Annotated in this window: 223 protein-coding genes, 1 tRNA gene, 2 pseudogenes and 1 riboswitch (2 of these 227 cut by a window edge); of the genes and pseudogenes, 110 read left to right on the top strand and 116 right to left on the bottom strand. The window is 56.7% G+C overall.

The annotated features are described in order from the left end of the window. The 10 genes from BM352_RS01665 to dapA all read right to left on the bottom strand — a co-directional run. On the bottom strand, positions 1 to 795 hold the 5' portion of the coding sequence (locus tag BM352_RS01665; RefSeq protein ID WP_425434507.1) for an aspartate aminotransferase family protein. 480 nt of this gene lie to the left of the window's left edge; only the first 795 of its 1275 coding nucleotides appear in the window; it begins with the start codon at positions 793 to 795; its stop codon lies beyond the left edge, outside the window. Beyond that, complete coding sequence (arfB, locus tag BM352_RS01660) at positions 785 to 1207, bottom strand: alternative ribosome rescue aminoacyl-tRNA hydrolase ArfB (protein ID WP_090211667.1); 423 nt, start codon at positions 1205 to 1207, stop codon at positions 785 to 787. Before arfB ends, BM352_RS01665 begins: the two co-directional genes overlap by 11 nt. 42 nt (positions 1208 to 1249) lie before the next feature. Continuing rightward, complete coding sequence (locus tag BM352_RS01655; RefSeq protein ID WP_090211665.1) at positions 1250 to 3442, bottom strand: DEAD/DEAH box helicase; 2193 nt, start codon at positions 3440 to 3442, stop codon at positions 1250 to 1252. Positions 3443 to 3916: 474 nt separating this feature from the next. Further along, positions 3917 to 4543, bottom strand: a complete 627-nt coding sequence (locus BM352_RS01645) for a queuosine precursor transporter (protein ID WP_090211661.1) — start codon at positions 4541 to 4543, stop codon at positions 3917 to 3919. An 82-nt stretch (positions 4544 to 4625) separates the two neighbouring features. Further along, positions 4626 to 5093 (bottom strand): lytic transglycosylase domain-containing protein, encoded by a 468-nt coding sequence (locus BM352_RS01640; protein WP_090219764.1) that lies wholly within the window; start codon positions 5091 to 5093, stop codon positions 4626 to 4628. Positions 5094 to 5159: 66 nt separating this feature from the next. Beyond that, positions 5160 to 6344 carry an amino acid aminotransferase gene (locus BM352_RS01635; protein WP_090211657.1) on the bottom strand — a complete coding sequence of 395 codons (1185 nt, stop codon included), beginning with the start codon at positions 6342 to 6344 and terminating at the stop codon, positions 5160 to 5162. Further along, on the bottom strand, positions 6344 to 7192 hold the full coding sequence (gene sseA, locus BM352_RS01630) for a 3-mercaptopyruvate sulfurtransferase (protein ID WP_090211654.1): 849 nt from the start codon (positions 7190 to 7192) through the stop codon (positions 6344 to 6346). Before sseA ends, BM352_RS01635 begins: the two co-directional genes overlap by 1 nt. A gap of 68 nt (positions 7193 to 7260) precedes the next feature. Then, a complete protein-coding gene (gene smpB / locus BM352_RS01625) occupies positions 7261 to 7746 on the bottom strand; it encodes an SsrA-binding protein SmpB (RefSeq protein ID WP_090211651.1) in 486 nt (161 codons plus the stop codon). Positions 7747 to 7802: 56 nt separating this feature from the next. Further along, complete coding sequence (locus BM352_RS01620; protein WP_090211649.1) at positions 7803 to 8717, bottom strand: glutaminase; 915 nt, start codon at positions 8715 to 8717, stop codon at positions 7803 to 7805. A gap of 45 nt (positions 8718 to 8762) precedes the next feature. Next, positions 8763 to 9635 carry a 4-hydroxy-tetrahydrodipicolinate synthase gene (gene dapA, locus BM352_RS01615; protein WP_090211647.1) on the bottom strand — a complete coding sequence of 291 codons (873 nt, stop codon included), beginning with the start codon at positions 9633 to 9635 and terminating at the stop codon, positions 8763 to 8765. A 144-nt stretch (positions 9636 to 9779) separates the two neighbouring features. Here dapA and BM352_RS01610 point away from each other — a divergent pair, with 144 nt between their 5' ends. Beyond that, positions 9780 to 11720, top strand: coding sequence for a lytic transglycosylase domain-containing protein (locus BM352_RS01610; protein ID WP_245780888.1), 1941 nt, complete (start codon positions 9780 to 9782; stop codon positions 11718 to 11720). Here the strand turns inward: BM352_RS01610 and BM352_RS01605 are convergent. Then, positions 11710 to 12579, bottom strand: a complete 870-nt coding sequence (locus BM352_RS01605; protein WP_090211643.1) for a DMT family transporter — start codon at positions 12577 to 12579, stop codon at positions 11710 to 11712. The two genes, BM352_RS01610 and BM352_RS01605, sit on opposite strands and share 11 nt — an antisense overlap. Further along, on the bottom strand, positions 12576 to 13226 hold the full coding sequence (gene mnmC2, locus BM352_RS01600) for a tRNA (5-methylaminomethyl-2-thiouridine)(34)-methyltransferase MnmC2 (RefSeq protein WP_090211640.1): 651 nt from the start codon (positions 13224 to 13226) through the stop codon (positions 12576 to 12578). Before mnmC2 ends, BM352_RS01605 begins: the two co-directional genes overlap by 4 nt. A 51-nt stretch (positions 13227 to 13277) precedes the next feature. Here mnmC2 and BM352_RS01595 point away from each other — a divergent pair, with 51 nt between their 5' ends. Further along, a complete protein-coding gene (locus BM352_RS01595; protein WP_090211636.1) occupies positions 13278 to 14312 on the top strand; it encodes an NAD(P)/FAD-dependent oxidoreductase in 1035 nt (344 codons plus the stop codon). Here the strand turns inward: BM352_RS01595 and BM352_RS01590 are convergent. Then, positions 14291 to 15091, bottom strand: coding sequence for an HTD2 family dehydratase (locus tag BM352_RS01590; protein ID WP_090211634.1), 801 nt, complete (start codon positions 15089 to 15091; stop codon positions 14291 to 14293). The two genes, BM352_RS01595 and BM352_RS01590, sit on opposite strands and share 22 nt — an antisense overlap. A 43-nt stretch (positions 15092 to 15134) precedes the next feature. Here BM352_RS01590 and BM352_RS01585 point away from each other — a divergent pair, with 43 nt between their 5' ends. Both BM352_RS01585 and BM352_RS01580 read left to right on the top strand, forming a co-directional pair. After that, entirely contained in the window at positions 15135 to 15545 is a 411-nt protein-coding gene (locus BM352_RS01585) for a VOC family protein (RefSeq protein ID WP_090211631.1), read from the top strand. Positions 15546 to 15629: 84 nt separating this feature from the next. After that, positions 15630 to 17297 (top strand): thiamine pyrophosphate-binding protein, encoded by a 1668-nt coding sequence (locus tag BM352_RS01580; protein ID WP_175500594.1) that lies wholly within the window; start codon positions 15630 to 15632, stop codon positions 17295 to 17297. A 1-nt stretch (position 17298) separates the two neighbouring features. Here BM352_RS01580 and cobO read toward each other — a convergent pair whose 3' ends face one another. After that, positions 17299 to 17919, bottom strand: a complete 621-nt coding sequence (gene cobO, locus BM352_RS01575) for a cob(I)yrinic acid a,c-diamide adenosyltransferase (RefSeq protein ID WP_090211628.1) — start codon at positions 17917 to 17919, stop codon at positions 17299 to 17301. Positions 17920 to 18050: 131 nt separating this feature from the next. Between cobO and BM352_RS01570 the strand changes: the two genes are divergently transcribed. After that, positions 18051 to 18341: a hypothetical protein gene (locus BM352_RS01570; RefSeq protein ID WP_090211626.1), complete on the top strand. Its 291-nt coding sequence runs from the start codon at positions 18051 to 18053 to the stop codon at positions 18339 to 18341. Positions 18342 to 18348: 7 nt separating this feature from the next. Here the strand turns inward: BM352_RS01570 and BM352_RS01565 are convergent, their stop codons facing one another. From BM352_RS01565 to BM352_RS01540, 6 genes are all read right to left on the bottom strand, one after another. Further along, the gene (locus tag BM352_RS01565; RefSeq protein ID WP_245780887.1) at positions 18349 to 18864 is read right to left on the bottom strand and encodes a GNAT family N-acetyltransferase; all 516 of its coding nucleotides are present in this window, start codon (positions 18862 to 18864) and stop codon (positions 18349 to 18351) included. Then, a complete protein-coding gene (cobN, locus tag BM352_RS01560) occupies positions 18813 to 22484 on the bottom strand; it encodes a cobaltochelatase subunit CobN (RefSeq protein ID WP_090211619.1) in 3672 nt (1223 codons plus the stop codon). The genes BM352_RS01565 and cobN overlap by 52 nt, the downstream gene beginning before the upstream one ends. A gap of 60 nt (positions 22485 to 22544) precedes the next feature. Beyond that, positions 22545 to 22991 carry a GNAT family N-acetyltransferase gene (locus BM352_RS01555; RefSeq protein ID WP_090211616.1) on the bottom strand — a complete coding sequence of 149 codons (447 nt, stop codon included), beginning with the start codon at positions 22989 to 22991 and terminating at the stop codon, positions 22545 to 22547. Continuing rightward, complete coding sequence (cobW, locus tag BM352_RS01550) at positions 22988 to 24052, bottom strand: cobalamin biosynthesis protein CobW (protein ID WP_090211615.1); 1065 nt, start codon at positions 24050 to 24052, stop codon at positions 22988 to 22990. Before cobW ends, BM352_RS01555 begins: the two co-directional genes overlap by 4 nt. Before the next feature lies 1 nt (position 24053). After that, entirely contained in the window at positions 24054 to 24737 is a 684-nt protein-coding gene (locus BM352_RS01545; RefSeq protein ID WP_090211613.1) for a CbtA family protein, read from the bottom strand. A gap of 15 nt (positions 24738 to 24752) precedes the next feature. Then, the gene (locus tag BM352_RS01540) at positions 24753 to 24995 is read right to left on the bottom strand and encodes a CbtB domain-containing protein (protein WP_425434506.1); all 243 of its coding nucleotides are present in this window, start codon (positions 24993 to 24995) and stop codon (positions 24753 to 24755) included. Continuing rightward, positions 24979 to 25195: riboswitch (cobalamin riboswitch) on the bottom strand. Its footprint overlaps the gene before it by 17 nt. A gap of 157 nt (positions 25196 to 25352) precedes the next feature. Here BM352_RS01540 and smc point away from each other — a divergent pair. Beyond that, a complete protein-coding gene (gene smc / locus BM352_RS01535; protein WP_245780886.1) occupies positions 25353 to 28844 on the top strand; it encodes a chromosome segregation protein SMC in 3492 nt (1163 codons plus the stop codon). Between the two features lie 100 nt (positions 28845 to 28944). Here smc and BM352_RS01530 read toward each other — a convergent pair whose 3' ends face one another. The 5 genes from BM352_RS01530 to BM352_RS01510 all read right to left on the bottom strand — a co-directional run bounded on the left by BM352_RS01530 (position 28945) and on the right by BM352_RS01510 (position 32750). Then, positions 28945 to 29271: an H-NS histone family protein gene (locus BM352_RS01530; protein WP_090211609.1), complete on the bottom strand. Its 327-nt coding sequence runs from the start codon at positions 29269 to 29271 to the stop codon at positions 28945 to 28947. A gap of 77 nt (positions 29272 to 29348) precedes the next feature. Then, positions 29349 to 30512, bottom strand: a complete 1164-nt coding sequence (locus BM352_RS01525) for a lytic murein transglycosylase (protein ID WP_090211606.1) — start codon at positions 30510 to 30512, stop codon at positions 29349 to 29351. Positions 30513 to 30542: 30 nt separating this feature from the next. Next, entirely contained in the window at positions 30543 to 31442 is a 900-nt protein-coding gene (gene cbiB / locus BM352_RS01520; protein ID WP_245780885.1) for an adenosylcobinamide-phosphate synthase CbiB, read from the bottom strand. Beyond that, positions 31439 to 32383, bottom strand: a complete 945-nt coding sequence (locus tag BM352_RS01515) for a threonine-phosphate decarboxylase (protein WP_090211602.1) — start codon at positions 32381 to 32383, stop codon at positions 31439 to 31441. The genes cbiB and BM352_RS01515 overlap by 4 nt, the downstream gene beginning before the upstream one ends. After that, positions 32376 to 32750: a DUF1636 family protein gene (locus BM352_RS01510; RefSeq protein ID WP_090211600.1), complete on the bottom strand. Its 375-nt coding sequence runs from the start codon at positions 32748 to 32750 to the stop codon at positions 32376 to 32378. The genes BM352_RS01515 and BM352_RS01510 overlap by 8 nt, the downstream gene beginning before the upstream one ends. A gap of 216 nt (positions 32751 to 32966) precedes the next feature. On the opposite strand from BM352_RS01510, the gene BM352_RS01505 reads away from it, so the two are divergent. Beyond that, entirely contained in the window at positions 32967 to 33329 is a 363-nt protein-coding gene (locus BM352_RS01505) for a response regulator (protein ID WP_090211598.1), read from the top strand. 3 nt (positions 33330 to 33332) lie between these two features. Here BM352_RS01505 and BM352_RS01500 read toward each other — a convergent pair whose 3' ends face one another. Next, a complete protein-coding gene (locus BM352_RS01500) occupies positions 33333 to 34307 on the bottom strand; it encodes a glutathione S-transferase family protein (protein WP_090211596.1) in 975 nt (324 codons plus the stop codon). A 299-nt stretch (positions 34308 to 34606) separates the two neighbouring features. Here BM352_RS01500 and BM352_RS01495 point away from each other — a divergent pair, with 299 nt between their 5' ends. From BM352_RS01495 to BM352_RS01460, 8 genes are all read left to right on the top strand, one after another. Continuing rightward, the gene (locus BM352_RS01495; RefSeq protein ID WP_090211593.1) at positions 34607 to 34831 is read left to right on the top strand and encodes a DUF6732 family protein; all 225 of its coding nucleotides are present in this window, start codon (positions 34607 to 34609) and stop codon (positions 34829 to 34831) included. Further along, on the top strand, positions 34828 to 36057 hold the full coding sequence (locus BM352_RS01490; protein WP_090211590.1) for a sirohydrochlorin chelatase: 1230 nt from the start codon (positions 34828 to 34830) through the stop codon (positions 36055 to 36057). The genes BM352_RS01495 and BM352_RS01490 overlap by 4 nt, the downstream gene beginning before the upstream one ends. A gap of 5 nt (positions 36058 to 36062) precedes the next feature. Beyond that, positions 36063 to 36701, top strand: coding sequence for a precorrin-8X methylmutase (locus tag BM352_RS01485; protein ID WP_175500593.1), 639 nt, complete (start codon positions 36063 to 36065; stop codon positions 36699 to 36701). After that, positions 36698 to 37900 carry a precorrin-6y C5,15-methyltransferase (decarboxylating) subunit CbiE gene (cbiE, locus tag BM352_RS01480; RefSeq protein ID WP_090211585.1) on the top strand — a complete coding sequence of 401 codons (1203 nt, stop codon included), beginning with the start codon at positions 36698 to 36700 and terminating at the stop codon, positions 37898 to 37900. Before BM352_RS01485 ends, cbiE begins: the two co-directional genes overlap by 4 nt. Next, positions 37897 to 38598 carry a precorrin-2 C(20)-methyltransferase gene (gene cobI, locus BM352_RS01475; RefSeq protein ID WP_090211582.1) on the top strand — a complete coding sequence of 234 codons (702 nt, stop codon included), beginning with the start codon at positions 37897 to 37899 and terminating at the stop codon, positions 38596 to 38598. Before cbiE ends, cobI begins: the two co-directional genes overlap by 4 nt. Then, positions 38589 to 40400: a precorrin-3B C(17)-methyltransferase gene (gene cobJ, locus BM352_RS01470; protein ID WP_090211580.1), complete on the top strand. Its 1812-nt coding sequence runs from the start codon at positions 38589 to 38591 to the stop codon at positions 40398 to 40400. The genes cobI and cobJ overlap by 10 nt, the downstream gene beginning before the upstream one ends. Further along, positions 40397 to 41167: a precorrin-4 C(11)-methyltransferase gene (cobM, locus tag BM352_RS01465; RefSeq protein ID WP_090211577.1), complete on the top strand. Its 771-nt coding sequence runs from the start codon at positions 40397 to 40399 to the stop codon at positions 41165 to 41167. Before cobJ ends, cobM begins: the two co-directional genes overlap by 4 nt. Before the next feature lie 74 nt (positions 41168 to 41241). Then, positions 41242 to 41592 carry a hypothetical protein gene (locus BM352_RS01460; protein ID WP_090211574.1) on the top strand — a complete coding sequence of 117 codons (351 nt, stop codon included), beginning with the start codon at positions 41242 to 41244 and terminating at the stop codon, positions 41590 to 41592. On the opposite strand, the gene BM352_RS01455 is transcribed toward BM352_RS01460, so the two are convergent. Then, complete coding sequence (locus tag BM352_RS01455) at positions 41589 to 42458, bottom strand: LysR substrate-binding domain-containing protein (protein ID WP_090211571.1); 870 nt, start codon at positions 42456 to 42458, stop codon at positions 41589 to 41591. The two genes, BM352_RS01460 and BM352_RS01455, sit on opposite strands and share 4 nt — an antisense overlap. 79 nt (positions 42459 to 42537) lie before the next feature. On the opposite strand from BM352_RS01455, the gene BM352_RS01450 reads away from it, so the two are divergent. Beyond that, complete coding sequence (locus BM352_RS01450; RefSeq protein ID WP_090211568.1) at positions 42538 to 43521, top strand: fatty acid desaturase; 984 nt, start codon at positions 42538 to 42540, stop codon at positions 43519 to 43521. Next, complete coding sequence (locus BM352_RS01445) at positions 43518 to 44354, top strand: sugar phosphate isomerase/epimerase family protein (protein WP_090211566.1); 837 nt, start codon at positions 43518 to 43520, stop codon at positions 44352 to 44354. The genes BM352_RS01450 and BM352_RS01445 overlap by 4 nt, the downstream gene beginning before the upstream one ends. Here BM352_RS01445 and BM352_RS01440 read toward each other — a convergent pair. Next, positions 44351 to 44737, bottom strand: a complete 387-nt coding sequence (locus BM352_RS01440) for a carboxymuconolactone decarboxylase family protein (protein ID WP_090211563.1) — start codon at positions 44735 to 44737, stop codon at positions 44351 to 44353. The two genes, BM352_RS01445 and BM352_RS01440, sit on opposite strands and share 4 nt — an antisense overlap. A gap of 225 nt (positions 44738 to 44962) precedes the next feature. On the opposite strand from BM352_RS01440, the gene dgcN reads away from it, so the two are divergent. From dgcN to BM352_RS01425, 3 genes are read left to right on the top strand one after another with little or no spacing between them, the layout of a single operon-like run. After that, positions 44963 to 45964, top strand: coding sequence for an N-acetyltransferase DgcN (dgcN, locus tag BM352_RS01435; RefSeq protein ID WP_090211560.1), 1002 nt, complete (start codon positions 44963 to 44965; stop codon positions 45962 to 45964). Between the two features lie 23 nt (positions 45965 to 45987). After that, positions 45988 to 46953 (top strand): N-acetyl-D-Glu racemase DgcA, encoded by a 966-nt coding sequence (dgcA, locus tag BM352_RS01430; RefSeq protein ID WP_090211558.1) that lies wholly within the window; start codon positions 45988 to 45990, stop codon positions 46951 to 46953. A 4-nt stretch (positions 46954 to 46957) separates the two neighbouring features. Beyond that, on the top strand, positions 46958 to 47815 hold the full coding sequence (locus BM352_RS01425; protein ID WP_090211555.1) for a D-amino-acid transaminase: 858 nt from the start codon (positions 46958 to 46960) through the stop codon (positions 47813 to 47815). Here BM352_RS01425 and BM352_RS01420 read toward each other — a convergent pair. The 4 genes from BM352_RS01420 to BM352_RS01405 are packed head-to-tail and all read right to left on the bottom strand — an operon-like array spanning position 47812 to position 49463. After that, entirely contained in the window at positions 47812 to 48099 is a 288-nt protein-coding gene (locus BM352_RS01420; RefSeq protein ID WP_090211553.1) for a hypothetical protein, read from the bottom strand. The two genes, BM352_RS01425 and BM352_RS01420, sit on opposite strands and share 4 nt — an antisense overlap. Continuing rightward, a complete protein-coding gene (locus BM352_RS01415; RefSeq protein WP_090211549.1) occupies positions 48096 to 48356 on the bottom strand; it encodes a hypothetical protein in 261 nt (86 codons plus the stop codon). The genes BM352_RS01420 and BM352_RS01415 overlap by 4 nt, the downstream gene beginning before the upstream one ends. A 56-nt stretch (positions 48357 to 48412) precedes the next feature. Further along, complete coding sequence (locus BM352_RS01410) at positions 48413 to 48712, bottom strand: DUF1244 domain-containing protein (RefSeq protein WP_090211546.1); 300 nt, start codon at positions 48710 to 48712, stop codon at positions 48413 to 48415. Between the two features lie 13 nt (positions 48713 to 48725). Next, positions 48726 to 49463, bottom strand: coding sequence for an N-formylglutamate amidohydrolase (locus BM352_RS01405; protein WP_245780884.1), 738 nt, complete (start codon positions 49461 to 49463; stop codon positions 48726 to 48728). A 121-nt stretch (positions 49464 to 49584) separates the two neighbouring features. Here BM352_RS01405 and pyk point away from each other — a divergent pair, with 121 nt between their 5' ends. The 5 genes from pyk to BM352_RS01380 all read left to right on the top strand — a co-directional run bounded on the left by pyk (position 49585) and on the right by BM352_RS01380 (position 52631). Beyond that, entirely contained in the window at positions 49585 to 51036 is a 1452-nt protein-coding gene (gene pyk / locus BM352_RS01400; RefSeq protein ID WP_090211540.1) for a pyruvate kinase, read from the top strand. Positions 51037 to 51078: 42 nt separating this feature from the next. Beyond that, the gene (locus BM352_RS01395; RefSeq protein WP_090211537.1) at positions 51079 to 51303 is read left to right on the top strand and encodes a hypothetical protein; all 225 of its coding nucleotides are present in this window, start codon (positions 51079 to 51081) and stop codon (positions 51301 to 51303) included. 131 nt (positions 51304 to 51434) lie between these two features. Then, a complete protein-coding gene (gene rpmI / locus BM352_RS01390; protein ID WP_073144367.1) occupies positions 51435 to 51635 on the top strand; it encodes a 50S ribosomal protein L35 in 201 nt (66 codons plus the stop codon). Between the two features lie 12 nt (positions 51636 to 51647). After that, complete coding sequence (gene rplT / locus BM352_RS01385) at positions 51648 to 52010, top strand: 50S ribosomal protein L20 (RefSeq protein WP_090211534.1); 363 nt, start codon at positions 51648 to 51650, stop codon at positions 52008 to 52010. 186 nt (positions 52011 to 52196) lie between these two features. After that, complete coding sequence (locus BM352_RS01380) at positions 52197 to 52631, top strand: BLUF domain-containing protein (RefSeq protein WP_090211531.1); 435 nt, start codon at positions 52197 to 52199, stop codon at positions 52629 to 52631. Positions 52632 to 52699: 68 nt separating this feature from the next. Here the strand turns inward: BM352_RS01380 and BM352_RS01375 are convergent, their stop codons facing one another. From BM352_RS01375 to BM352_RS01365, 3 genes are read right to left on the bottom strand one after another with little or no spacing between them, the layout of a single operon-like run. Further along, the gene (locus BM352_RS01375; protein WP_090211530.1) at positions 52700 to 52918 is read right to left on the bottom strand and encodes a hypothetical protein; all 219 of its coding nucleotides are present in this window, start codon (positions 52916 to 52918) and stop codon (positions 52700 to 52702) included. 16 nt (positions 52919 to 52934) lie between these two features. Next, complete coding sequence (locus BM352_RS01370) at positions 52935 to 53747, bottom strand: OmpA family protein (RefSeq protein WP_090211528.1); 813 nt, start codon at positions 53745 to 53747, stop codon at positions 52935 to 52937. Positions 53748 to 53768: 21 nt separating this feature from the next. Continuing rightward, positions 53769 to 53978: a hypothetical protein gene (locus BM352_RS01365; protein ID WP_090211525.1), complete on the bottom strand. Its 210-nt coding sequence runs from the start codon at positions 53976 to 53978 to the stop codon at positions 53769 to 53771. Positions 53979 to 54197: 219 nt separating this feature from the next. Here BM352_RS01365 and pheS point away from each other — a divergent pair, with 219 nt between their 5' ends. Further along, the gene (gene pheS, locus BM352_RS01360) at positions 54198 to 55271 is read left to right on the top strand and encodes a phenylalanine--tRNA ligase subunit alpha (protein WP_090211522.1); all 1074 of its coding nucleotides are present in this window, start codon (positions 54198 to 54200) and stop codon (positions 55269 to 55271) included. Here the strand turns inward: pheS and BM352_RS01355 are convergent. After that, positions 55261 to 55953, bottom strand: a complete 693-nt coding sequence (locus BM352_RS01355; RefSeq protein ID WP_090211519.1) for a hypothetical protein — start codon at positions 55951 to 55953, stop codon at positions 55261 to 55263. The genes pheS and BM352_RS01355 overlap by 11 nt on opposite strands. A gap of 60 nt (positions 55954 to 56013) precedes the next feature. Continuing rightward, entirely contained in the window at positions 56014 to 56208 is a 195-nt protein-coding gene (locus BM352_RS01350) for a hypothetical protein (protein ID WP_090211517.1), read from the bottom strand. A gap of 220 nt (positions 56209 to 56428) precedes the next feature. Here BM352_RS01350 and pheT point away from each other — a divergent pair, with 220 nt between their 5' ends. From pheT to mscL, 5 genes are all read left to right on the top strand, one after another. Further along, entirely contained in the window at positions 56429 to 58819 is a 2391-nt protein-coding gene (pheT, locus tag BM352_RS01345; RefSeq protein WP_090211514.1) for a phenylalanine--tRNA ligase subunit beta, read from the top strand. 158 nt (positions 58820 to 58977) lie between these two features. Next, positions 58978 to 59736, top strand: a complete 759-nt coding sequence (locus BM352_RS01340) for a calcium-binding protein (protein WP_090211511.1) — start codon at positions 58978 to 58980, stop codon at positions 59734 to 59736. Between the two features lie 186 nt (positions 59737 to 59922). Further along, positions 59923 to 60846, top strand: coding sequence for a calcium-binding protein (locus BM352_RS01335; RefSeq protein ID WP_090211509.1), 924 nt, complete (start codon positions 59923 to 59925; stop codon positions 60844 to 60846). A gap of 63 nt (positions 60847 to 60909) precedes the next feature. Continuing rightward, complete coding sequence (locus BM352_RS01330) at positions 60910 to 61359, top strand: YtoQ family protein (protein ID WP_090211507.1); 450 nt, start codon at positions 60910 to 60912, stop codon at positions 61357 to 61359. 670 nt (positions 61360 to 62029) lie between these two features. After that, positions 62030 to 62461 carry a large conductance mechanosensitive channel protein MscL gene (mscL, locus tag BM352_RS01325; RefSeq protein ID WP_090211505.1) on the top strand — a complete coding sequence of 144 codons (432 nt, stop codon included), beginning with the start codon at positions 62030 to 62032 and terminating at the stop codon, positions 62459 to 62461. Between the two features lie 58 nt (positions 62462 to 62519). Here mscL and ald read toward each other — a convergent pair whose 3' ends face one another. Next, the gene (gene ald, locus BM352_RS01320) at positions 62520 to 63638 is read right to left on the bottom strand and encodes an alanine dehydrogenase (protein WP_090211503.1); all 1119 of its coding nucleotides are present in this window, start codon (positions 63636 to 63638) and stop codon (positions 62520 to 62522) included. Between the two features lie 136 nt (positions 63639 to 63774). On the opposite strand from ald, the gene BM352_RS01315 reads away from it, so the two are divergent. Together BM352_RS01315 and BM352_RS01310 are read left to right on the top strand one after the other, a co-directional pair. Next, on the top strand, positions 63775 to 64236 hold the full coding sequence (locus BM352_RS01315; protein ID WP_090211500.1) for an Lrp/AsnC family transcriptional regulator: 462 nt from the start codon (positions 63775 to 63777) through the stop codon (positions 64234 to 64236). 9 nt (positions 64237 to 64245) lie between these two features. After that, positions 64246 to 64857, top strand: coding sequence for an NYN domain-containing protein (locus tag BM352_RS01310; RefSeq protein WP_090211497.1), 612 nt, complete (start codon positions 64246 to 64248; stop codon positions 64855 to 64857). On the opposite strand, the gene BM352_RS01305 is transcribed toward BM352_RS01310, so the two are convergent. Beyond that, positions 64854 to 65183, bottom strand: coding sequence for an AzlD domain-containing protein (locus BM352_RS01305; RefSeq protein ID WP_090211493.1), 330 nt, complete (start codon positions 65181 to 65183; stop codon positions 64854 to 64856). The two genes, BM352_RS01310 and BM352_RS01305, sit on opposite strands and share 4 nt — an antisense overlap. Then, on the bottom strand, positions 65180 to 65878 hold the full coding sequence (locus BM352_RS01300; RefSeq protein WP_090211492.1) for an AzlC family ABC transporter permease: 699 nt from the start codon (positions 65876 to 65878) through the stop codon (positions 65180 to 65182). Before BM352_RS01300 ends, BM352_RS01305 begins: the two co-directional genes overlap by 4 nt. A gap of 58 nt (positions 65879 to 65936) precedes the next feature. On the opposite strand from BM352_RS01300, the gene fdhD reads away from it, so the two are divergent. The 5 genes from fdhD to BM352_RS01275 are packed head-to-tail and all read left to right on the top strand — an operon-like array spanning position 65937 to position 70629. Beyond that, on the top strand, positions 65937 to 66821 hold the full coding sequence (gene fdhD / locus BM352_RS01295; protein ID WP_090211490.1) for a formate dehydrogenase accessory sulfurtransferase FdhD: 885 nt from the start codon (positions 65937 to 65939) through the stop codon (positions 66819 to 66821). A 55-nt stretch (positions 66822 to 66876) separates the two neighbouring features. Further along, a complete protein-coding gene (gene mobA, locus BM352_RS01290; protein ID WP_090211487.1) occupies positions 66877 to 67479 on the top strand; it encodes a molybdenum cofactor guanylyltransferase MobA in 603 nt (200 codons plus the stop codon). Then, entirely contained in the window at positions 67476 to 67967 is a 492-nt protein-coding gene (gene mobB / locus BM352_RS01285; protein WP_090211484.1) for a molybdopterin-guanine dinucleotide biosynthesis protein B, read from the top strand. The genes mobA and mobB overlap by 4 nt, the downstream gene beginning before the upstream one ends. Continuing rightward, positions 67964 to 70051: a molybdopterin-binding protein gene (locus BM352_RS01280; RefSeq protein ID WP_090211478.1), complete on the top strand. Its 2088-nt coding sequence runs from the start codon at positions 67964 to 67966 to the stop codon at positions 70049 to 70051. Before mobB ends, BM352_RS01280 begins: the two co-directional genes overlap by 4 nt. Further along, complete coding sequence (locus tag BM352_RS01275) at positions 70051 to 70629, top strand: GNAT family N-acetyltransferase (RefSeq protein ID WP_090211476.1); 579 nt, start codon at positions 70051 to 70053, stop codon at positions 70627 to 70629. Before BM352_RS01280 ends, BM352_RS01275 begins: the two co-directional genes overlap by 1 nt. Here the strand turns inward: BM352_RS01275 and BM352_RS01270 are convergent. Then, a complete protein-coding gene (locus tag BM352_RS01270) occupies positions 70618 to 71526 on the bottom strand; it encodes an AraC family transcriptional regulator (RefSeq protein WP_090211474.1) in 909 nt (302 codons plus the stop codon). The two genes, BM352_RS01275 and BM352_RS01270, sit on opposite strands and share 12 nt — an antisense overlap. A 168-nt stretch (positions 71527 to 71694) precedes the next feature. Here BM352_RS01270 and BM352_RS01265 point away from each other — a divergent pair, with 168 nt between their 5' ends. After that, positions 71695 to 72642, top strand: coding sequence for an SDR family oxidoreductase (locus BM352_RS01265; RefSeq protein ID WP_090211471.1), 948 nt, complete (start codon positions 71695 to 71697; stop codon positions 72640 to 72642). Positions 72643 to 72718: 76 nt separating this feature from the next. Here the strand turns inward: BM352_RS01265 and BM352_RS01260 are convergent, their stop codons facing one another. From BM352_RS01260 to argH, 4 genes are all read right to left on the bottom strand, one after another. Then, complete coding sequence (locus tag BM352_RS01260) at positions 72719 to 73741, bottom strand: hypothetical protein (RefSeq protein WP_090211469.1); 1023 nt, start codon at positions 73739 to 73741, stop codon at positions 72719 to 72721. Between the two features lie 25 nt (positions 73742 to 73766). Then, on the bottom strand, positions 73767 to 74237 hold the full coding sequence (gene greA, locus BM352_RS01255; protein WP_090211467.1) for a transcription elongation factor GreA: 471 nt from the start codon (positions 74235 to 74237) through the stop codon (positions 73767 to 73769). Positions 74238 to 74362: 125 nt separating this feature from the next. Further along, positions 74363 to 74515 carry an argininosuccinate lyase gene (locus BM352_RS18740; protein WP_139229769.1) on the bottom strand — a complete coding sequence of 51 codons (153 nt, stop codon included), beginning with the start codon at positions 74513 to 74515 and terminating at the stop codon, positions 74363 to 74365. Beyond that, a complete protein-coding gene (gene argH, locus BM352_RS01250; protein WP_090211464.1) occupies positions 74512 to 75912 on the bottom strand; it encodes an argininosuccinate lyase in 1401 nt (466 codons plus the stop codon). Before argH ends, BM352_RS18740 begins: the two co-directional genes overlap by 4 nt. A gap of 24 nt (positions 75913 to 75936) precedes the next feature. On the opposite strand from argH, the gene BM352_RS01245 reads away from it, so the two are divergent. After that, the gene (locus tag BM352_RS01245; RefSeq protein ID WP_090211461.1) at positions 75937 to 76494 is read left to right on the top strand and encodes a TlpA disulfide reductase family protein; all 558 of its coding nucleotides are present in this window, start codon (positions 75937 to 75939) and stop codon (positions 76492 to 76494) included. Between the two features lie 85 nt (positions 76495 to 76579). Here BM352_RS01245 and BM352_RS01240 read toward each other — a convergent pair whose 3' ends face one another. After that, entirely contained in the window at positions 76580 to 77038 is a 459-nt protein-coding gene (locus tag BM352_RS01240) for a GNAT family N-acetyltransferase (RefSeq protein WP_090211458.1), read from the bottom strand. Positions 77039 to 77178: 140 nt separating this feature from the next. Next, positions 77179 to 78504 carry a glutamate--tRNA ligase gene (gene gltX, locus BM352_RS01235; RefSeq protein WP_090211455.1) on the bottom strand — a complete coding sequence of 442 codons (1326 nt, stop codon included), beginning with the start codon at positions 78502 to 78504 and terminating at the stop codon, positions 77179 to 77181. A gap of 148 nt (positions 78505 to 78652) precedes the next feature. Between gltX and BM352_RS01230 the strand changes: the two genes are divergently transcribed. Then, on the top strand, positions 78653 to 79567 hold the full coding sequence (locus BM352_RS01230) for an MBL fold metallo-hydrolase (protein ID WP_090211453.1): 915 nt from the start codon (positions 78653 to 78655) through the stop codon (positions 79565 to 79567). A 67-nt stretch (positions 79568 to 79634) separates the two neighbouring features. On the opposite strand, the gene BM352_RS01225 is transcribed toward BM352_RS01230, so the two are convergent. Next, positions 79635 to 80450, bottom strand: a complete 816-nt coding sequence (locus tag BM352_RS01225; RefSeq protein ID WP_090211450.1) for a CE1 family esterase — start codon at positions 80448 to 80450, stop codon at positions 79635 to 79637. A 59-nt stretch (positions 80451 to 80509) separates the two neighbouring features. Continuing rightward, on the bottom strand, positions 80510 to 82168 hold the full coding sequence (locus BM352_RS01220) for an NAD+ synthase (RefSeq protein ID WP_090211448.1): 1659 nt from the start codon (positions 82166 to 82168) through the stop codon (positions 80510 to 80512). 155 nt (positions 82169 to 82323) lie between these two features. Here BM352_RS01220 and BM352_RS01215 point away from each other — a divergent pair, with 155 nt between their 5' ends. Beyond that, positions 82324 to 83745 (top strand): MORN repeat-containing protein, encoded by a 1422-nt coding sequence (locus tag BM352_RS01215; protein WP_090211445.1) that lies wholly within the window; start codon positions 82324 to 82326, stop codon positions 83743 to 83745. Here the strand turns inward: BM352_RS01215 and BM352_RS01210 are convergent. The 6 genes from BM352_RS01210 to BM352_RS01185 form a co-directional block, all read right to left on the bottom strand. Beyond that, positions 83742 to 85106 carry a sensor histidine kinase gene (locus BM352_RS01210; RefSeq protein ID WP_090211443.1) on the bottom strand — a complete coding sequence of 455 codons (1365 nt, stop codon included), beginning with the start codon at positions 85104 to 85106 and terminating at the stop codon, positions 83742 to 83744. The genes BM352_RS01215 and BM352_RS01210 overlap by 4 nt on opposite strands. After that, complete coding sequence (locus tag BM352_RS01205) at positions 85106 to 85765, bottom strand: response regulator transcription factor (RefSeq protein ID WP_090211440.1); 660 nt, start codon at positions 85763 to 85765, stop codon at positions 85106 to 85108. Before BM352_RS01205 ends, BM352_RS01210 begins: the two co-directional genes overlap by 1 nt. A gap of 54 nt (positions 85766 to 85819) precedes the next feature. Continuing rightward, positions 85820 to 86365 carry a PepSY domain-containing protein gene (locus tag BM352_RS18885; RefSeq protein WP_175500592.1) on the bottom strand — a complete coding sequence of 182 codons (546 nt, stop codon included), beginning with the start codon at positions 86363 to 86365 and terminating at the stop codon, positions 85820 to 85822. 161 nt (positions 86366 to 86526) lie between these two features. Beyond that, entirely contained in the window at positions 86527 to 86718 is a 192-nt protein-coding gene (locus BM352_RS01195; RefSeq protein ID WP_090211438.1) for a hypothetical protein, read from the bottom strand. Positions 86719 to 86944: 226 nt separating this feature from the next. Further along, the gene (locus BM352_RS01190) at positions 86945 to 88474 is read right to left on the bottom strand and encodes a cryptochrome/photolyase family protein (protein WP_090211435.1); all 1530 of its coding nucleotides are present in this window, start codon (positions 88472 to 88474) and stop codon (positions 86945 to 86947) included. Continuing rightward, on the bottom strand, positions 88468 to 89133 hold the full coding sequence (locus BM352_RS01185) for an SDR family NAD(P)-dependent oxidoreductase (RefSeq protein WP_090211432.1): 666 nt from the start codon (positions 89131 to 89133) through the stop codon (positions 88468 to 88470). Before BM352_RS01185 ends, BM352_RS01190 begins: the two co-directional genes overlap by 7 nt. 201 nt (positions 89134 to 89334) lie before the next feature. Between BM352_RS01185 and BM352_RS01180 the strand changes: the two genes are divergently transcribed. Next, positions 89335 to 90894: a 2-isopropylmalate synthase gene (locus tag BM352_RS01180; RefSeq protein WP_175500591.1), complete on the top strand. Its 1560-nt coding sequence runs from the start codon at positions 89335 to 89337 to the stop codon at positions 90892 to 90894. A 66-nt stretch (positions 90895 to 90960) separates the two neighbouring features. Here the strand turns inward: BM352_RS01180 and BM352_RS01175 are convergent, their stop codons facing one another. Continuing rightward, positions 90961 to 91731 carry a 23S rRNA (adenine(2030)-N(6))-methyltransferase RlmJ gene (locus tag BM352_RS01175; protein ID WP_090211427.1) on the bottom strand — a complete coding sequence of 257 codons (771 nt, stop codon included), beginning with the start codon at positions 91729 to 91731 and terminating at the stop codon, positions 90961 to 90963. A gap of 155 nt (positions 91732 to 91886) precedes the next feature. On the opposite strand from BM352_RS01175, the gene BM352_RS01170 reads away from it, so the two are divergent. Genes BM352_RS01170 through BM352_RS01145 form a run of 6 tightly spaced genes read left to right on the top strand, consistent with a single transcriptional unit; the run spans position 91887 to position 98486 of the window. Beyond that, positions 91887 to 92927 (top strand): rod shape-determining protein, encoded by a 1041-nt coding sequence (locus BM352_RS01170; RefSeq protein ID WP_090211424.1) that lies wholly within the window; start codon positions 91887 to 91889, stop codon positions 92925 to 92927. A gap of 46 nt (positions 92928 to 92973) precedes the next feature. Continuing rightward, positions 92974 to 93879, top strand: coding sequence for a rod shape-determining protein MreC (gene mreC / locus BM352_RS01165; RefSeq protein WP_090211420.1), 906 nt, complete (start codon positions 92974 to 92976; stop codon positions 93877 to 93879). After that, complete coding sequence (locus tag BM352_RS01160) at positions 93872 to 94471, top strand: hypothetical protein (RefSeq protein WP_090211418.1); 600 nt, start codon at positions 93872 to 93874, stop codon at positions 94469 to 94471. Before mreC ends, BM352_RS01160 begins: the two co-directional genes overlap by 8 nt. Beyond that, on the top strand, positions 94468 to 96411 hold the full coding sequence (mrdA, locus tag BM352_RS01155) for a penicillin-binding protein 2 (protein ID WP_090211416.1): 1944 nt from the start codon (positions 94468 to 94470) through the stop codon (positions 96409 to 96411). Before BM352_RS01160 ends, mrdA begins: the two co-directional genes overlap by 4 nt. Beyond that, positions 96408 to 97547 carry a rod shape-determining protein RodA gene (rodA, locus tag BM352_RS01150; protein WP_090211413.1) on the top strand — a complete coding sequence of 380 codons (1140 nt, stop codon included), beginning with the start codon at positions 96408 to 96410 and terminating at the stop codon, positions 97545 to 97547. Before mrdA ends, rodA begins: the two co-directional genes overlap by 4 nt. 6 nt (positions 97548 to 97553) lie before the next feature. Then, positions 97554 to 98486, top strand: coding sequence for a 2-hydroxyacid dehydrogenase (locus BM352_RS01145; RefSeq protein WP_090211410.1), 933 nt, complete (start codon positions 97554 to 97556; stop codon positions 98484 to 98486). Between the two features lies 1 nt (position 98487). Here the strand turns inward: BM352_RS01145 and BM352_RS01140 are convergent, their stop codons facing one another. Further along, positions 98488 to 99267: an SseB family protein gene (locus BM352_RS01140; RefSeq protein WP_090211408.1), complete on the bottom strand. Its 780-nt coding sequence runs from the start codon at positions 99265 to 99267 to the stop codon at positions 98488 to 98490. A gap of 223 nt (positions 99268 to 99490) precedes the next feature. Between BM352_RS01140 and BM352_RS01135 the strand changes: the two genes are divergently transcribed. The 6 genes from BM352_RS01135 to kdsA all read left to right on the top strand — a co-directional run bounded on the left by BM352_RS01135 (position 99491) and on the right by kdsA (position 105561). Beyond that, positions 99491 to 99823: an ArsR/SmtB family transcription factor gene (locus tag BM352_RS01135; RefSeq protein ID WP_090211405.1), complete on the top strand. Its 333-nt coding sequence runs from the start codon at positions 99491 to 99493 to the stop codon at positions 99821 to 99823. Further along, positions 99816 to 100838 (top strand): permease, encoded by a 1023-nt coding sequence (locus BM352_RS01130; RefSeq protein ID WP_090211399.1) that lies wholly within the window; start codon positions 99816 to 99818, stop codon positions 100836 to 100838. The genes BM352_RS01135 and BM352_RS01130 overlap by 8 nt, the downstream gene beginning before the upstream one ends. A 66-nt stretch (positions 100839 to 100904) precedes the next feature. Continuing rightward, complete coding sequence (locus BM352_RS01125) at positions 100905 to 102203, top strand: Na+/H+ antiporter NhaA (RefSeq protein ID WP_090211397.1); 1299 nt, start codon at positions 100905 to 100907, stop codon at positions 102201 to 102203. Between the two features lie 202 nt (positions 102204 to 102405). Further along, positions 102406 to 103065 (top strand): ABC transporter ATP-binding protein, encoded by a 660-nt coding sequence (locus tag BM352_RS01120; protein WP_090211393.1) that lies wholly within the window; start codon positions 102406 to 102408, stop codon positions 103063 to 103065. Then, positions 103043 to 104722 carry a KpsE/RkpR family capsule polysaccharide export protein gene (locus BM352_RS01115; protein ID WP_090211390.1) on the top strand — a complete coding sequence of 560 codons (1680 nt, stop codon included), beginning with the start codon at positions 103043 to 103045 and terminating at the stop codon, positions 104720 to 104722. The genes BM352_RS01120 and BM352_RS01115 overlap by 23 nt, the downstream gene beginning before the upstream one ends. Positions 104723 to 104727: 5 nt before the next feature. Beyond that, positions 104728 to 105561: a 3-deoxy-8-phosphooctulonate synthase gene (gene kdsA, locus BM352_RS01110; protein ID WP_090211387.1), complete on the top strand. Its 834-nt coding sequence runs from the start codon at positions 104728 to 104730 to the stop codon at positions 105559 to 105561. A 24-nt stretch (positions 105562 to 105585) separates the two neighbouring features. On the opposite strand, the gene BM352_RS01105 is transcribed toward kdsA, so the two are convergent. Beyond that, a complete protein-coding gene (locus BM352_RS01105; protein ID WP_090211385.1) occupies positions 105586 to 106764 on the bottom strand; it encodes a BaiN/RdsA family NAD(P)/FAD-dependent oxidoreductase in 1179 nt (392 codons plus the stop codon). A 92-nt stretch (positions 106765 to 106856) separates the two neighbouring features. Here BM352_RS01105 and BM352_RS01100 point away from each other — a divergent pair. Further along, positions 106857 to 106931: transfer RNA gene (locus BM352_RS01100), tRNA-Gln, on the top strand. 472 nt (positions 106932 to 107403) lie between these two features. On the opposite strand, the gene BM352_RS01095 is transcribed toward BM352_RS01100, so the two are convergent. From BM352_RS01095 to BM352_RS01055, 8 genes are all read right to left on the bottom strand, one after another. Then, on the bottom strand, positions 107404 to 107796 hold the full coding sequence (locus BM352_RS01095; RefSeq protein ID WP_090211384.1) for a CBS domain-containing protein: 393 nt from the start codon (positions 107794 to 107796) through the stop codon (positions 107404 to 107406). Positions 107797 to 107971: 175 nt separating this feature from the next. Then, positions 107972 to 108949: an FAD:protein FMN transferase gene (locus BM352_RS01085; protein ID WP_090211381.1), complete on the bottom strand. Its 978-nt coding sequence runs from the start codon at positions 108947 to 108949 to the stop codon at positions 107972 to 107974. A 3-nt stretch (positions 108950 to 108952) separates the two neighbouring features. Further along, positions 108953 to 110176 carry an NADH:ubiquinone reductase (Na(+)-transporting) subunit F gene (gene nqrF / locus BM352_RS01080; RefSeq protein WP_090211378.1) on the bottom strand — a complete coding sequence of 408 codons (1224 nt, stop codon included), beginning with the start codon at positions 110174 to 110176 and terminating at the stop codon, positions 108953 to 108955. After that, entirely contained in the window at positions 110173 to 110787 is a 615-nt protein-coding gene (gene nqrE, locus BM352_RS01075) for an NADH:ubiquinone reductase (Na(+)-transporting) subunit E (protein WP_090211376.1), read from the bottom strand. Before nqrE ends, nqrF begins: the two co-directional genes overlap by 4 nt. After that, positions 110784 to 111449, bottom strand: coding sequence for an NADH:ubiquinone reductase (Na(+)-transporting) subunit D (locus BM352_RS01070; RefSeq protein ID WP_090211373.1), 666 nt, complete (start codon positions 111447 to 111449; stop codon positions 110784 to 110786). Before BM352_RS01070 ends, nqrE begins: the two co-directional genes overlap by 4 nt. A 3-nt stretch (positions 111450 to 111452) precedes the next feature. Further along, complete coding sequence (locus BM352_RS01065; protein ID WP_090211370.1) at positions 111453 to 112247, bottom strand: FMN-binding protein; 795 nt, start codon at positions 112245 to 112247, stop codon at positions 111453 to 111455. Further along, positions 112234 to 113016 carry an RnfABCDGE type electron transport complex subunit D gene (locus BM352_RS01060; RefSeq protein WP_090211368.1) on the bottom strand — a complete coding sequence of 261 codons (783 nt, stop codon included), beginning with the start codon at positions 113014 to 113016 and terminating at the stop codon, positions 112234 to 112236. The genes BM352_RS01065 and BM352_RS01060 overlap by 14 nt, the downstream gene beginning before the upstream one ends. Beyond that, positions 113013 to 114218: a Na(+)-translocating NADH-quinone reductase subunit A gene (locus tag BM352_RS01055; protein WP_175500590.1), complete on the bottom strand. Its 1206-nt coding sequence runs from the start codon at positions 114216 to 114218 to the stop codon at positions 113013 to 113015. The genes BM352_RS01060 and BM352_RS01055 overlap by 4 nt, the downstream gene beginning before the upstream one ends. A gap of 224 nt (positions 114219 to 114442) precedes the next feature. Between BM352_RS01055 and BM352_RS01050 the strand changes: the two genes are divergently transcribed. The 5 genes from BM352_RS01050 to BM352_RS01030 all read left to right on the top strand — a co-directional run bounded on the left by BM352_RS01050 (position 114443) and on the right by BM352_RS01030 (position 119601). Beyond that, positions 114443 to 115588, top strand: a complete 1146-nt coding sequence (locus tag BM352_RS01050; protein ID WP_245780883.1) for a cytochrome c3 family protein — start codon at positions 114443 to 114445, stop codon at positions 115586 to 115588. 59 nt (positions 115589 to 115647) lie between these two features. Beyond that, positions 115648 to 116820 (top strand): cation:proton antiporter, encoded by a 1173-nt coding sequence (locus tag BM352_RS01045; RefSeq protein WP_090211360.1) that lies wholly within the window; start codon positions 115648 to 115650, stop codon positions 116818 to 116820. A 317-nt stretch (positions 116821 to 117137) separates the two neighbouring features. Next, positions 117138 to 117638 carry a nuclear transport factor 2 family protein gene (locus BM352_RS01040; protein ID WP_139229768.1) on the top strand — a complete coding sequence of 167 codons (501 nt, stop codon included), beginning with the start codon at positions 117138 to 117140 and terminating at the stop codon, positions 117636 to 117638. A 22-nt stretch (positions 117639 to 117660) separates the two neighbouring features. After that, positions 117661 to 117909: a hypothetical protein gene (locus tag BM352_RS01035; RefSeq protein ID WP_090211356.1), complete on the top strand. Its 249-nt coding sequence runs from the start codon at positions 117661 to 117663 to the stop codon at positions 117907 to 117909. 159 nt (positions 117910 to 118068) lie between these two features. After that, positions 118069 to 119601 carry a trypsin-like serine peptidase gene (locus BM352_RS01030; RefSeq protein ID WP_139229767.1) on the top strand — a complete coding sequence of 511 codons (1533 nt, stop codon included), beginning with the start codon at positions 118069 to 118071 and terminating at the stop codon, positions 119599 to 119601. A 280-nt stretch (positions 119602 to 119881) separates the two neighbouring features. Here BM352_RS01030 and BM352_RS19280 read toward each other — a convergent pair whose 3' ends face one another. The 3 genes from BM352_RS19280 to BM352_RS01015 all read right to left on the bottom strand — a co-directional run bounded on the left by BM352_RS19280 (position 119882) and on the right by BM352_RS01015 (position 123353). After that, the gene (locus BM352_RS19280; RefSeq protein ID WP_425434549.1) at positions 119882 to 120646 is read right to left on the bottom strand and encodes a tyrosine-type recombinase/integrase; all 765 of its coding nucleotides are present in this window, start codon (positions 120644 to 120646) and stop codon (positions 119882 to 119884) included. Positions 120647 to 121479: 833 nt separating this feature from the next. Beyond that, positions 121480 to 122472, bottom strand: a complete 993-nt coding sequence (locus tag BM352_RS01020) for a tyrosine-type recombinase/integrase (RefSeq protein ID WP_090211348.1) — start codon at positions 122470 to 122472, stop codon at positions 121480 to 121482. Positions 122473 to 122927: 455 nt separating this feature from the next. Continuing rightward, a complete protein-coding gene (locus BM352_RS01015; protein ID WP_090211345.1) occupies positions 122928 to 123353 on the bottom strand; it encodes a MerR family transcriptional regulator in 426 nt (141 codons plus the stop codon). A gap of 70 nt (positions 123354 to 123423) precedes the next feature. Here BM352_RS01015 and BM352_RS01010 point away from each other — a divergent pair, with 70 nt between their 5' ends. The 3 genes from BM352_RS01010 (at position 123424) to BM352_RS01000 (ending at position 125377) form a co-directional block, all read left to right on the top strand. Next, positions 123424 to 124194: a transglutaminase-like domain-containing protein gene (locus BM352_RS01010; RefSeq protein WP_090211342.1), complete on the top strand. Its 771-nt coding sequence runs from the start codon at positions 123424 to 123426 to the stop codon at positions 124192 to 124194. Next, complete coding sequence (locus BM352_RS01005) at positions 124194 to 124829, top strand: cation efflux transmembrane domain-containing protein (RefSeq protein WP_090211340.1); 636 nt, start codon at positions 124194 to 124196, stop codon at positions 124827 to 124829. The genes BM352_RS01010 and BM352_RS01005 overlap by 1 nt, the downstream gene beginning before the upstream one ends. A gap of 182 nt (positions 124830 to 125011) precedes the next feature. Further along, complete coding sequence (locus BM352_RS01000; RefSeq protein WP_090211337.1) at positions 125012 to 125377, top strand: methyltransferase family protein; 366 nt, start codon at positions 125012 to 125014, stop codon at positions 125375 to 125377. On the opposite strand, the gene BM352_RS18880 is transcribed toward BM352_RS01000, so the two are convergent. The 3 genes from BM352_RS18880 to BM352_RS00990 form a co-directional block, all read right to left on the bottom strand. Beyond that, complete coding sequence (locus BM352_RS18880; RefSeq protein WP_175500589.1) at positions 125378 to 125521, bottom strand: hypothetical protein; 144 nt, start codon at positions 125519 to 125521, stop codon at positions 125378 to 125380. A gap of 219 nt (positions 125522 to 125740) precedes the next feature. Then, the gene (locus BM352_RS00995; protein WP_090211335.1) at positions 125741 to 126673 is read right to left on the bottom strand and encodes a carbon-nitrogen hydrolase family protein; all 933 of its coding nucleotides are present in this window, start codon (positions 126671 to 126673) and stop codon (positions 125741 to 125743) included. A 69-nt stretch (positions 126674 to 126742) separates the two neighbouring features. Continuing rightward, complete coding sequence (locus BM352_RS00990) at positions 126743 to 127894, bottom strand: acyl-CoA dehydrogenase family protein (protein WP_090211334.1); 1152 nt, start codon at positions 127892 to 127894, stop codon at positions 126743 to 126745. Between the two features lie 144 nt (positions 127895 to 128038). Between BM352_RS00990 and BM352_RS00985 the strand changes: the two genes are divergently transcribed. The 6 genes from BM352_RS00985 (at position 128039) to BM352_RS00950 (ending at position 140621) form a co-directional block, all read left to right on the top strand. Continuing rightward, positions 128039 to 128728: a winged helix-turn-helix transcriptional regulator gene (locus tag BM352_RS00985; RefSeq protein WP_090211331.1), complete on the top strand. Its 690-nt coding sequence runs from the start codon at positions 128039 to 128041 to the stop codon at positions 128726 to 128728. 244 nt (positions 128729 to 128972) lie between these two features. Then, the gene (locus tag BM352_RS00980; protein ID WP_090211274.1) at positions 128973 to 129260 is read left to right on the top strand and encodes a DUF1330 domain-containing protein; all 288 of its coding nucleotides are present in this window, start codon (positions 128973 to 128975) and stop codon (positions 129258 to 129260) included. Between the two features lie 468 nt (positions 129261 to 129728). Further along, complete coding sequence (locus BM352_RS00975) at positions 129729 to 134054, top strand: CHAT domain-containing protein (protein ID WP_090211328.1); 4326 nt, start codon at positions 129729 to 129731, stop codon at positions 134052 to 134054. A gap of 577 nt (positions 134055 to 134631) precedes the next feature. Further along, positions 134632 to 135453: an HNH endonuclease gene (locus BM352_RS00970; RefSeq protein WP_090211326.1), complete on the top strand. Its 822-nt coding sequence runs from the start codon at positions 134632 to 134634 to the stop codon at positions 135451 to 135453. A gap of 1573 nt (positions 135454 to 137026) precedes the next feature. Then, on the top strand, positions 137027 to 138040 hold the full coding sequence (locus tag BM352_RS00955) for an AAA family ATPase (protein ID WP_090211317.1): 1014 nt from the start codon (positions 137027 to 137029) through the stop codon (positions 138038 to 138040). 295 nt (positions 138041 to 138335) lie between these two features. Beyond that, positions 138336 to 140621 carry a S8 family serine peptidase gene (locus BM352_RS00950; RefSeq protein ID WP_175500588.1) on the top strand — a complete coding sequence of 762 codons (2286 nt, stop codon included), beginning with the start codon at positions 138336 to 138338 and terminating at the stop codon, positions 140619 to 140621. Between the two features lie 470 nt (positions 140622 to 141091). On the opposite strand, the gene BM352_RS00940 is transcribed toward BM352_RS00950, so the two are convergent. The 8 genes from BM352_RS00940 to BM352_RS00905 form a co-directional block, all read right to left on the bottom strand. Then, complete coding sequence (locus tag BM352_RS00940) at positions 141092 to 141415, bottom strand: hypothetical protein (protein ID WP_090211311.1); 324 nt, start codon at positions 141413 to 141415, stop codon at positions 141092 to 141094. Between the two features lie 591 nt (positions 141416 to 142006). Next, on the bottom strand, positions 142007 to 143302 hold the full coding sequence (locus tag BM352_RS00935; protein ID WP_090211309.1) for a DUF3631 domain-containing protein: 1296 nt from the start codon (positions 143300 to 143302) through the stop codon (positions 142007 to 142009). After that, a complete protein-coding gene (locus tag BM352_RS00930) occupies positions 143302 to 143604 on the bottom strand; it encodes a hypothetical protein (protein WP_090211307.1) in 303 nt (100 codons plus the stop codon). The genes BM352_RS00935 and BM352_RS00930 overlap by 1 nt, the downstream gene beginning before the upstream one ends. A gap of 96 nt (positions 143605 to 143700) precedes the next feature. Further along, complete coding sequence (locus tag BM352_RS00925; protein ID WP_090211304.1) at positions 143701 to 143898, bottom strand: helix-turn-helix transcriptional regulator; 198 nt, start codon at positions 143896 to 143898, stop codon at positions 143701 to 143703. A 112-nt stretch (positions 143899 to 144010) separates the two neighbouring features. Next, on the bottom strand, positions 144011 to 144817 hold the full coding sequence (locus BM352_RS00920) for a hypothetical protein (RefSeq protein WP_090211301.1): 807 nt from the start codon (positions 144815 to 144817) through the stop codon (positions 144011 to 144013). Between the two features lies 1 nt (position 144818). Further along, positions 144819 to 146006 carry a tyrosine-type recombinase/integrase gene (locus BM352_RS00915; protein ID WP_090211300.1) on the bottom strand — a complete coding sequence of 396 codons (1188 nt, stop codon included), beginning with the start codon at positions 146004 to 146006 and terminating at the stop codon, positions 144819 to 144821. 314 nt (positions 146007 to 146320) lie between these two features. Continuing rightward, positions 146321 to 147994 carry a recombinase family protein gene (locus tag BM352_RS00910; RefSeq protein ID WP_090211297.1) on the bottom strand — a complete coding sequence of 558 codons (1674 nt, stop codon included), beginning with the start codon at positions 147992 to 147994 and terminating at the stop codon, positions 146321 to 146323. Continuing rightward, positions 147991 to 148386, bottom strand: coding sequence for a DUF2924 domain-containing protein (locus tag BM352_RS00905; protein WP_090211294.1), 396 nt, complete (start codon positions 148384 to 148386; stop codon positions 147991 to 147993). Before BM352_RS00905 ends, BM352_RS00910 begins: the two co-directional genes overlap by 4 nt. Positions 148387 to 148895: 509 nt before the next feature. On the opposite strand from BM352_RS00905, the gene BM352_RS00900 reads away from it, so the two are divergent. The 3 genes from BM352_RS00900 to BM352_RS00890 all read left to right on the top strand — a co-directional run bounded on the left by BM352_RS00900 (position 148896) and on the right by BM352_RS00890 (position 152505). Further along, a complete protein-coding gene (locus tag BM352_RS00900) occupies positions 148896 to 150506 on the top strand; it encodes an ATP-binding protein (protein ID WP_175500587.1) in 1611 nt (536 codons plus the stop codon). A 668-nt stretch (positions 150507 to 151174) separates the two neighbouring features. Continuing rightward, the gene (locus BM352_RS00895; RefSeq protein ID WP_090211289.1) at positions 151175 to 152158 is read left to right on the top strand and encodes a response regulator; all 984 of its coding nucleotides are present in this window, start codon (positions 151175 to 151177) and stop codon (positions 152156 to 152158) included. Between the two features lie 50 nt (positions 152159 to 152208). After that, the gene (locus BM352_RS00890) at positions 152209 to 152505 is read left to right on the top strand and encodes an Hpt domain-containing protein (protein ID WP_175500586.1); all 297 of its coding nucleotides are present in this window, start codon (positions 152209 to 152211) and stop codon (positions 152503 to 152505) included. Between the two features lie 10 nt (positions 152506 to 152515). On the opposite strand, the gene BM352_RS00885 is transcribed toward BM352_RS00890, so the two are convergent. From BM352_RS00885 to BM352_RS00870, 4 genes are all read right to left on the bottom strand, one after another. Beyond that, positions 152516 to 152893, bottom strand: a complete 378-nt coding sequence (locus tag BM352_RS00885; RefSeq protein ID WP_090211282.1) for a response regulator — start codon at positions 152891 to 152893, stop codon at positions 152516 to 152518. A 31-nt stretch (positions 152894 to 152924) separates the two neighbouring features. Continuing rightward, on the bottom strand, positions 152925 to 154595 hold the full coding sequence (locus BM352_RS00880; RefSeq protein WP_090211280.1) for a PAS domain-containing sensor histidine kinase: 1671 nt from the start codon (positions 154593 to 154595) through the stop codon (positions 152925 to 152927). Between the two features lie 105 nt (positions 154596 to 154700). Then, a complete protein-coding gene (locus BM352_RS00875) occupies positions 154701 to 157943 on the bottom strand; it encodes a CHASE domain-containing protein (RefSeq protein WP_090211277.1) in 3243 nt (1080 codons plus the stop codon). An 894-nt stretch (positions 157944 to 158837) separates the two neighbouring features. Continuing rightward, entirely contained in the window at positions 158838 to 159125 is a 288-nt protein-coding gene (locus BM352_RS00870) for a DUF1330 domain-containing protein (RefSeq protein ID WP_090211274.1), read from the bottom strand. A gap of 880 nt (positions 159126 to 160005) precedes the next feature. Here BM352_RS00870 and BM352_RS00860 point away from each other — a divergent pair. After that, positions 160006 to 162162: a PAS domain-containing sensor histidine kinase gene (locus tag BM352_RS00860; RefSeq protein WP_090211270.1), complete on the top strand. Its 2157-nt coding sequence runs from the start codon at positions 160006 to 160008 to the stop codon at positions 162160 to 162162. A 29-nt stretch (positions 162163 to 162191) separates the two neighbouring features. Then, positions 162192 to 162569: a response regulator gene (locus BM352_RS00855; RefSeq protein WP_175500584.1), complete on the top strand. Its 378-nt coding sequence runs from the start codon at positions 162192 to 162194 to the stop codon at positions 162567 to 162569. A 536-nt stretch (positions 162570 to 163105) separates the two neighbouring features. On the opposite strand, the gene BM352_RS00850 is transcribed toward BM352_RS00855, so the two are convergent. Genes BM352_RS00850 through BM352_RS00840 form a run of 3 tightly spaced genes read right to left on the bottom strand, consistent with a single transcriptional unit; the run spans position 163106 to position 164984 of the window. Beyond that, entirely contained in the window at positions 163106 to 163336 is a 231-nt protein-coding gene (locus BM352_RS00850; RefSeq protein WP_090211265.1) for a hypothetical protein, read from the bottom strand. A 27-nt stretch (positions 163337 to 163363) separates the two neighbouring features. Further along, positions 163364 to 164041 carry a hypothetical protein gene (locus tag BM352_RS00845; RefSeq protein WP_139229765.1) on the bottom strand — a complete coding sequence of 226 codons (678 nt, stop codon included), beginning with the start codon at positions 164039 to 164041 and terminating at the stop codon, positions 163364 to 163366. 1 nt (position 164042) lies between these two features. Beyond that, entirely contained in the window at positions 164043 to 164984 is a 942-nt protein-coding gene (locus tag BM352_RS00840; RefSeq protein ID WP_090211260.1) for a hypothetical protein, read from the bottom strand. An 826-nt stretch (positions 164985 to 165810) separates the two neighbouring features. Between BM352_RS00840 and BM352_RS19195 the strand changes: the two genes are divergently transcribed. Beyond that, positions 165811 to 168288 carry a Hint domain-containing protein gene (locus BM352_RS19195; RefSeq protein ID WP_090211257.1) on the top strand — a complete coding sequence of 826 codons (2478 nt, stop codon included), beginning with the start codon at positions 165811 to 165813 and terminating at the stop codon, positions 168286 to 168288. 1018 nt (positions 168289 to 169306) lie between these two features. Further along, complete coding sequence (locus BM352_RS00830; RefSeq protein WP_090211255.1) at positions 169307 to 169543, top strand: hypothetical protein; 237 nt, start codon at positions 169307 to 169309, stop codon at positions 169541 to 169543. A 100-nt stretch (positions 169544 to 169643) separates the two neighbouring features. Here BM352_RS00830 and BM352_RS18875 read toward each other — a convergent pair whose 3' ends face one another. The 3 genes from BM352_RS18875 to BM352_RS00820 form a co-directional block, all read right to left on the bottom strand. After that, a complete protein-coding gene (locus BM352_RS18875) occupies positions 169644 to 169820 on the bottom strand; it encodes a hypothetical protein (protein WP_175500583.1) in 177 nt (58 codons plus the stop codon). A gap of 217 nt (positions 169821 to 170037) precedes the next feature. Further along, entirely contained in the window at positions 170038 to 170289 is a 252-nt protein-coding gene (locus BM352_RS00825) for a hypothetical protein (RefSeq protein WP_090211253.1), read from the bottom strand. Positions 170290 to 170497: 208 nt separating this feature from the next. After that, positions 170498 to 171271, bottom strand: coding sequence for an MBL fold metallo-hydrolase (locus BM352_RS00820; protein ID WP_139229764.1), 774 nt, complete (start codon positions 171269 to 171271; stop codon positions 170498 to 170500). Positions 171272 to 171615: 344 nt separating this feature from the next. Between BM352_RS00820 and BM352_RS00815 the strand changes: the two genes are divergently transcribed. After that, on the top strand, positions 171616 to 172191 hold the full coding sequence (locus BM352_RS00815) for a DUF4956 domain-containing protein (RefSeq protein ID WP_217642972.1): 576 nt from the start codon (positions 171616 to 171618) through the stop codon (positions 172189 to 172191). 11 nt (positions 172192 to 172202) lie between these two features. Next, entirely contained in the window at positions 172203 to 173030 is an 828-nt protein-coding gene (locus tag BM352_RS00810) for a polyphosphate polymerase domain-containing protein (RefSeq protein WP_217642970.1), read from the top strand. A 645-nt stretch (positions 173031 to 173675) separates the two neighbouring features. Here BM352_RS00810 and BM352_RS18870 read toward each other — a convergent pair. The 4 genes from BM352_RS18870 to BM352_RS00785 form a co-directional block, all read right to left on the bottom strand. Next, positions 173676 to 174002, bottom strand: a complete 327-nt coding sequence (locus BM352_RS18870; RefSeq protein ID WP_175500582.1) for a hypothetical protein — start codon at positions 174000 to 174002, stop codon at positions 173676 to 173678. Positions 174003 to 174255: 253 nt separating this feature from the next. Next, positions 174256 to 174888, bottom strand: a complete 633-nt coding sequence (locus BM352_RS00795; protein ID WP_090211245.1) for a response regulator — start codon at positions 174886 to 174888, stop codon at positions 174256 to 174258. Positions 174889 to 174895: 7 nt separating this feature from the next. Next, a complete protein-coding gene (locus BM352_RS00790) occupies positions 174896 to 176284 on the bottom strand; it encodes a sensor histidine kinase (RefSeq protein ID WP_090211243.1) in 1389 nt (462 codons plus the stop codon). Between the two features lie 314 nt (positions 176285 to 176598). Next, positions 176599 to 177240, bottom strand: a complete 642-nt coding sequence (locus tag BM352_RS00785) for a DUF4386 domain-containing protein (protein WP_090211241.1) — start codon at positions 177238 to 177240, stop codon at positions 176599 to 176601. An 83-nt stretch (positions 177241 to 177323) separates the two neighbouring features. Here BM352_RS00785 and BM352_RS00780 point away from each other — a divergent pair. The 5 genes and pseudogenes from BM352_RS00780 to BM352_RS00760 form a co-directional block, all read left to right on the top strand. Beyond that, positions 177324 to 177958: pseudogene (locus BM352_RS00780) on the top strand (IS6 family transposase); the annotation flags it as partial. Between the two features lie 72 nt (positions 177959 to 178030). After that, positions 178031 to 178666 (top strand): paraquat-inducible protein A, encoded by a 636-nt coding sequence (locus tag BM352_RS00775; RefSeq protein ID WP_090219745.1) that lies wholly within the window; start codon positions 178031 to 178033, stop codon positions 178664 to 178666. Further along, positions 178633 to 179283, top strand: coding sequence for a paraquat-inducible protein A (locus BM352_RS00770; RefSeq protein ID WP_175500580.1), 651 nt, complete (start codon positions 178633 to 178635; stop codon positions 179281 to 179283). The genes BM352_RS00775 and BM352_RS00770 overlap by 34 nt, the downstream gene beginning before the upstream one ends. Continuing rightward, complete coding sequence (locus BM352_RS00765; protein WP_090211238.1) at positions 179276 to 181360, top strand: PqiB family protein; 2085 nt, start codon at positions 179276 to 179278, stop codon at positions 181358 to 181360. Before BM352_RS00770 ends, BM352_RS00765 begins: the two co-directional genes overlap by 8 nt. 2 nt (positions 181361 to 181362) lie before the next feature. Beyond that, positions 181363 to 181926, top strand: coding sequence for a PqiC family protein (locus BM352_RS00760; protein ID WP_090211236.1), 564 nt, complete (start codon positions 181363 to 181365; stop codon positions 181924 to 181926). 55 nt (positions 181927 to 181981) lie between these two features. Here the strand turns inward: BM352_RS00760 and BM352_RS00755 are convergent, their stop codons facing one another. Beyond that, positions 181982 to 182827, bottom strand: a complete 846-nt coding sequence (locus BM352_RS00755; RefSeq protein ID WP_175500579.1) for an MFS transporter — start codon at positions 182825 to 182827, stop codon at positions 181982 to 181984. A 227-nt stretch (positions 182828 to 183054) separates the two neighbouring features. On the opposite strand from BM352_RS00755, the gene BM352_RS00750 reads away from it, so the two are divergent. From BM352_RS00750 to BM352_RS00700, 12 genes and pseudogenes are all read left to right on the top strand, one after another. Beyond that, positions 183055 to 183636 carry a GFA family protein gene (locus BM352_RS00750; RefSeq protein WP_245781020.1) on the top strand — a complete coding sequence of 194 codons (582 nt, stop codon included), beginning with the start codon at positions 183055 to 183057 and terminating at the stop codon, positions 183634 to 183636. 42 nt (positions 183637 to 183678) lie between these two features. Continuing rightward, positions 183679 to 184320, top strand: a complete 642-nt coding sequence (locus tag BM352_RS00745) for a LysE family translocator (RefSeq protein ID WP_090211229.1) — start codon at positions 183679 to 183681, stop codon at positions 184318 to 184320. Next, on the top strand, positions 184317 to 184841 hold the full coding sequence (locus tag BM352_RS00740) for a gamma-glutamylcyclotransferase family protein (protein WP_090211228.1): 525 nt from the start codon (positions 184317 to 184319) through the stop codon (positions 184839 to 184841). Before BM352_RS00745 ends, BM352_RS00740 begins: the two co-directional genes overlap by 4 nt. A gap of 132 nt (positions 184842 to 184973) precedes the next feature. After that, complete coding sequence (locus tag BM352_RS00735) at positions 184974 to 186230, top strand: NAD(P)/FAD-dependent oxidoreductase (protein ID WP_090211225.1); 1257 nt, start codon at positions 184974 to 184976, stop codon at positions 186228 to 186230. A 35-nt stretch (positions 186231 to 186265) separates the two neighbouring features. Beyond that, complete coding sequence (locus BM352_RS00730) at positions 186266 to 187237, top strand: TRAP transporter substrate-binding protein (RefSeq protein ID WP_090211223.1); 972 nt, start codon at positions 186266 to 186268, stop codon at positions 187235 to 187237. 56 nt (positions 187238 to 187293) lie between these two features. Next, positions 187294 to 187752: pseudogene (locus BM352_RS19060) on the top strand (TRAP transporter small permease subunit); the annotation flags it as partial. A 144-nt stretch (positions 187753 to 187896) separates the two neighbouring features. After that, positions 187897 to 189219 (top strand): TRAP transporter large permease, encoded by a 1323-nt coding sequence (locus BM352_RS00725; RefSeq protein ID WP_245781019.1) that lies wholly within the window; start codon positions 187897 to 187899, stop codon positions 189217 to 189219. After that, positions 189216 to 190124 (top strand): hypothetical protein, encoded by a 909-nt coding sequence (locus tag BM352_RS00720; protein WP_090211219.1) that lies wholly within the window; start codon positions 189216 to 189218, stop codon positions 190122 to 190124. The genes BM352_RS00725 and BM352_RS00720 overlap by 4 nt, the downstream gene beginning before the upstream one ends. Beyond that, positions 190121 to 190801 carry an aspartate/glutamate racemase family protein gene (locus BM352_RS00715; RefSeq protein ID WP_139229763.1) on the top strand — a complete coding sequence of 227 codons (681 nt, stop codon included), beginning with the start codon at positions 190121 to 190123 and terminating at the stop codon, positions 190799 to 190801. The genes BM352_RS00720 and BM352_RS00715 overlap by 4 nt, the downstream gene beginning before the upstream one ends. A 75-nt stretch (positions 190802 to 190876) precedes the next feature. Then, positions 190877 to 191431 carry an ImuA family protein gene (locus tag BM352_RS00710; RefSeq protein WP_090211213.1) on the top strand — a complete coding sequence of 185 codons (555 nt, stop codon included), beginning with the start codon at positions 190877 to 190879 and terminating at the stop codon, positions 191429 to 191431. Further along, positions 191373 to 192851 (top strand): Y-family DNA polymerase, encoded by a 1479-nt coding sequence (locus BM352_RS00705; protein ID WP_090211211.1) that lies wholly within the window; start codon positions 191373 to 191375, stop codon positions 192849 to 192851. The genes BM352_RS00710 and BM352_RS00705 overlap by 59 nt, the downstream gene beginning before the upstream one ends. Beyond that, complete coding sequence (locus BM352_RS00700; protein ID WP_245780882.1) at positions 192848 to 196201, top strand: error-prone DNA polymerase; 3354 nt, start codon at positions 192848 to 192850, stop codon at positions 196199 to 196201. The genes BM352_RS00705 and BM352_RS00700 overlap by 4 nt, the downstream gene beginning before the upstream one ends. Before the next feature lie 26 nt (positions 196202 to 196227). On the opposite strand, the gene BM352_RS00695 is transcribed toward BM352_RS00700, so the two are convergent. The 8 genes from BM352_RS00695 to BM352_RS00660 all read right to left on the bottom strand — a co-directional run bounded on the left by BM352_RS00695 (position 196228) and on the right by BM352_RS00660 (position 203586). Next, positions 196228 to 197388 carry a WD40/YVTN/BNR-like repeat-containing protein gene (locus BM352_RS00695; RefSeq protein ID WP_090211206.1) on the bottom strand — a complete coding sequence of 387 codons (1161 nt, stop codon included), beginning with the start codon at positions 197386 to 197388 and terminating at the stop codon, positions 196228 to 196230. A gap of 125 nt (positions 197389 to 197513) precedes the next feature. Next, positions 197514 to 198245 carry a proteasome-type protease gene (locus BM352_RS00690; protein ID WP_090211203.1) on the bottom strand — a complete coding sequence of 244 codons (732 nt, stop codon included), beginning with the start codon at positions 198243 to 198245 and terminating at the stop codon, positions 197514 to 197516. A gap of 33 nt (positions 198246 to 198278) precedes the next feature. After that, positions 198279 to 199076, bottom strand: a complete 798-nt coding sequence (locus BM352_RS00685; RefSeq protein ID WP_090211201.1) for a transglutaminase family protein — start codon at positions 199074 to 199076, stop codon at positions 198279 to 198281. Next, the gene (locus tag BM352_RS00680) at positions 199076 to 200017 is read right to left on the bottom strand and encodes an alpha-E domain-containing protein (RefSeq protein WP_090211199.1); all 942 of its coding nucleotides are present in this window, start codon (positions 200015 to 200017) and stop codon (positions 199076 to 199078) included. Before BM352_RS00680 ends, BM352_RS00685 begins: the two co-directional genes overlap by 1 nt. Positions 200018 to 200023: 6 nt before the next feature. Next, positions 200024 to 201448: a circularly permuted type 2 ATP-grasp protein gene (locus tag BM352_RS00675; protein ID WP_090211197.1), complete on the bottom strand. Its 1425-nt coding sequence runs from the start codon at positions 201446 to 201448 to the stop codon at positions 200024 to 200026. A 215-nt stretch (positions 201449 to 201663) separates the two neighbouring features. After that, positions 201664 to 202719 (bottom strand): YeeE/YedE family protein, encoded by a 1056-nt coding sequence (locus tag BM352_RS00670; protein ID WP_090211195.1) that lies wholly within the window; start codon positions 202717 to 202719, stop codon positions 201664 to 201666. A gap of 47 nt (positions 202720 to 202766) precedes the next feature. Next, the gene (locus BM352_RS00665) at positions 202767 to 203102 is read right to left on the bottom strand and encodes an ArsR/SmtB family transcription factor (protein WP_090211192.1); all 336 of its coding nucleotides are present in this window, start codon (positions 203100 to 203102) and stop codon (positions 202767 to 202769) included. 112 nt (positions 203103 to 203214) lie between these two features. After that, on the bottom strand, positions 203215 to 203586 hold the full coding sequence (locus tag BM352_RS00660) for a thioredoxin domain-containing protein (RefSeq protein WP_090211189.1): 372 nt from the start codon (positions 203584 to 203586) through the stop codon (positions 203215 to 203217). Positions 203587 to 203663: 77 nt separating this feature from the next. Between BM352_RS00660 and BM352_RS00655 the strand changes: the two genes are divergently transcribed. The 14 genes from BM352_RS00655 to BM352_RS00590 all read left to right on the top strand — a co-directional run bounded on the left by BM352_RS00655 (position 203664) and on the right by BM352_RS00590 (position 216272). After that, positions 203664 to 204401 (top strand): cytochrome c biogenesis CcdA family protein, encoded by a 738-nt coding sequence (locus BM352_RS00655; protein ID WP_090211186.1) that lies wholly within the window; start codon positions 203664 to 203666, stop codon positions 204399 to 204401. Between the two features lie 15 nt (positions 204402 to 204416). Then, the gene (locus BM352_RS00650; protein WP_090211184.1) at positions 204417 to 204995 is read left to right on the top strand and encodes a thioredoxin family protein; all 579 of its coding nucleotides are present in this window, start codon (positions 204417 to 204419) and stop codon (positions 204993 to 204995) included. A gap of 107 nt (positions 204996 to 205102) precedes the next feature. Next, positions 205103 to 205576, top strand: coding sequence for a sulfur oxidation c-type cytochrome SoxX (gene soxX, locus BM352_RS00645; RefSeq protein ID WP_090211182.1), 474 nt, complete (start codon positions 205103 to 205105; stop codon positions 205574 to 205576). Positions 205577 to 205616: 40 nt separating this feature from the next. After that, entirely contained in the window at positions 205617 to 206036 is a 420-nt protein-coding gene (gene soxY, locus BM352_RS00640; RefSeq protein WP_090211179.1) for a thiosulfate oxidation carrier protein SoxY, read from the top strand. Between the two features lie 23 nt (positions 206037 to 206059). Then, positions 206060 to 206389 (top strand): thiosulfate oxidation carrier complex protein SoxZ, encoded by a 330-nt coding sequence (soxZ, locus tag BM352_RS00635; RefSeq protein WP_090211177.1) that lies wholly within the window; start codon positions 206060 to 206062, stop codon positions 206387 to 206389. 75 nt (positions 206390 to 206464) lie between these two features. Continuing rightward, on the top strand, positions 206465 to 207271 hold the full coding sequence (gene soxA, locus BM352_RS00630) for a sulfur oxidation c-type cytochrome SoxA (protein ID WP_425434548.1): 807 nt from the start codon (positions 206465 to 206467) through the stop codon (positions 207269 to 207271). A 100-nt stretch (positions 207272 to 207371) separates the two neighbouring features. Continuing rightward, positions 207372 to 209069, top strand: a complete 1698-nt coding sequence (gene soxB / locus BM352_RS00625; protein WP_090211173.1) for a thiosulfohydrolase SoxB — start codon at positions 207372 to 207374, stop codon at positions 209067 to 209069. A 25-nt stretch (positions 209070 to 209094) separates the two neighbouring features. After that, complete coding sequence (gene soxC / locus BM352_RS00620) at positions 209095 to 210357, top strand: sulfite dehydrogenase (RefSeq protein WP_090211169.1); 1263 nt, start codon at positions 209095 to 209097, stop codon at positions 210355 to 210357. Then, the gene (locus BM352_RS00615) at positions 210341 to 211390 is read left to right on the top strand and encodes a c-type cytochrome (RefSeq protein ID WP_090211167.1); all 1050 of its coding nucleotides are present in this window, start codon (positions 210341 to 210343) and stop codon (positions 211388 to 211390) included. The genes soxC and BM352_RS00615 overlap by 17 nt, the downstream gene beginning before the upstream one ends. Positions 211391 to 211392: 2 nt before the next feature. Next, entirely contained in the window at positions 211393 to 212097 is a 705-nt protein-coding gene (locus BM352_RS00610) for a c-type cytochrome (RefSeq protein ID WP_090211164.1), read from the top strand. Positions 212098 to 212122: 25 nt separating this feature from the next. Then, on the top strand, positions 212123 to 213391 hold the full coding sequence (locus BM352_RS00605; protein WP_090211162.1) for an NAD(P)/FAD-dependent oxidoreductase: 1269 nt from the start codon (positions 212123 to 212125) through the stop codon (positions 213389 to 213391). A gap of 82 nt (positions 213392 to 213473) precedes the next feature. Continuing rightward, the gene (locus BM352_RS00600; RefSeq protein WP_090211160.1) at positions 213474 to 213905 is read left to right on the top strand and encodes a DUF302 domain-containing protein; all 432 of its coding nucleotides are present in this window, start codon (positions 213474 to 213476) and stop codon (positions 213903 to 213905) included. Positions 213906 to 213907: 2 nt separating this feature from the next. Next, the gene (hemA, locus tag BM352_RS00595) at positions 213908 to 215131 is read left to right on the top strand and encodes a 5-aminolevulinate synthase (protein ID WP_090211157.1); all 1224 of its coding nucleotides are present in this window, start codon (positions 213908 to 213910) and stop codon (positions 215129 to 215131) included. A gap of 73 nt (positions 215132 to 215204) precedes the next feature. Further along, positions 215205 to 216272 carry a YeeE/YedE family protein gene (locus tag BM352_RS00590; RefSeq protein ID WP_090211155.1) on the top strand — a complete coding sequence of 356 codons (1068 nt, stop codon included), beginning with the start codon at positions 215205 to 215207 and terminating at the stop codon, positions 216270 to 216272. 5 nt (positions 216273 to 216277) lie between these two features. Here BM352_RS00590 and BM352_RS00585 read toward each other — a convergent pair whose 3' ends face one another. From BM352_RS00585 to BM352_RS00525, 13 genes are all read right to left on the bottom strand, one after another. Continuing rightward, a complete protein-coding gene (locus BM352_RS00585; RefSeq protein WP_090211154.1) occupies positions 216278 to 217225 on the bottom strand; it encodes an MBL fold metallo-hydrolase in 948 nt (315 codons plus the stop codon). Continuing rightward, complete coding sequence (locus tag BM352_RS00580) at positions 217225 to 218142, bottom strand: MBL fold metallo-hydrolase (RefSeq protein ID WP_090211153.1); 918 nt, start codon at positions 218140 to 218142, stop codon at positions 217225 to 217227. Before BM352_RS00580 ends, BM352_RS00585 begins: the two co-directional genes overlap by 1 nt. A 62-nt stretch (positions 218143 to 218204) precedes the next feature. Further along, positions 218205 to 219941, bottom strand: coding sequence for a SulP family inorganic anion transporter (locus tag BM352_RS00575; protein ID WP_090211152.1), 1737 nt, complete (start codon positions 219939 to 219941; stop codon positions 218205 to 218207). 59 nt (positions 219942 to 220000) lie between these two features. Then, the gene (locus tag BM352_RS00570; protein WP_090211151.1) at positions 220001 to 221671 is read right to left on the bottom strand and encodes a bifunctional protein tyrosine phosphatase family protein/NAD(P)/FAD-dependent oxidoreductase; all 1671 of its coding nucleotides are present in this window, start codon (positions 221669 to 221671) and stop codon (positions 220001 to 220003) included. Between the two features lie 26 nt (positions 221672 to 221697). Next, the gene (locus BM352_RS00565) at positions 221698 to 222144 is read right to left on the bottom strand and encodes an EF-hand domain-containing protein (protein ID WP_139229762.1); all 447 of its coding nucleotides are present in this window, start codon (positions 222142 to 222144) and stop codon (positions 221698 to 221700) included. 25 nt (positions 222145 to 222169) lie between these two features. Further along, positions 222170 to 223051 (bottom strand): MBL fold metallo-hydrolase, encoded by an 882-nt coding sequence (locus BM352_RS00560; protein ID WP_090211150.1) that lies wholly within the window; start codon positions 223049 to 223051, stop codon positions 222170 to 222172. Between the two features lie 23 nt (positions 223052 to 223074). Next, the gene (locus BM352_RS00555; protein ID WP_090211149.1) at positions 223075 to 223509 is read right to left on the bottom strand and encodes a DUF6691 family protein; all 435 of its coding nucleotides are present in this window, start codon (positions 223507 to 223509) and stop codon (positions 223075 to 223077) included. Between the two features lie 3 nt (positions 223510 to 223512). After that, positions 223513 to 223944: a YeeE/YedE family protein gene (locus BM352_RS00550; protein WP_245780881.1), complete on the bottom strand. Its 432-nt coding sequence runs from the start codon at positions 223942 to 223944 to the stop codon at positions 223513 to 223515. A gap of 2 nt (positions 223945 to 223946) precedes the next feature. Next, entirely contained in the window at positions 223947 to 224159 is a 213-nt protein-coding gene (locus BM352_RS00545) for a YgaP family membrane protein (RefSeq protein ID WP_090211147.1), read from the bottom strand. Between the two features lie 91 nt (positions 224160 to 224250). Then, positions 224251 to 224928, bottom strand: coding sequence for a Crp/Fnr family transcriptional regulator (locus BM352_RS00540; RefSeq protein WP_090211146.1), 678 nt, complete (start codon positions 224926 to 224928; stop codon positions 224251 to 224253). Between the two features lie 133 nt (positions 224929 to 225061). Further along, a complete protein-coding gene (locus BM352_RS00535) occupies positions 225062 to 226510 on the bottom strand; it encodes a mannose-1-phosphate guanylyltransferase/mannose-6-phosphate isomerase (RefSeq protein WP_090211145.1) in 1449 nt (482 codons plus the stop codon). Continuing rightward, positions 226510 to 227682: a DegT/DnrJ/EryC1/StrS family aminotransferase gene (locus BM352_RS00530; RefSeq protein ID WP_090211144.1), complete on the bottom strand. Its 1173-nt coding sequence runs from the start codon at positions 227680 to 227682 to the stop codon at positions 226510 to 226512. Before BM352_RS00530 ends, BM352_RS00535 begins: the two co-directional genes overlap by 1 nt. After that, a protein-coding gene (locus tag BM352_RS00525; RefSeq protein ID WP_090211143.1) for a GDP-L-fucose synthase family protein crosses the window boundary here: on the bottom strand, positions 227679 to 227845 show its 3' portion. It continues 769 nt past the right edge of the window; 167 of the gene's 936 nt are visible here — the last part of the coding sequence; the start codon falls outside the window, past its right edge — the gene reads right to left on this strand; its stop codon occupies positions 227679 to 227681. The genes BM352_RS00530 and BM352_RS00525 overlap by 4 nt, the downstream gene beginning before the upstream one ends.

The following is a 227845-nucleotide window of genomic DNA, read 5'->3' as shown; positions in this document are numbered from 1 at the left end:
GATCGTGACGACGTCCGGCGCAAAGCCCAGCCAGTCATGCCCCCAAAACGTTTCCCCGATCCGGCCAAACCCAGGTTGGACCTCGTCACATAGCAACAAGCCGCCCGCACGGTGCACTACCTCTATCGTCGGATCAAGAAAGCCCGGTGTGATAGCGGGAATGCCTTCATTGGCAAAGACAGGGCACAACATCATGCCAGAGAACCCGCAGCCCTCAGCCTCCAGCTCTGCAATCGCGGTTGCAACATAGTCGGCGAAGGCTTGCGGCTGCCCTTCCAGCGATCCCCCAACGGGGCGCACAGTATCAGGCGCGGGCACCAGACGCACATTTCGCGGGTAGCCTCCAATTGGCGGGCGTCGTGTCGAGAGTTGCGAGGTGGCAAGCGTGTTGCCGTGGTAGGTGTTGTCCGTCGCGATGATGCCGGTTTTGCCTGTGACCGCCTGCGCCATACGCAGCGCGATGTCGTTTGCCTCAGAACCGGTGCAAACCATAATCATCTGGCTCAGATCGTGAGAGAGCGTTGCCGTCAGCCGTTCGGTGTAATCCAGGATGCTTTCGTGGAGATACCGCGTATGTGTATTGAGCGTTGACGCCTGTCTCGCAATCGCCTCCACCACATGCGGATGGCAATGCCCGACATGCGGGACGTTATTATAACAATCAAGATATTTGCGTCCGTCCGCGTCCCACAGCCAAACGCCCTCGCCACGCAACAAATGGACGGGTTGCTCGTAAAAGGTAGGGACGTTGGGACCCAAAAGTCGCTCGCGCCGAGCCATGAGATCAGTCATCATCAGTGACCTTTCCACGCAGCGATTTAACCTCGCCACGCTGCTTCTTGGTGGCGATCCTGCGCCGCTGCGATCCAAGGGTCGGGCGCGTCTTGATCCGGCGCTTTGGGGTTTCTAGCGCTTTGAGGATCAATTCACGTAAACGAACCTCCGCGATCTCACGATTGCGCGCTTGCGAACGCGTGTCTTGCACAAAAACGATCAGCGCGCCTTCGGTTGTCCAGCGCCGTCCTGCAAGGCGTTTTAGACGGGCTTTTACCGGGGCGGTCAGGTTTGGGGACCGCGCCGCTTCGAACCGCAGTTCAACAGCGGTGGAGACTTTGTTGACGTTTTGCCCGCCTGGCCCTTGGGCGCGGGTGAAGCTTTCCGTCAGTTCCCAGTCTTCAATGGTGATGGTGTCATTCACGCGGATCATGGGGCTTTGATACCCCATGATCCTTTCGGTGAATATGCCGGATTAAGGTTTTCCCTTGCCCCGTTTTGGTGTGGCACCTGCGCCCTTGCTGACGCGTGGCTTTACCTTGCCACCCGGAGGGGTGAAGCGCTTGGACGTGTCATTCGCGCTTGCAGATGGGCGCTTGCCCGCGGGTTTGCCGCCATCAGCCTTGTTGAAGGGCTTCTTGCCGCCCGGTTTCTTGTCGAAACGTGGCTTGTCCCCGTCGGCCTTGCGGAACGGTTTTTCGCCATCGGCCTTGCGGAAAGGCTTTTCTCCATCGGCCTTGCGGAACGGCTTTTTGCCACCAGGCTTCTTGTCAAAAGCAGGCTTTTCGCCACGTTTCTCATAGGGGGCTTTGTCCCCATGCGGTTTCTTCTCGTAAGGCTTCTTGTCGCCCTTCTTTTCGTAGGGTTTTTTCTCATACGGTTTTTTGTCACCGGCTGGGCGCGGCTTATGGCTCGTCACGGCACCTTCTGGGCGCGCATCGCTGATGCTTTTCCCTGATTTAGGCTGCTCTGTCGCGGCAGGGCGTGGTGGCGTATCGTAGTCGTCGCGATAAGGTTTCTTCTCGTATGGTTTTTTGTCGTAAGGCTTCTTGTCGAAAGGTTTTTTGCCACCTTGCGGACGTGGCATGGACGTGAAGTCAGGCGCTTTGTCGAGGCGGGTGACAATTGCACCGTCTTCAAGTTTCATCCCATCGCCGAGAGATTTCAGAAACCGGTCTTCACTGGCTTTCAGGATTTCAACAAAGCTTGCGTTCTGCTGGATGCGGATGGCGCCAATGTCGTCCTTGGTCAGATCGCCAGCGCGGCACAATGCAGGCAGCAACCAGCGTGGTTCTGCGTTGTCTTTGCGACCGATAGAGACCGAGAACCAAACGCTTTCGCCAAAGGCTGGGCGCTCTTTCGGCGCATCAGAGCCGGATGGAGCCAGATCTTCTGGGGCCGACTGCCGTTCACGGAACAGTCGTGTATAGGCTGTTGCGATCTGTTCGGGCGAGAAGCGCTCGATCAGCTTTGTGACCAAGCCTGCTTCGCTATCGGTCGCTGTGTCGGTCCAGACGGGGTTATTGAACAGTCGTTCTTCATCGCGCGCGTTTACGTCGTCGGCGGACGGGGCTTCCGCCCATTCGGCTTTCACCTTCGCACCTTGCAGCAGGCGTTCGGCTTTGCGGCGCATCTTCGCAGGCACGATCATCGCGCTGACGCCTTTGCGGCCTGCACGGCCTGTCCGGCCAGAACGGTGCAGCAGAGTTTCGTGGTTGTTTGGCAATTCGGCGTGGATCACCAGTTCAAGATTGGGCAGGTCGATTCCGCGCGCAGCAACATCAGTGGCCACGCAAACGCGCGCACGGCCATCACGCATGGATTGCAGCGCGTGGGTGCGTTCGTTCTGGCTCAGCTCACCTGACAGCGCCACGACCGAGAAGCCCCGGTTCGAGAAACGGGTGGTCAGGCGGTTCACCATGGCGCGGGTGTTACAGAAAACGATGGCCGTCGGGGCCTCGTAGTAGCGCAGCACGTTGATAAGGCTATTCTCAGCGTCACGCGGGGCGACAGCCATTGCGCGATATTCGATATCTGTGTGTTGTGAATGCTCGGCTTTTGTGGACACGCGAATGGCGTCCTTCTGGTAGCTCTTCGCCAGCTTTGCAATGGAGGCCGGAACGGTGGCCGAGAACATCAAGGTGCGGCGGGTTTCAGGCGCTTCGGACAGGATGAATTCCAGATCTTCACGGAAGCCTAGGTCCAGCATCTCGTCAGCTTCGTCCAGCACCACGGCACGGGCTTCGCTCAGGTCGATGGAGCTTCGCTGGATATGGTCGCGCAAACGACCCGGTGTGGCCACGACGATATGCGCACCACGGTCCAAGGCACGACGCTCGTCGCGCATATCCATGCCGCCCACGCAAGACGCCACAACGGCACCTGCTTTTGCATAGAGCCAGGACAGCTCGCGTTTGACCTGAAGGGCCAATTCGCGCGTAGGTGCAATCACCAGCGCCAGCGGCGCCGCAGCGCGGCCGAATGTTTGATCCTCGCCCAGCAATGTCGGCGCGATGGCGAGGCCAAAGGCAACAGTTTTGCCGGAGCCGGTCTGCGCCGAGACCAGAAGGTCTGCGTCACCATATTCGGCATCTGTTACTGCGGTTTGAACGGGAGTCAGGTCGGTGTAGCCGCGCTCTGTCAGCGCGTCTTGAATCGTTTGTATCACGGGTCACTCTTTTCTGGTCAGGGCAAAAAGGAAACGGCAGCCACCCCTATTTGGCCACCAAAAGCGGCCCGTGCCCTGAGCGCGCACCGCAAGTGGGCGGCAATACGCTGCTTGGGGGCGCTTGTATAGGGGGTGCGTTCAAACGGCACAGCGAACTTCGCGCGCGCGCGTCGCCAGAGCTGCTGGAAATCATCGCAAATGCAGCTTGCGACCCTCATCCAGGCGACATGTCTAGGGCGTTGACAGAAGAAAGGGCGCCCACAGCACGGGGCGCCCTTTCCGAGATCTGATGGAGGTGGGTCAGGTTGATCCGTGACCGATACCTCGGTGTGGGTTAGGGGACTGCCCCTAGACACGCACCTCCGTACCTTGCCTGACACCTTGCTCCAATATCACTCTAGACATGGACACCTCCTTTCTCTGGTTGCTGTTAAAGAGAAAGGTGCCACATCTTGTGGATAACTCAAGAAGTTTCTACGCGAATTTGTGTGAAACTTTTCCAACAATGATACGGAACGGGATCAGCGCGAGCAGGGCGATAGCAAGTTTCACGCCCCAATCCGCAATCGCGAGGGAAACCCAAAGCGGAAGAATTGCGCCCTGACCCAAAAGCGGAACGCCCTCCCAAGCCCATGAAATCGCTTCATCATTTCCCGCTCCGAATAGGGTGATTGAGGCCGAGAATGCTATGGTGAAGAACAGCGCTGTGTCTACAACGGACCCGACAAGCGTCGATGCCAGCGGGGCCTTCCACCACGTTCCCTCGCGCAGACGGTCAAAAATCGACACGTCTAAAAGTTGTGCAGACAGGAACGCGATGGCGGATGCGACGGCAATTCGAAGTGGCACCGCGGGCCCGTACTCCAACATGATCTGCGATCCGATGAGTGAGCAAATGATTCCAACTAGAAACCCTGCGAATACAACGCGGCGTGCGGCGGAAGGCCCATAGATGCGGTTCATCACATCTGTGACAAGGAATGCGATGGGGTAGGTGAAGGCCCCCCAAGTGAGCCAACTGCCCAGCAAGAACTGGACGAGAATATTCGAGGCCACGACAGTGGCGGCCATGGCAAGGATGCCAGGAAGAAGACGTGTCATACTGTAATTCCGTTTTGACAAGGTGGCGGAGACTTGTGGTTCAGAGCGCGCGTTTAGTGGAGCGCCCAGTCTTAAGCAAGGCTTAACCGGAACGAAGCCCCGTCTCAACAAGCATCCCGCGCCGCTTGGCTTCGTAATAGTAGCCGCGCGAATACCACTTTACCGCCTCGTCATGGCTACCATCGGACAGCAGCCACGCGCCGCGCAGGTATTTGACGGCGTATTTCAGGTTGGTCTCGGCATCCAGCAAACTATTCGGCGGGCCGCGATGGCCCATGGTGCGGGCCGTGGCAGGCAGGATTTGCATAAGGCCATAATACGGGCCGTTGCGCGCCTCGGGGCGGTGGGTGCTTTCGCGGATGATTTGACGATGCACCAAAGCGCGCGGCACTTCGTAGAGGTCGGCGTATTTGTTGATGAGCAGGCGAAGCTCTGGCGTCTCGTTCGGATGCAGCGGTATCGCTTGGCGCTGCTCCGCGACCTCTTTGGGCGCAGAGTTTGAGCAGGCAGGCAATGCCAGCAGCATCAGGATGAGAAACGCGCGTATCATGGCGAACGGGATAGCCGCGCCCGTGACGTCTGCCAAGCGCGGTGTTCTGTCATAGGCGGGTTGTTGCTAAACGCCTGCGGCTACGATTGCGTCTGCAAGTATTGGAACCGATTGGGCGTTCAGGCCAGCGATGTTCAAGCGGCTGTCAGACACCATATAAATCCCATGGCTCTGGCGCATTTGCTCGACCTGCGCCTCTGTCGCGCCAAGGCGGGAGAACATCCCGCGATGCTGCGCAATGAAGTCAAAGCGGTCGGAATTGGTGCGCTTGCGCAAGGCGTCTGCCAGAGATTGTCGCAGCGAAAGCATTCCGGTGCGGATGCCTTCCAACTCGTTCAGCCAATCGCTGCGCAGAGCATCATCAGTCAGCACCATCGTGACCAGCCGCGCGCCATGATCCGGCGGAAACGAATAGTTCTGGCGGTTCAGAAAGGCGACGGTGCCTTGGTTCAGCGGAGTTTTGGACGGGTCTTGGGACACGGCCATCAACAGGCCCACACGCTCTCGGTAGACGCCGAAGTTCTTTGAGCAGCTTGCGGCAATCAGCATTTCCGGCTGGGTTTTGGCCAGATGGCGCGGGCCGAACGCGTCTGCGTCCAGACCGTCTCCGAACCCTTGGTAAGCAATGTCGACAAAGGGGATCAGTTGCTTGGATTTCAGGAAGTCTGCGACTTCCTGCCATTGGCTCGCAGTCAGGTTCGCGCCGGTCGGGTTGTGGCAGCAGCCGTGCAACAGAACCACATCGCCCGGTTTGGCTTGGTCCAGATCGGTGAGCATTCCGCCGAAATCCACCCCGCGTGTTTCCGCATCAAAGTAGCGGTACTCGGCCATCGGCATGCCGAGATATTTGATGATTGAGGGATGGTTTGGCCAAGTTGGGGCCGAAAGCCAGACCGTCGCCTTTGGCGATGCCATGCGGATCAGCTCCAGCCCTTGCCGGATCGCGCCTGTGCCCCCCGGCGTGGCTGCGGCTGCGACTTGGTCTTTGGTTGCCGCGTCGCCGAGGATCAGCATTCTGAGTGCGTCATGGAAGCCAGCATCGCCAGCAAGGCCAGTATAGCTTTTGGTGTCTTCGATCTGCCAAAGCTTTTGTTCGGCGGTCTTCACGGAGCGCATTATGGGTGTTTGCCCCTCGGCGTTCTTGTAAACGCCCACGCCGAGGTCAATTTTGCCCTCACGCGGGTCTTCGCGAAATGCCGCCATAAGTGACAGAATTTTGTCAGCGGGCTGAGCTTTTAGCGTCTCGAACATTATCCGGTCTCCACGGCGAGTTGGTCGAACTGGCCCCATTCGGCCCAAGAGCCGTCATAGAGCGAATGATTGCGGTTCCCGATGCGCTCCAGCGCGAGGCTCAGTACAGCGGCGGTGACACCAGAGCCGCAGGTCGTGATGATCGGCTTGGTCAGGTCCGCCTTCGCGTCGTGGAAAACTTCGCGCAGGTCGGCATGGGATTTCATTGTCCCGTTGGCATTGAGCACGGAGGTGTAAGGCACGTTTCTGGAATTGGGGATATGACCGGATCGCAGGCCAGCGCGTGGCTCCGGCTCCTCGCCTTTGAACCGCGGCGCGCCGCGCGCGTCCAGGATCGTATGATCCGACAGCTTGGACGCGGCAGCGACTTGCGTGACATCGCGCACGAGTTGGGCTTGCCGGTGGATCGTGATGTGCCGTTCCTTGAGAACGGGTGGCAGGTCTTCCGTCGGGCGGCCTTCTGCCAGCCATTTGGGATAGCCCCCGTCCAATACGGCAACGTCGGTTTTGCCCATCAGGCGATAGAGCCACCAGACACGGGCTGCGGAAAACAGACCCGCGCCGTCATAGACCACGATCTGATGACCATCCCCGACCCCGAGCGCGCGCGACCGGGACATGAATTTTTCGACCGGTGGAGCCATGTGCGGCAGGGAGGAGCGGGTGTCGCTGATCTCGTCAATGTCAAAGAACCGTGCGCCGGGGATATGGCCGCGGTCATATTCGGCGCGGGCATCTCGATTCATATCTGGCAGATACCATGACGCGTCCAGAACCCGCAGGTCGGGGGTGTTGAGGTGATCTTCCAGCCATTGGGTGGATACGAGAGTTTTGGGGTCGTCTGACATCGCGTGCGCTCCGGATCAGGGCGGGTTGGCCCAGAGGTAGCGGCGGGCGGCCCGTGAGGCAAGGGGCGTTAGCCGTGATCCTTCATCAAGCGCGCCTTGGAACGCTGCCAATCGCGCTTGGCGGAGGTTTCCCGCTTATCGTGCAGCTTCTTGCCCTTGGCGATGCCGATTTTGATCTTCGCGCGGCCCTTGTGGTTGAAGTACAAGACCATCGGCACGAGGGTCATGCCTTCGCGCTGGGTTGCGGACCAAAGCTTCGCCAGTTCTTTTTGCTTCACCAGCAGTTTGCGGCGGCGACGTTCTTCATGGGAGAAGGTTTTGGCCTGCTCGTAGGGTGGGAAGTAGCTGTTCACCAGCCACAATTCACCATCCTCGACGGCGGCGTAGCTTTCGGCGATCTGGGCTTGCCCCGTCCGCAGGGATTTTACCTCAGACCCTTCTAGCATGATGCCACATTCGAGGTCATCCTCTATGGCATAGTCAAAGCGAGCGCGCCGGTTCTCCGACACCACTTTGTAATTTCGCTCTTCTGCGGATTTGGGTTTGTTAGCCATGATCTTCTCTAGGTAGGGAGGCCACGTCTTGGGGTCAATCCCAAGAGGCTACTCGCTCACTTGGTATCAAAGACTGACCAGCTCATCGCAAGCGACAGGCGTTCCAACGCCAGTGTGCCAAGTTGGGAGTTACCAAAGCTGTTCAGACCCGGGGCCCACACCGCAACTGACGCAACGCCCGGAACGATCGCAAGAATACCTCCGCTGACGCCACTCTTTCCGGGGAATCCGACACGATATGCGAATTCGCCTGATCCGTCGTAATGCCCGCAGGTCATCATTAATGCGTTGATGCTGCGCACATGACGGTTCGCGATCATGTCATGGCCGCCACTGAGGCCAGCGAGAAAGCGGCCTGCACGCGCCAGTTGCTGGCAATTCAGCTCAATCGAGCATTGGTGGAAATAGGTGCCAAGCGTCAGCTCGCACTCGTGCTCCAGATTGTCCGTGGATTTCAGGAAATGGGCCAGGGACCAATTGCGATGGCCGGTGATGTTCTCTGAGCGGGCCATGTCGTGGTTGATGTAGATGTCGCCATCGCCCACCGCGGCCCGCACAAATTGCACGATTTCGGCTAGCGTATCCTTGGGCGTCCGTCCCGAAAGCAGCGCGTCAGTCACAACGATAGCCCCTGCATTGACGAAAGGGTTGCGGGGTTTGCCGCCGCCCAATTCCAGATCAACGACCGAGTTGAACGCATTGCTGGTCGGTTCGCGCCCGACGCGCTTCCACAGGCCGTCGCCATAGCGGCCAAGCGCCATCGCAAGGGTGAACGCCTTGGACACGCTCTGCATGGAAAAATTGGTGGTGAAATCGCCGCAACTGACCTGCTGCCCGTCAGCCAGACAAACGGACATGGCGAACTGGTTTGGATCGATCTTGGCAAGCTCGGGGATATAGTCCGCGACAAGGCCCTTATCGGGGGCCTCGCGCAGTTCGGTGTTAATGCGATTTAGCGTCTCTTCGAGCATCTTCGATCCTTCTTGGATTTCGGAGAAGTGAGAGCAGCGAAACAGTTAATTGATGAGACCCGCGTAGACCATTGCGTCCTTGATCGCGGCCTTGGTGCTGTCTTCCAGAGCGGTCAGCGGGGAGCGGACCTCTTCAGAGCATTTGCCCAGCAAAGACAGTCCGTACTTGGCACCCACAAGACCGGGCTCCGTGAAGATGGCGTTGTGCAGCGGCATCAAGCGGTCCTGATAGGTCAGGGCCGTTTTGTAGTCGCCAGCTGCCATCGCGTTCTGGAACTCAGCGCACAGCTTCGGGGCAACGTTGGCCGTGACCGAGATGCACCCGATTGACCCGTGCACATGTGCGCCAAGGGCGGTCGCATCTTCGGCAGAGAACTGCAAGAACTCGGTGCCACAGGTGATACGCTGTTGGGACACACGCGAGATGTCGGCGGTCGAGTCTTTCACACCAACAATCATCGGGTGTTTGGCCAACTCGCCCATAGTCGCCGGCGTCATGTCGATCACCGAACGGGGTGGGATGTTGTAGATGAAGATCGGCAGACCACAATCCGCCGCAGCGGTGAAATGGGCCATTAGGCCGCGCTGGGTGGGTTTGTTGTAATAAGGCGTGACCACAAGTGCGGCATCCGCGCCGACCTCTTTGGCGTGCTGAACAAGGCGCACGGTTTCGGCGGTGTTGTTGGAGCCAGCGCCCGCAATGACCGGCACGCGGCCAGCGACTGCTTTCACAACTGTTTCGACCACGGCGTCATGTTCGTCATGGCTAACAGTTGGGCTTTCCCCAGTTGTGCCCATGGGGACCAGACCGTGGGAGCCTTGTTCGATGTGCCATTCAACCAAGTGTTTGAGCGCGTCAAAATCCACGGCGCCGTTATTGAACGGCGTGACCAGCGCGGGCATTGAGCCTTTAAACATGACACGTCTCCTTTGGTTTGGTTGTCTCAATGCTCCGATACCGTTGGCGGAACGCCGCTGCAAGGGGGTTGATCTCACCGATGTGAGTTGCATGGGGCCGTCACTCACCTACCTATTGTTCAGGACGAATTGGAGGGAGTTGCTGTGTTCACAAGGTTCGGCGGTGCTGTTGTCGCGGTCTTTATGGGCTGTGCGGGCGGCGTGGTGGCGCAAGAATCGCCCCCACTTGCCCAAGCCGTGGCCGCCTCCGAGGCCCGCGAATGGGACCGCGCAACAAGTTTGCAGGCAGGGATATCCGACGCCGTTGCCCGCGATGTTATTGACTGGATGCGGCTCCGCGGGCGGCAAGGCAGCTTCGATGAATGCACGGATTTTTTGGCGCGCCATGACGACTGGCCCGGATTGCCGCTGCTGCGTTTGCGCTGCGAATACTCAATCCCGCGCGATGGGGCCTCGCCAGAGGTGGTTCTGGCCTTCTTTGCCGACACCATCCCGCAAACAGGGACCGGTTCCCTTCGCCTGATCGAGGCTTTGCAAAAAGCCAGCCGTAACGAGGAGGCCCGCTCGGAAGCGCGGCGCGCTTGGCAGGTATTCAACCTCGCACAGGTCGAACACGACGCCTTTGTCGAACGGCACGGCGATATTTTGAAAGACCTTCACACAGCGCGGCTGGATACCCTGTTATGGCGCGGAGAAGACCGCGCGGCACAGCGGATGTTCAACCTTGTGCCCGAAGCATGGGCGAAGCTTGCGATTGCCCGCATGGGCCTTCGGGGGAACGAGGCTGGCGTGGACGCCATGATTGAAGCGGTGCCTTCAAATCTTGCGGAAGATGCGGGCCTCGCCTTTGAACGCTTTTTGTGGCGCGCCCGCAAAGGCCGCACCGAGGACGCCGTGGAAGTATTGCTGGAACGGTCCCTGTCCGTGCCTGACCTTGGCCAGCCAATCGAATGGGCCGACCGACGCCGTTCTCTAGCGCGAGAGCTCATGCGCGATGGAAAGCACGCGGAAGCCTACGCCGTTGCTTCGCAGCATTTTCTGACAGCAGGCTCGGCCTATGCGGATCTTGAGTGGCTGTCTGGCTTCATCGCCTTGCGAAAGCTGAACGCGCCAGAGCAGGCCTTGACCCATTTCGAGCGGTTCCAATCCGCTGTTGAAACTCCGATTTCGCTTGGCCGCGCCGGGTATTGGCTGGGTCGCGCGTATGAGGCCAAAGGTGAAACCGAGATCGCAAAAGCGGCCTATGAGTTCGGCGCGCTGTATCAATCGTCCTTCTATGGTCAACTCGCCGCTGAGCGCGGCGGCGTCCAGCGCGATCCGTTGATGGCTGGCACCGAGGAATTCCCAGACTGGCGTGCCGCCGATTTTACGAAATCGACAGTCTATGACGCAGCGGTCAGCCTTCATTTGGCGGGGCTACTAAGTCTGTCGGAGCGGTTCCTTGTGCACCTGGCCGAATCCCAGTCGCGCGAAGGCATTGGCCAGATGATCGACATGGCGCTCGAATGGGAGGAGCCGCACCTTGCCCTGATGCTTGCCAAGCAGGCGGCGCGTCAGGGGTTCGAGATTTACCGCGGTTACTTCCCGATCTGGGTGCCCAAGGGCATCGAGATGGATATTCCCGAAGAATTTGCGCTGTCGATCGCTCGGCGCGAAAGCGAATTTGATCCTGCTGTCGTTAGCGGTGCGGGCGCGCGTGGATTGATGCAATTGATGCCTGGCACGGCCCAACAGGTCGCCGGTGAGATCGGTGAGAACTACGAGCGGGCGCGCTTGACAGAAGATCCCCAATATAACGCGCGTCTAGGCACCGCCTATTTGCGCAAATTGTCGGACCGCTTCGGGGCGAACCCTGTGCTGATGTCTATTGGCTACAACGCCGGCCCGAGCCGAGCAGAGCGTTGGCCAGCCTTGTTTGGCGATCCACGTGGCTCGGACGTGGATGTCGTGGACTGGATCGAGGGCATCCCGTTCCGCGAGACCCGAAATTACGTGATGCGCGTGACCGAAAGCTTCGCGCCGTATCGGGCCCGCCTGACGGGCCGCGTGGACGATATAAAGCTCAGCGACCAGCTTAAGCAGTAGCGCGTCTTGCCCGCCATAAGGTGAAGATGCCCGCCGCGATAACCAATCCCGCGCCGATGACCACGTTGGTGCGCAAGTCCTCGTGGAAGACAAGCAGCCCGATCACCGACACAAACACCAACTGCAAGTAGGCGAAGGGTTGCACCGCTGAGGCCTCGGCGACCTCATAGGTTTTAATTAGCAGGTAGTGGCCGGTGGCCCCCGATATGCAAAGCGCCAGCATCCATAGCCAGTCACGCGGGGCCATAGGCTCCCAGAACCAGACGCCGATAGTTGTCATGGCCACAGCGCCGGCAACGCCGGTCCAAAAGAAGCTCGTCGCCGCGGTGTCTTTGCGGGCCGCGTAGCGTGTCAGCAGCGTATAAAGCGCGAACATCATGGCAGAGGTCACGGCGACAAGCGCATAGGGGCTGAACACACCACCGCCGGGCTTCAAGATCACCATCACGCCAACAAAGCCGATGCCGATGGCCGTCCAGCGGTAGAGGCCGACGTTCTCACCCAATATGGGGCCAGACAGGGCTGCAACAATCAGCGGATAGGAAATGAAAATTGCCATGCTTTCGATCAGCCCCAAAAGGGTGAAGGCCGCGACCATGACGCAGACCTCGAGCGCCAAAAGCACCCCGCGAAAAATTTGCAGAACCGGCTGTTCCGTCTTTGCAGCATTGGCTATCGATCCTGCTCGCTTGGCCGAGACGGTCAGCACAAATGCGGCAAAAAACCAGTAGCGGATCATGACCACCATCAGCACGTTATACTCCCCCGCCAGATAGCGGGAGATACCATCCTGAGATGCAAAGATCAGCATGGTCAGCGACATTAACAGGATGCCGCGCTTGGTGTCGTTGCCACTCATGTCTTGCGCCCGATGCTCATGTGACGTTTGCGGCCGAAACCCTTGATGCGCTCGACCTCAAATCCGGCTTCAGTCAGGCTGCGGCGCACGTGGCCGGCTGCGGTATAGGTCGCAAAGGTGCCATTTGGGGCTGTATGTGCGCCGACCTCCGCCATCAGATCAGGGGCCCACAGTTCTGGGTTTTTGGCCGGGGAGAACCCGTCCAGAAACCACGCATTCGCCTTGCCCGTCCATTTCGGCAACATTTCACGGGCATCCCCGATGATGATGTCGGCATGAAGCCGGTCCGTCCGAATTATTGTGTTCGGCCAGTGATCCAATAACGGCGACGGATCGAGATTTGGGAACGCCTTCAATGCCGCTTCCATGTCCGCGCGGGTCATCGGGTAGGCTTCGAAACTGGTGAAATGCAACGTACCGTCGCCGGTGAAGGCCTGAAGCGCGGTCAGCATGGACAGTCCTGTGCCGAAGCCAAGTTCGGCGATCTTGAATCCGTCGCAATAGCGCGCGGGGAGATCGTTCCCGCTAAGGAAAACATGCCGGGTTTCTTCCAATCCGCCTGCCAGCGAGAAATAGGGGTCGTCGAATTTTATCGAAACGGGGATCGTTCCATCGCGCCATTCAAGTTGTGCTGTCTGGTCGCTCATGCCGCTTTGCCCTAGGTTCCCACCGAGCGACACTGAGCAAAGGGGGCAACCTTGTCCAGAGCAGAAGTAACGGTGCTGGGCGCAGGTGCATTTGGCCTGTCCGTGGCCTGGGAATGCGCCAAGCGCGGTGCACGGGTTCGGGTCATAGACCCGAAGGGTGTCGCGGCGGGAGCCTCTGGAGGCATTGTTGGGGCCTTGGCTCCGCACACGCCGGAGCAGTGGAACGACAAAAAGCAATTCCAACTTGAAAGCCTCCTGATGGCGGGCAGATTCTGGAGCGAGGTCGAAACTGCTTCTGGCCTTGAGGCTGGGTATGGCCGCCTCGGTCGTATTCAGCCTGTTCTGGACGCGGCGGGGTTGGCCCTGGCCGAACGTCGCGCGTTGTCTGCGCACGAGCTTTGGGGAAACGCGGCGGAATGGCGTGTAGAGCAGGCTTCGGGCGAGTGGTGCCCGACCAGTCCGACAGGCAAGGTGATCTTTGACACGCTGTCCGCGCGCCTGCACCCACGCCAAGCCTGCCTTGCCTTGGCCGCTGCAATCGAAGCGCGGGGCGGCGAGGTTCTGCGTGTGGGGGCGGCCCGAGGTGCAGTTGTGCATGCGACGGGATATGAAGGGCTGGAAGAAATGACGGCGCAGCACACCCGACAGGTCGGCAATGGCGTGAAAGGGCAGGCGGTGCTGTTGGAGCATGACGCCCGTGATCTGCCGCAACTCTATTTCGATGGGCTACATGTCGTTCCCCATGCGGACGGGACGGTGGCAATTGGGTCAACGTCGGAACGATATTTCGAGGCGCCCGCGTCTACTGATGAACAACTTGATGACGTTCTCGCGCGGGCGGTTGCGGGCGTCCCTCTTCTTGGCAGGGCGAAGATTGTCGCGCGTTGGGCTGGCGTGCGCCCTCGTGCACGGTCCCGCGCCCCGATGCTTGGGGTCCACCCGTTTGAGGAAGGGGCCTTCGTCGCGAATGGCGGGTTCAAAATCGGCTTCGGTGTGGCTCCCAAGGTCGCGGAGGTGATGGCTGATTTGGTGCTCGACGGCATCAACCGTATTCCGCCGGAGTTTCAGGCCGAAAGGTGCTTGTAAGCGTTGGCGGTCATGCATTGTCGTCCGTCTGCCGCCCTGACCCATAGTGTCAGTCCGCCATCCGACGGCTTGGCGCAGAAGGTAGCCTCTTGGTGGTCCATGAGTGGCGCCGTCGCGCGAAACTCGAACCTTGCAAGCCCACCGAGCAAGTCTTCCGCCATCAGCATCAGATACTGCGCCAACAACGGACCATGCACGACGAGGCCCTCATACCCTTCGATGTCTTTGGCATAATCGCGATCGTAGTGAATGCGGTGGCCGTTGAAGGTGAGGGCGGAGTAACGGAAGAGCTCGGTCGTGGTAAAACTGTGTGTGCGGGACGCGGATTCATCCGTCCCAGCTTGCGGCGGCGTGCCCGCAGGCGCGTCGGCCGCGCGGTAGATCAAGTCTTGGTCCTCTGTCACCAGAAGAGTGCTGCCTTGGCTGATTTCGTGGCGCAGGGTCACGAGGCCAAGCGCGCCTGTTCGGCCCTGCTTCCGGTCGGCCTTCAGCAATGTCGTCGTTTTGCGCGCGGTTTGCCCCATGACGGGAGCGCTATGGAACTGCAATCGGCCACCGGCCCACATGCGGCGTGGGAGGCCCATATCGGGTATAAGTGCGCCAATCCTGGGGTGGCCATCTGCCCCAAGCGCTGACGGAGGCTGAGCGTCCCAAAAAAAGATCTGGTGCCAGAAGGGGCGCGGTGTCGTGTCCTCAAGCTCAAGCGTTGCGGCAAGTGCCTTGATACGGGACGGGTCCAGAATGTCGTCGCGGATGGTGGGGGCTTGATCTTGGGTCATGGGCAGATCATCCTTTGATCACCCCTTGAAAGGCAAGCGCGTAATGACCCCAAAATTAAGCGGGCTCGACCATTTGGTACTGACTGTCGCGGACATCCCCACAAGTGCGGCTTTCTACCAAGATGTGCTTGGAATGGATGTGCAGCAGTTTCAACCTGCCGATGGCTCAGCCCGTACGGCATTGAGTTTTGGTCGCCAGAAGATCAACCTTCACCAAGCAGGGGCAGAGTTTCGGCCACATGGCCGTGCACCAACGCCGGGTAGCGCTGATCTGTGCTTTTTGACGGAAGCGCCATTGGATGAGTGGGCTTTGCATCTGGACCTGCAAGGCGTGGGTATTGAGGAAGGCCCGGTAATGCGAAGCGGCGCTACAGGGCCGATCCGGTCGCTCTATATCCGTGATCCTGACGGTAATCTCATTGAGATTTCTGTGTCTATGGCGCGGAACGCATAGCGTCCGCGCGATTCAGTTCGCAATTGGCGTTGCAAACCGTGCGAGGCTGCCCAAAGACTGGGCCGGACAGAAACGGAGGTTCCAATGGCAATCAGACACGGTGGCGCAATTCTGGCGGAGCAGCTGAAGATCCAAGGCGTGACGCGGGTGTTCTCGGTGCCTGGAGAGAGCTTCTTGGCGGCTTTGGACGGGCTTTATGAAAGCGGTATCCAGAACGTCGTTTGCCGGCAAGAGGGCGGTGCCTCCATGATGGCAGAGGCACATGGCAAGCTGACGGGTCGCCCCGGCATTGCCTTTGTGACCCGCGGGCCGGGGGCAACAAACGCGTCGTCGGGACTACATGTCGCAATGCAAGACAGCACGCCGATGGTCTTGTTCGTGGGTCAAATCGCGCGTGACCATCGTGACCGCGAGGCCTTTCAAGAGGTCGATTACAGGCAGTTCTTTGGCGGCCTTGTCAAATGGGTGGCCGAAGTCGATCAGTCAGAACGATTACCCGAATACATTGCCCGCGCGTTTCAGATTGCGATGTCGGGGCGTCCCGGCCCAGTGGTTCTGGCCTTGCCTGAGGATATGTTGTCTTCGATAGCAGAGGTCGCTGACCGTCCTGCAGCGCAGGTCGCCCGCGCGATGCCTGCTCCTGATGACGTGTCGCGCATCTTGTCCATGTTGGCACAGGCGAAGCGCCCGTTGCTGATTGCCGGTGGTCCGGGGTGGTCTGCGCAAGCAGCCTCTGACTTGGAACGTTTTGCGGAACGTATGGATCTTCCTGTGGCAGTCCCTTTTCGGCGGCAGGACTACCTGAACAACGACAGCCCGTACTACGCAGGTGATCTGGGCGTCGGCATGAATCCCGCACTGGCCAAGCGCCTTCGAGATGCTGATGTGTTGCTGGTTATCGGGGCGCGGGTCGGTGACATCCTGACAAATGGTTACGAGCTTTTGGACCCGTCCGATCTGGGCAAAACGCTGATCCACACCCACCCAAGCCCGGATGAGCCGGGCCATGTCTATGCGCCTGATTTCGCGCTGGCTTGCGACAGTTCTGCCCTGATCGCAGCGCTCGCCGAAGCAGATGCGACAGCAGGCGATTGGGCGGAATGGCGCGCGCAGGCTCGGGCCGAGTATGACGTGTGGCAGCAGCTAAAAGCGACGCCCGGGCCTGTTAAGATGGAACAGGTGGTGTCTTGGTTGTCCGACACCCTCCCGCATGATGCGATCCTGACAAATGGGGCGGGCAACTACGCGGCATTTGTGCATCGCTATCACCGCTTCAGGGGTTACAAGACCCAAGTGGCCCCGACCTCGGGCTCCATGGGTTACGGGTTTCCGGCGTCCATTGCTGCCAAGTTGGAACATCCCGATCGCACTGTGATCTGCTTTGCGGGTGACGGCTGTTTCCAGATGACCTGTAACGAGATGTCGACGGCAATCCAGCATGGTGCCGCGGTGATTGTGATTGTGGTCAATAACGGCAAATACGGCACCATCCGCATGCATCAGGAAAAGACTTATCCCGGTCGCGTGTCTGGAACGATGATCACCAACCCAGACTTTGCCGCTTTGGCCCGCGCCTATGGCGGGACAGGGCAGACCGTCACCCGCACCGAAGACTTCGCCGCCGCATTCGACGTCGCACAAAAATCAGGGGTCCTGTCCGTGATCGAACTGCAGCTCGATGACGAGGTCTTGTCGACTGGAATGACGCTGTCGGAGACCCGTGCGCTGGGGCAGACGTCGAAATCGGGATGAGTTAAAACTCCACCCCGATTTGCGCTTTGATGCCCGACCGGAAGGGGTGTTTGATAAGCTCCATCTCGGTCACGAGGTCAGCGATTTCGATCAGCTCGTCCTTCGCATTGCGGCCGGTCAGAACCACATGGGTCATGTCGGGCTTTTCTTCGGCTAGGAAGGTCACGACCTCATTGATGTCGATGTAGTCATAGCGCAGCGCGATGTTGATCTCGTCCAGCAGCACCATGTGGTTGGACGGGTCGCGGATCAACTCTTTGGCCTTGGCCCATGCGGCCTGTGCCATCTCGATGTCGCGGGATTTGTCTTGGGTTTCCCAGGTGAAACCTTCGCCCATCGTGTGGAACTCGCAGATGTCTGAGAACTTGCCAAGGATCAGGTCGCGCTCTCCTGTGCTCATCCCGCCTTTGATGAACTGAACGACAGCGCATTTCATGTCATGCGCGATGCAGCGGAAGATCATCCCGAACGCGGCAGAGCTTTTGCCTTTGCCTTTGCCGGTATGCACGATGATCAGCCCGCGCTTGTCGGTCTTGGTCGCCATGATCTTGTCGCGCGCGGCTTTCTTCTTGGCCATTTTGGTGGCGTGGCGGGTCAGGTCGTCTGGGGTTTCTTGGGTCATCGGGCGCTCCGCTAATGGGTCGCGCGTAACCTGTTGGACGCAGGGCTGCGATGCAAGCCCCAAAGGGTAAGGGTTTGTTAGGTAAGTCGTCGCAAACTTGGGAACTGAACGTCTTAACTAGGAAAAAAACCATGCGCGCTGTGCTTCTGTTTTGTCTGACGACCCTAACCGCATGTGGCGCGCCAAGTGTGGGCCTCAAGGGCGGGCGCAATGGAACTTCGCAGGTCGGGGTCTACGCGTTTAGAGTGAATTACAATGACACACGTGCAGAAGCGTACCGGACCAACATCATGCGCCGCCCTGATGCGAGAAATGTCTTCGCTGCGGGCGCCACTGCGATTGAACAGGTAACAGGCTGTAGCGTCGTGCGAAGCTCTGTCACCGGCGATGTGGCGTTGGTGCAGGCTGACATTTTGTGCTGAGCGAAGGTTAAAGCATCTTGCGGAAATGGAATTCGGTCACTGTGTCATAGCCCGGGTGGCTGCCTTCCGCGAATTTCTCGAATCCCAGATGGCGGAACAGTGCGTGATTGTCCGTCAATTCGCGGCGCGAGATAAGTTCCAGATGTTGCAACCCTTGGACACGGGCCTCTCCCTCTGCCGCGTTTAGCAGGGCACGGGCCAGACCCCCGCCCCGATGGTCTGGTCGCACTGACAGTTTGCTGACATAGAGCGCACCTGGTTTGCGGGTTCCAAACAGGCAGGCCACCGGCGCGCCTTCTTGCTCAACCACGAAAACCATTTCCTGCGCCAAATGCGCCGCTATGTCAGGCGGTCGCAATTTGTTCATAGAGGACGGTGGGTCGATCCGACCTTTTTGCTCCTCAAAAGCCAATCTGATGAGCGTCAGCAGAGCGGATGGATCGTAGTCCGGCGCGGCTTTGAACACAGCACTCACAGCAGGCGTTCGATCAACGCGCGGGCGGAATTGGACTTGGGTGTCCACAGGCCACGATCCATCGCCTCCTGCAGCCGCTCAGCCATTTCACGCAGCGCTGCGGGGTTATGTTCCTCGATGAAGTCGCGCGTGTTGTCGTCCTCAAGATATGCTTGATGCACCAAATCGAAATGGTGTGATTTGGCGGCGCCTGTGGTGGCGGCGAAAGCAAATAGGTAGTCCAAGGTCGCGGCCATCTCGAAGGCACCTTTGTAGCCGTGGCGCTTGACGCCTTCGATCCACTTGGGGTTCACCACACGGGATCGCACAACGCGGCCGATCTCGTCTTCCAATGTACGAATGACCGGGCGGTCAGGGCGGGAATGGTCGTTGTGATAGACCGGACGCGCGCGGCCTTGAAGCGTCTCGATTGCCGCCGCAGCACCCCCCTCGAACTGGTAGTAGTCGTCGCTGTCCAGCAGGTCATGCTCGCGGTTGTCTTGGTTTTGAACCACCGCTTCAGCTTGTCCCAATCGTGCCTCAAACCCTGTTCGGTCGCGGGTGCCTTCTGCGCCCTTTCCGTAAGCGTAGCTGCCCCATTCCAGATAGGCCTCGGCAAGGTCGGATTTGTCCGACCAGAGGCGTTCGTCGATCATGGCCTGCAGCCCCGCGCCATACGCCCCGGGCTTCGAGCCGAAGACGCGGTGTGCGCCACCGTTCGCGCGGGCAGGGTTGTCGGCGTCCGTCTCGTCAAGCTCCATCACCGCGCGCGCCGCGCTGTCGACGAGTGCTATCAGTTGCGGGAAGGCGTCGCGGAAGAATCCCGACACGCGCAAGGTCACGTCCACGCGCGGGCGGCCCAATACTCCCATCGGGAGGATCTCAAAACCCGTGACGCGGCGGTTGGCGGCGTCCCATTTCGGCTTGCAGCCCATCAGGGCCAAGGCTTGCGCGATGTCGTCCCCTCCAGTTCGCATATTGGCGGTTCCCCAAGCGTTCAGAAGCAACGCGCGGGGCCAGTCGCCATGGATTTGCAGGTGTTTCTCGATGAGCATGTTGGCGGATTTCCACCCCAAGGCCCACGCCGTCGGCGTAGGGACCGCACGGCTGTCGACGGAGAAGAAATTCCGCCCGGTCGGCAGCACATCCATACGCCCGCGGGTTGGTGCGCCGGAGGGCGCCGGGGCGACGAAGTGCCCCCTGAGGGCGCTGAGAAGGCCCGCCCCTTCCATGGGGCCACACGCCGCCACAGTCGGCTGCACATGGTTGCGGATGTGATTGATGACGTCAGCGCTGGCGGGGCCGGGCGGCGTGTCACCTTCCATCAGGCGGATCGCCAACTCCTCCAGTCGCTCCACGGTGTCGCCAGTGCTGCGCCACTTGTCACCTGTTAAAACCTCGGGGCGCGGTCCGGCCCAAGGCTCGGCCAGATCTGCGGAGAGCGGGTCGAACCCCAGTCCAAGATCGTCGGCCAATGCGCGGATCAGCGATGCGTCCGGTCCTGCGCCGTCTCCGCGGGCCACGCGGGTCAATGCTATGGTCAGGTCGCGGGCTTGCACCCCCTCGGGCGAAATCCCGAAGACATGCAGGCCGTCGCGGATCTGAGCCTCTTTCAGTTCGCACAAATATGCGTCGAGCTTGGCAAGATCCCCCTCTTCATCCCCCGAAAACCCCACGTCGTCCGACAACCCCGTCGCCGAGGTCATCGACAGGATTTCGCGGCGCAGGTGTTCGATGCGGCGCGGGTCAACGCCCGCAGCTTCGTAGTATTCGTCGACCAGCGCCTCTAGGTCTTTGAGCGGCCCGTAGGTTTCCGCCCGTGTCATCGGCGGTGTAAGGTGGTCGATGATGACGGCTTGCGCACGGCGTTTGGCCTGAGTGCCTTCGCCCGGGTCGTTCACAATGAACGGGTAAATGTGGGGCATGGGGCCAAGTACCGCTTCGGGCCAGCATTCTTCGGACAGGGCCAGCGCTTTTCCGGGCAACCATTCGAGGTTGCCGTGCTTGCCCATGTGGACAATAGCATGCGCGCCAAATTCGTGGCGCAGCCAGAAGTAGAAGGCGAGGTAATTGTGCGGCGGCACCAGGTCCGGCGAATGGTAGGTTTCGGTCGGGTCGATGTTATAGCCCCGCGCGGGCTGCAGGCCCACGACCACGTTGCCGTATTGCAAGATCGACAAAGCAAAGTGCCCGCAATCAACTTCTCCTGCGGTGAAGAAGGGGTCGGCCTCGGGGCCGCCCCAGCGGTCTTCGATCTCTTGTCGTAGGGCGTAGGGTAGCTGCCCATAGTCGCGGTGATATGCAGCAAGCGATAGATCGACGCCGCCGGTGCGCACATGGCGGTCGGTCAGCCAATTTGTCGGCCCCGCCATCATGGCTTTCATCAAGGCGTCACTATCTGCAGGCGCGTTCGCCACGTGGTAGCCTTGGCCAGCCAGCAAATCCAACACATGAGATGTTGCTGCGGGGGTGTCCAGCCCGACCCCGTTGGCCAACCGCCCGTCCTTGTTGGGATAGTTGGCGAGGATCAGGGCTACCTTTCGCTCCGCGGTTTTGGCGTGGCGCAGTTTCGCCCAGTTCGTCGCAAGATCGGCCACGAACTGGATGCGATCCCCGCGTGCGCGGTACGTGGCAATGGGGCACTCGGTCGCCTCGTCGAAATAGGCTTCGTCCTTAAAGCTGACAGCGCGGGACAGGATGCGGCCATCAACTTCGGGCAGGGCCACGTTCATCGCAATGTCGCGACCGGACAGACCCGTGAGGCCATCCGCCCATGCCGCTTCCGTCGAGCCGGAAAAGATGACCTGAAAAATCGGTGCCTTGTTGGCGAATGGCGCTGCCAACGGATTGAATGCTTCGGTGTCGCCTTGATGCGGCGATCCGGTAGCGAATGACGTCGCATTCAGGATCACGTCTGGCGGGGCTTGCGTGAACAGGTTCTCCAGCGTGGCGAGGCTGATCGGGTCTTTCAACGATGCGACAAAGACCGGCAATGGGTTCAGGCCCGCACGCAGCAGCGATTTGACCAAACGATTGACGGGGTTCAGCCCCGCGCCTTGCACCAATGCGCGGTAGAAAATCAGCGGGACTACGGGAGCGTCGTGGGTCCACGCCTCTTGCGCCGCCGCCAAATCGGAGATGCCCGCGCCAGGCCAGTAGACGCCCGCGCGCAACAACGGCGCGGCTGGCATGGGGCGTTCATCTTGCGTGATCATGGACTGGGCGTAGCGCAAGAAATTTTCGGTATTGGCTGGGCCGCCTTCAACCAGATACGCCCAAAGCGCGTCGTACTCTTCGTCCGAAACGGTTGAAAGCCCGCGCAGCTCCGCGTCGGGTTTGTCATCTCCTGGCAGCAGGACCAAAGGGATGCCCGCGTCATGCAGGTGGGCTGCGTATTGTTCAGCGCCGTATTTCCAGTAGCCGGTCCCGCCAAGGACGCGGGCGATCACAAGCTTAGATTTGGTGGCGCAGGCCTCGATGTGCAGATCGACCGACATCGGGTGCATCAAATGCATCATGGAGGCCAGTCGCAGCGTTGGTGGAGCGTCCATCTCCCCACGCGCGGCAGACAGGGCGGCCAGCTCGGTATCTGCGGCAGAGATAAACACCAGATCGGCAGGAGTCTGTCCCAGATCAACAGGCTCTTGACCATTGTCGATGCTTCCGGGGGTGGCGGCGAGTAGGTGCATGTCAGCGCCTTATTGCTGGCGGAGGATGCCTCCGGCGGGAATGGTTATGCCAAGCGAAACCTAAAGCGGTTTTTCCATGAACAGGCTGCTTTTGTTGGCTTCGTAGCTACCGAACGGACCACAAGGCGTAAACCCGTGCTTGGCGTATAGCTTATGAGCCGCGTGTAGAAGGTCGCCGGTTTCCAGCTTGAGATTGGTCAGGCCCAAGTCGCGCGCCCGCGTCTCGATATGTGTCAGAATGGCCGAGGCCGCGCCCTTGCCGCGCGCAGCTTCGGAGGTGAACATGGACTTCAGTTCGCCATATTCGCCCTGAACTTTGAGCGCACCGCAGCCGAGGGTGGCGTCACCCTCACGTGCAACGAAGAAATGGACCTCGGGCACGCACAGGGCGTCGATCGACAGGTAGTGATTGTCTTCGGGCGGAAACAGGCTTTCCATCAGCGCGTGGCTGGCTTGCAGCAACGCTGTCGCCCGTGGATCGCGCGGGTCTGCCCGTTCGACGATCATGCCTGCAGCGCGGCCTCGATCGCAGCGCGATCCAAACCGGCCTCTCCGATCACGACCAGCCGCGTCTCGCGCGGGTCGGTGCCGAAGGGGCGGTCGAAATACGTGTCAACGCGCGGGCCGACCGCTTGCAGCGTCAGTCGCATCGGTTTGCCCGCTACAGCGGCGAATCCTTTGAGACGCAAAATGTCGTGGCTGCGGATGATGTCTGCCACGCGTTCCGCGAAGGCTTTTGGGTCTGTGATTTCAGCGCGGGTGACGACGAAGCTTTCGAACTCGTCGTGTCCATGTTCGTGGTGGTGATCATCATGATGGTCGTCATCGTCATGATCATGGTGGTGGTGATGCACTTCATGACGGGCGTCCAGATCGCGTTCCGCGCCGATGCCTTGACCCAGCAAAACATCGACAGGAACTTTGCCCATTGACGTCCGCACAACCTGAACGCCGTCGCGGCTGTCAGCTTTCAAGGTGGCAACCAAAGCGTCAGCCTCGCCTTCCGCCAAAAGGTCGGATTTATTGACCACGATCATGTCTGCGCAAGCGATCTGGTCCTCGAACAGCTCCGACAGTGGCGTCTCGTGGTCAAGGTTCTCGTCCAGCTTGCGTTGGGCATCCACGGCGGCGACGTTGTGAGCGAAACGACCCTCGCTGACGGCTTTGCCGTCGACCACGGTCACGACGCCATCGACAGTCACCTTCGTGGAAATATCGGGCCAGTTGAACGCGCGGATCAGCGGTTGCGGCAGCGCGAGGCCGGATGTCTCGATGACGATGTGGTCAGGGCGGTTCTCGCGAGCCAGTAGCTTTTCCATGGTCGGCACAAAGTCGTCCGCCACGGTGCAGCAGATGCAACCATTCGACAGTTCCATGATGTCGTCTTCGGAGCAGGTTTCGTCGCCGCAACCTTTGAGGATGTCGCCGTCCACGCCAAGGTCACCAAACTCGTTGATGATCAGAGCGATGCGCTTGCCGTTGGCGTTCTCCAGCATGTGGCGGATCAGCGTGGTTTTGCCCGCGCCGAGGAAGCCGGTGACGACGGTGGCAGGGATCTTAGCTTGCATGTCAGGCGTCCTTGAATTTGGTCCAGAAGATGGCGGTGAACAGGCCTAGAAGGGACCATAGCACAGCCGAGGTGCCGAGAGAGGCGGTGACGAAATGCGCCGACAATTCAGGTGGCGCGACGCCGAAATAGGTGTCCAGATGAGGTGCGCCAACAATGTGGGGCACGGCGATCAGGGCCGCACCCGCAACGCCCGCCATCCACGGGCCAAAGGCAATTAAGCCCAGTCCCAATGCCGTCGCGATCACCGTGGATATCCACCAAAGCTGCCGCAGCTCGACTTCGGCAGCAACAGTTCCGGGCAGTTCAGGCGGCATGCCGATCGCAGGGGCAAGTTGCACGGCGATAAATCCAGCAAGCCCCCAAATCAAACCGCTGCGTGGCGAGACGTCGTGGCCTGCGCGCTCTGTCAACGCGTAGCCCACAACGATAAACAACGCGAAGGCGCAGAACACGATGATATTGAACGCCATGGTCATCAGATGACGTGCAGGATCGTCCAATGGCGAAGGTGCGCCAGCATCGCTTTGGGTGGAGCCGTCAACCGCGAAGTGAATACGGGAGCCAGACTCGTATAGCTCCGCCTCAAGCAGCGATGGGGTGACCAACCAAAGCTGAAGCACGGCGGCAATTAAACCGACGGCCACGCCAGCGAATATCGCGCTGGTCAGCAAAGTTTTAAACATGTTGCTTGGTGGTGGTTAGTGGCAGGGGAACGCCATCGCATGACGTTGGTCATGCGCGGTGTCATGCATCACAGACGCTTGGGCGAACCCAGCCGCGAACAGCAGGGCCATACCCAGAGCGGCAGCGCCAAGAATGCCAACAAGGCTCATGTCGGTGGTCTGTGCGGCGGTTGCGTTCAGCGTTGCTACTTTAGCTTCGTTTTTCATCTTCAATCTCCATGCCCCGTCACACCCGACGGGAGGGGTTTCATTGCGCATGGCTGGTCTCCTGGCTCGCGGGTCGATGCATCCTGCCGCCTTCCCAGATTGCTCCAGTGGCTCGTTGGCAGGGTGCTCTCCGCATACAGTCGCGGGGGCGGCTCCGGATTTGCGCCCCTAATTGGGTCACGCCTACCGAATTCCCATTTTTCCCCGCTGTGCTTTGCACGTCGCGGGGAACCATGCCCGCACACAATGCGCCGAGGCGCCTCGGACGGTCAAGGTCGATTCCGACAGCCGGTATCTATTTCGCGGCATGCACAATCGGGCCGAAATTCGCAACATCTTGGGGATAACCCTGCCGATTTGGCCATATACAGTGGTTTGGCGTTGACTCGACGGGGTTGGGTTCAAACAATGGCCCACCAAACCCCGATTCCCGCGAGGCCCGCATTGCGCTTCTCTAAACTCAGACTGAACGGCTTCAAAAGCTTCGTGGACCCCACGGAGCTTATTATTGCCGATGGTTTGACGGGTGTGGTCGGGCCAAATGGCTGCGGCAAATCCAATCTGCTGGAGGCCCTGCGTTGGGTGATGGGCGAGAACCGCGCCAAGGCGATGCGCGGCGGCGGCATGGAAGATGTGATCTTTGCGGGGGCGTCTTCACGGCCCGCGCGGAATTTCGCAGAAGTGTCATTGCAGATCGACAATTCGGAGCGGTTGGCCCCTGCGGGTTTTAACGATCTCGACACGCTTGAGATCATTCGCCGGATCACCCGAGACGCAGGCAGCGCCTACAAGACCAACGGCAAGGACGTTCGGGCGCGTGACGTGCAGATGCTGTTTGCGGATGCCTCAACCGGTGCGCATTCGCCCGCGCTGGTGCGTCAGGGGCAAATCTCCGAGCTGATCAACGCGCGGCCCAAGGCCCGTCGTCGCATCCTCGAAGAGGCCGCCGGCATCTCGGGGCTGTATCAACGCCGCCACGAGGCAGAGCTGAAGCTGAACGGCGCTGAGACCAATCTGGCGCGTGTTGACGACGTGATCGAACAGCTTGCCTCACAACTTGCACAACTCGCCCGCCAAGCCCGTCAAGCGGCGCGGTATCGCGAAATCGGGGAGGAGTTGCGCAAGTCCGAAGGCATGTTGCTCTATCGTCGTTGGAAAGAGGCGGAAGAAGCCAACCTTGCTGCCAGTCAAACTTTGACAGAGCGGACGCGCGTCGCTGCTCAGGCCGAGGCGCAGGTGCGCGAGGTTGCAAAACTGCGGCAGGGAATGGAAGACGCACTACCTCCGCTGCGCGAGGAAGAGGCGATTGCCGCTGCCGTCCTGCAACGCTTACAGGTGCAGCGCGACACGCTGACCGACCAAGAACGCCAAGCCCAACAGACGATCGAAACGTTGAGTGCACGCATTGATCAGCTGGCTCGTGACATCGAACGCGAGACCGCGCTGAACCGCGACGCAGGCGAAACCATCGAACGGCTGGAATGGGAAGCCCGCGAGATTGCCAAAGCGTCAGAGGGCCATGTGGGCAAGCTGGACGCCGCCGCTACCGAAGCCCGCGAAGCTGCGACAGTGCTGCAAGACCGCGAAACACAGTTGGCCGAACATACTGAAGATGTCGCTCGTCTCGCCGCGCGCCACCAATCGGCGCACCGCTTGCGTGACGATGCCGCGAAGACATTGCAGCGCTACGAAGATGAGGCGACAAAAGCCCGTGCCTCGGTAGATCACGCGCAAGCAACGGCGACAAATGCCGACACAGCTTTGATCGCCGCACAGACCGCTCTGTCACAAGCCTCCGTTCAGGCCGAAAAATCCGACACTGCTTTGACTGCCGCGGAAACCGCGCGATCCGAAGCGCAGAACAGAGAAAGCGACGCGCGCTCCCAACGGTCCGAGGCGGAAGGCGAAGCGAACGCTTTACGTGCCGAAGCAACCGCCTTGTCGCGCCTTGTGGACCGTGACACGTCCGAACAGGGCCAGCTGTTAGACGTGGTTCAAGTGAAGCCGGGCTACGAGAAGGCCCTTGGCGCGGCGCTGGCGGATGATCTGCGCGCGCCGCAGATCGACGATGACGAATCAACCGGCTGGACGCGTTTGCCTGGGTATCCGCAGCCACAGCCTTTGCCTGCGGGCGTTGCGGCCCTGACTTCCTATGTCACGATCCCCGACGTGCTGGCGCGCCGCATGTCTCAGGTCGGACTGGTGGACGTTGCAGACGGCAACCGGCTTCAGGAATCCCTACTGCCTGGGCAACGCCTAGTATCTCTCGAAGGTGACGTTTGGCGTTGGGACGGTTTCCGCACAGGTGCGGATGATGCACCGTCTGCTGCGGCCATGCGTTTGCAGCAGCTGAACCGTTTGGAAGAGTTGAAGCAAGCACTGGAAGGCGCGACTGCCCGTGCCGATGGCGCGCGCCAAGCGCATGAAATGCTGACCAAAGAGTTGGCGTTGGCGGCCCAAGCTGACCGCGATGCCCGCGAAGCCCGCAAGGATGCGGACCGCGCGATGGCTGATGCGTCCCGTGCTGTATCACGGGCGGAGGGTGAGAAGTCGATCGCTGCCGGGCGTGTCGAAAGCCTAGAGTTGGCCGTGACCCGCTACGAAGAAGAGGCGATGGCCGCCCGCGAGCGTCTACGCGAGGCCGACAAGGGTGTGGCCGATCTGGGTGATCTCGACGCCGCCCGCGCCGAAGTCGAAGATGTGAAAATGACCGTTGAAGCCGCGCGTATGACGATGATGGCCAAACGCTCTTCGCACGATGAGTTGCGCCGCGAGGGCGAAGCCCGCACCAAACGAAGCCAAGAAATCACGACCGAAGTAAGTGGTTGGAAACACCGTCTGGAAACCGCCGGCAAACGGATTGGTGAGCTAGAAGAGCGCAAGGCAAACTCCGAAGCGGAACTTAAAGATGCCTCCGCGGCGCCAGCAGAACTGGCCGCGAAACGCGATGAGTTGAGCTCTGCGATTGACGAGGCGGAAGCCCGCCGCCGCACTGCATCGGACAATCTGGCAGAGGCCGAAACCGCCTTGCGCGAAGGCATCCAGACCGAGCGCGACGCAGAGCGTGAAGCGTCCGAGGCCCGTGAAGCCCGTGCCCGCTCCGACGCGCGTGCAGAAGCTGCTAAGGAAACCGTAGCCTACGCAGTCGAACGCATTCGCGAAGAGATGGAAACTACGCCGGACGCATTGCTGGAGACCCTCGACACGAACCCCGACGAGATGCCGCCTGCCGAGCGTATCGAGGCCGACGTGAACCGCCTGAAACGCCAGCGCGATGCCTTGGGTGCCGTGAACCTGCGCGCCGAGGAAGACGCAAAAGAGGTGTCGGAAGAGCATGACAACCTGCTCGGGGAGAAAACCGATCTTGAAGCTGCGATTTCCGCTCTGCGTACAGGGATCGCGTCGCTGAACAAAGAAGGCCGCGAACGCCTCCTCACCGCCTTTGAAGAGGTCAATTCCAGCTTTGCAACGCTGTTTAAGCATCTGTTCGGTGGTGGCGAAGCCAAGCTGGTCATGGTCGAAAGTGATGACCCGCTGGAAGCCGGTCTGGAAATCATGTGCCAACCGCCGGGCAAAAAACTGTCGACCCTGTCGCTGCTGTCGGGGGGCGAGCAGACCCTGACCGCATTGGCGCTGATCTTCGCGGTATTCTTGGCGAACCCCGCGCCGATCTGTGTGCTGGACGAGGTGGACGCGCCGCTGGACGACGCAAACGTAACGCGATTTTGTGATTTGTTAGATGAAATGACACGTCGCACCAACACGCGCTTTTTGATCATTACGCATCACGCGGTAACAATGGCGCGGATGGACCGATTGTTTGGTGTCACGATGGCGGAACTCGGTGTGTCGCAGCTTGTTTCAGTTGATCTGAAAAAAGCCGAACAGATGGTCGCCTGATTTAGTTCGACGCACAGGTCGATCCGTTATCTTTGCTCTGGTATTGCTTTTGGCCAGAGGCGCGAAAGAGTGAATTCCGCGCCCCTGTTTTGATTGACGATCAGACTTTGAAATCGTCCAAAGACTTGCCGGCGTTCAGCGCATCTTTCAACCAAAGTGGACGGGCGCCACGGCCTGCCCATGTTTTGGTCGCATCGTCAGGGTGACGATATGCTGCCTTTGCCGCTTTTTTCGGTGCAGCTTTCGAAGTAGCCTTCGAGCCGGTCAGTTCGTCCAGCGAAAACCCAAGCTCTTTGGCCTTTGCTTTCACAAGCGCCAATGCTTTGACTTTTTGCTTCTTGTCGTGACGCGCGATAGCCTTTTCGACACGGGCTTGCAGCGCTTTTAGTTCTGTTAGTGATAGTGGTTTTAGATCAATTTTAGCCATTTTTCTCTTTAGCTCCCCAGCTTTGCGAGTAGGCAGGGAGTAATACATAAATAACCTGAAACCAAGACTTTCATGCGTTACAGTTTTCGAAGAAGGCTTTTCGTTGGCCAGGCATCCGCCGGAAATCCAAGGCGCTGTTGTTCGGCCTGAACCGCTGCGCGTGTTCCAGAACCGAGTATGCCATCGATTTTGCCGACGTCGTGACCGCGCGCCGCCAATTTCTTTTGCAACGATTTCATATCACTATCTGAAAGACTGGGATCAGGGTTTCCTGGATCATAGACCGGCGCGCCCGAAAGCCGCGTCGCGAAATACGCCGCAGTGGTCACGTAAACGAAACTTTGGTTCCATTCAAAATAGACGCGAAAATTTGGGTATGCGATGAAGGCAGGCCCTTTTCTGCCCATAGGCAAAAGAATCGCCCCAGCGTCGCCTTGAAATCCTCCGGATCTTGGCTTGACGCCCATTGCGGCCCAGTCATTGACGCTCAAATTGTGATCGAGCCCAGTTTTTGACCAGTCCATCTCTGCGGGCACCTGCACTTCTTGCAGCCAAGGTTGCCCAGCCTGCCATCCCAACGCATTGAGCATTTTTGCCCCTGACAAAAGCGCATCCGGGGCAGACGTTTTCAGGCTGACTTTTCCATCGCCATCACCGTCTACACCGTTAGCAATAATATCTTCTGGCAGCATCTGAACCATGCCGATTTCACCAGCCCACGCCCCCTTGGTGGTGCGGGGGTCAAAGTTGCCACGCTCAAACAATTCCAAGGCCGCGAATATTTGCGGGCGAAATAATTCGGGGCGGCGGCAATCGTGACTGAGGGTCATCAGCGAATTCAGCGTGTTGAATTCTCCCTGCACGGCGCCGTAGTCCGTCTCTAAAGCCCAGAATGCCAAAAGCACCCCAGCAGGGACTCCGTATTCTTGCTCTGCACGCCGGAACACAGAGGCGTATTTTTTCGCATTGGCGTTTCCCTTGTTCAGGCGGGATTGCGAAATAACACGTCGCGAAAAATCGATGAAATCGCGTTTGAAGACGCCCTGCGCACGATCAGCTTTCAGCACTTTTGGGTCTTGGCGGGCAGAAGAAAAGAACCCGTCGACGCTGCCTTTGGAATGTCCCTTGGTGATGGCCTCAGACTTCAGGTCGGCAACAAATGAGCTCCAACTCCCTCCACATTCCGCAAATGCGGCGGGTGCGATCAAAGAAAGGGCAAGGGCAAGACACAAGGGGCGCATGGAAAACTCCGAAAACAGGTTCGGCGCAGCCTAGGCAATCACCCACCAGAGGGCAACGAACACAAGCGTGAGGCCCCATGTCTTCCAGAGCGCTGCGACGGCCGCATCTATGTCGTCCGAGCCTAAATCTTGGCGACCTTCCGGATTCACGAATGGCTCTTCCCGCAGTGTGCCGTCATAGCTGCGCGGGCCGGACAGCGCGACATTCAGAACCGACGCCATTGCGGCCTCCGGCCAGCCGGCATTGGGGGAGCGGTGCAAGCCAGCGTCCCGCAACGCGACACCGATTGCATCGGGCCGCAGATGCACCAACGCGATGAATAGCGCGGTGAGCCGTGCCGCGGGCCAGTTCACTACGTCATCCAGCCGCGCAGCGGCCCAGCCGAATTCTGCATAGCGATCGTTTCGGTAGCCGATCATGCTGTCCGCGGTGTTTATAATTTTGTAAGCCAACAGCCCCGGCAAGCCGAGAAGCGTGAACCAGAATACCGGCGCAATGACCCCGTCGCTCAGGTTCTCGGCTGCGCTTTCAATTGCGCCGCGTGCAACGCCAGAGCGATCCAGCACATTCACGTCACGTCCGACGATGCGGGCGACCATCATGCGCCCGTCGCCAAGACTCAAGCGCAAGGCGCGCGCGACATCTGACACGTGATCCGCCAAAGAGCGTTGCGCGATCAGGATTGCGCCGATCAGAACTTCGACCAGCGGGCCAAAGGCAGATAGCACCCCCCCCAAGATCAATGCGCCGATCACCAAGGCTGCGATCAAAACCGCGCCTTTCGCGCGGCGGGCGGGGCCGGTGTTCAGGCGCTCTTCCATCGCGGAGATGAGCCGTCCCATCAGCACAGCGGGGTGAGGAACGCGGTTCCAAAGCCATTTCGGCTCGCCCAGAAGCGCGTCCAGCAACATTGCGAAAACGATCGTCACAAGGCTGCTTCCAATTGCGCCCAGCGGTCGGGTGCAGGCAGGCCGAGGCGCAGCCATGTGGTGGAATACGGGAAAATTCGCGACCAGACATGGCCCTGCGCCAGCTTGTCCTGCCACGCAGCGGCATCGACCACATCGTATAGGCGGAACAGGGTAGTGCCGCCGACCACAGTGGCCCCGGCGTCTATCATCAGCGCGTCAAGCCGGTCGGCATCTGCGGCCAGTCGCGCGCGGGTTTCCTGCGCCCAAGTTAGATCCTCTAGCGCCCGTGCACCGATCTCTAGGGCGGGGCCGGAAACGGGCCACGGGCCCAGCAACTCATGCAGGCGTGCAGCCGATTTGGGGGCGCAGATGGCAAAGCCCAGCCGCAGGCCCGCCAAGCCCCAGAACTTCCCGAAACTCTTCAAGATCACCACGCCGGCATTGTCCGCCAAGTCGATATGGCTCGCATCAGGCGTGACGTCGCAGAAACTTTCGTCAATGACGCAGAATTCCTTGCGGCCCATCAGCTCGGCTTCGAATAGGCGTCCTGACGGGTTGTTGGGGTGCACGAATATGTCGGCGTTTCCGTCCTGCGCATCTTCGGTCACGGACCAGCCCGCATGGTTGCGGAAGGCCGCCTCGTGCTCGTTATAGGTGGGGTTGTTGATGAAAACTGTCCCTTCTTCGAACAGGGCGGGGATGCGGGCTATCAGGGCAGATGCTCCCGAAGCGATCACGACTTCCGCTCCGTCGGGTACCTGCCAGAACTTGCGTGCGGCATTCTCAAGCCGTTGCAGCGCGGTGCGATCGGGTAGGGCAGCCCAAGCGTCAGAACTGATCTCACTCACGGGGTAGGGCGCGGGGTTGATCCCTGTGCTCAGGTCCAGCCAGCCGTCGCGGGTGCCGCCGTATTGAGACACCGCCGCATCCAAGCCGCCGCCGTGGTCGCGATTATTCATTGTCTGGCAAAGGCGGGTGGCGGGTCACGAAATGACCTTTGATCGCTTGCGGCCATTGCTTGTAGGGGACTTGGCCCGTCTCGCTTTGTGCGTGGAGCGTGGCATAGCCAACGACTGCTTGGGCGGCTTCCTGCGATGGCTCGAATTCCCCGACGGTGTAGTTCAGCTTGCCTGCGCTCTGTATGGCGATGTTGCAGCCACGCGCGCAGCCCATGAGGCACGAGTGGCGGCGGGTGCGCACCGCATCGGACCCTTCGGCGGCGGCTTCCACCAGTTCGGCAAAAATCTCGCCGTCGGTCACGCCCGGCGCGCGGGCTTCCCAGTCGTCGCGTTTGCAGGTGTCGCAAATGGTGATCCATGTGGTCATCGGCTGTCTCACGTCGCAGTTTTGTTCAACCGCCCATGAAGCGGAATTTCGCGCAAGACGCAAGCAAGCTGCGTCAAAACGCAATTGTCCTCGAATTGTTAATCTTTCGTTAGGGAGTTCGGGTGCACAAAGAGGTGTCCTTTTAGCCTGGGACCAAGAAGAAAAGATTATGCGGGAAGCGTACCGGCCAGTTCTCGTCTTTGGTCGGAGTTATATATGGAAGTACTCATCGTCGAAAACGGGGGTGGACTTGGTAAGATTTGGGCCGACCACGTTGGCCGTTTGGGATGCCATGTCACCCTTGTGCATACACAGTCGGACGCGGAGGAACTCCTGAGGGAGAATGCCTTCGACGTTCTTGTTATCAATCTGAACCTTCACCCTCACGCGGGTGATGCGTCGGCTATTGCGGATTACGCGAACTTCAGACGGCCCGAGGCCAAAGTGGTTTTCGTTACCAGCAACAGCTTTTTCTCAGACGGGTCGATCTTTCGCTACATGCCGAATGCATGCGCGATGGTTCCGTCCAACACCTTGCCCTCCGATCTTGCGGCTTTGGTGGAGTATCACGCGCGATAAGCGTTATCCCCGGTCGTGGGGTTCCTGCCAATCCAAAACCGGGTTGATGGGAATGATGCGGCTGGGGTTAATTGTGTCGTGGCTGTAGTGGTAATGGCGGACGATATGCTGGAAGTTCACAGTCTCAGCGACCCCTTCCCACTGGTATAGTTCGCGCGTGTAGGCCCAGAGGTTGGGGTAATCGGTGATCCGCTTGCGGTTGCACTTGAAGTGCAGGTGATAGACCAGATCAAAACGCGCCAACGTGGTGAATAATCGCCAATCCGCCTCGGTCACGTGGTCGCCCATCAGGTAGCGGTTTGCGCCAAGGCGGCTTTCCAGCCAGTCGAGGCTTTCAAAAAGGGGGCGCACGGCCGCGTCATACGCCTCCTGCGTCGTCGCGAATCCAGCCTTGTAGACCCCGTTATTGACCGTCTTGTAGATGCGCGCGTTCACCTCTTCGATGGCGTCGCGCTGGATCGCGGGCCAGAAGTCCGAGGTGTTGCCGGTGAGCCCGTCGAAGGCCGAATTGAACATACGAATGATCTCCGAGCTTTCGTTGCTGACAATCGTCTTGCGCTGCCTGTCCCAGAGGATCGGCACGGTAACGCGGCCAGACACGTTCGGGTCCGCCTTGATGTAAAGGTCACGTGCAAAATCCAGCCCGTAGAGCGTGTCACCAGTTGCGCCATGTGCATCCGTTTCAAACGTCCAGCCGTCAGACAGCATGTCGGGGTGAACGGCAGAAACCGATATCAGGTCTTCCAAGCCTTTCAGCTTGCGAAAGATCAAGGTGCGGTGTGCCCAAGGGCAGGCGTAAGCGACATAGAGATGATAGCGGCCAGCCTCGGCCTTGAAGCCACCTTCGCCAGACGGGCCGGTGCTGCCGTCAGCGGTAATCCAGTTGCGGAACGACGCAGTCGAGCGTTTGAACGCGCCGCCAGTCGATTTGGTGTCATACCACGTGTCGTGCCAGATGCCGTGAACAAGCTGTCCCAAAGCCAAAATCCTCCTGCTTTCCTGCGACACACTTAAATGCGGGCCCAGCGTGCGTCACCTAGCGCAGATGCACACTTTCTGCGCGTCGCGCCGGTTTTGGGCCGTGTCGCGCCGTTCTGACCCATTGCGGCAGGCCGCCCCGCCCCATATACCTTCGAGTCGAAAGACGAGGGCCTTTGGCCCAGAGAGGTTGGCGGCCTTCGGATTGACCCAGATAGGGGATCCACCGGCTGCATCGTCACGATGCGGGTGCGCGCCCCGATCTCTCTCCTATTGAAGTTTGGACGAAAGGCGCGGTTATGACCCGGATTTTTATCACCCTTACTCTTGCGATCCTCGCGGCCCCCGCTTCGGCGCATGTGGGCCATTTCGGCGAGTTTGCGGGCCATGATCACTGGGTTGCGGGCGCGGCACTCGGTGCGGCGCTTGCGGTGTCGATCTGGGGTGCCCTCAAAGGCAAGAAAGACGAAGAGGATGCTGAAGCGGATACATCCGACGACGCGGAAGAAGAGGAAGCGGCATGAGCAAGATCGGTGTCATGATCTGCGGCCATGGTTCGCGCTCTCAGGCGGCGGTCGATCAGTTCTCTGTACTTGCCGAAAAACTGCCTGCTTACCTGCCGCCGGAATGGCCGGTGGAATATGGCTACCTTGAGTTCGCGAACCCGGTGATCCGCGACGGGCTGGACAAGCTGCGCGAACAAGGATGCGAAAAAATCCTCGCCGTGCCGGGCATGTTATTCGCCGCGATGCACTCCAAGAACGACATTCCCACCGTGCTGAACACATACGCTGCCAAGCACGGAATTGAGGTCAGCTATGGCCGCGAACTCGGCGTTGATCCCAAGATGATAGCCGCCGCCGGTGCGCGCATCCAAGAGGCGGTTGATGCTGCCAACGCCGTGCAACATGTCCCTAACGAGGAAACATGCCTTGTGGTCATCGGTCGTGGCGCGTCTGACCCCGACGCCAACGGAAACGTCGCAAAAATCGCGCGGATGTTGCATGAGGGCATGGGCTTCGGATGGGTCGAGGTTGGCTACTCGGGTGTCACTTTCCCGCTGGTGGAGCCTTGCCTGAGCCATGCCGCGAAGCTTGGCTATAAGCGGATTGTTGTGTTCCCATATTTTCTGTTCTCCGGCATCTTGATCGACCGCATTTATGGCTTCACCGATCAAGTCGCGGCACAGAATCCGGATATCGAATTCGTCAAGGCGGGTTACCTGAACGACCACGCATCCGTGTTGGAAACCTTCGCTGAACGTGTGCGCGAGCAGATGGGGGCCAACCCGCCGCCGAATTGCGGCATCTGCGCCTATCGCACCCAGATTTTGGCAGGCGAGGACGGGGCATCTGTGACGATCCCCGCCGAGGCACGCCAAGGCCATCCCGCCTTCTCGGACACGCCGCCGCCGACCTGCGTGCTGTGCAAATACCGTGTGCAGGTCCTGGGCTTTGAGTCCGAGGTTGGCGCAGTTCAGGAGTCTCATCATCACCATGTTGAAGGCCAAGGCGCCAACGCGCCCGGTTCCAATGTCGAAGACTGCGCGCTTTGCGATACCTTCTGCACGGGAATGTGCCGTTTGGTGAAAGACGATCACCACCATCATCATCACCACCACGATCATGACCACAGCCACGATCATTCCCATGACCACGGGCATCACCACCACCATGACCATCACCACGCGCCCTATCCTCATGCCAAGCATCCGCACGGGCCTGAATCGGCGCGCAATGCGAAGACCTGATCTTGATGCGCCCCTATGAAAAAGACCCTTCGGCCATTTATGCCCAAAGCTTCGCAACGGTGCGGGCCGAGGCCAATCTGGACCGCTTTCCGAATGGCCTGGACCGCCTCGCGACGCGGGTGATCCACGCCTGCGGCATGGTCGAAGTGGCGGACCGTCTGGCGTTTTCAGATCACGCCTATCTGGTCGGCCATCAGGCGCTTGCCGCCGGGAAGCCGATCTTGTGCGACTGCGAAATGGTAGGCGCAGGCATCATCCGGCGATACTTGCCCTCCGAGAACGAAGTCATCGTGACCTTGAACGACCCGTCGACGCCGGACCGCGCTGCAAGCATCGGCAACACAAGGTCCGCCGCTGCGGTGGAATTGTGGGAGCCGCATATCGCAGGGGCTGTGGTTGCCATAGGGAATGCGCCAACCGCCTTGTTTCACCTGCTTGACCTCATCGACCAAGGTTTCCCGAAGCCTGCCGTGATCTTGGGATTTCCAGTCGGTTTCGTCGGCGCTGCTGAGTCCAAGGCAGAGCTTGCTGCAAACCCGCGTGGGTGCGACTTCGTGGCTCTTCGGGGCCGCAAAGGCGGCTCTGCTCTCGCTTCGGCTGCCGTAAACGCCTTGGCCGCTGGCCTGCCAGAGGATAAATCATGACCGACAAATGGCTCCATATCGTGGGCATTGGCGAAGATGGCATGGACGGCCTTACTCCTGTCACCCGCGCCGTGGTTGAGGCGGCTGAAATTATCATCGGCGGCGAGCGTCATCACCAGTTGTCGGAGAATATTACAGCCACTCGCGTCGCGTGGCCTTCGCCCTTTGATGCGTTGATCGAGACGCTGGAAAGCTACAAGGGGCAGCGCGTTGTCGTGCTGGCAACGGGCGATCCGCTTTGGTTTTCGGTTGGCGCGCGCATAGGGCGTTCCATCGACCCGTCGCAGATTGTCTATCATCCGCAGTTGTCCGCGTTCCAATTGACCGCCGCCCGCATGGGCTGGAGCCTTGCCGACGTCGAAACCCTCACCGTGCATGGTCGCCCTGTGCAGCAAATGGTGGCGTTCATTCAGCCAGATCAGCGTTTGATCATCTTGACCACCGGCGCGGACACGCCCGCTCAGATCGCGAAGTTCCTGACAGAGCGCGGCTTTGGTCAATCGCAGATGACCGTGCTGGCCTCCATGGGGGGCGAGCGCGAGCAGCGCTTTGACGGCACCGCCGCGGACTGGTCGCACGAGGTCCCCGCTTTCAACACGCTCGCCGTGCATTGCATCGCGGCACCAGACGCCGCGCTTTTGCCGCGCGTGCCGGGGCTGGATGACAGCCTGTTCCATTCAGATGGCACGATGACCAAGCAAGAGGTCCGTGCCGCAACTGTCGCCAAGCTGATGCCCATGCGCGGGGCGCTTCTGTGGGACATCGGCACAGGCTCTGGCTCCGTCGCGATCGAATGGATGCGGGCTGCTCGGTATGCCCGTGCCATCGGGATTGAGCCCCGTGCCGACCGCCGCGCCATGGCCGCAGAGAACGCGCTCGCCCTTGGCGCGCCCAAACTGGAACTGATTGACGGCGAAGTGCCCGTGGCCTTGCACGGCCTCGACGCACCTGACGCGATTTTCGTCGGTGGCGGCCTGAGCCACGAGGTGTTCAACATCGCTTGGGAAAACCTCCGCCCGCTCGGCCGCTTGGTGGCCAACGCGGTGACGCTCGAAAGTGAGGCAATCCTCATCGCGCTGCACAAAAAGCACGGTGGGGATCTGGTTAAAATCAGCGTGCAACGGGCTGAACCTGTGGGTCGCATGACCGGTTGGCGGCCGTCGATGACGGTCACCCAATGGAGCCTCGTAAAGCGATGAGCGGTACCCTGTATGGCGTCGGCCTCGGCCCCGGTGATCCGGAGCTGATCACCCTGAAAGCTGCGCGGCTGATCGAGGGCGCGACCACCATCGCCTACCCGACGCTCGCCGGAGGGGACAGTTTCGCCCGTGCCATAGCGGCCGGTTTGATCCCGTCGGCTGCCCGCGAAATCCGCATGGATGTCCCGATGAGCACCGAACGCCAGCCCGCCCAAGATGCCTATGACACGGGCGCTGCGGAAATCGCCGCCGTTTTAGAAACCGGCGAGGACGTGGTTTGCCTTTGCGAAGGCGATCCGTTCTTTTACGGCTCCTTCATGTATCTCTTCGCGCGGCTCTCCAGTCGCTTCGACACGCAAATCATCCCCGGCGTCACCTCCGTCACCGCCTGCGCCGCCCGCGCCGCGATGCCGCTTGCCGCCCGCAACGAACGCCTGACGATCCTGCCCGGCCCGCTGCCCGAGGCCGAATTGCGCACTCGGATAGATGGGGCCGAAAGCGTGGTCATCATGAAGGTCGGACGCCATCTTTCCAAAATCCGCGCAGTCATCGAAGATCTAGGCCTGACCGATCAGGCGATGTATGTCGAACGTGCGACGCTGCCCGAAGAGGTCGTTCTGCCGCTCGCTCAAGCGCCTGAGAAGGCTCCGTATTTTTCAATTATTTTGCTGACCAAAGGGGCCGATCCATGGCTGTAAAACCCGTTGTCCTGTGCCTCAACCGCGCAGGCGAGGCCACTGCGCACCGCATCGCCGAAATTCTGGACGCCCCCGTGCATGGCCGCGAGACCCGTGTCGATCAGGCGGATGTGTTCTTCGCCAACGCGCTGGACCACACGCGGATGCTATTCCAAGCAGGCACGCCAATTGTAGGGGTATGCGCCTCCGGCATCCTGATCCGCGCCGTAGCTCCAGTGCTGTCTGACAAAACAGCGGAGCCACCCGTGCTGTCTGTCTCGGACGACGGAGCAGTGGTCGTACCGCTCTTGGGCGGTCATCGTGGCGCGAACCGTATGGCGGCGCTAATTGCCAAAGCCATAGATGCCACCGCTGCCGTGACGACTGCTGGCGACGTGGCCCTTGGCGTGGCACTGGATGAGCCGCCCGCGGGCTACCGCCTCGCCAACCCCGAGAACGCGAAAGGCGTTATGGCCAAACTGCTATCCGGCGCTGGCGCAACCGTCATGGGCCACGCCCCTTGGCTGGCTGATTTGCCGAAGGGCGACGATGTTACCATCGCATGCACGGTGGCGTCCTCGGATGCTGATCTGGTGTTCCACCCGCTGCAATTGACCCTAGGCGTGGGCTGTGCGCGCGATTGTGCGCCGGAAGAATTATATGACCTTGTTATGGAAACTTTGGCGAACTCCAACATCGCGCCAGCCGCGCTTAGGGCGATTTATACATTGGACCTGAAAGCGGATGAGCCCGCCGTGCACGCCCTGTCGCGCGCCTTCGACATTCCGGTACGGGTGTTTGACGCCGCGACGCTGGAGGCCGAAACTCATCGGTTGGAATACCCGTCGGATGTTGTCTTTGCGGAGGTCGGAACCCACGGGGTATCCGAGGCCGCCGCATTGGCTGGGGCGGGCGAGGACGCGACCTTGATCGCGCCGAAGCACAAAACCAAAAACGCCACCTGCGCCGTCGCCTTGGCGCCGACCCCCATCACCGAATTGCGCGGTCGCGCGCGCGGCAAGCTGTCGATCATCGGCATTGGCCCCGGTCAGCATTCATGGCGCACTCCGGAAGCTTCGCAACTGGTGAACGAGGCAGAAGAACTTGTGGGTTACGGGCTCTATATCGACCTGCTTGGGCCGCTGGCCTACGGTAAGCAACGCTCCGACTTTCCCTTGGGGGGCGAGGAAGACCGCTGCCGTTACGCATTGGAACGCGCGGGCGAGGGGCGCAATGTGGCGCTGATTTGCTCCGGCGACGCGGGCATCTACGCCATGGGTGCGTTGGTGTTTGAATTGCTGGACCGTGGGCCGGACGAGATGGGCGTCACCGACGCCGCCCGCCGGATCGAGGTCGTTTCCACCCCCGGCGTGTCCGCCTTGCAAGGTGCCGCTGCCCGCGCAGGTGCGCCTTTGGGTCACGACTTCTGCGCGATATCTTTGTCAGACCTGCTGACCCCGCGCGAGGATATCATCAAGCGCCTGCACGCGGCGGCCGAAGGGGACTTCGTCATCGCCTTCTACAACCCCGTTTCTATGCGCCGCCGCACGTTGCTGGCGGAAGCCCGCGACATCCTGTTGCAACACCGCCCCGCCGATACGCCGGTGATGCTGGCATCGTCCTTGGGGCGTCCAGAAGAGCACGTCCGCTACCGCCGCTTGGACGAGTTGGAGGTTGATGAGGTCGACATGCTGACCGTCGTTTTGATCGGCTCCAGCCATTCCAAGCTGGCGCAATTGGGCGAAGGCCCGCGCATGTACACACCGCGCGGCTACGCGCGCAAAATTGACGGCGACCTCGCCAAGACAGGAACTGACCTATGACCGTATTCTTCATTGGCGCAGGCCCCGGTGATCCCGAATTGCTGACCATCAAGGCGCAGAAGACCATCGCGCGCTGCCCTGTGTGTCTCTACGCGGGCTCGCTGGTGCCGGAAGAGGTCGTGGCCGGTGCGCCCGAGGGTGCGCGCGTTATGGATACTGCCCCAATGACGCTGGACGATACGCACGCAGAGATCGTTGCGGCCCACGCCAAAGGGCAGGATGTGGCCCGCGTCCATTCGGGCGACCCGTCGCTCTATGGTGCGATTGCCGAGCAAATTCGCCGCCTCAAGGCCGAAGGCATCCCCTACGAAATCATCCCCGGTGTGCCTGCTTACGCCGCCGCCGCCGCTGCGTTGGGGCAAGAACTCACCGTGCCGGAAATCGCGCAATCCATCGTGCTGACCCGCATGTCGATGAAATCCACCTCCATGCCAGCAGGTGAGACGCTGGAAAATTTCGCACGCACTGGGGCCACGTTGGCGATCCATTTGGGCATCCGTGCCTTGCGCGAGATCGAGCGCCAGCTGATCCCCTATTACGGCGAAGACTGCCCCGTAGTGGTCGCCTATCGCGCCTCTTGGCCGGATCAGATTTTCCTGCGCGGCACGCTCAAAGATATCCGCGAAAAGGTCCGAGCGGAGAAAATTACCCGCACGGCACTGATCCTTGTCGGTCCGGCCTTGGCAGAGGTTAAAGACTTCCGTGACAGTGCATTGTATGATCCTGAGACGCCGCACGTGCTGCGCCCGAAGGTCAAAGTTTCGTAAATCTGTCGTAAAAACTTGATGTTAACGGGGTCCATGCTCAATAATCCCTGAGGGAGAGTAGAGGAATCACTTTAATGATTGAGTTTTTACCCAAGGAAATTGAGGATGGTTTGGCCGCTGCGCGCTTGAAAGCCGCTACCAAAAAGACGCGTCTTCGCGTGCAGTCGGGGGAAGATATGATCCCTTTGGTGCGGCTCGCAGGCAACCATTTCGCAATCGAAAAAGACCTTGCTCCGCGCCTGCGCGGACTTGTCGACATCTATGATGGCGCGCGCCATTTGTATCAGGCGCTGGTCGTGGCGACATCCTTTGATGGCGAAGCCGTTGTGTTTGAATTCAAACGCAACACGGCGACCGCCAATGGTCCGGCTCTGGATTTCGCGCCCGAGGATGACGCGCCGATCGGCCTTCTGCCACGCGCTTAGAGTTCTGCCAACATCCATGCTTCGAAGGCTTGGGCGCTTTCGCTTGGCGGCGCATTTCCGTGCACCAGCCAGTAGGCGCGAGGTGACGGTAATTCGAAGGGATGCGCTTGCATCAACTCCCCGCGCTCCATCGCGGCCTTGCTGGTCAGATGATCCCCAAGAGATACGCCTTGCCCCGCTTTTGCGGCCATCTCCATGATCTGCAAGTCCTGAAACACCACGCCCGGATTGGGGTCCTGTTCGCCACCCACAGCGGAGACCCAGCGTTGCCAGTCTTGGCGATTGTCGAGATGCAGCAAAGGCAGCCGGGCAACTGCATTGCCATCCGCCAACATCTGTCCGCCGATCATCGACGGCGCGGCAACAGGGAAAAAGCCGACATCCATCAGCTTGGTTGACCCTGCAGGCACCTCTTCGGGCAGCAGGAAGCTGACATATAGGTCGTTGCGCCGCCCGCCCAGATCACCGTAGCCCCGCGGCGTATTTATTCGAAGCGCAACACCGGGATGCTTTGCTAGAAAACCGCCGATCCTTGGCGCAAGCCAGCTTGCTGCAAATCCGGAGGCCACGTTCAGGGTCAACGACCCCGAAAGGGCCAGCGTTTGCGACGCGCGGGTTAATACGTCCAAGGCCGGACTGATCTCGGCCACGTAGTGGCGGGCGCGCTCGGTCAGCCGGACGCCGCGCCCTTCTCTCCGCATCAAAGGAAAGCCCAACTGATCTTCGAGCGCCTTCAATTTATGGCTGATTGCAGATTGCGTGACGGCCAAGGCCTCCGCCGTGCCAGTGATCGAGCCTGTGCGCGACAGCATTACAAGGGCTTGCAGGGCAGAGGTCGAAGGGATTGGCATATGAAAAAATCTCATGCAATAGGTGAATTATAATCGTATGACATGAGAAAAAGAACAGGTCAAACTGCTCCGATACTTTGTAAAGGGGTCAATCATGGAAGCCAGCTTCTCGCGCCGCAAATTGCTGACACCTCAGGAATTGCGAGCGCTGAACGAACGATCAGATCTTCAAGGCGGGCTGCAAATGGCCAGTCATGTCGGCGCAATCGCCATCGTCGCTTACCTGCATGCGCAGGCCATGGGCACAGCTTGGGTCTGGCTTACCGGTGCAGCGCTCGGTATTTTGCTGAATTTCCTTTACGCAGCACAGCACGAACTCAGCCACGCCACAGTTTTCAGAACGCGCAAGGCGAACGAGGTGTTTGGCCGCATCATCGGGTTCATCCAGATCTTCCCCCGAGACTTCGACCAAGTGATGCACTTTGCCCACCATACCTATACGCAGGATTGGGAGCGCGACGGCGAGTTGGTGCGCGAGCCCTATACGCTGACGACCTATTTGCTTTGGCTGAGTGGCGTCACCTATTGGCGCAACCGCGTTGTCGGAAATATCCGCCGCGCACGGGGGATCATTCTAGAGCCTTACATTCGCGCCGAAGAAGAGGCGAAGATCATCAAAGAGGCCCGCATCCACATCTTGCTCTATGCGATGATCGCAGTGCTCTCGGTCGCCGCAGGCACTTGGGTTGCCATTACCTATTGGCTGTTGCCTATGGTCCTGACCAAACCCATTCACCAGTTGCAAAACACAATCGAACATCTGGGGCTGAGCCACGAAGATGACATCCTGGAGAATACCCGCTCCACCCGCACCAATGCGCTGATCCGCTGGTTGTGCTGGCAAATGCCCTATCACACCGCGCACCATGTTTTTCCTGCGGTTCCATTCTGGAAGCTGCGCGCGTTGAACGAAAAGATCGAGGCGCAGGCCGGTCAGGTGCATCGCATGGGCTGGATCGAATTCCAGATAGAAGTGATCCGCAAGCTGATGGCCAAGGATGAAAGCCAGTATCCGATGGATGAAGTCTGGGTGGTCCCGCTTTCCGGCGGGCGTGCCGCGCGGATTCCAGCGGAATGAGGCGGCTTCAGACCTACACTTCGCTTTGGGCAATGCAGCCGCATGATCAAACAGGGGTAAAGCTGCCCTATGATCAGGTCTGTGAAATGGTCGCAAGCGCAGGGTTTGACGGCATGGCCATTGATCTGGGCGCGTCAGATGTGGCGGTTGCTCACGCCGTACGCCCGCATATGGAGCGAAACAATCTGACGCCTCTAATCGTGGCTTTCCCGAAAACGATTGAGAGCCTCGAAGACACGTTGAAAATGGCCAAAGACTTCGGCGCACCGTTTGTGGATGTGATCGGGCAGGTTATGCCGATAGCGCTTGATGACATGGTGCCGGTGATCGAGACGTGGATGGAGATGTCCGACAAAGTCGGGATGCCGATCCAGTTCGAAACTCACCGCAATTGTATCACCAACGATCTCTACACCATGCTCCAACTTCTGGACCGCATTCCCGACATGCGCGTCTGCGCAGACCTGAGTCACTACGTCGTAGATCGCGAATTCTGGTATCCGATCCCCGAAGCGGACCTGGCGCTGATCAGCCGCGTGCTCGAACGCTCCGACAGCTTTCAGGGGCGTGTCGCGTCCCGCCAACAAATCCAGCTTCCGCTGAGCTTTCCGCAGCACCAGAAATGGGTGGAGCTGTTCAAAGGTTGGTGGCGCGAAGGCATGGCGTCCTGGCGCGACCGGAACGCCGATGGCGACTGCATCTTCCTGTGTGAACTCGGACCGCCCGAATACGCGATGACAGGCCCCGACGGAAAAGAGATGTCAAACCGCTGGGAAGAAGCGCAGCAGATCAAGGCGTGGGTCGAGGCGATTTGGGACGATCTGGGCGGCTAAAGCCCGGCTTCCTCCAGCACTTTACGGGCGGCGCGGAAGCATTCCAGCCCTTGCGGGACGCCGCAATAGATCGCAATCACGTGGATGATCGCGCGAAGTTCTTCCTTGGTGACGCCATTGTTCAACGCGCCACGGCAATGCAACTCCCACTCGCTCATCTTGCCTAAGGCACCAATCATCGACAGGTTCATCATCGAGCGTGTCTTGGCGTCGATCACGTCATCCCCCCAGCCAAAGCCCCAGCACCACGCGGTCATGGCTTCCTGGAATGGCAGGGTAAATTCATCCGCCGCCGCCAAATTGTTCTCCACATACTCCGCGCCTAAGGTGGCTTTGCGCTGCTTCAGCCCTTTCAGAAACAGGTCTTCGTCGAATGTGCTCATCAGGGTCTCCATTTATTTGTTCAGCGAGAGGTTTAGGCCAAAACAATCGCGCGTCACTGTGTTTTCTTTCGCGGCAGGGCGAAAGCCAGTGAAGATTCTTCGCATAGATCGCATTATGGCCGTAGATTCTTCGTAAGATGGTAGGGAATGGGCTGCATCTAACGAAACATTACTGTTATCGGCGGCATATGCTCCACCCAAATCACCCAGCTTCGGAGCCCTGCTATGATCCAGACCCCATACCTCCTCTTCCTCGGCGATGCGCCGGATGCCCTGTCCGCTAAGGTCGCCCAAGGGATCAAGGATTGGCGTCCGGAAAACGCGATTGGCCAATTCCGCATGGAAGGCTGTGGCACGACCATTGGTCTGACCGACATGACGCTTCAAGAGGGCTTGGATGCCGGCGCGAAAACGCTGGTGATCGGCGTGGCCAACCGTGGCGGCTACATTTCCAATGCTTGGAAAGAGGTGCTCGTTCAGGCGTTGGAAATGGGCTACGACATCGCGTCGGGCCTGCACAACCTGCTGCGCGACGAAAACGAAATCCAGCGGGCCGCAAAGGTCCATGGCGGCACCTTGCACGACGTCCGCATCCCCTCTGTTGCCTACCCGATCGCCAACGGCGTCAAGCGCACGGGCAAGCGTTGCCTTGCGGTCGGCACCGACTGCTCCGTCGGCAAGATGTATACCGGCCTCTGCATGGACGCTGAGATGCGCAAGCGAGGGATGAAATCCACCTTCCGCCCAACCGGTCAAACCGGAATCCTGATCACCGGTGGCGGCGTGCCGCTGGACGCGGTGATAGCGGACTTCATGGCGGGCGCTGTGGAATACTTGACCCCTGACAATGACGACGACCACTGGGATCACATCGAAGGCCAAGGATCGCTCTACCACGTGTCTTATTCCGGCGTGACCATGGCGCTGATCCATGGCGGCCAGCCAGATGCGTTGGTGCTGTGCCACGAGCCGACCCGCAAGCACATGCGCGGTCTGCCGGGCTATCAGCAGCCGTCGTTGGAAACCCTGCGCGAGACCGCCTTGACCATGGCGCGGGTGGCAAATCCGGCCTGTCAGGTCACAGGTATTTCCATCAACACCCAACACATGCCCGAGGACGAGGCCCGCGCGTATATCAAAGAGGTCGAGGACCGCATGGGCCTGCCCACCACTGATCCGTTCCGCTTCGGCGCGGAGCGCCTCGTGGATGCGCTCGAAGCACTTTGATCTAAACCAAGGAGAGCCGCGCTATGAGCATCACAGTCACTAAGGACGTGTTCCAGCTGGCGGAGGTGTTCACCATCTCGCGCGGCTCGCGCACTGAGGCGCAAGTGCTGACCGTCCGCGTGGAGCGCGACGGAGTGACGGGGCAGGGCGAATGCGTCCCCTATGCCCGCTACGACGAGACACTGGATTCGGTGATCGCCGAAATCCTGTCGCTGCCGTCCGAGATCACGCGCACAGCCTTGCAAGGCGCCCTGCCCGCAGGTGCGGCTCGTAACGCGGTCGATTGCGCCTTATGGGACTGGGAGGCCAAGAAAGCTGGCGTCCGCGTTTGGGACATTCTGGGCCTGCCTGCACCCAAGCCCGAGATCACCGCCTACACCCTGTCGCTGGCAGAGCCGGATGCGATGGAGGCCAGCGCACGCAAACACAGCCACCGCCCGCTGCTCAAGATCAAGCTCGGCACTCCCGACGACATGCCCCGATTAGAGGCCGTGCGCCGTGGCGCGCCGAACACGCCTATCATCATCGACGCCAACGAGGGCTGGACGGCAGAGGTCTATTCAGACCTCGCCCCGCATCTGGTCCGCCTTGGCGTGAAGCTGGTGGAACAACCCTTGCCCGCAGGGGCAGATGACATGCTGGCCGAGATCGACCGGCCTTTGCCTGTCTGCGCCGACGAAGCTTGCCACGACCGCGCCTCGCTGCCGTCGCTCAAGGGCAAATATGACGTCATCAACATCAAGCTCGACAAAACCGGCGGGCTGACCGAAGCGCTGGCTTTGAAGGACGCAGGGCTGGCGCAAGGCTACGGCGTGATGGTCGGTTGCATGGTCGGATCATCGCTGGCGATGGCTCCGGCAACCATTTTGGCGCAAGGCGTGGCCTTCACCGACCTTGACGGCCCGCTGCTTCTGGCCGAAGACCGCGATGAACCTTTGATTTTTGACGAGGCTGGGGTCCACGCGCCCAAGCCCGAGCTATGGGGATAGTGATATGAGCCGCATCGTTTACCTGAACGGAGAGTACCTGCCGGAAGAAGAGGCCAAGGTGTCTGTCTTTGATCGCGGCTTCCTGTTTGCCGATGCGGTGTATGAGGTGACGTCGATCCTCGACGGCAAAATCCTTGCCTTTGACGGCCACGCGAAACGCCTGCAACGCTCGCTAGACGAGTTGCAGATGCAAAATCCGATCTCGACCGAGGATCTGTTGGAAGTGCATCACCAACTGGTCAAGCGCAATGAGCTGACCGAGGGCATGATCTACCTGCAAATCTCGCGCGGCAATCCCGGCGACCGTGACTTCGCCTTCCCGTCCGAGGATGTGACGCCCACGATCGTGCTGTTCACCCAGACGGCAAACCTGCTGAACAACCCGAAGATTGCGACCGGCATGAAGGTGATCTCGGTCGACGATCAACGCTGGGCCCGTCGCGACATCAAGACGACGCAGCTACTGTTCCCGTCTATGGCCAAGATGATGGCCAAGGCCGCTGGTGTGGATGATGCGTGGATGGTGGAAGACGGGCACGTCACCGAAGGCAGCTCCAACAACGCCTATATTGTGAAAGACGGCAAGATCATCACCCGCAATCTGGGCAACGAGATCTTGCACGGCATTACCCGCGCGGCGGTGCTGGCCTATGCAGAGGCGGCGCAGATGCAAATCGAAGAACGCCCCTTCACCATCGAAGAAGCCAAGAACGCGGATGAGGCGTTCATTACCTCAGCCTCAACCTTCGTTATGCCTGTCGTGGAGATTGACGGGGTGGCATTGGGCGACGGCAAGCCGGGTAAATCGGCGGCACGTTTGCGCGAAATCTACCTTGATGAAAGCATGAAGCAGGCGCTTTAGTTTGACTTCTTGAGCGAGTAATTATTCTCGCTGCCATCCCAACGCAGAATTGTCAGCAACTCCTGGCGGAACATATGTGACCGCCCGGAGAACCGCGACGGTGCGTTTGACAGCTTCATGTGAAGCGCTGCTGCTTGCGATGTGGACAGCGCCTTGTAGTCAACGGGGCCGACGTTCCAGAACACCAGCCGGTTTTCGATCGAGCGCAACAACTGCTCGTTCGGCGCGGCGGTGACCGGTGCTGCCAATACCAGCAGCGCTGCGATGACCCCCGCGCGGATCATTGGCGACCAAACAGCGTCTTCAAAAGGCTGTCTCCCAAGACGGCTCCGATATTGCCGCGAATTTGCGCGGGTGTCTTGTTGCTGTGAAGCAGGTGGTTGATGTGGACGACTTGTCGGCGGGTCAGCCCGTCGACATCCACATCGGCATAGCCCCATGTCGGTAATTCTTGCTTCAGATGGTCACGCATCGGCGACTGGCTTGCAGCGGCAGGCTGTGCCAGCAGGGCCAGCAGCGCGATCAGGGATAGTCGTTTCATCTCGGTCTCCTTTGGACGCAGTTTAGCACATAGTCAGTGCGTGGCCCAATTCACAGTTATGTGGCGTCTTTATGCGCTACTTCAAACGCGGCTTTTTGCGCATCATTGGCTTCTGTCTGGTATTTGTCGCGCCACTGATCATAGGGCATTCCGTAGAAATCTTTGCGCGCCTCGTCCTTGGTCATCTCGATCCCGCGCTCGTTGGCGGCTTCTTGATACCAGCGGCTTAGGCAGTTCCGGCAAAACCCTGTCAGATTCATCATGTCGATGTTTTGCACATCAGTGCGCCGTTGCAGGTGGGCTTGCAAGGTGCGGAAGGCAGCGGCTTCCAGTTCCAGCTTGGTTTGGGCGTCCATGGTCAAAATTCCTTCAGGTTTCGGCATCCGCGACGGCGGCGGTGATGATCGGCGCAAGCCGCGCCGCCCATACCAGTTGTTGGTCTTCAGTAAAGATGAGGTCGTTGCGCAGTTCAATCAAGACATGCAGGTGGCCATGCGTAAGCGCATGCCGTTCCATCGTGTCGCCGGGCAGGTGACCGGAATAGGGTTCATTGTCACCGACACACAGATCATCTTCGGCGTTCAGTCGCGACAAAAGCGGCAGGGCGAGCCGTGCGTCTTGCGCATAAAGCACGCCAATATGCCAAGGGCGCGGCGGGCGACCGTTCAGCTGCGGTGTGAAGCTGTGGATTGAGACGATCACCGGGGCGTTGCGCTGCGCGATCAGATCGGCGGCGGCGGTATGGTAGGGGCGGTGGTACGCGTTCAGCCTGCGTTCGCGTTCGACAACACAGGCAGACCGATTTGCAGGAATGATTGACCCGTCATAAAGCCGCATCAGCAATGTCGGATCGTCCTCGCCGCGATTGGGGTCGATCACCAGCCGCGAAAAACGCGACATCAGGGCAGGACCGTCAAAGGCTTCGGCCAGCGCGCGGGTTACGCCTTCCGCCCCGACATCATAGGCAATGTGTCGGGCCATATCAGCTTCTGGAAGGCCAAGGCGCGGCGGTAGGCCCGCAGGAACGGTATTTGTGGCATGGTCGCAAAGGCAAACCATGCGGGACGGGCGGCTCTTGCCCACAATTTCGAAACTTTCAGCGCTCACGGAGTTTTGCCTGTTACAATTTTGCTTAGAATAGCCTTGAATGTGACAAAGCGCCAGTTGCGGCAGGGCGCAGTATCCGTCATATGATACCGCTAACATTTCCGCCGACCGAGGGATTATTATGAAAAGAAGACTACGCAAGGTTAAGATCGTGGCCACCCTTGGGCCGGCCTCCAATGACTATGAAATGATCCGCGCGCTCTTCGAGGCCGGAGCAGATGTTTTCCGGCTGAATATGTCCCATGGCGACCACAGCGAAATCCGCGTGCGTCACCAAATCATCCGTCAGGTTGAAAAAGACTTGGGCCGACCGATTTCCATTCTGGCCGACCTTCAGGGCCCCAAGCTGCGCGTCGGCGTATTCGCCAACAGCGAAGAAGAGCTTGAGGTCGGCGCCGCCTTCCGTCTTGATCTTGATCCGGCCGAGGGTGATGTGACCCGCGTTCAGCTTCCGCACAAAGAGATTTTCGCAGCACTTGAGCCCGGCTCCAGTCTGCTCGTGAATGACGGCAAAATCCGTCTGAAGGTCAAAGACTGCGGCGCAGATTTCGCCAATTGTGAAGTAACTGTCGGCGGCACCATCTCGAACCGCAAGGGCGTGAACGTGCCTGACGTGGTGCTGCCGCTTGCAGCCCTGTCCGAGAAAGACCGCAAAGATCTGGAATTTGTATGCCAGCTTGGCGTCGACTGGCTCGCCCTGTCCTTCGTGCAACGCCCTGAGGATGTGATGGAAGCCCGCGAACTGGCCGATGGCCGCGCCGCGATCCTGTCCAAAATCGAAAAACCTGCTGCTGTGACGGCATTCGACGAAATTCTTGCAGTGTCCGACGGCATCATGGTCGCCCGTGGCGACCTTGGGGTCGAGCTTCCGGTGCAGAATGTGCCGCCGATCCAGAAGCGCCTGATCCGCCGCTGCCGCGCTGTGGCAAAACCGGTAATCGTGGCGACGCAGATGCTGGAATCGATGATCGACAGCCCAATGCCAACCCGCGCCGAAGTGTCGGACGTGGCAACGGCGATCTATGAAGGCACTGACGCGATCATGCTCTCGGCTGAATCCGCGGCAGGCAGCTTCCCTATCGAGGCCGTGACCACGATGAACAACGTGGCGATCGAAGTTGAAAACGACCCGAACTACCTAGACATCATCGCGGCGCAACGCGGCGGCAAGAAGACGACGGTTGCTGACGGTATCGTTGTGGCCGCCCGCGAAATCGCGGAGACGACGAACATCAAGGCGATCTGCTGTTTCACCCAATCCGGCACCACGGCGTTGCTGGTGTCGCGGGAACGGCCGCACGTGCCGATCATCGCACTGACCCCTCTGGTGGGCACTGCTCGCCGTTTGGCGCTGAGCTGGGGAACGCACTGCGTTGTTACGCCTGGTGCGGTCGAGCGGTTCAAGATGGCCGTCGTCAGCGCCGCACGCGCCGCACGCGAAGGTGGCTTCGCGACCGAGGAAGATCAGATCGTTGTGACTGCCGGTGTGCCGTTCAATCAGCCCGGAACAACCAACATCCTTCGCGTTGCTCCGTGCGAGGAAAGGTTGATTTTTAACTCCGACCCAGAGTAAATCGGCGTATTCCCACAAGTCATTCCTTTTGAGGAGGCGATCTTGGACTATGACCTTATTCTTGTGATTGGTATCGTCATTGGCGTGCTTACGGTTCCGGCCATTTTGTCTGCCTTTCTGGACGGAAGCGCACCACGGGTGGCGACTATCGCTGCTGTGATGTCTGGTGGGATGATTGTTTTTGCGGTCTACAGCGCCCCCGGCGGGTACAGTATTTCGGATCTGCCAGACGTCTTCACCAAAGTTGTCGCTGGATTTGTGCGCTAAACTGGCCACAAGCTGCATTCCATGGCTTGCAAAGGCGCCGCTTTGGTCCTACGAAGCGCGCTCACACCGCACGTCCGGCGCATGGCATGCCGAGTCGCGCGTTCTACCACTCGATCTTTGAGGAGATGGAAATGCCGAAGATGAAGACAAAATCAGGCGCTAAGAAGCGCTTCTCGATGACGGCCTCCGGTCGCGTCAAAGCTGGTCAAGCAGGCAAGCGCCACGGCATGATCAAGCGCTCTACCAAGTTTATCCGCACCGCCCGTGGCACCACGATCCTCTGCGCAGCAGATGAAAAGATCGTGAAAAAATACATGCCATACGCGCGCTAAGGAGAATTTGATATGTCCAGAGTTACATCCGGCGTCGTAACACACGCCCGCCACAAGAAAATCATCAAAGCCGCCAAAGGCTACCAAGGTCGCCGCAAGAACACCTTCCGCGTTGCGACGCAGGCGGTGGACAAGGCGAACCAATACGCGACCCGCGACCGTAAGAACCGCAAGCGCAACTTCCGCGCTCTGTGGATCCAGCGGATCAACGCTGGCTGCCGTGCCATCGACGAAGCGCTGACATATTCGCGCTTCATCAACGGCCTGTCCTTGGCTGGCATCGAAGTCGACCGCAAAGTGCTGGCTGACTTGGCTGTGAACGAGCCAGAGGCATTTGCCGCAGTCGTCGAAAAAGCCAAGGCCGCATTGGCTTAAGAAACACCCATCTGGATGACAGATGCGGATGCGCCGCCCTAGCTTGCTGGGGCGGCGTTTTCTGTTGCCGCTTCGGGTCGTTTATCTGTGGATAAGCCATGAAACTGGGTAGGTTTTACTTGATATTGCCTGTATCAACTCGCAACACTACTAGATGTGGATTAAAGATTACCTAGGGAGGCCAGCATGAACCTCACCCGCCTTGTGTATTATAGCCAGCGCAATCCGTCTGAAGATTTGGATATCAAAGCGCTGATCGAGACCTGCAAGCGCAACAATCCGCGACTCCACCTGACTGGGCTGCTCCACTACAATGGCGACCACTTCATTCAGGTGATCGAGGGCGGGCGTGTCGAAGTGTCGGCGCTGTATCACCGTATTTCCCGCGACCCGCGTCATTCCAACATTATTTTGCTGTCTTGCGCTGATGTGCGGGAGCGGATGTTTCCAACGTGGTCAATGGCCCTGCATCAGGGCATGGACGAGCAAACGCGGCGGGTGTTTCTGCGCTACTTCTCGACTGATGTGGTGAGCCCGGAAACGGTGAATGTCGATACGCTGCTGGATGTGCTGCAAGACCTGATGATGGAAACCCCGACCAAGCTGACCATCTCAGTTTAGCGGCAGGTGTCCCTGAAAGCGAAAAGGCCCGGCAAGATGCCGGGCCTTTCGCATTCTGATGGGGTCCCTTAACGCCGGGTACGGGCGCGGTGCATCCTGTCCCGCTCCACCTTCATGCGGGCGGTCTGCGCCTCCGCATCATGGGCGCGGCGGCGCATCCGACGAATCTCGGATCCAAGAACGTGCAGTTGACGGTCGCTTTGACCCAGATAACGCTCACGGGCCAGATAAAAGCCGATTGCACCGCTGGCGAGCATGGCGAGCAAAAGAACGGTAAAATTGAACATCGTCGGACCTCCTATTCTACAGGTTCGGATCGCGGCGCAGAACTACGAACTCTACGCGCCGGTTCACGTCTTCGTCCGACGTGCTGCCTTCGGACACCGGGCTTCGGGCGCCGAACCCTACGGGCTCGAAGTGGGACGTATCCAGGCCTTGTGCTGCAATGGCCAGCACAGTGTTGTCCGCGCGCTTCCAGCTGAGATCGAAGTTGATCATGTCGCTCCCCGTGGTGTCTGAATGTCCGGTGACCTGAATTTGAGCATCAGGGCAATCGTTTGCCGCGCGCGCGATGGTCGACAGCCGGACAAGGTCGGTGCCGCTGATTTGAGCGCTTCCTATATTGAAATAGATGGTTGAACGCTCCGCCAGCCGCGCAAGCTCGGCCACGCAAGACAGGGCTCTTGGCGCTTCCGCTACAGCGGCGACATCAGGCGTCGGTGGCTCGGGCATGACGTTGGTGAAACCAGCGACTGGCATATCGCGCTGCGGTGCAACGGCTGATGCGGGGATGAGCCGTGCCGGCTCGGGTGGTGTAACCTGCGAGGCGTCTTTTGGCACGAACGAGACTGGCTGCGGCCGCGTCACAAGCGCGGCGAGTTCTATCGGGGCAGCAGGCGCAGGTGGAGACGCAACGGCCGCCACTTCGCTTGTGCGGCTGGCGGTCTGAACCGCGATGAAGGAAACAGTTCCGACCAGCAAGAATGCCAGCCCCGCCAGTATCAGCGTTCGCTTGAAGTCGTTCTTGGCAAGGCTGCTATCGATGCGACTTGCCTGCATCAGGCTTAGCCCTTCAGCTCGATATTTCGCTGCATTACTCGCTCCAAAGAAACCCATTTAACCCACCTGTGAACTCTACTACCGATAAAATGTCACCGTCGTCGCATTAGCCGATTTCTGGAAATCGACCTTGATCCTCAAAAGCGAAGCCGCCTCCAGAATGGTGGCCTCGTGTTCGGCCAAAGACACTTTCGCAGTCTCATCGTCGATCGACAGGGTAACACCCAACTCGATTACGGTATGCTGCAGCACCGTCTTGAGACGGTGAGAATAAAGTGTGGCCTGCATTGCTTCCCCCAGCAATTGCTGTGTTTCTCAACAGCATTTACGTAAGGTCATACACACTGTATTTGGTGTTTTGAACCCCATTCGGGACTGGGTATGGTGAAAATCGAACATTATTCACACCTGAGTCCTTATGGCAACGTGCACCCGAGTCCCTGCCCTTGGCTTGCAATCGTTCCATGTGGCGGATAGCAGAGCGGTAACACCAAATCGGGGGCCGTCATGGACGATCTTAAAGCCAAATACCTAAGCCAAATTGCCGACGCCGCAGACGAAGCGACGCTTGAAGACCTGCGGGTCTCTGCGCTTGGCAAAAAGGGCGAGATCAGCTTGCGTATGCGCGAATTGGGAAAGATGACGCCGGAAGAGCGCCAAGTGGCCGGCCCCGCGTTGAATGCTTTGAAGGACGAGGTAAACTCCGCCTTGGTTGCCAAGAAGGCCGGGCTGGCGGATGCCGCCTTGGACGCCCGCTTGCGCACCGAATGGCTAGACGTAACTTTGCCGGGTCGTGGTCGCCCTGCAGGGACGATCCACCCGATTAGCCAAGTCACGGAAGAAGTCTCCGCGATCTTCGCCGATCTGGGCTTCGCTGTCGCTGAAGGGCCGCAGGTTGAGGATGACTGGCACAACTTCGACGCGCTGAACATTCCAAGCCATCACCCTGCGCGCGGCGAGATGGACACATTCTACATGCACCGCGCAGAAGGCGACAATCGCCCGCCGCATGTGCTGCGCACCCACACATCACCCGTGCAAATCCGCTCCATGCAAGCACAGGGCGCCCCGATCCGCATCATCTGCCCGGGCCGCGTGTATCGCGCCGATTATGACCAGACCCACACCCCGATGTTCCATCAGGTTGAAGGACTGGCCATCGACACGGACATCTCCATGGCGAACCTGAAATGGGTGTTGGAAGAGTTCGTGAAATCCTTCTTCGAGGTGGATGACGTTGAGTTGCGCTTCCGTGCCTCGCACTTCCCGTTCACCGAACCGTCCGCCGAAGTCGACATTCGTTGTTCTTGGGAAGGCGGTCAGTTGAAAGTGGGCGAGGGCGACGACTGGCTCGAAATCCTCGGCTCTGGCATGGTTCACCCGAAGGTGCTGGAAGCTGGCGGGATCGATCCGACCAAATATCAGGGCTTTGCGTTTGGCATGGGGATCGACCGGATCGCTATGCTGAAATACGGCATCCCCGATCTGCGCGCCTTCTTCGACAGCGATCTGCGCTGGCTGCGCCATTACGGCTTTGCCTCGCTGGACCAGCCGAATTTGGCGGGCGGTCTTAGCCGCTAAATCCCAACTTACGGGCGATGTCACAGGCGACGTCGTAAAGCTCGAACTCTTCGGCCCAATGGGTGCGAAGGGCGGCTTCTGCCTGCGCACTGAGTTTCGGCAGCGGTTCGGGGGCGGCGTGGGTATTGGGTTTGGGCGGCATTTCGAACTCTGGCAGCCCCAAACAGGCCAGAATGTCGCCCAAGTGAGCGTCCAGATCAGGAAGATCGACGCAAACTGCGATGTTGTCCCTCTCTCGCAGCAGAGACTCCACCCCGCCAAGATAATGGCGCAGGTCTGATTTGAGGTGCTGGATGGCGCCAAACGCGAAAAGTGCGGCAGAGCGTTCGCGGGCTTTTGGGGAAGCCAGCGCCAATGCAAGCTCCTCCGCCGTCTCGAACCACAGGAAGGCGGCGGCTTCCTCGGCGCTCCATTGCGATTGGTAGGTCGGGCGGCCCTGACGCTGGCGCGAGTAAAAGGCAGACGAGAAGCGAGCCAGTGGGTCACGCACAACAAATGCGAGCTTCCGGTCAGCGCCGAAACGCTTGGCCGTGCCGCCCAAAGTGGCGCCGTGCCCCAGCAGGTGAAGCGGCTGGGTCCAGCGGTTTTCGTTATGTTTCAAGACAGAACGCAAAAAGCTGCCACCGGTTTTGCCGATGTGCAGCATGCAAATTGGAGGGATGGCCGGATCAGTGGTGTTCATCGGCAACGCCCTTGGAAAACGCTACGCCGGGACAGGGGGACTGAACCAGAGGGCTGCGACTTAGTTGAGAATTCCACCAGGGCCGCAGATCACACTCAGAACGCTTGGGCAGCCAAGATCGGTTAGGTCAATCGAGTCTTTATCGACCGAGTATGGCGAGTCATTGAACGAAATGATTGCCACCCCAAACGCGATGGAGAGGGCGATCAAGGACGGTTTGAAAACCGCGGACATGACGTCGAACAAAAAGTGCATAAGCTTGCTACCTTAGAACTTTAGAATCACTGTTGTATGCCCCACTTGTGGCCAAGTTGGCCCCAAAATGTGGCGAGAATATGGCCTGTCGCCTTAATCCTCAACGCCTGCGCGTTCTGCGAACAGTGCGGCGGCACTTTCACTTGCCTTATTGATGGGGTAGCACGGGCCAACAGGGCCGTTTGGCCGTGACTTGTATATATAGACGAAGGCGCGTGGCATGAAATTCACCCTCTCTTGGCTCAAGGATCACCTCGAAACCGAGGCCAGCCTTGATGACATTCTTTACGCTTTGACCGATATTGGCCTTGAGGTTGAAGGGGTCGAAAACCCCGCCGAACGTTTGTCAGCCTTCACCATTGGCTACGTGAACTCTGCCGAGAAGCACCCCGACGCTGACAAGCTGCGGGTCTGTCAGGTCCAAACTGATGAAGGCGAAATGCAGATTATCTGTGGCGCGCCGAACGCGCGGCAGGGGATCACCGTCGTGGTCGCCAAGCCGGGCGTTTACGTGCCCGGCATCGACACCACGATTGGCGTCGGCAAAATTCGCGGCATCGAAAGCTACGGCATGATGTGTTCCGAACGGGAGATGGAGCTGTCCGAAGAGCATGACGGGATCATCGAGTTGCCTTCTGGCGAGGTTGGCCAGAAGTTCACCGACTGGCTGGCAGAACATGATCCGTCCAAGGTCGACACGGTTATCGAGATTGCGATTACACCGAACCGCCCAGATGCATTGGGTGTGCGCGGCATCGCCCGCGATTTGGCCGCCCGTGGCCTTGGCACCCTAAAGGCGCGGGACGTGGAGCCTGTGAAAGGCACCTTCGCGTGCCCGATCAATGTCAGCATCGATGACACCGACGCCTGCCCCGTTTTCTATGGCCGCGTCATCAAAGGCGTGAAGAACGGCCCGTCGCCTGCGTGGCTGCAAGATGCGCTGAAGGCGATTGGCCTGCGTCCGATCTCCACTTTGGTCGATATCACCAACTTCTTCACCTATGACCGCAACCGCCCGCTGCACGTGTTCGACGCAAACAAGGTGAAGGGCAATTTGCGGGTTCATTTGTCAGAGGGGGGCGAGACCTTCGCGGCGCTGGATGACAAGACCTACACCTTGGAAGCAGGCATGACCGTTATCTCGGATGACGCTGGTATCGAAAGCCTTGGCGGCATTATGGGCGGCTTGGACAGCAGCTGCACCGAGGAGACGACAGACGTCTTCCTTGAGGCCGCGTTTTTTGACACGATCCGTACTGCTCATACGGGCCGCAAGCTAAAGATCAACTCTGATGCGCGGTACCGGTTTGAGCGGGGCATTGACCCCGAATGGACGCCTGAAGGCATTGAGCACGCCACCCGCATGATTATCGATCTGTGCGGCGGAGAGGCGTCTGAAGTGGTAATGGCCGGTGCGATGCCCGACCATTCGCGGGCCTACAAGCTGGACACCGACCGTGTGCAGTCTTTGGTTGGCATGGAAATTCCCGCGGAAACCCAACGCGCTTCGCTGGAGGCTCTGGGCTTTGTTATGGATGGCGACATGGCGCAAGTGCCGTCTTGGCGGCCGGACGTTCTGGGCGAGGCTGATCTGGTAGAAGAGGTTGCCCGCATCGCGTCGTTGACCAAGCTGGAAGGCCGCCCGCTGCCGCGCGTGGAGTCCGGTGTGCCGAAGCCGATCCTGACGCCGATGCAAAAACGCGAACAGATCGCGCGACGCACCATCGCGGCGCTTGGGTATAATGAATGTGTCCACTATTCGTTCATCGACGCGAAATCCGCCGAGATGTTCGGTGGTGGCGAGGCGGCGACCAAGCTGGAAAACCCGATCAGCTCCGAAATGTCCCACCTTCGCCCCGCGCTTTTGCCCGGCCTCTTGCAAGCGGCGGCCCGTAATCAGGCGCGTGGCTTCAATGACATGGCGCTGTTTGAAGTCGGCTCTGCCTTCCATGGCGGAGAGCCGTCCGAGCAGCATCTTTTGGCCTCTGGCCTTCTCATCGGGCATACCGGTCCCAAGGATGTGCATGGCTCTCGCCGTGCGGTCGACGTCTATGATGTAAAGGCAGACGCCGAGGCAGCGCTATCTGCATTGGGTGCACCTGCGAAGGTCCAGATCATGCGCGGCGCGCCTGATTGGTGGCATCCGGGGCGTCACGGCAAGATCTGCCTTGGCCCGAAAAAGGTGCTGGGCATCTTCGGTGAAGTGCACCCGAAAGTGCTGGCGGCCTATGACATCAAAGGGCCTGCGATGGCATTCACCTTGTGGCCTGCCGAGATTCCGTTCCCGAAATCCAAAACTGCGACACGCGCCGCTTTGACCCTGCAGGATTTGCAGGCTGTCGAGCGCGATTTTGCCTTCGTGGTGGACGCTCAGGTAGAGGCGCTGACGTTGGTGAATGCCGCAGCAGGTGCCGATAAGGTGCTGATCGACGATGTGCGTGTGTTTGACGAATTCATCGGCGGTTCGTTGGGTGAGGGCAAGAAATCCTTGGCTATCACGGTTCGCCTGCAACCTTCGGACAAGACCCTGAAGGACGAGGATATCGAGGCGGTCAGCGCGAAGATCGTCGAGAAGGTCTCGAACGCGACTGGCGGCGTATTGCGTGGATAATGCTGGTTTCCCCACCTGATTGGGTGGGGAAATCAGGATACATCTTAAAATTGTCTTAAAATTGTTCAGATGCTGCCATGTTTTGGTGGTGTCTGTGCCGTGATCCGATGTGCCAGGGGGCCGTGCGTCGATTCTGTGAACGAAGCAAGGATTAGGTAATGGTAACGATAGTTGAAGGTACGTCTGGAAACGACGACATCAGTATTCCGCTTCTCTACCCTGAGGCAGAAGGCGGATTTGAAGTGCGGGCAGGCAAGGGCGATGACCGTGTCGTTGGCAGCGCTGAAGATGACATTCTTAATGGTGGCAAAGGCGAAGACACGCTTTTGGGCGGCTTCGGAGATGACACGATCATCGCGGGCAAGCATGACGACTTCGTCGATGGCGGCGATGGCGCGGATGATATTTCCGGCAACCTTGGCAATGACACGCTGTATGGCGGCAAGGGTGCCGATGTGATCGATGGTGGGGCGGGCGACGACTTCATCTTCGGTGTTAAGGGCAACAATACTCTGCTTGGTGGCGCTGGTCGGGACACGATCGACACCGGACTGAACGGCTCGGTCGTCGATGGCGGCTCTGGTCGGGATTACATCAAGGCAAACGCCACCAAGGGCGGCTGGCACACGCTGACAGGTGGATCGCAGGCAGACACGTTTGAATTCTACGGAATGGGCGCGAAGAAACGCTCTTTGGTCACAATCACCGATTTCGAGATCGGGCTTGATGACTTCATCATCGCGGGCCAATCGGATGAAGACTTCATGGCTGATCTCCTCGCGGGCGATGCGGCAGCGACTTTGACCCAAGACGGAACGGATCTTGTGCTACGACTGGATCAAGGCCTGACGCTGACATTCCAAGACACCGATCTGGATGAATTTACAGCGGCATACGATGACCCGCTGATCGTCTGACCCGAACTCAATAATTCGACCTATAGCGCCCGTCCCATTCTTGGGGCGGGCGTTTCTTATTTAGAAACAATATGTTGATGCGTTAGAATGTGGCCGAAATGGGGCGACCTCGTGGCATTTCCTTGTTAGCGTTTTCGCAAGACCGCCGAATCCGGCGGTGTTTGTGCGTTAACGAGGAAAAACAACATGGCCATCCAGAAAATCATCGGCTCCGAAACCGGAGACGTCTTCGACCCGGTACAATTCATCGATCTCTATCCTGCACCCGTCACCGCTTATGTGATCGAGTTGAATGGGGGAGATGACAACCTGACGGTCAGTGAGCTTATTCCAACCCAAGTCGATGCTGGCGCGGGCAATGATACAGTGACCCTGTCGGATGCCGCCGACGCCGCGTTTGGTGGCGACGGCAATGATACGATTTCGACCGGCGGCGGGGACGACTGGATCGATGGCGGCGCAGATAATGACATCATCTCCGCCGGCTTGGGAAATGATTACATCCTGGCGGGTGATGGCGATGACGTGGTGAATGCGGGCAACGGCGATGACAGTGTTTTCGGTGGGAATGGCGCTGACATCCTGAACGGCGCTGGCGGCAATGATTACATCGATGGCGGCCACGGCAACGACATCATCGACGGTGGCTCTGGCGATGACTTCATCTTCGGGCGCAAAGGCAACAATGATTTGTTCGGCGGCGCAGGCAATGACACGGTGAACACGGGTGATCACACATCTTCGGCAGACGGCGGGACCGGCGACGACTTGATTGTGGCGCGCCTCAAAAAGGGCGGTGATCACACGCTCACGGGCGGCGAAGGTGCCGACACGTTTGAGTTTGTCTACCAAACCTCCAAGAAGTCTTCGGACCTGACCATAACCGACTTCGAGTTGGGCGTAGATGACATGATCATCGGCGGCATGGCTGGGCAGGACTGGCTGAGCGCGAACCTTGCTTTCGCGGATGCCTTTGGCCTTGATATCGTAACCGAAGTGGACGGCAACGCTGTGCTTGAGATCGGGTTCAACGACTCCATCACTTTTGAAGGTGTCTCCGAGGCGGAATTCATGGCGTTCTACACCAGCGAGCCTCTGATCGTTGCCTAAAAGCACTTGCCTTCAGCGTTGATCACGTCACCTTGCAGCGAAAGCTGAAAAGGAGAACGGAACATGACGCTGAAGGTTTACCTGTCGGGCGAAATTCACACCGACTGGCGCGAGCAGATCATTGAGGGCTCCAAAGGGCTCGACGTTAGCTTTGACGCACCTGTGACAAATCACGATGCATCGGACGATTGCGGTGTGGCCATTCTGGGTGCCGAGGATCAGAAGTACTGGCACGACCACAAGGGCGCGATGGTCAATGCGATCCGGACCCGCAAAGGCATCAGTGACGCGGATGTGGTCGTGGTGCGCTTTGGCGAAAAGTACAAACAGTGGAACGCGGCATTTGACGCAGGTTTTGCTGCCGCCTTGGGCAAGTCGTTGATTGTTGTTCACGGGGCGGAGCATCAGCACCCGCTGAAAGAGGTGGACGCAGCCGCTCTTGCCGTCACCGATGACCCGGCCAAGGTCGCTGATATTCTGCGTTATGTCCTGACGGGCAAGCTGCCTGACTAACGCAAGCGCCAGCGCCGCGCGGCCCTGTTGCGGGCGGCGCGGTTGGCGGTGTCTCGGTGCTATGTGTTGCAAGGTGGCGGCGCCGCCGTTGTGGTCGCGCTGGACGGGGCTTTAATCCCGCACCTATCGGGGCTTGATGACCCCATTCACCGGTGATCAAAGGTGGCCCCCCAATTCTGCGGGGAACCCAAATGACCTATGCTGTCTAGACGCGGCAGGTTCTACGCCGCCCCGATTGAGGTTTTGCTAACGAAGCGTGCGCAGCATTAGACGCACGGCGGCGTCACAAACTCGAGCTGCACGATAGGGCGTTCCAAAAACCGATCAAGATAGGCCACCAGATTTTTATGATCTGCCCCGCTGGCAACGTGACTTTGTGCGCCACGTAAGGGATGCCAAGCTCCTCCAGCGCGACGGTCACCTTCACCCCGGCGGGATCGGAAAGGATCAGAATTGCAGCCGGTCCGGGTGTTTTGTAGGCCAGCGTCGGCTGATGGGGACGTCCTGAGGAGATGTCGTTGTGAGGAGCCGAATTCTTGTTTCCCCCTAAACCTAACAAGAACAATCATGTAAATAACCCGTGGTTTGGTGCGGAAAAATGCTATGCACCTCTACAGAAGCGCACAGAAAATGCAGGCGCTCAGAAAACGTACAAGGGACGAATGAAGCTATGCTAAACGAATTCAAAGACTTTATCGCCAAGGGCAATGTCATGGACATGGCCGTTGGTATCATCATCGGTGCGGCCTTCACCGCGATCGTAAGCTCGCTCGTAGGCGACCTGATCAACCCGATCATCGGCCTGATCATCGGCGGGATCGACTTCTCCAACATGTATTGGGTGCTGTCTGGCGATGTTCCAGAAGGCGCATCCTTGGAAGCGGCGCGCGAATCCGGTGCGGCAGTCTTCGCCATCGGATCGTTCATCATGGCGATCGTCAACTTCCTGATCATCGCTTTCGTGGTGTTCATGTTGGTGCGCTACGTCAACAAGATCAAAGCTGCTGCAGAAAAGCCGGAAGAAGTGGCACCAGAAGTAGACACCGGCCCGTCGGAGCTGGACGTATTGCTGGAAATCCGCGACAGCCTCGCCAAGAAATAGGCTTCGCCAGATTAAAAACGAAAGGGCCCGCCAATGATCCGGCGGGCCTTTTTTCGTTTCAGGCCTTTAATGCAAGTTGCGGCGACAGCACGTCGATGCCAAGCGCTTTGCCAACTGCGTAGTAAGTCAGCTTGCCCGCATGGACGTTCAACCCGTTCAACAGATGCGGGTCGTCCTCGCAGGCCTGTTTCCAGCCCTTGTCGGCCAGCGCTAGCATGAACGGCATAGTGGCGTTGCCAAGCGCAATGGTTGACGTGCGCGCCACGGCACCCGGCATATTGGCGACGCAGTAATGCATGATGCCATCCACATCGTAGACAGGGTCAGCGTGGGTGGTGGCTTTCGAGGTCTCGAAGCAACCGCCTTGGTCAATGGCCACATCAACGAGTGCCGCACCGGGTTTCATCGTGGACAGTTGATCACGGGTGATCAGTTTGGGGGCCGCTGCACCGGGGATCAACACGGCGCCGATGACCATATCCGCCTGCATCGCCAGTTCCGCGATGTTGCCGGTAGAGGCATATTGCGTTTTGAACTGGCCGCCAAACACGTCATCCAAATAGCGCATCCGTGGCAAGGAGCGATCCAGAACAGTTACATCCGCGCCCATGCCAGCCGCAATCTTGGCCGCATGAGTGCCGACAACGCCGCCACCGATGACCATGACTTTCGCAGGCCCGACACCAGGGACGCCGCCCATCAAAACGCCGCGCCCGCCATTGGCCTTCTGCAAGGTCCAAGCGCCAACCTGTGGTGCAAGACGGCCCGCAACCTCTGACATCGGAGCGAGCAGGGGCAAGCCGCCATTTGCGTCAGTAACGGTTTCGTAAGCAATCGCAGTGCATCCAGAGGCAATCAGGTCTTTGGTCTGCTCTGGGTCGGGCGCAAGGTGGAGGTAGGTAAACAGCAACTGACCTTCGCGCAGCATCTTGCGCTCGACGGGTTGAGGCTCTTTGACCTTCACGATCATGTCAGCCTTGGCAAAAACGTCAGCGGCGGCTGCCACAATCTGCGCGCCTGCGTCGGTGTAGGAAGCGTCGTCAAATCCGGCCCCAAGCCCTGCGCCTGTTTCGATCAGCACCGTGTGGCCGTGGGCCACCGCCTCATGCGCGGCGTTAGGTGTCACGCCGACACGGAATTCTTGTGGTTTAATTTCCTTTGGGCAGCCGATAATCATGTTTGCATCCTCCATTGCACTTACTCACCAGCCTAGCGTGACGTGGTGTGCAGGTTTTCGCGATTTGTCCCTTGCCAGCGGGTTTGTAAGCACGTTTCATGCGTCGAACGGCATTTTTGCGAGAGGAATCTTCGGTATGGGCTCTTACGACGACACGGATGCTCGAATCCTGAGGGTGCTGCAAAAGTCCGGCCGGATGTCGAATGCGGATCTGTCGGAGAAGGTAAACCTGTCGGCCTCGGCCTGTCACCGCAGGGTGCAACGGCTTGAGAAGGACGGCATCATTCGCGACTACGTGGCGATGGTTGACGCGAGGAAGGTCGGGCGACCCACGACGGTCTTCGTCGAGATCACATTAAGCGGTCAGGCCGACGAGGTACTGGACGCGTTCGAGCGCGAGGTTGCCAAGATTCCAGACGTATTGGAGTGCCACTTGATGGCAGGCACGGCTGACTATTTGTTGAAAGTGGTCGCGGAGGATACCGAAGACTTCGCCGCGATCCACCGCCGCTCGCTCGCGCGCTTGCCGGGGGTCGCCCAGATGCAGTCGAGTTTCGCGCTGCGCACGGTGTTCAAAACGACTGCTCTGCCCGTGTGAGATCGACCCATGCTTTACCTGATGATCGCCGTTACCCTGTTCTTCTGGGCCATCGTCGCATGGATATTAACACGCAAACCGCCCGAACCTCTCGAGCCGTTAGACCCGCTTGAGCCGAAAAAACCGGTCAAAAGCAAACCTCGCAAACGCGCCGCCAAACCCGCCGCGCCACCTGCAAAGAAAGACTACATTCTCATCGACGGCTCGAATGTGATGTATTGGGAAGACCAAAGCCCAAAGCTTCAAACCGTTCAGGATGCTGTCCGATTGCTACTGGAGAAGGGTTTTACCCCCGGCGTTATGTTTGATGCGAATGCAGGCTACCTTCTCTTTGACGGCTACAAGGACGACCACGAATTCGCGCGCGTTCTGAACCTTCGGGAGGATCAAGTGTTGGTGGTGGCAAAAGGCGTTCAGGCCGACCCGTACCTGTTGAACGCCGCGCGCGATCTGAATGCGCGGATCGTCACCAATGATTTCTTCCGAGACTGGGCTAAGGATTTCCCAGAGGTGCGAAGGCGCGGACATTTGATTCAAGGTGGCTATCACAATGGCAAGCTTTGGCTGGATCTCGACGGATCACATCAGAATGCAAAGAAGCCCAGCCGAAAGAAACGCTAACCTAACAGATACTGCACCGCGAACAGGGTAACAGCCCCGCACACCATCGCGCGGACCACGCCCTTGGTCCAATAGCCGATCCCGATCGTCACTGCTGCTGCGGCAAGGCGCGCGGGGTCCGGTGAGCCTCCGGTCGCCGCAGGAAAAATCACCAGCGGGGCGACAAGCCCGGGCAGGATCGCGACGGAAGTGTACCGCAGATGGCGCAGCACCCAAGCCGGCATCGGGCGGGAGCCGATCAGGCCAAGAAACGAGAAGCGGATCAGGAAGGTGCCGATGCCGAGGATCGCGATGATCCACCAGACCGTTGCGTCTGAATAGGTCATGCCATGCGCCTTTCGACTTCTGCGCCTACCATCATGGCAAGCACCGCTGCAACCAACAGGCCAAGGTTGAGGGGCACGAACCCGAGCACGAGGGCCAGCACGACCGAGGTGACCGCCGCCGCGACATGGGCAAGTGTGCGCAAGGCCGGGGCGACCATTGCAAGGAATGCAATCGGGAGCGCGAAATCAAGGCCGTATTCCGGTGGAATTTGCCCGCCCAATGCCGCGCCCACCCAAGTCGAAGCGATCCAAAGCGGAACGATTGGAATAGCGCAGCCCACGAAGAATGCAGTGCGCTGGGCAACGGTCTGGTTCGGGTTTTGCTCATAGTCGAGGATCGCCAGATTGTAGGTCTGGTCTACCAGAATGTAGCTGAGCAAGGCGCGCTTCCATAAAGCCTGATCGCCCAAATAGGGGGTGATTGCCGCCGAATACATTGCCATGCGCAGGTTCACCGCCAAGGCGGATGCAAGGATAACTAACACCGGCGCGTTCTCGATCATGAACTGGAGCGCGGTAAATTGGGACGCCCCTGCAATGACCAGCGCAGTGAAGCCCATAACTTGGGCGATGGGCAGCCCGGCCTCGGTCGCTGCTACCCCGAAGAGCATCCCAAAGGGGATGATCACGATGATGAACGGCAGGCACGCACGAACCCCGCGCCAGAGGGCAGATTTGGAGGTGGAAGGGGACATGCTCTGCCTCTAAGGTTGCGACCTGAACAGTGCTAATGCGCCTTGGGAGAGGGTTCAAATGGCAAATGGTGATACATCGGATCACGGCTGGCTTCTGGCCCCAGATCCTGACCGACCGGGTTTGACCCGCGCCGTTGTGGGCACCGACCACGAAGGCCGCGAGACCGAGATCCGTGTGGTCGAGGAACGGCCCCTGACGATCTACCTCAACTCCCGCGAGATCGTCACCGCCATGACCATAGGCGACTATCCCGAATATCTGGCGCTGGGATTCTTGCGCAATCAGGGGATGATTGGGCCGGACGATGAGGTTACCGGCATCGATTATGACGATGAGATTGCCACCGTTGTGGTCCGCACCGCCGTGGTGACCGACCACGAAGAAAAGCTGGCCAAGAAGACGCGCACCTCCGGCTGCGCTGTAGGAACGGTGTTTGGCGACATGATGGAAGGGCTGGAGGGGCTGACGCTTCCTTCTGCGCAGGTGCGCACGTCGGAGCTTTATGCCTTGGCCAAAGCGATCAACACGGTTCCGTCCCTGTATCTGACCGCAGGCGCGATACACGGCACCGTGCTGTGCCAAGGGGATCGACCGCTGGTCTATATGGAGGACGTGGGCCGCCATAACGCCGTGGACAAGGTGTCCGGCTGGATGGCACTGAACGGCGCTGAGGCCGCCGATAAGGTGCTTTATACCACGGGACGGCTGACCTCCGAGATGGTGATCAAGACCGCGCTGATGGGGATTCCGGTATTGGTATCGCGCTCCGGCTTCACTGCTTGGGGCGTGGAGATTGCGCAGCAAGTCGGGCTGACCTTGATTGGCCGGATGCGCGGGCAACGCTTTGTGTGCCTGTCGGGTGCGGAACGTCTGGTCTGGGACGCGGACCTGTCAAAAGTAGCGGACGAGCCGAAGAAGTCGGGCCGGAAGGGGGCAGCGTGATCAGTTACGGTCTGGAATTTGCGCTTCACCTCGGTTCCACAGTGGAGGCGATATTGTGAAACAACCCGCAGGCGTAATTTTGGCAGGCGGTCAGTCGCGGCGCATGGGCGGCGGTGACAAAGGCTTGCTGTGCTTGGGCGGCGAGACGTTGCTGGCCCGCGTCATCGCTCGTTTGGAGCCGCAGGTGGCCGAGGTCGCGTTGAACGCCAATGGTGACGTGGTGCGGTTCTCTGACTTCGGCTTGCCCGTCATTGCGGATAGTGTGGCAGAGTATCCTGGCCCTTTGGCAGGTGTGCTGGCCGGAATGGACTGGGCCGCGGCGCGCGGACACAGTCATATCGTCACGGCGGCGGCCGACACGCCGTTCTTCCCGTGCGATCTGGTGCCGCGTTTGCTGCTGGCCTCGGACAAGGCACCGATCGCACTGGCCGCGACACCTGACCCCGAACGGGGCATGGCGCGGCATCCGACATTCGGTCTCTGGCCCGTGGATTTGCGCCATGACTTGCGCGCCGCATTGGCTGAGGGCGTGCGCAAAGTGGTTGCGTGGACGGACAGGCACGGCACCGCGACTGCCGAGTTTTCGGCCACTCCGTTCGATCCGTTTTTCAACGTTAACACGCCCGAAGACATGGCGCGGGCGGAAGGGTTGCTATGAAGGTATTTGGCGTCACGGGCTGGAAAAACTCCGGCAAGACAGGGCTGATGGAACGGCTGGTGTCCGAGATCACAGGGAGGGGCCTGAGCGTGTCCACCTTGAAGCACGCGCACCACTCGTTCGACGTGGATCACGAGGGGAAAGACAGCCACCGGCATCGCGTGGCAGGCGCCTCTCAGGTGATCCTCGCCTCGCGCAACCGTTGGGCATTGATGTCGGAACTGCGTGGCGAAGACGAACCGTCTCTGACAGAGCTGCTGGGCAAGCTGGAACCTGTCGATCTGGTGCTGATCGAAGGCTACAAGCGCGAAGGGCATGACAAGATCGAGGCGCATCGTGCCGCCACGGGTCAGCCGTTGATTGCTCCGGGGGATGATACGATTGTGGCTGTCGCCTCGGATTCCGCGCCGGAGGTTTCTGTGCCGGTGCTGCATCTGGACGACACAACCGCTATTGCCGATTTTATACTGGCCCGCGTCGGGCTGTGAGCCTCTTCGATACTCATATCGCGGTGGATTGGTCGGGCGGGAATGACCGTGGAGCTACGCCCAAAGCCGACGCGATCTGGGCCTGTGTAGCGGGTGAAGACCCCGTCTATTTGCGCAATCGTCAGGTGGCCGAAGACTGGCTGTCCGCGCGGCTTGAGGCTGAGGCGGGGCGGCGGGTTTGCATCGGCTTTGATTTTCCCTTTGGCTATCCTGAGGGTTTCGCCAAGCATCTGACAGGGACTGACGATGCGCTGGCGCTGTGGGATTGGTTCGAGGCTCGCGTCGAGGACGCGCCCAAGACCAACAACCGCTTTGATCTGGCTGGAGAGATCAACGCAAGCCTCCCGGATATCGGCCCGTTCTGGTTCAACAGCCTGAAGCGCGACATCCCGCACCTGCCCCGCAAGGGGCGCGATCGGACGTATCAGGGATTTGCGGAACGTCGCGCAGTGGAGACCCGCGCCAAGGGCAGCTTCACCTGCTGGCAGATGGCGGGCGCAGGGTCTGTAGGGTCTCAGGTCATGATGGGCTTACCGGTTCTGGCGCGCCTAAGACGGCGCTTTGATGCGAAGGTGTGGCCGTTCGAGCCTCTGGACGGCGCCGTGGGGTTGGTGGAGATCTGGCCCTCATTGTTGGCCAAGAGCTTTCCAAGTGACGAGATCAAGGATGCGGGCCAAGTGCGCGCGGTGGCAAACGCCATGGCGGTAATGGATGCTGACGGAACGCTGAGCCAAGCCTTGAGCGCCGGGGAAGGCACTGGCGCTGAGGGTTGGATTTTAGGCGTGGGTGCCGAAGACATATTGGAGGCCGCGATGCGACCGCAGGATTTGCCCAGACCACCCAAACTGCGTGACGATTGTTTTGCGTTGCCCGCTGGCGTTGACTGGACCCCGGTTGACGACGCCTTGGCACGTTTGGAGGCGGCGTTAACGCCGATTGTGGGGGTCGAACACGTCTCGCACGCGCAGGCCTCGGGGCGTGTGGTGGCTGCTCCTGTCATGGCGCGGCGCTCCAACCCGCCCGCACCGAACTCGGCTGTGGATGGCTATGGTTTTGCCCATGCGGCCACAGGCGAGGGCGATCAGGTGATGCCCTTGCTGCACGGTCGCGCGGCGGCGGGCGGTGCGTATTCGGGGGAAGTTCCGCATGGCTCCGCACTACGTGTGCTGACTGGAGCTGTGCTGCCTGAAGGCGTCGACACGGTGGTGCTGGAAGAAGATTGCAGCGTCACCGCAACCCATGTGGCGTTTCGCGGGCCTGTCAAAGCGCGTGCCAATACCCGCAAGGCGGGCGAAGACGTCGCTGCGGGCGGGCATGTGTTCGATGCGGGCCATGTTGTGCGGGCGCAGGATGCGGGGTTGCTGGCAGCCTTGGGCGTTGATCAGGTGCCTGTGTTTGAACGGCTGCGCGTGGGCGTGCTGTCCACTGGCGATGAATTGGTCGAGCCCTCACAAGATGCCCCGACCGACAGGACGTATGACGCGAACCGCCCGATGCTGTTGCAACTGGCGGGGTGTTGGGGGTTCGAGGCGGTTGATCTGGGGCATGTGCGCGACGACCGCGCTGCGCTAAAGGCGCGGCTGGACGACGCTGCGACGCGGTGCGACGTGATCCTGACCTCTGGCGGGGCGTCGGCGGGGGACGAGGACCACGTCTCGGCGCTGCTGCGAGAGCAGGGCAATTTGCAGGCGTGGCGCATCGCATTGAAGCCCGGACGCCCGTTGGCTTTGGCCTTATGGCAGGGTGTTCCTGTGTTCGGGCTGCCGGGCAATCCCGTGGCGGCCTTTGTCTGTGCCTTGATCTTTGCGCGGCCGGCTTGCCTGAAACTGGCGGGGGCCACGTTTTCAGTGCCGCAGGGGTTTATGGTTCCGGCGGCCTTCGAGAAGCGAAAAAAGCCTGGTCGGCGTGAGTTTTTGCGCGCCCGCATGGGGCCGGACGGGGTTGAGGTTTTCGCCTCCGAAGGGTCTGGCCGGATTTCGGGGTTGAGTTGGTCGGACGGGCTGGTGGAGCTTCCTGATGGGGAAGCGCTGATCGCGCGCGGGGATCTGGTGCGCTACCTGCCTTATGGGAGCTTTGGCTTGTGATGCAGATGAAGCACGGCTTTCTGGAGTCGCAGCGAGATCACGTGTCGCGGCTTTTCTGGGGGGCGTTTTCTGACAAGCTGGGGTCGATTTTGGGGCCCGAAGATAAGGGGCTCCGGTTCATCAGGCGGGTGCTCCAGCCGGAATTTGCCATCAGCGCAATTGAAGACGGGCAGCTGCTGGGCGTGGCGGGTTTTAAAACATCAGACGGCGGCTTGGTGGCGGGTGGCCTGTCCGACCTGACGCCGATCTACGGAACGTTCGGCGGCGTCTGGCGCGGGCTTGTCCTTGACCGATTGGAACGCAAACTGGAAGACGGGCAGTTGCTGATGGACGGAATATTCGTGGATGAGGCCGCGCGGGGCAAAGGTGTTGGCACGGCGCTGCTGGGCGCCATCCTTGGTCACGCGCGCGATCACGGCTACACCGAGGTCCGGCTGGATGTGATCGACAAAAACCCCCGCGCACGGGCGCTGTATGAACGCGAAGGTTTCACCCCCCGCGGCGAGGTGGACGCATGGCCGTTTCATCGCGTGTTCGGGTTCCGCAAGGCCACGACAATGGTGCGGTCAGCCCTCTGACCCCATGGCCATTCCCGCCGGAAGGTGTTGGGCGGCCCCCCATTGGCGCGGCGACTGGCCATACATGCGCTTGAACTCCCGGCTGAACTGGGACGGGCTGGCATAGCCGACATCCAGCGCGGCCTCGTTCACGGTCACCCCCGAGGCAATCTTCATCGCGGCGTTGTTCAGCCGCATCGACTTTACGAATTGGATCGGAGCCATCGTGGTCACCTGCTTGAACTTGCGGTGGAACGCGGCTCTGCTCATGCCTGCGCGGGTGGCCATATCATCAATTGAGATCGGCGCATCCAGTTTGGCAGACACATCTGCGATGGAGCGCGCAATGGCGTTTCCGGCGCCGAAGGCCTGCCGCGCAAATACCCCTGCCTCGCCCTTGAGGATTGCATAATACACCTCTCGCAATCGGGCGGCCCCAAGGACGGCCGTATCTGTCTGGCTCGCCCCGAGGGCCAGCAGCCGCACCAGCGCATCGGTAAAGTTGTCGTCCCAGCTGGCCAGCTGGATACCCTGTGCGGGCGGGCCGCCTTTGCCTGTCGGCAGCGCCCCTCCAGCGGTTTCCATGTCCAGCGCCAGCACTGTCATCAGCTGCGGGTCGAGCGAGATGAACACACCATAAAGAGGGTGATCGGCAGAGGCAGAGGGCGTGCCCGCCTTGACCGGCATCGACATCGGGCAGCACAGGTATTGGCTGTCGTCATACACATATCTGTTGCCATCGAAGACGGCTTCTTTGGCCCCGCTCACAATGGCGACGACGCAGGGCTCATAGACTGCCGGCACACAGGGGATGGACCGCGTTGCCCGAAACAGGCGCACGCCCCTTATGCCGGTTTCGGTCAACCCGTCGGTGTGAGTGCGCGAGGCGATAAGCTGCTTGATCTGCGTTTTGCTCATACCGCGAATCTAGAGCGTACTGATAAGCGTCCGCAACCCTGTTGATACAATCAGGCAAGTAATCGGGACTATATGATCTATTTTTTAACAATCACGAGAGTTATTTGCAGTTCAAGAAAGACACGTATTGCAAAGGGCCGGACCGCCCGCAGCACAAGGAGAATGACAATGCCTGACCTGACCTTCGGACCAAATGGCTGGACCCCCGAACGGCTCGGCTCTCTTGAGGGCAAAACCTATGTTATCACGGGCGGGAATGCCGGTGCGGGGTTCCAGGCGAGCCGCATAGTTTTGTCAAAGGGGGCGAAGGTGGTTATGCTGAACCGCAGCACCGAAAAATCCACCGCCGCCGTTAAAGAGCTGAAAGAAGAGTTCGGGCCAAGTGCCGACATCAGCTTTGTCCGCATGGACCTGTCTGACCTTGCAAGCGTGCGCGGCGCGGCGGCGGAGGTGCTGGCAACAACCGCCCGCATCGACGCGCTGATCTGCAACGCCGCTATCGCGCAGGTGCCGACCCAGCACCTGACAGTCGACGGTTTCGAAAGCCAATTGGGCACCAACCACTACGGCCATTTCGTGTTGTGCGGAATGCTATTTGACCGCATCGAAGTGACTCATGGCCGGATTGTCGTGGTGGCCAGCTTGGGGTACAATCTGGGGATCAAAACGATCCAGTTCGACGATATGAACTGGGACAAAAACTACAGCGCCAACGCGGTCTACAGCCAATCCAAGCTGGCGCAGATGATGTTTGCCTATGAGTTGCAGGATCGCATCAAGACAGCAGGCAAAAGAGTAGGCGTCTATGTTTGCCACCCTGGCTCCTCTGCAACATCTCTGATCAGCACAAGCGGGGGGCTTATGACCCGACTGGCATGGTGGCTGATGAGCAAGTCGCCGATGGTGCAAACCGCCGAAAAAGGGGCGTATCCGGAAGTTATGTGCGCGACCGAAACAGGGCTGGAGCAGCGGGCGCTCTACGGGCCGACTGGCCGCATGGAATTTGTCGGGCCGGTTGGAAAAGGCACGTTGAACCCACATGCCTATGACAAGGTTGTCATGACAAAGCTGTGGGACGTGTCGGAAAAGGCCACGGGGTTCCAGTGGGGGCTGTGACCGCAGGCGGGCGCGTTGGCGCTGAGCGGGGCAGGGGCGGGCAACGCGAAAGGCCCCCGACGTTCGAACGCCGCGCCTAGTCGAAGGTTCCCGTGACGCGACCGAGCAGCATGAAGCAGCGTGCGGTGCGGGTATCGGCCAGTTTGGTTATGTCCTGATCGCTGGCACCTTCGGCGAAACGGGCGAAGGTTTTGTCAAACTGGCGCAAGAAGTGGTGGACTGCATCGCGAAACACGGCGTCGGACCGCATCCGGCCCGAGGCCAGCGCCAATGACGAACGATCATGCACGCCACCGATCCCTGCAACGGCTGTCCCGCGCTCGCCTTTGGCAAACTGGCGCCACAGTTCGGGGCGAGAGCGGTCGGGCGTCAGGTCATCCATATAGATGCCGTCTTGGCTGAGCAGCGTCAGGACGTCTTGCGACGCGCGCACCAGTTTTGAGCTTTCGTGATCAGCCAGCGCACGGCGCAGCTTGCGGAAGCCTTCCATGTCATTCTCGTCTTCGGGAAAGTCGAGCGCGCCGATAAAATCATCGACCGACAGCGGGGGGCTCATCGCCTCGGGCGGGGTGCCAAGGGCCAGACCCGGCTGGCTGTCAGCGGAAACGCCAAGCTTGATCAGCGCGGGTTGCGACGGCGTTTGCTCCACAATCGACTGGCGCGATGTGGCGAAGGTCGCCATGGCGTTTTGGGTCTGTTTGGTGGCCGACGCGATTTCGTCGAGCTTGCGCTCCACAGCGGGTTTGATGCCCATGCCGGAGGTTTGCGCTTGGGTGACATAGGCCTGACGCATGGCGTCGATGGCCGATTGCAACCGCGAGGCTTCCTCGCGCATCACGCGGGCGGTCTTGACGACGGTGGCCCCGATCCAGATCAGCGCGATGGGCAGGAAGATCGCCAGCATCGCCACGACAAAGCCGCCGCGAGTGGTTTCTTCGGCAGGTGACAAGACGAAGAAGTAGATGCCAACGGCCACCAGCCACATCGCGGACAAGACGATGGCAATGATATCCGCCGCAGCCAGCCCGCGGTCCGGGCGGGCGTAGACCCCCAAATCCAAGGGTTTGTCCGTGATGATCTCTGGCTGTTGGTCTGACATGTCTTCGGTGTCTCTGCTGCCGTTCTCAGGCGTATTTGATTTCCAGAATCTCGTAGTCTTTGGTGCCGCCGGGGGTCTTTACCTCGACGCTGTCGCCTTCTTCCTTGCCGATCAGGGCACGGGCCAGAGGCGATGCGATGTTGAGCAGGCCGTTATGGATGTCGGCCTCTTGTTCGCCCACAATCTGGTAGGTTTTTTCTTCTTCGGTGTCTTCGTCGACCAGCTTGACGGTCGCCCCAAACTTTATGGGGCCGGATAGCGTGGCAGGGTCAATGACTTGCGCCAAACTGATCATGCCTTCGAGTTCCTTGATGCGGCCCTCGATGAAGGACTGCTTTTCCTTAGCAGAATGATATTCCGCGTTTTCCGACAGGTCGCCGTGTTCGCGCGCCTCGGAGATTGCCTTGATGATGGCGGGGCGTTCCACCACCTTCAGGTTTTTTAGCTCGCCGTCGAGCGCTTTGAACCCTTTCGGGGTCATAGGGATCTTTTCCATGGTCTCACTTACCCTTTGCGCGGCGCGCTGCCCGCGCCCTTTATTCACTTCACCTGCGCCGCTGTCTATTTGCAAGCGGTTGTAGCGGCGGGGGATCGCCTATTTGTGGTGGCGGGAGGCGGTTTCTACCACTTTTTCCGGACACCGACTTCGGCGCGTCCGGTAATGCTGATACCGGTTTTCGATTTGGCGGCAGGTTCGGGCGTGCTCGGCTCGCCGTCGATGCCACACGCAGCAAGCATCAGCGCTGCTGCGACCAGTGTGATTGTGTATTTCATCCCAGTTTCTCCTTCCAGAGGGCGACTTGGGCCCGCACGTTGTCCGGCGCGGTGCCCCCGTAGCTGGTGCGGCTGGAGACCGAGTTATGGACCCCTAACACATCAAAGACGTCGCGGGTGATCTTAGCATGGACGCCGGTCATGTCAGCAAGGCTCAGGTCGGGTAGATCACAGCCCCTGTCTTCGGCAATCTTAACGAGCGACCCAGTGACATGGTGTGCCTCACGGAAGGGCATATCAAGAGTGCGCACCAACCAGTCCGCCAAATCGGTCGCCGTGGAGAACCCAGAGGCCGCAGCCTTTTCGAGCTCTGGCTGGTTGGCAGTCATGTCGGCAACCATGCCGGTCATCGCGGCCAGCGCCAGCATCAGACTGTCGGCGGCATCAAAGGTCATTTCCTTGTCTTCCTGCATGTCCTTGGAATAGGTCATGGGAAGGCCCTTCATCACGATCATCAGCGCGGTGTTGGCCCCGTAGATGCGGCCGATCTTTGCGCGGATCAACTCAGCGGCGTCAGGGTTCTTCTTCTGCGGCATTATCGACGAGCCGGTAGAGAAGCGGTCGCTGAGCGTTACGAACCGGAACTGGGCAGAGGACCAGATCACCAACTCCTCCGACAGGCGCGACAGGTGCATTGCACAGATCGACGCGGCCCCGAGGAAGTCCAAAACGAAGTCGCGGTCGGCCACAGCATCAAGCGAGTTGGCAGCAGGGCGGTCGAAGCCCAACGCGGCGGCGGTCATATCACGGTCGATGGGGAAAGACGTGCCAGCAAGTGCGGCAGCGCCAAGAGGCGATTCGTTCATACGGGCCCGCGCGTCGGCAAATCGCGACACATCGCGGCCCAACATTTCGACATAGGCCAGCATGTGGTGGCCCCATGTTACAGGTTGCGCGGTTTGCAGATGAGTGAAGCCGGGCATAACCCAGTCGGCACCAGCCTCTGCCTGCGCGACAAGCGCCTTTTGCAGCGCCTGAATGGCAACAATAGAAGCGTCCACTTGGTCACGCACCCAAAGCCGGAAATCCAGTGCAACCTGGTCATTTCGGGAACGCCCTGTATGCAATCGGCCGGCGGGTTCTCCGATCACTTCGCGCAGGCGCGCCTCTACGTTCATGTGAATGTCTTCCAGAGCCGTTGAAAACTGGAACTTTCCGGTCTCGATTTCTGACAAGACCGTGAGGAGGCCTTCCCTGATCGTCTCCGCATCGTTACCCGTAATAATGCCTTTGGCGCCGAGCATGGCGGCATGGGCGCGGGAGCCCTCAATGTCTTGGCGGGCGAACCGCTGGTCGAAACCGATGGAGGCATTGATGGCTTCCATAATGGCGTCTGGACCGGCGGCGAAGCGCCCGCCCCACATGGCGTTGGATGCGTCTTTTGTCTGGTCGGTCATGGACTGGCTCTTTGGAGTAATGAAATGCGGTTTTTGAAGCTCTTGGTGCTATACGCGGGCCTAGCCGCAGGTGCAAACCCTGCTGTTGCTGATACCAATGCGCTCTTCACCCTGGCCGAGGGCGATTTGGCCAAATTGCAACTGCACGGGGAGTCCCGTGCGGTGCCTGAAACCGCCGTCACCGATGCCGACGGCAATGCGGTGACCCTTTCGGACTATCGGGGCAAACACGTGCTGCTGAACTTCTGGGCCTTGTGGTGTGCGCCTTGCGTCAAAGAGATGCCGTCGCTGGAGCGGTTGGACGCTAAACTTGGCGGCGCTCAATTCGAGGTCGTCACGATAGCCACTGGCCGCAATTCAAAGCCAGCCGTGGACAAGTTCTTTGTGGATAAGGGCATTAGCCATCTGCCGAAGTTGTTTGACCCCAAAATGGCGCTGATGCGCGATATCGGCGGCAGCAGTCTGCCCTTGACGGTGCTGATCGGTCCGGACGGCCGCGAAGTCGCTCGTATGAAGGGTGACGCGGAATGGGACAGCCCCGCCGCACTGGCTATGTTGCGCGGCTGGATGAGCGGCAGCTAGTCGATTCGACTGAAACGGCGGTTTCGACGTCACGCGCGCAGCGGTTGGTCTTTCGCCAGATGCTGGGCTTCGAGCAGGGCCGGTTTTACGGAAGACCGCGCCATTCGAGCAAAGCATCGGGAAGCTTTTCTTCATTGGCGGCACCGTCGGTTTCCTTGACCTTCCGAAACCCATGGCGCTCATAAAAACCGATGGCACGCAGGTTGCGCTGAAAGACCCAGAGTTGCAGGAACGTGTGGTGTTCTTTCGCCTTCGTCAGAAGCGTTTCGCCGAGCGTTTTGCCGACATGCGTCGGAAGCAGGTAGAGGTGCTCGACCCAGCCTTCTTTGAACGCACAAAACCCCACAAGCTTTTGATTGTCCGTCGCGACCCAAACCTCGCATTCTGGGAAGACCCTGTTGCGATAAAATTTCTTGTCGCCCTCAAACGAGTGCAGCTTTGGCAGGTAAGGCAAGAAATGCTCTCGGGACGTTCGTGCAATCGCCGCCACTGCATCGCTTTCATCAGGTCCTGCTTGCCTGATCGCAATATTGTGAGTTTCCATAGCGTGCTGTCTCCAGACTGAAGGGCAGCACAGGATAGGATGTTGGCTGCACTTGGCAGTATAGTGGTGAAACCGTGTCTGTCTGCCACCCTGATGTTGCCCGGCACGGCGTCAAATGCGGCTCATGACGAAGCGGCGGCCTAGCCCTTTGCTTTGACCTTTTGCAGAAGCGGCATCAGCGCGCCCATGTCGGGGCCGTGGTTCATACCGGTGAGCGCTTTGCGCAGAGGCATGAACAATCCACGACCCTTGCGGCCAGTGGCGTCCTTCACGGCAGCGGTCCATTCAGCCCAGCTGGTTTCGGTGTAGGGGCCGTCGGGCAGCATCGCCAAAGCGTCGACCACGAAGTCCTTGTCCTCGTCATCAATCACCGGATCGGCGCCGTTCACGCACAAATCCCACCAACCAGCGATATCCTTGCGGGTGGTGATGTTCTCGCGGGCGACGGTCCAGAACGCGTCTTGCTTGTCCGCTGGAATAGATAGGGCATCGAGATCGGCTTTGACCTCTGCGGTGCTTTGGCCATGCAGGTGGCGGGCCGTCAGAGGGAACAGGTCTTGCTCGTCGAACTTGGTCGGGGCGGAGCCGAACTTGTTCAGGTCGAATCCTTCGACCAATTCGTCCATGGACGCGCGCAACTCGACCGGATCGGCGGAGCCAAGGCGCGCCATATGCGAGAGCAGGGCCATCGGCTCGACACCTGCGTCGCGCAGATCGCGCAAAGACAGCGTGCCAAGGCGCTTGGACAATGCCTCGCCCTGCGGGCCGGTCAGAAGCGAATGGTGTGCGAAGCTGGGGACCGTGCCGCCAAGCGCCTGAATGATCTGGATTTGAGTCGCGGTGTTGGTCACGTGGTCGGAACCACGCACAACATTGGTAACACCCATTTCAGTGTCATCGACAACGGAGGCCAGCGTATACAGGATTTGCCCGTCGCCACGGATCAAAACGGGGTCAGACACTGATGCAGCGTCGATGGAGATGTCGCCAAGGATACCGTCGACCCACTCGATACGTTCCTGATCCAGCTTGAACCGCCAGACGCCGTCGCCACGCTCGGACCGCAGGGCGGCTTTCTCGTCATCGGACAGGCTTAGTGCGGCACGATCATAGACCGGCGGCTTGCCCATGTTCAGCTGCTTTTTGCGCTTCAGATCCAGTTCGGTCGGCGTTTCAAACGCCTCGTAGAAGCGACCTTTCGTGCGCAGCTCGTCCGCAGCGGCCAAGTAGCGTTCGATGCGGGAAGATTGTGTTTCCACGCGGTCCCACTCGATGCCGAGCCACTCCAGATCGACCTTGATCGCGTCCGCGTATTCCTGTGTCGAGCGCACAGGGTCGGTGTCGTCAAGGCGCAGGATGAACTGGCCCCCTGCCTTGCGGGCGATCAGGTAGTTGAACAGCGCGGTGCGCAGGTTGCCTACGTGAATGTAGCCGGTGGGCGACGGAGCGAAGCGAGTGACGGTCATTTTGGGCGGTCCTTTTCGGGTTGCCGCCCGTGAACCACAAAGGCCCGCATTTGTCCATATGTGGCCGTGTTCACCGCCTGTTGATTGGCTTTCGGGATCGAAGCTCTATTTCGTGCTATCATTACAGATCAACAAAGGAGATTCCCCCATGAAGCTGACCCGTCGCGCCGCATTATCCCTTGGTGCCAGCCTGCCTTTGGCTGCAGCCCTGCCACACGCCGCCGCCGCCAAGGCCGAGATGAAGGGAATGGATATCGCCAAGTCCCGCCGTGTCGAATTGGGCGAATTCGAGGTTACGACGTTGCTGGCTGGCACAGCGACGCGGGACGAACCGCAGGGCATCTTCGGGATGAATGTGAGCCCAGAGGAATTCGCCAAAGTCTCTGAAGAGGCGTTTTTGCCGACGGATAAGGTGCAATTCTTCTTTACCCCGACGCTGATCAACACCGGCTCCGAGCTCATTTTGTTCGACACCGGTTTGAACGCGAACGGCATTACCGCCGCCGTGGAGGCCGCTGGCTACACCGCAGATCAGGTGGATAAGGTTGTAATCACCCACATGCATGGCGACCATATTGGCGGCCTGATGGGAGATGCGGGCGAGACGTTCAAAAACGCCTCCTACATCGCGGGATCTGTGGAACATAACCACTGGGCCAAAGCCGATAATGACGGCTTCAAAGCCAAAGTCGCACCATTGTCCGAGAAGATGACGATGATCGAGGATGGGGCGTCCGTGGCGTCGGGGATCACCGCTATGGCAGCATATGGTCACACGCCGGGTCACATGGGTTACATGATCGAAAGCAATGGCGCGCAACTGATGCTGATCGCGGATTTGGCAAACCACCCTGTGTGGTCGCTGGCAAAGCCGGATTGGGAAGTGCGCTTTGACATGGACAAGGCTGCCGCTGCCGCCTCGCGTCGCAAAGTGCTTGGGATGCTGGCTGCTGACCGCGTCGCGATGGTGGGCTATCACATGCCATTCCCCGCGATGGGCTATGTCGCCACGAAGGATGACGGCTTTGAATATGTGCCGATGAGCTATCAGATGATGCTGTAACGCGGCGGGCCATTGAGGGCACCGCTAGAGGCGCACCAGTAGGTCAGAGCACGTAATCCGGCACGATTCAAAGGCGCCCGGCTGTTTCGAAAACTCGCCATGCATAGCGAAGGTATTCACTGCGGAAGCTATGCCCGCCTTCGAATATGCACAGGTTTAGCAAGTCGCCCTCACGATTGACGCTGTTGTCGCAAGTCAATCGTGAGGTTTTGGTGGGGGCGGCTTTCTTGAAGCCGCCAAACGCGCGATACATGTCCAGTGCGTCCGACACTTTTCCCTGCCGCGTGTTCAGGATCGGTCGCCCATCCAAGGGCACGGTGGGATCATTGTTTCCGTGGATGTGAATGATGCTGGCGGCTGGTCCCGAGCAGGATCGTGGCGGCTTTTGCCAGAACGTGCCGGAGATCGGGGCGAAACCCGCAAACAGGTTCGGGCGTGCGCAAGCAAGGTTCCAAGTCATCATACCGCCTGCGGAAAAGCCTGAAGCCATCATACGGCTTGTGTCGATGGGCTTGCGATTGGCGGCATCGGCAATGACCGCATCGACATACTCGAATTCCGCTGATCCGTCGCTGTCCATGTGGCGCGGGGCGTTGGGCAGAATCCAGTCGTCGCCCTCGGATTTTAGGGCGATAAAGGCCAGACCCATATCCGAGACGGTACGACGCAGGTTCCGGTTTTTCATGAGGCCAGCCGCCGAGCCGCGGTAGCCATGCGAGAACACGATGGCCCCGACCTTGGTCTTGCCGTCATGGCCTTCGGGCATTGCGATCCGGTAGGTTCTGTTACCTATCGTGCAGTCGCGATCCGGCCCGCACGCAAGCGCGGGGGCGGCAACGACAGTCATGGCGGCGGCGGCAAACAGCGATAATAGATGTCTCATTAAGCTGTCGTGCCAAATCTGCGTGGCCCATACAAATCACAAGACCGTGCCGACCTGCTTTAGCTTGGGTCGCGCCAGCGATTGACGATCGGGTAGCGTCGATCCAGCCAGAAGGCGTGTTTGGTCAGCCTCGCGCCCGGGGCGGATTGGAAGCGCTTGTATTCGCTGATGTAAATCAGATGCTCGATCTTCTTGACTACTGCACGGTCATGGCCTGCTGCGACAACCTCTGCCACTGACTGATCCTTGTCTACCAGCCGCTCCAAAATGTCGTCGAGAACCTCGTAAGGAGGCAAGCTGTCTTCGTCCTTTTGGTCGGGGCGCAGTTCGGCCGAGGGGGCTTTGTCGATGATACGTTGCGGGATCACCGTGCCTTCCGGCCCCATCATCCACGGGCGGTGGTTGGCGTTGCGCCAGCGGCACGTCTCGAATACCCGCATTTTGTAGAGATCTTTGATCGGGTTATAGCCGCCCGCCATGTCGCCGTAGATCGTCGCATAGCCGACCGCTACTTCGGATTTATTGCCGGTGGTTAACAGCATTTCCCCGAACTTGTTGGACAGCGCCATCAGCAACACGCCGCGCAGGCGGGACTGGATGTTTTCCTCGGTCAGGTCTTGCGTCGTGCCTTCAAACAAAGGCGCAAGTGCCTCGGTCACAGCGGCGCGCGGGCCTGCGATTGGGACGGTGTCGATGCGGGTGCCAAGCAGGCGGGCAGCCTCGGACGCGTCTTCGAGCGAATGCTCGGACGTATATTCCGAAGGCAACATGACGCAACGCACGTTCTCGGGGCCGAGCGCGTCGGTGGCAATGGTCGCAACCAATCCACTGTCGATACCGCCGGACATGCCAAGCAGCACTTGCTTGAAACCGGTCTTGCGCATGTAGTCGCGCAGCGCTTCGACCATGACGCGGTAGTCTTGCTCGTAGTCGTCGGGCAACGTTGCTTTTTCGCCCTCAATCGCGATCCAAGCTCCGTCCTCGCGGACGAAATCGACATGGGCGATGGCTTCGTCAAATACCGGCATCTGCATGGCAAGCTTGCCGCCACGGTTCAACACGAAAGAGCCACCGTCGAAGACCTGATCGTCCTGACCGCCGACCATATTGAGGTAAACGAGCGGCAGGTCATTTTCGATCACGCGCGCGACCATGTTGTTCATCCGCACGTCATGCTTGCCACGAAAATATGGCGAGCCATTGGGGACGAGGAAAATCTCCGCTCCGGATTCGGCGAGGGTTTCGGAGACATCCTCATGCCAAGCGTCTTCGCAGATCGGTGTGCCGATGCGCAGCGGGTCTATAGAGTAAGGACCCCCCAATGGGCCTTTGGAGTAGAGGCGATGCTCGTCGAAGACGTGCGTGTTCGGCAGCTCGTGCTTTAGACTGCGGGCTTTTACTTTGCCGCCCTCAAGGATCGAGTAGGCATTATAGAGCGCGCCATCGATAAAGATCGGGTGGCCGATCCCCATTGCAGGGCCGTCTGCACAGTCCAGCGCCAGTTGATCAACAGTCGCCATGGCGCCTTCGGTGAAGGCAGGTTTGAGCACCAGATCCTGAACCTGATAGCCGGTGACAAACATCTCCGGCAGGGCGACCATTTGTGCACCTGCATCTTTGCCTCGCTGCCAAGCATCGCGCGCCTTGGCGGCATTGCCTGCGAAATCGCCCACTGTGGGGTTAAGTTGCGCAAGGGTCAGGCGGAACGTGTCGCTCATGTGATGTGTCCTTCGATCAACGCGCAACATTTAGCAGACCCGTGGGCGAGGGAAAGAGGGCGCGCTAAAACGAGCCGACGGGGCTTCCAGCTCGCTTGTCAGGGGGGGAGCGCTCCACTAGGCTCTGCCGAAATCGTCCGTTGGAGTTTTGTCCCATGCGCCTGAGTGTTGTTTCCCTGTTGTGCCTTGGCCTTGCTGCGTTTCCGGTTGCCGCACAAGATACCGGTACCAAGCAGTATGAAGACGGGGGCGTTTACACGGGTGCCTTCAAAGAAGGGAAACGTCACGGGCAGGGTATTTTTACGTTGCCAAACGGCTACGAGTATTCGGGCAATTGGGTCAATGGCGAGATCAGCGGTCAGGGGACAGCGCGTTTCCCTGACGGCTCGCTTTACGAGGGGCAGTTCAAAGATGGCAAGCCCAACGGGTTTGGCAAAATCATCTTTGCGGATGGCGGCACCTATGAAGGCGACTGGGTGGATAGCAAAATCACCGGTCGCGGGATTGCGGTTTATGCCAATGGCGTGCGCTATGAAGGCGAGTTTTTGAACGCCCAGCATCACGGAACGGGCGTGATGGTGAACCCGAATGGCTACCGCTACGAAGGCCAATGGGCGGGCGGCGTCAAGGATGGGCGCGGCAAGATTACCTATCCTGACGGCGCGACCTATGATGGCGAGATGGCAGGCGGTATGCGCCAGGGCCAAGGCAAGTTGGAGATGCCGGACGGGCTAAGCTACGAGGGAGGTTGGGTCGCCGGACAGATGGAAGGCGAGGGCGTACGCCGCCGCGCCAATGGCGACACCTATACTGGCACATTGAAGGCCGGGGCGCGGGACGGTCAGGGGCGCATGGACTATGCCAATGGCGACTTTTACGAGGGCGGATTCAAGGCTGATCAACGCCACGGACAAGGGCGTTCGCAGCGCGCAGACGGTTTTGCTTACACCGGCCAATGGGTTGATGGGCGCGTCGAGGGCGAAGGCTCTGTTACCTATCCTGACGGTTCGGTCTATGTCGGGCAACTGCGTGCTGATCTGGCAGACGGCAAGGGTAAGATCACCTATCCAGACGGCGCCAGCTATGACGGGGACTGGGTCAACGGGGTGATCGAAGGGACAGGTGTCGCGACCTATCCAAGCGGCGTCCGCTACGAAGGCCAGTTCCGCGATGCGCGCAACGAAGGGCAAGGCACAATGTCCTTCCCTGACGGAAAAGTATATGAAGGCCAGTGGCTTGCTGGTCAAAAACACGGTCAGGGCAAAACGACTTTCCCGAACGGAATGGTTTATGAAGGCGGATTTGCCGATGGAGTGCGGTCTGGGGCCGGAACGCTGACGACGCCGGACGGATTTACCTACACGGGCATGTGGAAAGACGGCCAGATGCATGGCGAGGGCACGGCGACCTACGGAACTGGCGACGTCTATATCGGCGGGTTCGCAAGCGGTAAGCGCGACGGGCAAGGGGTGTTGACCTACGCGTCGGGGGAAACTGCGAGCGGGACGTGGAAAGACGGCTTGCTGGTTGACCGTGACAGCACCAGCGAAGCGGGCGAGGCTGAGACCGACAACTAGGCCGCAGCTTTTTGCAGAACTGCCATGCGCGATTTTCCAGGGATGACGATGCGCACGGCTAATCCGCCGAAACGAGCTGACTTCTCAAGATTCAACACCGCACCGTAGGCTTGCAACAGGTCGATAGCGATCGCGAGACCAAGGCCTGTTCCAGGCTTGGAGCTATCGAGCCGGCCACCAGATTTCAGAGCATCACGTTCGCGCCCTTCTGGGATGCCGGGGCCGTCGTCTTCGATCAGGATCTCGACGCCGCCGGTTGTTTTTCGGGCCGTCAAGGAAATCTCGGTTTCGCACCACTTCAGGGCGTTATCGAGCAAGTTGCCGATGACCTCTTCAATGTCTTGCTGATCCATGCGGATATTCAGTTCAGGTGCGCAGGCCGTATGCATGGCTTTGCCCTCGCGTTCAGCCATAGAGCTGAACAAGCGGGTGAATCGGGCAACCGAATTCGACAAATCTGTTCTGATATTGACCGCAGCGCCGCTGTTGGCGGCCCGCATGCGAGCCAGCGAGCGACCTAGCTGTGCGTCAACGCGGTCCAGAGCATCCAGCGACGCGTGCATGTCGTGGTTCTGGGCCGCCAGAAGTGTCAGTTCGTTGCGCAAAATAGCTGTCGGGGTCTTCAGCGCATGGGCGAGATCGGCGGCTTGGCGGCGCGCGCGGGCGATGATGTCACGGTTGCGCGAAAGCAACTCGTTGATGTCTGCGACCAACGGGGCGACCTCCTCAGGGTAGTCCGATGGCGTCAGATCTTCGTCCTGCTCCCACCGCATGGCCACGTCGCGGCGCAGCTTGTCGAGCGGGTGAAGAATGGTTGTGGTTTGCAAAAACGCACCTGCAAGGCCCAGCAAACCCACAAGCACAAAGGCAAGCAGCAAGGAGCGGCGGGTCTGCTGCCGCTCCGCGGTCAGTGCGGTCAGACTTTCTGCGACGCTGACGCCCCAGGCGCTGCCGTCTTCGAGAGTGATTTTTTGATAGATGCTGCGGATCGGCTCACCTTCGGGGCCCATGATCGAACGCAGCGTCAAAGCCGAAGGGCTGTCAACCGGTTCGCGCAGAGCAGAATCGAACATTGAATTCGAAGTGTAGACCGTGCCATCGGGGCCAGTGATTTGCCAGTACCGGCCTGAATAGGGGGTCGAGTAGGCCGGGTCGTAAACGCGTTCGGATAGCAATGACGGATCATTGGAACTGCCGCTGAGAACAACCACAAGCTGCGAATGGCGGTCGGCCAGCGCGCGATCGAAGCGGTCCAGAACGTTGTTTTCGATCGAGCTGAGAAGGACAAAGGCGCCCACCAGAATGGACGCCATAGCGGACAAAGCGCCGCCGATCATGGCTCTGCGGCGCAAGGACAACATCAGGCCGCGTCCACCATGTAGCCGCGCCCACGGATGGTTTGGATAAAGTCCGGACCCAACTTTTTGCGCAGGCGGGTAATGAACACCGCGATTGTGTTGCTGTCGCGGTCGCAATCGTATTCGTAGATATGCTCGCTCAATTCTGTGCGTGAAATTAGCCTGCCTGCGTTGTGGATCAGGTAGGACAGCACAGCCACTTCCTGTGATGTCAGGTCCACGGGCACCCCGCCGAGGGTCACTTTGGCGTTGCGCGTGTCGAATGCCACACCGTCCTTTTCGAACAGCGGGTTCGTGCGACCGGACTTGCGGCGCAGCATCGCGCGGACGCGTGCGGCAAGTTCGGGCATGTGGAACGGTTTGGTCATGTAGTCGTCGGCGCCAGCATCAAGCCCGTCGACGCGGTCGGTCCAGCCATCGCGTGCGGTCAGGATCAGCACCGGCACATCCAACCCTGCGGTGCGCCAGTCCTTCAGTATGGAAATGCCATCACGGATCGGCAAGCCGAGATCGAGGATGATCATGTCATAGGGTTCGGTCGAGCCGAGAAACCCGGCTTCTTCGCCGTCATGAGCGACGTCTACAACGCGACCTTCGGCGGTCAGCAGGGTTTTTACCTGTGCCGCGAGGGTGACGTCATCTTCTGCAAGCAATATTCTCATGCATGCGGGACTATCAACGGATTTGGGCCTGTTTGTGGCTGAAACGTGGAGAATCTATTTCTTGCCGCCGCCGTTGCCACCACCATTGCCGCCGCCGTTGCCACCACCATTGCCGCCGCCGTTGCCACCACCATTGCCGCCGCCGTTGCCGCCGCCATTGCCACCACCATTGCCGCCACCAGCATTACTGGATTTGCCGGAATCCCCATTTGAGGTGCCCGAGGTGCTTTTCACGGCATGTGACGACTTGGACGCGCCGCGCTTTTTCGAGGCGGCGACGGCCACTTGACGTCCTACAGATGACTTGGAGGACACCTGTCGGCCGGTTTGGGCGTCAATGATAACACTGACGAGTTTGCCATTGGTCCGTTTCAGGACAAGGCGGTAGTAGGTGCCGCCAGCGTTGAAGGCGCGCGCTTCAACGACTTTGGCTTGGAGGGATCTGGAAACTGAACCCAATGTTGTTTTCATGCTTATGGTTTTGCCAGAGCTGGCAAGCTGACGGAGTTCAGACTGCCCCACCTCCCGCGCAGAGGACGCGAAGGATGGATTTGCAAAACCGATGGCAACAACGCCGAGGAACAGAACACTTTTGAACATAGGACGACTCATAGCAGGGGGAACATGAACGGAGGATGAACGGCAGTTCCTTGTTTTAACATTCATCGATGTTCGAAGAAAAAAGGCCGCCCAGAGGAGGCGGCCTTTTTCAGTTTGGAGGGATACGCGTGTTTTGGAGGGATACGTAAACCTTATTTCTTTCAGGCCGCCATAAGGCGCAGAGGGTCCTGTGCAGTGAGCGCCGCGAGCACCTTATCAACAGGTGGGAAGCGGCAAGGTTTTGCTGCGCAGAGGGTCACAGCCTTAGGGGCAACACCAGCGCGGCTCGCGTGCATCGCCTGGAGGGCTACAATGCGGCGGGTACGGGCTTTCTCGGCAAATGATCCGGTCATGGCGTTTCCTTCGTTTCGTTGCTGTTGGGCCGTCTTGTTTGGCCTTCCATGCTGTTGTTATCCCCCAACAGTGTTGAATGAAGCGCGAACCCTGCGTTCACATTCGGTTAACGAAAGAAATACAATAAAAACAAATACCTATACTGATTATTCAAGCCAATATGCTGCTGCAGCAGCTTCGAATCGCCAACATTTGCACGCTTCATTAACAAACAAATGCCCCAATTCAGATGGATTTGCCCGATTCTAATTTCGACAGAATTGTCTTCGCGTCCTTGAGCACGGTGTCTCTGCGGCTTTCGTCCATCCGGTCCCATGTGCGATACATGTTTCCCATCCGAGGGTTGTTCGAGAACCGATCGCGGTGCCGGACCAGAAAATCCCAATAGAGCAGATTGAACGGGCAGGCGTCCGAGCCTGTCTTGTCCTTCACCTTGTAGGCGCAGTTTTTGCAGTAGTCGGACATCCGGTCGATATAGGCGCCCGACGACACGTAGGGCTTGGAGCCGACGATGCCGCCATCGGCGAATTGGCTCATCCCGATGACGTTGGGGGCCTCCACCCATTCATAAGCGTCGGCGTAGACCGCCAAATACCATTCATGGACCTCCTGCGGGTCCAGCCCAGCAAGCAAGGCGAAGTTGCCCGTCACCATCAGGCGTTGGATGTGGTGGGCATATGCCTCGTCTCGGGTTTGGGCGACGGTTTTCGAGATGCAGTTCATCTTCGTATCACCGCCCCAGAAGAAATCCGGCAATGCGCGACCGTGTCCCAGCACGTTGCGCGAGGTGTATTCCGGGCCTTCGAGAAAATAGATGCCGCGCATGTATTCGCGCCAGCCGATAATCTGGCGGATGAAGCCCTCGGCGGCATTGATCGGGGCGTGGCCGTCTTTGTAGGCCTGCTCCACCTGCTGGCACACCTCCAACGGGTCAAGCAGCCCTGCGTTGATGTAGAAGCTGATGATGGAATGATAGAGGAACCGGTTGTCGTTCAGCATGGCATCCTGGAAGTCGCCGAACTTTGGCAGGCCATGCTTGACCCAGTGAGTAAGTTGCCTGCGGGCCTGACCGGTGTCGGTGGCGAACCAGAAGGGGCGGAGCGTGCCGAAATTGTCGTCGAAGCGGGTTTCGACCAGATCAAGCACCTCCTCTACCGTGTGGTCCGGGGTGAACTGCATCGGGCCGTTGAAATCGACGTCGTCGGGGGCGGGCTTACGGTTGTCGTGATCGAAGTTCCATTTGCCTTCAGCGGGTTTGTCCCCGTCCATCAGCAGGCCCGTCTTACGGCGCATGTCACGGTAGAACCATTCCATCCGAAGCTCTTTTCGCCCCTCGGCCCAGTCCTCGAACTCCTTGTGGGTCGCAATGAAACGCGTGTCGCCGATCATATGCAGCTTAAGCGGCATGTCTTGCAGGGCTTCTATCAGACGCCATTCGCCGGGCTCTGTGGCGATGACACCTTTGGCGTCATACTGTTCGGAGCGGCGCAAGAGCTCGCCCGTGATGGAGCCTGCGTTGTCGGGATCGTCAAGCTTGGTGTAGTCGACCTGCCAGCCATCCTTGCGCAGACTGTCCGCAAATTTGCGCATTGCGGCGAAGATGAAGGCGATCTTTTTGGGATGGTGCGGGACATAAGACGCCTCGTCCGAGACTTCGGCCATGACCACGACATCGCCCTCCTTGTCCGCTTTTTGCAAGGCAGACAGGTTGGGGGACAGTTGATCCCCCAAAACCAGCACGAGGCGGGTCACCACGGCACCGCTGCGCCGGAGTAGTCGAAGAATTTTCCTGTGTCTGATGGAGTTAGGCCGCCCAAGACGTCGAGCAGGTTCGCGGCCGCCTGATCTGCGGGCACCGTCTTGTGGTGGCCTGCGTATTTGGCGGTGAACGGCGTTTCAACTGTCCCCGGGTGCAGGCAAACGCAGGTGGCCTGCTTGTGCGTCCGCGCCAGCTCGATCGCGGCGCCGTGGATCAATTGATTGAGGGCAGCTTTGGCAGCACGGTAGCTGTGCCAGCCGCCGATCTTGTTATCGCCGATTGATCCCACGCGCGCCGACAGGGCCGCGAATGTGGCGGGCCGATTCTTGGGGAGCAAAGGTATCACATGTTTGAGAACCAGAGCGGGACCCATGGCGTTGGTCTGGAATTGCAGCGTCAGGGCGTCGGCACTGAGCGCGTGAATCGATTTTTCCGGCTCATGCCCGTCGATAACCAATGCCCCCGTCGTGCAAATGATCAGATCAAAGCTACCGGACAGCGTGGCGACTGCACGTTTAATGGAGGCCTCGTCGGTGACATCGAGCCCGTCTTGGCTGCGCGACAGGCCAACCACGTCGTGCCCGCGCTGCTGTGCGGATTGTGTAAGGGCGGTGCCGATGCCGCCTGAGGCGCCAATGATAAGAGTGCGTGTCATGGGGCTGACCTAACTGGGAGAACTCTTAAGTCAAATTGCATCTTCCCTTTTTCGTTTTGGCACGTATTATTTAACGGATGAGCATTATGGCACATATCCTACTTCTTAGCCTGCGCTGAGCGTGCCTCTCCGGTGCGTGCCGCTCAGTAGTGCCAGCGCCGGACCAAAATTCCCAAAGCTAAGAAGATCAGGATACTTCCAATGACCAAAGAACAAGACCGCGTCGTAATTTTTGACACGACATTGCGCGATGGCGAACAGTCGCCGGGCGCAACCATGAGCCATGCCGAGAAGCTGGAGATTGCGGGCCTGCTGGACGAGATGGGCGTCGACATTATCGAAGCAGGCTTCCCGATTGCCTCGGAAGGCGACTTTGCGGCCGTGAAGGCGATTGCCGAGCAGGCAAACAATTCGGTGATTTGTGGGCTGGCACGGGCCAACTTCAAAGATATCGACCGCTGCTGGGAGGCTGTGAAGCACGCGAAACGGCCACGCATTCACACCTTCATCGGCACCTCGCCTTTGCACCGCGCCATTCCGAACCTGAACATGGACGAGATGGCGGAGCGTATCCACGAGACCGTGAGCCATGCGCGCAATCTGTGCGACAATGTGCAGTGGTCGCCCATGGACGCGACCCGTACGGAAGAGGACTACCTTTGCCGCACGGTGGAAATCGCCATAAAGGCGGGCGCCACGACGATTAACATTCCCGACACGGTGGGCTACACCGCGCCACGCGAAAGTGCTGCGCTGATTGCCATGCTGCTGGAGCGGGTGCCCGGCGCGGACGAGATTATCTTCGCGACCCATTGCCATAACGACCTTGGCATGGCGACGGCGAATTCGCTGGCCGCCGTGGAAGCGGGCGCGCGTCAGATTGAGTGCACTATCAACGGGCTTGGCGAACGCGCAGGCAACACGGCTTTGGAAGAGGTGGTCATGGCGCTGAAGGTGCGCAATGACATCATGCCGTTCCAGACAGGGATCGACACGACCAAGCTGATGAACATTTCGCGCCGCGTGGCGGCGGTGTCGGGCTTTGCGGTGCAGTTCAACAAGGCCATTGTCGGCAAGAACGCCTTTGCGCATGAATCGGGCATTCACCAGGACGGCATGTTGAAGAACGCGGAAACGTTCGAGATCATGCGACCGGAAGATGTGGGTCTGAGCGCGACCAATCTGGTGATGGGCAAGCACTCTGGCCGCGCTGCGCTGCGCTCGAAACTGGCGGAGCTTGGATTTGAGCTGGGCGACAACCAGTTGAAAGACGTCTTTGTGCGGTTCAAGGCTTTGGCCGATCAGAAAAAAGAAATCTACGACGAAGACCTGATTGCTTTGATGCAGACCGGCGACGCGGTGGAAGATCACATCCGCCTGACAGCTTTGAGCGTGTCTTGCGGGATGGGGTTGGAGAAATCTGCCGAGATGACACTGGATATCGGCGGCGAGTCCAAGTCGGTGCGAGCCACCGGCGACGGCCCCGTTGATGCCGCGTTTAACGCGGTGAAGGCGTTGTTCCCGCATCACGCGCGTTTGCAGGTCTATCAGGTTGCAGCTGTCACCGAGGGGACTGACGCGCAGGCGACAGTATCAGTGCGGCTGGAAGAAGACGGCAAAATCGCCACGGGCCAATCGGCTGATGTGGACACGGTGGTCGCGTCGGTGAAAGCTTATGTGGACGCGTTGAACCGCCTTGTGGTGCGCCGCGCCAAATCCGGTGGCGACACGCCGGAAGTGTCCTACAAGGACGTCAGCTAACTGCGCCTGATCTCAATGAGCGCCTGCGGCGCGCTTCATTCTGGAGCGTGTGGCAGGCGTGAGCCTCTAGAACATCCGGCTTAAGGCTTTGGCTTCATCGGCGAGCCCGTAAGGTGCGTTTACGACGAACATGCCCGATCCGATCATGCGGTGGCCGTCGCGGACAGGTGGGAACGCCACCTCGTGGTGGAGCACGTCGGGCAAGGTCTGCGCTTTCAGCGCTTTGAGCATTTGCAGATGCGCGCCGGACGTTAGAATCGGATACCAAAGCGCGATCACCCCGACATTCCACTTGCGGTGCAGCTTCGCAATCTGACTTGGGATTAGATCATAGTCCGATTTGATTTCGTAACTGGGATCGATCAACAGAAGCCCGCGACGCGGCTCTGGCGGACAGACCGCTTGAGCCATCTCGAACCCGTCTTGTTTGTAGCACTTGGCGTTGAAGCGGCGCATCGTGTCGCGGAGGGCTTGGTGTTCTTGGGGATGAAGCTCTGCCAGATGCATCTTGTCAGTCGGGCGCAGGGACAAAGCCGCCAGCATCGGGGAGCCTGCATAGGCGTTGGCCCCGTGCTCGGCCTGCAAACGGGAGAGCGCGGTGATATAGGGATGATCGGCCGCGAACTTGTCGGTGAGCGCCGCGATCCCTGCAGCGGCCTCGCCGGTTTTGAGCGCTTCGGCGGATGAGAGATCATAAAGCGCACGGCCCGCATGGGTTTCCAGATAGCTGAGTGGCTTATCCTTGCGGGTCATGTAAGACAGCATGGCGCAAAGCAGCGCGTGCTTGTGGACGTCGGCAGGGTTTCCAGCATGGAAGATATGTTGATAGGACAGCATGTCGCGCTTCTACCGTGCCAATGAGAGGCGGAATAGTGCTGATATGCGGGTGCAGACGCCTTTTAACCGGAGCGCAGCACGCCTATAAGTCGCCAATCTTCCCCGTGGACGTCTGAGTCGGCGGGTTACTTCTGAACGCTTGGGGCACAACTTACATGGCTGGTATCTTTTCGGGTCTGTTTTCATCTGACATGGCCATCGACCTCGGCACGGCGAACACTCTGGTCTACGTCAAGGGCAAGGGCATCGTTCTGAACGAGCCATCGGTTGTGGCGTATCATACCAAGAATGGCCGCAAGGAAGTCCTGGCTGTGGGCGAAGACGCCAAGTTGATGCTGGGCCGGACGCCAGGCTCGATCGAGGCGATCCGGCCGATGCGCGAAGGCGTCATTGCCGACTTCGACACCGCCGAAGAAATGATCAAACACTTCATCCGCAAAGTTCACCGCCGGTCGACCTTCACCAAGCCGAAGATTATTGTGTGTGTGCCGCATGGTGCTACGCCGGTGGAAAAGCGGGCCATTCGCCAGTCTGTTCTGGGTGCGGGAGCTCGCAAGGCTGGGTTGATTGCGGAGCCGATTGCTGCGGCCATCGGGGCTGGGATGCCCATTACTGACCCGACGGGGTCGATGGTTGTGGACATCGGTGGCGGAACGACCGAGGTCGCCGTGCTGTCACTAGGCGACATCGTCTACGCACGATCCGTGCGTGTTGGTGGGGACCGTATGGACGAAGCGCTGATTTCCTACCTGCGCCGTCACCACAACATTCTGGTGGGCGAAAGCACCGCAGAGCGGATCAAGACCTCGATCGGGACCGCGCGGATGCCTGACGACGGACGTGGGGCGTCGATGCAGATTCGCGGACGCGACCTGCTGAACGGTGTGCCCAAAGAGACCGAGATCAATCAGGCGCAAGTGGCTGAGGCGCTGGCAGAGCCAGTGCAGCAGATTTGCGAGGCGGTGATGACCGCGCTGGAAGCAACTCCGCCCGATCTGGCCGCTGATATCGTGGACCGTGGCGTTATGCTGACGGGTGGCGGCGCGTTGCTGGGTGAGTTGGACTTGGCACTGCGTGAGCAGACCGGTTTGGCGATCTCGGTCGCTGACGAGAGCCTGAACTGCGTTGCACTGGGAACCGGCAAAGCCCTTGAATACGAAAAACAACTGCGCCACGTGATAGATTACGATAGTTAAGACTATCCGGCCGCGTTAGCGCGGCCCCGCAGCTTGGACCCAACTCATGGCGATCGACAGACGCGGACAAGAAGAATACGCCCGCCCCGTCAGACGTGTGCTGATCGGGGTTTTGGTCGTTGTTCTTCTGGCGATCTTCGGACTGTGGCGCATCGACAACCCGCGCATGGAGCGGTTTCGTTCGGCCCTGGTGGACAAGGTGGTGCCGTCTTTTGACTGGGCCTTGGTCCCGGTGACGCGGGTGAGCCGCATGTTTGACGACTTCCAAAGCTATGCCCGTATTTACGAGCAGAATCAGGAATTGCGGCGCGAGCTGCAAAGCATGAAATCGTGGCGCGAGGCTGCGATTCAGCTGGAGCAGGAGAATGCGCGCCTTCTGGATCTCAACAAGGTGCGCCTGAATGCGCAGCTGACCTTTGTAACGGGGGTTGTGTTGACCGATAATGGCTCGCCGTTCCGCCGGTCGGTGTTGCTCAACGTTGGCGCGCGCGATGGCATTCAGGATGGCTGGGCGACGATGGACGGGCTGGGGTTGGTCGGCCGCATCGCCGGTGTTGGCGAAAAGACCTCCCGCGTGATTTTGCTGACGGATACCAACAGCCGCGTGCCGGTGACGATCCAGCCATCGGGGCAAAAAGCTTTGCTGGTCGGGGACAACACGCTCGCGCCACCGGTAGATATTGTTGAGAATATCGAAGACGTGCGTCCCGGTGACCGCGTTGTGACCTCGGGCGACGGCAAGGTGTTTCCGGCAGATATTCTGGTGGGCCAGATCGCGCTGGGGCCGGACCGGAGACTGCGGGTGCGGCTTGCGGCGGATTACGGGCGTCTTGAGTTTTTGAGAGTGCTCCGCACGCCCCATTCCGCCAGCATCGAAACCACTGGGGGTCTCATCGCGGCGGACGAGGTTTTGGGCGAAAGCGAAGTTGCTGTGGAGGGCACAGATGGTTGACCCGATTACATGGCGCCGCTTCCAGTTTCGGTTGCTGTTCTTGTTGGTCAGCGCCCTTATCATTTTCGCCCAGCTATTGCCGCTGAATACTGCTCCTGCGGCGGTGCAGCTGATTGACCCTGCCACCGGGGAGTTGATCCAAGAAGGGAGCAAATATCTAAGCTTGCCCGGGCCGGATTTGCTCTTCTGTCTGACTGCCGCATTCTTGATGCGTCGTCCGCGCTGGGCGCCCGTGGCATTGATTGTGTTTGTTCATCTGGTTGCGGACGTTCTGTATCTGCGGCCAATGGGGCTTTGGCCTGCTGTGTCGCTGATTGCCTATGAGTTCTTGCGGCGTCAAACCAATGCCAGCAACGAGGTGTCGCTCCCCTTGGAGGTTGCGTTGGTGGTCGGAGCGTTTGCATCTGCGGTGCTCGCCAACGGAGCGCTTCACTTGATCTTTGCTGTGCCGCATCCGGGGTTTTGGCTGACCCTCCTTCACATTTTGACGACCGCCATCGCCTACCCCTTTGTCATTGCCGTAGTCTACTTTATGTTAGGGGTGAGGCGGGCCGGGGTCCGCGAATTGGACAGTGACGGGGTCATCGGATGAGACGCTCGCCAAAGGATACCGAAGAAAGCGCTGCAATCATCAGCCGCCGTGGCCTTGTGATGGGCAGCGGCATGGCTGCGTTCGCGGGAGTGCTGGGGCTTCGGATGCGCCACCTTCAGGTTGATCAGGCAGACCAATTCAGGCTGCTGGCTGAAGAAAACCGGATCAACATTCGCTTGCTGCCGCCCGCCCGTGGGCAGGTGTTCGATCGCAACGGGCTTTTGCTGGCAGGCAACGAACAGAATTACCGCGTCACCATGGTGCGCGACGAGGTTGATGATCCGGAACAGGTTCTCCACGCCCTCGCGCGGCTGATCCCGATGACCGAAGAAGATATGGAGCGGGCGCGTGAAGAGCTGCGCAAGCGGTCGCGACTGGTGCCCGTGACGATTGCGGATCGGCTGTCCTGGGAAGACCTGAGTCAGGTCGCCGTGAACGCACCAGCTTTACCCGGAATTACGCCTGAGGTTGGCCTTAGTCGCGCGTATCCGCGAGGCGCCGATTTTGCCCATATCGTTGGCTATGTAGGGCCGGTCAGTGACTATGATCTCAGCCGTATCGAAGATAAAGACCCGCTGCTGCAAATTCCCAAATTCCAGATCGGCAAGACAGGCGCGGAGAACAAGCTGGAGCATGAGCTGCGCGGCAAAGCGGGCACCAAACGCGTAGAAGTGAACGCTATCGGGCGGGTGATGCGCGAGCTGGGTCGGGACGAAAGCCAGAAAGGCGCCAATGTACAATTGACCATCGACACGCGATTGCAAAACTTTGTGCAGGCGCGGTTGGCCGGCGAAAGTGCCGCCGCCGTTGTGATTGATGTCGAGACTGGCGATTTGCTTTCGATTGGCTCTGCCCCCGCGTTTGACCCGAACCTGTTTGTGCGCGGTATCTCCGTCAAGGATTACGGTGACCTGACGAGCAACAAATACCGCCCGCTGGCCAATAAGGCGGTGCAGGGAACGTATCCTCCGGGCTCCACCTTCAAGATGGTGACCGCGCTGGCGGCGCTTGAGGCGGGAGAAATCACGCCGGACGAGACGATCCGCTGCGTCGGATACACCGAAGTTGCCAGCCGCAGGTTCCATTGTTGGAAGCGGGGCGGTCATGGCCGGATGAACCTGCGCAACTCGCTCAAACAGTCCTGTGACGTGTATTACTATGATTTGGCGCAGCGCGTCGGGGTCGAGAAGATTTCGGCCATGGCGCGCAGGCTGGGGCTGGGCGAGCGGCATGACGTGCCAATGTCCGCCGTTGCCGCAGGCTTGATGCCAACCAAGGCGTGGAAAAAGGAAAATCGCGGCAAGGACTGGGTGATCGGCGACAGCTTGAACGCCTCGATTGGACAGGGTTTTGTGCTGACGTCACCGTTGCAACTTGCGGTGATGACGGCGCGCCTCGCGACGAACCGGTCTGTGACGCCGCGTTTGGTTAAGTCCATCGACGGGGTCGAGACGCCATCAGGCGCAGGGGAGCCGCTGGGCCTAAGCCGCGAGATGATGGCTCAGGTGCAGGGCGGCATGTTTGCGGTTGCCAACGAAAGTGGCGGCACGGCCTACGGCACTCGGATCGACGACAAATCGATGCGCATGGCGGGCAAGACGGGTACCAGTCAGGTGCGCAACATCACTAAGGCGGAGCGCGCACGTGGTGTGTCGAGCAACGCCGATCTGCCTTGGGAGCGCCGCGATCACGCGCTTTATGTGGGCTTTGCCCCCGCAGATGCGCCGAAATACGCGGTTTCGGTGGTGGTAGAACATGGTGGCGGCGGATCGACTGCGGCGGCCCCGATTGCGCGTGATATTATTCTGGCTGCGCAAGCCGACGGGATACCGCCTCTATCGGCCTATCCGAGTTCGCAACGCGGTCGTATCAGCTCGGCTTTGAAGAAGTTGCAATTGTGGGATCCGGATGAGCCGAAGGCGCCGGAGTCCCAAGCGTGAGCTATCTTGAATACAACGTGAAGTCAGTCCCCAGCGGGCTGTCCAAAGTGCTGTATCTCAACTGGCCAGTGGTCGTTTTGTTGACTGCCATCGCCAGCGTCGGGTTCCTTATGCTTTACTCGGTGGCTGGCGGGTCGATGACGCCGTGGGCCGAGCCGCAGATGAAGCGGTTCGCTATAGGTGTCTTCCTGATGCTGAGCGTGGCGATGATCCCCGTATGGTTCTTGCGCAACATCGCGGGGTTGGCCTACGGACTTTCGGTGGTCCTGTTGCTGGCTGTGGAATTTTTCGGGTCTACCGGCATGGGCGCGCAGCGCTGGATCGACCTTGGCTTTATGCGGTTGCAACCGTCCGAGCTGACCAAAGTGACCCTGATCATGTTTCTGGCAGCATATTACGACTGGGTCGATATCAAGAAGATTTCCCGCCCGCTTTGGGTGCTTATCCCGGTGGCGATTATTGCGGTGCCCGTGTTCTTGACACTAAGGCAGCCTGACCTTGGGACGGCGTTGTTGTTGGTATTCGGGGGCGGCGGGATCATGTTTTTGGCCGGGGTCCATTGGGCCTATTTCGCTGCTGTTGTCGGTGGTGCCGCGGGACTGGTTGGCGCGGTATTCGAAAGCCGAGGGACGACGTGGCAACTTCTTAAAGACTACCAGTATCGGCGGATCGACACGTTTATCGACCCCGCGTCCGACCCTCTTGGGGCGGGCTATCACATCACGCAGTCCAAGATTGCGCTTGGCTCCGGGGGCTGGACAGGGCGGGGGTACATGCAAGGCACCCAAAGTCGCCTGAACTTCCTGCCGGAGAAGCATACGGACTTTATCTTTACCACTCTGGCCGAGGAATTCGGGTTCATTGGCGGCATCTCGCTGTTGAGCCTTTATGTGCTGGTACTGGTGTTCTGCGTTATTTCCGCGCTCAGCAACAAAGACCGGTTTGCGTCGCTTCTGACCATGGGGATCGGGCTGACGTTCTTTTTGTTCTTCGCGGTGAACATGTCGATGGTCATGGGGTTGGCCCCCGTGGTTGGCGTACCGTTGCCAATGGTAAGCTATGGCGGCTCCGCAATGATTGTGCTGCTGCTGGCCTTCGGCTTGATGCAAAGCGCTCATGTCCACAGACCGAGGTAACGGGTGATGGTGAATGTGTTGTTCTCGGCCCTTTCTAAACGTTGGGCCGAATATGAGGCGCCGCTACGCGCGGCCCTTACCAAAGCGGGCCTTGATGCGCGGCTTGCCACGGAGTTCGCGCCGGAAGAAGTGGACTACATCGTCTATGCGCCCAACGGCCCTGTCAGTGATTTTGCCCCGTTTACCAAGCTAAAGGCGGTTCTGAGCTTGTGGGCTGGTGTGGAGACGATGGTCGACAATCCGACCCTCACTGTCCCGCTGTGCCGCATGGTGGACCATGGCCTGACCGAAAGCATGGTCGAGTGGGTGACGGGGCACGTGCTGCGATACCATTTGGGCATTGACCAAAATATCTTAGGACAGGATGGAGTGTGGCGCGCCGGAACTGTCGCCCCATTGGCGCGGGATCGCAAAGTTTGCGTGCTTGGGTTGGGCGCCTTGGGGGCAGCATGTGCGCAGGCCCTGGCACAGTTGAATTTTGACGTCCATGGCTGGGCGCGGGGGCCCAAGGACGTTGATGGTGTGACTTGTCATCACGGGGCGGACGGATTGGCTGATGCTTTGCGGGACGCGACGATGGTGGCCCTGCTGCTCCCCGACACGCCCGCAACTGAGAATGTTCTGAACGCAGAGGGTATGGCGCTGATGAAGCGCGGCGGCTTCGTGGTTAATCCCGGTCGCGGCCCGCTGGTCGACGACACTGCTTTGATCGCGGCGCTTGATAGTGGCCAGCTGGCTCACGCGACGCTTGATGTATTCCGCATCGAGCCGCTGCCGGCGGGGCACGTTTTCTGGTCACATCCCAAGGTCACGGTCACACCTCACATCGCGGCAGAGACCAAAGCGACGACAGCGTCTGACGTGATTGCCGAGAATATCCGACGTGGTGAAGCAGGGGAGCCGTTCATCCATATCGTGGATCGCGCGGCGGGCTACTGACCTAGACGAGTTTCGGCGGTTTTGAGGGGTCACTTCCTGGCGCTGGGCGCTCAGTTGGTTGGATCGGCTGCGGCAAATCGAAACGCAATGCTTGGGCCTCGAGCGCACCGACGATGGGGTGGCTCGCATCAAAGAACGCCACGTCCAATGCGCCTGCTTCGATACCGGAAAACACCAGCGCTTCGTTCGCGGCGCGGGCGAGCGCGGTTTCCGCCGCAGGTTCCGCCCCGACAAATGCCAAAATGTGCGACCTTTGACCGCTCGCATAGGTCACACCTGCCAGATACGCACATTGGGCAAGGCCAGCGGCGGTGGTGAGCTTCATGTCGATGGCGGTGACAAGGCTGTCTGGTAGGCCCTTCGGTGGAGTGATTTCGGTTGGGATCTCTGCCGCTTCGGCCGGGGCGTGGGACAGGGTTGTGTGTAACCAATCTACGGCGGCCGGAGGGATCAGGATGGACGACGGCGCGACACCCAAGTTGACACCTAGACCCAGGTTCTGACCTGCGAGCATTTCCGCCAACGCGCGACCCGACAGGCCGACATAGGGGGCGGAGCCTTCGGCAAACTCTGCGAGCCGCTGTTCACGGTCGAAGGCTAGAATATATGACGCGTCTTCGACTTCGAACACATGAGGGGAGATTTGATCGCCATCGGGTTCGGCCTCCAACAGCAAGAACAGCTCTGAGTCGCCCAAGCGTTCGTAGAAGCGCAGGCGCGCGGCGTCGTCTTCGGGAGAGGCGTCCATTGCGGTATGGGCTTGATCAAGCGGTGTGTTCATGAGGCCGGCCCTTCTTCGCGCGGTGTCTTGGCGAAGTTTGGCTTCACCTAGGACCACGGGTTTTGTTGCACCATCGGGTATTGCCACAAGGCGGATGCGGCAAGGGCAAACTGCACGGCAAAATGGAACAGCGCGTTGTGTTGGGGGCAAAGTAAACGAGCGAGCACCCGAACAATCACACAAAGCTGTTGCGAAGTTTTAATATTTCTATAATTATAGAAATATGAAATCATTTACCGACCCGAGTCTGTCCCTTGTCCAAGCTGCGAGCGCTTATGCGGCTCTTGGTTCCGAACAACGCCTGTCCTTGCTGCGCACCCTCACACGGGCGGGCGACAAAGGGATGAACATTGGCGCATTGGGGGACGCAACGGGGCTGAGCGGGGCGAATTTGACCCACCATCTGAAGATTCTGGCGCAGGCTGGATTGATCCGCCAAACGCGTCAGGGTCGCTCTATCATCTGCGCAATGGCCGATTATGCGACCTTCAAACGACTGAACGACTTTTTACTGGCGGAATGCTGCGCCGATCTTGAGGACCACAAACATGGCTGATCTCACGCAAGCCCCTGCACCTGCATTCTGGAACAAACTGCCCAAAGTTTGGGTCGCCAGCGCATTAGTTCTGGCCTTGGTCTTCTTGCTCGACCCGCCACAAGGGTTGCCGATTCTCACAGGGACCTTCGAGGCACTTGGGCATACGGCGGGGTTCATCATCTTTGCGGTATTGGCGATTGGATATCTCAAGGCGACCGGCGCCGAGGCGGTGGTTGCAGAGGCCTTCAAGGGGCGCGAAACCCGTATGATCTTTCTGGCTGCCGCTCTTGGCGGGTTGGCCCCGTTCTGTTCGTGTGAGGTGATCCCCTTTATTGCGGCGTTGTTGGTCGCTGGCGTTCCACTGTCCGCTGTGATGGCGTTCTGGCTGGCGTCGCCGTTGATGGACCCCGCGATGTTCTTAATAACTTCGGGCACACTTGGGTTTGATTTCGCGATTGCGAAGACATTGGCGGCGGTCGGCTTGGGCTTGTTCGGCGGGTTCGCAACGATGACATTTGCAAAGACTGCGTTGTTTGCTGACCCATTGAGGGAAGTCACGCAGGGCGGGTGTGGGTGTGGATCACCCTTCAAAGGTACGCCGAACTGGCGCTTCTGGCAGGATCCCAAGCGTGTGGCGGTATTTAAATCTGCAGCGCTGGAGAACCTTGCCTTCCTCGCCAAATGGCTGTTCTTGGCCTACCTTTTGGAAAACATCATGCTTCGGTATGTGCCAGCGGATTTGGTGTCGTCGGTTCTTGGCGGCTCCGGCGTTGGGCCAATTCTTCTGGGCGCGCTGGTCGGCGCACCGGCTTACCTGAACGGTTATGCGGCGGTTCCACTGGTGGATGCGCTTCTGACGCAAGGGATGAGCAACGGTGCCGCGATGTCGTTCATGCTTGCGGGCGGTGTCAGCTGTATTCCTGCTGCCATTGCGGTTTGGGCGTTGGTCAAACCACGGGTTTTCGCGGCCTATCTGGGCTTCGCTTTTGTCGGTAGCGTGTTTGCGGGCCTGATTTGGAATGCAGTTGCCTGAGTTCATTGCCCCGCGCTTGAGATTGCTTTAACCCCGCTTCTTAGAGACCAAGAGCGGGGAAGCGGCATGTATCGCGTCTGGAATTTTGTCACCAACTATTCCTTGTTGCTGATCCTCGGCGCCGTTATCGCGCTTTTATGGGCGAATTCCGATCCTCTTGGTTATCACCATTTCGTCGAGCACCCGCTGTGGTTCAATGACTGGATCGGTATGGATTATTCCTACTGGGCCAAGTCCTATGGCGAGGGCTATGAGAGATACGAAGTGGGCGACATTACCAAGGTGTTGAGCCTGCACTACCTCGTCAACGACTTGCTCATGGCCTTGTTCTTCGCGATCGCTGCGAAAGAAGTCTGGGAGGCCGTAATCCTCGAGAAAGGGTCGCTGCGTGGCAAGAAGGCGGCAACGCCCTTGTTTGCGACGGCAGGCGGCATGTTCGGCCCTATCGCTGTGTATCTTGGTCTGGCCTATTTTATGGGCTCGGACACCTACGACGCAGTCGCAAATGGCTGGGCCATCCCGACCGCGACTGACATTGCATTCAGCTACCTTGTGGGCCGCATGGTATTCGGCGCGGGCCACCCAGCAGTGCGCTTCTTACTGTTGCTTGCAATTGCGGACGACGCCGCTGGTCTTGTGATCTTGGCGATCTTCTACCCGTCGGGCGACCTTGCGCCAGAGTGGCTTCTGCTGTCCCTCGCTGCATCTGTTGGTGTGTTTGTTCTGGCCAACTGGCTGCCCCGCAAACTGGATCGCGGTAATCAGGAACGCCCTGTGTCGACCTTTGTGCGTACCAAGTTGCACTTTGTGCCCTACCTGATTGCGGCCTGTCTGAGCTGGTATGGCTTTGCCGAAAGCGGCCTGCATCCTGCTTTGGGCCTGCTGCCGATTGTACCTACCATTCCGCACGCGGACCGCGCATTCGGCATCTTCTCGGAAGCCGAGCAATATCTGACCGACTTGCTCAACCAAATTGAGCATGCGCTGAAGCATCCGGTTGAAATCATTCTGTTCTTCTTCGGGCTGCTGAATGCGGGGGTGGAGTTTAGTTCTATGGGCGCTGCGACGTGGCTGGTGCTGGCGGGGCTGATGATCGGCAAACCTGTGGGCATCTTGCTGTTCGGATGGGTCGCTGCGCGACCATTGGGCTTAGGAATTCCGCAAGGGATGCGTATCATCGATCTAGTTGTGATCGGCTGTGTGGCCGCTATCGGCTTCACGGTATCGTTGTTCGTGGCCTCCGTCGCGTTTGACGCAGGGCCTGTTCAGGACGCGGCGAAAATGGGCGCACTGTTCTCGTTTGCTGCGGCGTTGATCTCGATATTGGTCGGAAAACTGTGTCGGGTTGAGAAACAACACGGCTAATTTCCGCCTCTGACAGTGTGATTGTTTCGCAAGTTGGCGCAATAAACTGTGCCGTCTTGTTCGATTCACGCCTTATTTAACGTTATAGCGTTGAAATGTAGGGGGCCGATCCGACATAATGCGGCCTTAAAGGGTGCCTAGAATGCCCCAAAGGATCCGCAGGGGACATGCGGACTAGATGAGGTAGGGGGTTTCCCCGGAGATGATAGAGTTTCAGGACGTCAGCAAGTCTTTCTGGACTGGCACGCAGCGCAAGGTGATCCTTGACCGCGCGTCCTTTCGCGTGGAACTGGGTCATTCCATAGGAATTCTTGCGCCGAACGGGACTGGCAAGACGACAATTATCAACATGATGGCGGGGCTAGAGAAGCCGGACGAGGGCGAAATCATTCGCACGTCACGTATCTCGTTCCCGCTGGGCTTCATGGGAGGCGTCGTGCCCAAGCACACGGCCCGCGAAAATGCGCGTTACATTGCCAAGCTCTACTCCCTTGATCCCGACTATATCGAAGCCTTCTGCCGGTACTTGTGCGGGCTAGAGGAATACTTCGACATGCCGGTTGGCACTTACAGCCAGGGTATGAAGGCGCGGTTCACATTTGCGCTCATGCTGGCGTTGGAATTTGACATCTACCTTATCGACGAAGGCATGCCAGCCACCACCGACGTGGAGTTTAACCGCAAGGCGGGCTCCATCCTCAAAGATCGGTTGAAGAAGGCCACGGTGATTGTGGTATCCCATCAGGCGGAAACGCTGGAGAAATTCTGTCGGTCAGCGGCGGTCCTGAGCAAGGGCAAGCTGGTGATGTTCGACACCTTGGAAGAAGCGAAGCGACTGTATGACTACGAAACCCAAAGCTAAGAAGTATCGCATCCGTCGCAGCGAAGGGGCTTCGCCGATGATGCGTGCTGCACCGACTGCATCGGACACCGTCGCTGCGCCGTCCCTTGACGCGGCCAAAGCCGCAGTGGCTGAGGTTTTGCAGAAAGAGGAAATGATGTTCGACACGCCCCGTGACGACGGGTTTGGGGCACAGGATTTCCGGTCTTCGCCAGACGCCACGGAAGCTCCTTCAGTGCCCCCACAATCACCCGCAGAAGTTATCGATGCGATCCGTCGCGAAGGACTTACGGGGCGCCAATTGCGTATGGCGCGGCGCGTCGCGCAAAAGCAGGGGCTAGCGCCTGTATCCGACTATGATGCGGTGCGGTTGCTGCGCGAAAAGGGGATCGACCCTTTCAAACGCTCCAACATGCTGGAGTTGGTGGTCCCTGATAAAACCGGACTGGATGACGGGGAGACAGCGAAGACGCAACTTCCCTCAACGGTTTCCGTGAAGCCGTCCTTGCCTTCGACGGAAGTAATAACTGAGGATCGCCGCGCCTCTGATATTATGGCAATCCAACGCGATATCGCGAAACGCCGTCGCCGCCGTGCGACGCTGCTGGCCATCCGGATGATGGTATTTGTGATGCTCCCGACCTTTGTTGCCGGATACTATTACTACCTCGTGGCGACACCTATGTACGCCACCAAGTCAGAGTTCATCATTCAGACCGCAGAGCCATCCTCTGCCGGTCAGCTGGGCGGTCTGTTCTCTGGAACGGGGCTCGCGACATCGCAGGACAGTATCACCGTTCAGGGTTACCTTCAGTCGCGGGACGCGATGGTGCGTCTGAACGAGGACGAAGGGTTCAAAACCCATTTCTCGCAAGCGAATATTGACGCGCTTCAACGCATTGAGCTCGATAGCACCAACGAGGCGGCTTACTCGCTTTACAAAAAACACGTCAGGATCGGCTACGACCCTGCCGAGGGCGTGATCAAGATGGAAGTCAGCGCCGCTGACCCTGAAACATCCGCTGCGTTTTCCAAGAAACTTATCAACTACGCCGAAGAGCGTGTCGACCAACTGACATCGCGCTTGCGCGGGGATCAGATGGACGGAGCTGCAGAGAGCCGCATCGAAGCCGAAGAAAAGATGCGGGCCGCTCAAGAGCGCATAATCGAACTTCAGGAAAAGCTGGGCGTGTTGAGCCCCGAGAGCGAAGTGCAGGCAATTTTCGGACAGATCACCCAGCTTGAGACCGAGCTTTTGACCGAACGCATTTCGTTGCAGCAGTTCCTTGCAAACCCGCGTCCGAACCAAGCAAAAGTCAGCGCATCGGAAAACAAGATCGGGGAGCTTCAAAAGCTCATCGCGGAATACCGTGCGCAACTCACCGAGAGCAATGCCAACACCGGATCACTTGCGCGTATCTCGGGAGAACTGATGGTGGCGCAGGGGGATCTGGCGATGCGTCAGGAATTCCTCGCTGCTGCAGAGGCGCAGTTTGAAGCCGCCCGCTTGGAAGCCAATCGTCAGGTGCGTTACCTGTCGGTGGGCGTGAGCCCAGTGGCCCCCGACGAGCCGACTTATCCGCGTTCCTTTGAGAACACCATTCTGGCCTTCTTGATCTTCGCCGGAATTTACCTGATGGTCTCGCTGACGGCCTCCATCCTTCGCGAACAGGTGTAATTCCCATGAAAACCATCCATATCGGCGCGCTCAAATGCAGCAATGACCTGCCCTTGACGGTGATTGCTGGGCCTTGCCAGTTGGAAAGCCTCGACCACGCCCTGATGATCGCGGAAACCATGGCAAAGGTCTGTGCAGAAGCGGGCGCGGGCTATGTGTTCAAGGCGAGCTATGACAAGGCCAACCGGACATCGCTGTCTGGTAAACGTGGTCTTGGTATCGATGAAGGACTGCGCGTCATGGACGAAGTGCGCGCTGAAATCGGCTGCCCGACCCTGACCGACGTTCACGCTCCAGAGCACTGCGCAGCCGTCGCGCAAGCGGTGACCGTGATGCAAATTCCGGCGTTCTTGTGTCGCCAGACCGACCTGCTTATTGCCGCTGGCGAAACGGGTGCTGTGGTCAATATCAAGAAGGGCCAGTTCTTGGCCCCGTGGGACATGCCGAATGTGGTCTCCAAGGTGGAAAGCACCGGCAATACCAACATCCTATTGACCGAACGCGGCACGTCCTTTGGCTACAACGCGCTGGTGGCAGACATGCGCGCCCTTCCCACGATGGCGAAGGGTGGCTATCCGGTGATCATGGACGCGACCCATTCGGTGCAACAACCGGGCGGGAAGGGCGGCTCGACCGGAGGTCAACGAGAATTTGCGCCAGTGATGGCACGCGCGGCGGTCAGTCTTGGCATTGCGGGCGTGTTCATCGAAACTCACGAAGATCCCGACAATGCCCCATCGGACGGCCCGAACATGATCCCGTTGGATCAAATGGCTGCGCTCATCAAAGGCCTGATGCAATTTGACGCTTTGGCAAAAGCCGACCCCTGCCGCGTTTAGCGCGCGGGGGATTAGGTCCGGAGATCAGGCAACCTGCCCAGCGGCCCAGCCAGAGGACCACGCCCACTGGAAGTTGTAACCGCCGAGCCAGCCGGTCACGTCAACAACTTCGCCGATGAAGTACAGGCCCTGCACAGATCGGGATTGCATCGTTTTCGCATCCAACGCGTCTGTATCTACACCCCCAAGCGTGACCTCTGCGGTTCGATATCCTTCCGAGCCGACAGGCTTGATGCGCCATCCATGCACCCGTGCGCCTAAGACCTCCAAGGCGGCATTGCTCTGATCCGCCAGATTTCCGTGTAATCCAGTTTCTGCGACCGCAATTGCCGCGAGCTTTTCAGGGATGATCCGCGCGAGTGCGTTCTTGACTGACACCCGCCCAGCTTCTGTGCGCATTGCGCTCAATTCAGCGACAACATCCGATCCTGCAGCCAGATTGACGGTGAGGGCATCGCCTTCCCTCCAGTAGGACGACGCTTGGAGTATCGATGGCCCCGATAGTCCGCGATGGGTGAAAAGTAGCCCCTCGCTGAACCTTGCGGCGTTACAAGCCACCTCCGCCTGAACGGACGTTCCGGCCAACGGGCGGGTCTGAGCCAGTTCTTGTTCGGCAAAGGTCAGGGGAACGAGGCCAGGGCGTGTTTCGATCAGCGGCAGGCCGAATTGCTCCGCCACGCGGTAGCCAAAGCCTGACGCGCCCATTTTTGGAATGGACTTACCGCCGCTGGCAATCACGAGGCTCTCGCAGGTCAGCGCTCCGGCCGAGCTTTCTATCTGGAACCTACCGTCAGTTGACTGGCCGACCTCGTGAACAGTGGCGTTCAACCTGAGGCGCGCGCCCGCTTTTTCCATCTGATCAAGCAGCAGGGCGATGATGTCGTTGGCGGACCGATCGCAGAACAACTGGCCAAGCGTTTTCTCATGCCACGGAATACCCGCTGCATCGACCATCGCGATAAAATCCCATTGCGTAAACCGCTTGAGGGCCGAAAGCGCGAAGCGTGGATTTTGCGACAAGAACCGTTCAGGCTGGATATCGAGGTTGGTGAAGTTGCACCGCCCACCGCCGGAAATGCGGATCTTTTCGCCTGCCGCTTTGGCGTGATCGAGTACCAAAACCGAGCGCCCGCGTCGCGCTGCTTCAATCGCGCACATCATGCCCGCAGCGCCTGCGCCGATGATTATAACCCGTGCGTCCATAAAGTTGGGCTTAAACCGCACCCTGCGATGCCACAACCCGCGATTTTGGGGTTGAAGCGCTCGTCAAGGCGCATTAAATCACCCCTCACTGTTGGGATGTAGCCAAGTGGTAAGGCAACTGTTTTTGGTACAGTGTACCGTAGGTTCGAATCCTACCATCCCAGCCATACTTTCCGCTCACGTCATTGATTTATAACGATTTAACTAAATGTTATGAAGGGTGTTCCCACTTTAATTCCCACTTTCGGAAAATGGGTCGTTTTCAGTCAGATGGAATTTGTTGATCTGATGGACTCGCTGGCTAGTGGGGTCACACTTTAGAAAACGATGACCGACTGCTAACGGCCCAAATACCGGACATGCCGTCTCCATTGCAATGCCGCGGCGCAGCTCTCCCAGACCGGACATTGATCGATCGAGTAGTATTCTTGCAGGTTCGATGTCCGCTATGCGGACTTTGCAGACCTTGGGGTTTTTGATGCCAACTGGTGCTTCGTGCCTAAAGCTGCCGCTCATCGCAACCACATAAGCTGTGGTGCGGTATCTCCAAAGCGGACCCTCACACTTAGCTAACCTTTCGCGATGCTCAACACTTCTTGGTGCCCGACGTCGGCTTTGCGCAAGCCGCGGCGGTCAAGTTTATCCCTCTCGCAACATGAATGTGAGCACATCAGAGCGATGCGCCATCCCAATGACTTGGGTTCCCTCCAAGACCGGAAAGACACGGTGTGAGTGGGACAAGAACATTTCTGCGACGCGGATCACGTCGTCGCTTGCATAAACGGTAATGACGTTCAGAGACATTTGATCGTCCACGCTGCCAGTCCATTCCTGATGATAACTTGCGTGCAAGGCAGGACGGAAGCAGTCCTTCTGGGTCAAAATGCCGACGAGTTGTCCGTCTTCGCCCAGCACGGGTGCGGCGGCTGCGCGTGCTTCGAGCAGAATGGAGATCGCCTGCCGTATCGGTGTTTCTGGCGCAAGTGTCTGGACGTCGCGCCGCATGATCGATGTGATCCGGTGCTCGATCATTGCTCTGCCCTTTCCGCTGCGGTGTTTCGGCGCAAAGGACAGTCCAAACAGCGATCGTTTTTCAAACCAGCCGCAGCTCCACAACTGGTGCGCACTGGTCCACGCCCAAAGGTAAGCCCCAGCCCAAGCCCAGCTGCCGCAAGCCCGAAGACAAAAATTGAAATCAAGAGCTCCATCATAACAACGCTCCCTCTATCGCGCCGGTTCTTACAGACGAGATTCCAGCGCCTTCTCCAGTAAGAAAAAAGGCATCAATATTCTTGCTTTGGGCGAGGTCTGGACCGCTTGACAGGCCTGCCGCGAACAGCGCTGTCGCCCAGCCGTCCGCTATCATTGCATCCCGTCCCATGACCGTGACCGACAAAAGGTGACTCTTGGCAGGCGCACGCGTTCTGGGGTCGATGATGTGCCCATACGTGTTGTCCGCGAGTTCATAGCTCTGCGTGCGCAGTCCCGATGTTGCCACGGCCATACCATCGGCAAGCTTGAGGGTGGCTGGGGCAGGCTGGCCTGCCGCGGGGTGTTGCACCGCGACCTGAAACGATCGACCCGCAGGATGCTGCCCAACAGCCTTTAGCTCCCCACCCACATCGAACAAGAAATTATCGACGCCGCGGGCCTTAACCAGATCAACGGCGAGGTCGAGGGCGCGGCCTTTGGCGATTCCGCACAAATCCAGCGTAAGGTCGTCGTGGGTTTTGCCGATGTCACCACTGCCAACTGAAAGCCCGCGCCAATCCGCGGTAGGGCTACCGAGGATTGGCCCAAATCCCCACCGCGCAACAAGGGGGCCGACCGTGGGATCAAATGCACCATGACTTGCCTTCGCAAGGTCCAGCGCTGCCGTCGTAACTAGGATCATCTCTGGATCTGCGCGATGCCGACCTGCGCCCATCGTATTGAACCGGCTGATGTCGCTGTCTGAACGCCACGGCGACATTTGTTGATCAATTATAGCGAACAACGCGTCAATGTCTGCCCGCAGGCGTTCAAGGTCATCATGATGCGACGCGACCAACTGCCATGTCGTTCCGAATGCTGCGCCTTCTATGCTTTGCGTTGTTGCGGCCTGCGCAATTTGCGGCAAGACGATTGTTGCCCCGATCATGCCGAGGGCATTGCGACGAGTCGGGCGTAGGGCGCTGTTTGTCATTTCTTAGCCTCCAAAATCATCGTAGAAAATCGAACTCCGTTCGACGCCGAGCCGTTCCAGTGTGCCCAGAACGGCTGAGATCATCACTGGCGGACCGCACAAATAGTATTCGCAATCCTCGGGTGCGGAATGTGCGCCCAATACCGTCTTGACTGTCTCATGGATGAAACCAGTCTCGCCGGTCCATCGGTCGCCCGGTGCGGGGTCCGATAGGGCCGGGGTCCAACTAAAAGTCTCGAACTTTGCCGCGAGGTCTTCGAATTCATCCGCGTAGAACATATCGGCCGCAGCACGCGCGCCATAGAAATACTGGATGCGCCGCGTCGTGCCGCGCCCGAGTTCCTGATGGATCATCGAACGTAATGGTGCCATGCCCACGCCGCCCCCGACAAAGACCATGTCGCGCTTTGTCGGTTGAACGTGGAAGTCCCCGAACGGCCCCGATACGTTGACCAGATCGCCCGGCTTGAGCGAAAACAGCCACGACGACACCAGCCCTGGCAGCACATCCGCTTCGCGCCCCGCAGGTGGCACGGCAAGACGGATATTAAACACCGCACGCCCGATGTCTTCGGGGCGACTGGCGAGCGAATAAGCGCGGGTGACATCGGTTTCAGACCTAACGGTCAAGCTGTTCCACCGATTGATGTCCCAGACGTCGGCAAACCGCGCGTCTACGTCAAACGATGCAAAGTCGAGCTCATAGGCTGGTGCGGTGATTTGCATAAAATCGCCAGCCCGAAAGGCCGATGAATGATCTTTGGGTAAATCAAGAACGATCTCGCGAATAAGCGGCGCAAGCATCCGGCTGGATGCGACGGAACACACAACGCCGCCGCCCGCGCTGAGGATATCGTCGGCCACCTGCACCGCGCAATCGCCCCGCAATGTTGTCTGGCAAGCAAGGCGAACATGGTCGCGCCTTTCCTTTGGGGAAAGAACCCCGCGCTCGGTCGCTTGCGGTTCTCCGGCACCTTCGCCTGACACAGTCACACGACATAGCCCACAGGTACCCGATCCACCGCAGGCAGCGGGAATGCGAATGTCGGCGTCGTGCAAGACACCCAGAAGCTTTGCGCCCCTTTGTGCCACAATGGGTGGGATGTCGTTAACCGACACCATAATGGTCCCGCTTGGCACCAATCTGCTCCGCGCGACCAAAAGGCCGATCGCCAAGCCGACGACGAGGAGGGCGATGACCATGCTGCCAAGTACGATTTCATTCATGGCGACGCCGCCATTTGAGCGAAAGAGGCAAAGCCCAAAGACATCAGCCCCGTAAGAATGAACGCGATGCCAAGCCCCCGCAGCCCTGCAGGTAAGTCGGCATAGGACAGGCGTGCGCGGATCGCGCTAAGCATAATAACTGCCACGGCAAACCCAACGCCACTGCCCACACCAAAAACTGCGGATTCTGTCAGCGTGTACTGACGTTCAACCATGAAAAGGCTTCCGGCCAGGATCGCGCATTGCACCGTCAACAGCGGTAGGAACACGCCAAACGCTGAGTGAATGGCAGGGAAATACCGATCAAGCAGCATCTCCAAGAGCTGCACAGTTGCGGCGATCACGCCGATAAAAGCAATCAGTGCCAGATACGACAAATCAAGATCAGGCTGTCCGGCCCAAGCCCAAGCGCCTGGAGCAAGCAATCCCTTATAGATCAGATTATTCAGCGGCACCGTCACCCCCAGAACGCCGATCATCGCAATGCCAAGACCAATCGCGCTTTCGGTCCGACGCGACAGCGCAAGGAACGTGCACAGGCCCAAGAACAACGTCAGGGGCATGTTGTCGATGAAGGCGGCAAACAGGAAAAAGGACCAGGCGTCGTTCATTCTACGGGCTCCGGTCGCAAGGGGGGCGAATGCTCGGGCGGTTCGGCTTGTTCTGACCACACGGACCGCACGACCCAAACAAGGCCGCCCAAAAGAAAGAAGGCCGAAGGTGCCAGCAGCATCATGCCAAGCGGCGTGAACCAGCCGCCTTCATCAGCAAGCGGTAGCACTTGGGCACCGAACAACTGTCCCTGACCGAACAACTCTCGGATCGTTCCGATCACGATCAAAACGAACGAATAGCCAAGCCCGTTGCCAAATGCATCGACCATTGACGGCAACGGCGCATGGTATCGCGCGTAGGCTTCGGTGCGGCCAAGAACCAGACAGTTCGTTGTAATAAGCCCGACATAAACCGACAATGCGCGACTGATATCGGCAAAATATGCCTGCAAAATTTGGTCGATCACGATCACCAGCGACGCCACAATCACGATCTGAACAATCAGCCGGATTGTGTCGGGGATGTGCCTGCGAATGACACTGATGATCCCTGCCGCCAGCGTCAGAACAACTGTCAGCGAAACCGACATTGTCACAGCCGTGGCCAGTGTCGTCGTCACCGCCAGTGCCGAACATATTCCAAGGATTTGCAGTGTCACCGGATTTTGCCGGATCAGCGGATCGGTCAATGTCGTCCAGAAAGAGGTGCGCGACGTCATCGGCTAGAACTCCCCCCGTTGGATTGCGCCGATCAGCGGGCCATAACCGTCCGGCCCCAACCAGAACCGCATCATGTTCGTGATGCCGTTGCCAGTACGGGTCGCGCCAGTGATGCCATCGACCTGATAATCCGTGCTTGCGGTGGACCGCGCCACATTGAACCGGATTTGCCCACTTGGGTCACGGATCAGCGTGCCGGGGAAACTGCCCTGCCACGACCGGTCTTCGATACGCGCGCCAAGACCAGGGGTTTCTGAATGTTGGGTAATCGCGATCCCTGCGATGGTGTTCATGTCGCCATTCACAGCGACGATTGCATCAATGCGTCCGCCATACCCTTGTCCAGCAACCGGCAGGAGCGCCAAAAGGATGGTATCGCCGTCGCGCAGCAGAAATATCTGCGCATAATTGGGCCGGTAGCCAAGGCCAGCAAGGTCTGATCCGGCCTCTAGCGCTGTCCAATTCGCCTGATCGGCAAGTGCGGTTTCGAGTGTTTCGGTCGAAATGTCCGTCGCCGCGCGGCCACTTTCTAGGTCGATCACAACCGTCGACAGCGTTCCGCCTGCTTGTTCCAACAGGGCGGACATTCCAGGAATCCGTTGCACAAGATCTGCGATCCGCGCCTGTTCCTCTGCCGCGCGGTTTGCAGTTTGTATAGGCCGCAAAAGAACGGTGGCGCCGCTTACCAGCACAGCACAAATGGCCGATACCAAGAACGCCACGACGATTGTCTTGGTGCGGCTTGTATTCGGCAGTGCCAATAGGCGACGCCAAGGATTCCAGTCAGTTCCGGCCATGTCGCCTCCTGCGTTGTACGATCCAGAGATTGACCGCAATTTCATCCAAAAGCGGCGCGGCCAGTGAGGCCAAAAGCGCCGCTGCAACTGCGATTTGAACTGGCGCGGCCCCGGTCCAACCGGTTGCAAACATGATTACAAGCCCGCCATAGACCATGCCGTTTAACCAACGGCCAAGCGTGGTTGCCGCACTTGTCACCGGATCAGCGACCAGAAGGACAAGAACAACACCAGCGGCAGGGAGCGCGGCATCGATGGGCGCGCCCAAAGCCAGTGCCACCACTCCTAAGGCCACTGCACCCAGAATGACAGCCGCAGGCATCACACCTGTCGCGACCCCGATGACTGCGGCCGGAATAGCGGCCCAAACGACCGGAACATCAAAGACGGGCCAGTCAAAACCCTGAAACCCGAAACCAAGAAATGACAGCGCCACGGTCGCCGGATTGACGACGTTTCGCCCCCAGCCTCCAAAAACGAGTTCCCCCATCACCGCCCCAAAACTGAGCCCCAACACCAGCCTGAACGCCCCGAGTTCTTCGGGAGCGAGCATCGCGAAAGCCAAAGCTGTAATTATCGCCGCAAATGACGGGGGCTGGGCGCGGGCCAGCATAAAAACGAGGTTCCAGACAGTCAGACACAACATGGCAAGCCCAAGACCTGCTAGCGCCTGCGAACCGCCATACCAAAGCCAGAACAGGGCCAGTGGCATATAGGCGGCCAGCAGCATCAACGCAGTCGTTTCGCGATCCCACAGCCCTTTCATCATGGCGCGAATTCCGTTTGAACGCGGTCCAGCATTCGGCGCAACAGCACGGCCAAATGGGCCTCGCCGCCGAGGACATAATCGGCTAGCCCTAAATCCTCTTCAAGCAGGGAAAGCGCGCCAAGCTTCATCGCCAGTTCGTCATCACCCGAACTTAATGCCCGCACCAGCGCGACAGCGGGCAAGGCTACTCCAAACGCCTGCCTGAGCGCCGCCGTCGGGATCACCGGTTTGGGAAGGCTGGATCGGGTGAGCGCCGCGGTAAACCAATGTGGCGATGCTGAATTTGAACCGCGGGGCAGAACTGTCACTTGCCTGTGACGCGGCGCAAGCCAATGTGCTTCGTGCCCGTCCAACGGCGAACCGGACATCAGGGCGTGCGCACCGTGGGCGGCTGCCCGCAGCGTCAGTTCACGTAGATCGGCACCGGGTTGTGTTCTCACCAGTCGGCTTTCCTTTAGGCCCTCTCCGTCGATCTGCACCAGCTGTTTCATTGGCAGTATTCCTGTCATCACAAGATCGCCAAGTGCGGCAACGTCTTCGGCGTGAATGTCCCAAACCGGCGTTTCGATCGTCGCCGGAGCAAGGCCATGACTGCATAGTCCAGCCGAGCCATGCGGATGGCGGTCCGTACACTCTACCGCACGGATTTTGCCGCGACCTGAAGCGCGCTGGAGCAGTGTTGGACCTGAGGCTTGGCACACGAAAATTTCGCCGTCACATAGCAGGGACAGCGCCAGAAGGCCGCGTTCAAAGGCTGCTTCGCGCCCCTGAAGGGCCTGTCGCGGATCGGGTGCGTAGGGGCGGGTGTCCAAAGCCATAACAAGGATCGCCGCGGGGGTTTCATCCGGTGTCGGCATTCCGCCGAATGGCCGCCGTCGCAGAAGGGGCCAAATGCCGGAGTTTTGCATTAGACGCCGCAGACCCATTTTCTCGGCCGCATTGCTGATATCATGGCGAACCACCTCGCCTTCTTCACGAAATATCACGATTTCAGTCAGTTTGCGCCCAGGCTGAAGCTTTATCCGTGCAATACGTCCGGCCATCGGAGCCACGAATTTCACGTCCGGAGCGTCCCGCAGGCAGGCGACAGGTGCGCCCTGCGGGACATCGTCGTTTTCGCGCACCAGTGTATCGATGCGAAGTGTCTGACCAGATGACGCGCGTATTGCGGCCTCTTGGGTGATGATCTCAACCGGTTTCAAATCACGCAGTGGCGGTGACGGAAACGACGGATTCAAACCTGAACCAAACCTGAGAATCCGCATTATCTCTCCCCGCGCCATCGGCAGCCTAACAGGAAAAAAGGGCTCCCGATTTGATTTGGCTCAATGCCACACATACAGTGCCGTAATATAGCTGAACAGTCAGTCAGATTTGAAGCGAGGGTCCGATGAAAAGAGTTAACTTTAAAAGTTTCACCTTCCTTTTGGCATCTTTTCTGCTCTTGGTGTTCATTTTTGGCGCCCATGATGTGCAAAGCCAAGATGCGGATGCAGATCCCGGCGCTGGCAACGGCATCATCCCGTTTGCTTTGCCGCAGTCAGGACCGTTTAACGCGGCAGATATCCAAATTGAGAACAATGACGCGATTATGGACTGGTTCCGTTCGGGTCACGCTAACGTCGCGTCCGAAGCGTTCAGACATTGGGATGAAGATGAGGAAATTCGACCCGCCTGTGCGTCGTGCCATTCGGGTGAAGGATTCCGTGCGTTCCATGGATTGGACGGAAGTGAGGCGGGTGTCGTGGAAGGCCCAATTGACGTGGGCGGGGTCGTGGATTGTGGCACCTGCCATAACGCTGGACTGGCCGAGGTTGATGTAGTGCGATTCCCAAGTGGCCTGATGCATCCCGTTCAGGGCGTCGAAGCCGCTTGTATGACCTGCCACCAAGGCCGCACTGCTGGCGTCAATGTTGAAACAGCCATTTCGGGAATGAATTTAGATACCCCGAACGCCGAGTTGCGTTTCGTCAACCCGCACTATGCAACCGCAGCGGCCTCGTGGCTTGGCGGATATGGCGGTGCTGGCTATCAGTACGAGGGGCGCGATTATTCCGGTCGCTTCTTTCACGCCCGTCCGGTTTCAACCTGCAATTCGTGTCACGAACCCCACACCCTTGAGGTCGAGTTCGAGCCGTGTCTGACATGCCACCAAGCCAATACTCCGCAAGATATTCGCATTTCACGGCAGAGCTATTCCGGCACAGGTGATACGACCGTCGGTATTCGCGCCGATATTCAAGCCAACGCTGGTTTGTTGTTGGACACGATCAAGACCTACGCGCGTGATGTGGCTGCTGCACCGATGGTGTATGACGGAACCCGTTATCCGTACTTCTTCCTGGATGCGAACGGTGACGCGGCCATTGACCAAATCGATGGTCAGCCCGTCGCCTATAACGTGTGGACGCCTCGCAGCCTGCGCGCCGCCTACAACTGGAAACTGGTCACCGCTGATCCGGGCAGCTACGCGCACAACCCTCATTACGCGCTTGAGCTTCTCTATGACTCGATCGAGGATCTGAGTGACCCGCTGGGGATCGATATGGATGACCTCAACCTGTTGAGATAACGCGTTAAACGTCGACTGCTTGTTCAAACCTGGGCGGTCAACAAAAGGGATGACACCGGATGGAACAGGCGCTGCTGCTTATCACGCTTGGCGTGCTGTTCTTGGGTGGGTTGCTGGCTGACAAGGTTGGTCACCTCACACGTTTGCCGCGCGTCACGATGCTTTTGCTCCTCGGCGTTCTTGTGGGGCAGGCAGGTCTGAACATCCTGCCACAATCCGCCACAGACCTATTCGAGCCGGTTTCTGTCGTGGCTTTGACGATGGTCGCGTTTCTCCTTGGTGGCGAGCTGACGCGCGAGAATATGACCAGCAATGGGCGGGCGATCTTCTCGATCTCGCTGAGCGTCGTGATCGGGACAACTTTGGCCATCTGGGCCGGCCTCACAGCTTTTGGTCTCGACCCTCGCCTTGCGCTGTTGCTTGGGGCGATTGCGACGGCAACGGACCCTGCTGCGATCTCAGAGGTCATCCGCCAGTCTGGTATGCGCAACGGCTTCACGTCGACACTCAAAGGCATTGTCGCGATTGACGATGTTTGGGGTCTATTGATGTTCAGCATCTGTCTTGCGCTTGTGGATCAGTCCGGTGGCTGGGCAGCACCGATGCTGGGGGCGGGGCGCGATATCGGAGGCGCAATTCTGCTTGGCCTGTGTGTCGGCATTCCGTCCGCCATTCTGACTGGTCGCTTGACGCCCGGTGAACCGCTCCAGACGGAGGCGATTGGTGTCGTGCTGATGACTGCGGGGATTGCGATATGGCTCGACGTCTCATGCCTCGTTGCGGGCATGACGGCAGGCGCGTATATTGCAAACTTTGCTCGCCATCACGAGCGCACTTTCAACGAAATCGAGCATATTGAATGGCCATTCATGTTACTCTTCTTCTTGCTCGCGGGGGCATCACTCGAATTGCACGCGCTTTGGGCACTTGGATGGTTCAGTCTGACCTATGCCGGACTTCGGATCGCCGCGCGAATTGTGAGTTGTGAAATAGGTGCGCGAATTGGCAGCGTGCCCGTCGCGCATAGGCATATTTACGGCCCTGCTCTTCTTCCGCAAGCAGGCGTGGCAGTTGGCATGGCACTGGTCGCTGCAGATACGTTTCCCCAATGGGGAGCAACCATAATGACGCTGACCATTACAACCACAGTATTCTTTGAAGTTATTGGGCCCCCAGCTACGCTATTGGCGTTGCGCATGGTTGAACGCGTACAGGACGGCGGCGCACAATAAGCTGCGGCGTCCTTCACCCGAAAGTCGGCTTTAATTCGCGCGATGCCAGCGCCGCCACTCCTACAGCGAAGGTCTGCCTAGCGCTTAAATCAGTCGTTTGTTCTGGTTGCAGCATGTGACACTCGGGGCTCAATCCTACCATTCTCCGCCCTGCAGCATTCCTGCCTTTAGGTTCGACATTGGCGGTCACTCACGGCCCATTGCGGTCTCTCGACTCCTTTATCGGATGCTGCAGTTGCAGTCCGCATAGCGGACATTGCCTCACGCGCGCAGCATTTCGACATGCCGCATGGCTGCATCGCGGGACTTAGTGACGGTTGAACCAGATCAAATTTTGCGCGAACATCCACATCGTTTCTCCTGAACCAAAAGCTGAGGGAGGGAAGGCAGTGTGGGAGATTGAGGTGGAAGACAATAGCGAGGTTCATCAAGAAGGAATGGACTTCATCGGTGAGTACAATCTGTGCTTCTATCACCGAGATATTGAAGCATTAAAACAGCTTTATGCAACGAGCGCTTTTACGGCTTTCTGGGACAATCATTCGGGCTGTGATTCTCGAAACCTTGAAGATCATTTCACCAAAGTTTCCGAGTTCTTTCAGAAAGGTAAGCAAACGGAATCAGGGGAAATTGAACCCCTCTTGATAAAGGACGCCCAAATTAGAAGCTGCAACGGCTTTGCATTGGTGACGGCGCTCCTACGGTATCAAAGTGCGCCGACGCCAGGTGTGCGCAGCACGTTCGTTCTCATAAAGGACGAAGGCAGATGGAAAGCGATCCACATCCATCATTCGTTCGACCCTAACGAGGCGCAATGAAGATGCAACGACCGGTCTGAAAATGGCATCTACGCGGAATGCAGCATCGTTCACTCTGGGCTCTCTGCCGCCATCGGATGCGGCGCAGCAGCTGAACCATATGTCCACGAAACCGACGACGGGCACGGCCCAAAGCCGACTTTTGCATCACTTAAACAAGCGAGTTAGCAGCTTCCCCGAAACAGACATTCGCGCATTGCGCAGCATGTTAAACTGGTTGGATTGCGGCTCTGAAGCACCCATTTCAGTCGAAACCATTGACGAGTTGTAAACTTAGGTCGATAATTTACTAGCCAGTCGGTCAGTCAGCCTAATGTGCTTCTTGGCAAACAAAATTTTGAAGACGAAGTCTGTTTTTGAAATCTGACCCTTTTTTTAGCGCCCCTCCGCTGTCCGACAAAACAGCTGGTTGCGTCGCGGAGCCAATCAAATGAATGATATCGGAATCCATACTCAGGAAGATGCATTTATTCGCCATTCGACCAGGCAAGCGCCAATCCTGACTACGCCAAAACCCGGAAGCTTTTATCGTATCCAGTTCGGAAAAGGCGGTTTGATGACAACGACGGGCAAAGCATATGGCGTGTCCGGCGGCGCTGAACGGTTGCGACTTGCGCAACGCATTTGCAATCACCCAGTTAATCGGGACCTTTTGGTTGCGCCCAAGAATGCATACGAACGAAAGTACTTTTCAGGAGGCATTATATCCTTCGCCAAACGCTTTACCTCGACGGTTCCCCAACGCAGGGCACTGCGCGGCGAAAAGAAAAGCTTTGCCGTCGTGTGGATCCCGTCACAATCCGTCAGTGGCCCGTTTGATATGACGTTCTCGACCCACAAATTTGCGGGGAGAAGAACTGCAAGTGGAGCGGCAAAGCAACTTGTCCGAAAGCTCGATACAGGGCGGATCTGCAAGAGACGATTCTATCCAAATTTGTTAATCGGCGAAGACGACCGCATTCGTGTTTCCGACCGAATGCGCACCAGAACACCCTATCGATGGGTGTGTAAGATCATCAGTATCTTCCCCCGGCAATCAACGGGCAATTGGCCCATTGGACATGGGAGTGGGGTGCTGCTGACCGGAAACCGAATGGCGACCAATGCTCACGTGATATCGAGCGACTTCGGCACAGCTTCTGCTCTAATCGTCATCCCTGGTTTTTCGAAGGCAGACCCACCGGATGTTACACGCCTAGATGACGACGCGGCACCGTTCGGTGTCTGGTTAATTCCGCGACACCATGGCGGCGTTGCAAACTTTCATCTGCCAAGCGAATATCGCGGGTTGGGTGATATGACCGCTGATTTCGCTGCTGTGGACTTCAATGGCGCAAAACACATAGGTGGGAAAAAGGTCAAAAGCCTCGACGGCTGGACCTCAGTATCCAGAAATCTTGCACTCACTGCCCCTCAGGCAGCCAATCCGGCAGGACAAGATGCGACCATCAGTTCGGATCCGACACATACCCGTAGATTGCTTCGCACAGTCGGACAGGAAAGAGTATTTGCAGCCGGGTATCCGGCCGATCGGCTCGGTGAAATGATGCAGGCCGTGGACCGGGTTAGACCGCTCGATTTTGCGCTAAATTGGGTCTCCGGTGGGAGGTCGCAGAGCGCCAATGACTATCCGGACTTTATGAACCGCGCGCTGATTGGCAGCCGGCTTGATACCATGCCAGGTAACAGTGGCGGGCCTGCGTGGATTGAGCGCACCATTTCACGACGGGGCGGTGCAAAGACTGTCAAACGCAAGCAATATATTCTGGCCGGCCTCGTCCGGAGTGGCAGTGAACCAATCAAAGAGCGCATCGAATTCGAGAAGTCATCTTCGACCAACATCGTCTTTGCGCCATCCCCCTCCGCAATTGAAGCGCCAGTACACACAGGATCGCAGTTCGTTGCTTTGACACCATTCGTGCTGGAGCGTCTTTTGACTCCAAGTATGATGTTGCCAGCTTAAACTGTTTACAATTTACACATCGAGAAACGCGCGCCTTGTGCGCGTTTGTTCAAATATCGGAAACCGCAACTTTTCGAGCGGGCATGCTCGGTGGACAGAACGCCACGGAGCCATCGGCGGTGTCCCATCATAGGCATCTAACATTCCAAACCTATTGTTCAGCACGGCCCTTAGCTGCCGTTCACTTTGCCTTCCCATGCCATAGCGCAACACTGGGTTTACACCTCATCACCATTCGAAGGGTTTCATACCAAGAGAGAATTCTTCGGCTCAGCAAGTCCTAGCTTCTCAATTCATCTTCTCGCGCGCGCAGGAGCGAGACTAGGGTACCAGACGCTTTGCTCCGGTTGCTAACCGGCCATGACCAGATCGGTACTTCATCAGTTTGAAGCGAAGCTCGTAGTTTCTTTAGTCGAGTGTCGTTCCGCACGCGCCTTAGGGGTGCGAACCTTCGCGAAAGCTCTTTCTCAATTGTTTCGCAGCATAGGTGGCCGTAGGTGCGGCTCACGGTGTCCGTATTAGAGTGTCCAAGCTGTCTTGCAACGACCGCTAGTGGTGTCCCGGCTTGTACGAGTTGGCTGGCATAAGTGTGACGCAAGCCATGGAATACAAAAGCTTCGGGAAGCCCAGCTCGTCGAACCGCGTCTTTGAACAAGTGCTTATGGCAGCCTGTCCAAGCCTTGCCCGAGGACATTCTGAAAACCAAATCTTCTTCATCTTTGCCATCGATTTGATCCAACATGAAAGACATCCCTTCATCTGGAAGGAATACGTACCGACCTCTGTAGCTCTTCATTGGCGCTACATAGACACCAAAAACATGTCCCCCAACATCGCGTACCCTCAGCATTGCAAGTTCTGAGACCCTACATCCAGTATATAGTGCTGCAAGGACGAGCTTCGAAAGGTCTGATCGGCACGCAGATAACAACTGTTTCGCCTGACTTCGCGTTAAAAAATACTGCCTCGGCGTATCAGCATGTGGTACACGGCGAATGCAACGCCAAGTCCTTTCAGATTTGATGTCGCCGTTCTCCCAAGCCATCTGAAGAGCTAGCCGCAAGATACCGATTACTGTGTTAAGTGTTTTCTTGCGTTTTCGAAGCGCTTCATGGCTCAAGTCCTCCAAGCGGACCCTCGGGCCAGGCGTTTTCCGACCTCGTTTCGGAGGTGACTCAAGAATATCGACACAAAAATCTGTAAATGTTCGGCCAGTGAATTCTTCAACAAGAACACTTCCAAGTCTGGGAACGATATGATGGTTGATAAGTGACAAGCTAGTCGCGAAGTATGTTTTTGCCGCTGAAACCCGCTTCCACTCGACAAAATCCTGTAAGGCGTCCCCTATCGTGAAACCTTCTTTCGATTTAACGTAGTTGAGTCTTGTTGTGCCCCCGACAGCATAGGGTTCAGAGGCTTCAGCTTGGATCTCTGGAAGGCGAAACCATTGGTTCGCGGCAGTTAGTGCATCTTCGTATGTCAGACCTCCTTGATCAAATAGTCCGACAAGACCCAGGCGCGTTTGTTTGTATTTTCCGCTCCGACACCTAACTCGAGCCATCCAATGTCGACGCCCATCGGGTAACTTCTCGAGACCGATGTGCCGACAATACTCTAGGATATTCCAGTACGGTGAATTTCTATTTGGAAGTAAGCCGATGTTTTCAGAGCAAGATAGTGACGGTGAATGTAGTTTATGTTGCATACGGCGTCCTCCAACTTAAACGAAATCCAACAACGATTCAATGCGTGCCTGCATTCATGCCTAGCTTCGTTAGGGCTCCTTGGCTTGCTTGCGTTTCATTAGTGGCATTGCCCTTTTGATCAGCAAAATTGAGTATTTCGCTGCTTGCTACGGGTGAGCATATCTGGATCTCGTCAAAAGTCGTTATCGCGGTAGAGGTCTTCATAGGCCCTACAGACATCAGCAGCGGCCGACTTGGAAGCTAAGAGTTTACGACCATATATGGCAGGCATTTCAGGTGAGGCCCATCGTCCAGAGGTCATAATTTGCACCAAGTCACATCCAAGCCGTAATGCATCGTGCACTCCGCCAATGCGCGTGCTGTGGGCCGAGATTTCAGGGCGCCCTGTAACTTTCTTGAATATTCTAGAAACTGTAGTCGGGACAATTGGGCTTTTGGGTTTCACAGGCCGTAGCGATGTGAAGAGATAATCCTCCGAACCTTTACCAGAGGTCTTTATGAGGTGCTTTATGGCACGAAGGCCTACCTTTGACAGATAGGCATGCTCTCCTCTCCCATATGGATCAAACTTAGAGTTCAATAAATGCACTGTCCCTGAACCGTCTGACTGTTCGTCAATGTCTGAAACGCGCATTGCCACCAATTCTGACGCCCGGCACCAACTGTCAGACGCCATGAGTAATAGTGCTCGATCTCGTATATCGTACGGAGTTTTGCCAAGCCTATTGCAAACTTCAATGACCTCAGCCTTGCAAAGGGGAGGCGCTTGCTTAATTCTTGACCCATAGCGTTTTTGCATGGCGCGCACTGTAAGCACGACTAATCTGTGCCTACTAGGTGTCGGTAAGAATTGGGCTTTATGGAGCTCACCGATAGCCCAGATTCGGTTTTTGATGGTTTGAAGGCTTACTTTTCCACCCAAGTATTCGACGTACTTTGCAACTTGAAGCGGTGAAACCGGAGGCTTGTTCGGCAAACTATTCTCGTCGCACCATCGCTTGAATAACTTCAGCGACTGATCAAGATGACGCAATGTGCCCGGAGCAAGCGCCGCTCTATACTGCCGCTGATATTCTTTCAGGGTTTCCGCGGTTACCTCCAAAGGGGCGTTTGAATCTGTCTGAAACCGAATACTCTGTTCGGCGCGCTTATAGGTGGAATACATTCTGTTTCTCCATCAAGAGACTAACGACCATGCCATGCATCGAGAGACGTGTATTGAGCATCTCATTGGTCTATGCTGATTTCCTTAACCAAATGTTAAGAAACTCACGGTAGGCTTCGATTTTCGGGAGATGTTTGTGATAACTAAGGCTTGTATGTGTGACGAATTAGCTTCCGTCCTTGCCCAATACGTCGAGCGGTATGGGTTGACCGATGAAGCTAAAGCGGCATTCTTGAAACTGGAAAAAAATTATCCAAACAATAGCGAGCCAGCTATAACCTCGTCACCTTGTCACGTTGAGCTACGGCCCTTTGCGGACCTTGGCTGAGTGTCACTGCGCCGCACCGCAGCTTCCCCGAAGCAGACATTGGAAAGGGAGTGCAGCATTCTGATGATCGGACGGCAGCTGTGCGGGACATTTCTGCCGTTCGCTCTCGACAGTCCAATGTCCGCATTCACGGTTTTTTGTGTTCGCCGACGCACAAATTGTGGTCAGCCAATGACGCCAGCACGTAGCAATCTTCTGACGCCCCTTCACCGTCGCAGCCTTTCGATATCCGACTGAGCTCCTTCTCAAGCGTTCGTAAACGTTTGATCTTTGCCTGAACGTCCGCAAGCTGCGAAGCTGCAATAACCGTTGCGGCCTCACATGACCGATCCGGATGATCTTGGAGTTCGATCAAAGATGAGATTGCCTCGATGGAGAACCCAAGATCACGCGCATGGCGAATGAAGCTTAGCCGTTCCAACCCAGCGTTGTCGTATCGCCGTTGATTGCCGGACGTGCGCTCTGCTTCGGGCAACAACCCCATTTCTTCGTAGTAGCGTATGGTCGGAACCTTGACCTTTGTTCGCTTTGAAAGCTCTCCGATCGAAAACATAAAGATACCTCTTGAACCTCTAGTTACTAGAGACTGTATATAAATTGGGACGACAAAAGAAGAGTTCAAAATGTCCCACGATTATCTATCTGAAACGCCACTCCTCGACTATCAAGCGCCCTCAATTCAAGAGCTCATCGCGCGACGCGGATGGGCAGAACTGTCAGAGGGCGAACGCATCGGAGCAGCCTATGACTTTGTCCGCAACGAGGTCTTGTTCGGCTACAATTCTAACGATGCCTTACCCGCCTCAAAGGTGCTGGCGGATAGCTACGGCCAGTGCAACACCAAGGGCACGCTGCTCATGGCATTGCTGCGCGCCTTGGGCATCCCTTGTCGGTTTCGCGGCTTTACCATCGACAAACGGTTGCAACGTGGTGTGGTGCCGGAGCTGGTCTATCCGCTTGCGCCGCGCAATATCATCCACTCGTGGGTTGAAGCGCAGTATCGCGGAGAATGGCTTGAGCTTGAGGGCTTCATTCTGGATCAGGGCGTTTTGACGGCGCTTCAAGCCGCGTTTCCAGAGCGCTCTTCGCTTTGCGCATACGGAGCAGGCACCGATTGCCTGCAAGCGCCGAACGTCGCTTGGACCGGTCAAAGCACTTACATCCAAAAGACGGGGATCAATCGGGTTTTCGGGGTCTTTGATAGCCCGGATGCCTTCTATGAGGATCATCGGCAACTTACGGGATTTCGCGGGCTAGCCTATCGTCTGTTCATTCGACATTGGATGAACAGACGGGTTGTGCAGATGCGTGCAGGACGTGTCCCGACGATTCCTGGTGGGGATAAAAACCTTTTGCCCGCGAAATCCACTTTGCTGGAAAAGGAGGTCGTGTGATGGCCGGTTGCTGCGGACAAGACGCCAAGTTCGACGGCGTTTCAGGTGACTACAAAAGGCGGCTGTGGACCGTCATCGCGCTCAATGCGACGATGTTCTTCGTCGAGATGACAGCGGGGCATTTGGCCAAGTCTCAAGCGTTGCAAGCAGACGCGCTCGACTTTGCGGGCGATGCGCTCACCTATGGCATTTCGCTTGCAGTCATCGGGGCCTCGCTCCGCGCGCGGACGAACGCGGCATTGTTCAAAGGGGTCAGCCTTCTTCTAATGGGCCATTGGGTGTTCGGATCGACGGTCTACCGCGTCTTCTTTGCTGGCGTCCCTACGGCAGAAATCATGGGCGTTGTCGGCTTTCTTGCCTTGCTCACCAATCTGGCAAGCGTTCTTTTATTGCTCCGCTACAAGGACGGCGACGCCAATGTCCGGTCGGTCTGGCTGTGTTCGCGCAATGACGCGATTGGGAACGTGGCAGTAATGTTTGCAGCCCTTGGTGTATGGGGCACGACAACGGGTTGGCCAGACCTGATTGTGGCGACAATCATGGCCGCGTTGTTTCTGTCATCGGCCTTCCAAATCGTGCGCCAAGCCTTGGAAGAACGACGCGAATTGACCCAGCATGAACATGAGGCCGCATGATGCCGACTGTCTTATTTTTCGTCGGCCTTATGATCGCAGCCGCTACCTTTGCCGCGATACTTTGGTCCATCGCATATCCTGACCGTCGCATTTGGCCGCCAAGGCGTTACACTTAGGCGACCCCTATTCTGGTTTGGGTTCCGACATTCACCCTCTTTGGGATCTTGATCGTCCTCGGCGTCATGGAATGGGGAAGCCTGCCAATCCCAATTCTGTTGCGGTTTGGCTTTGGAATTCTACTGATCATTGTTGGCAACATCATTGTTTGGTCTGAGGTCACGAAGTTCGGAATAGCCCAGACCGGGGGTGCGAAAGGATCGCTCCGAACCAGCGGCATGTATCGCTATTCCCGCAATCCACAATACGTAGCGGATATTGCAATGATTGTTGGTTGGATCGTGCTTTGTGCTTCGGCAGGGGCTGCGCTTGTCAGCTTGGCTGGAATTATCGTCCTTATAGCTGCGCCCTTCGCCGAAGAGCCGTGGCTTAAGGAGCAATATGGATCAGCGTTTAAGCACTATAAGGCAAAGGTCAGAAGGTTCCTCTAGTCAAATGGCCAATTGCAGAAGCAGACCTTCGCTATAGTGCGGCATCTTGGAAGGTTTGGGCTCAACCTGACCTCGGGTGCGGCGCAGCATCTGCCACTTCTCGATACGTTGCAGAAGCAAGGACGGCCCAAACCTGCCGTTCACCTGGCAATCCTGAAGCTGCGCCGCAGCGCGTCAAAGCCGCCGTTCGCTGCAGGAGCTTGTTTGAAGTGTTTGGAGAGGTCTGGTTAGCGGACAAACCGAGCTTTCGCAGCGCGCGCACGAATGGCTGCTATCAACGCGTTCGGAACGAGCCAATGTTGAAAACACCCCTGCCAATTGAGCGTGTGAAATGCATGCGTATTCGCAATTAGCGACAGTCGGTCAGCTAAATGAAACCGGCACTTTTCGGCTTCTGTCGACGGTGAGCGAGAATACATCCGGGCGGGCATAGTGGCCGCTTGCATCGAATTTCCGACGTGAGGCGCGGGCAGCGGATACATCTATATCGGCCCAAAGAAGCCCCTTTTCGCGGTGCATCGGACCGGCTGCGATTCCACCGAAGGGTTTATAGATGACGGCGTCGCCGGGATTGACCCATTCATCGTTGTTCGGGAATAGAATGTCGCGATGAGGAATACCTTCGGGAATGTCAGACGCCTCAAGCGCCGTTGCGCATCCAATGACCCAACACCCGCCCTCGCGCGCGATGTGCTGCATCGTGGCAAGCCACGTGTCACCTGTGTCCCAGGTCGGGGCGACGTATATGTCGATGTTCTGTGCATAAAGCGCATAGCGCGCCAAGGGCATGTAGTTTTCCCAACACAGTAGCGCGCCGATACGCCCGACCGCAGTTTCGACCACGTTCAGGCCAGACCCGTCGCCAAAGCCCCAAATCATGCGTTCAGGGTTGGTTGGCATCAGCTTGCGATGGTTGTTCATGATCCGACCGTCGGCATCAATGATCGCGCAGGAATTGAAAATCGTCGAGCCCGATACATCTCCGTCGATTTCCTGATAGCCGACCACAATGACCATCTCGTGCTCTGCTGCGGCTTCTTGCAACGGGGCCATGCCATTGCGGCTAAGGTCGATGGAATTGGCTTGTGACAACGCAAACAATTCATCCGTCTTGCCCATGTCCGCGCCCGGCGACAGTCGCCAGCAAAACGTCGGGTATCCGGGAAACCATGTTTCAGGAAAGACCATCAATTTGGCACCATCTTTTGCGGCCTGCGCGACAAGGTTGATCGCACGCTCCATACTGGCCGCGAGGTTCAGATAGACGGGCGGTTCCTGGACAACTGCGACTTTCATGACGAATTCCATTTTTGTTGTGATCAGCCCTGACGTGCTGAGTTTACTCGAAATTGAGCAAGTACGGCGCTAGAATATTTGGTCGATTGGCTGTCTCAGCGCCATTGCTCCGGCATATTCGGCCTGCACCTCTTTTTGCAGCGGATGATACCGCGCGGCCTGAATGTCGCGGAAACGCCGCTCAAGCTCAGTCTTGCGATAGAAGCTCGCGCCGCCAGCCAACTCCATAGCCAGCTCCACCGTCCGGATCGCGTTTTCTTCGACCAGACGTCGGCCAATCATCACGTCATTGATGGTCTCTGCCGAGGGTTCGTTGCGCTCGACAGCTTCGATCATAAAGGTTTGCGCCATGCGTGCGGCGGCCAAAGCCGTATCCATACGTCCGGCAATAGACTGGGTGCGGCTGCAGATCGGTTTCTTTGCGGCAATGTCGATCGCAATTTCTCGCGCGCTTTCGGCAATGCCCAGATACACTGAATAGATCAGCGGAAACGCGATGGTGGCGATCATTTGAAACGCTGGGTGCCACTCGCCTGCTGCGCGTTTGAGGGGGATTTTGTCGTCCGCGACGAACAACCCGTCGATTGTTATGTCGTGCGATCCGGTGCCGCGCATGCCCATGGTGCGCCACGTATCCAGCACAGTGACTTCGGGTGCAGAAAGCGGTACGCTGAAATGCAGGACCGTCTTTTTTCCGTGTTCGGCACTAATGGCACCAGTCATGAGCAGATCACCCGCAGGCGCGCCGGACGAGAACACCTTTCGGGCGGTAATCCGATACCCGCCGTCTACTTTTTCGGCCGTGCCGGAGCCACCAATCCAATCTGATCCGCCCGAACTCAACAGTACGATTTTTTCGTCGACGACTCGCCGCAGGAGTGGTTCGACCATAGGACGCGAGGGTTCCTGATGATGCCAACGCCAAGCGGGGATTGCGACTTGGTGGGTATGCATTGATAGGGCAAGCCCAGTTGACCCACAGGCACCGGCGATAATGCGCAGCATGTCACATAGCGCGCGCACGTCGGCCCCACCGCCGCCAAGCTCGACAGGAACACCTGCCGAAATCAGCCCGGCGCTTTTCAGGTCGGCGTAATTGGCGTAGATAAACCTGTCATTGTCATCATGGTCAACCGCCCTTGCAGCGAACGTTTTTGCCAGAGTTTTGGCGGTCTCATTCAGGTTGGCAGCGGTTTTAGCGCGATCAATAAATTTGTTCATAGCGAATTCTCCGTTCCATCAAAATGCAACATCAGGATCACGCGGACGACGCCTTGGCGATAGTCCAGAAACTGTACTGGCTGCAATTTGCCATCCCGACTACGCTCAAGATGATGCTTTGGCAGCCCAAAAAGGAGTGATATCATGAGTGGTGGTTACGGTCAGTTTTGCCCGATTGCGATGGCAGCGGAGATCTTGTGTTCGCGCTGGACGCCTCTTTTACTACGGGAATTCCTGTGCGGCAGCACTCGATTCAATGACCTCAGGCGTGGCTTACCGCGCATGTCGCCTTCGCTTCTGTCAAAGCGACTAGGCGAGCTGGAAGCGGCAGGCGTGATCAAGTCCGCCAAGAAAGACAAAGGCGTCAAAGAATATCGTCTGACAGCGGCTGGCGAAGAATTGAGGCCCCTCATCATGGGGATCGGTGTGTGGGGGCAACGATGGGTCGAAAGCGGGCTTTCGCTCGACAATCTCGACCCAGAACTGCTGATCTGGGACATGCACCGCGGCCTAAACATTGACCCGTTGCCCAAGAAACGAGTGTGCCTTCAGTTCGTCTTCAATGATCTTGCGACCGCAAAGCAAAATAACTGGCTTTTGGTAGATCCAAATACCGGCGTCGAGGCTTGTTATACTGACCCAGGTCACGAAGTTGACCTCTACGCGGAAAGCCAACTGCGAACCATGACTGCAATATGGATGGGCGTCGATACCGTCGAGAAAGCGGTGGAAGGCGGACGGATGGTCCTGACGGGCACCCCCGAGATCGCAAATTGCATGCAGAAATGGCTTGGCCTCAGCCCCTTCGCCCACGAAGAACGGATGGCCAGTTGATACATCAAGGTGTCGGCGATGATTGAAGAGGATAATCACGGCGAAAGTGACGTCGCCTTGCTCACCAGTTACTCGCCCACCGATGAGTAGTCGGCAATTAAAACCTGAAAGCCGACATTAGCTGCATTGCGGAAATACTGCACTTTGGGCTCAAAGCCGACAAACGCCGGAAAACTTGACGTGCCCTCTGGATTGATCTCGAATGTCGTGCATCTCGAGGAAATCAAGTGGGGAGGCAAAACGTATGTCCAAAGGTTATTTAATCGCGCACATTCGAGTGCAGGACAAAGAGGCCTTTGAAGAGTTCAAGGCTCTCTCAGGAGCGGCGATCAAATCGCACAATGGTAAAGTTCTTGTCCGAAATCCAAAGCCCGATCATCGTGAGGGGGCCGCGAAGGGCCTGGCAATCGTGATTGAATTCGAGTCTCTTGAAGCAGCGCAAGCGTTCTATGATTCAGAAGCTTACAGTCAAGCACGTGCTGTTAGAGAGAGGATTTCAGAAACGGATCTTATATTAGTCGCGGGTCTCTGACTTCGGGAAAATCGATCGATATGTTCCCTACTTCGTCGCTGTTGATCCTAATCGAGGGCGTTATGAGCCTTTCACTTATTCTCGGAGACACCGGCTAAATTTGAAACGGCTCGAGATGCTGCGTCCGGTTTGTTGTCGAAATCCCAACGTAATAAGTGACGCCTCTGCGAGTTACAGAAACCAGACATTCGCCGCCTATCAGAAACTCGGTAAAGTGGGCTCGTTGCAGCCATCGTGGTTAGTGCAGCATCTGGGCTCTGAAGCTGACTTCCTCAGTTGAGGACGGCCCAAACCTGCCCTTCACTGAGCGGTCAACATTCTGCGCCCGCAGCACGCATTGCAGACATTCGCCGCAGGCGCGAAATAGAACGCAGTCCCTTTCCGTTTGGCATGTGACATGTGGCGCGCAAGCGAAGATTCTGCTATAGTCTCGGAATTTGATAAAAGGGTGCGTTTGGGTTATTAGCCATGTATTTCAATGCAACTTCGAGTGAAAACAAAACCTCAACAAATAAGTTTCACTGGTTTTTGAAGTTTATTCTTGTCTTATTGGTCACTTGCGGATCGATGACACACCTGTTCGCTCAGGGCTCCACTTCTCAACCAAAAACTGCCGGAGGCGCGAGTCTAGCAGCCCAAGTTGAAGTCGCTGCTGAGAAATTTGAAGCCGCTGACAGTACCACCGCTGGACTTGAAGCGCTCGCGGAGTTGGAAAACCTCGCGAGATTGGGCTCCTCTGTAGCAACTCTCATCGCCGCAGAAGCATATGTTACGGGGCGACACGCCGAGAGGAATGGCGAACGAGCTTTGGCACTGCTTGAGCCATTTCTCGAACTGGAAGATCCAAGTGCGTCCGCTTTGGCTGGAAAAGTGTGGGATGATGGATGGACATCAAGTTCAGGCTATCAACAAAGCACATCCAAGGCGGTTTCCTATTATAGAGCTGTTCTTGAAGCAAAGCCCGACGTAAACGTCACTTCTCGTCTTGGAACGATAGAACTTTTGGGCAAAAGAAACACGAACGGCGATGGAAGTGATTGGCCCCCAAATCCAAAAGTCGCGATCCCCTTGCTTGAGCAAGCAGCAAGGCAGGGGCATGCAGAAAGCCAATTCCTTTTAGGCTTTGCTGCAGAACGTGGCCTCGGGCAAGCGCTTGATGCCGAGAAAGCGAGAGGAATATTCGAAGAGTTGGCGCGAAACAAGCATCGTGCCGCAGTAATTTCGCTAGAGCGGATGAGGCAGAATGCTCAGTTGATTTCCTGGCTGCAAAACCTCAACTACGTGGATCTTCTCTATGCTTCCGAACCGGATATGGCCACCTATCCGCGGAAACTAGATTGGGCGGCTCCGATTTTTACCGCGGTCACCGGGCAGGAGATCGCCATTCTTGATTCTGAAGGTAACCGCCGCTTTCAGAGTTATGTCCCAAAAGGAGAGTCAATTCGATTGTCTGGAGACGGAGATGAGAGACTTCTGTTGGAGGCATCATTCACTTCCGATCATCTTGGCACGCTCACTCTGCCAACGGGTGACCATGAACTGTTTGCTCCAGACGCCATGAACTCGGCGCCAAATCATGCGGGCTGGCCCTACCTTTCGGAAGTCGACCTGCTCGCCAATCCTCCAAAGCTCATCCAATCTTCGAGAGATAACGGTTCCTGGATAATGGAAACGTCGAGCGGCTCAAACGATTGTGCCCTTTTCTTTACGGCTAATTTTTTTAAGTCGCACTTCTCGCAGAATTGCAGCTTCTTGAGGTTTTTCGATTTTTTCGCAGAAGATCGCGATACGGAGGTCTTTCAACCTGGCTCGGAGAATTTCTTTTTTTATCTGCCGGAAGAATCGGTGACCAGCCGAATTCGATCTGGGACGATGTTTTCATATCGAAATGGCGCTGCCGAGTTTTCCTGGACCGTTCCTGATGGTGTCGTGCTGATCACGCACATTGATCCGAGTGGTGTCGGCGCTCCTGACACGTGGCGGCTCGTGACCGACTTGCCTGGAACCTACCCGCCAGAGATCGACCATCTTTGGGAACCCGGTGGGTATCCAGTCCTATTCGATGGCGATACGGCTATTGGATGGCTCACCGAGCGCTACGCTCCAAAAAAACAGGATCAGGGTGATACTGCCGCGATTTTCTACGCAATGCGCGCCGCCGCGCAAATCAGCCGTGATTTCGAAGCACTTGACAGGTTGTATTCCGCCTATTTGTTCAATCAAGCGGTACAACGCGGCCTGCATAACAGCGAAGCTGCCGGAATCCTCTTGGAATTGGGTAGGGTGCAGCTGCAACTGGGGCATCATAAAGCTGCGATAGAGTACACGGAGCGGTCACTGGAAATTTCTTCAGACCTTTTCGGATATCATAGTGAATTCCAGATCGCCGGGCTCATTGCACTTTCACAAATATATCAAGCTCAGGATGACCTGAATCTGGCAAATGCGGTCTTGAACCGGGCCTTCGCACAAAACCTCTCTACCGCTGTGAACACGATTACGGCCGAAGATGGCGCGTTTGATCCGCAAGCGGATATGGCGAAGATTTTGCCGCATCTTTGGGGAGATTTGCTATTTGAGCGGGCGAAGCTCTCATATTCAAATGAAAACTACGAAGATGCGACGATGTTCCTGGCGGAATTTACCGCAAGAGAGCTCCTGCATGAGACGGATGGTGACAATGTCAGTGCATTTGTTGAACAGATTACTCTGTTATCTGACGCGCTATATTTCTCCGGAGAGACTGAAGTTGCAGAAGATGTAGCCCGTAGAGTATTCGGTTACGCGCGTACAGACGCAGGTGTTGCACTGCATGGAGAACCTCTTCCAAGGCCCTTCCCTGTTCCGCAGGTGGATACTGGAAGTATCGAGTTCGATTTGAGGTCAATGCTTGCCCCTGGTGCAGAAAATTTGGCGCGAGTCTATTTTCAGCTCAACCGGTTCGACGACGCGGAGAACGCAATGCGCTTCGCTACGGAGGTTGCGCTAGAAAAGAGCGCTATTGGATCAGAAAGAGTTGTTAGTCTCACCCGCGCCCTGACATTCTATAGTCTTCTCGAGGGCGTCGAAGAGAAGGACCTGCTGGCGAGCCTGGCGACGGCACTGGGTTGGGAGTTATCGGATGCAGGCGAGCGACCGATCCCTCCCATTCTCTCAAAGGCAACGCAGCGCCAGACACTTGATTTATGGCTCAGTATGCTGCGGAACCTGCATGAGGCAGGCGATATCGACACGCTCACAATCTTGCGTGAATACGCCAAGTTGTTTGTTGCGTATGACAGGATAGATGCGCTTCAAGCAATTTCCTACGCATCGCAAGCGCGGGCGTCTGCGACAGGAAAGAGCGCAGTGCTAGACAGGTTGGCAGAATGGCGTGGTCTCGCGGGCGAGCTGGAAACAATAGATCGGCGCTTGGCCATTTCTGCCGAGTTCGAGCAGGTTTCTGAACGGAAGCGCGCCATTGAGACCGAGCTGAGACAGAAACGTGAAACCATCCTCGACGCCGTACAAATTGCCGAGAAATTCCTGCAGGCCGCGATCTATGGTGAAAGCGGGCCGGCGGCCAGCGTCGACGAGATTACCGCGATACAGTCGATGCTCACCGATGGTGAGACCGTGGTGCTGGCCTTGCCGCTCCATTTCGGAGTGAATTTTCTGATTGTCGAAAATTCAAGTATATATTTTCATTTTTCACATGTGCATCGATTTGCATTCGATAAGATTCTGAAAAGCTATCAAAGCGAGGTTTCGTGGCCGAAAGATACACGTTCGATTAGGTCGAATGGGCATAGACTGAACACGGAACCGCTTCTGAAATTCCGCGAGATCGTTTTTGACAATATTTCTGACCTGGTTGAGGGGAAGCGTTTGATCCTTGTTCCATACGGCTCACTAAGAAACGTACCTTTTGAAGCGATCCCTTTGGGTGAAGTTCCGGAAAAGACTTACGATCACAGAGAGATAGATCAGTTGCGCTTCTTGGGGTTGGAGCAACAGATTACGTACATGCCGTCGCTACAGGTGCTCAAAAACAGGTTAGAGAAAAGGGCACTTCCAACGACCCAAGGCGGCAAGGTCAGGTTTGTTGGGTTTGGTGATCCAATCATTGGACAACCAACATTGCGTCAAGAAATCGCAAGCATCACAGACTGGCTACTTAGATCAGAGACCGGTTCGGAACCTTTGGCAACTTTGCCGGCCACAAGTTCTGAAATCCGCGATCTTCGGGCACTTTTTGATGGCCGAAAGGAGGACGTTTACCTGAGGGATACCGCCACGCTCGGGAACTTTCGAAATAGTTCAGCTATTGGATCAACCGAGGTCCTAGCCTTTGCTACGCATGCGATAGCTGCAGGTTTGTCGAATGGGCAGGTTTTTGATGAGCCCTTCTTGTTGCTTTCTTCAATCAGCCCTAGCGCTACTGGTGTGCCTGACGAGGCAAAGTTGAATATGTCGGAAGTCCTTTCCTTAGAGTTACAAGCGAAGTTGGTAATGCTTTCGGCCTGTTCCACGGCTTCGTCTGACGGGACGTTTGCGGCGAGTGGCATGTCAGGCTTGGTTCGTGCTTTCATGATCGCAGGGGCGCAAAGCGTACTCGCGAGCCTGTGGGACGTTGAAAGCCGTTCGAGCTACTATCTCACAACGTATTTTGCAGAGGAAATGACGGAAAACGATGCTTCCGTTGGACAAGCACTTCTCAACGCAAAGAAGAGAGTTTTTAATAACCCCTCATACAGACACCCTCGTTTCTGGAGCGCTTTCATTTTGATAGGCGACCCAGAGCTCGAATTGTAGGAGAGTTGGGCCAGTGGCAAGAAATCAATCACCTAAGTGGAAGCTCTTTCCTTATGGCGCGTTCGGCGCTGTGCTACCTTCCGTCGTTTCGATTGCTGGGAAGACAGACTGGTTCACTTTTCCAACAAATACACAATGGTTGGTCGCTGGACTGATCTATCTTTTTGCAGCCGCGTTTCTTGCAACGATATTTCCATACGGTCGGCGAAGCACCCCTTTTAACGCTACGCTCGTGGGGATTTTATTCCCTTCTATCGTGGGTGGAGCTTCTTCTATCGCCGCGCGCACTTTACCGGAAGGAATTTTCGAAGCCACACGAAGTGGTGCCACAGAAAACATCCCGAGTTGGATGATTTGGCTTGAGGCATTCTCGCTATTCTAATCTGAGGTGCACTGGCGTTCGCCAATGCGCACTCTTGTCTTTGAGACACAGAAACAGGACGGCCCAGAGCCGACATTGGTCCTCCTGCTTTACGCCGCGGCGCAGCTTCTTCAAAGCAGACGTCGAGTGGGTGTTCACTGCCCAATTGCTGAGTATGGTACTGGTGAATAGATCGCATCAGCAATTGGGATTGTTATGGCCGACCTCGTCAGCACCATTGAACAAGTAGTCGATAACATCGAAACACTCTTCCGGTACGGTGAGAGCAACAACCAAGACGAAAGAAAATTTCACGATACCCGGATCAAAAACGGTAAACTCTTTGCTGCTGTACAGGTTCGTCGCAGTTTTCGATATGCCCCTAGCAAATTCGCTGGATACGTAAACAACGACATTAGCCATGGGGACAATCTTAGTGATCGGGACGGTCGGAAGACAAATGTGGCGCTGTCCAGCCTCATTGGCGACGCATTGGAAGCCGGTGACCAGGGCTATGACGCCGTAGATCGAGGTTTTTTGAATTACTGCAATCGAAAAGGTATCAGGCCTTCGCAGCACCATCGTCAGCGTAGATATTGGGTGTTGCGTCCAGTTTTGCCAGAAAAACCTACGGCCGATCCAAAAGAACTATCCGATCGAGTTCAGCGCGCACTTCAGCGAATACGCACAAAAAAATCGACACCGCCAAAGGGGCAAGGGAGGGTTTCGAAAATCTCCACATCATCGGAGCGATATGTTCGAGATCCAGAGGTCATCGCTTGGGTCCTTGCTGAAGCTGCCGGAGTTTGTGAGAATTGCGGTAACCCTGCGCCTTTCAAACGGCCGAACGGTGAACCCTTCTTAGAGGTACATCACTTGAGACCGCTGGGCGAAGGCGGCCGGGACACAACAGAGAACGCAGCCGCGTGCTGCCCAAACTGCCATCGGCGATTGCACTATGATGAAGTGAAAGATGGTCTCCGGCTTGCATTGATCGCGTCAGTCAAGCGACTGAAGGACTTCCCAACTGATGGGTAGCTTCAGAGGTCTACGCGGGCTCTTCGCTCGCGGCCCAAACCGGACCTTCGCCAAGGGTCGCGACGCTGCAGAGCAGCTTCCCAAAAGCGGCCGTTCATGTATCGCGCAGCGTTTTCAGGATCTAGAGGTCGGCTGTGCGGGACATAACCGACACTCAATCTGCTCGCACAAACAGGCTTTCAGGAAATATTCAGCGGCGCTCAACTTCGAAGCAAACGTTCTAAGACTGCAAATCACTAATAACGCTGTCGATCAGTTGGAACCCGAGATGGCTCTGCCTGCACGAACGCAAGGCTCTTCACCAACCAATTTGAAACTTGCTGAATTGCACTGAAACTGAGCAGAAGGCGGTTGAGGAAATGCAACCCTCAATTTCTTGGTTTCATTTGCTCGTAAATCGACTTTCGAATATTTGGTACCAAAGCAGTTTTCCGATTCCACCTCAACTTTTATGCATCTGTCGCAACTATTTTGGACTACCAACCAATTGAGTTCTCTAACGCATTCAGAAACCGCTGGGGTTGATGCCGAGATGGTCGAGATAATGACGATTGTTGCTGCGGGTCCAAATCCAAAATTCATAACGGACTCCTCCTTTTTCCGAAGTTCACGTGAGTTAGGAAATCAATACCAGCTAATCGTCCTTTGGAGATGTGACAGCTAGATTATCTCTCTGATTTCCTCTTTGACCGACCAATTAAGGGCATCCGGCTTTGCAAGTTCTGTACCTGTCCATGCAGCCCCGCCGACAATTTGTGGGATCATTGCTACCGTTGCATAGTCGTACGCAGCTCTTTGCCGCTTGCTGACAGCGCGCTCCGCAACTCTGCGACGCAGCAATCGCAAATTGATCATCCTGAATGCTCTGGAGAAATGATTCCAAAAGCAATGAAAATTCACTCTTGTTTGAATTAGATTCTTCTCCTTGAAAAATGCTAATTTCTTCTTCGCTTAGGCCCGTTGTGTCTATTCCCTGTCCCAATGCGGGAGAGCTAAGAACCAAAATAGTACTAAATAGATACGTGAGAATTGCTTTCATGTTCATCTCCTGTCCAACAACAACTGCTATCAAATATATCACAGATCTCAGAACCGACCAACTAAGCAAGGCTGGAAGAGCAGGAATTGAGCACCTTGTCTTGGCTGAACGCACTAGGTCGTGCGCTACGACTTGATGGATGAGCGAGTTGGGCTCGTTGCCGCCATTCTCCGCTTTGCAGCATCATGCCGGGTCTGCCCAGACCGTGTCGTTATTCCCGGCCCATAGCTGAGGCTCTTAAACAGGAGGTTGCGACCTATAGCGACTACTTCGGCGGCAACGCTTATGGATATATCGTCGAGCAGGATGGCGAAGAGGTTGATGTCTGCTGGGCTTCATTGGTAACTATGACGGTTTCTGCCTTGAGGAGGTCCGGCGTGTAGTGTGAATCGGATTCGCCTCAAGAGAGCATTGATCGGTCAAAAATTTGCGAAATCGGTTAAGTATCGGAAATATCGGGTGACAATTTCATGAATCCGACTATACTTCTTTTATGTGATTTGTCCACTGGCGGACGTAAACGAACGGATTTCAATGGCACGTAGCGACCTAATTGTGGACCTGGTGAAGGCCGGTGTCTCAGGAAATCCTGACTCCGTGCGCGTCACAGCTGAAGCTATCGCTGCCGAAGAACGTGCCAAGAAACATACCGGGGTCGCTGATCGAATTTCCAAAGCGCTCACAGCGCCTCCCAAACACGGTGTGAACGGTCAATCCCGAACGCAAGGCCTGCGCGCTCGGGACGGCGGTGGTGCGATCCAGCGCCGCGAACCGGAGCGGCCTCTTGAAACTCTTTTCCTTGAAAAACACACCCGAACGGCCTGCCAGGAACTCATAGAAGAACAGCAACGTGGGGACGTTCTTCGCGCTCATGGATACGAGCCACGACATCGATTGCTACTTGTGGGCCCGCCCGGAAACGGAAAGACATCTCTGGCAGAAAGCCTGTCCTACGAACTGTCGCTTCCACTTCTAACTGTTCGATATGATGCAGTGGTGACCAGTTATCTTGGAGAGACTGCACAAAGACTTCGCCGATTGTTCGACTTTGTCCGAACTGAACCTTGTGTCCTCTTTTTTGACGAGTTTGACGCCATCGGTAAGGAACGTGGTGATCTCCATGAAACGGGCGAGATCAAGCGTGTTGTCACAACACTTCTACTGCAGCTTGATGATCTGCCCTCCTATTGCGTTCTCGTCGCAGCGACCAATCATTCCGAGCTGTTAGATCGTGCGACTTGGCGTCGCTTCGAGATCAAACTCGAATTAGGGCGCCCGAGCGACGAGCAGATGACCGACTATTTTTTTCAGCAAATGAAAGAGTTTGAGGATAATTTCGGATTTACAGCGAAGCGGCTAAGAGCTGCTATTGCTCCTAAGAATTTTTCAGAAGCGGAGGACTTTTTTTTGGATATTCGTCGCCGCTTTGCACTGGCTCAAGGTAATGTCACATTCCGGACTTTGGTTAAGGATCGTGTTAGCGCCTGGACCTCCCAACATGGGAGAATAATTGGCGATGACAGATCGACCGATCCTGCGGCTTCCTGAAGCTGGCCGCGAAACTCGCCTTCCGGGCAGACAAGATAAACGACCGCGACCGCGTGGTGGCGGTTCTCAAGGCCAAGGTGCGCGTTTCGGCGAGCAGTTTGATCGTTTGGAAGAAGCACTGACTGGCGAGGATGCCGATGTTGTGTTGCGTCAGGATCCAACTGGAATCGCGCCGGAGCGGGCGCTTGTGTTTGAGACGATCGTTCCGATCGCTGATTTCAAACGCGCTGCAGACCAGATTCAGCTAGAAGTGTTGATCGAGTCCAATCTCGATGACTATGACGTACCGGAGGCATTGGAAGACGAGTATGCCGACAACGCATCTCCGACACTCTATGCGACCATGCCATCAACAAGAGACCTCAATGCGCTCTTGAAGCTCTGGCGCGGCTACCAAAAGAATGAAAAGGCCCCACGAGGGCTAGCTCCCTGGTACCGAGTATTCGCAATGCTGGCGGATTTGCGATTGTGGGGACCAAGGGACAGGTTGACGGCAAACGCGCAGGCAGAGCTGATCGCGAGACTTCCAATGGACGATCAGGATCCAGTTCGATTGGAATTGGAAATTTGGCCCACTGCCAACAGGGACCAAAGAACACGCTGGCAGCAAGACACAAGAGTTCGCGTTGAAGCGCTAGGTGGCGTTGTCATCTCAACTTCATCCATCAATGCAACCGGCTTCATTTATGAAGCAGCACTGATCGAAATGCCCGCCGCCGCTGTGCGAGAAATGATCGAAAACCCATCTGCACCGGATGGCTTGGCAACAGTCGAAGGCCTGCAATTTGTCCTACCGCAAACCATAGCACAGTCACTGCCTAATCCTTCAGCCGCCGAAGACGACCAAGATCAACGTCAGTATCCAGCTTTTGACGAAGGTGCGCCTATCAAAGCCGTATTGTTGGATGGAACGCCGATTGCCGGTCACCCTTCACTTAATGGCGGCGTGATCATAGAGGACGTCCACGACTTGGTGGGCCTATCTCAAGTTCAGCACCGACGTCATGCGACATCGATGGCTTCCCTTATTCTCAGAGGTGACCTGTTAGCCGATGGCACTCCCGTCAGGGAGAGCCGCCTGCTGTCGATCCCAGTTCTCATCGACAACGAACAGAGTGCAACTTCACCCGATGATAGATTATTCGTCGACGTGGTACATATTGCCCTCGCTCGCGCGTTTCTTGGTGATGAGCCCTTAGCCCCCGATGCGTTTCTCGTCAATTTTTCAATAGGTGTGAAGGGAGCCGGGTTTTCCGGCCGGATTAGTTCGCTTGCGCGTTTGTTGGATTGGTGGGCTGATCAACAAGGCATTCTGTTCCTTGTCTCGGCCGGAAATGTCCCTGATGACCTTATCATTCCAAATACAACATCGCTGGCGTTTGAGGACGGAACACATGAGGAGCGCAAAGCGCTCGTCGCCCAAGCGCAGCGAAGCGCGCGCCATACGCGCACACTCATGGCACCGTCTGAGGCCATCAACGTTTTAACGGTTGGGGCAACATCCCACGATCTGGCCGATGCCCGTGGCCCAGAGCCTGCCGGCGAAATCATGCTCGAGGAAAATGGGCAACAACTGCCTGCTCTCACATCAGCTACAGGACTTGGCGCTATGCGGTCCATCAAGCCTGATTTAATTCATACTGGCGGTCGTCATAATATTCGCATGCTTCCAGCTGGAGGCCATCTACGCCTTAAAGTCGTCGAGCGTACGCAGCGCACTGGTTTGAATGTTGCGACTGCAGGTGCAGGGGCGGCTGCAATGTACCGAACGCGCGGCACAAGCTGTGCCAATGCATTGGTTGCGCGCGCGCATCTCAATGCCGCGGCTGCCTTGCAGGAAGAAGGCGGTCCATTCGAAGATCAAGACTTGGGTCGGCGTGATTTTGCGCTGATTACCAAAGCGCTGGCAGTAAGCGCTTCGCGGTGGAATGATCCGGCAAAGGACATGTTCGAAGCTGAGAAACAAAGGATCGGCGCACAAAGGCATGCACAGGCGAGAGAAGAGACTTGCCGCTACTTCGGACATGGTGTCCTCGATGATTTTCTAATGACAGAAGCACCCGCACTGGGTGCCACACTTGTCGGTGTCGGCACAGTGCGCCGCGATCAGGCCGCAACTTTCGAAGTTCCGTTGCCCGCGCCGCTGTCTGGCGAGCGGATTGGTCGGTTCATGCGAGTCACCGTCACCTGGTTCTCTCCAGTGCTGCCAACAAGGGCGCGATACCGACTGGCTGCGCTAGATGCAGTTGCTATGGGAGAGGACCTTCTGGGAGACCCCTTAAAAGATGATGGGTGGGGTCTCGACCTATCAACCAACGATATTGATGCAAACATAATCAGGCGAGGGAGTGTCTGGTCGCGTCGGCTCAAACATAACGGCCCAGTGGTTCCGCGCTACGCGGATGATGAGGTGCTTCCTATTCGCGTGCAGTGCCGGGACGCGTCCGGAGGTGGGCTTAGCCAGGACGATGATATTCGGTTCGCAATAGCGGTAACCATTGAACTGGAAAACGAGACCTCGTTCGACATTCAGGCAGAAATTCAGGATCAGCTACGCGTACAATTGCGTGGCGCACGTTAATACGGCTTCACGCAGATTAGATGTCTGCTTTGGCCAAGTCAGTGACTCATGGTGGCACCCGCAGCGAACGACCGCTTTCCGCCCAATGCTATCCCTTATCCTCGACCAATTGATACCATCCTTTGGTTTCGTCGCGATGTCCTCATCTTCAATGCACGCGATAGTTTTCGGCCCTGAAGCCTCCGCGCCAATGAACTCAGGTATGTCAAAAATCTTGACATTTTTCTGCATTACCAAGGCAATCTGCGACCCAAACACTTGCCGTATGATCAGGCTGTCAGACGCAAAGAACTTCAACGAAATTGCCCCTGTTTCTCTCCAATACAAACTGACTAAATCTGACGCCTAACTATTGGTTATCTAATAAATATTGAAGATTTAAAGAAAGCTTACGTCCTATTTATCCACACGATATTTGGAAGATAAGTCCGACTTATTCCGAACTTAGTTAATCGGCATGCCTATCATCGCTACCCTGACTTGCCACTCAGAGCAGCAATTTCAGCCATAAGTTCGTCACTCGTCATGTCATCGTAGTCCTGTTGATCTACCTTGGTTGAGCGGGCCACGTCGACACATGAGATAAAGTGATCGGCACCATTTTTGGCATTGGAGCCCCAAGTGTCAGGAAAACGTCGACGAAGGAGTTCGAGAAGAAGTCTTGTGTTGCAGTTGTTTCCACGTGCGGCTTTGACCAATTCACCGGTCCAATATGCCGACAGTGCGGTCCATGCTATGCGGCAGGCCTCGTCAAACTCCGGATAGCGCGCGGCCCAGTTGAACATGGTTGACATTGCAACACCCATCTTTGCGCACCACTGCTCGGGGAATTCACCATTTCGAGCCATCGATTTGACTACGTTGCAATGCTCCTCCCCTAAGTATTTTAACGCATTCTTTGACCTCGGATCGGCGGTTAAAGGAACGATATTCGAGCGTTTTCGGGCATGAGGCAATTATTGGATCTCCATATTTGACCCGCCCGCCAAGTTCAAATGACGGTGTTGGCCTGAGTTTGGTTTGATACACACGTCAATTCTTGGTGCGTTCGTGCTCCTTCAACTGTCCACTTTTAAGTTTGGAGAGAATTGGGGGCACTAGTCGCGGGTCGTGCGATTTGTGCTGTTACGTGATTGTTAGACGTGATCATGTAAGTCTGCGAAGTGCCATAGGTCTCGATTTTGACCTGCTTTCATCTCTCCTTTGGTCAAAGGTGCGGAGCTCGATCTGATACTGTGCTCGTGTCAGTGGTATTACTTTCCCGTGAGGCCTCGCTGAATAGCGTCACAAGAGTCACATACGACACGGCCGTTCAATCATAGTGTTTTCGGAGGAGTTTGGTGTCACATGTGACGTGCGTGACGCTTGCGACGGGTGTCGAGACCTCACGAGACATACCTCCCGACGGCATCCCTCAGGTCGTCCAGAACATAGAAACGTGACGAACGGTCCCGTTCCGGCTTAACTCCATAAGGTTTCAACAAGCTGGCCACCATTCGCGCCGTTATCGGATCGCCACCTTTCCAGACTGCCCACGCACCTTCCTCGATTGCTACAAGTTCTGTGACCAAATCGTTGCTCGTGATCCGGTTCCCCCTCCATCTTTCTAGGATGTCGGCGATGTCGTGTAACAACAACACGCCCTTGGAAGCGGGCACATCGTCTAATTGTGCCTTCGCCAGCCCCACTAGTGCCTCACGGATGCGCTGGGGCCAATGGCCGCCGACCACATCTGCTATGGTGCAAAGGCAGCGTGCGTTGTCTTGCGCCCTGTCGTTCAGTTCTTCGGGAATATTTGGTTCGTGATCCGCGAGTTCGATCCAGTTGTCCTCTGCCCATCGTGCCAGCTTACGCCGTAAGGGAAGCAACTCTTCATCACGGCGGGCTGGGAATCGTTCGACAGTCTCCCCAACATCCTTGCGCATGAGGGGAACCACCAAGGCTCTGTCTTCAAGAGTATCCGGGAGGTCGCCGATCATCGCAATGGCTTTGGGCGACCAAACCCGGAACGGCTTTGCCTCGTGATCGTCTCCCACGGAGCGCCAAACATTGGCGGTGCGGCGATTGTGACCACCGTTGATCATCCCTCGCATATCTGATCGGTCTTCGAGAAAGGTATCGGCTTCGTCGATTAAGATGGTTGGTTTGTGTTTCTCAATGACACGAAACAGAACCGACACGGAGATGTTAACCGCGTGCATGGCGCGCGGCGTCAGTGCAGACACTACCGACAATGCGGTTGACTTTCCGCAGCGCTTTTCTGGTGACGTAAAGGCCAGCAATGGGCTGATGTCAGACGCATCATGTGTCCATGCGTGGACACACCAGGCGGCAATTATCGGGGCGCTGTGCTCGGGCAGAACGCAGAAACGCTCTACCGTATATTGCAGGGTGTCGAGAAGTTCCCCACCGTGAACCGGCTCATCCCATGGCAAAATGTTTTCAAACGGAGCAGATTTTTCGGCATCCGTACTGGGGACATCGCGAGCCTTCTGAACCTCCGCATCAAGCGTCGATAAACGAATTTCATGTTCTTTTGCAAAAGCATTGCGCCGTTGATCATATTCAAGTGGGGTCAGAGTAGCCAGTTCCTTAGTCAATTCTTCCAGTGTTGGCTCAACTTGGAATTCCCTGATTGGATCGGGTCCGTCGAAATATGAATCGGTGTACGGGTCGCCCATCAATCCACCTTAGATCTCGGAAAGCGGCCAAGTGCTGTATCTGCGACGATAATCGCATCGTCATTATCCAACGCGTTAAGCGTCATGAAAGCCAGGGCCGCCCGTTCTTCGTGCGATAGCCTGATGCCGACAAGAGTTGCAAACTGCCACCAAGCGCTATTGGTTCCCAATGTTAGGACATACCCCAGCATTCGGGCTGCACTTTTGTGCTCAGGCTTTGTGTATTTGCCCAATGTGATTTCAATGAGTTGCGGCGACTTCGTGGTATTGGCCGAGTAGCCACCATTTCTATCTTTGATCATTGTGAGTCTCGTTGATTTACGAGGCCCGATGCGATAGGATTTTAGTTGTATAGACTATCCCGCGCCCGCGCCCTCTGTTTCATGGTGCGGGTGTTTTTATTGAGTATTGCGATCCGCTGTGGGGCGCGCAGCGAGCCACGCCAAAACATCCCTTTCGCGCCACCCGACGGCGCGCGGGCCAAGTTTGATTGGGCGAGGGAAACTTCCTTGAGCCATTAGCTCGTATATCGTCGAGCGCGAAAGCCCGACGATGCTTTCGACTTTTGGTCGGCGAAGTATTTGATCATTGCTCATTTCGGGCTCCAGATTTTACGCCCGGTACTGGGCGCACCTCTAGTGCTCGCATAAGAACTCTGCGGATAAAATATTACATTATCAGGAAAAAAAATTTCTAATAATGCCAAGACTACTGTGATGTTCCGATCAGGCCATCTTTCGTCAGCCAACTTTGTATTTTTCTAGCTGTTACGTCGATTTTAACACAAGCTGAAGCAGCATTAATGAACCGGACCAAGGGCCCGCCTAGTTTCCCTTTCGCATTCGAAATGCCAATGTCCCGCCCGAAAATGTCAGGGTAAAGACGCGCCAAACCGATAACAAAGTCATGTTCTGGTCTCGGTGCTCTTGTTTCGGGGTCGATCGGCAAAGCCTCGATTGCAGCGGTGCTCGCCTTTGCGATGAAAGATGTGAGGACCGAGGCTAGAATCAAGATCTCGCGAGCATCGAGCGGATTCTCAGTATTAATCAATTCATCTAGAATGCCGTCTGGATCGTTTGGCCTATTCTCAATTTCGTTCTCTAAATGAGGGCTTAATAGACGTTCGAGATGTCCGGATACTCTGTGATTTGAGCGTAAGCGCATCTCGTTGGAGCTAGGTTTAATAGGCTCACGCTCGTTTCGAATTTCAACATCATCTTCATCCCATTGGAGTGGCAATAAATTTACAAGCTTCTTAGTTGCTTTTGTTAGACTCTCTAGCTCGGCGCGCTCACCAGATCTTGACGGGCGAGAAGAGTTCTCAAGATCATACTTCAAATGGATCGCTAAGTTGTTCATTCGAGATAGCCATTCTTCGCGCACTTGAGCGCTCGACCTCACGGCTGAGAATCCGACCTCCTTAACAATCTGACTGAACTTGGCTGCGTCATACGGTTGGTAATCAAGGTCAAAGCCTGGGTTGTTGAATTCTTTAGGTGTCTTGCGATGGGGCAAGTTAGACCTCGCTGATCGATATTACATTGTTTGTCGACCGTCTCAGGTACGTGGACCATGCCTCCATCAGGGTTCGGCGCTTTTCAAAAAGATCTGATCGCGCGTAAGCAGCCACGGTCTTATTGCTATTGATATGTGCCAATGCGGCTTCTGCCACCTCTTCAGAGACATTTGTTTGTTCCTGCGTCCAAGTGCGAAACGAGGCACGCAGGCCATGAACTGTGCTGGCGACCTTCCGTTCTCGCAATAACTTCGAAAGGGTGTTGTCTGACAGTTGCTTTCCTGTGGCTGAGGGGAAAACGAGTGCGCCGTCGCTTTGAGTGGCGGCTTTGTGTAAAATTTCTAGCGCCTCCGAGCTAAGCGGAACCTTGTGTTCGCGGCCCATCTTCATCCGCGTGCCGGGGATGGTCCACGTTGCGGTTGCCAGATCGATTTCGTCCCATCTAGCTCCGCGCACCTCACCAGAGCGACAAGCCGTCAGCGCAACGAATTCTATTGCCAGCTTTGTGGAAGCCCATGCGGCTGACGCTTTCACAATTTCCAATGCCGCCGCGACTTCGAAGTAGGGTAGCGCACGGTTAGGTGTGGCGCGCTTCTCTAGCTTAGGCAACGCAAGCACCTCAGCCGTCGCTGGGTTATCAGCTCGAAGCCCCTCAGCAACGGCAAACTTGAAAACTGATAGTATTCGGTGCTGCACTTTGGTCGCCAAGTTGGGCACCTTGTTGCGGCAATCTAGTATAGCGCGGCGGACCTCGGCGCTGGTTACATCACTCACGTCCATATTACCGAAGCGGTGGAATATGTGGGTCCTCAGAGACGACATGAACGCCTTGGCTTCCTTCGCACTTTTCCATCCCGGTTTCAGTTCAATGCAGGCCGATTCTGCTGCTTCGGCAAATGTCATCCGCTTGGAATCAGCCGCTTTGGCGCGGCGCTTGTCCGCCAACGGGTCTTCGCCGCGTTGGGCGGCCCGTTTGTTCTCCAGTGCCTGATCCCGCGCATGCGAAAGTCCAATCACAGGGAATGACCCCAAACCGATGTCGCGACGACGCCCGCGAACCGTCAGGCGCTGGACCCAAAATCGGCTTCCGTTGTCTTTCACCAGCAACATCAGGCCTAGGCCACCGCCGTCGCTGTAGCGCCCTGGTTTGGCGGCCTCTACCGACTTGACTGTAAGTCTCTTTGCCATAACGTTCTCGCCATTCGTCCCCACAATAGTTCCCACTTTAAATGTGGGAATGCACAGGTGTACTTCGGTTCTATTCGGAACAGAGGTGAACCATTTATGTTAATAAAGCAAGGCCATGATGGAATATCTTAGATCACATCGGATCTTGAAATGGCTGCTACCATCCCAGCCACCCTCCTCCGTAAATTCTGTCTCTGCGTTTTTGTTGGCGATTTATGCCGTTGTTCAGGTGCGTTGCGGTTTGGTTTTTTTGTCCGAGACGGTGTCTAAGGCCTGTTGAACGGGCGTTTAAGCCATGCGTCTCTGTGGGCAATTCAGGCGGTGCAGGTTGTGGGTCGCGGCTTGTACCTGCGGAGCTGCTCACTCCAGGAAGACGGGACGCCGGATCTGACCAGCTTATCGGACGTCAGATCATAGGATTGCGTGCCGTCCAAAACCTGACGGACAAGCTCTGGTGCGAGGAAGGCCAGTGGCAGGACCTGCTGGATACGTCGTGGTGAGGTGTCAAATTCCTCTGCGATTGCAGCAATTGAACGCCCGGCTTTCAGGCGATCGGACCACTGATGCGCCTTGGCGATGTTGCGGAGCAAGACTAGGTCCCGAGTGGGTTCGGACACTCCGCCTAAAACGAGCTTGGTTTCGACGCCTTTGCGGCGAAGCTGGAATGGTGCGTTGAAGCTCAACGCCTCTTCTCTGAGGTTGTCTGGCCTGATATCGAGGCCCTCTGCAATCGCCTCCTTGTCCAAGCATAGGCCGAGAGATCCTGCTGTGATGTCGATCCGCTTGACCAAGGGAGCCCATTTGCTCAAAGGCGATTTCGCCTCAAACCGCCGGGCGAGATCAACGAAGCGTTGTTGAAGAGGCGCCACTTGGCTGGCATCCATGCCGTCAACCAAACCCAACGCAGCAGCGGGGCGACTGAGCATCCCTCGGATGGCCATCGCCACGCTTCTCTCGAACTCAGGGGCTGGCAGTCGCCACGCATCCGGATGGGTCTTGCGGTTCCCCTTAACCAAGCGTGAGGAGATGTAGTAGCGCACCCGCTTGCCACCCTTGCGGGTGTGGGAGGGTGTTAACCGGTCCCCTGTCTCATCGAAGATCTTCCCCACGAGTGGACAGGGGGCTGCTTTGTTGCTTGTCCCGCGTTCGCGGGCCGCGTTGCCAACCAACATATCCTGTACTGACTGCCATTGTTCCGGGGGAATAATGGCGGGATGCTGGCCGTCAAAGACATGACCCTTGTGGCGGATCTTGCCCGCATAGGTCGGGTTGCTCAGGATGTAATGCAGATGGCTGCGATCCAGTGCTGTTCCGCCAGTCGTTCGTCCATCGTTCATGTGACGCAGCTTCGAGACGATGCCTTCCGCATCGGCTTTCCGCTTCACAGCACTGACAGTCCCGTGCTCCTGATACCATGAGAACAGCACCCTTATGGTAACTGCTTCTGCTTCATTGACAATGAGACTTCTGCCGTCGGGTTCATATCCAAGTGGCACGGTTCCACCCATCCATAGACCCTTGCGCTTGGACGCCGCGATCTTGTCGCGAATACGTTCTGCCGTCACTTCTCGCTCGAACTGGGCGAAGCTCAAGAGCATATTGAGGGTCAGCCGCCCCATGCTGGTTGCAGTGTTGAAGGATTGAGTTACAGAGACAAATGACGCCTCAACCGCGTCAAGGCGATCCACGATTTTGGCGAAGTCCGCGAGCGAACGAGACAAGCGGTCGATCTTATAGACAACGATCTGGTCAATATGTCCGGCATCGAGATCGGCGAGTACGCTTTGCAGGGCCGGGCGCTCCAGCGTGCCGCCCGATAGTCCGCCATCGTCGTACTCGGTTGCCAAAGCGACCCAACCCTCCGCCTTCTGGCTCAGGATATAGGCCTCGCACGCTTCCCGTTGGGCATGGAGTGAGTTGAACTCCTGTTCCAAGCCATCCTCGGAGCTCTTGCGCGTGTAGATCGCGCATCTGATCTTGCGGTTCATCCTGAAACCCCGAAGAAGCGCGGCCCCGACCAATGAGCGCCTGTGATCTGTTTGGCTACGGCAGACAAGGAACGGTAGGCCTTGCCGTCCAAGACGTAGCCGCCCTCTACGACTTCGACTTGATAGCTACGCCCGTTCCACTCACGAACGAGATGCGCCCCTGGCGCTGCCCTTGTCCGCGACGAGGCGCCCCTAAGCCGTTCAACACCTGCCATGGAGGCTATGCGCCGCCGGTCTGCCTTCGAGAGCCCATCAGCGTCTTTGCACTGTCGTTCATAGGCCAAAGCCGCGTGCATCAACGAACTCGATAATTTCTTAGCTGGTGGCCTGCCAAAAGTTACGGCCCATGCATCAATTACTGCATCGCGCGTTCCAGTCTCGATCCGCTCCATGATTATCTCCGTCTAAACCCACAGCAACATCGCGCTCCTGCTACTGAGGCGAGCCCCGAATAGTGGGGGCCGAACAGAGGAGTTTCAACGTGACGGCAGTACCGCTCGCAATGACGGTGTAGTCCAGTCAAAATGGGCGGATTGCGGACATTCGCTGCGGGTGCAAGGTTACTAACCTAACGGGCGTGTTGCGGACTTTCGTTGTAAGTGACACAAACATAATAGAAATAGTCAAAAGCGAACACTCGACAAACAGTATCAACAGCTATTCCTGAGCCGGTTAACGGAACTAAACCAGTTGCGAGATAGCAAAGAGGACAGCCTCAAACCGCGACAAGCTCAGATCAAGAATCGATCAATTGAGAAAATGGACCGCGAAATTTTCCAAGCTCGTTACATATGAGCCGCAAATTCGCCAAAAGCGCCGTGAACGGTGTTTGAAGCTGGATATCGAATGTCGCCGATGAGAATGTTGTTTAGTTTTCGAAGTGCAGATCGGACAAGGCGCATTGACAAGCATCGATATACCAACCGCACTGAAAGGTAGTGGCACCTCTCTCACCCGTCATGACGACGCTTTGCGGCAGCTCTTTTTCCTGTCGCTTGATCCCTCGATCGAATTGGATGACAAAATTTCGCGGCTTCTTGAGCTGGGATGTGATGTTCTTGGCTTGCCTCTTGGAATCGTCAGCCGGATCAATGGGACCGACTACGAAGTTCAATACACTGCTGGGCCGGATTGGGCACCAGAGCCAGGTTCATCATTTGACGTCTCGAGAACCTATTGCATTCATACGCTCGCTGCTGAAGGCGTGCGGCATTTTCACCATGCGGGGCAGTCCGAAATCGCAAGTCACCCATGTTATATAGGTTTCGGCCTTGAAAGCTATATCGGGGTTCCATTGCGCGTGGGAGCAGAGAGTGTTGGCACACTGAACTTTTCTGGCCGTGACACACGAACTCCGTTCACATCAATGGAAATTGAACTGGTGGGACTATTTGGCCGATGGCTCGGTCAGGAATGGCTGAAATGGGGCACGGCTCGGAAGCTTGCCGAACAGACGATGCTGCTCAATTCGGTCATTGAGGCCGTGCCAGATGCAATCATTGCGACGGACAGTGACCAGCAGATCCAGATGGTTAACGCCGCCACGGAGCGCCTGTTCGGCTTCAGTCGCAACGAACTCATCGGGCGAAATGGGTCTATCCTTTACGCCAGTCTCGATGAATACGAACAACAAGGCGAGCGCATTTTTCGCAAGGCGATAAAGGAACCAATCGATCGGTTTGAAATGGGCCTGCGGAAGCGAGACGGTTCGACATTCGACGGCGAAGTTTTCATTGCACCCTTGCGCAACGAGGCCAATAACCGGCTCGGGTTGGTAGGGGTAGCACGTGACATTAGCGACAGGAAAGCCCTTGATCAGGCGCGCGATGAGCTTATTGCGACAGTCTCTCACGAACTCCGGACACCGATTACTTCCGTTATGGGGGCACTCAAATTGCTCGCGATAGAGCGAGGGAATTTATCTGCAGGAATGCAAAAAATGCTCGACACGGCGTTGCGGAATACAGAACGCCTGACGCAGTTGGTCGAAGACATTCTAGACTTTGAAAAATATACTTCGAAAGACACCTTTAACGACATGCACAAAGTCAGTTTGTTCGATGTCTTACAGCGCGCCATCGAGGAAATACGTCCTTACGCTGCCGAGCATAATGTCAGGGTGACCGCCATCGATAGTGAAGCCGCCGGCGGTTGGATCCAAGGAGATGAAAATCGCCTATTACAAGTCATGAGCAACCTTTTGTCGAATGCCGTGAAGGCGTCCCCGCCCGGAAGCTTCGTTGAAGCTGGCACCACTGCAGATGGCTTTGGTTTTTGGGTGCGCGACTACGGAAACGGTATCCCTGTCACAATAAGGAAGACTCTCTTTGATCGCTTTACCCGAGCGCCCGGAAGCTATGCAGAAGGTCAGTCGGGCACTGGTTTGGGAATGAGTATTGTAAAAACAATTGTCGATCGTTTCGGTGGCGAAATTCAGATGGAGAGTTCGGAGGGCGAAGGCACGACTTTCAACATCTCTTTCGCGCCTGCATCCGCCGATCGGATAAAATAGCAAGATAGCTTGACGATCTAGCTCTACCTATCAAGCGGGACGCTTTAAACCGAAGACCACCCGATGGGGGCAATAGTCCGCAGCAGATCCGGAACTCACATCTCCTAATAGTTGGCTGAATAGATGGAAATCTAGTTGTTCTCTGGGAGTCCGGTAATCGCGGGGACCACATCCCAGAACGGCTACGACCTGATTTAACGGTTAGAGAAGCTCTAAAGTAAATGCTTGATTTAAAACGCATTTATTATACCAAAAGACTCACCCATGATCCTTCGTGTAGGTGATGACCCGGATATACTGGAAATCTCAAATATAGCACTTGAAACGGTTGGCGGGCTGATCGACTACCAATGCTCCTATGACTAACCAGCTCTCGAAGTGGCGCCAGGCCATGAGCCCGACGTGTTCCTTGTTGATGTGATGATGCCAAATATGGACACTACGGGAGCATAGCGAAGACTTCGAACCTTTTCTGGTTTCGATCTTAAGAGAACTTGGATGAAACTGACATGTAGAGATTTTGCCACAAGTCGTTCAATTGAGTGATACTCGGAAACAATCCTCTTTCTCGCCCCATTCTTGCCTGAGTTTAGATGCAAGGTTTAATGAGAGACCGTGATTTTAATGAGTGATTTTTAGAGAAGGTTAAGAACACAAGGGGCTATTCTATGCGTATATTGGCAGTTGATGACGATCCAGTCGTTCTGGACATCCTAAATGAGGTGCTTTCTACATTTGGGTACGAAGATGTTACATGTGCGCAGTCTGGACGTGAGGGGCTCTCAATACTCCGAAACGACAATGTCGGTTTCGACGTGCTCCTTTTCGACATTCAGATGCCCGATATGGACGGCATTTCGTTAACGAAATGGACACGTCAGATTGCGCGCTATAGAGACACGCCGATCCTGATGCTGACAGCAATGTCAGACAAGGCTTACATCGACCGCGCCTTCCAAGCGGGGGCGACGGACTACATCACCAAGCCATTCGAAATCTATGAGCTTCGGACGCGCATGACGGTTGCAAGTCGACTGGCGCATGATCAGAAGATTCTGACTGATATCTCCGGCTCTTTGCGCGATAAACAGCCTCAAGATCGCCAAATCGCGTTAGAAGATGCACATCCAGTCCAAGACATCGACCACATGCTCCCGCTTCCGGTGTTCCATAACTATTTAAAACAACTTGGTCGCGGGTCTCTTTTCAACTCTTCTCTTCTGGCATTTAGGATTGGCAATATTGACCGTCTCTACGGATCAATGAACGATTACGAATACATCTGCGCGCTAACAGACGCCGCTGATGCGATGACATCCGCAATCCCTTTCCGCCAGTTTCTGATGGCGCATAATGGGAACGGGACCTTTATTTGCGTGGCAGAGGGTATAACCAACGAGCTGTTAGAGCAGCTGCCAAATGAAATTGCGCACGGTTTGGAAGCGATTGAACCGTGTTATGGCGACGGAAGACCACTAATGATGAATATACTGGTGGGCGATGTGGTTCCTTTGCGTTTTCGGGGGGCCGACTCAATTCGCCGCGCTATTTTTGAAGCAAGTGCTAAAGTCGAAGCGGAACCCCTACACACCGGATCGTTCGGCCGCAATAAGCGCAAGAACTCATTATTCCGACTAGGTGCTCTTCAGTGATGCAACAAAGTGTAGTGGAGTCTGGGCTCAGTCACATAAGGCTGAGATTTTTGGCGTTGCTGGACGAAAGACTCGACAAACTGGAGTTAGAGATCGACGGCATCGCGCTGCCTCAACGTCGCGCGCGCGCGTTGGCCAGCATTCAAGCAGAGGCCCATAAGATCGCAGGAACCGCAGCTGTAATTGGGTTCAGCGAGTTAGGGCAAATTGCTGCGTTGGTAGATCATTCTATTGCGAGTTTCTGCGCTGAAAATTGTAATGAAAACTCTATCAAAAAAATTCAGGGCCAAGTTGATGAGCTGATAGAGGCCGGCGTCAAAGTTGTACAAGCTCACAGTGCGGGTTAGGCAATCTAACCTACTTCTTGATTATCTCTTTGATTTGGTGGGCCAAGGTCATTGGGTCGAACGGCTTTTGAATGACGTCTATGGCACCATTTTCAATCAACCCTGAAATCTCGTTGCTTTGAACCCGTGCCGTCATAAAAATGCAGGGCGTATTGTCCAGATCGGGGTTTGTACGAAGGCGCGCTAATAGCTCCTCACCACTCATTTCCGGCATCATTACGTCCAGCAAAAAGACGTCTGGCTTAAAGGATTGTACTTTTGCCAAAGCCTCCGCCCCCGAGGACGCTTGAACCACTTCCATCAGGCCAACGGTTTCTAGTGCGAGCAAAGTAATTTCGCGGATATCGCCATCATCGTCGACATGTAGCACTTTAATTTGATCTGGCATGACTCAACTCTTTTTAAGTCACCCTAGTGACTTATTGGGCCGCGTCCAGCATATCGACGCTGTGCGGCAATGTGCCCCCGGCGTCAGAGCGGGTGGGGAGGCGAACTGTAAATGTAGTCCCGGCACCCTCAGAGCTTTCTAGCGTTACGGTGCCCTGGTGTTGCTCGGCAATCGCTTTCACGATGCTCAGGCCCAGTCCCGTGCCACCTTTTGCTTTGCGGTCCTGACCGGGCACCTGTGTGAAACGATCAAAAATTGTCGCTTGGGCATCCGCCGGTATGCCAACCCCATAGTCCCGGACGCTGATAAGCGTATCAGGGCCATCGGCCGCGAGACTCACTACGATTTCATCCTCTGATTTCGAGAATTTCGCGGCGTTTGATATTAAGTTGTTCAGGATCTGGAAAATCTGCCCTGAATCGCACTCCACGATGTAAGGGCGGTTTTCGCTCACGACCCTAATGCAAACACCATACTGCGAGCAAAATGCTTCATTTGCCGTTGCAGCATCCTGAATCAGCGTACGAATATCCGTCGGCGCTATCTCAAGCTGTCTTTGGCCAGAAGCAATTTTCTCTAGGTCAAGAATGTCATTGATCAGCAGAACAAGCCTGTCGGAGTTTCGATGTGCGATCTCCAACAGTGAACGGCTCTTGTCCGAGAGGTTCCCCGTCGCGCCTGACAACACAAGCCCGAGCCCACCTTTGATAGATGTTAGCGGCGAACGAAGTTCATGGCTGACAGTTGAGACAAAATCATTCTTGGCTTGTTCATGCACCAACCGTTCTGAAATGTCGTTTGCAAATGCAACGAACTGAACGCGACCATCCTTGCTAGTGGATTGCTGCAGCCTGATTTCCAAAGGTGTGTCACCAACGTTTACCTGGTAAGTTAGCTGCTGATGCTCGCCATTGAGTAATGGTTGCGCACGTTTATGGAACTCGTCGGGACTATATCCTGGAATTGCATCCGCAGGGGTTTTAACTTTGTATTCAGCTTCGTTCCAGCCGTGGCGGTCCATAGCAGCCTGATTCATATACGTGAACCGCTGCGTTTCCGCGTCAAAAACGTAAACCTCATCGCGTAACATGTGCAGCGTGCAACGCATGTCCTGCTCGCTTTGGGCCTGCTTGATCTTTGAGATGTCTGTTCGAACAGAAATGCTGCTCACATGACGCCCATCGGCGGAAAAGAGCGGGGAAATGGTGGTCTGCGTCCAAATCGGGCGACCGCTTTTAGTTTTGAGTTGCATCTCTCCGGCCCAGGTCTTGCCCTGCGCCAAAGTGGTCTTAATCTCTTGGTACAGGTCAAGTTCGCATTCAGGATAGATAAGGTTAGTTTCGTTCCCGATCAGTTCGTCGGAACTATACCCGAGCGTCTCAATAAACTTCTGGTTTACCTCGATAATTCGAGCGTTCGCGTCAGTGATGCTGACGATGGAGTGCTCATCGAGTGCTTTAAGCCGGTTTTCCAACTCTTTGCTTGTGAGCTTGGCGTTTTTCCCTTGTTTCGTTTTGTAGTGTAAACCTGAAACCAGCGCCGCCGCGGTACAAACTCCGAGCCCAAAAGCGACGAAACTCGAATACGAGCCCAATGACGGAGCAGCCCAAGCTGTATCTGGCATTGTAAGAGATGCCCAAAGCCCAATCGCCATTGGCCTATGGGCCAATTGCATCGCGCGGGTCACTGTTTTCTTCACCATCTCTACCTACAATCCAAGCGACCAGTTCCATAGGTCGCTTCCGCGTTAAAGATGTAGGTAATTGTCGTTAGCTAGATGCCGAAAATGAGGCATTGTTGTGAAATCTCAAGCGAGGACTGGTGGCACTCTTTTTGCTGAATCCAAGGATTGGCGATGGGCATAGACGCACTTAATCGCTTTGGAAACAACGTCTTTCAAGTCAGTGCGTGATTTCACAAGGTCAGCAACAATTAGATCGCTCCGCGTTCGCACCTCTTGCGCCGATAGCCCGAAAACTGGCGTGCTTGCTTGATGCCTTATGATGCTGGGAAATAGGTCCTCACCATGCCCATCTGGCAATTCCCAGTCGACTATAATGAGGTCGTAGCTCGAATGGCTGATCTGCCTCTGAGCGGCAGCAAGACTCCCGACGGACGTCACGTTCGCGAGTTTCCCGAAGCTATCGCGAACGATCTCTGCGAAGTCTTGGTCTTCTTCTAAATGAAGAATCTTGATGGGCTGTTTGCTGTCACAAGATGTGTCGGCAGCCTCGCTATCTTCCTCCAGTTCAATCTCGGCCGTTGGGATTGTAACCCAAAAACGAGTTTCCCCATCGACGACGCTGTCAAACCCGATTTCACCGCCCATGTGTTCAATGATCTTTTTCGAGATATTCAAGCCTAAGCCTGTCCCCCCATTGCTACGCGTGTCAGAGCTGTCAGCCTGTTGGAAGGGCATGAATATCTTGGGCTTGAAGCTTTCAGCGATCCCAGGGCCGGAATTACAGACGGTGACGCGTACATCATTATCCACCAACTCAAGAAAGACATCGACGATACTATCGTCAAATGAATATTTTGCGGCGTTGGAGAGAAGGTTGGAGAGGACTTGCTGAAAGCGTCCAGGCTCGACGTTTGCATGCGGTGATATCGTCGGAAAATGCCCTCGAAAGATGACACCGTGCTGCTTTGCAAACGGCTCCATCAGTTCGATCTTCTGGCTCACCAGTTCGCTCATGTTGGTCCGAGAACAGTCGAACTCAGATTGACCCGAAGATATCTTCTCCAGATCAAGAATATCATTTACGAGGGCAATCAAGCGTTCGCTGTTTTGTTGCGCGATTTTTACAAGTCTGTTTGCAGATCCCTCCATCTGCGGTCCATGCTGTCCCGCCAGAAGTGACAATGCGCCTTTGATCGAGGTCAGTGGCGTTCGCAGCTCATGGCTCATCGTCGAGACAAACTGCGCCTTCATTTTCTCTACTTCCTTTAGCTCAGAAATATCTTGAACCTGAAGGATATACATATCTTCGTTTGTGACTTCGTCCGCTGTCCAAGCGACACCAACCAACCCCCACTTAGGCTCCCCGTCTTTGGTCAGCATGCGGCACTCACTTTTGAGAGAGTTATAGCCTTGAGCCCGCAACTCCTCCACGTTGGACAATAGTTGAAGAAAATCCTCACGAACCATGACGTCGCGCAGTTTTCTGGATTCCATATACTCCGCAGAGAAGCCCGTTAGGGTGCACAAGGCGCCGTTAACGCCTAAAAAGTCTCCGTTCTCTGCGCACATGGCCATCCCAACCGGTGCATTGTCCAAAACGGATTTGAACCGCTGCTCACTGAGCTCCAGTTTTTCTTGGGCGCGTCTAAGCTCTGTAATGTCCGTTTGCGCGCCAAGGAGCCGAACGGCCTGGCCTTTATCGTCCCATTCGGCGACTACCGCATCCGACCGCATCCAGCGCCATTCATTGTCGCCAAACTTCATGCGATATTGCGCGACTGACCTAGAAGTTCTGCCCGCAATGCAGTCTGCGTCCGCCGCTTCCAAAACAGCAAGGTCATCCGGATGGATGCGTTCAAGGAACAGTCTTTGAGCATCGACGTTGACCGTGTTGGCTGGCACACCCATCAAATGCTTCCACATATCCGATACGATGGATTGTCCCGTTCTGAGATCCACATCGAACACGCCGATCTCCGCACCGACAAGCACGGTGTTCCAGCGATCCTCTGACTCGCGCAGTTTTTGGGTACTTGCTTCTTCCTTGGTGACATCCTGCAATATGACAACCGATTGCGTGGTTCCATCCATTGCCTGCCAGCTTGACAATCGACCGTCCAACACAAGAGGTATGCCCGTTGAAGTCGTGGCCTTCATCCGCTTGGAGCTACCGTATTTTACAAGGTCGATCTCATCCACAAGCTTGCTGAGTGGTGCACCGATCAAATCCCGTTCGTCCACTGCGAACAATTCACAGGTCGCCTTGTTCGCAGTAATGATGTGATTTTCGCTGTCGAGCAGCACGATCGAAGCCATTGCATTTTCTACGATCGACGTTGTCTGGCGCTCGCGCGCCTCTGACTCCCGCGTTTTTTCTTCCGCGAGCTTTTGAACGGCACGCTCCTTTCGGAAAAGCATCGTGGCAAGCGCGCCAAGAAGAGTCGTAAGGTTCAGTCCAAGCGCCAGTGCCAACACTGCAGAATGCCGAGCCTCAGAAGCTTGAAATTGAGGAGTGCTTTCCCAAACGAGTAGCCAATCCTGACCAAATGCTTGGACTACAAGCGATCGCGTGAAAGCCGGCCCGTCCGAATTCGCAACCCGCTCATCATAAATCAGTGCGCCTTCATCAGGCTCGCTCCCGTCATACACCGTCAGCGAGAACGATTGAGTTTGTGCACGGGTTAGGTTTTGCAGAGTTTTGCTTCCGACGAATGGCATATAGGACCACCCCAGAAAGGTAGTGCTCTCAGGTCGGAAGATCGGGTTCAGCAGCAGAAAACCGGGCTGCTTAGTTCTATCTTGAACGAGCAGTATGCGTTGTGTGAGTTGCGGAGTTCTTGTGTCGCGCGCGCGGATCGCAGCACGCCTGCGCCCATCTTCAAAAGCGATATCAAGCCCTAGCGCCTCCAAGTTATTTGCGGCGGGTTCAATATGCCTGATTACAAAAGCAGTATCCAAGTCAGTTTCCGGATGTATCCTGAAATCCGGGTCACCTGTCTCTGCCGCCGTCTCTAAAAAAGCTGGAATCTCAATTTTTTCAACGGGTTGGATTATGCCAATACCGTTAATACCCGGCAACCAATCAGAAAGAGAAAGCGACTGAACGTATTCGCGCCACTCCTCCGAGGTAACTTCTTCTGAAGCCGAATAGTAACCTGCAGCACCCATTAGGGCGTGCTGGTAACTCTCAAGGCGGCCTAGAAGCGCTACTCTATTATCTTCCGTAAGCTCACCAAAAACGGCTTCACTTTTTTGTCTCTGGTCTCCATCAAGCCAATACGCCAGTGAAAGAGTTGCCGTGAAGCTAATCGCCACAATCAAGACAGGGACCCAGCCAAGTTGCGGTTTCGAAAAAACGCCAATCAAATCAGAAGCCCTTTAGTCTCAATGCAATTTCAGTATTCACACGTGGCAGGAAACTATTGAAAATGGTTAATAAACATAACACCTATTTGATATCGGGCTGCCCCAACAGTGCAGAACGCTATCTCGGTCACAGCATGACGTAACGTTATGGCTTTTGGGGAGCAGATTCGATCAAGAAGGCAAGTCCGAATTCATGGATACGTGAACTTCGTTTGAATCCGCGCCCATTTTTGGAGTCAAGACTCGTAACTGGGGCTTTAACAAATGTGCTTTGTTGACAGGTTGTAGAGATTCATATGGGGCAAGATAGTTGTTTTCCATTATTTTATGAGCGGCTCGAGATGTTCTGAAAAGAAGTGCGAAAAATGGCACAAGTCTGCTTCTTATCACTTTAGGTCGTGCAGCCAAGATCTGAGTGAGCGCTAAAGACTGCCAATTCGAGAGATTGATTTTCTATAAGAAGCGCGGTGCTCAGAACCCGTATTTAAAAGTCTGCTCTGTCCGCAGACTACCAGTTCGCCGAAAGCTCGATTTCGCACCTGCGGCGAAAGTCTGGTCTGACGGGCCGCACCGCAGCGAGGGTTGTGTCGGGTGAAATGCAGCAATGGGCCGTCCCCAACTGAGGAAGTCAGCTTAAGATCCCAGATGCTGCACTAACCACGATGGCTGCTTTGAGCCCACTTTACCGAGTTTCTGATAGGCGGCGAATGTCTGGTTTCTATAACTCGCAGAGGCGTCACGTATTACGTTGGGATCTCGACAACAAACCGGCCGCAGCATTTCGAGCCGTTTCAATCTAGCCGGTGTCTCCGAGAATAAGTGAAAGGCTCATAACGCCCTCGATTAGGATCAACAGCGACGAAGTAGGGAACATATCGATCGATTTTCCCGAAGTCAGAGACCAGCGACTAATATAAGATCCGTTTCTGAAATCCTCTCTCTAACAGCACGTGCTTGACTGTAAGCTTCTGAATCATAGAACGCTTGCGCTGCTTCAAGAGACTCGAATTCAATCACGATTGCCAGGCCCTTCGCGGCCCCCTCACGATGATCGGGCTTTGGATTTCGGACAAGAACTTTACCATTGTGCGATTTGATCGCCGCTCCTGAGAGTGCCTTGAACTCTTCAAAGGCCTCTTTGTCCTGCACTCGAATGTGCGCGATTAAATAACCTTTGGACATACGTTTTGCCTCCCCACTTGATTTCCTCGAGATGCACGACATTCGAGATCAATCCAGAGGGCACGTCAAGTTTTCCGGCGTTTGTCGGCTTTGAGCCCAGACCTCCCAATATGCCGCACCATGGCGAAGGTCTGCTTTTGCACTTGGCCGTTTGTCTAAAAGAACCGTCGGACCTTTGCCTTATAGTCCTTAAACGCTGATCCATATTGCTCTTTAAGCCATGGCTCTTCGGCGAGCCGCATAAATGGCGAGCGTATATGCAAACCCGCATCTCAGATAGAATCCTGCTCGTCGTTACTTTGGCACTAACAGTCTTCACGGATCTGACCGTCGCCATAGGTGTAGGAGTCTCTATCGGCCTTGCGCTACGATTGCGGCGAAACAATGCCGGTGTCGAGAACGATTGGAACCCTCCTGATCGCTAAGGGAAGAAATTTCGAGATAAAACTATCACATAGAAAATTGGGCATGACCCGAGCCATTCTCGGTGGAGACGTCGTCCTTGCTCAAAACTATCAGTATTAGCTGACCTGCACTCCCACGTTGCTGGGTGACTCCATTGGTTGGAGAAGTCAGCGAGGTATCAGTGACGTGAACCGGTGTAAGCAAATGTCTGCAAAGGTCATTCGAGAACTGTTCTCAGCCGTCACCCGTGTCGAACAGCCGTGCACGACGTTTGATGTATTCTATTGTGAGTTTTCGACCGCGTGCAGCAAGTATGGTGTTCTTAGCAAGCAAGGCGATCGAGCTCATAACAGCGCTTGAACCTCGATGCGTCACCTTTTGTACGCGCCTTGCCAAACGGAAGTATCTAACGCAGTTTATTGACTGCAAGGTGAGCACACACTCTTGACCAAAGCACTTGGAGCGCAGCTGAGAAATGACCAAGCGATCTGAAGCTCTTGACCTTTCCATCATCCAACCTGTGATTGATGCGTTACACGATAGCGTTGCGATCTTGACACAGGATGGTTCCATAGTGGGTGTCAATCGCTCTTGGATGCGTTTTAGCAAAGAGAATAATGGTGACCAAACTACCGGCTATGTAGGCGCGAACTACCTACAAATCTGCCAAGAAAGCAATGGTACAGGCTCGGAATTTGTATCGTCTATCAAGGAAGGTCTTGTCAAAGTATTGTCAGGAGGTAGTGAGTTTCAGGCCGAATACCCCTGCCATTCTGAAACAGAAAGAAGGTGGTTTGAGGTAGTCGCCAGTTCCTTCAAACTGAATGGTGCGAGGCTTGCACTTGTCGCCCATCGCAACATCACATCCAAGAAACTCGCACTGGTAGAAGCAGACAATGCTGAACAACACGCCTTAAATCTCGCAGCCATTGTGACTACAATGCCCGACGCAGTCATCGCCTTCGATCTTGAAGGTCGGATCACCAGTTGGAATGCCGCAGCAACAAATCTCTACGGTTACGAGCGCGAGGAAATTTTGGGGCAATCAATGGAGATGCTATATCCACCCGATTGGCCCAAACGCGTAAAGGATTACATCACCGAAATCGTCAACAGCGAGCTCAAATACTTCGATGCCATCCGTCTTACAAAATCCGGCGAGCAACTGACGATAGCGATTACTGCTGCGCCTATTCGATCTTCGACTGGCGAAGTCATCGGCATCTCAAACGTGCATCGAGACGTCACTTCGGAACGCGAGGCGGAGCACAGGCTCAGAAGTATTCTCAATAATCTTTTCGCCTTTGTCGGCATTCTGGACTTGGACGGAACGCTTCTAGAGGCAAACCGTGCACCTCTAGAAGTGGCCGGTCTCAAGCCTAAGGACGTCATCGGAAAGAAGTTCTGGGATTGCTATTGGTGGAACTACTCTCCTGACGTAGCGCAAAAGATAAGAAATGCCTGTGAGCAGGTTCGAGATGGCGATATCGCCCGCTTCGACGTGGAAGTTCAGGTTGCTGATGGGCAGCTTATATGGATCGATTTTCAAATGGCTCCGCTCTTGAGCCAAACCGGTGTTGTGGAGAACCTAATTCCCTCGGGCATCGACATTTCAGAACGTAAGGCTATCCACGCGGCGCTGATGTCATCTCACGACACTTTCCAAAACTTGGTGAACCGCTCACCGTTCGGGATTTTTACCCTTGATGCAGATTTTCGCTTTGCCCATGTGAGCGTGGGCGCTCTACCCGCTTTTGGTGGTATTCGACCGCTGATTGGCCGTGATTACGAAGAGACAATGAGGGCTTTGTGGCCCGAAGACTTTGCGGACGAGATAGTCGGACGGTTCAGACACACTCTTGCAACCGGAGAGGCTTACGATGCGCCGTCGACGGTCGGAACCAGGAAAGACAGCGACGAGATCGCATCCTACGATTGGATGATAGAACGCATTACAATGCCAGACGGCAGGTTCGGCGTTGTTTGCAACTTCTACGACCTGTCCGAGCGCCAAAAATACGAAGAACATGTGCGACTATTGATGAGTGAAGTGAACCACCGGTCCAAGAACCTCTTGGCGGTAGTCCTTTCGATGGCCCGCCAGACGGCACGTACATCTTCGCCCACAGACTTCGTCGAGCGATTTTCGCAACGTCTGCTTGGATTGTCGTCATGCCAGAATCTTATCGTCGACGGCAGTTGGGAAGGTGTGGGCGTAAAGGAATTGGCGCGGTCTCAGCTCAGTCATCTTGGGGAGGAAATTCAAAGCAATCGGGTCAGAATCGAAGGGCCCGATCTGATCGTCACTCCATCAGCAGCCGAAGGCATAGGCATGGCTTTGCACGAATTGTCTACCAACGCCCTTAAATACGGCGCACTCTCCGGCCCCGTAGGTAATGTGCAGATTGTATGGTCAATCGAAGAAGGGGGCCAGTTATTTCGCATGCAGTGGAGTGAGCATGACGGTCCAACAGTAACAGAACCAAAGAGAACTGGCTTTGGAACAACTGTGACGGAAAGAATGGCTGCGAACGCAGTAGGTGGTAAGGTTGAGTTGAAATATGAGCCATTTGGTGTGGTCTGGGTGCTGACCGCACCTATGGAAGAAGTTCAAATGGGCGAGGCTGCATAGTTTCTGGCAGCTATTAGGAAGAGATGAGTTTGGCCACCAAGATTATCATTTTCGAGGATGAACCTCTGATCGCCTTCGACATTGAGGAAGCCGTGTTAGAAGCAGGTTGTGAGGTTGTCGGAATTGCGCGAACGGTCGAAGAAGGGCTGGGGCTACTCAAGACCGTCGCATGCGACGGAGCTGTTCTAGATGCAAACCTCAATGGGAATAGTGTGGAACCCATTGCGAAAGAACTTGAGGCTAGGAAATTGCGTTACATTATCGCCTCTGGATATTCGCGCGATCAGCTTGAATTTGTTCACGATGCCACTCCTTTGGTTAACAAGCCGTTTAGCATGCCTGAATTGGTATCAGTCGTTCGCACTCACTTATGTAACGAAGAGCACGAAGGGGACCAGTTGGCCTAGCGATGTGTCCGTTTTTACAAACACTTTGGGATCTAGCTCTGGCAGCAACTCTCAGCGTCAAAGTCGGCCGCTGCTGACGTCTTTAGGGCTTATGAAGACCTATACCGCGATACCGATTTTTGAATAAATCCTGATATGCTCAATTGTAGCAAGCAGTGAAGATTCATATCTGTGCCGATCAAAAGCGCAATGCCTCTATCGGAAAGCAAGCGAGCCAGGGAGCTTTAACCCAGCTAGGCATGAATGCCAGCACACACTGAATCGTCCTTGGATTCCGTTTAAGTTGGAGGACACAATATGCAACGCAAACTACATTCTCCGTCAGTGTATTCTCCGTCACTATTTTGCTCTGAAAACATCGACCTACTTCCAAATAGAAATTCATCATACTGGAATAAGGGCCGTTCGATGCATTGAATTCGGTGCAGAAGTGAACAATAGCGCACCGAATCCGAGGTCCGCCAAGAGCCCTTTCTTACCAATGCTGCATGGGGAACAAACGGCGGCTTGTAGGCCGACCGCAGGCAGATCGGGCACTACTGAAGGTCCAGATTGTTTGACGTGTGGTCGACAATCTGGTTGTTGACCACTAGCGCCACTTCGAACAGGTGATATCCCGTGCCGAATGGTCCAACGGTCCAATATGCGACGTCGGACCATCCCGGGACCATGCCTGCTGGGATGCTGACCGTCTGCGTGCCCAACTGGTTACTACCTTGCTGGATGGCAAATACCAGCTCAGCCGCAGGCGCATTGGCATTTCCCACGTTGCCGACACCAATGGCGATGTAGAATTACTGGCCTGAAGGCACTGGCCATAGGTTGTTGACGAGGTCGTAGGTTGCAAAAAGCTGGCTAAGAAATGCCAGAGCCGCGGTTTGCGGCGGCGGTGGGGGCGGCGCGTCCTTAGTCGTGAAAGTGCGACCGAGGCTCTTGGTGCTGCCCCCCTGGTTTGTGGCGGTCACGCCCCAGACGTGTTTCGTGTCATGATCCAGCATCATCGAGGGTGTCAGGCTGGTTCCGGTTGTTTGGCCTTGAAGGACGATACTGCCGCCATCCTCCTTTATATCTAGAAAGAAGTTGGTCGCTTCAGCCATCGTGTTCTGGCCCGGATCGCTCCACGAGAATTGAATGCCGCTGACCGGCAGGCCAGTCGCGCCCGAGGCGGGATTCAGCAGAAGTGGCGCCTTGGGTTTCGGGAACACCACCTTGGCCGCCGGCGACATGTCCGAGACCTGCGTGCACAGGGCCTGATTTGCCGTCAGCGCTTCGCCCAAGGAAAAAGCGGCCGACCAAGCCAGCATCGGCGTCGCCATCTGCGTTCCGCGCGACAAGGCCGAGGTTTCGTAAACACCGTTGCGGAACAGCGCCACCTGAGCCCCGGCATGGTCCGAGGCGACAGTGATCCATTGAGTCCCCGCCTCGACCGGTTCGTCGATCGTGGGCGGAGGTAAGTCGTCATGTGCGGCCACGTCAAAGGGCCCGAATTTCTGACTGGCCCCGCCACAGCCGTGCACGCGCACGATCATCGTACATCTTGGACGCGTCGAGGCCGATGAGGTTGGTATCCGGCTGGGGCTCTACAGGGTCCGATACAGGGCTGACCTTGCTGCACAATTCGCATTGCACGGTCAGCTTGTGGCCCGCATTCAGTTTGGGTAAAGGAAAGCTGTGAGTGACCGATGGTGTCTCGGAGTAGCCCAGAGGTTGGCCATCCGCCATGAACAATACCCGCGCACCCGGAGTCAGGTTGGCGATGGTGACAAGGACAGCATCGGGGCAGATCGGTTCCAAAACCACCGGCTTCTTCATTTGGCTCGCGTCTTGAACGTTCGTTATATTGGGACCAGAGGCCACCGCCCGCCCATCCTCCTTTCCACCGCAGATATATTCTTGGTGGATGGTGATCTCTTCGCCCTTCACGAATGGTTTGTGGCCGCTCCAGGTGGCAATGACTTCGGCACAATCAAACCGGGCACTTTCCACGCCGTCGCGGTGCATGATGACTGTCGCACCCGGTGCTATGTTGTCCAGGTCCACACTGGTCATGCACTCAAGCAGTTTGCCCCAGATGATTGGTTTAAACAGCGATGTTGGCATATTATTGGGCGGCGGCGTGATGGTCGTGCGGGTCTGGCCGTTGCAGCTGTTCTGCACCAGGTGCACCCCCGCACTTTGCAGCATCGGTGGCACCCGTGCCCACGCGGCGCCATATACATAGTCGATGGTATCCAGAACGGTCGCGCCGTCTGTCACCTCGATTTCGGCCCCGGGCAATCCGCCCTCAAAGGCTATCCTACGCCCGCATGTGGCCAGCGGCGCGCGAGGTGTCAGATCGGACAGGGTTGCCGGAATCGGCTGAACGAGGTGTGTGGAGTGGCCGTTTACTTGCATCTGTGTCAGTTTTTTAGACATATGTACGAATGGGTAGCGGTGATGTTTCAAGACGCAATTGAAGCTCCACAGTTACGTTGGACAACCTTCAAATCGATTGAGTAAAGTCAATTTTCTAAGGGACCGATGTACCGGAGCGTTAGTCTTCGAAAGTCGACCATCTGGGCAGTCGTCCGAAAACCCCAAAATGACTCCTCCAAGCTCAACAATCCGAACTATGTCTAAGCCATGGTCACCACAAAAGATTAAATCACTTGGCGGTGCGGATGCTATTTGCGGCAACACTATCGCTCTGGCCCGGTCGTATCCCCCTGCCGTAACATCAATCGTCGCTGAGTTGGCGCGGTACCCAGTCCGAATTCAAGCAATACTGTTAAATCTGCTGGCCCTATCAGTGAGATCAAGCCTCTCTCCTTGAAGGGGTCAAAATCATCTGTCGCTTCACAGGCGTGCAGAATGTCGAGCACCATTGTCACAATAGGGCAGTTCTCTAAATCCTATCGACGGGTCGCGTCACGCGAGATTGGCCCAAACTATAAGATGGCGGACACCGGAACATACCTCCCGTAGCCAAAGGCCATGCGCAAAAGGACATCAATCAGCTGCTACCGTGGGCTTGCAAGGGCGGCGGCAACGCCTGCGGTAAACCTGCCCCAAAATCGCCCTAACTTGCCGAAGATTTGACTAAATCCTGCTCTTTTACGGCCTCGGCACAACTGTATTCGATTTGGAAACAGAGTGTGCAACCGATCAAAGCAACCTCAGAAGACAGCGGATCAGGCGGCATCAGATCGCCAATCCTCAGACGAAGCGCTGGCCTAAAAGGCCGCGAGGCAGGAGCAGAGCAATGCCAACGATGAACACAGGTCTGGGGGGACCAGCCGGGTACGGCGAGGGTGTTTTCTCATCCGCGCCCAAGGCCGCAGGCGGGGTTGATGACGGCTCCGTTGAGATTGATGTTACGTCCGTCTTTGGTGGGGGTGGCATCAATTTCTATGGCACCAATTATACCGAGATCTATCTGAACTCGAACGGCACGATTTCGTTCGGTTCGGCGTTTACCGATTACAGCACATCCAATCTGGGCGCCGAAACGACGCCAATGCTGGCGCCGTTTTTTGCCGATGTGAATGTCAACTCCGGTGGCGAAATTTACTGGGATATAGACCCGGTCGCGGGCACAATTACCATGACCTGGGACGGTGTTGCGCCCTATTCGGGTAGCGGCAACAACTCGTTCCAAGTGGTGCTGACCGACAGTGGTAGCGGCGATTTCACGGTTGAGTATATCTATGAAGATATCCAGTGGTCGGGCAGCGGCGGCAGCGATGTGGCCGACGTGGGCTGGACCGATGGCGGCGCTAATGATGTGTTGCTGGACGGCTCGGGCAACGCCACTGAACTGCTGGCCTATGAAAGCAATGATTTCAACGGCGGCGACCCCAATGGCACCTATGAAACGAGCTTTGTGAGCGGCGTTCCGGTGATGCCGGACGGTGTGGTCAGCGGCACGGCGGGTAACGATACGATTGACGCCAGCTACACCGGTGACGGTGAAGGCGAAGTTATTGACGGTGGCGATGGCAGCGGTGGTTCCGGAGATGCCGATCTGGTCAATGCCGGTGACGGCAATGACAGTGTCGAAGCGGGGGACGCGAATGATATCGTTTACGGCGGGTCCGGCAATGACACGCTGGAGGGAGAGGCCGGTGACGATGTGCTCTATGGCGACAGCGATCTGGCCGATGTTACTGCTGAATCGCTGAACTGGGATGCACAAGGCGGCGACGGCACCAATATTGCGGCCGGGTTTACCCAAGACACCGGCAATATGGATGTTTCAGTCAGCATGACGAACGATGGCAACAACAATCCGCTTTTGCAGGTTGAAACCAGCGACACGACCTATGTTGAATCCGGCGAGCCGTTTGACCCCAATTCCAGCGCCTATATCTTTGGGGATGGCGATGGGGCTACATCGACCACGACGATTGATTTTGCGGCCCAATCTGGCAGCGGCATGTCGGACGAGGTGCAGAATGTTGCGTTGCGCATCAACGACATTGACTGGGGGTCGGGCAACCATACTGATATCGTAACAATCAATGCCTATGACGCCGATGGCAATCCGGTGACCGTGACAATCACGCCCGAGGGTGGAGATACCGTCTCAGGCAACACCATCACGGCCGAAACCGTAGGTGAGAACCCGAACAGCGCGGGCGGGTCGGCGTTGATTGAGATCGAAGGGCCAGTTTCCCAGATTGAAATCATCTACGCAAACGGCCAGAGCGGCACGCAGGCTGTCTGGGTTTCGGATGTACATTTTGAAACTATCCCCGCCCCGACCACCGGCGGCGATGACACTCTGGATGGCGGCGCTGGTGATGACACGCTGTTTGGCGAGGCGGGCGATGATACGCTTATCGGTGGCGAAGGTTCCGACAGTATGTTCGGCGGCGACGGCAATGACAGCTTTACCGTCGCGCAGGGCGATACAGCCGATGGTGGCGATGGTGATGATTATTTCACGCTGGCCGATCTAAGCGAGGCAGGCACAGAAACAATTACCATCATAGGCGGCGACGAAGGTGGCGCTGACAATGATACGCTGCAGCTGACTCCGGACGTTACGCTGGACGATATTACATTTACCGCCAGCACGGATATCGGTGCTTCTTCCGGCTATTTCACCATGGCGGATGGCACGTTGGTGAATTTCTCGGACATAGAGAACATCATCTGTTTCACCCCCGGCACTATGATCTTGACCGAAGCGGGCGAGCGCCCGATCGAAAGCCTCACACCCGGCGACAAGGTGATAACTCGCGACCATGGCGCGCAGCCATTGCGTTGGGTGGGTGTATCGACCGTTCCGGGCCAGGGAAGTTTCGCGCCCGTGCGCATCTCAAGCCATGTGATTGGTGCACGACGTTCCTTGCTGGTCTCGCCCCAGCACCGCGTGTTGTTCGAGGGCTATAATTGCGAGCTGAGTTTTGGCTCGGATGAAGTGCTGGTTGCGGCCACACATCTGGAGGACGGCCTGAATGTATATCGTACGCCATGCCAGTTGGTGACCTACATTCACTTGATGTTTGACACCCACGAGGTGATCTATGCTGAAGGGGCGGCGACTGAGAGTTTCTATGCTGGTGATGTTGGCCTTGCCGCTATTTCCGGCAACGTTCGCGAAGAACTTTTTGCCGCTTTCCCTGCGTTGCGTAGCGACGCTAGATCATATGGCAGCACCGCACGAGTTTGCCTGAAAGCACACGAAGCGAAACTGTTGATTGCACAAGATTCATATATGCGATTGGCGGCCTGAATTTCACAGGGTGAAATTAGATTGGTTTGAAGGCAGCAGGTCATTGCTTTGATCTCCGAGACCCCAATTAGTTCTGTCTTGGCTCTCGGTACGTGCCTACTCAAAGTTTACGATGAGCCAAAAACTTTCGCTAAGCAAAACTTTCAATGGCCGCGACGGAGTACAGCAAACTCTACCCCGACGTGAAGCGCTCGGAGCCAATATTTGCCGCATTCTCAAAAACCATCGTCTATTGAACGGATCGATCTGAGAGCAGACATTGTCCTGAATTTAGCCCACGGCAGCAATGTCCGCTGAGCCTCCGTTGCCCGCACCCCGACCCGCGAGAGGTGCGCGACCCCTCCCATCGTCCAAAGGTCGCCCCCCCCCGACAGCGTGCTCTCACCATTGGAAGAGACCGAGAGCAAGGGTGGCGGCTGGGATGTTGCTGCGGGTGACGGTCGTAGCGGTGTGAACGAGCCCACTTCGAGACGTCGCGCACCGCCACCCGTGGCACCCCCACCGTCGCTCCGAAATGCCCCAAGGAATGCCCCAGTCCCGGGAACCGGGCGGAAAAGGTGATGAGGGTCAACGGAGTGCTGGAACTCCTACCATCCCAGCCACCCTCCTCTTCGTGATAGATCAACAGGCCTCCGGGCCACGAGTGGGCTGAAAGTGCCCCAAGGAATGCCCCACGTCGGAAGATACCCTGATAGCCCCAGAGTGCTGCAGGAGGGTGCATTCTACATCTACACCATCACTCCCCTATCCATTCGTTACTTGGTCACGGGGGCAACATCCCCGCCGTCACCGACTCCACCGGCCTTTCCCGCCGACACCCAACTCCAGCACTCTCTCCCACCAACTGCAGCAGGCGCGGCAGACCTCTCTCGGCAGCGTCCTCCCCCGCGTCTCCCCAAGTTGGTGGGCCCTTGCTGGCGGTGGGGTGCGACGTGTTGCTTGCTGGTCCCTTGAGACGAAAGGCGAATTTTGCTAGGATATTTTAGTTTCCGTTAGCCGATCCTCAAGGAGAGTATTCATGCCCCCTGAACAATCCTATGGCGCGCGAGGGCTCTCTAAGTCCGATCACGATGCCAAAGTGCAGATTAGCCGCAAACTTAAACTGGCCGGACTCAAATTGTCGCCTAGAGGCCTGGACCAAGTAATGGGAGCGCAGCTCGTCAGCAACATGACCGACCGTGAGGAATTGGCGAAGCTCGTGCGTAAAGTTGGAGACTATGATTTGGGGAGTTGGTCAAAGACCACCGGCCTGTAGGCAGATTGGAGCATCTGCTAAGCGCTAAAAGCAACCACCCGATAAGAAAGAGAACTGCAGTGCACCGCGGCAACTCCCTGAGGAACCGCCGAGGGTAGTTTCATTCCGGCACCTGCCACTTCACAACGTAATCGGCCAACTCCTGCCAGTAGTGGTCAGCCCCCCGGAACCCTTTAGCGCGCGCCGTGAGGTCTTCGGCCCTTTCGCGAGTCAACTGCCCCTCGAACTGACCAATCGCCGCCCGCTCCTCGAACGCATCGATATCAGGGATCAGCACGGCAAGCGTATCTGATCGATGATACCCCTCTTTTGCTCGTCCGAGATGCCTCCGGAGTAGATTGCGTAGGTGAGCTGGTTCTCCGACCGTGCCGATTGGTGACCCACTAGGCTTGCTGTGAAGTGCTCAGGAACGCCGGTTCTCTCGCACTGGGTGATGAACCACTTCCGGGTGCCATGGACGACGAGTCCCGGTCGTTCCAGCCCCAGATTTTTCCTCAGCGCGCGAACGTCTTGGTCACTTGGTTAACGTTCAGGTGGGGGAAGACAGGGCCTTCAGAGGAGAGCCAAGAGAGCACTTGATCCAGTTCCGAGTGCAGGCGGGCGACTCTCTCGCTGGCGTCCGCCTTTAGCGCTTGGAGACGGTTGGGTCGGACGTGGGCGAAGGTTCCGAGGTTGCCCTTCTTGACGAGGTCATCCCAGAGTAGCCCCGCTGCCTCACCGGACCGCTTCCCCGTGAGTGGCAACATGGCTTTTAGTTATCGCCCAAGATGCTGCGATATGGAGAACGGCAGGTTTGAGCCCATTCTACCGAATGCTGCATAGTTCACGGACTGCGGCAAAGCTTGCAGAGCCGCAATTCGACCGGCGCTTTCAATCATAGTCCAGATCAAATGACAGTGGGCTTGGCTCGGCGATCAAATCCTTGGTGCAAGTGACGTAAGACTGCGCCCAGCCCTAGTTAACTTGGCCGCTGGTTTGCAGGTATTTCGCCATACCCTCAATGTTTAACCCGCGCCAATCTTCATACTGCCCCCATTCGGAATAGGCGGAGAGATCAAGACTCATCTTGATTTCGTCTACAGATTGTCCGGCCTTCAGCCCGTCAAGGACTCCGGCACGCAAGTCTTGCAGATAGGTTAGGTGGTCAGCGAGATCGTTCTTGTTCCCGACGGTGCCGTGCCCGGGGGCAAACACGTCGAAATCAAGCGTCATGGCCGTCTCGACCTGACCGATCCAGTCGTCAATATTTGCGCCGCCAAAATCGCGAAATGGCAGGCGCTTAGGGGCCGCAACATCAACGATAAAAGCCACATTCTCGGGGCGCACCACAACGGCTAGCATATGGGTGTCATGACCGGACCCAAGGTTGGTCAGCTCGAAAATCTTGCCTCCCAGTTCAAGGCTATGAGTGTCGCCCACACGCTGTGTCGGTTCGGTTCCATCAAGTGTAGGCGGGGCGCTTTCATGCGCGACAATTGTTGCTCCAGCATGTGCCGCCCCACCCGAGGCATGATCACCATGGCTGTGGGAGTAGATCAAATGGGTTACCGGCTGATCCGTGATGTCTCCAAGGTTCGCATTGAGCCATTCCCCGGCTTCCGCATTGATCGGATCGACCCGAACCGTTCCCTCGGTTGTGGGAACGACCAGCGACATGTGAAAGTTGTTCTGAAACAAATAAACATCGCCGACGACATTGTGCAGGGCTCGTTCTGTGTCTTGGGCCATGGCGGGCAAAGACGTGGCGAGGAGTGCAAAAAAGGCTGAAATGTAGCTGTGCATCGATGATATCTCCCTGTTGTTTGCGGAATTTTATCTGGCTTATTTGCCGTGGCGCGAACCCATGGCCGGACCCAAGTTGAGAGAACGCGCGCGTTGAGGCTTCACAGTAGCCCAAGTCAGTGCGCAATAAATCGGCCTTTAGTCCTATGAAGAATTCCGCCGCTTGAGACGTAAGTCCGAATGATCAGGGGACCAGCGTCGGAAGGCGAGCCGCGCGTGATGTGACAGTAATCCATCAGCTTCGAAACAGCGGCACCCGCATCGCTGATTCAATGAAAGGATGGAATTGGATGGTGGATTTTTCAGATCCCACTTGGGAACTTGTTGCCCGTCTCGCGATTGATACGGTTGCCATGACGTTATTGATTTTTGGGATGTATTATCGTCGCTACCGTGACCGTGAATTGGCGGCGACGGCGTCCATGTTCAACATTTCTGCCTTTGCCGTCCTGACAATCCTATCAAGCGTCGAATTCAGCATCGCAGCGGGGTTTGGTCTCTTTGCCATTCTGGCCCTGTTCAGTTTGCGCTCCGAGCAGATTGAAAAGATCGAGATAGCTTACTTTTTCGGCGCGATCGCAATCGCGGTCATCTGTTCGGTACTCGGGACCGGCCTGCTGCTGGTCATCATGATCACAAGCTTCGTGCTGCTCGCGGCGTTCATTCTTGATCATCCCCGGATGCTCAAATCGGCACATGGCGCGAAGCTGACCCTCGATGCGATTGACCCCGAAATCCTGTCAGACTGGGAGGTAACGCGCGCGGCTTTGTCGGCACGTCTTGGCGTTGAGGTCATGACCTTCCAGATCATCGAGTTGAACTACGTCAACGATCTGGCCCGCATCAACGTCCAATACCGCAACTAGGAGGAACCGACATGACGCAATTCACACCGAACATGGATCTGGACTGGCTTGTCAGCGGGTTTACCCCGATCACTTTGGATCAGCTCAATGAAAGTGCAGAAATGCTGTCGCGCATCGACAACAAATACGTCGTGGACCGTTGGTCCCTAGAGCGTGTTTTGCCTGAGCTTTTGACCCAGTTCGACATTCTGGAGATCGATAACCGTCGCATGTTCACCTATGAAACGCGCTATTTCGACGATGCAGAGCGCAGCGCCTACTACGAGCACCATCAAGGACTTAGGAAGGGCTTCAAAGTTCGGGTTCGCCGGTACGCCGATGCCGGTCTGAGTTATCTGGAGGTTAAGGTGAAAGGGCGCCGCGGTATGACTGTCAAACACCGGCTGCCCTATACCCTTGGGGCTGGCGAAAGCCTCTGCAACGAGGCACTTTCTTTCGCGCGGGATACCTACTCCGAGCACTACGGGAAACCGTTCAGGTATGCGTTACAACCTGCTTTGGACATCAGGTATCAAAGGATCACCTTGGTGGCAAAATCCGGTGGCGAGCGCATGACAATTGATGCGCGGCTTCAATTCTGGAACAGCAACAATTCACTGAACGCGACCAGCGACGTATTCATTGTCGAGACAAAATCGGCGCTTGGGCGAGGCTTCGCGGACAAATGCCTGCGACGTGTACACGCGCGACCAACGAAAAAGTGCTCCAAATATTGCATTGGAATGGCGGCCTTGGGGGAAGTAACGCGTTGGAACCGTTTCATGCCAACCATGCGCTTGCTCAAGTTGATGGACGGATCACAGCTTGCTCGCCTGCCTGAAAGACTAAAAGCCGCCTGACGAAAATAAGCCCGACGTCAATCTGTGCTCTTCTTAGGTCTAAGGTCCCAAGGTCATATGCCCTTGGTGGATGTCGAGAGCTTCCGGCCTCAGCGAAACAGAATTCACAACTATCGATCAAGGAGAAATGAAATACACGTCAAGGACCTACTTTCATCGTTACCCTATTCTTGTTGCTTGGGTCTCCCCCTTCTGTCGGGGCGTTCCAGACGGTGGCACTATAAAAACAGTGGCCCTTCTTTGCACCGGCACGGCGACCGCCAGCTCTGTCGATAGCTTCGATCTGACCTTCCAAATTGAAAGCTTGGGTGAATCCAATAGGAGCGTGGAAGGCCATGCATCGAAGATTGCCCGTCAAAAGCCACGCAATTCTGAGGTTTCGGGATGTGACAAACCCGGTGATGTGGTCGAACAGGGATTTTGTCTGGAGTGAATTCTCGTCAACACGTAGGCGTTCCGACTTGGACGACGCGTCTTGACCGACCAACGTCCGATGCGAACCGATTACGAAACATGTAAGACTGCACTCATCAGAACCAATTCAACTCTAGGTTTAGGTCCGACATGAGAATATTCTCACGCCTCGTTCTGTGTGGTTTGGCGACCATCTTACCGTACGAAATCGAAATCAAAATTGTCGATTGGCTAGTTGTCGAAGTTGCACCCAGTATCGCTTACGCGAAGGGGGAGAACAGTGGCAAGGGCAACAGTGGTGGCGATGATGACGATGGTGATGATGACGACGATGATGACGACGATGAAGATGATGACGAAGAGAATACCGGTCGAACGGGCAACCAAGATGGGGATGTGCATTCCAAGATACTGCGCATTGAAAAGATCAATGGCGGTGTAAGGCTGAACTATGCGAACGGAAGCCAAGAAGTAATTCGGAATGGAAAATACGAGCGTCGAAATGCGAGTGGCCGCGTAATTGAGCGAAGGCGTGCGCGGGGAAGCGACATCGCGCATGTGAGATCATTGGTCGGGCGTGGCAACTTTCTGGACCGCGCCGACAGCACGCAGCCGGCGGCGAGGGCGACGAGGGTCACAGGATCAGGGCGAGACATAGACGTTCTGTTCTCTAACGGATGGCGTGAGCGAATTGAGGCCGGGCGCTACGTGTTGACGGATCAGTTTGGACGTGCTGTCGTAAAACGAAAAGCCACAAACAATGATTGGGTCCGGCTGCAAAAATACCGAAAATAGCTGGCCCAACCCAACTCTAACGGTTCCACGCTTCATGGGCGATCAGCGCCGCCTCTACCCGGTTTCGCGCGTGTAATTTTCCAAGGATCGTCGTCATGTAGTGCTTAACGGTTTTTTCCTGCAGGTTGAGTTGATCGGCCACTTCGCGGTTGCTTTGCCCTGTCGCCACGAGACGCAAGATTTGTTCCTCGCGTTTGGTCAGGTCATCGATCGGGTTTTGGTCGACCTTCTTTGGGGACTGCATGATTTTCAGGACTTGCGCAGCGAGGCCGGGGGAGACGTGCGCGTCGCCCCGCGCGATACCTTTGAGAATGCGCCTTAGATCTTCGGCGGAAACGCCTTTCAGAACATACCCGATGGCGCCGGCTTGGAACGCTGCGGTGACATCTGCATCGTCCTCGGAGACCGTTAGCATTGCGACGTATTTTGCGGTTTGCGCTTCCACAATGCGCGCAGCCGCAGTGATCCCGTTTCCTGGCATCGAAAGGTCGAGAAGGGCGACATCTGGCTTGAATTTCGCGGCTAGTTCAACGGCCTCTTGTGCGGACGCCGCGATGCCAACAATTTCAAAATCCCCAGTCTCTGCGATGCTTTTTACCAATCCATCGCGAAAGATCGGATGATCATCGGCTACGATTAGTTTTATCATTTTGTCCTCATTCCTCCAGCGGCAACGAAAGCCGCAATTTCGTTCCAGCGTCGGGTTTGCTTTCGATATCAATTGAACCGCCAATACTCTCTGACCGGTCGCGCAGTCCAAGAAGGCCCTGACCTCCGTCATCACGAATTTCACGACGTAAATTGGCATCAAAACCGGCGCCACTGTCTGAAACCTCGACCGTAATATGGGTTTCTCCCCCGCATACCTGCACCTGCGCCGCCGTGACATTGCCATGCCGGTAGGCGTTGGAAAGCCCTTCTTGAAGAAATCTGTAGATGCAAAGCTTCTCCGCATAGCCCAGATCACCGGGATCACGTCCCACAAAGCTCGTTTCAATCGACATGCCTGTTTGTTTTTCGTTTTCCTCCGTAGCGCGTCGGACGACGCTTGGAAGATCGAGCTGGTCCAGATCAGGAACAGACAGGCCACGAGATATCGCACGGAGTTCCTCCATAGCCTGATTTAGAGTTTCCCGAATGTCTTCATTGGGCTGCTGGAGGTCGGCCTTTGCCAAGGCCGCATCAAGCCTGAGCGCTGCGAGAGACAAATGCTGGGCGGGTCCGTCATGCAGGTCGAGCCCGATGCGTCGAATGGCGCGTTCGGTCTGCGCTGTGGCGCGCGAGCTGGCGGTGATTGCACGTCTGCGCAATGCGTGATTTTGAGTAGCTAGCTCTTCGGTCGCCGCCAACTGATCTTCAAGGCGCAGCCGTTGCTCACGAATGGTCTGCCCGCCGGTCTGAACGATCCCGAATAAAAGCGCTCCGCTCGCCAAGAAAGAAGCGCCAACGATAATCCAGCTTTTGCGGCTTGCGTCTGACAATTCGCGCTCCAATACGTCGGCGCGCTCGTAAAACTCTGCGACCGCGATGACGCGCCCGCTCCAAATCTCGCGCACCGGGCTGTAGACCTCAAGAAGCGGCACACCGAGCAAGGCTTCTGCTTCATCCTCGCTGTCGTTGTGGTCTTCATAGGAAGCCGCAACCTGACCAAGCCAAGCGGCCCTCAAGTCGTCCGATGGTTCAAATACGCGTCCGATCAGTGCAGGATCAGATGCCTGAACAATGAGCCCTCCTGCCTTCCATATCTTGTAGGACACAACCCTTTCATTCAAAGCGGTGTTGGAGAATATCTCTTCCATAGCCTGCCTGGCAGGCTCTGATAGCGCGTCGCCGGAGGCGAGATCCTGACTAAGCGGAGAAATAAAGCTCTCGATGTAAGATGAAGCAGCCAGTGCCGAATTCTGAACGACAGCCTGCTCGATTTTCGATGAAACCCAAAGCCCGACGGTCAGCATCGTGGCGAGCATAACTAACGCCCCAGCCAGTAGAAATTGGCCCGGCAACGTAATGTGTCCCCACCTTTGCAATGGTCCGGTCTTTTTCATTCGTACGATAGTAGCGACTCTAGCTGTTCGCGAAACCGACTTTCGTCGGAACGTTCGGTGGGTCGGCGGACGTAAGAACGAAGTTGGGCCATTAAAATTGCACTCGAGACTATCGGTTTTGTCCCGCACACCCGACCTCTAGTTCCTGAAAACGCTGCGCGATGCATTAGCGGCCGCTTGTAGGAAGCTGCACTGTATCGTCGCGACCTTTGGCGAAGGTCCGATTTGGGACGTCAGAATACGAGACCTCGTGCAGGGAAAGGGGTTGTTGCACCGCCTCCGATGGCAGCAGAATCCCGATAGCCGACCTTAGCTCAAAGCCGTGCCCAGATAAGCAACCAAAGGCAAAGAGCGCTTTCAGCGATCATGGGGATCAAGTAAACGGGCTCGATCACAACAACCCAGTCGGGCGCGGCAAGGCGTGCCAGGCTCCCTGTCGAATAAACGAGGCCCGAAGCCGCGATGCCACCCGCGATCACTTTCGGCACCTGCGAGCGCCAAAGCAGGACAGACATGATCACGCTGTTGACCGAAAAGAGAATCAGGCCAATGTCATAGCCTATCGCATGCAAGACGGTCATGTGCACCGCAACGCGTGGAGCGTCTGCAAGCAACGACGGCGCACTGCCTAGGGCCATTAAGCTGGCGCCGATGAGCGCAGCCTGACCCAGTCTGAACACCATTGCGGCAAGCGCCAAAGGTTCGGAGATATGCCGCAGGAGACCGAAAAAGACGAGGGCAAGCGCGACATCGGCCAACAGCATCACCGTATCGGCAATGAGGCTCAGACGAAGTTGTCCAATATTGGCGCCAAGCGCCTGGGCGATTTGATCTGGCGTGCCCTGAAGCAAGGGTCCGCGCAACAACAATTCAGCGGTAAGCCCACAAAAAATTATGGCCAAATAAAGCGCGCCGGCAAGGCGTACGAGACTGGGGTCAGCATGAGACGGTTTCACGTCAGCATCCTTTCAATGGGTTTGTTGCATTAATCTGTTTGAGATTGCAGCTTTGAGCTCATGTCAAGTTTCGGAGATGCAGCATGCAAAGCAATCCCTTCAAACATCATCGGTTTCCGCCGGATACTAACCTGTGTGCAGTACGCTGGTATTGTCGCTAGGCCCTTTCTTGCAGAGATGTGCGGGATCTTCTGGCAGAGCGCGGCATTGAAGTTGACGCCTCCAAGATCCACAGGTGGGTGCGCAAGCTTGGCCCCGAGATCGCGAAACGGTCGTTCAAACATCGTTCTTGGCGCGGTCTCAACTGTCATGTGAATGAGACCTATATTAAGGTTGGTGGCAGGGGGCGCTACCTTTGGCGCACCGCCGATCAAAGTGGTCAACTGGTCGATTTCCAACTAACAGCACGTCGGTACGTCAAGGCAGCAAGGGCATTTCTCAAGCAAGCCTGTGAGAATGCCCGGCTCTACCAACCTCGGTCGATCACCACCGACAAGGCCCACAGCTATGCCCGCGTGCTCAGTGAGATGAACCGCTTCGACCTCCGTGGCGAAGGCATTCTGCACATCAACCGCAAAGGGGAAAATAACAGGATTGAGAGCGATCATGCCGCCCTGAAAAGCTGATCACCCCAATGCGCGGCTTCAAGTCGATGTCATCTGCAAAGGCCAATCTGCGCGGGATCGAGGCGATCCGCCCAATTTTAGGGGGGAAGGTCACAGCCCAATCGGCGGAACGTGGCCAAGCTGAATCGCGTGTCGTTGGAGCCAAAAATCAGATACTTAAGCTCATGAACCAGAAGCTGCCGATTCCCCTCGACAACTTGATTGTCTGTACGCATTGCGATGCTGTGTTCACGCTTGAGCGCCCTCAAGCGGGGCAAAAAGCCAGCTGTGCGCGATGTGGGGCTGTCTTGATCTCTCCGCGTCGCAAGGCAGGACTGCAGATTATCGCGGTGTCGCTTGCCATCGCAATATTGATCATCGGCGCGACAGTTTTCCCGTTCCTTTCGATTTCAGCGGCTGGAACAACAAATTCTGTCTCGATACTTGATGCGGCGCTGGCCTTCAGCGAAGGGCCGCTGGTGTTTCTCACGCTCACTACAGCGGCGTTGATTATATTTGTACCGTTAGCGCGTGCGTTGCTAACGATCTACGTCCTTGTTCCGATAGTGCTTGATTATCCACCCGCACGAGGAGCGACCCAGGCCTTTCGCCTGTCAGAGGCCCTACGGCCTTGGTCCATGGCGGAGATATTTGTGCTTGGTTGTGCGGTGGCATTGGTAAAGATCAGCGATCTGGCGGATGTTGCGTTCGGACCCGCATTTTGGATGTTTTCGTCCTTGGTCGTTCTAGTTGTGGTGCAGGAGAATTTCATTTGTAGGTGGTCGGTATGGAAGTCGCTGGACAAAACGCAAGCATCATAAGCGCGCGCGATATTGACGTCGTCGCCTGTACGCGATGCACGCAGGTCTGGCCCGCAGGCACGCGAGTCTGTGGCCGTTGCGGAAGTAGAATTGTCGCGCGCGAGGAAAAGAGCCTGCAACGGGTCTGGGCGCTTTGGCTGGTCGGGTTGATGTGTTACGTGCCGGCCAATATGTACCCGATGCTGCAAACACGCACGCTGCTCAGCATGCAGGAAGACACTATCGTCGGGGGCGCTGTTGAGCTGATTCACCACGGGGCCGTGGGTATTGCTCTTATTATCCTCATTGCGAGCGTTGTCATTCCCTTGGCAAAATTCATGGCCATTGGGTTTCTAGCGATTTCGGTCACACGACCGTCCAGTGTGTCAAATCATCATCGGCAAATCCTGTACGAAGTCGTCGAATATATCGGGCGCTGGTCGATGATCGACATTTTTGTGGTTGCGATCATGTCGTCACTCGTTCAGTTGAACACACTGGCCGCAGTGAACCCCGGCCGCGCAAGCTTGTTTTTCGCTCTGTCTGTCATCTTCACAATGTTGTCGGCGCAGTCATTCGATAGCCGCATGATTTGGGATGTTCAGACCGAACACGAAGGAGCGTTCAGTGATGAGTAAAACACCGACGCCAGTCAAAATCGCGCCTGCCCGCAAATCCATATTTGCGAATGCGTCGTTTGTTTGGATCATCCCGATACTGGCCTTGGTCATAGCTCTTGGTGTCGCGTGGCAGACATACAACGACCGCGGGCCTCTCATTGAGATCGAGTTTAAAAACGGATCGGGTATCGCGACGCGCGAAACCGAGCTGCGCTTTCGCGACGTGGCCGTCGGAGTCGTCGAAGACGTGAAATTTGCACCGAACTTGTCCGGCGTTGTCGCTCATGTGCGACTGAACAAAGACGTTGCGCCGTTCGTCGATGCGGGCTCAACCTTCTGGGTGGTCCAGCCAGAGCTGAGCGCCCAAGGTGTCAGTGGGCTCGAGACTGTTCTGTCCGGCGTGTATATTGAAGGCTCATGGGATGGCGAAATAGGCCCGCCCCAGTCGAGGTTCAAAGGCCTCCCGAACACCCCGCTTTACCGATACGGCAAAGAAGGGCTTGAGATCACGCTGCGGACGACGCCGGGCGGAAGCCTCACGGATAACAGCCCCATTACGTTTCGCGGGATTGAGGTTGGGCGTATTGGGAAGGCGCACATTTCGCAGCAAGGCAGTTTCGCCGTCGCAGAGGCAATAATCTACCACCCCCATAGCCGTCTGATTTCCCCAACCACACGGTTCTGGGATACCTCAGGTTTCACATTTTCAGTGGGCCCAGGTGGGGCCGAAATCGACTTCTCATCTCTTGCGACACTTGTCGGTGGCGGGGTGACTTTCGAAACCTTCGTTTCCAGCGGGCGCCGCGTTTCCGATGGCAATAGCTTCGAAGTGTATCCTGATGAGGCTTCTGCCCGTGAAAGTGTGTTCAATTCTTCCCAAGCGGAACCATTACAAATGCGGGTGGTTTTCGACGAGAGCGTCTCCGGCTTGACCATTGATGCCCCAGTCGAGCTGAGCGGGTTGCAGATTGGCCGTGTGACAGGGGTCTCGGGCGTTATTGATGCCGACGCTTTCGGGGATGAGCGTGTTCGATTGAACGCCGTGCTGAACATCCAGCCCGCGCGGCTTGGATTGCAAGATGAGGTCACCCCAACCGCAGCCCTGCAGTTTCTGAAGCGGCGCATAGAAGAGGGCCTGCGCGCGCGTCTGGCTTCCGCAAGCCTTTTGGCTGGGGGCTTGAAAATCGAATTGATCGAGGTGGAAAACGCCCCGCTCTATGTCGTGCAAACGGGTGAGGGCATCATACCGATCATCCCTAGCACCGATAGTGAAATAACTGATGTCACAGGCACGGTTGAGGGGGTTGTGGCGCGTATCAACAATTTGCCCATTGAAGAATTGCTCAACAGCGCCATTCAGTTCCTGAACAGTGCGGATGCCTTGATCTCCAGTGAGGATTTGCGTGAGACGCCACAGGTCGTACGCGCCCTGCTCGGGGATGTGCGCGATATTGTTGCCTCCGACGATCTGCAAGCTATTCCAGTCAAGCTGAACGCAACGCTCGGCCGTTTTGAAACCCTGTTGGCGCAGTTGGAAGAGGACAAGTTTTCAACGCAGCTTCTGGCGGCTGTCAATGCAGCTGCTGCTGCTGCCAACGGCGTGAACGCATCTGTTGAAGGTGTCCCTGCGTTGATTGCACAACTTCAAGCTGTAGCTGCGAAGGCCGAGACCTTGCCGCTAGAGACTTTAACGACGCAGCTGACCACACTCACAGCGTCGGCAGACGCGATTTTGGGAACCGATGCCGCGAAACAACTGCCTGCTGATCTTGGTGCTGCCTTGAACGAGATTAACGCCACCCTACGCGAATTGCGAGAAGGCGGGGCCGTCACCAACATCAACGCGACCCTAGACTCGGCCCGCAAAGCTGCCGATGCGGTGGCGACGTCGACACAAGACTTGCCGGCGTTGGTGGAACGTGTGCGGGTCGTTCTAAATCAAGCCAATCAAACCATTGCAGGTTACAACAAGGGCGATGTTTTGAGCAGGGATGCTCAGAGTGCGTTGCGTGATATTTCTAAGGCGGCGGAGGCGATGACGTCGCTTGCTCGGATGCTCGAACGCAACCCAGGCTCACTTATTCGGGGAAGATGAACATGAACTATCTTAAGCTCGCTATGTTTGGGGCGATCCTTGCGCTTACGGGCTGTGGGGCAACGCCTGACCTTTATCCGGTCACGCCACCGCAGGTCGAACAGAAGCAACGCATTGCGTTCCGCTCCGTAGAGGTGCGGGATATTTCCTTACCGACCTATGCCAGCGCGAACGAGATCGCCGTCGAAGGTCTGGATGGCAAGCTTGCCACCGACGCTGCTGTGCTTTGGGCGGATAGTCCTGAAAGGGCAGTTTCGCTGGAATTGACACGTAATCTTGCGCGCATAACCGGCGCTCGTGTGGCATCCGAGCCTTGGCCGTTCGAGGCCTTTCCGGATGCGCGGTTAGAGGTTCGTTTTGAAAGCCTTATCGCAGGTGCGAACGGACAATTTCGTGCGTCAGGGCAGTTTTTTGTAGGGGTTCCGGATGGCGGGCGCGAACGGTCTGGCCTGTTCGAGCTTTCAGTGCCGTTTGATCCACTGGGCGGGCCACAGGCGATTGCGACAGCGCGTGGCGCGGTGATCCTGGATCTGGCAGACTATATCGCTCGCAACGGGTTGCGTTAGACGACATTGCCTGACGCGAGCGCGCGCTTGAACCCGCCGGAACTGTGTCCCAGATTTAGTCGGGAGCGCTCTTCGCAATCAGGGTTCGATTGTCGGTTGCGAATCTATGAAAGGCCAACAGGCATTCGACTGCCGAAAGCACGATTGCCAGTGCCAACAGGCTGCCGATCCCAAACGCTGTGATTGTCCACCCGGCGATAAACGGGAAGCCAAAAACGCCAATGAAGTACGAGAACCCAAATATCTGAAGCGTTTGCTCCAAGTACTCGGGTTTCGCATCATTTGCCGCCATCGCTTTGACAATCGGGTAAGATACACCGTAGCCGATCCCAAAAAGAACGGCCCCGATGATGTATGAAATCCGTCCGTCGGTCAGAAACATCAGGCTTGCAACACTGGCGACCATAATCGCGAGCAAGACGCTGATGGTGCCATAGGGTGCGCGCCCGCCCATGAACTCGGCAAAAACGACCCTGCAAATGATTACAGTGACCGTATATGCAAAAAAGTAGGTCGCGTATTCCAATCCGTTTTGTGCGGCGAAGACAGTCTGGAAGTTGGTCACTGCCGCAAAAACCGACGCACCGAGGCCGACCATGATGATCGGGCGAATAGCTCTTGAGCGGAAAACCTGTCGCAATGCGACCATGCTTAACCCGCTGCTGATGGAAGGTGTTTGACCATGCGAAAGCTTGGCGATTGCACCGCGGAGCGACATGAACAGTGCACCACTTATGAGGCAAAGCACAGCGGTCAGCGTAAAAGTCAGTCCAATATCAAAGCCTGCATCCACCAGCAGATACCCAAAGACGGGGGACAAGCCAAATCCTGCCATGATGAATACGGAAAGTAGTGTGAAAACTCTGATCCTGTCTGCCTTGTCTGTAATCTCAGTGAGCACAACTGGTGTCAGGATTGTCTGACGTCAGCGCTTATGGGTCCATTTAGGGTAATTTGCTAAGAGAGGGTTTGTTGCTCATCGTAACCACCGAGGAGTGGACGATGAGAAAGACAGCAAAGAGCCCCGGCGAGAAGATCGTCAAAGACATCAAGCGTGCGACCCGCAAGCATTATTCATCCGAAGAGAAGATCAGGATCGTGTTGGATGGATTGCGGTATTCAGAGGACATGTTGAGCTGGGAGCCTGAGGATCGCCAAGAATGGCAGCGGACTCGCGAGTGGCACAGCGTAGTCGCGCAAAGTGTTGGGTTCCACAAAACAACCTCCGCAGCAAACGCGCCAACAGAGCTGGTTGACGCCGTCGCTCAGGACTACCGCGCGGTGCTTGCTTTGGGTGGCGTGCGTCCAGTGGCGCAGGGCGGCTGCCATTGTGGGGCCTTGCGCTATTCGCTTTGGGAGACCCCGCGAGATTTGACCATTTGCCATTGCTCGATCTGTAGAAGCACATCAGGTGCGCCGCATTTGGGTTGGGGGAGTGTCCGTCGTGACGCCTTCAAGCAAACAGGCGAAGCGACGCAATATCAAAGCAGCAAGGGATGCGTGCGCCAATTCTGCCCGAATTGCGGTACACAGATCAGCTTTTCCGAGGCAGGCCGTCCCGAAGAGATTGACTTCACCTTGGCGTCGCTTGATGAAGCCGAGCATTACAAGCCCATTACTGCTTTGCACACTGATTTCCGACTGACTTGGGATGCAGTTGCGGCGGGACGCTTAGCACTTTCAAATCACCGTATGGCGGATTTGCCATGACGAAACGACGCTATGGATCATGCATAATGGATCATACATAAAATGACGATTGAACTTTGGGGCGGCTTCCTCCTTGTGGTGCTTATCCTCAATATCACGCCCGGTCCCGATATGGCTTATATCTTAAGCCGCGCGATCGCGCAGGGGGCCCCGGCTGGCATTGTTTCTGCGGCGGGCGTTTCCGTTGGCGCACTGTTCCATGTCGTCTTTGCCACGATCATCTTCGCTTTGGCTGCGCAATTGCCGGACTTCGCGTTTGCACTGCTGCTTGCTGCGGGTGCAAGCTACCTGATCTGGCTTGGCGTGAGTTCCCTCCGCGAAAAGGCCGAGGCGATCGTCGTGGTGCCAATGTCGGATCGGAAAGCTATGACGCGCATCTTCCTTGATGGCGTTGTCATAGACATCCTGAACCCAAAGGTCGCTCTCTTTTTCTTGGCACTACTGCCCGGTTTCATGCCCGCGAACAACAGCAGCCCGGCTATTTGGTTCCTGGGGCTTGGCGTATTGGTCGTTGTGTTCTCGTTTATGATTGAAGCTGTGCTCGTCATGGCCAGTCAAAAAATGCGAACCATCTTTGCAAAAAGTACAAAAGGCCAAATCGTGCTGCACCGAATAATGGGTGTCGTCTTTATTGCCCTTGGACTGTTTGCCTTTACCGCTGTTGATTTTGGAGCCATGATATGACCCAAGCCGCCGACCGAATTTATTACTTCGCTTATGGGTCTTGCATGGACCAAGCGAGCCTTACGCGATCACTAGAGATAGATGTTCTGGACTATTTTGTTGGACCGGCACGGCTTTCCGGATTTCAGCTGGTTTTCAACTATGCTTCCGTTCCCGAGAATGTGTGTTTCGCCAATATCGAAGCGCGCCCAGATCAAATTGCCGAGGGCGCATTGTTCCATCTGCCTGTCGAGGCATTACCCGCGTTGGACAAGCGCGAGGGAGTTTCTTCATCGCGGTATGGCCGCTTCATGGTCAAGGTTGAACTGGATGGAGGCGTGTTCGAAGCCTTATCGTATCATGGTCTTGTCACACTTCCTTTTGAGGCCTCCCCAAGCCCGCGTTATCGCGGGATGCTGGAGCAGGGCTTATCAGATGCTCGCGTGTCGCAGGCCTATCGGTCGCAGACGCTTGCACATATCGACAGCCTTCCAAACCGATCTGATATGGAACGAGAATTTTCCGGCGCCGTCGTAAAGTGACGACCAAACGCCTGTTTTACTTGCGCTTCTAAATCCACACATCCTGTTTGCGACTTCCATGTTATTTTGGGGGTCGCCTTTTTTGCGCCGAAACCCTTTTCGAAATGCTAGAAGGCGGTGTTTGGTGTTCAAATGGGGGATGCATTGACGAACGAGACGATCATGGTCGTTGGGGCCGGTATTGTTGGCGTCGCAACAGCGCTTTGGTTGCAACGCGATGGTTTTGAGGTAACCCTGATAGATCGTGAGGGACCTGCTGCTGGCACGTCCTACGGGAACGCAGGCGTTCTCGCATCTGGGTCAATTGTTCCGGTGAGCGTGCCGGGCTTGCTTACCAAAGCACCCAGTATGCTATTCAGCCGCAATCAACCGTTGTTTCTGAAGTGGTCTTATCTGCCACGTTTGCTTCCGTTTTTGCGCCAGTATCTTGCGCAGTCGCGGTCGGTTGAACATATCGCAGGCGGCTTGCACGATCTTCTCCACGACTCTGTCGATCAACATCATGCCCTTGCTGACGGAACTCCTGCCGCGCGATTTCTCAGCAACGAGGATTGGATTTACGGCTACGCTGACCGTGAGGCCTATTTGGCTGATGGTTACGGCTGGGACATCCGCCGACTCCATGGCGTCCCTTTCGAAGAGATGTCGGCAGGTGATCTGGCCACTTATGATCCCTCTCTCTCGGAACGCTTCGGTTTCGGTGTGCGGTTGCTGCAGCATGGCCGCATCTCTGACCCGGGTGCCTATGTCGGAGCATTGATGGATGTGTTCTGCGCAAAAGGAGGCGTTTTTCAGAAGGCGACGATCCGCGATCTTGCTGTCGAGGACGGCACCTGTGTGGGGATCGAGACGGATACCGGCGTGCTGACAGCGAACCAATACGTCCTCACTTTGGGGGCTTGGTCCGGTCCGCTTGCGAAGAAACTAGGGATCACAGTTCCGTTGGAATCCGAGCGCGGCTACCACTTGGAGTATGTTAATCCGTCGATAATACTCAAAAGCCCCGTCATGGTCAGCGCTGGAAAATTCGCCATGAATTCCATGGATGGGCGCCTACGATGCGCGGGCGTGGTCGAGTTTGGAGGACTGGATGCGCCTGCGTCGAAGGCCCCGTTTGAGCTGCTCAAGCGGCAAGTGAAAGACTTGTTTCCAGACCTGACTTATGATCGGGTCGTCGAATGGATGGGACACCGACCAAGCACGGCAGATTCCCTTCCGGTCATCGGGCAGGCACCTCATGCTAGCAATGTGTTGCTGGGATATGGTCACCAACATGTCGGGCTAACCGGCGGACCAAAAACCGGGCGTTGGCTTGCGCAATTGGCCAGCGGTCGGGCGCCAAATACAGACCTCGCGGCTTACGCGCCGAGCCGCTCGATCAACCGCTAATCGATAAGAAACGACCCAACTAGGAGAGACATGAAATGACTACGATTAAAACGCTGCTAGCGACGTCCGTCGCCACCGCTGCAATGGCCGGAACCGCTTCCGCCGAGAATTGGGATATGCCGATGGCTTATCCTGCCAATAACTATCATACCGAAAACGCGCAAATTTTCGTTGACGAGGTGCGTGAGTGCTCCGGCGGCGAGTTGGACATCACGATTCACGCGGGTGGTTCGCTTTTCAAGGGCGACGAGATTAAACGCGCTGTCCAAGTTGGCGAAGCCCAAATTGGCGAGCGTCTGCTATCCGCTCACGCCAACGAGAACGCTGTATTTGGATATGACTCCGTGCCGTTCTTGGCGACCTCTTTCGAGGCATCTGATGCATTGCGCGATGCGGCCCGCCCGACCCTGAACGCGCTGCTCAATGAGCAGAATATGACACTGCTTTACTCTGTGCCATGGCCGCCACAAGGTCTTTACTTTGCGCAAGAGGTCAACGCGATTTCTGACGCTGCTGGCCTAAAATTCCGTGCCTACAACGCCGCAACCGCGCGCGTGGCTGAACTGGGCGGGATGGTTCCGACACAGATTGAAGCTGCCGAACTCAAGCAGGCGTTGGCCACTGGCGTCGTTCAGGCCTTCATCTCATCTGGTTCAACGGGCGTTGACGAAAAGGTATGGGAGGATCTGACCAACTTCTACGATGCAAAAGCATGGCTCCCGCGCAATTCGATCTTTGTGAACTCGGATGCTTTTGATGCATTGCCACAGGCGTCGAAGGATTGCCTGACCAGTAAATCGGCGGATGCGGAGGCCCGTGGCTCTGCAAAGGCGGCCGAGCTTGCAGGGGGTTTCCTGAAAACTCTGGCGGACAACGGGCTGACCGTATCTGAGCCAAGCGAACAGCTGGCCGCTGACCTTGCCGCAATCGGCGACACAATGGCCAACGAATGGCTTGAGCAAGCAGGCGACGCGGGCGCTGCAATTGTGAGCGCCTATAAGAAGTAAAAACATTGGCCTCTGTCTGATCATGGCGGAGGCCAATTTTTAATTCCCTTAGATACTTGAAGGAGCCGCCCTTGCGTAGCCTATTGGACGGTCTTTACAAAACATCCGGCTTTGCAGCCGCGATTGCTCTGATTGCCATCCTTGGGTTGGTCATCGCGCAAATGGTGGCGCGCTGGAGCGGTCAGATATTCCCGGGTGGCGCGCAATATGCCGGCTACGCAATGGCCGCGACGTCCTTTCTGGCAATGGCCTATACATTCAATCACAACGCGCATATCCGCGTGGCGCTTTTTGTGAGTAAGTCCGGCCGATTTCGTCGTGTCGTCGAAATTTGGTGCTACACTCTGGCAAGCCTGTCGGCGCTGTTTCTTGCATGGTTCGCGGTAAAGGCGACGCTGCTTTCAGCCCGTATCAACGATATCTCACAAGGTCAGGACGCTACGCCGCTTTGGATGCCGCAGACTTTTATGGCGATTGGCGCTGTAGTTTTCGCAGTCGCTGTTGTCGATAATTTGGCGCGCATTGTTTTCTCCAGCTATCAGGGGGTTGATGCCGTTGATTACGGGCACGATTGGGCTGGCTATCTGCTGAGCTCAAAAGCCAGCCGAGCGATTGCTGTCGGTATTGTGCTGTTGATTGTCTACGCATCAATGCAAGCGATGACGGGTTTTGACAGAGATGCTGTCGCGCTGAAGATCGGAATATTCCTGTTCGTGATGTTCTTTCTTTTAGGGTCAGGCATTTGGGTCGGGCTCGCATTGATGGGGGTCGCTTATATCGGGATGATCGGGTTCACTTCGCGTAACCCGGGCAATGCGATGATCATCACGGTCTGGACCAGCTCTAGCAGTTGGACGCTGACCGCACTTCCGCTGTTCATCTGGATGGGAGAGGTTCTTTACCGAACGCGCCTGTCTGAGGATATGTTCAGAGGCCTTGCCCCTTGGCTGGCGCGTATTCCCGGCGGCTTGCTACATACCAATGTCGTTGGGTGCACGGTGTTTGCTGCCGTCTCAGGGTCTTCCGCAGCTACCCTGACAACAGTGGGCAAGATGTCGATTCCGGAATTGCAAAAGCGCGGTTATCCGGAGTTCATGACCATAGGCACTTTGGCAGGGGCGGCTACTTTGGGGCTGATGATCCCGCCATCGCTAACGCTGATCGTGTACGGGGTCACTGTTAAAGAAAGCATCACCAAACTGTTCATGGCAGGCGTGATCCCCGGCCTTGTTTTGGCGGCGATGTTTATGTTGTACATTGTCGCTTGGTATTTCCTCCGACCAGCGCAACGCCCAGAGCCTGAACCGCGGATGGGGTTTATTGCTGCGTTAAAGAACTCGACTCTGCTTATACCTGTGATCGCGCTTGTGGTGGTTGTCATCGGCTCCATGTATGGCGGCTATGCGACGCCGACGGAGGCCGCGGCATTCGGTGTGGTCGGTGCGCTGGTGCTTGCGGCGCTGCAGGGATCGCTGAACCGCCACACATTTATCGAAAGCCTTTTAGGGGCAACGCGCACCAGCGCCATGATTGCATTGATCTTGATGGGGGCGGCCTTCCTGTCGCTTTCCATGGGCTTTACCGGTCTGCCGCGCGCCTTGGCCGCGTGGATCGCGGAGTTCAATCTGTCGCCGGTCGCGTTGATCGCAGCCCTTACGGTGTTCTACATTGTGATCGGCATGTTTCTTGACGGGATTTCGGCAGTCGTTTTGACCATGGCGATTATCGAGCCGATGATCCGCGCGGCAGGGATCGACCTTATCTGGTTTGGCATTTTTATCGTTGTGGTGGTCGAGATGGCCCAAATCACACCGCCAATAGGGTTTAATCTTTTTGTGCTGCAATCCATGACCAAGCACGACATCACATATATCGCCAAAACGGCCCTGCCGATGTTTGGCATCATGGTATTGATGGTCGCCATTCTGGTCGCGTTTCCGGGGCTGGCGACATGGTTGCCGGACCAGTTGTTGTCCCAATGAACTTTTTACGTTTTGTCGGCCGTCACGCCGGTATCGTGATGTTGGGCGGTATGGTTGTTGTCGCGTTCCTGCCGGGCGTTTCCACGATGCTTCGGCCCTTTTTGCCGGTGCTGGTATCGCTGGTGCTGGGGCTTGCGATCGCGCGGCTCGATCTGGGGGCCATTCTGGGTGAACTGGGGAATGGGCGAAGTGTTGCAGGGCTGTTTGCTCTTCTGATCGTATTTGGCCCTTTGACCTGCCTTGGTATGGTTTGGCTCGGGCAAATTTTCGGGGCGTCATCCGAGACGTTGCTTGCCCTCGCGGTTTTTGGAGCTTCACCACCCTTGAGTTCCGCCGCAAATCTCGCGCTGTTGTTGGGGTACAATGCGCGCATCACCTTGAAGTTCGGTCTGCTGGCGACAGTGGCGTTGCCGTTCCTTGGGCCCTTCAGCCTTGGTCTTGTTGGTGTTCAGGCCGACATTGCACCTGTGGTGATGGCGCAGCAAATAGCTCTTATGATTGCTGGCGGCATTTTCATCGGCCTAGCGCTTCAGGTTGCCATCGGAAAGTCCAAAATTTCGGTGAATAGCGAGGCGTTCAATGGCGTAGCAGCGTTGGCAATGATCCTTTTCCTGTTCCCTCTTTTCGACGGGGTTGGCGGTTTTGTCATAGCGAAACCTATGCAAGCGTTCGGACTTCTTTGTTTGGCGTTGCTGCTGAACTTTGGCGGGCATGTTGCTGTGGCATTCGCCGCGCGCAGGGTCACCGACCCTGACACGGCGAGCGCTTTGGGGATGATGTTTGGCAACCGCAATGTTTCGTTTTTCCTCGCGGTTCTTCCAGCCAATCCTGCACTTGGGCTTTTTATCGCGGCATCGCAGATTCCGATATATTCGACACCAGCAATTTTTGGTCGACGCAGATGAGTGGTTTTATCGGAGTTTTGATGCTCGATACTGTGTTCGAGCGGATCGTTGGGGATGCGGGTAACACCGCAAGCTATCACCTTCCGGCCCGAACGCAGGTCGTACCAAAAGCTGGCAGTACCGACATTGTGCGCGACGGCACCCCCGATCCGGCCTTGGTCGCGTCCTTTTGTGCCGCGGCCAGATCGCTAGAGGCTGAGGGCGCTGTTGCCCTGACATCCACCTGCGGGTTTCTTGTGACGGTCCAAGACGAGATCGCGAAAAGTGTTGGCATTCCGGTCATGGTTTCGGCGCTGTCTCTTTTTCCATTCGTGCGTGCGGCGCATGGAAATCGACCTGTTGGAATTATTACGGCGTCAAAACCCAACCTTGGGTCCGCAGCGCTTTCAGCGGCAGGCATTGCGCTGGATCACGCGTTGATCGAGGGCATGGAAGACTGCGAGGCTTTTGCCTCGGCGATCCTTGTGCCCAAGGAGAGGCAGGGTGGGTGTATTAGCCAAGAGGCAATCCAAACCGCAGTGACCGAAAAAGCGGTGAGGCTGTGCCGTGCGATGCCTGACCTTGGTGCGATTGTTTTGGAATGCGGAAATTTGCCCCCATATGCGCAGGCGATCGAGGCTGCTACGGGCAAGCGGGTCTATTCCATATTGGATGGGATGAAGATGCTGATCCGCTGAGTTCAGTCGCGTTAGCAAGGAACCCTCTGTGATCGGGGATTTGAAACCTGACGTGTTCGTTGTAGTTTCCTGCAGATGAAGCCTGATCTTTTTTCTCATTTCCCGCTACGCCAATCTCGCGTTCACGAAGCCTGTGGGGCCGGTGCGATCAGCTTTGCCGCTATGGCGGTTGCGCGGGCGGAGAGCAGCATTCTTTGGATTAGAGAGGCGTGGCGTCCGGAGGTTCTTTATCCGGTCGGGTTGAGCGGGTTTATTGACCCTGCCAAGCTGCTGGTTGCTCAGGCCAAAGACCAGATCGATGGCCTTGCTGTCATGGAAGAAGCTTTGCGGGATGGAGCTGTTCCGTTCGTGTGTATTGAGTTGGGCGAACCGCTGAGCTTGACGGCAGGGCGGCGGCTGCAACTTGCGGCGAAAGCAGGGAAGACGACGGGGCTTTGCCTTATCCCTGAAGGGATGGGGAGTAATGCCGTCGAAACCCGTTGGCACTGCACCCCGGTTTTTGATGCCGATGACTCGACTCTCCAGCGTTGGGAGATTACCAAGAACAAATCGGGAACATTAGGTGTCTGGCATGTTCGATGGAATGCAGCGTCGCGTCGCGTCCATGTGGTTCCCTCGGTTAGCGAGTGACCGGGCCCTTCGGCTGCGTCCTGTTGATGGGGCTTTCGTTCTGACGCTCAAGCAGAATAACGCGAACCGGATTTATTGCCTGAATGCTCAGGCGGAGCAGCAGGGACTACATCAGGGTATGGCCTTTTCAGATGCACGGGCCTTTTGCCCTGAAGTGAAAAGCCGCCCTGCGAATTTGAACGGTGATGCGCAATTTCTGCATGTGTTGCGCCGTTGGGCGACGCGCTACTGCCCGTGGGTCGGGCTGGAAGGGAAAGACGGTTTGGTGCTCGACATTACCGGAGCGGCACATCTTTTTGGCGGCGAGGCGATCATGCTTTCCGATATGCGCCAGCGATTGAGCCGCGCGGGACTTTCTGCGCGGATCGGGTTGGCGGATACGCGCGGGGCGGCTTGGGCGCTGGCCCATTACGGGGAAGGATTGGCCAAGCCGGGCAGGGGGCTGGAGGCGCTGGGCGGGCTCCCCATCATGGCTTTGCGGTTGGAAGAAAAGACAGCAGTCGCGTTGCAACGGTTGGGCTTGCGCACGGTCGCGGATTTGGCCGGGACGCCTCGCGCCCCACTGACGCGGCGTTTCGGACCGGACCTGATGATGCGGCTTGATCAAGCTCTGGGACATCAAGCTGAGCAGATTACCCCGCTGGCTGAGCCGCCCCATTATGGCGTGCGCATGACCTTGCCCGACCCAATCGGACTTTATGATGATGTCATGGCTGGAACGGCCCGTTTGCTTGCGACGCTATGTGCCAAACTAAAGGCGCAGGAGACGGGTGCGCGGAGGTTGTGTTTGACCCTGCGGCGCGTTGATCAGGAGGCGCAGGTGGTTGAGCTCCGTTTGGCCCGGCCCTTGCGTGACCCAGATCGCATCTTGCCACTTTTTGAGCGCGGGGTGGCGAATGTGGATGCCGGTTTCGGTATCGACCAGATGCGTTTGGAAGCGACCCAAGTAGAGACCTTGCCCGCCCATCAGGTCAGTGCGGTCACGACCTGCCGAAAGGACCAGTTGGAAGATCTGATCTCTCGTTTGGGCACGCGGATCGGGTTGGAGAACATCCAACGCTTTTTACCTGCCGACAGCCATATACCTGAACGCAGCTTTATCATCGCGCCTGCGGCTTACTCTGAACCGGAAGGGTCGTGGGTTGCTTTGCGCCCGCGTCCATTGCGCCTTTTCCCGCCCGAACCCATCGCGGGTATGGATACGCGCCCGCCGAGAAATTTCCGCTGGCGACGTATGGCGTTGTCTACCGCCCGCGCCACAGGGCCGGAAAGGATAACGCCAGAGTGGTGGCTTGAAGATGACAACTGGCGTTCCGGAGTTCGGGATTACTGGAAAGTGGACACCCGCCAAGGGCGGAGGCTTTGGCTGTATTACACACCACAACGGCCAGGATGGTTTGTGCATGGGGAATTTGCATGACCGATACCATTGCCGACCGCGGCCTGTCCGAGAGTGGCTTGCAGCAATATGCGGAGCTATGTGTCACTACCAACTTCACCTTTCTGACTGGCGCGTCACATCCGGAGGAAATGATGACGCGCGCGGCTCAGTTGGGCCTAGCTGCCATTGCGATCACAGATCGGAATTCTTTGGCGGGAGTTGTGCGGGCTTATTCCGCGCTGAAAGAGTTGAAGCGCGAGGCTTCAGAGAGCATCAAAATTCGATCCCAACACAAGATCGACTCGTGCTCGCGGCAGGAGGTCGGCACGCCGGAGGATATTCCTTGCCCAGATACTCCGCGACTACCCAAGCTGATTGTGGGCTGCCGTCTAGTATTACGTGACAGTTCGGTAGACTGGGTGGCGCTGCCACGGGATCACGATGCTTACAAACGTCTCACCCGGCTTCTGACTTTGGGAAAGCGGCGGGCTGAGAAGGGGGAATGCTTTCTTGATTTGAAGGATATTCTTGAGGGATGCGCAGGCATGCTTTTGATCGCGCTGCCGCAGCACAAACTAAGGACGGCGGCGGACCATATCCAACAGGTCAGGCGGCGTTTTCCGGGTCATGTATTTCTTGGGGCTGTCCCACGTTATGACGGGTCGGATCAGGCCTATCTGAACGCCTGTGCCAGACTGGCGTTGCGCACCTCTGCCCCCATGGTGGCTGTGGGCGACGTCTTGATGCACCGTGGCAGCCGCAAGCAACTCGCTGACGTTCTGACCTGCATGCGCGAGCATGTGACAATCGACCAGATCGGCACGCGCGCGCTGCCCAATGCCGAGCGCCGCCTGAAAGGGCATGGCGACATGGCAAGGCTGTTCCGTAACCATCCCGCCGCCTTGCAACGGACGATGGATATTGCCACGCAATGCGGCTTTTGCCTGAGCGAGCTTAGCTACGAATATCCAGACGAGATTTCCGAGGTTGAAACGCCGATAAAACGGCTGGAACGGCTGGCCTACGAAGGTGTTAAAAACCGGTATCCCTACGGTGCCTCGGAACGGGTTTGGAATCTGCTGAAGAAAGAGTTGTCGGTCGTCTCAGACCTTGGTTTCGCGGCGTATTTCCTGACCGTTCACGACATCGTTCAATACGCGCGATCTGTTGGCATTCTGTGTCAGGGCCGCGGTTCTGCTGCCAATTCTATCCTTTGTTATTTGTTGGGCATCACCGATGTCTCCCCTGACCAGATAGCCATGGTTTTTGAGCGGTTCGTGTCGAAATACCGAGGCGAGCCGCCAGATATCGACGTGGATTTCGAGCACGAGCGGCGTGAAGAAGTCATCCAATGGATCTACCAGAAATATGGCCGCCACCGCGCGGGATTATGTGCCACGGTGATCCATTTCCGGTCTCGAGCTGCTATCCGCGAGGTGGGTAAGGTGATGGGGCTGTCCCAAGATGTGACCGCTGGCCTGTCGGGGCAAATATGGGGCATGTCGAGTGGCGGTGCCGATCCGGAGCGGATCAGAGAGCTTGGGTTGGACCCCACAGACCGCCGCCTTGCCCAGACCATCCGCCTTATTGGCGAGATCATCGGTTTCCCCCGTCACCTGTCCCAGCATGTGGGTGGGTTTGTCATCACCAAAGGACGGCTTGATGAGCTGTGCCCGATCGAGAATGCCGCGATGGAAGACCGGACAATTATCGAGTGGGACAAAGACGATATCGACACATTGGGTATTCTGAAGGTCGATATTTTGGGGCTTGGGATGCTCAGCTGCATCCGTAAGGCGTTTGAGTTGCTGGAGCATTATGAGCGCCAGACCTTAACTATTGCTACGATCCCGCAAGAGGATGCGCCGACCTATCAGATGCTCCAGAAAGCTGACGCGGTTGGTGTCTTTCAGGTGGAAAGCCGCGCGCAGATGAATTTCCTGCCGCGCATGAAACCTGCGACGTTCTACGATTTGGTTATCGAGGTGGCTATCGTTCGCCCGGGCCCAATCCAGGGGGGTATGGTGCAGCCCTATGTCCGGCGCCGGCAAGGGCTTGAAAAGCCAGAGCCGTTTGGCCCTGCTTTGGAAGCAGTGACCAAGAGGACGCTTGGCGTGCCGTTGTTTCAGGAGCAAGCCATGCAGATCGCGGTGGTCGGTGCCGACTTTACGGCGGAAGAGGCTGACCACCTGCGCCGCTCGCTCGCGTCGTTTCGGCGGATGGGGACGATAGGGCAGTTCAAAGACAAGTTCATCAAAGGGATGTTGAAGAACGGATATAGGCCTGAAGTGGCAGAGCGCTGTTTCGGGCAGATCGAAGGGTTTGCGGATTACGGCTTCCCTGAAAGCCACGCGGCCGCCTTTGCGATGCTGGCCTATGTTTCGGCCTGGCTGAAGCGTCATCATCCGGCGATTTTCGCCTGCGCCTTGCTCAATTCGCAACCTATGGGGTTTTACGCTCCGGCTCAGATCGTCCGTGATGTTCGAGAGCATCAGATAGAGGTTCGCCCGATCTGCGTGAATGCCAGCGGCTGGGATAACACGCTGGAGCGCAGGGCGGACGGGGCTTTGGCATTAAGGCTCGGATTCCGCCAGATCAAAGGTTTCAAGGAAGAGGACGCAGGCTGGATCGTGTCCGCGCGGGGCAACGGATACCGGGACCCGGAGGCGGTGTGGTTACGTGCAGGTGTGGCCCCTTGGGTTTTGGAGCGACTGGCTGAGGCAGATGCCTTCTCCGATATGGGATTGGCACGTCGTGATGCGCTTTGGCAGGTGAAGGCGGTGCGCGGGCAGACGCCGCTGCCGCTGTTCAATGATCCGATCGATGGCGAGAGCATCCGAGAGCCGCAGGTGGAACTTCCGGTGATGCATTTGGGCGAAGAGGTGGTTGAGGATTACGTGTCCATGCGTTTGACGCTCAAGGCGCATCCGATGGAGTTATTGCGCCCCTCAATGTCCGGCTTGACGCCTCATGCAGAACTGCCGACCGCCCCGCTTGGGCGCACCAGCGTGTGCGGGCTTGTTATCACCCGCCAGCGTCCGGGCACTGCTTCTGGCGTGATTTTTCTGACGCTGGAAGACGAAAGCGGCGTTTCCAACATTGTTGTTTGGCCCAAGGTGTATGAGCGCTTCCGTCGGGTTGTGATGGGGGGGCGGCTTTTGCGGGTGACGGGTTATCTGCAGCGGGAGGGCATCGTCGTTCACTTGATCGCGCAAGATATTGAAGACATGTCTTACCGCCTTACCGATCTTGGGCATCCGTTGGAGGCCGCGATCGGTGTCACCCAACCTCAGGCAGATGACGCGCCTCGCCGCCAAAACCACCCGCCACGCGCCATGCATCCGCGCGATCAGGCTAAGAAGTTGTTTCCAAGCAGGGATTTTCACTAACCTGCCTCGGGCTGCTCGTTACGCGTTTACGCTCGGTCCAAGACCTCAACAGCAAGAATGGTCGGCAAGTGCCGCGCGATTTCTTTCCAGTTCTCTCCCTCGTCAATGCTGGCAAAAACCGAGCCACTATTCGTGCCGAAATACAGACCTGCCGGCTCACAAGCATCCCCTGCCATGGCTTGCCGGAGCACGGTAAAATAGCACGACTCCTGAGGCAGCCCGTTGCGCAGATCTTGCCAAGTCGCGCCGCCGTCTTTGGAACGCCAGACCGCCGCTGCCGCATCAAGGGGGAACCGGCCAGAGCTATCGCCGTTCAAGGGTAATGTCCAAATGGTGTCAGGATCGCGGGGGTGGACGCGGATCGGAAAACCGAATGTGGAGGGCAGGCCTTCGGTGATGTCATCCCAACTGCGGCCACCATCAGATGACCGCCAAACACCGTGGTGGTTTTGCTGATATAGAAGGTCATCGTCGCCAGGTGCGCGCATCATATTATGAACGCAATGACCAGTCTCGCCATCACGCGGCGCGGCTGGATGATCATGATGTGCGCAGGACTCGGCATTAGACAGGCGGTTGCGTCGGTCCCACGTTTGGCCGCCATCCTCGGTGGCGAACACGCCCGCGGCCGAGATGCCGACCCACAGCTTCTGCGGGTTCTTAGGGTCCGCGACGATCGTGTGCAGAACCAACCCTGCAGCACCCGGATTCCAAGTTTCGGCGGAATCGTGATTTGTCAGGCTATCGACCTTCGCCCATGTCTTCCCGTCATCGTCGCTCACCAGCAAATTCGCAGGCTTTGTGCCCGCGTAGAGCTTGCCGCCGACTTGGCCCAGCGACCAAATCTGAGAAAACTGATCCTCGAAGGGAAGCGGGGTTTCAGTCCACCCGATCATCTTCGCGAAGTCGGGGTCGTTCGCAGCCCAATCATCCATAGAGCCTTTGGTCAGCCTGGTGACCTCCCAAGTTGCCCCGCCATCTTTGGAATGCCAAACGCCAGCACCGGACCATTCACCGCCGCCGCCTGCCCACAGCTTACCGCTGTCTGGATCACCGATGACATGATTTATTGGCCAGCCGTCGCAGAACGGTCCCTTGATTTTCCAGTCATCTCGACCGTTGTGCGCAGAGGCTAAAAACGCACCCTTTGTGGTGCCAATAAGAACTGTGACGCTCGGATTATCCATGCAATCGACCTCCCGAAAAGTGGGGTCAATATAACATGGGTTCTGCAAATACCGTAACGAATAGCTGCTAGAGCAAAGGTGGTCGATTTGGGCTGCTCAGGTCGACCATTGCGATTGTGTAGGTGTCAAAACTCGTAGTTTGGCAAGTCTTGGAATGCGTTCTTCAGGGCGTCGCCCCACCCATTCGAGATGGTTAGGTAGACCGGGTCGTCTTTCTCAATCCGAACCGTCCGGCCAGCACTTAAGCTGTCGGTCTCGTAAATCTCGATGTCGAAGGGCAGGCCAACCGACAAATTCGATTTCACTGTCGAGTCGAAAGATACCAGGAGCAGCTTCACTGCATCTTCGAAACTCATCTCAGGGTCATAGGCGCGCACCAGAATCGGTTTGCCATATTTGGTCTCCCCGATCTGAAAGAATGGGGTGTCGCTGGTGATCTCGATGAAGTTGCCTTCCGGATAGATCATGAAAATCGTCGGCTTGCCGCCCTCAATTTGCCCCCCAAGAATGGCGGAGGCCCGAAACGTGTCGCTGGAGGTCTGCCCATTTGGGCTGCTTCCCGCGATGACTTCCTTCAGGGTTTCTCCGACCAAACGCGCAACTTGGAACATGGTCGGTTGACGTAAGATACTGGGATCCCTGTCTTCTGTCAGCTTTGAGCGTTCTTCGAGAAGGCTGATCATAGCCTGAGTGGTCGCGAGATTGCCGGCGGTCAAGATGGTGATCTTGCGCTCCCCGGGAATAGCCCAAGTGAACATTTTCCGAGTGATGGAGAAGTTATCCACACCGGCACTTGTCCGCGTGTCGGACATAAGGACCAAGCCCTTGTCTATGCGCATACCAACACAATACGTCATTTCGATCACTTTCGAGGGTTTTACGGCGTATGACTACTGCTGGACTTGCAAAGATACAATCATAGCTTCGTTGCCTGACCCCATTCGCAATCCGGAGATCGGAGCGGCAGCGTGTGCATCGGTGCCAATTGCAATACGAATGTACTTTTCATCGGGGGCGATCCCATTCGACACATCGAATCCAACCCAGCCCAGATCATCAAGATGCGCCTCTGCCCAAGCATGGCTTGCGTCTTGATCGACCCGATCGGTCATCATCAGATATCCGCTCACATATCGGGCTGGGACACCAGCGGCACGCGCCGCCGAGATGAAAACATTAGCGTGGTCTTGGCAGACCCCGTGCCCAAGCTTTAGTGCCTGCTCGACATTGGTTTCCATGTCGGTGTGACCTGACTCATATGGCATCGCCTTTAGCACCGCTTCGGAAAGCGCGTGAAGCCCGTTCAAAATCGAACTTGCTGCTGTGATTTTCTTCGAAAGCCCAACAACCGTTGCGCCGGGCTTGGTGAGAGCGGTCGGTTGCAGAAAGTGCCACAGCGGTGCGACGCCGTAGGTTTTTCCAAGCATACCTGCGCGGTCCTCTGTCCTTACACTGCCGTGGGCGGAGATCGATAGGGCCTTAGCGTCCGGATCAATGCTGAGCAGATCAACATGATTGCCATAATGGTCTGTGTAACCAGCTTCGATCTTGCCGCCTTCAATGGTCAGGGACCAATCCGACACCTCTTGCATGCAACTCGTTTGAGGGCGCAGACGGACCTTTTGGAGCGCATAGCTGACCGGATGATCATAGCTATAGCGCGTGATGTGATTGACCGAGAGCAGCATCAGCTATTGAACCTGTAGTCTTGCTCAATCTGCAAGCCTAGGTTTGCAGTATCGAGAATGATCGAGCTGAGGAACTCGTGTAGGCCCTCGTCGAATATTGATCTGATATCACGGCCTATTATGCGGGCGCGCAAGACGTTAGCGACTTCGTGACAGGGTAGCCTTTCGCCATACTCTTCCGCCAAATAGCCGAGGTTGGAGACAAGCCCGGATACTCCGAAAGTGAGGGAGCGTGGCATTCTGCGGTCCAGAATTAGAAAGTTGGCGACCGAGGCTGCAGTCACGTCGTCGTCGACGGCCCAACGAAAGGATCGATGGGCTGAAACAGATCTCAGGATCGTTTCCCATTGCTTGTTGTCCATTCGGCTGCCGACAAGCATTGGAGAAGGAAGCAGGGCGTAGTACTTGACGTCGATGATGCGGGCTGTGTTGTCGACCCGTTCCACGAATGTGCCAATACGGCAAAAATCGTAGATCTCGTTGCGAAGCATCGTTCCGTGTAACGCCCCACGTACAAGTGCAGACTGGCGGCGAATGGTGGCCAAAACGGCGGGCAGCTCTGTTTGCGGAATTGGGGACTTGAAGATGTCCGTTAGGATAATCCACGTTTCATTGACGGCTGCCCAAACCTCTGTTGTCAGAGCTGTACGGACGAGACGCGCATTCTCGCGGGCGGACTTTACGCTCGAATAGACAGAGCTCAGATTGTCAGGATCGCGCAAAAGGAAGTCAGAGACCTTTTCACTGTCGTAGCTGCCGTACTTGCTTTCGAACTTGGCTTGCGCAGCAGACGTCACAATGACGGATTTCCACTCGCTTTCGGTGTCGGAAGACCGCGTCAAGGCGATGCGGAAGCCGGCTTCAAGAAGTCGTGCGGTGTTCTCGGCCCTCTCGAGCGACCGAAACATCCAGTAGAGCCCACCTGCGGTTTTGCCCAACATATCTGTTCAGTCCTCCAGCACCCAAGTGTCTTTGGTCCCGCCACCTTGGCTAGAATTCACAACCAAACTTCCCTCTTGCAGCGCGACACGTGTCAGGCCGCCAGGTGTGATATCGACTCCGCTCGGTGACACGAGCGCGAACGGGCGCAAATCAACGTGGCGCGGAGCAAGGCCTTTTTCTGTGAAAATGGGCACCGTGGAAAGCGATAGCGTTGGCTGAGCGATGTAGTTGCTGGGCCGCGCTTTCAGCTTTTCTCTGAATTCTGCGATCTCTTTTTTACTGGCAGCAGGCCCGACCAGCATGCCGTAGCCACCGGATCCATGGACCTCTTTGACTACGAGCTCCGCAAGGTTATCCAGCACATATTTCAACGAATCCGGCTCGGAACAGCGATGGGTTTCCACGTTTTTCAGGATGGATTTTTCGCCGGTGTAGAATTCTACGATCTCAGGCATGTAGCTGTAGATCGCTTTGTCATCGGCCACACCTGTTCCGGGTGCATTCGCAATGGTGATGTTTCCGGCGCGATAGACATCCATAATTCCTGGCACACCTAACATGGATTTTGGATTGAAAGTCAGCGGGTCCAAGAAGTCATCATCGACGCGCCGATATAGAACATCGATGACTTTGTACCCACGCGTCGTACGCATTGCGATATGCCCGTCGACCACCCGTAAATCATGACCCTCGACCAGCTCGACGCCCATCTGGTCCGCTAGAAAGCTGTGCTCGAAATAGGCTGAGTTGTGGATGCCAGGCGTTAGGATCGCCACGCAAGGCCGTCCGTTGCATGAAGAGGGTGCGCAGTTGGCGAGCGACTGACGCAAGTTCTTGGGGTAATCGCTGACCCTTTGAACCTTGATCTGGCTGAACAGCTCCGGAAACATTTGCAACATAGTTTCGCGGTTTTCCAGCATGTAGCTGACGCCTGAGGGGGTGCGTGCGTTGTCTTCTAGAACAAAAAAATCATCCTCGCCTGTGCGCACGATGTCAGTCCCGACAATGTGCGTGTAGATGTCGCCTGGCGGGCTGAAATTCATCATCTCCGGCAGAAAAGCGTCGTTCTTCGCGATCAATTCTACCGGGACGATGCCGGCCCGCAGAATTTCCTGCCTGTTGTAGATATCGTGCAAAAACGCATTTATAGCGCGGACGCGCTGATCGATGCCTGCGGACAGCTTCGTCCATTCACGGCTCGATAGAATGCGCGGCACAAGATCAAATGGGATCAAACGCTCTTCTGCGTCGGTTTGGCCATAGACGTTAAACGTGATGCCCGTGCTTCTGAAAAAAGCTTCAGCTTCGCCCGATTTCTTTGAAAGGCGTTGCCGGTCCTGCGCGACGAACCATTTGTCGTAACGCTCATATGGAGTTCTGACGCCAGACTCCGTCTGCATTTCGCTGAAAAAGCTGCTTGGTGTTCCCATTCTAAGAAGGTTAGGCGCATTGTTTGCATAACACAACGAAACAAGGTGCTTGGAGGCAATGTGCTCAAACAATCCGCACTTATACGGGTGATTGCCTAATTGGCGGGCTTTTGGCGCTAATCACCTGAATTTGAAGCCATATTCGAGGGTCGATTCACCGTGCGGGCGAGCGCTATAGGGGCTTACGTGGTCAGGAAAATTTACGGAGCTTAGAGCTATTGATGCGAAGCGAAACCGGTGATGAGTTGCTTCAATCCGAGTGCCGCACCAGCAAAGATTGCCGCAAACGTAATGGGCGCGCTGAACGCCAAAATCGAGAACGCCGATACACCCTGACCAATGGTGCAGCCCATTGCCAATACAGCGCCAAACCCCATGCAGGTTGCCCCAAGGAACTGCCGCTTGAGCTCTCGTGGATCCTCGCAGGCCTCCCATCGAAAATGGCCTTTGATCAAGCTCCCACAAAATGCGCCAAACACCACACCGAAGACGGAGCCGACCCCAAAAGTTAAACCACCGCCGCTGGATGTCATGAGATAGATCATCGTTTCACCAAGCGGGGCAGTGTAGGTGTGACTAATCACGGGGAATGTACTGAAGCCTGTTGATGCAATCCACTGAGTTCCAGCCCAGCCGCTCGCAATCGCCAGGCCGACAGCGCTGGCCCATGCCATTGTTTTGGGATTGTTCCGAAACTCACTTGAGCTCAGGGCGCCTACGGCGATCAAACCGGACATGGTCAGCCCAACCAGTGCTACGGGCAGGCCGCTGATAGAGGACAGCAAGTCAGCGTAGCCCAAATTGTTGGTCGGCATCGTCGTATTTGTCATAAAGGCGAGCCGAGCAGACGCGAAGGGGCCGGACAGCATGATGTAGGCGGCGATTCCCATCACAAGGACGATGACAAACGACCGAAGATCACCACCGCCAAAACGTGCCAGCGCCCCGAAACCGCAATTTCCTGCGAGCGACATGCCATAGCCGAACAGCAGCCCGCCAATTACGCTTGCGGCGGGCGACCACGGGGCCACGTTGTAGATTGCTTGGGACAAGTCAAGATGACCAGATGCGACCAATGCAAACGAGGCTAAGCCCGCAACACCAATTGCAAGTATCCACATGCGAAGGCGAATTGAGCTGTCTTGATAAAGGTAGTCTTCGATCGCGCCCAAAGTGCAAAAACGACCCAACCTGGCCGCAAGCCCCAGTACCAGCCCGCCACCGAATCCGATGAGAGCAACCCACCACGCATCTGAGATGCTTTGCAGCACTGGCTTTCCTCCGCGTCCCCGCCTAGGCGAGTTCGCCGGCGAGTATTCTACTTATCCTGACAGAAAAGTTTGTAGACGACGTCGAGTATCTGAATCGCTCGGCGGTCTGTCAAACTGTAATAGATAGCCTTGCCTTCACGCCTTGGCGCAACAAGACCTTCAGAACGCAACCTTGAGAGCTGTTGAGACACGGCGGCCTGCCTGGCTGACAGCAATTCTTCCAACTCGGTCACGGATTTTTCACCGGTTGCAAGATGGCACAAGATCATCAAACGACCTTCGTGGCTAATTGCTTTCAGAAAGTTAGACGCATTGCACGCGCTTTCCATCATCAACTCAATGTCTTCGTCTGACATGTTTTTTGTTATGACGGGCAGGTTCATGGGACGATCGCTATCTAGCACTGTGGTCCCCCTATAAATAACTGACCAGAGGCATGGCAATCGGGTGGGCAGAATTTTTCAAGGAATGCGCCAATTCGATCACCGTCCGCTTTCATGGCTGTTTCTGGGTCGCGACAGGATGCGCATCAAGGAGCTTTCCGAGCAGGAACCAGAAGAACTGGTCTCCACCATAGCCTTCGAGGCGTCCCAGTTCTTTGCCGTCTTCGACTAGGACGAATGTTGGTGTGAAGACTGGTTTGGATGCAAACTCTATATCAGCCGGAAGGTCGCGAAGATCCACGCGGCGCAAAGGGGCGCGCTCGCCTTCTGCTGTCTTCGGGTATTGGGGCGAGATTTCTTTGTTCCACTGGGCGCACCAATGACATCCATCCTGCTCGACCATCACGAGTTGTGCAGCTTGGGCGGAGAAGGCCAGTGCGCTTGCGAGTACGGTGCCTATAAAGCAAGATCTAACGATGGACATCTGCGTTCCTATTGACCAATCGATAAAACATACAATAACTTGAATATGTATTTCATGCAACAATCGGATGGGCCACCATGTTAGACGTCTCGCTGCTTGGCGCCTTTGTTGGCGGGCTCATCGTCTTTTTCTCGCCCTGCGTTTTGCCGATCGTGCCATTTTATCTGAGCTATATGGCCGGCGCATCGATGTCCGAGATAAGCGCAGAAGGGGAATTGGCACCGGGCGTGCGTCGCAGGGCGTTCCTTGCGTCGGTCATGTTCTCGTTGGGAATCATCACTGTTTTCGTGCTGCTAGGGGCGGCGGCCTACGGGTTGAGCCAGACGTTTAGAGGTATGCAAACGGAATTCAGATTGTTTGCTGCGGCGGTTGTTCTGATCATGGGCCTCCATTTTCTGGGTGTTCTTCGCATCGGGTTCCTGAACCGCGTGTTCCAAATGGATGCGGGTGATACTGGTAACATGTCCATCTTGGGCGCATACGTTGTCGGGTTTGCGTTTGCTGCGGGCTGGACGCCCTGCGTGGGTGGCGTGCTGACGGCCGTCGTTTTCACAGCCAGCACCGAGTCCACTGCGTCTGAGGGTCTTGTGTTGCTTCTGGTGTTTGGGCTGGCGATGACGACCCCGTTCATGGTCGCATCCCTTTTCATCGGTCCGTTTTTGAAGTTCGCTTCGCGCTTCCGAAAGCATCTTCCAAAGGTAGAAAAAGCCATGGGGTTGTTGATGATCCTGTTTGCTGCGCTCATTGCAACGGATAGCGTAAATTTCATCGCGGGTTGGATGATTGAAGCATTCCCCGTATTTCAGAACATCTAGGGAGGAGATGATCCAATGAAACGCATATTGCTAGTATTGGTGACTGTGCTTTTTGGGCTTCCAGCTGTTGCGGCCGAGCTTGGTGATGATGGCCTGCACAAAACAGATTGGATGAGGGACACCTTCAAGGATTTGCGGGAGGACCTTGCCGAGGCCAACGCTGAAGGCAAACGTCTTGCCCTGTTTGTCGAACAACGAGGCTGCATCTACTGCACGAAGATGCATAACGAGGTTTATCCGCGTGAGGAGATCTCGGATTATATTCGCGACAACTTCTTTGTGGTTCAGCTGAACTTGCACGGGGACACCGAAATTACCGACTTCGACGGCGAGGTTCTGAGCGAGAAGGCCGCTGCCCGTAAATGGGGTTTGCTGTTCACACCTTCGATTCTTTTTCTGCCAGACGAGGTCGCGGAGGGCAAAACTGCCCAAACGGCTGCGGTTGCTGTGATGCCGGGTGCCTTTGGTGCAGGAACGACATTGGACATGCTGACATGGGTCAATGAAAAACGTTATGCTCTTGATTTAGAGGAGGATTTCCAAAGATATCATGCGCGTAGAATTCAGGAGCGCCAGAACGGCTCGACTGATTAGTTGGACAAACTCAGGCGGACGAATTCAGATTTAAGAATTTATCCTTGCCCGCTCACGATGGCGTGTCCTATGGTATACAAAAAATTGAATGTGTTACGGGAGGACGCATGAGAATTTCCATACTTACAACGATAGCAGCCGCTGTCTCCGCCACCGCATTGGGCGCGGCGGAAATCGCACCAACTGCTGTTACTTACGAAGACGGCACTGTCTCGCAATCGCTTTCGGGCGCTGCGGGTGATCCAGCAAGCGGTAGAGATATCGTTGGCAACAAGAGTCTGGGTAACTGCGTGGCATGCCACCAGGTCGCAGATCTAGCTGATGTGCCATTCCAAGGCGAGATTGGCCCAGCCCTTGATGGCGCTGCTGATCGTTGGTCCGAGGCAGAACTGCGCGGGATCGTTGCGAATGCCAAAATGATGTTCGAAGGAACGATGATGCCTGCCTTCTACAAGACAGAAGGTTTCATCCGCCCAGGTAATGCCTACACAGGCAAAGCCGCAGACGACACATTCGGCCCACTTTTGTCTGCCCAGCAGATCGAAGACGTCGTGGCCTACCTTTCTACTCTCAAAGAATGATCAATCCCTTTCACGGGGATCAAGCTCAGGAGCTTAATCAATGAAACTGACAAGACGAAACGCCATGATCATGGGCGCAGGTGCATTCGTGGCAGTTGGTCTGCCACTTCGTGCATCCGCTTCCCTGGCTGATGATGCCATCGCCGCTTTCACTGGTGGCGCTGAAATGGGCGACGCGGGCATCACCCTGACCGCGCCGGAAATCGCAGAGAACGGTAACACCGTTCCAGTAGAGGTTTCCGCACCGGGTGCCGCTGAAATTATGGTGCTTGCCACTGGCAATCCGACACCAGCAGTCGCGACCTTCAAATTCGGTCCTTTGGCCGCGTCCCAATCTGCCTCTACCCGTATCCGGTTGGCAGGCACGCAAGACGTTGTTGCGATCGCTAAAATGGCAGACGGCTCGTTCGCGAAGGCGTCGAGCACTGTCAAAGTCACAATCGGCGGCTGCGGCGGCTAAGGTATCTCAAGGAGAATTCTAAAATGGCAAAAGGTGTAAAACCCCGCGTCAAGGTGCCTAAGAAGGCAGCAGCAGGCGACGCAATCACCATCAAAACCCTGATCAGCCACAAGATGGAATCAGGTCAACGTAAGGGCGACGATGGTAACCTCATCCCACGCTCGATCATCAATCGCTTCACATGTGATTTTAACGGCGAGAACGTCATTGACGTGACGTTGGAGCCGGCGATTTCGACCAACCCATACTTCGAGTTTGAAGCAACCGTGCCAGACGCTGGTGAATTCAAGTTCACTTGGTATGACGACGATGGCTCTGTCTACGAAGATAGCAAGACAATTGCAGTTGGCTGAGCGTCGCAACATCAGGGAGGGATGAATATGACAAATCTAAAAGGAGCGCTTAGCGCCCTGATCGTAGCCGGAACTATGACGACCGGCGCTATGGCTGATCCCGTGGATGACACATTGGTTATCAATGGCGAGACAACCATAGTCACGCGAACCAAAGCTCCGGCACATGTGTCGGATGCGCTTGACGAAGTAATGTCGGGTTGGCTTTTCCGTGGCACCGAGACGCGTGCAATGCAGGCCGATGACTTCGACAACCCGGGCATGATCTTTGTGGAACAGGCGGAAGATGCTTGGAACACTGCTGACGGTTCCGAAGGCAAGTCCTGCGCTGATTGTCACGGCGCTTCATCGGACATGTCTGAGGTTCGTCCAACATTCCCGAAATGGAATGACGCGGCTGAAGAAGTGTTCACGCTTGAGATGCAAATCAACGACTGCCGCGAGAACCGCATGGGCGCCGAGGAATGGAAGTACACGAGCGGAGACATGGTCAACATGACTGCGCTGCTGGCCTCTGTGTCTCGCGGTAACCCTGTGAACGTGGCAATTGACGGCCCAGCCCAGGCGACATGGGAGCAAGGCAAAGACCTGTACTACACTCGTACCGGTCAGCTTGAGTTGTCTTGCGCCAACTGTCACGAAGACAGCTACGGCCTGATGATCCGTGCGGATCACCTTAGCCAAGGGCAGATCAACGGCTTCCCGACCTACCGTTTGAAAAACACTAAGTTGAACTCGGCTCATGACCGGTTCAAAGGGTGTATTCGCGATACACGTGCAGAAACCTTCAGCCCTGGTAGCCCAGAGTTCGTAGCGCTTGAATTGTATGTCGCGTCGCGCGGGAACGGTCTGTCGGTCGAAGGGCCGTCCGTTCGTAACTAAGCTTTTGAGATTGCCCCGTGCTGAGTGATCGGCGCGGGGCTTTCTTTTAGTCAAAACATTCAAAAACCAGCATGTATCAAAGCACAGGGATGAGCCCCAAATGATCTCACGGCGCGATTTTCTTCAAACAAGCATGGCGGCGAGTGCCATTCTCGGGGCGTCCAGCTACGGCAATTGGGGGCGCTTGGCCGCTCAGCAATCCCTGACGCAAGACCAACTTTTGCAGTTCGATACGTTTGGTAACGTGTCCCTTATCCACGTTACCGATATCCATGCGCAGTTGAAGCCAATCTATTTCCGTGAGCCTTCCATCAACATTGGCGTTGGGGACAATCGTGGCAAAGTTCCACATGTCACAGGTGCGGATTTCCGGAAGCTTTACGGTGTCGATGATGGCAGCCCGTCGCATTACGCGCTGAGCTCCGGTGACTTTACCTCGTTGGCTCAAGGCTATGGTCGTGTCGGCGGCCTTGACCGCGTTGCGACCGTTATCAACCAGATCCGGTCCGACCGGCCCGACGCGCTGCTTCTGGATGGTGGCGATACGTGGCATGGCTCCTACACTTGCTATCAGACCGAAGGCCAAGACATGGTCAACGTGATGAATGCGCTGAATCCGGATGCGATGACGTTCCACTGGGAGTTCACGCTGGGTTCTGATCGTGTAAACGAAATCGTTGCTGACCTGCCCTTCGCAGCCCTTGGCCAAAACATTTTCGACGCAGAATGGGACGAGCCTGCAGAACTGTTCCCGCCCTATAAATTCTTCGAGCGCGGTGGCGTGAAGATTGCGGTCATCGGGCAAGCCTTCCCTTATATGCCAATCGCGAACCCTGGTTGGATGTTTCCCGAATACGCCTTTGGTATTCGCGATGAGAATATGCAAACTATGGTCGACGAAGTGCGAGCCCAAGGCGCGGAGCTTGTTGTGTGCCTGAGTCATAACGGGTTTGACGTCGACAAAAAGATGGCCAGCATTGTGACTGGTATTGACGTGATCCTGTCGGGGCACACCCATGACGCATTGCCGGAGCCTGTGATGGTTGGCGATACGATCATCGTTGCTTCCGGCTCGAACGGAAAGTTTGTCTCCCGCGTCGATCTTGATGTGCGTGACGGGCGTATGATGGGCTTCCGACACAAGCTGATCCCGATTTTCTCTGATGTGATTGAGCCCGATGCCGAGGTCGCAGCGGTTATCGATGAGCAGCGCGCGCCGTTCGAGGACCAGTTGTCCGAAGTCATCGGGCAAACCGGCTCTCTGCTTTACCGCCGTGGTAACTTTAACGGCACGTGGGATGATCTGATTTGCGACGCGCTGATTTCGGAGCGTGAAGCTGACATCGCGCTGAGCCCCGGCGTGCGCTGGGGGCCATCGCTTTTGCCGGGCCAGGACATCACCCGCGAAGATATCTGGAACGTGACGTCGATGACCTATGGCGCGGCCTACCGCTCTGAAATGACGGGAGAGTTCCTTCATGTGATTATGGAGGACGTGGCGGATAACTTGTTCAACCCCGATCCCTATTATCAACAAGGCGGTGACATGGTTCGCACGGGTGGGCTTGGCTACCGGATTGACGTGACCAAGCCTCAAGGCGAGCGGATCACAGAGATGACCTTGCTGAAAACAGGCGAGAAGATCGACCCCGCAAAGACCTATCAGGTCGCCGGTTGGGCTTCGGTCAACGAAGGCACCGAAGGCCCGCAGATCTGGGACGTCGTAGAAAACCACATTCGCAAACAAGGCACCGTCACGCTGGACCCAAACAATAGCGTGCAAGTTGTAGGCGCCTAAGCGCCGTCGACAGAAAGGCAAAGAGATGACAGAAGAAACGACCGGTAAATCCCGCCGCGCCTTCCTCAAGGGCGCAGCCCTTACGGGCGTCAGCTTGGCGGCAGGCCAAGCCAGTGCCGCCACACCTGATCCGCTAATCACAGAGGTCCAACCTTGGGCGTCGGGGCTGGGCGACGGTGTTGATGAAACACCCTATGGTTTGCCAATTCAGTATGAAGGCGATGTTGTGCGCCGCAATGTTGAATGGCTGACGGCTGATACGATCAGCTCGATCAACTTCACTCCGATCCACGCATTGGATGGCACGATCACCCCGCAAGGCTGCGCGTTCGAGCGCCACCACTCAGGCGCCATTGATCTTAAGAAAGAAGACTACCGATTGATGATCAACGGCATGGTCGACCGTCCATTGGTCTTCACCTACGCCGATCTGGAACGCTTCCCTCGGGAAAACCATGTCTACTTCTGCGAATGTGCCGCGAATACCGGAATGGAATGGGCGGGCGCGCAATTGAATGGCGCACAGTTCACTCACGGTATGATCCACAATATGGAATATACTGGCGTACCGCTCCGCACCCTTCTGGAAGAGGCCGGATATGACACTGCTGGCAAGTGGGTCTACGTCGAAGGCGCGGACGCGTCGTCAAACGGCCGCTCCATTCCGATGGAAAAAGCGCTTGATGATGTGTTGGTGGCCTTCAAGGCCAACGGTGAAGCACTGCGCAAAGAGCATGGCTACCCCGTCCGACTTGTCGTCCCGGGCTGGGAGGGCAACATGTGGGTCAAATGGATCCGCCGGATCGAAGTCTCGGACGCGCCCGTAGAAAGCCGCGAAGAGACGTCGAAATATACCGACACGCTGGAAGATGGCACGTCGCGCAAATGGACGTGGGAAATGGATGCAAAATCCGTTGTGACCTCGCCAAGCCCACAGTCGCCTATCACGCACGGCAAGGGGCCATTGGTCATCAGTGGTCTTGCATGGTCGGGTCGCGGCGCGATCACACGCGTTGATGTCTCAAAGGATGGCGGCAAAACGTGGGAAACCGCACGCCTTGCAAAGCCAGGCGAGAAGATGGCACTGAGCCGTTTCTATCTCGATACAAATTGGGATGGAGAGGAGATGATGCTCCAATCGCGCGCCATGGACGAGACAGGCTACGTTCAGCCGACCAAAGCACAGCTGCGCGAAGTGCGTGGCTTGAACTCAATCTATCACAACAACTGCATCCAGACTTGGTTGGTGCGCTCCAACGGGGAGGCGGAAAATGTCGAAGTTTCTTAAGGTCGCTGCGGCGTTAGCCCTAATCTCAACCCCTGTGGCCGCTGAAACCTTTGGTCTTGGCCGAGTGGCGTTGCCAGAAGAGATCGCGGCTTGGGACAAAGATGTCAGCCCTGATGGCACTGGTCTGCCAGTGGGTTCCGGCGACGTGCTAACGGGCGAAGAAGTGTTTGCCGACCAATGCGCAGTTTGCCACGGTGATTTTGCTGAAGGCGTGGGCAACTGGCCGAAACTGGCTGGCGGCTCGGGCACGCTGGCACATGATGACCCTTTAAAAACGGTGGGCAGCTACTGGCCGTATCTGTCGACCACATGGGACTATGTAAACCGTTCTATGCCCTTTGGTAACGCTCAGTCGCTTCAGCCGGATGAGGTATACGCGATTGTGGCCTACATCCTGTATTCGAACGATCTAGTGGACGAAGACTTTGTGCTGTCCAACGAGACCTTCACAGATGTTGTTCTGCCCAACCATGATGGCTTCATTCAGGATGACCGTATTGAGACGGAGCATTCAAAATGGGTCGGCGAGCCTTGCATGGAAAACTGCAAGGAAGACGTGAAAGTCACAATGCGCGCCATGGTGCTTGACGTCACACCTGATGAAGGTGACGACGATGCAGCGAGCGCTGAGCCGGCTGCTGCTGAAGAGACGCCAGTCGTGGAAGAAGCCAAGGTTGAGGAAGCCCCTGTCGTAGCAGTGGCAGCAGTTGACCCAGAGCTTGTCGAAGCTGGCGAGAAGGTCTTCAAAAAGTGCAAGGCCTGCCATCAGGTCGGCGAAGGCGCCAAGAACAAAACAGGCCCGGTGCTGAACGGGATCGTTGGCAAGGCGGCTGGTGCGGTAGACGGGTTCAAATACTCCAAACCCTTGATGGCAAAAGCCGAAGAAGGCCTGGTTTGGACGGAGGACACGCTCGCTGAGTTCCTGAGCAAGCCTAAGACCTTCATCAAAGGCACTAAGATGAGCTTCGCCGGTCTGAAGAAAGACAAAGATCTGGCTGCGATCACGGCCTATTTGGCCAGCCAAAGTAACTAGGAATGGGCTTGTCACGGCTTTTAACACTAATCCTTGCCGCGAACGTAGTGGCGGGGATTTCTTTTGCCGAAGAGATTGGCGATGCTGAGGCGGGCAAGAAGATATTCAGTTCATGCAAAGGCTGCCATCAGATTGGCGCTGGTGCAAAGGACAGAATTGGCCCGCATTTGAATGGAATTTTTGGACGCCGCGCCGCTGCCCATGACGGATTTGCTTATTCCAACTCCATGCAGCGTGCAGGAAATGATGGTCTGATCTGGACCGTTGAAACCCTTGACGCCTATGTCGAAAACCCTCGTGCTCTCGTCTCCAAGACCCGCATGAGCTTTCGAGGCGTGAAAGACGCGGCTGATCGTGCTAATTTGTTGGCATATCTGCGCGGGTTTTCGGCCAATCCATCAAACCTGCCCGAGGCTGAGCCGACCGCGCGCGCAACCGATCACGATCTCGACCCTGAAATTCTTGCTCTGAAGGGCGACCCTGAATATGGTGAGTACCTTTCAAGTGAGTGCTTAACTTGCCATCAATCTGACGGAAGCGCAGAGGGTATCCCCTCAATCACACGATGGCCTGTGGAAGATTTTGTCGTCGCGATGCATGCCTACAAGCGCAAGCTTCGACCGCATCCAGTAATGCAAATGATGGCTGGGAGACTGAACGACGACGAGATCGCGGCGCTAGCTGCGTATTTTAAGGACCTCGATTAACGGGGCCATTTTCTGGGAGGAAAAGATGAAACTGAATAGACGTATATTCATGGGGACGGGAGCCGCTGCTATGGCGTCTTTGGGCGCCCCTTCTGTGCTTGCGGACGGGCACGGGAAGCCACGTGTTGTCGTTATTGGCGGCGGGGCTGGTGGTGCGACCGTTGCGCGATACATCGCGAAGGACAGCAAAGGTGAGATTGATGTCACGCTGGTTGAACCTACCCGCACATATTTCACCTGTTTCTTCTCGAACCTGTATCTGGGTGGCTTCAAGGACATCGACGATCTGGGTCATACCTACGGCACTCTGGCGGCCAAGTACGGCATCAATGTTGTGCACGACTGGGCGGTTGATGTTGACCGTGACAGCAAGATGGTCTCGCTCGCCGGTGGCTCCAAGCTGCCCTACGACAAGCTTATCTTGAGCCCCGGGATCGACTTCGTCGATGGCGCGGTTGAAGGGTGGAGTGTCGCGTCGCAAAACGCCATGCCTCATGCTTACAAGGGCGGCTCGCAGACAGAATTGCTCAAGGCTCAGATCGCAGCTATTCCCGAGGGTGGCACATTTGCAATGGTGGCACCGCCTAACCCATTCCGTTGCCCGCCCGGGCCTTACGAGCGGGTTTCGATGATTGCGCATGTGTTGAAAGCCAGCAATCCCACAGCCAAAATTATCGTTGCTGACCCGAAAGAGAGTTTCTCCAAGCAGTCGTTGTTCCAAGAGGGCTGGGCAAAGCACTATGAAGGCATGGTTGACTGGATTGGCGCCGAGTTCGGAGGCGGCAATGTGTCGGTTGATCCAAACGCAATGACCGTCACAATTGATGGCGAAGAAACCAAGGTTGACGCGTGTAACGTGATCCCAGCGATGAAGGCGGGACGGATTGCGGAATTGGCGGGTGTAACAGATGGTAACTGGGCGCCGGTGAATGCCGTGGACATGAGCACAAAGGCTGACGCAGATGTCTACGTTTTGGGCGATGCTAGCGCACAGGGCGACATGCCGAAATCTGGCTTCTCTGCCAACTCGCAGGCCAAGGTTTGTGCCAACGCGGTGCGCGGTGCGTTGACAGGGTCGAAGGTCTTCCCTGCCAAGTTCTCGAACACTTGCTGGTCCTTGATTGACACAGATGACGGCGTGAAGGTCGGCGCAACCTATGAGGCCACCGACGAAAAGATAGCCAAAGTCGACGGCTTCATCTCTGCCACTGGTGAGGATAGCGCGACGCGCAAGGCAACTTATGAAGAGTCTGAAGGCTGGTATGCCGGCATCACAGCCGACATGTTCGGCTAAACCAAAAGCGCAGGCATGATCTAAATCAATGCCTGCGCCCCCCCGCTGTGGTTCCATAGGCTACGCGACAGGAGGACGACCCATGAAAAATCTGTTTATGGCAGGAACTTTGGCTCTGTTTGCCGTTCCGGCATGTGCTCAAGACCATTCGATTACCTACCCATTTGAAGGCAGTTTTGAAGACGCAACCTTTGCGGTCGAGAGCGCCATCGTCGGGCGGGGGCTCGTCGTTGATTGGGTGAGCCACACCGGTGACATGCTCGCGCGGACTGCAGACGCGGTCGGCAGTGACGTGAAGCTTTTTGAGGCGGCGGACGTGTTTCAATTCTGCTCGGCCCAACTCTCCCGCAAGGTGATGGAAGTCGATCCAATGAACATCGCCTTCTGCCCCTACGGTATTTTTGTCGCCGACCAGGCTGGCGATGTGATCGTAGGCTACAAAACATATCCGGAGGGCGCCATGCAGGAGGTGCAGGCCCTGCTTGATGAAATCGTACAAGAGGCGCTGCAATAACAATGAACTACGAAAATTACTTTGCCGCCAGCCTTGATCAGTTGCGTGATGATGGGAACTACCGTGTCTTCGCTGAGCTGGAACGCAAATGCGGCGACTTCCCACACGCGCAATCTCACGAAAAAGGGGAAACCGCACCTGTAACGATCTGGTGTTCCAATGACTACTTGGGCATGGGCCAGCATCCTTCGGTGCTGAAAGCGATGCACAGCGCACTGGATCGATGTGGCGCAGGCGCAGGCGGCACGCGCAACATTTCCGGTACGACGCATGATCATGTCCAGTTGGAAGCGGAATTGGCTGATCTTCATGGCAAAGAGGATGCTTTGTTGTTCACCTCTGGCTACGTGTCGAACTGGGCTGCGCTGGGCACTTTGGCTGGGAAAATTCCGGGCTGCGTTGTTCTGTCTGATGCGCTCAATCACGCGTCTATGATCGAAGGTATTCGCCACTCCAAAGCGCAGCGTATGATTTGGAAGCACAACGATCTTCAGGATCTGGAAAACAAGCTGGCGTCACTTCCCCTAAACCAGCCGAAACTGATCGCGTTTGAAAGCGTGTATTCGATGGATGGCGATATCGCGCCGATCAAAGAGATTTGCGATCTTGCCGACAAATATAACGCTATGACCTACCTTGATGAGGTGCATGCCGTAGGCCTCTACGGGCCGCGCGGCGGTGGCATTGCAGAACGTGAAGGCCTGATGGACAGGCTGACCGTTATTGAAGGCACCCTTGGCAAGGCGTTCGGTGTCGTCGGCGGTTATATCGCGGCATCTGCTGATTTGTGTGACTTCGTGCGCAGCTTCGCGAGCGGATTCATTTTCACGACTGCGCTTCCACCTGCTGTGGCCGCTGGCGCAGCAGCGTCCATTCGGCATCTGAAGGATTCCACCGCGGAACGTGAAGACCATCAGTCACGTGTGGCCGAGGTGCGCGCGCGGTTGGATGCGATCGGTATTCCGCATTCGGAGAACCCGAGTCACATCATTCCGGTCATGGTCGGCGATCCTGTGAAATGCAAATACATCTCGGACCTGCTGTTGCGGGATTACGGGATTTACATCCAGCCAATCAATTACCCCACCGTCCCCAAGGGCACTGAGCGACTCCGCATTACACCTTCGCCAGTGCATAGCGACGAAGATATTGACCGCCTGATTGGCGCCCTGGAGGCGCTGTGGTCGCAATGCCAACTGGCACGTATGCCAATGGCTGCGCAGTAGAGATTTGACCGACGTCAAGGCGACGGGTCCCACGCTCCTGTAGTTAACGTTGCAAGAGAAAAGGGAGACGTTCATGCTCGAGACTTTGATCGACCGTTTCGGCGACGGAGGTGTGCTGATGATGGCGGGCGCGCTTGTCGGCACGATTTTCGGTGCGTCTGCTCAGCACTCCCGTTTCTGTTTGCGGGCGGCGAGCGTGGAGCTGTCGGAAGGCGGCCTTGGTCCACGCATTTCCATTTGGTTCATTGCGTTTAGCGCGGGCGTGTTTCTGGTGCAGTTCAGCATTTCGCTCGGACTGCTTGATGTCTCCCAATCACGCCAACTCGCGGCGACCGGAAGTATGTCGGGCGCGATTATCGGCGGTTTGTTGTTCGGTTGTGGCATGATCCTGGCGCGAGGCTGCGCCAGCCGCCTTTTGGTTCTATCCGCTACGGGCAACCTACGGGCCATCGTTACGGGCTTGGTACTCACCTTGGTGGCTCAGGCATCCTTGCGTGGGGCGCTGGCGCCCGCGCGCGAAGCTTTGGCAGGGCTTTGGCTTGTACCAGGGGGCGAGGCGCGGAGTTTGCTTTCACAGCTCGGGATGTCATCCACACTTGCTGCTGTCATAGCGGCGGTTGCTCTCGTGTCAGCTTTCGTACTGGCATTCCGCTCAAACGTTCAGACAACCCGCGCCATTGGCGCAGCCATTGTAGGCGCGGCCGTCGCGCTCGGGTGGGTGCTGACATATGCCATCTCCCAAACGTCGTTTGACGTGGTTCCGATTTCATCAGTGACTTTCACCGGCCCATCAACAGACACTTTGATGGGCTTGGTGAACAGCACCGAACTGCCCTTGGGTTTTGGCGTAGGCCTAGTTCCAGGGGTGTTCTTCGGGGCAGGGGCGATGGCGATCCTTTCCCGTGAGGCGCAGATTCAGAGGTTTGGCGCGGACACACCGATGGAACGGTACTTGATCGGTGCCGGTCTAATGGGGTTTGGCAGCATGCTGGCTGGCGGCTGCGCGGTTGGGGCAGGTATGTCAGGTGGAGCAATCTTTGCGATTACCGCTTGGGTCGCCGTCTTCTTCATGTGGGTTGGCGCAATGGCGACCCATCTATTGATGGGCCGCCTGTCTCGTGTGGCATCGGTCGCAGCCTAAGCGGCTTACTCGAATTCCATTTGCTCAAAGACACGCCCTGCATTTTTCGTGGCCAGTTCTTCGAACGTGTCGAGATGTGCGTAGGGTGATTGATCTACATAGTAGGCTTCGGCCAAGCCGCCGCCTTCCTCAATCAGCTCCCCTATCTTGCCGCGCAAATATTCGAGATAATCTTTAGTGTAGCGACGAACCTGCGCCATGTTGGTCGGGTGCCCGTGGCCTGGAATCACATACGTCGCGTTCAGGGCCTCAAACTCGGTGTCCCAGGTTTCTAGCCAGTCGGCTGTATAGGTGTCTTCGAATATTGGCAGCATCCGCTCGTGGAAGGCCATGTCACCTGAAATAACTAGGCCTTGTTCAGGAAGCCAAACAACGATGTCCCCGGGGCTGTGGGCGGGGCCGAGATGCCGCGCCTCGATGTGGAAATCACCCATGTCGACGATGTATTCATCCTCGAACGTTTCTGTCGGGCCTTGGACCTTGGTGCTATCGGCCTTGTCGCGGTTGTAGCGCTTCATGCTGTCCAGCAGCGACGCGCCTCTCTCCTCGACTTCGTCAGCAGCATCTTGGTGGGCGACGACGGGGATACCCAGCTCGGTCCAGTAGTTGTTGCCTAGAACTGCGTGGCCTTGCCCGTTCTCATTGAATACCAGCTTTACGGGCTGGTCTGTCAGGGCGCGGATTTCGTCGTGAAGCGCTTTCGCCAATAAATAGGCTGCCCCACCGTTTACGACGACGACCCCGTCGCCCGTGATGATGAAGCTCAGGTTGTTGTTGTGTCCGGAGTTTTCATAGGTTGGTGGTGCGGTTGCGCCGATGGCTGAAAACACACCCGGGATAACCTCAACGGGTTTGTCGTAAAGAAGCGAGGCGGGATATTTGTCGGGGATGTCCTCGCTGGCCTGTGCCGCAAAGGCGAACGGCAGCGCGGCGATTGTCAGAAAGGTTCTCATTATAAGTCCTCCGCTACGAAGCGATACGAGCTGTCTTTGCGCTCTACTCGGCCGACACCACCGTCAGGAAGATGGAAGCCCAAAAGTGCGATGTCTTCGTTCACCAATTTGTCTAGCAGCCGTGCACGTGTTTTTGCTGCCAAGTCAGGATCTTGGTCTGATCCACTGGCCCAATCTGGTCTCGCAAAAGCGATGTGATGGTTCCCGATCGCATCCCCACCTATCAGCAGCGCGTTGCTGCCTGATCGCACTTCGAATGCCATGTGACCGGGTGTGTGGCCAAAGCTTGCATGTGCCATAATCCCAGGCAGAATTTCTTCACCGTCGTCGAAAAACGTCATACGCTCCGCGATTATTTCCAGCCTGCGAGCTGCTCCGACAGCGAAGGCCGCGCGGGCGTCTCCGATCGTGCTGACTGTGTTCGGATCGGTCCAATAGGTCCACTCTGTTTGACCGATCATGTGTTCAGCATCAGCGAAGACCGGATCGTCGAAATCATCGAGCACGCCCCAGAGATGATCAGGGTGGCCATGGGTGAAGACCAGATGCGTTACATCTTCAGGCGCGACGCCCACGGCATCGAGGCTATCAACCAAATCGCCAGCTGATGGCATAAAACCATCTCCCGACCCTGCATCGAACAAAATCACCCGATTTTCATGACGGACAAGCGTAACGTTGCAGGGCGGCTCGAGCTGGTTTTTCGAGATATTCAGTGGCGTGAGAATGCTGTCGACCTCGTCCTGAGGAAGACCGTCGAAAAAGAATGCTCCGGGCAGCACCAGATTACCATCGCTCACACTGAGAACTTCATGCGTCCCGATTGTAGCTGAAGTTGCGGCGGGTGATCTAAGAGGAAGCCCCAAAATCGCAGCTCCACCCATGCCTGCCAGTAATTGCCTGCGGTCAATTGTCATCGGAACCTCCACATCCATTCCATTTGGTGAATATGAGGGCGGTTAGTGGCGAGAGGCAAGGATTAACTCGCGGGCAGTTGGTCACAGCTTTCATTCGCCACCTTTGCGGCTTCGAATTGGGTTAAGAAAACTTTCCCTGTAAGTTCTTCAAGGAAGTGGGTCTTCTCCAAGCGATCCATCACTGGACCCTTCACCTCGGATAGATGAAGTTTCACGTTCATCTCTTCGAGGCGATTATTGATTGCTTCAAGTGACTCAAGTGCACTGAAATCGATCTCGTTGATGGCCGAGCATTGCAAGATCACGTGTCGGACATCAGGGTCGGCCGCAACGCGATCCTGAATGCTGTCCTCAAGGAACCTTGCATTTGCGAAGTAGAGGCTTTCGTCGACACGCATGGTGATAACCTTCGGGTCCGTTTTGACCTTGTGCCGTAGAATGTTTCGAAAATGCTCGGTGCCTGGCACAAGTCCGACTTCGGCGATATGCGGGCGTGAGGATTTATAAAGGTGAAGCAGGATCGACAGGCCAACACCAACGGACACACCTGCTTCTACACCAATTCCCAAGGTCAACAGGATAGTCGCCAACACAGCGGCGAAGTCAGCTTTTGAGTACGACCAGCTGCGTTTCAGGATACTGAAATCTACCAAGCTCAGTACTGCGACAATGATGGTCGCAGCTAGTGTGGCCTTCGGCAGGAAAAATATCAAAGGCGTCAAAGCAACTGCCGCAATTGCCAAGCCAACTGCAGTATAGGCACCGGCAGCGGGTGTTTCGGCGCCTGCATCGAAGTTTACAACGGAACGGGAAAAGCCCCCTGTCACAGGGAACCCGCCCGTTAGGGACGCAGCGACGTTGGCAGCGCCTAGGCCGATCAATTCTTGGTCTGGGTCAATACGTTGGCGTTTTTTGGCTGCGAGCGTCTGCGCGACAGAAATAGACTCTACGAAGCCGATGATAGAGATCAGAAAAGCCGGAAGCAGCAACTGACGCACCAAGTCCGTTGAAAAGACAGGGAGTGTGAGTGGGGGCAGGCTTTGTGGCACCTCGCCGACAATCTTCACTCCACGTGCATCTAGGCCAAATGCCCAGACAGCGAATGTGGTTGCCACAACAATTGCGACAGGGCCAGCCTTCGTGGCCACGTCCGCGATCCCAGACCTTACACCTGCGCGTTTGAGCGCGGGTTTCAGCCCTTTGCGCACCCAGAACAGAAAGCCCGTTGCCGAGACGCCGATAATTGCCGTGATCCAGTTGGTTTCCGGCAGGTGTTCGACCAGCGAAATCAAAAGGTCCAGCAGGTTGTGACCTTCTGCGTTGATCCCGAGTATGTGTTTTAACTGGCTGGCTGCAATGATCATACCAGATGCGGTAATGAAGCCTGCGATCACTGGGTGGGACAGAAAATTCGCAACAAAGCCCAAACGGAATAATCCCATCCCAAGCAATATGACGCCTGACATTCCCGCGAGCAACAACGCCGCTGCCGCATAGCCCATGGTTCCCTGCTCCGCGATGTTGCCAAGCGCGGCCGCGGTCATCAGCGAGACAACTGCGACGGGACCTACTGCCAGCGCGCGGCTGGTGCCGAATATTGCGTAAAGAATAATTGGTGCAATTGATGCGTAAAGACCTGCTTCCGGTGGGAGTCCTGCCAACAACGCGTAGGCCAATGACTGTGGGATCAGCATGATTGTGACAATCAACGCGGCAAGTAGGTCATTTGATAAGGTGGTGCGATTGTATTCACGACCCCATGTCGCGATGGGGAGGTACCGTGTCAGGTGGTCACGCATGATTGGGGCTCGTTCGTATAGGTGCCTCCGCCAAGACAGGCGGAGGCTGTTTGCAGTGCTTAGGTCGTGATCTTCTCAGGCTTGGCCATCCATTCGCGCCCGCGAAGCATGGCTTTCCAATAGATCGGCGGAAGCATCTTTTCTTTCAGCAACCATGCGGCACGTGAAGGTTTGGTGCCGTCAATTAAGAACTTAGGGAAACTAGGGAGCATGGTGCCGCCATACCCAAATTCCGCCAGAACGATCTTGCCGCGCTCAACCGTGAGAGGGCACGAGCCGTATCCATTATACTGCGCCACTGGTGCGCGACCGTCCATGTCCGCGACGATGTTCTCGGCGACGATGGGCGCCTGAATACGAGCTGCCGCTGCGGTTTTGGCATTTGGCGCGTTCATGACATCGCCGAGAGACCAGATATTTTCATATGTCTTGTGACGCAGGGTTGATTGATCCACGTCGATCCAGCCCGCCGCATCAGCCAACGGGGACACTCGGATGAAATCAGGCGCGGTCTGCGGTGGGCAGACATGCATCATGTCGAATTCCATCTCCACGCGTTCGACAGGCGTGTCGGGCTTGCTAACGTCGAACCAAGCCTTCTTCGCTGCCCCATCAACAGCTACAAGGTTGTGGAAGAAATTGAGGGTCGCGCCGTATTTCTCGACGTATTTTTCCAAAGCGGGAACGTAGTCCTTAACACCGAACAAGACCCCACCAGCGTTGTTAAACTGGATGTCGATATCCTTCAGAACGCCACGGCGGAACCAGGCATCGCCAGAAAGATACATCGCCTTTTGCGGAGCCCCCGCGCATTTGATCGGCATTGGCGGCTGGGTGAAAATCGCTCGGCCCTCGTTCATATTCTGAACCAGCTCCCACGTGTATGGCGCCAGATCGTAGCGATAGTTTGAGGTCACGCCATTCTTGCCCAAGGTCTCGACAAGGCCCTCAACCCGCTGCCAATCCAACTTGAGGCCAGGGCATACGATCAGTCGCTTGTATTTCACGACACGGCAGCCATCGAGGATGACGGCATCATCCTGCGGCTCGAACGCCGCAACAGCAGCCTTGATCCAATGAACGCCACGCGGGATGAGTGAGCCCATGGTTTTTGCTGTGTCTGGCGCGTCAAAAATCCCGCCGCCGACCATTGTCCAACCGGGTTGGTAGTAGTGAATGTCAGCTGGGTCGATAATTGCGATTTCCAAGCCAGCGCGTCGCGATTGCAGGCTGGAAGCAGCTGCAATCCCTGCGGCGCCAGCACCCACAATCACAACATCGTATGATGCGTCAGCCCTGTCGGTTGGGGTCTTGCCCCCGTTGACGATGCGGCGGACGACGCCGCCCATATCATAGCCAGCGGCTTTGGTTGCTGCCATGATGTCTGCGACGCTCAGGCTCTTGGCTTTGGCAAGCGACCAGAGCGTGGCAGAACGTGTCCCTGTGCGGCAATAGGCCAGTGTCGGCCCTGGTAGCTCGTTTAGTGCATTGCCGAAGTCCAGCGCATCTTCGTCGCTGACCTTGCCCGAAACGATGGGAAGATATCGTGCTTCTAGCCCGAGTTTCTTAGCCGCGGCCGCGATTTCATCGAAGGACGGCTGATCTGCGCCCTCGCCGTCGGGCCGGTTGCATATGATGGAGCGAAACCCCTGATCCTTGACCGCCTGAATATCGTCTGGCGTGATTTGTGGGCAAACTGAGACGCTTGCCGTGAGTGTTTTAGGGTCCATTTCGTGCTTCGCTCCCTTGATGTCGCTTAACGCTTCTTGAAGTCTGCGGCAGTCACAGTTCCGTCGGAGTTCTTATCCAACGCTGCGAGCATAAGCGGGGCTTGGGCCATGAACTCGTCACGTGAGACGACGCCATCCGCGTTGGTGTCATTGACTACCATGTCCATCATTTCGCCGGCGCCTTTGCCGTGACCTTTACCGCCGCCCTGTCCTTGGGCGCCGTCGTTTTGGTGGCTGGCACGGGCTTCGTCGAACAGCTCATACTCCTCAGCGCTTAAAGAGCCGTTGTCGTCCGCGTCGAAGGAGATGAAAACGTTGTCGCGGCGCTCGGTGATTTCGGCCAAGGTGACTGTTCCATCCTCGTTGAGGTCCCAGTTTTCCATGAAGTGCTGACCGGGAATGCCTTGCGCCATCGCAAGTGCGTTGCTTGCGGCCCAGAAAGCCGCAGCCAGCGTGATCGCTGATTTATTCATTTGAGGTGTCCTAACTTTGAGTAACTTAAAGGCCGTTGATCGGAACCTTGAGCATTGGATTGCCGTCTTGGTCGGTCGGGATTTCACCGGCGCGCATGTTCACTTGAAGTGACGGGATGATCAGCTTTGGCATGTCGAGCTGAGCGTCGCGCTCGGTACGGAACTTGATGAACTCCTCCCGCGTTTTGCCGCCACCGACATGTATGTTGTTGGCTTTCTGCTCCGCGACTGTGGTTTCCCATTCGATCGCGCGACCATTGGGGCCGTAGTCGTGACACATGAAAAGCCGCATATCGTCGGGAAGAGACAGAACTTTCTGGATGCTGTCATACAGCTGACCAGCGTCGCCTCCCGGGAAGTCCGCGCGGGCTGAACCGCCATCAGGCATAAACAACGTGTCGCCAGCGAACGCCGCATTGCCCAGAACATGGACCATGCAGGCAGGTGTATGTCCCGGGGTATACATAGCAAACCCCTGCATGTTGCCCACCGAGTAGGTGTCGCCATCCTTGAACAGGGCATCAAATTGGGACCCATCACGCTGAAATTCGGTGCCTTCGTTGAAGACTTTTCCGAAGGTTTCTTGCACAACCATGATCTTTTCGCCGACGCCGATTTTCCCGCCAAGCTTTTCTTGGATGTAGGGCGCAGCGCTAAGGTGGTCGGCATGCACATGGGTCTCGATGATCCAATCCAGCGTCAAGCCTTGGGTTTTGATCTCTTCAATCAATGCGTCGGCATGGTCATAGGTGATGCGACCAGCAGCATAGTCGATATCCATGACGCTATCGATAATCGCGCAATGTGTGCTCGATGGATCGCGCACGATGTAGCTTATGGTGTTGGTTGCTTCGTCAAAATGGGCCGAAATCACTGGTTTAACGTTCATATCCACGGGGTAAGTCATGGGATCGCTCCTTTGGAAGAGTGTTAGGCGGCAGCCGCCTTGGCGGCTGACATGCGCTGAAGCGCTTTCGCGGCAAAGATACCGGCAATAAGCGCAACTGCGAAAATTAGGACTTCAGACCTTCCGGTGCCAATAGCGGGCAATGCGCCGCCTGGGCAGAATCCTGCAATCCCCCAGCCGATGCCGAACAGGGCAGACCCGCCGAGCAATGAGAGATCGAGATCGCTACGTGTGGGAAGCTTGAAGGTGTCTTCCAACGACGGCGCTGGGCGCCGTAGAACGAAACGATATCCGATGAAAGTCACCACTACTGCGCCGCCCATCACGAAAATAAGGCTTGGGTCCCATGTGCCCGCCACGTCGAAGAAATTCAGCACTTTGGCAGGGTTGGCCATGCCGGAAATGGAGATCCCGACACCAAAAACCAGACCGATGAGATAGCTAGCGATCAGGCGCATGTCTTATCCTCCCAATACGTGGCGGATCACGTAAACCGTGATGCCAGTTGTCAGCATGAACATGACGGTCGCCGCGATTGAGCGGGGCGATAAGCGGGCCATGCCGCAAACGCCGTGCCCTGAGGTGCAGCCGGATCCGAAGGTCACGCCAATGCCAACGATGAACCCGCCAATGACGAGCATGGTTGTCGAGATTGGAACTTGGACCGCGGGCATCTGACCGGTGATCGCCAAAACGGCGATGGGGCCGGAGATCATGCCCAGCAGCACCGCCGCGCGCCATGTCCAATCAGACATACTAGACGGTGAGAACAAGCCAGCCAGGATGCCAGTCGCTCCCATGACGCGGCCAAGCGTGGCCATCAACATGACGGAAGCGGCGCCGATAAGAACGCCGCCGCTCAGGGATTGCCAAGGTGTGAATACGGTTTCCACGATTAGACCTTGCAAGTCTTGATGCCGAAGATTGAGTAGAGCGGACATGTGCGTGCCGCAGCAGTTACCAACATCACCACACCTGCAATCAACGAGATCGCTGTGACAATGGTCGAATTGAAGAGCGCCATTCCACTAACAAAAGGTGCTGCGACTAAGACGATGCCCAAGATTAGGCGAAACACACGATCGATTTTGCCAACATTCGTAGCCATAGGTCCGACTCCTTTATAACCTAAGGAGAGACTATAGACCGATCATGCTTCCATCGGTGACAAAGTCACATAAAGCGACAGGGTGTCGAAATTAACTGCGATCCGCGAGATTTTCGAGCTCTGGCCGGTCCAGAATTTTTACCGTCCCGCGTGATTGCTCGACCCAGCCGCGCCGCTGAAATTCCTGAAGTTGCCGTGAAATCACCTCTCGGGCGGTCCCGAGCTCAACGGACAGCTTCTGGTGTGTGGTCGATATCTGATCTTCGCCATTGGACAGTTCGATCAGCTTATGTGCCAATCTTACATCCATACGCTGAAATGCGACCTCGTCGATCATAAGGAACAGGTCCGTTATCCGCTTGGAAAACGCGGCGAATACGAAGTTTCGAAACGACGGGGATTGCGCAACGAGATCATCGAATACCAGCCTTGGCACGGCAGCGGCCTGTACCTCCGACTCCGCAACGCCTTCGGCGGAATAGTCGTCATAGGCAAGCAGGCAAGCCGTAGTAAGAACGCAGCTTTCGCCCGCATTGATCCTGTATAGGACGATTTCGTGCCCGGTTTCCGAGACTTGCTGAACCCGCACTGTCCCGCTCAAGAGGAACAACATGTTCTCCGGAGACTTACCCGGACCAAAAATAATGGACTTCTCCGGCATCGAGACGACAGTGCTGCGCTGAACAAGAAGCTTTTTGGTTGTGGGTTCCAGCCGTGAGAGGCCGGGGAATCGCTCAACCCACTGCGTGTTCAAAACGTCTGAGTTCATTATACCTCCTCAGGCACTGCGAAGTGCCTTTGGCACCTGTTTCTGGTTTCGCACAGATAACATCGCTTGTCTGCCAATGCTGAGACTAAGCCAATCCTGTAAAGGTCAAAGATGGTATGTGCCCCGCGAACGCTTACCCTTTGGCTCCTTGACCTCGGGCATAAATGTCTTCGTAACGTATGATGTCGTCCTCGCCGAGATAGCTGCCAGTTTGAACTTCGATCAATACCATCGGCACATCTTTCGGGTTTTCCATCCGGTGAACGGCACCTAGGGGAATGTAGACGGACTGGTTTTCTTCAACCAGTTTCACCTCTTCGTCGATGGTCACCTTTGCTGTGCCTTCGACAACGATCCAATGCTCCGCGCGATGCTTGTGGCTTTGCAAGGACAGCGCCGCACCGGGGTTTACAACGATGCGTTTGACCTGAAAGCGGGTGCCTGTGCCCAAGCTTTCGAACCAGCCCCACGGCCGATAGTCACGCGGAAGCGTCTCAGCCTGCACTGCGTTTTGCTCTTTCAATGCAGCGACTGCAATCTTGACGTCTTGTGCGCGATCCTTGTGTGCGACTAAAACTGCATCAGGCATGGCGACGGCGATGATGTCGTCTAACCCGATCCCAACCAATGCTTGTTTGCCATCTTCGGCGCGGAGCAGCGTATTTTTACATTCGATCGCAGTAGCCGTGCCGCTGGTAACGACGCCATTCGCATCCGGCCCGGTTTCCCGCCAGACGGCTTCCCAGCCGCCAAGATCCGACCATGCACCGCTGTATGGCATAACGCTAAGGTTCTCGGCCTTCTCCATGACAGCATAGTCGATTGAGTCTGAGGCCAGCGCTGCCCACGGCTTTTCAGCGAGCCTCGTAAACCCGATATCGTTTTCTGCATCGCTTACAGCTGCGCGAACGCCTTCCAACATGTCCGGTGCATGGGCCTCGAAGGCCTTGATCATCGTTGTGGTGGAAAACAAGAAGATGCCTGCGTTCCACAGGTGTTTGCCACCCTCTAACATTGTCTGCGCAGTCTTGGCGTCGGGTTTCTCCACAAAGGCCTTGAGTTGTTGAGCCAGGGCGTCCGTCTGTTCGGAAAGCGCTGTCGTCAGTTCCAGCCACCCATAGCCGGTTTCTGCTCTGTCGGGTTGGATACCAAACGTCACCAACTGCCCATTAAGGGCCGCTGGTATCGCTGCCGCCACAACGTCGCAGAACTGCTTCGCGTCGGGGATAACGTGGTCAGACGGGGCAACAAGCATTAGGGCGCCAGGGTCACGCGCTTCCAGTGTGAGTGCTCCCGCCAGAATTGCCGGAGCGGTATTGCGCCCTTCAGGTTCGATTATGATTGCATCAGGCGCTAAGCCGACTGCAGCAAGCTGCTCCTTAACGATGAAGCGAAAATCAGAACCTGTGACGATCATTGGCGCAGCAAAAGCGTCATTCGCCATGCGTCGAGCGGAGGCTTGAAACAGACTTTCTTCACCAGTCAATTGTGCGAATTGCTTAGGATAGCTTTTCCGCGAAAGCGGCCAAAGCCGAGTGCCAGAGCCCCCACACAACAAGAGCGGATGAATCAAATTACTCATTAAACTGTCACCTCTGCCAGAACATCAAACGCATCTTGGATCGGATAGTGGTGGTTCCCGATAAACAAACCGTTTTGGTCAATGTAGTCGGCATTTGCCAGTTGCTGGTGAACTTCGTAGTCGAAGTATTTCAGAACTTCGTTCTTGGCAAAGTTGCCCGTCACGATTGGCCGACACTCGAAGCCAGCGTCGGTCAGCGCCGAGATCGCTTGTTTGCGCGACACGTTCGCGCTTTCCTTCATCACCAAGCTGAAACCAAACCAACTGCTTTGTCCAGTTTCTTTCTGGATCGTAAACAGGGGATGGTTCTGCATTTTCTGCTGGAAGGCCGCGGCATTGCTGCGCCGCCCGTCGATCAGCGAAGGCAACTTTAGCAATTGCGCCTGTCCAAGCGCGCCTGACATTTCCAGTGGTCTGAGGTTGTATCCTGGAAGAACAAACTTGAACGATTCCTCGAAAGGATCATCGCTTTTCGTCCCCGTCAAAGTGTTCTCTTTGGGAAGGTTTCGTGTCCAGCCATGCGCGCGGAGGGAAAGCATGATGTGGTAAAGTGCTTCGTCGTCGGTGACTACGAGGCCGCCTTCCATGGTCGAGATGTGGTGCGAGAAGAAAGACGAGAAACTTCCCATCACTCCGAAGGTGCCGGCTTGTTTGCCGTTGAAGGTTGCACCCATCGACTCGCAATTGTCTTCAATCATGACAATCCCTCGGCCAGCAATGATGCTGTTGATCCGGTCAAAGTCGTTCGGATTGCCAAGCAAGTTCACCACCATCAGTGCGCGTGTCTTGTCGGTCACGGCATCGGCCAAAGCCTCAAGGTCGTAGTTCAAGGTTTCAGCGTCTATATCGACGAATTTCAGCTTCAAGCCGTATTGCTGAAGCGGGAAGTATGTCGTGCTCCAAGAGACTGCAGGAACAATCACCTCGTCCCCTGCCTTCAGGCTCAGCTCTGGGTTCTGCGAATAGAATAACGCGGCGACCATAAGCAGGTTGGCGGATGAGCCCGAGTTGACCATTACAGCATAGCTTGAACCGAAATGTTTCGCGAACTGGCGCTCAAAGGTTTCGACCTCGCTGCCCATGGAGTAGCGATCCGATGCGATTACGCGCTGCAACGCATCTTGTTCGGCTTGGTCCCAAGACGACGTTGCGAGCGGAAATTTAAAGCTCATGATGCGTGGTTCTCCAGAAAATAGTCGTAGGTTTTGGTAATTCCATCCGTAAGCGATGTTGACGCGGTCCATCCCCATGCGGTGGCTTTTTCGGTCGAGCAAAGTTTTTGCTTCATACCAACTGGCTTGGACAAATCATGCGTGAAAGTTCCGTGCCATCCCA

The sequence above is a fragment of the Litoreibacter janthinus genome (assembly GCF_900111945.1).
Classification (GTDB): domain Bacteria; phylum Pseudomonadota; class Alphaproteobacteria; order Rhodobacterales; family Rhodobacteraceae; genus Litoreibacter; species Litoreibacter janthinus.
The sequence above is the reverse complement of the archived record's forward strand: the minus strand, read 5'-3'. Positions and strand labels throughout refer to the sequence as shown.

What these genes read in the sequence shown, in the direction of transcription:
- BM352_RS01240 (WP_090211458.1), bottom strand. Translation starts at nt 77,038, where the DNA reads ATGGAAACTCACAATATTGCGATCAGGCAAGCAGGACCTGATGAAAGC.
- smc (WP_245780886.1), top strand. Translation starts at nt 25,353, where the DNA reads ATGGCCCACCAAACCCCGATTCCCGCGAGGCCCGCATTGCGCTTCTCT.
- greA (WP_090211467.1), bottom strand. Translation starts at nt 74,237, where the DNA reads ATGGAAAAGATCCCTATGACCCCGAAAGGGTTCAAAGCGCTCGACGGC.
- pyk (WP_090211540.1), top strand. Translation starts at nt 49,585, where the DNA reads ATGAAAAGAAGACTACGCAAGGTTAAGATCGTGGCCACCCTTGGGCCG.
- BM352_RS01410 (WP_090211546.1), bottom strand. Translation starts at nt 48,712, where the DNA reads ATGGACGCCCAAACCAAGCTGGAACTGGAAGCCGCTGCCTTCCGCACC.
- BM352_RS00575 (WP_090211152.1), bottom strand. Translation starts at nt 219,941, where the DNA reads ATGCGTGACCACCTGACACGGTACCTCCCCATCGCGACATGGGGTCGT.
- BM352_RS01490 (WP_090211590.1), top strand. Translation starts at nt 34,828, where the DNA reads ATGAGCAAGATCGGTGTCATGATCTGCGGCCATGGTTCGCGCTCTCAG.
- BM352_RS00565 (WP_139229762.1), bottom strand. Translation starts at nt 222,144, where the DNA reads ATGAATAAATCAGCGATCACGCTGGCTGCGGCTTTCTGGGCCGCAAGC.
- cbiE (WP_090211585.1), top strand. Translation starts at nt 36,698, where the DNA reads ATGACCGACAAATGGCTCCATATCGTGGGCATTGGCGAAGATGGCATG.
- BM352_RS00825 (WP_090211253.1), bottom strand. Translation starts at nt 170,289, where the DNA reads ATGTTGCCACTCACGGGGAAGCGGTCCGGTGAGGCAGCGGGGCTACTC.
- BM352_RS00725 (WP_245781019.1), top strand. Translation starts at nt 187,897, where the DNA reads ATGACGGGTTTTGACAGAGATGCTGTCGCGCTGAAGATCGGAATATTC.
- mrdA (WP_090211416.1), top strand. Translation starts at nt 94,468, where the DNA reads ATGAGACGCTCGCCAAAGGATACCGAAGAAAGCGCTGCAATCATCAGC.
- BM352_RS00660 (WP_090211189.1), bottom strand. Translation starts at nt 203,586, where the DNA reads ATGTCCATCGTTAGATCTTGCTTTATAGGCACCGTACTCGCAAGCGCA.
- BM352_RS01420 (WP_090211553.1), bottom strand. Translation starts at nt 48,099, where the DNA reads ATGATCCGCGCGGGGGTCATCGCAGCGCTGCTGGTATTGGCAGCACCG.
- BM352_RS01510 (WP_090211600.1), bottom strand. Translation starts at nt 32,750, where the DNA reads ATGACCACATGGATCACCATTTGCGACACCTGCAAACGCGACGACTGG.
- hemA (WP_090211157.1), top strand. Translation starts at nt 213,908, where the DNA reads ATGAACTACGAAAATTACTTTGCCGCCAGCCTTGATCAGTTGCGTGAT.
- BM352_RS01020 (WP_090211348.1), bottom strand. Translation starts at nt 122,472, where the DNA reads ATGTATTCCACCTATAAGCGCGCCGAACAGAGTATTCGGTTTCAGACA.
- BM352_RS01425 (WP_090211555.1), top strand. Translation starts at nt 46,958, where the DNA reads ATGAGCCGCATCGTTTACCTGAACGGAGAGTACCTGCCGGAAGAAGAG.
- BM352_RS00605 (WP_090211162.1), top strand. Translation starts at nt 212,123, where the DNA reads ATGAAACTGAATAGACGTATATTCATGGGGACGGGAGCCGCTGCTATG.
- BM352_RS00910 (WP_090211297.1), bottom strand. Translation starts at nt 147,994, where the DNA reads ATGAACCGCAAGATCAGATGCGCGATCTACACGCGCAAGAGCTCCGAG.
- gltX (WP_090211455.1), bottom strand. Translation starts at nt 78,504, where the DNA reads ATGACCGTCACTCGCTTCGCTCCGTCGCCCACCGGCTACATTCACGTA.
- BM352_RS01505 (WP_090211598.1), top strand. Translation starts at nt 32,967, where the DNA reads ATGGAAGTACTCATCGTCGAAAACGGGGGTGGACTTGGTAAGATTTGG.
- BM352_RS00815 (WP_217642972.1), top strand. Translation starts at nt 171,616, where the DNA reads ATGGTGGATTTTTCAGATCCCACTTGGGAACTTGTTGCCCGTCTCGCG.
- BM352_RS00545 (WP_090211147.1), bottom strand. Translation starts at nt 224,159, where the DNA reads ATGGCTACGAATGTTGGCAAAATCGATCGTGTGTTTCGCCTAATCTTG.
- BM352_RS01445 (WP_090211566.1), top strand. Translation starts at nt 43,518, where the DNA reads ATGAGGCGGCTTCAGACCTACACTTCGCTTTGGGCAATGCAGCCGCAT.
- BM352_RS00570 (WP_090211151.1), bottom strand. Translation starts at nt 221,671, where the DNA reads ATGGACCCTAAAACACTCACGGCAAGCGTCTCAGTTTGCCCACAAATC.
- BM352_RS01370 (WP_090211528.1), bottom strand. Translation starts at nt 53,747, where the DNA reads ATGGGTTTCTTTGGAGCGAGTAATGCAGCGAAATATCGAGCTGAAGGG.
- BM352_RS01030 (WP_139229767.1), top strand. Translation starts at nt 118,069, where the DNA reads ATGAATGATATCGGAATCCATACTCAGGAAGATGCATTTATTCGCCAT.
- BM352_RS01330 (WP_090211507.1), top strand. Translation starts at nt 60,910, where the DNA reads ATGACGCTGAAGGTTTACCTGTCGGGCGAAATTCACACCGACTGGCGC.
- pheS (WP_090211522.1), top strand. Translation starts at nt 54,198, where the DNA reads ATGGACGATCTTAAAGCCAAATACCTAAGCCAAATTGCCGACGCCGCA.
- mscL (WP_090211505.1), top strand. Translation starts at nt 62,030, where the DNA reads ATGCTAAACGAATTCAAAGACTTTATCGCCAAGGGCAATGTCATGGAC.
- BM352_RS01375 (WP_090211530.1), bottom strand. Translation starts at nt 52,918, where the DNA reads ATGTTCAATTTTACCGTTCTTTTGCTCGCCATGCTCGCCAGCGGTGCA.
- BM352_RS01300 (WP_090211492.1), bottom strand. Translation starts at nt 65,878, where the DNA reads ATGTCCCCTTCCACCTCCAAATCTGCCCTCTGGCGCGGGGTTCGTGCG.
- BM352_RS01365 (WP_090211525.1), bottom strand. Translation starts at nt 53,978, where the DNA reads ATGCAGGCCACACTTTATTCTCACCGTCTCAAGACGGTGCTGCAGCAT.
- BM352_RS00655 (WP_090211186.1), top strand. Translation starts at nt 203,664, where the DNA reads ATGTTAGACGTCTCGCTGCTTGGCGCCTTTGTTGGCGGGCTCATCGTC.
- sseA (WP_090211654.1), bottom strand. Translation starts at nt 7,192, where the DNA reads ATGTCAGACGACCCCAAAACTCTCGTATCCACCCAATGGCTGGAAGAT.
- mobB (WP_090211484.1), top strand. Translation starts at nt 67,476, where the DNA reads ATGAAGGTATTTGGCGTCACGGGCTGGAAAAACTCCGGCAAGACAGGG.
- pheT (WP_090211514.1), top strand. Translation starts at nt 56,429, where the DNA reads ATGAAATTCACCCTCTCTTGGCTCAAGGATCACCTCGAAACCGAGGCC.
- BM352_RS01440 (WP_090211563.1), bottom strand. Translation starts at nt 44,737, where the DNA reads ATGAGCACATTCGACGAAGACCTGTTTCTGAAAGGGCTGAAGCAGCGC.
- BM352_RS00765 (WP_090211238.1), top strand. Translation starts at nt 179,276, where the DNA reads ATGAGTAAAACACCGACGCCAGTCAAAATCGCGCCTGCCCGCAAATCC.
- BM352_RS01450 (WP_090211568.1), top strand. Translation starts at nt 42,538, where the DNA reads ATGGAAGCCAGCTTCTCGCGCCGCAAATTGCTGACACCTCAGGAATTG.
- BM352_RS01140 (WP_090211408.1), bottom strand. Translation starts at nt 99,267, where the DNA reads ATGAACACACCGCTTGATCAAGCCCATACCGCAATGGACGCCTCTCCC.
- BM352_RS00915 (WP_090211300.1), bottom strand. Translation starts at nt 146,006, where the DNA reads ATGGCAAAGAGACTTACAGTCAAGTCGGTAGAGGCCGCCAAACCAGGG.
- BM352_RS00995 (WP_090211335.1), bottom strand. Translation starts at nt 126,673, where the DNA reads ATGAAAGTCGCAGTTGTCCAGGAACCGCCCGTCTATCTGAACCTCGCG.
- BM352_RS19280 (WP_425434549.1), bottom strand. Translation starts at nt 120,646, where the DNA reads ATGGCTTGGGAGAACGGCGACATCAAATCTGAAAGGACTTGGCGTTGC.
- BM352_RS00935 (WP_090211309.1), bottom strand. Translation starts at nt 143,302, where the DNA reads ATGGGCGACCCGTACACCGATTCATATTTCGACGGACCCGATCCAATC.
- BM352_RS01335 (WP_090211509.1), top strand. Translation starts at nt 59,923, where the DNA reads ATGGCCATCCAGAAAATCATCGGCTCCGAAACCGGAGACGTCTTCGAC.
- BM352_RS00885 (WP_090211282.1), bottom strand. Translation starts at nt 152,893, where the DNA reads ATGCCAGATCAAATTAAAGTGCTACATGTCGACGATGATGGCGATATC.
- BM352_RS01135 (WP_090211405.1), top strand. Translation starts at nt 99,491, where the DNA reads ATGAAATCATTTACCGACCCGAGTCTGTCCCTTGTCCAAGCTGCGAGC.
- BM352_RS01310 (WP_090211497.1), top strand. Translation starts at nt 64,246, where the DNA reads ATGCTTTACCTGATGATCGCCGTTACCCTGTTCTTCTGGGCCATCGTC.
- ald (WP_090211503.1), bottom strand. Translation starts at nt 63,638, where the DNA reads ATGATTATCGGCTGCCCAAAGGAAATTAAACCACAAGAATTCCGTGTC.
- BM352_RS00585 (WP_090211154.1), bottom strand. Translation starts at nt 217,225, where the DNA reads ATGAGAACCTTTCTGACAATCGCCGCGCTGCCGTTCGCCTTTGCGGCA.
- BM352_RS01620 (WP_090211649.1), bottom strand. Translation starts at nt 8,717, where the DNA reads ATGCTCGAAGAGACGCTAAATCGCATTAACACCGAACTGCGCGAGGCC.
- BM352_RS00590 (WP_090211155.1), top strand. Translation starts at nt 215,205, where the DNA reads ATGCTCGAGACTTTGATCGACCGTTTCGGCGACGGAGGTGTGCTGATG.
- BM352_RS01185 (WP_090211432.1), bottom strand. Translation starts at nt 89,133, where the DNA reads ATGACACGCACTCTTATCATTGGCGCCTCAGGCGGCATCGGCACCGCC.
- BM352_RS01585 (WP_090211631.1), top strand. Translation starts at nt 15,135, where the DNA reads ATGACCCCAAAATTAAGCGGGCTCGACCATTTGGTACTGACTGTCGCG.
- BM352_RS18885 (WP_175500592.1), bottom strand. Translation starts at nt 86,365, where the DNA reads ATGTTCAAAAGTGTTCTGTTCCTCGGCGTTGTTGCCATCGGTTTTGCA.
- BM352_RS01460 (WP_090211574.1), top strand. Translation starts at nt 41,242, where the DNA reads ATGATTGAGTTTTTACCCAAGGAAATTGAGGATGGTTTGGCCGCTGCG.
- soxY (WP_090211179.1), top strand. Translation starts at nt 205,617, where the DNA reads ATGAAACTGACAAGACGAAACGCCATGATCATGGGCGCAGGTGCATTC.
- BM352_RS00750 (WP_245781020.1), top strand. Translation starts at nt 183,055, where the DNA reads ATGTTGAGCTGGGAGCCTGAGGATCGCCAAGAATGGCAGCGGACTCGC.
- BM352_RS00650 (WP_090211184.1), top strand. Translation starts at nt 204,417, where the DNA reads ATGAAACGCATATTGCTAGTATTGGTGACTGTGCTTTTTGGGCTTCCA.
- BM352_RS01005 (WP_090211340.1), top strand. Translation starts at nt 124,194, where the DNA reads ATGGCCGGTTGCTGCGGACAAGACGCCAAGTTCGACGGCGTTTCAGGT.
- arfB (WP_090211667.1), bottom strand. Translation starts at nt 1,207, where the DNA reads ATGATCCGCGTGAATGACACCATCACCATTGAAGACTGGGAACTGACG.
- BM352_RS01245 (WP_090211461.1), top strand. Translation starts at nt 75,937, where the DNA reads ATGCGGTTTTTGAAGCTCTTGGTGCTATACGCGGGCCTAGCCGCAGGT.
- BM352_RS00820 (WP_139229764.1), bottom strand. Translation starts at nt 171,271, where the DNA reads ATGGCCCAAGACACAGAACGAGCCCTGCACAATGTCGTCGGCGATGTT.
- BM352_RS18740 (WP_139229769.1), bottom strand. Translation starts at nt 74,515, where the DNA reads ATGAAATACACAATCACACTGGTCGCAGCAGCGCTGATGCTTGCTGCG.
- BM352_RS00705 (WP_090211211.1), top strand. Translation starts at nt 191,373, where the DNA reads ATGTTCGATGGAATGCAGCGTCGCGTCGCGTCCATGTGGTTCCCTCGG.
- BM352_RS00795 (WP_090211245.1), bottom strand. Translation starts at nt 174,888, where the DNA reads ATGATAAAACTAATCGTAGCCGATGATCATCCGATCTTTCGCGATGGA.
- BM352_RS00985 (WP_090211331.1), top strand. Translation starts at nt 128,039, where the DNA reads ATGAGTGGTGGTTACGGTCAGTTTTGCCCGATTGCGATGGCAGCGGAG.
- BM352_RS01065 (WP_090211370.1), bottom strand. Translation starts at nt 112,247, where the DNA reads ATGGCCGGAACTGACTGGAATCCTTGGCGTCGCCTATTGGCACTGCCG.
- BM352_RS01580 (WP_175500594.1), top strand. Translation starts at nt 15,630, where the DNA reads ATGGCAATCAGACACGGTGGCGCAATTCTGGCGGAGCAGCTGAAGATC.
- BM352_RS00540 (WP_090211146.1), bottom strand. Translation starts at nt 224,928, where the DNA reads ATGAACTCAGACGTTTTGAACACGCAGTGGGTTGAGCGATTCCCCGGC.
- BM352_RS01260 (WP_090211469.1), bottom strand. Translation starts at nt 73,741, where the DNA reads ATGTCAGACCAACAGCCAGAGATCATCACGGACAAACCCTTGGATTTG.
- BM352_RS01180 (WP_175500591.1), top strand. Translation starts at nt 89,335, where the DNA reads ATGACCAAAGAACAAGACCGCGTCGTAATTTTTGACACGACATTGCGC.
- mreC (WP_090211420.1), top strand. Translation starts at nt 92,974, where the DNA reads ATGGCGATCGACAGACGCGGACAAGAAGAATACGCCCGCCCCGTCAGA.
- nqrE (WP_090211376.1), bottom strand. Translation starts at nt 110,787, where the DNA reads ATGAACGACGCCTGGTCCTTTTTCCTGTTTGCCGCCTTCATCGACAAC.
- BM352_RS01125 (WP_090211397.1), top strand. Translation starts at nt 100,905, where the DNA reads ATGTATCGCGTCTGGAATTTTGTCACCAACTATTCCTTGTTGCTGATC.
- BM352_RS00615 (WP_090211167.1), top strand. Translation starts at nt 210,341, where the DNA reads ATGTCGAAGTTTCTTAAGGTCGCTGCGGCGTTAGCCCTAATCTCAACC.
- dgcA (WP_090211558.1), top strand. Translation starts at nt 45,988, where the DNA reads ATGAGCATCACAGTCACTAAGGACGTGTTCCAGCTGGCGGAGGTGTTC.
- BM352_RS01270 (WP_090211474.1), bottom strand. Translation starts at nt 71,526, where the DNA reads ATGAGCAAAACGCAGATCAAGCAGCTTATCGCCTCGCGCACTCACACC.
- rplT (WP_090211534.1), top strand. Translation starts at nt 51,648, where the DNA reads ATGTCCAGAGTTACATCCGGCGTCGTAACACACGCCCGCCACAAGAAA.
- BM352_RS01115 (WP_090211390.1), top strand. Translation starts at nt 103,043, where the DNA reads ATGACTACGAAACCCAAAGCTAAGAAGTATCGCATCCGTCGCAGCGAA.
- BM352_RS01085 (WP_090211381.1), bottom strand. Translation starts at nt 108,949, where the DNA reads ATGACAAACAGCGCCCTACGCCCGACTCGTCGCAATGCCCTCGGCATG.
- BM352_RS00685 (WP_090211201.1), bottom strand. Translation starts at nt 199,076, where the DNA reads ATGCTGCTCTCGGTCAATCACATCACGCGCTATAGCTATGATCATCCG.
- mnmC2 (WP_090211640.1), bottom strand. Translation starts at nt 13,226, where the DNA reads ATGAGCGACCAGACAGCACAACTTGAATGGCGCGATGGAACGATCCCC.
- BM352_RS00870 (WP_090211274.1), bottom strand. Translation starts at nt 159,125, where the DNA reads ATGTCCAAAGGTTATTTAATCGCGCACATTCGAGTGCAGGACAAAGAG.
- BM352_RS01540 (WP_425434506.1), bottom strand. Translation starts at nt 24,995, where the DNA reads ATGCGCAATGAAACCCCTCCCGTCGGGTGTGACGGGGCATGGAGATTG.
- BM352_RS00860 (WP_090211270.1), top strand. Translation starts at nt 160,006, where the DNA reads ATGACCAAGCGATCTGAAGCTCTTGACCTTTCCATCATCCAACCTGTG.
- BM352_RS01070 (WP_090211373.1), bottom strand. Translation starts at nt 111,449, where the DNA reads ATGACGTCGCGCACCTCTTTCTGGACGACATTGACCGATCCGCTGATC.
- BM352_RS00880 (WP_090211280.1), bottom strand. Translation starts at nt 154,595, where the DNA reads ATGGTGAAGAAAACAGTGACCCGCGCGATGCAATTGGCCCATAGGCCA.
- BM352_RS00535 (WP_090211145.1), bottom strand. Translation starts at nt 226,510, where the DNA reads ATGAGTAATTTGATTCATCCGCTCTTGTTGTGTGGGGGCTCTGGCACT.
- soxC (WP_090211169.1), top strand. Translation starts at nt 209,095, where the DNA reads ATGACAGAAGAAACGACCGGTAAATCCCGCCGCGCCTTCCTCAAGGGC.
- BM352_RS00790 (WP_090211243.1), bottom strand. Translation starts at nt 176,284, where the DNA reads ATGAAAAAGACCGGACCATTGCAAAGGTGGGGACACATTACGTTGCCG.
- BM352_RS00665 (WP_090211192.1), bottom strand. Translation starts at nt 203,102, where the DNA reads ATGAACCTGCCCGTCATAACAAAAAACATGTCAGACGAAGACATTGAG.
- BM352_RS01355 (WP_090211519.1), bottom strand. Translation starts at nt 55,953, where the DNA reads ATGAACACCACTGATCCGGCCATCCCTCCAATTTGCATGCTGCACATC.
- BM352_RS01225 (WP_090211450.1), bottom strand. Translation starts at nt 80,450, where the DNA reads ATGAGACATCTATTATCGCTGTTTGCCGCCGCCGCCATGACTGTCGTT.
- BM352_RS19195 (WP_090211257.1), top strand. Translation starts at nt 165,811, where the DNA reads ATGCCAACGATGAACACAGGTCTGGGGGGACCAGCCGGGTACGGCGAG.
- BM352_RS00895 (WP_090211289.1), top strand. Translation starts at nt 151,175, where the DNA reads ATGCGTATATTGGCAGTTGATGACGATCCAGTCGTTCTGGACATCCTA.
- BM352_RS01350 (WP_090211517.1), bottom strand. Translation starts at nt 56,208, where the DNA reads ATGCACTTTTTGTTCGACGTCATGTCCGCGGTTTTCAAACCGTCCTTG.
- BM352_RS00730 (WP_090211223.1), top strand. Translation starts at nt 186,266, where the DNA reads ATGACTACGATTAAAACGCTGCTAGCGACGTCCGTCGCCACCGCTGCA.
- BM352_RS00840 (WP_090211260.1), bottom strand. Translation starts at nt 164,984, where the DNA reads ATGTCTAAAAAACTGACACAGATGCAAGTAAACGGCCACTCCACACAC.
- BM352_RS00760 (WP_090211236.1), top strand. Translation starts at nt 181,363, where the DNA reads ATGAACTATCTTAAGCTCGCTATGTTTGGGGCGATCCTTGCGCTTACG.
- BM352_RS00710 (WP_090211213.1), top strand. Translation starts at nt 190,877, where the DNA reads ATGAAGCCTGATCTTTTTTCTCATTTCCCGCTACGCCAATCTCGCGTT.
- BM352_RS01415 (WP_090211549.1), bottom strand. Translation starts at nt 48,356, where the DNA reads ATGAAACGACTATCCCTGATCGCGCTGCTGGCCCTGCTGGCACAGCCT.
- BM352_RS01530 (WP_090211609.1), bottom strand. Translation starts at nt 29,271, where the DNA reads ATGGCTAAAATTGATCTAAAACCACTATCACTAACAGAACTAAAAGCG.
- BM352_RS01120 (WP_090211393.1), top strand. Translation starts at nt 102,406, where the DNA reads ATGATAGAGTTTCAGGACGTCAGCAAGTCTTTCTGGACTGGCACGCAG.
- BM352_RS00700 (WP_245780882.1), top strand. Translation starts at nt 192,848, where the DNA reads ATGACCGATACCATTGCCGACCGCGGCCTGTCCGAGAGTGGCTTGCAG.
- BM352_RS18870 (WP_175500582.1), bottom strand. Translation starts at nt 174,002, where the DNA reads ATGCGCGATGTCGCTTCCCCGCGCACGCCTTCGCTCAATTACGCGGCC.
- BM352_RS00555 (WP_090211149.1), bottom strand. Translation starts at nt 223,509, where the DNA reads ATGCGCCTGATCGCTAGCTATCTCATCGGTCTGGTTTTTGGTGTCGGG.
- BM352_RS00745 (WP_090211229.1), top strand. Translation starts at nt 183,679, where the DNA reads ATGACGATTGAACTTTGGGGCGGCTTCCTCCTTGTGGTGCTTATCCTC.
- cobO (WP_090211628.1), bottom strand. Translation starts at nt 17,919, where the DNA reads ATGACCCAAGAAACCCCAGACGACCTGACCCGCCACGCCACCAAAATG.
- argH (WP_090211464.1), bottom strand. Translation starts at nt 75,912, where the DNA reads ATGACCGACCAGACAAAAGACGCATCCAACGCCATGTGGGGCGGGCGC.
- cobM (WP_090211577.1), top strand. Translation starts at nt 40,397, where the DNA reads ATGACCGTATTCTTCATTGGCGCAGGCCCCGGTGATCCCGAATTGCTG.
- BM352_RS00600 (WP_090211160.1), top strand. Translation starts at nt 213,474, where the DNA reads ATGAAAAATCTGTTTATGGCAGGAACTTTGGCTCTGTTTGCCGTTCCG.
- BM352_RS01265 (WP_090211471.1), top strand. Translation starts at nt 71,695, where the DNA reads ATGCCTGACCTGACCTTCGGACCAAATGGCTGGACCCCCGAACGGCTC.
- soxX (WP_090211182.1), top strand. Translation starts at nt 205,103, where the DNA reads ATGAGAATTTCCATACTTACAACGATAGCAGCCGCTGTCTCCGCCACC.
- BM352_RS00955 (WP_090211317.1), top strand. Translation starts at nt 137,027, where the DNA reads ATGGCACGTAGCGACCTAATTGTGGACCTGGTGAAGGCCGGTGTCTCA.
- BM352_RS01015 (WP_090211345.1), bottom strand. Translation starts at nt 123,353, where the DNA reads ATGTTTTCGATCGGAGAGCTTTCAAAGCGAACAAAGGTCAAGGTTCCG.
- rpmI (WP_073144367.1), top strand. Translation starts at nt 51,435, where the DNA reads ATGCCGAAGATGAAGACAAAATCAGGCGCTAAGAAGCGCTTCTCGATG.
- BM352_RS00970 (WP_090211326.1), top strand. Translation starts at nt 134,632, where the DNA reads ATGGCCGACCTCGTCAGCACCATTGAACAAGTAGTCGATAACATCGAA.
- BM352_RS01645 (WP_090211661.1), bottom strand. Translation starts at nt 4,543, where the DNA reads ATGACACGTCTTCTTCCTGGCATCCTTGCCATGGCCGCCACTGTCGTG.
- BM352_RS00715 (WP_139229763.1), top strand. Translation starts at nt 190,121, where the DNA reads ATGAGTGGTTTTATCGGAGTTTTGATGCTCGATACTGTGTTCGAGCGG.
- BM352_RS01640 (WP_090219764.1), bottom strand. Translation starts at nt 5,093, where the DNA reads ATGATACGCGCGTTTCTCATCCTGATGCTGCTGGCATTGCCTGCCTGC.
- BM352_RS01060 (WP_090211368.1), bottom strand. Translation starts at nt 113,016, where the DNA reads ATGATGAAAGGGCTGTGGGATCGCGAAACGACTGCGTTGATGCTGCTG.
- BM352_RS01105 (WP_090211385.1), bottom strand. Translation starts at nt 106,764, where the DNA reads ATGGACGCACGGGTTATAATCATCGGCGCAGGCGCTGCGGGCATGATG.
- BM352_RS01220 (WP_090211448.1), bottom strand. Translation starts at nt 82,168, where the DNA reads ATGAGCGACACGTTCCGCCTGACCCTTGCGCAACTTAACCCCACAGTG.
- BM352_RS01130 (WP_090211399.1), top strand. Translation starts at nt 99,816, where the DNA reads ATGGCTGATCTCACGCAAGCCCCTGCACCTGCATTCTGGAACAAACTG.
- dapA (WP_090211647.1), bottom strand. Translation starts at nt 9,635, where the DNA reads ATGTTTAAAGGCTCAATGCCCGCGCTGGTCACGCCGTTCAATAACGGC.
- BM352_RS01305 (WP_090211493.1), bottom strand. Translation starts at nt 65,183, where the DNA reads ATGACCTATTCAGACGCAACGGTCTGGTGGATCATCGCGATCCTCGGC.
- BM352_RS00830 (WP_090211255.1), top strand. Translation starts at nt 169,307, where the DNA reads ATGCCCCCTGAACAATCCTATGGCGCGCGAGGGCTCTCTAAGTCCGAT.
- BM352_RS00720 (WP_090211219.1), top strand. Translation starts at nt 189,216, where the DNA reads ATGAACTTTTTACGTTTTGTCGGCCGTCACGCCGGTATCGTGATGTTG.
- BM352_RS01195 (WP_090211438.1), bottom strand. Translation starts at nt 86,718, where the DNA reads ATGACCGGATCATTTGCCGAGAAAGCCCGTACCCGCCGCATTGTAGCC.
- BM352_RS01205 (WP_090211440.1), bottom strand. Translation starts at nt 85,765, where the DNA reads ATGAGAATATTGCTTGCAGAAGATGACGTCACCCTCGCGGCACAGGTA.
- BM352_RS01590 (WP_090211634.1), bottom strand. Translation starts at nt 15,091, where the DNA reads ATGACCCAAGATCAAGCCCCCACCATCCGCGACGACATTCTGGACCCG.
- BM352_RS01455 (WP_090211571.1), bottom strand. Translation starts at nt 42,458, where the DNA reads ATGAGATTTTTTCATATGCCAATCCCTTCGACCTCTGCCCTGCAAGCC.
- BM352_RS01495 (WP_090211593.1), top strand. Translation starts at nt 34,607, where the DNA reads ATGACCCGGATTTTTATCACCCTTACTCTTGCGATCCTCGCGGCCCCC.
- BM352_RS01275 (WP_090211476.1), top strand. Translation starts at nt 70,051, where the DNA reads ATGCAGATGAAGCACGGCTTTCTGGAGTCGCAGCGAGATCACGTGTCG.
- BM352_RS00775 (WP_090219745.1), top strand. Translation starts at nt 178,031, where the DNA reads ATGAACCAGAAGCTGCCGATTCCCCTCGACAACTTGATTGTCTGTACG.
- BM352_RS00810 (WP_217642970.1), top strand. Translation starts at nt 172,203, where the DNA reads ATGACGCAATTCACACCGAACATGGATCTGGACTGGCTTGTCAGCGGG.
- BM352_RS01545 (WP_090211613.1), bottom strand. Translation starts at nt 24,737, where the DNA reads ATGTTTAAAACTTTGCTGACCAGCGCGATATTCGCTGGCGTGGCCGTC.
- soxB (WP_090211173.1), top strand. Translation starts at nt 207,372, where the DNA reads ATGATCTCACGGCGCGATTTTCTTCAAACAAGCATGGCGGCGAGTGCC.
- BM352_RS00580 (WP_090211153.1), bottom strand. Translation starts at nt 218,142, where the DNA reads ATGACAATTGACCGCAGGCAATTACTGGCAGGCATGGGTGGAGCTGCG.
- BM352_RS00980 (WP_090211274.1), top strand. Translation starts at nt 128,973, where the DNA reads ATGTCCAAAGGTTATTTAATCGCGCACATTCGAGTGCAGGACAAAGAG.
- fdhD (WP_090211490.1), top strand. Translation starts at nt 65,937, where the DNA reads ATGGCAAATGGTGATACATCGGATCACGGCTGGCTTCTGGCCCCAGAT.
- BM352_RS01555 (WP_090211616.1), bottom strand. Translation starts at nt 22,991, where the DNA reads ATGATCGTCGAACGGGCAGACCCGCGCGATCCACGGGCGACAGCGTTG.
- BM352_RS00735 (WP_090211225.1), top strand. Translation starts at nt 184,974, where the DNA reads ATGGGGGATGCATTGACGAACGAGACGATCATGGTCGTTGGGGCCGGT.
- BM352_RS01160 (WP_090211418.1), top strand. Translation starts at nt 93,872, where the DNA reads ATGGTTGACCCGATTACATGGCGCCGCTTCCAGTTTCGGTTGCTGTTC.
- BM352_RS00530 (WP_090211144.1), bottom strand. Translation starts at nt 227,682, where the DNA reads ATGAGCTTTAAATTTCCGCTCGCAACGTCGTCTTGGGACCAAGCCGAA.
- BM352_RS01315 (WP_090211500.1), top strand. Translation starts at nt 63,775, where the DNA reads ATGGGCTCTTACGACGACACGGATGCTCGAATCCTGAGGGTGCTGCAA.
- BM352_RS00975 (WP_090211328.1), top strand. Translation starts at nt 129,729, where the DNA reads ATGTATTTCAATGCAACTTCGAGTGAAAACAAAACCTCAACAAATAAG.
- BM352_RS01010 (WP_090211342.1), top strand. Translation starts at nt 123,424, where the DNA reads ATGTCCCACGATTATCTATCTGAAACGCCACTCCTCGACTATCAAGCG.
- cobI (WP_090211582.1), top strand. Translation starts at nt 37,897, where the DNA reads ATGAGCGGTACCCTGTATGGCGTCGGCCTCGGCCCCGGTGATCCGGAG.
- BM352_RS01145 (WP_090211410.1), top strand. Translation starts at nt 97,554, where the DNA reads ATGGTGAATGTGTTGTTCTCGGCCCTTTCTAAACGTTGGGCCGAATAT.
- BM352_RS00990 (WP_090211334.1), bottom strand. Translation starts at nt 127,894, where the DNA reads ATGAACAAATTTATTGATCGCGCTAAAACCGCTGCCAACCTGAATGAG.
- BM352_RS01170 (WP_090211424.1), top strand. Translation starts at nt 91,887, where the DNA reads ATGGCTGGTATCTTTTCGGGTCTGTTTTCATCTGACATGGCCATCGAC.
- soxA (WP_425434548.1), top strand. Translation starts at nt 206,465, where the DNA reads ATGACGACCGGCGCTATGGCTGATCCCGTGGATGACACATTGGTTATC.
- BM352_RS01035 (WP_090211356.1), top strand. Translation starts at nt 117,661, where the DNA reads ATGGCATCTACGCGGAATGCAGCATCGTTCACTCTGGGCTCTCTGCCG.
- cobJ (WP_090211580.1), top strand. Translation starts at nt 38,589, where the DNA reads ATGGCTGTAAAACCCGTTGTCCTGTGCCTCAACCGCGCAGGCGAGGCC.
- BM352_RS00610 (WP_090211164.1), top strand. Translation starts at nt 211,393, where the DNA reads ATGGGCTTGTCACGGCTTTTAACACTAATCCTTGCCGCGAACGTAGTG.
- BM352_RS00680 (WP_090211199.1), bottom strand. Translation starts at nt 200,017, where the DNA reads ATGTTGGGCAAAACCGCAGGTGGGCTCTACTGGATGTTTCGGTCGCTC.
- BM352_RS01525 (WP_090211606.1), bottom strand. Translation starts at nt 30,512, where the DNA reads ATGCGCCCCTTGTGTCTTGCCCTTGCCCTTTCTTTGATCGCACCCGCC.
- BM352_RS00675 (WP_090211197.1), bottom strand. Translation starts at nt 201,448, where the DNA reads ATGGGAACACCAAGCAGCTTTTTCAGCGAAATGCAGACGGAGTCTGGC.
- BM352_RS01635 (WP_090211657.1), bottom strand. Translation starts at nt 6,344, where the DNA reads ATGTTCGAGACGCTAAAAGCTCAGCCCGCTGACAAAATTCTGTCACTT.
- BM352_RS00695 (WP_090211206.1), bottom strand. Translation starts at nt 197,388, where the DNA reads ATGGATAATCCGAGCGTCACAGTTCTTATTGGCACCACAAAGGGTGCG.
- BM352_RS00930 (WP_090211307.1), bottom strand. Translation starts at nt 143,604, where the DNA reads ATGATCAAAGATAGAAATGGTGGCTACTCGGCCAATACCACGAAGTCG.
- BM352_RS00770 (WP_175500580.1), top strand. Translation starts at nt 178,633, where the DNA reads ATGGAAGTCGCTGGACAAAACGCAAGCATCATAAGCGCGCGCGATATT.
- BM352_RS00925 (WP_090211304.1), bottom strand. Translation starts at nt 143,898, where the DNA reads ATGAGCAATGATCAAATACTTCGCCGACCAAAAGTCGAAAGCATCGTC.
- BM352_RS01485 (WP_175500593.1), top strand. Translation starts at nt 36,063, where the DNA reads ATGCGCCCCTATGAAAAAGACCCTTCGGCCATTTATGCCCAAAGCTTC.
- nqrF (WP_090211378.1), bottom strand. Translation starts at nt 110,176, where the DNA reads ATGAATGAAATCGTACTTGGCAGCATGGTCATCGCCCTCCTCGTCGTC.
- cobW (WP_090211615.1), bottom strand. Translation starts at nt 24,052, where the DNA reads ATGCAAGCTAAGATCCCTGCCACCGTCGTCACCGGCTTCCTCGGCGCG.
- kdsA (WP_090211387.1), top strand. Translation starts at nt 104,728, where the DNA reads ATGAAAACCATCCATATCGGCGCGCTCAAATGCAGCAATGACCTGCCC.
- soxZ (WP_090211177.1), top strand. Translation starts at nt 206,060, where the DNA reads ATGGCAAAAGGTGTAAAACCCCGCGTCAAGGTGCCTAAGAAGGCAGCA.
- BM352_RS01045 (WP_090211360.1), top strand. Translation starts at nt 115,648, where the DNA reads ATGGAACAGGCGCTGCTGCTTATCACGCTTGGCGTGCTGTTCTTGGGT.
- BM352_RS00740 (WP_090211228.1), top strand. Translation starts at nt 184,317, where the DNA reads ATGACCCAAGCCGCCGACCGAATTTATTACTTCGCTTATGGGTCTTGC.
- BM352_RS01215 (WP_090211445.1), top strand. Translation starts at nt 82,324, where the DNA reads ATGCGCCTGAGTGTTGTTTCCCTGTTGTGCCTTGGCCTTGCTGCGTTT.
- BM352_RS00560 (WP_090211150.1), bottom strand. Translation starts at nt 223,051, where the DNA reads ATGACTTACCCCGTGGATATGAACGTTAAACCAGTGATTTCGGCCCAT.
- dgcN (WP_090211560.1), top strand. Translation starts at nt 44,963, where the DNA reads ATGATCCAGACCCCATACCTCCTCTTCCTCGGCGATGCGCCGGATGCC.
- BM352_RS01230 (WP_090211453.1), top strand. Translation starts at nt 78,653, where the DNA reads ATGAAGCTGACCCGTCGCGCCGCATTATCCCTTGGTGCCAGCCTGCCT.
- BM352_RS01210 (WP_090211443.1), bottom strand. Translation starts at nt 85,106, where the DNA reads ATGTTGTCCTTGCGCCGCAGAGCCATGATCGGCGGCGCTTTGTCCGCT.
- cobN (WP_090211619.1), bottom strand. Translation starts at nt 22,484, where the DNA reads ATGCACCTACTCGCCGCCACCCCCGGAAGCATCGACAATGGTCAAGAG.
- BM352_RS01380 (WP_090211531.1), top strand. Translation starts at nt 52,197, where the DNA reads ATGAACCTCACCCGCCTTGTGTATTATAGCCAGCGCAATCCGTCTGAA.
- BM352_RS01175 (WP_090211427.1), bottom strand. Translation starts at nt 91,731, where the DNA reads ATGCTGTCCTATCAACATATCTTCCATGCTGGAAACCCTGCCGACGTC.
- smpB (WP_090211651.1), bottom strand. Translation starts at nt 7,746, where the DNA reads ATGGCTAACAAACCCAAATCCGCAGAAGAGCGAAATTACAAAGTGGTG.
- BM352_RS00690 (WP_090211203.1), bottom strand. Translation starts at nt 198,245, where the DNA reads ATGACGTATTGTGTTGGTATGCGCATAGACAAGGGCTTGGTCCTTATG.
- BM352_RS01605 (WP_090211643.1), bottom strand. Translation starts at nt 12,579, where the DNA reads ATGAGTGGCAACGACACCAAGCGCGGCATCCTGTTAATGTCGCTGACC.
- BM352_RS01515 (WP_090211602.1), bottom strand. Translation starts at nt 32,383, where the DNA reads ATGAATAATCGCGACCACGGCGGCGGCTTGGATGCGGCGGTGTCTCAA.
- BM352_RS01340 (WP_090211511.1), top strand. Translation starts at nt 58,978, where the DNA reads ATGGTAACGATAGTTGAAGGTACGTCTGGAAACGACGACATCAGTATT.
- BM352_RS00905 (WP_090211294.1), bottom strand. Translation starts at nt 148,386, where the DNA reads ATGGAGCGGATCGAGACTGGAACGCGCGATGCAGTAATTGATGCATGG.
- BM352_RS01000 (WP_090211337.1), top strand. Translation starts at nt 125,012, where the DNA reads ATGGAATGGGGAAGCCTGCCAATCCCAATTCTGTTGCGGTTTGGCTTT.
- BM352_RS00940 (WP_090211311.1), bottom strand. Translation starts at nt 141,415, where the DNA reads ATGTCAACCATGTTCAACTGGGCCGCGCGCTATCCGGAGTTTGACGAG.
- BM352_RS01095 (WP_090211384.1), bottom strand. Translation starts at nt 107,796, where the DNA reads ATGATCGAGCACCGGATCACATCGATCATGCGGCGCGACGTCCAGACA.
- BM352_RS01570 (WP_090211626.1), top strand. Translation starts at nt 18,051, where the DNA reads ATGCGCGCTGTGCTTCTGTTTTGTCTGACGACCCTAACCGCATGTGGC.